The 226,214-nt window shown below is 57.7% G+C and carries 219 protein-coding genes, 1 pseudogene and 1 riboswitch (1 of these 221 running past the window's edge); of the genes and pseudogenes, 148 read left to right on the top strand and 72 right to left on the bottom strand.

What is annotated here, in order from left to right; all coding sequences use genetic code 11:
* The 5 genes in view from bcsA (CWM57_RS19250) to CWM57_RS19230 are tightly spaced (at most 11 nt apart) and all read left to right on the top strand, a layout consistent with a single transcriptional unit that may run on beyond the window.
* A protein-coding gene (gene bcsA / locus CWM57_RS19250) for a UDP-forming cellulose synthase catalytic subunit (RefSeq protein ID WP_061153014.1) crosses the window boundary here: on the top strand, positions 1–2,021 show its 3' portion. The gene continues 91 nt to the left of window position 1, outside the view; the window shows 2,021 of its 2,112 coding nt (coding positions 92–2,112); its start codon lies beyond the left edge, outside the window; the stop codon is at positions 2,019–2,021.
* Positions 2,018–4,450, top strand: a complete 2,433-nt coding sequence (gene bcsB / locus CWM57_RS19245; RefSeq protein WP_100676317.1) for a cellulose biosynthesis cyclic di-GMP-binding regulatory protein BcsB — start codon at positions 2,018–2,020, stop codon at positions 4,448–4,450. The genes bcsA (CWM57_RS19250) and bcsB (CWM57_RS19245) overlap by 4 nt, the downstream gene beginning before the upstream one ends.
* Positions 4,450–8,502, top strand: coding sequence for a cellulose biosynthesis protein BcsC (locus CWM57_RS19240; protein ID WP_074386993.1), 4,053 nt, complete (start codon positions 4,450–4,452; stop codon positions 8,500–8,502). Before bcsB (CWM57_RS19245) ends, CWM57_RS19240 begins: the two co-directional genes overlap by 1 nt.
* Positions 8,502–8,978, top strand: coding sequence for a cellulose biosynthesis protein BcsD (gene bcsD / locus CWM57_RS19235; protein WP_008806909.1), 477 nt, complete (start codon positions 8,502–8,504; stop codon positions 8,976–8,978). Before CWM57_RS19240 ends, bcsD begins: the two co-directional genes overlap by 1 nt.
* An 11-nt stretch (positions 8,979–8,989) precedes the next feature.
* Complete coding sequence (locus CWM57_RS19230) at positions 8,990–9,991, top strand: glycosyl hydrolase family 8 (RefSeq protein WP_074386995.1); 1,002 nt, start codon at positions 8,990–8,992, stop codon at positions 9,989–9,991.
* Between the two features lie 106 nt (positions 9,992–10,097).
* On the opposite strand, the gene bcsG is transcribed toward CWM57_RS19230, so the two are convergent.
* From bcsG to bcsE, 3 genes are read right to left on the bottom strand one after another with little or no spacing between them, the layout of a single operon-like run.
* Positions 10,098–11,777, bottom strand: a complete 1,680-nt coding sequence (gene bcsG, locus CWM57_RS19225; protein ID WP_100676316.1) for a cellulose biosynthesis protein BcsG — start codon at positions 11,775–11,777, stop codon at positions 10,098–10,100.
* Positions 11,774–11,971 carry a cellulose biosynthesis protein BcsF gene (bcsF, locus tag CWM57_RS19220; protein ID WP_004204976.1) on the bottom strand — a complete coding sequence of 66 codons (198 nt, stop codon included), beginning with the start codon at positions 11,969–11,971 and terminating at the stop codon, positions 11,774–11,776. Before bcsF ends, bcsG begins: the two co-directional genes overlap by 4 nt.
* Positions 11,971–13,524, bottom strand: coding sequence for a cellulose biosynthesis protein BcsE (gene bcsE, locus CWM57_RS19215; RefSeq protein WP_061153020.1), 1,554 nt, complete (start codon positions 13,522–13,524; stop codon positions 11,971–11,973). Before bcsE ends, bcsF begins: the two co-directional genes overlap by 1 nt.
* A gap of 168 nt (positions 13,525–13,692) precedes the next feature.
* Here bcsE and bcsR point away from each other — a divergent pair, with 168 nt between their 5' ends.
* The 9 genes from bcsR (at position 13,693) to CWM57_RS19165 (ending at position 29,584) form a co-directional block, all read left to right on the top strand.
* Positions 13,693–13,881, top strand: coding sequence for a cellulose biosynthesis protein BcsR (bcsR, locus tag CWM57_RS19210; protein ID WP_002921513.1), 189 nt, complete (start codon positions 13,693–13,695; stop codon positions 13,879–13,881).
* Positions 13,882–13,892: 11 nt separating this feature from the next.
* Complete coding sequence (gene bcsQ, locus CWM57_RS19205) at positions 13,893–14,624, top strand: cellulose biosynthesis protein BcsQ (RefSeq protein WP_100631003.1); 732 nt, start codon at positions 13,893–13,895, stop codon at positions 14,622–14,624.
* Positions 14,621–17,239 carry a UDP-forming cellulose synthase catalytic subunit gene (bcsA, locus tag CWM57_RS19200; RefSeq protein ID WP_043874980.1) on the top strand — a complete coding sequence of 873 codons (2,619 nt, stop codon included), beginning with the start codon at positions 14,621–14,623 and terminating at the stop codon, positions 17,237–17,239. The genes bcsQ and bcsA (CWM57_RS19200) overlap by 4 nt, the downstream gene beginning before the upstream one ends.
* Before the next feature lie 10 nt (positions 17,240–17,249).
* Entirely contained in the window at positions 17,250–19,595 is a 2,346-nt protein-coding gene (gene bcsB / locus CWM57_RS19195; RefSeq protein WP_100676321.1) for a cellulose biosynthesis cyclic di-GMP-binding regulatory protein BcsB, read from the top strand.
* A gap of 3 nt (positions 19,596–19,598) precedes the next feature.
* The gene (gene bcsZ, locus CWM57_RS19190; protein ID WP_100631004.1) at positions 19,599–20,708 is read left to right on the top strand and encodes a cellulose synthase complex periplasmic endoglucanase BcsZ; all 1,110 of its coding nucleotides are present in this window, start codon (positions 19,599–19,601) and stop codon (positions 20,706–20,708) included.
* Complete coding sequence (bcsC, locus tag CWM57_RS19185; protein ID WP_100676315.1) at positions 20,690–24,169, top strand: cellulose synthase complex outer membrane protein BcsC; 3,480 nt, start codon at positions 20,690–20,692, stop codon at positions 24,167–24,169. Before bcsZ ends, bcsC begins: the two co-directional genes overlap by 19 nt.
* Before the next feature lie 243 nt (positions 24,170–24,412).
* Positions 24,413–26,419 carry a biofilm formation regulator HmsP gene (gene hmsP / locus CWM57_RS19180; protein WP_206052724.1) on the top strand — a complete coding sequence of 669 codons (2,007 nt, stop codon included), beginning with the start codon at positions 24,413–24,415 and terminating at the stop codon, positions 26,417–26,419.
* Between the two features lie 156 nt (positions 26,420–26,575).
* On the top strand, positions 26,576–27,862 hold the full coding sequence (locus CWM57_RS19170) for a dicarboxylate/amino acid:cation symporter (protein WP_061153027.1): 1,287 nt from the start codon (positions 26,576–26,578) through the stop codon (positions 27,860–27,862).
* A 219-nt stretch (positions 27,863–28,081) separates the two neighbouring features.
* On the top strand, positions 28,082–29,584 hold the full coding sequence (locus CWM57_RS19165) for a M16 family metallopeptidase (RefSeq protein ID WP_061153028.1): 1,503 nt from the start codon (positions 28,082–28,084) through the stop codon (positions 29,582–29,584).
* 54 nt (positions 29,585–29,638) lie between these two features.
* Here the strand turns inward: CWM57_RS19165 and CWM57_RS19160 are convergent, their stop codons facing one another.
* Complete coding sequence (locus CWM57_RS19160) at positions 29,639–30,568, bottom strand: sugar kinase (RefSeq protein ID WP_012967094.1); 930 nt, start codon at positions 30,566–30,568, stop codon at positions 29,639–29,641.
* A gap of 194 nt (positions 30,569–30,762) precedes the next feature.
* Between CWM57_RS19160 and CWM57_RS19155 the strand changes: the two genes are divergently transcribed.
* Entirely contained in the window at positions 30,763–32,814 is a 2,052-nt protein-coding gene (locus CWM57_RS19155; RefSeq protein ID WP_100631006.1) for an AsmA family protein, read from the top strand.
* A gap of 37 nt (positions 32,815–32,851) precedes the next feature.
* Here the strand turns inward: CWM57_RS19155 and CWM57_RS19150 are convergent, their stop codons facing one another.
* The 3 genes from CWM57_RS19150 to CWM57_RS19140 all read right to left on the bottom strand — a co-directional run bounded on the left by CWM57_RS19150 (position 32,852) and on the right by CWM57_RS19140 (position 36,483).
* Entirely contained in the window at positions 32,852–34,174 is a 1,323-nt protein-coding gene (locus CWM57_RS19150; RefSeq protein WP_100676313.1) for an MFS transporter, read from the bottom strand.
* A 271-nt stretch (positions 34,175–34,445) separates the two neighbouring features.
* Positions 34,446–35,477: an inner membrane protein YhjD gene (yhjD, locus tag CWM57_RS19145; protein WP_074387003.1), complete on the bottom strand. Its 1,032-nt coding sequence runs from the start codon at positions 35,475–35,477 to the stop codon at positions 34,446–34,448.
* Positions 35,478–35,583: 106 nt separating this feature from the next.
* Entirely contained in the window at positions 35,584–36,483 is a 900-nt protein-coding gene (locus CWM57_RS19140; protein WP_100631008.1) for a LysR family transcriptional regulator, read from the bottom strand.
* Positions 36,484–36,602: 119 nt separating this feature from the next.
* On the opposite strand from CWM57_RS19140, the gene CWM57_RS19135 reads away from it, so the two are divergent.
* Entirely contained in the window at positions 36,603–37,361 is a 759-nt protein-coding gene (locus tag CWM57_RS19135) for an SDR family NAD(P)-dependent oxidoreductase (RefSeq protein WP_100676312.1), read from the top strand.
* 34 nt (positions 37,362–37,395) lie between these two features.
* Here the strand turns inward: CWM57_RS19135 and CWM57_RS19130 are convergent, their stop codons facing one another.
* The 3 genes from CWM57_RS19130 to CWM57_RS19120 all read right to left on the bottom strand — a co-directional run bounded on the left by CWM57_RS19130 (position 37,396) and on the right by CWM57_RS19120 (position 41,036).
* Positions 37,396–37,929, bottom strand: coding sequence for a GNAT family N-acetyltransferase (locus CWM57_RS19130; protein WP_074387006.1), 534 nt, complete (start codon positions 37,927–37,929; stop codon positions 37,396–37,398).
* 66 nt (positions 37,930–37,995) lie between these two features.
* Positions 37,996–39,648 (bottom strand): alpha,alpha-trehalase, encoded by a 1,653-nt coding sequence (locus CWM57_RS19125; RefSeq protein ID WP_032740305.1) that lies wholly within the window; start codon positions 39,646–39,648, stop codon positions 37,996–37,998.
* Positions 39,649–39,887: 239 nt separating this feature from the next.
* Positions 39,888–41,036, bottom strand: a complete 1,149-nt coding sequence (locus CWM57_RS19120) for an iron-containing alcohol dehydrogenase (protein ID WP_074387007.1) — start codon at positions 41,034–41,036, stop codon at positions 39,888–39,890.
* 135 nt (positions 41,037–41,171) lie between these two features.
* Between CWM57_RS19120 and CWM57_RS19115 the strand changes: the two genes are divergently transcribed.
* Positions 41,172–41,795 (top strand): glutathione S-transferase family protein, encoded by a 624-nt coding sequence (locus tag CWM57_RS19115; RefSeq protein WP_074387008.1) that lies wholly within the window; start codon positions 41,172–41,174, stop codon positions 41,793–41,795.
* Between the two features lie 52 nt (positions 41,796–41,847).
* Here CWM57_RS19115 and gorA read toward each other — a convergent pair whose 3' ends face one another.
* Together gorA and CWM57_RS19105 are read right to left on the bottom strand one after the other, a co-directional pair.
* A complete protein-coding gene (gorA, locus tag CWM57_RS19110; protein WP_074387009.1) occupies positions 41,848–43,200 on the bottom strand; it encodes a glutathione-disulfide reductase in 1,353 nt (450 codons plus the stop codon).
* A 72-nt stretch (positions 43,201–43,272) separates the two neighbouring features.
* The gene (locus CWM57_RS19105) at positions 43,273–44,115 is read right to left on the bottom strand and encodes a 23S rRNA (adenine(2030)-N(6))-methyltransferase RlmJ (protein ID WP_008806933.1); all 843 of its coding nucleotides are present in this window, start codon (positions 44,113–44,115) and stop codon (positions 43,273–43,275) included.
* Positions 44,116–44,308: 193 nt separating this feature from the next.
* Between CWM57_RS19105 and CWM57_RS19100 the strand changes: the two genes are divergently transcribed.
* From CWM57_RS19100 to rsmJ, 3 genes are all read left to right on the top strand, one after another.
* A complete protein-coding gene (locus CWM57_RS19100) occupies positions 44,309–45,580 on the top strand; it encodes an acid phosphatase (protein WP_061153041.1) in 1,272 nt (423 codons plus the stop codon).
* A 182-nt stretch (positions 45,581–45,762) separates the two neighbouring features.
* On the top strand, positions 45,763–47,805 hold the full coding sequence (gene prlC / locus CWM57_RS19095) for an oligopeptidase A (protein ID WP_032733902.1): 2,043 nt from the start codon (positions 45,763–45,765) through the stop codon (positions 47,803–47,805).
* A 7-nt stretch (positions 47,806–47,812) separates the two neighbouring features.
* Positions 47,813–48,565: a 16S rRNA (guanine(1516)-N(2))-methyltransferase RsmJ gene (gene rsmJ / locus CWM57_RS19090; protein WP_100676311.1), complete on the top strand. Its 753-nt coding sequence runs from the start codon at positions 47,813–47,815 to the stop codon at positions 48,563–48,565.
* A gap of 145 nt (positions 48,566–48,710) precedes the next feature.
* On the opposite strand, the gene dtpB is transcribed toward rsmJ, so the two are convergent.
* A complete protein-coding gene (dtpB, locus tag CWM57_RS19085; RefSeq protein WP_100676310.1) occupies positions 48,711–50,183 on the bottom strand; it encodes a dipeptide/tripeptide permease DtpB in 1,473 nt (490 codons plus the stop codon).
* Positions 50,184–50,438: 255 nt separating this feature from the next.
* A complete protein-coding gene (gene uspA / locus CWM57_RS19080) occupies positions 50,439–50,876 on the bottom strand; it encodes a universal stress protein UspA (protein WP_004145166.1) in 438 nt (145 codons plus the stop codon).
* 382 nt (positions 50,877–51,258) lie between these two features.
* On the opposite strand from uspA, the gene uspB reads away from it, so the two are divergent.
* Positions 51,259–51,594, top strand: a complete 336-nt coding sequence (gene uspB, locus CWM57_RS19075; protein WP_002921203.1) for a universal stress protein UspB — start codon at positions 51,259–51,261, stop codon at positions 51,592–51,594.
* 59 nt (positions 51,595–51,653) lie between these two features.
* Here the strand turns inward: uspB and pitA are convergent, their stop codons facing one another.
* Positions 51,654–53,150: an inorganic phosphate transporter PitA gene (gene pitA, locus CWM57_RS19070; protein ID WP_061153045.1), complete on the bottom strand. Its 1,497-nt coding sequence runs from the start codon at positions 53,148–53,150 to the stop codon at positions 51,654–51,656.
* A gap of 230 nt (positions 53,151–53,380) precedes the next feature.
* On the opposite strand from pitA, the gene CWM57_RS19065 reads away from it, so the two are divergent.
* On the top strand, positions 53,381–54,574 hold the full coding sequence (locus tag CWM57_RS19065; protein ID WP_074387012.1) for an NAD(P)/FAD-dependent oxidoreductase: 1,194 nt from the start codon (positions 53,381–53,383) through the stop codon (positions 54,572–54,574).
* 39 nt (positions 54,575–54,613) lie between these two features.
* On the opposite strand, the gene CWM57_RS19060 is transcribed toward CWM57_RS19065, so the two are convergent.
* Positions 54,614–55,627 carry a magnesium transporter gene (locus CWM57_RS19060; RefSeq protein ID WP_022066424.1) on the bottom strand — a complete coding sequence of 338 codons (1,014 nt, stop codon included), beginning with the start codon at positions 55,625–55,627 and terminating at the stop codon, positions 54,614–54,616.
* Positions 55,628–55,683: 56 nt separating this feature from the next.
* A riboswitch (M-box (ykoK) riboswitch) is annotated at positions 55,684–55,865 on the bottom strand.
* 158 nt (positions 55,866–56,023) lie between these two features.
* On the opposite strand from CWM57_RS19060, the gene CWM57_RS19055 reads away from it, so the two are divergent.
* Positions 56,024–56,299: a type II toxin-antitoxin system HicA family toxin gene (locus CWM57_RS19055; protein WP_074387014.1), complete on the top strand. Its 276-nt coding sequence runs from the start codon at positions 56,024–56,026 to the stop codon at positions 56,297–56,299.
* Positions 56,296–56,655, top strand: coding sequence for a type II toxin-antitoxin system HicB family antitoxin (locus tag CWM57_RS19050; protein ID WP_022066422.1), 360 nt, complete (start codon positions 56,296–56,298; stop codon positions 56,653–56,655). The genes CWM57_RS19055 and CWM57_RS19050 overlap by 4 nt, the downstream gene beginning before the upstream one ends.
* Before the next feature lie 27 nt (positions 56,656–56,682).
* On the opposite strand, the gene nikR is transcribed toward CWM57_RS19050, so the two are convergent.
* The 7 genes from nikR to CWM57_RS19015 form a co-directional block, all read right to left on the bottom strand.
* On the bottom strand, positions 56,683–57,084 hold the full coding sequence (gene nikR, locus CWM57_RS19045) for a nickel-responsive transcriptional regulator NikR (protein WP_048330886.1): 402 nt from the start codon (positions 57,082–57,084) through the stop codon (positions 56,683–56,685).
* Positions 57,072–57,863 (bottom strand): nickel import ATP-binding protein NikE, encoded by a 792-nt coding sequence (gene nikE, locus CWM57_RS19040; RefSeq protein WP_100631014.1) that lies wholly within the window; start codon positions 57,861–57,863, stop codon positions 57,072–57,074. The genes nikR and nikE overlap by 13 nt, the downstream gene beginning before the upstream one ends.
* Entirely contained in the window at positions 57,860–58,624 is a 765-nt protein-coding gene (locus CWM57_RS19035) for a nickel import ATP-binding protein NikD (protein WP_100631015.1), read from the bottom strand. The genes nikE and CWM57_RS19035 overlap by 4 nt, the downstream gene beginning before the upstream one ends.
* Positions 58,624–59,457 carry a nickel ABC transporter permease subunit NikC gene (nikC, locus tag CWM57_RS19030; protein ID WP_074387016.1) on the bottom strand — a complete coding sequence of 278 codons (834 nt, stop codon included), beginning with the start codon at positions 59,455–59,457 and terminating at the stop codon, positions 58,624–58,626. The genes CWM57_RS19035 and nikC overlap by 1 nt, the downstream gene beginning before the upstream one ends.
* Positions 59,454–60,398 carry a nickel ABC transporter permease subunit NikB gene (gene nikB / locus CWM57_RS19025; RefSeq protein ID WP_061153052.1) on the bottom strand — a complete coding sequence of 315 codons (945 nt, stop codon included), beginning with the start codon at positions 60,396–60,398 and terminating at the stop codon, positions 59,454–59,456. Before nikB ends, nikC begins: the two co-directional genes overlap by 4 nt.
* Complete coding sequence (gene nikA / locus CWM57_RS19020) at positions 60,398–61,966, bottom strand: nickel ABC transporter substrate-binding protein (RefSeq protein WP_100631016.1); 1,569 nt, start codon at positions 61,964–61,966, stop codon at positions 60,398–60,400. Before nikA ends, nikB begins: the two co-directional genes overlap by 1 nt.
* Before the next feature lie 139 nt (positions 61,967–62,105).
* A complete protein-coding gene (locus CWM57_RS19015; RefSeq protein WP_061153054.1) occupies positions 62,106–62,966 on the bottom strand; it encodes a LysR family transcriptional regulator in 861 nt (286 codons plus the stop codon).
* Between the two features lie 97 nt (positions 62,967–63,063).
* Here CWM57_RS19015 and CWM57_RS19010 point away from each other — a divergent pair, with 97 nt between their 5' ends.
* The 8 genes from CWM57_RS19010 to arnF all read left to right on the top strand — a co-directional run bounded on the left by CWM57_RS19010 (position 63,064) and on the right by arnF (position 71,341).
* On the top strand, positions 63,064–63,570 hold the full coding sequence (locus tag CWM57_RS19010; protein ID WP_012540376.1) for a phenolic acid decarboxylase: 507 nt from the start codon (positions 63,064–63,066) through the stop codon (positions 63,568–63,570).
* Between the two features lie 395 nt (positions 63,571–63,965).
* On the top strand, positions 63,966–65,105 hold the full coding sequence (gene arnB, locus CWM57_RS19005; RefSeq protein WP_061153055.1) for a UDP-4-amino-4-deoxy-L-arabinose aminotransferase: 1,140 nt from the start codon (positions 63,966–63,968) through the stop codon (positions 65,103–65,105).
* A 1-nt stretch (position 65,106) separates the two neighbouring features.
* Complete coding sequence (gene arnC, locus CWM57_RS19000) at positions 65,107–66,090, top strand: undecaprenyl-phosphate 4-deoxy-4-formamido-L-arabinose transferase (protein WP_074387019.1); 984 nt, start codon at positions 65,107–65,109, stop codon at positions 66,088–66,090.
* Positions 66,087–68,072, top strand: coding sequence for a bifunctional UDP-4-amino-4-deoxy-L-arabinose formyltransferase/UDP-glucuronic acid oxidase ArnA (gene arnA / locus CWM57_RS18995; RefSeq protein WP_074387020.1), 1,986 nt, complete (start codon positions 66,087–66,089; stop codon positions 68,070–68,072). Before arnC ends, arnA begins: the two co-directional genes overlap by 4 nt.
* Positions 68,069–68,971: a 4-deoxy-4-formamido-L-arabinose-phosphoundecaprenol deformylase gene (gene arnD / locus CWM57_RS18990; RefSeq protein WP_074387021.1), complete on the top strand. Its 903-nt coding sequence runs from the start codon at positions 68,069–68,071 to the stop codon at positions 68,969–68,971. The genes arnA and arnD overlap by 4 nt, the downstream gene beginning before the upstream one ends.
* Positions 68,971–70,626: a lipid IV(A) 4-amino-4-deoxy-L-arabinosyltransferase gene (gene arnT / locus CWM57_RS18985; RefSeq protein ID WP_100676309.1), complete on the top strand. Its 1,656-nt coding sequence runs from the start codon at positions 68,971–68,973 to the stop codon at positions 70,624–70,626. The genes arnD and arnT overlap by 1 nt, the downstream gene beginning before the upstream one ends.
* On the top strand, positions 70,623–70,961 hold the full coding sequence (arnE, locus tag CWM57_RS18980) for a 4-amino-4-deoxy-L-arabinose-phosphoundecaprenol flippase subunit ArnE (protein WP_004202083.1): 339 nt from the start codon (positions 70,623–70,625) through the stop codon (positions 70,959–70,961). Before arnT ends, arnE begins: the two co-directional genes overlap by 4 nt.
* Positions 70,961–71,341 carry a 4-amino-4-deoxy-L-arabinose-phosphoundecaprenol flippase subunit ArnF gene (arnF, locus tag CWM57_RS18975; protein WP_074387023.1) on the top strand — a complete coding sequence of 127 codons (381 nt, stop codon included), beginning with the start codon at positions 70,961–70,963 and terminating at the stop codon, positions 71,339–71,341. The genes arnE and arnF overlap by 1 nt, the downstream gene beginning before the upstream one ends.
* On the opposite strand, the gene CWM57_RS18970 is transcribed toward arnF, so the two are convergent.
* Positions 71,338–72,387 (bottom strand): AI-2E family transporter, encoded by a 1,050-nt coding sequence (locus tag CWM57_RS18970; RefSeq protein WP_061153060.1) that lies wholly within the window; start codon positions 72,385–72,387, stop codon positions 71,338–71,340. The genes arnF and CWM57_RS18970 overlap by 4 nt on opposite strands.
* A 133-nt stretch (positions 72,388–72,520) precedes the next feature.
* Between CWM57_RS18970 and CWM57_RS18965 the strand changes: the two genes are divergently transcribed.
* Positions 72,521–73,741: an MFS transporter gene (locus tag CWM57_RS18965; protein ID WP_100676308.1), complete on the top strand. Its 1,221-nt coding sequence runs from the start codon at positions 72,521–72,523 to the stop codon at positions 73,739–73,741.
* Here the strand turns inward: CWM57_RS18965 and CWM57_RS18960 are convergent, their stop codons facing one another.
* Both CWM57_RS18960 and CWM57_RS18955 read right to left on the bottom strand, forming a co-directional pair.
* Positions 73,742–74,299, bottom strand: a complete 558-nt coding sequence (locus CWM57_RS18960) for a DcrB family lipoprotein (RefSeq protein ID WP_025710746.1) — start codon at positions 74,297–74,299, stop codon at positions 73,742–73,744.
* Between the two features lie 73 nt (positions 74,300–74,372).
* Positions 74,373–75,038 (bottom strand): 7-cyano-7-deazaguanine/7-aminomethyl-7-deazaguanine transporter, encoded by a 666-nt coding sequence (locus tag CWM57_RS18955; protein WP_025710747.1) that lies wholly within the window; start codon positions 75,036–75,038, stop codon positions 74,373–74,375.
* A gap of 206 nt (positions 75,039–75,244) precedes the next feature.
* Here CWM57_RS18955 and tusA point away from each other — a divergent pair, with 206 nt between their 5' ends.
* Entirely contained in the window at positions 75,245–75,490 is a 246-nt protein-coding gene (gene tusA, locus CWM57_RS18950) for a sulfurtransferase TusA (RefSeq protein ID WP_074387026.1), read from the top strand.
* A 363-nt stretch (positions 75,491–75,853) separates the two neighbouring features.
* Here tusA and zntA read toward each other — a convergent pair whose 3' ends face one another.
* Both zntA and CWM57_RS18940 read right to left on the bottom strand, forming a co-directional pair.
* A complete protein-coding gene (gene zntA, locus CWM57_RS18945) occupies positions 75,854–78,064 on the bottom strand; it encodes a Zn(II)/Cd(II)/Pb(II) translocating P-type ATPase ZntA (RefSeq protein WP_100676307.1) in 2,211 nt (736 codons plus the stop codon).
* 78 nt (positions 78,065–78,142) lie between these two features.
* The gene (locus CWM57_RS18940; protein ID WP_100676306.1) at positions 78,143–78,769 is read right to left on the bottom strand and encodes a lysoplasmalogenase; all 627 of its coding nucleotides are present in this window, start codon (positions 78,767–78,769) and stop codon (positions 78,143–78,145) included.
* 150 nt (positions 78,770–78,919) lie between these two features.
* On the opposite strand from CWM57_RS18940, the gene CWM57_RS18935 reads away from it, so the two are divergent.
* On the top strand, positions 78,920–79,270 hold the full coding sequence (locus tag CWM57_RS18935; protein ID WP_165784227.1) for a DUF2500 domain-containing protein: 351 nt from the start codon (positions 78,920–78,922) through the stop codon (positions 79,268–79,270).
* Positions 79,271–79,283: 13 nt separating this feature from the next.
* Here CWM57_RS18935 and CWM57_RS18930 read toward each other — a convergent pair whose 3' ends face one another.
* Positions 79,284–79,559, bottom strand: a complete 276-nt coding sequence (locus tag CWM57_RS18930) for a DUF1145 family protein (protein ID WP_002920822.1) — start codon at positions 79,557–79,559, stop codon at positions 79,284–79,286.
* Positions 79,549–80,145: a 16S rRNA (guanine(966)-N(2))-methyltransferase gene (gene rsmD / locus CWM57_RS18925; RefSeq protein WP_100676305.1), complete on the bottom strand. Its 597-nt coding sequence runs from the start codon at positions 80,143–80,145 to the stop codon at positions 79,549–79,551. Before rsmD ends, CWM57_RS18930 begins: the two co-directional genes overlap by 11 nt.
* A 183-nt stretch (positions 80,146–80,328) precedes the next feature.
* Here rsmD and ftsY point away from each other — a divergent pair, with 183 nt between their 5' ends.
* The 4 genes from ftsY (at position 80,329) to rpoH (ending at position 84,695) form a co-directional block, all read left to right on the top strand.
* The gene (ftsY, locus tag CWM57_RS18920) at positions 80,329–81,852 is read left to right on the top strand and encodes a signal recognition particle-docking protein FtsY (protein WP_100676304.1); all 1,524 of its coding nucleotides are present in this window, start codon (positions 80,329–80,331) and stop codon (positions 81,850–81,852) included.
* A gap of 2 nt (positions 81,853–81,854) precedes the next feature.
* Positions 81,855–82,523 (top strand): cell division ATP-binding protein FtsE, encoded by a 669-nt coding sequence (gene ftsE, locus CWM57_RS18915; protein WP_008806964.1) that lies wholly within the window; start codon positions 81,855–81,857, stop codon positions 82,521–82,523.
* Entirely contained in the window at positions 82,516–83,571 is a 1,056-nt protein-coding gene (gene ftsX / locus CWM57_RS18910) for a permease-like cell division protein FtsX (RefSeq protein WP_008806965.1), read from the top strand. Before ftsE ends, ftsX begins: the two co-directional genes overlap by 8 nt.
* A gap of 269 nt (positions 83,572–83,840) precedes the next feature.
* Positions 83,841–84,695 carry an RNA polymerase sigma factor RpoH gene (gene rpoH, locus CWM57_RS18905; protein WP_002920815.1) on the top strand — a complete coding sequence of 285 codons (855 nt, stop codon included), beginning with the start codon at positions 83,841–83,843 and terminating at the stop codon, positions 84,693–84,695.
* A gap of 52 nt (positions 84,696–84,747) precedes the next feature.
* On the opposite strand, the gene CWM57_RS18900 is transcribed toward rpoH, so the two are convergent.
* The gene (locus tag CWM57_RS18900; protein WP_074387031.1) at positions 84,748–86,271 is read right to left on the bottom strand and encodes a PLP-dependent aminotransferase family protein; all 1,524 of its coding nucleotides are present in this window, start codon (positions 86,269–86,271) and stop codon (positions 84,748–84,750) included.
* A 118-nt stretch (positions 86,272–86,389) separates the two neighbouring features.
* On the opposite strand from CWM57_RS18900, the gene CWM57_RS18895 reads away from it, so the two are divergent.
* The 3 genes from CWM57_RS18895 to livJ all read left to right on the top strand — a co-directional run bounded on the left by CWM57_RS18895 (position 86,390) and on the right by livJ (position 90,408).
* Positions 86,390–87,655: a 4-aminobutyrate--2-oxoglutarate transaminase gene (locus CWM57_RS18895; RefSeq protein ID WP_074387032.1), complete on the top strand. Its 1,266-nt coding sequence runs from the start codon at positions 86,390–86,392 to the stop codon at positions 87,653–87,655.
* A gap of 147 nt (positions 87,656–87,802) precedes the next feature.
* Positions 87,803–89,047, top strand: a complete 1,245-nt coding sequence (locus CWM57_RS18890; protein WP_100631023.1) for an aromatic amino acid transport family protein — start codon at positions 87,803–87,805, stop codon at positions 89,045–89,047.
* A gap of 257 nt (positions 89,048–89,304) precedes the next feature.
* Entirely contained in the window at positions 89,305–90,408 is a 1,104-nt protein-coding gene (gene livJ, locus CWM57_RS18885) for a branched chain amino acid ABC transporter substrate-binding protein LivJ (protein ID WP_074387034.1), read from the top strand.
* Between the two features lie 186 nt (positions 90,409–90,594).
* Here the strand turns inward: livJ and CWM57_RS18880 are convergent, their stop codons facing one another.
* The 3 genes from CWM57_RS18880 to panM all read right to left on the bottom strand — a co-directional run bounded on the left by CWM57_RS18880 (position 90,595) and on the right by panM (position 93,879).
* A complete protein-coding gene (locus CWM57_RS18880) occupies positions 90,595–92,637 on the bottom strand; it encodes a DUF2207 domain-containing protein (protein WP_100676303.1) in 2,043 nt (680 codons plus the stop codon).
* Between the two features lie 3 nt (positions 92,638–92,640).
* Positions 92,641–93,183 (bottom strand): LemA family protein, encoded by a 543-nt coding sequence (locus CWM57_RS18875; protein ID WP_074387036.1) that lies wholly within the window; start codon positions 93,181–93,183, stop codon positions 92,641–92,643.
* Positions 93,184–93,495: 312 nt separating this feature from the next.
* Positions 93,496–93,879 (bottom strand): aspartate 1-decarboxylase autocleavage activator PanM, encoded by a 384-nt coding sequence (gene panM, locus CWM57_RS18870; RefSeq protein ID WP_064180469.1) that lies wholly within the window; start codon positions 93,877–93,879, stop codon positions 93,496–93,498.
* Positions 93,880–94,302: 423 nt separating this feature from the next.
* Between panM and livK the strand changes: the two genes are divergently transcribed.
* The 10 genes from livK to ugpQ all read left to right on the top strand — a co-directional run bounded on the left by livK (position 94,303) and on the right by ugpQ (position 104,399).
* Positions 94,303–95,412, top strand: a complete 1,110-nt coding sequence (livK, locus tag CWM57_RS18855) for a high-affinity branched-chain amino acid ABC transporter substrate-binding protein LivK (RefSeq protein WP_002920808.1) — start codon at positions 94,303–94,305, stop codon at positions 95,410–95,412.
* Positions 95,413–95,473: 61 nt separating this feature from the next.
* On the top strand, positions 95,474–96,400 hold the full coding sequence (gene livH, locus CWM57_RS18850) for a high-affinity branched-chain amino acid ABC transporter permease LivH (protein ID WP_002920807.1): 927 nt from the start codon (positions 95,474–95,476) through the stop codon (positions 96,398–96,400).
* Positions 96,397–97,674, top strand: coding sequence for a branched chain amino acid ABC transporter permease LivM (gene livM, locus CWM57_RS18845; RefSeq protein WP_100676302.1), 1,278 nt, complete (start codon positions 96,397–96,399; stop codon positions 97,672–97,674). Before livH ends, livM begins: the two co-directional genes overlap by 4 nt.
* Positions 97,671–98,438, top strand: a complete 768-nt coding sequence (livG, locus tag CWM57_RS18840) for a high-affinity branched-chain amino acid ABC transporter ATP-binding protein LivG (protein ID WP_008806972.1) — start codon at positions 97,671–97,673, stop codon at positions 98,436–98,438. Before livM ends, livG begins: the two co-directional genes overlap by 4 nt.
* A gap of 1 nt (position 98,439) precedes the next feature.
* A complete protein-coding gene (gene livF, locus CWM57_RS18835) occupies positions 98,440–99,153 on the top strand; it encodes a high-affinity branched-chain amino acid ABC transporter ATP-binding protein LivF (RefSeq protein WP_100631027.1) in 714 nt (237 codons plus the stop codon).
* A 284-nt stretch (positions 99,154–99,437) separates the two neighbouring features.
* Complete coding sequence (gene ugpB, locus CWM57_RS18830) at positions 99,438–100,754, top strand: sn-glycerol-3-phosphate ABC transporter substrate-binding protein UgpB (protein ID WP_061153075.1); 1,317 nt, start codon at positions 99,438–99,440, stop codon at positions 100,752–100,754.
* Between the two features lie 106 nt (positions 100,755–100,860).
* Positions 100,861–101,748 (top strand): sn-glycerol-3-phosphate ABC transporter permease UgpA, encoded by an 888-nt coding sequence (gene ugpA / locus CWM57_RS18825; RefSeq protein WP_074387038.1) that lies wholly within the window; start codon positions 100,861–100,863, stop codon positions 101,746–101,748.
* Positions 101,745–102,590 carry a sn-glycerol-3-phosphate ABC transporter permease UgpE gene (ugpE, locus tag CWM57_RS18820; protein ID WP_064323935.1) on the top strand — a complete coding sequence of 282 codons (846 nt, stop codon included), beginning with the start codon at positions 101,745–101,747 and terminating at the stop codon, positions 102,588–102,590. The genes ugpA and ugpE overlap by 4 nt, the downstream gene beginning before the upstream one ends.
* Position 102,591: 1 nt before the next feature.
* Complete coding sequence (locus CWM57_RS18815; protein ID WP_100676301.1) at positions 102,592–103,662, top strand: sn-glycerol-3-phosphate import ATP-binding protein UgpC; 1,071 nt, start codon at positions 102,592–102,594, stop codon at positions 103,660–103,662.
* Entirely contained in the window at positions 103,659–104,399 is a 741-nt protein-coding gene (gene ugpQ, locus CWM57_RS18810; protein ID WP_100676300.1) for a glycerophosphodiester phosphodiesterase, read from the top strand. Before CWM57_RS18815 ends, ugpQ begins: the two co-directional genes overlap by 4 nt.
* Positions 104,400–104,422: 23 nt before the next feature.
* On the opposite strand, the gene CWM57_RS18805 is transcribed toward ugpQ, so the two are convergent.
* Complete coding sequence (locus CWM57_RS18805; RefSeq protein ID WP_100676299.1) at positions 104,423–104,743, bottom strand: DUF2756 family protein; 321 nt, start codon at positions 104,741–104,743, stop codon at positions 104,423–104,425.
* Between the two features lie 123 nt (positions 104,744–104,866).
* On the opposite strand from CWM57_RS18805, the gene ggt reads away from it, so the two are divergent.
* On the top strand, positions 104,867–106,612 hold the full coding sequence (ggt, locus tag CWM57_RS18800; protein ID WP_100676298.1) for a gamma-glutamyltransferase: 1,746 nt from the start codon (positions 104,867–104,869) through the stop codon (positions 106,610–106,612).
* 466 nt (positions 106,613–107,078) lie between these two features.
* On the opposite strand, the gene yhhY is transcribed toward ggt, so the two are convergent.
* Both yhhY and CWM57_RS18785 read right to left on the bottom strand, forming a co-directional pair.
* Positions 107,079–107,567, bottom strand: a complete 489-nt coding sequence (yhhY, locus tag CWM57_RS18790; RefSeq protein ID WP_074387040.1) for an N-acetyltransferase — start codon at positions 107,565–107,567, stop codon at positions 107,079–107,081.
* A 227-nt stretch (positions 107,568–107,794) separates the two neighbouring features.
* Positions 107,795–108,448: a bactofilin family protein gene (locus CWM57_RS18785; protein WP_100676297.1), complete on the bottom strand. Its 654-nt coding sequence runs from the start codon at positions 108,446–108,448 to the stop codon at positions 107,795–107,797.
* Positions 108,449–108,712: 264 nt separating this feature from the next.
* On the opposite strand from CWM57_RS18785, the gene CWM57_RS18780 reads away from it, so the two are divergent.
* From CWM57_RS18780 to gntU, 5 genes are all read left to right on the top strand, one after another.
* Entirely contained in the window at positions 108,713–109,750 is a 1,038-nt protein-coding gene (locus tag CWM57_RS18780) for an oxidoreductase (protein ID WP_100676296.1), read from the top strand.
* A gap of 121 nt (positions 109,751–109,871) precedes the next feature.
* Complete coding sequence (locus tag CWM57_RS18775; protein ID WP_061153085.1) at positions 109,872–110,567, top strand: pirin family protein; 696 nt, start codon at positions 109,872–109,874, stop codon at positions 110,565–110,567.
* Positions 110,568–110,681: 114 nt separating this feature from the next.
* A complete protein-coding gene (gntR, locus tag CWM57_RS18770; RefSeq protein ID WP_074387042.1) occupies positions 110,682–111,677 on the top strand; it encodes a gluconate operon transcriptional repressor GntR in 996 nt (331 codons plus the stop codon).
* 180 nt (positions 111,678–111,857) lie between these two features.
* Positions 111,858–112,388: a gluconokinase gene (gene gntK, locus CWM57_RS18765; RefSeq protein WP_012540395.1), complete on the top strand. Its 531-nt coding sequence runs from the start codon at positions 111,858–111,860 to the stop codon at positions 112,386–112,388.
* Positions 112,388–113,728 (top strand): gluconate transporter, encoded by a 1,341-nt coding sequence (gene gntU, locus CWM57_RS18760; protein WP_061153086.1) that lies wholly within the window; start codon positions 112,388–112,390, stop codon positions 113,726–113,728. The genes gntK and gntU overlap by 1 nt, the downstream gene beginning before the upstream one ends.
* Here gntU and CWM57_RS18755 read toward each other — a convergent pair.
* Positions 113,725–114,087, bottom strand: a pseudogene (locus CWM57_RS18755) (hypothetical protein). The gene gntU and the pseudogene CWM57_RS18755 overlap by 4 nt on opposite strands.
* A gap of 103 nt (positions 114,088–114,190) precedes the next feature.
* On the opposite strand from CWM57_RS18755, the gene asd reads away from it, so the two are divergent.
* The 8 genes from asd to CWM57_RS18715 all read left to right on the top strand — a co-directional run bounded on the left by asd (position 114,191) and on the right by CWM57_RS18715 (position 125,829).
* A complete protein-coding gene (gene asd, locus CWM57_RS18750; RefSeq protein WP_061153088.1) occupies positions 114,191–115,297 on the top strand; it encodes an aspartate-semialdehyde dehydrogenase in 1,107 nt (368 codons plus the stop codon).
* Between the two features lie 237 nt (positions 115,298–115,534).
* Entirely contained in the window at positions 115,535–117,721 is a 2,187-nt protein-coding gene (gene glgB / locus CWM57_RS18745; RefSeq protein WP_061153089.1) for a 1,4-alpha-glucan branching enzyme, read from the top strand.
* Positions 117,718–119,694 carry a glycogen debranching protein GlgX gene (gene glgX, locus CWM57_RS18740; RefSeq protein ID WP_100631031.1) on the top strand — a complete coding sequence of 659 codons (1,977 nt, stop codon included), beginning with the start codon at positions 117,718–117,720 and terminating at the stop codon, positions 119,692–119,694. Before glgB ends, glgX begins: the two co-directional genes overlap by 4 nt.
* An 80-nt stretch (positions 119,695–119,774) precedes the next feature.
* The gene (gene glgC, locus CWM57_RS18735) at positions 119,775–121,070 is read left to right on the top strand and encodes a glucose-1-phosphate adenylyltransferase (protein ID WP_008806989.1); all 1,296 of its coding nucleotides are present in this window, start codon (positions 119,775–119,777) and stop codon (positions 121,068–121,070) included.
* A complete protein-coding gene (glgA, locus tag CWM57_RS18730) occupies positions 121,070–122,503 on the top strand; it encodes a glycogen synthase GlgA (RefSeq protein ID WP_061153091.1) in 1,434 nt (477 codons plus the stop codon). Before glgC ends, glgA begins: the two co-directional genes overlap by 1 nt.
* Before the next feature lie 17 nt (positions 122,504–122,520).
* Positions 122,521–124,968 carry a glycogen phosphorylase gene (gene glgP / locus CWM57_RS18725; RefSeq protein WP_061153092.1) on the top strand — a complete coding sequence of 816 codons (2,448 nt, stop codon included), beginning with the start codon at positions 122,521–122,523 and terminating at the stop codon, positions 124,966–124,968.
* Positions 124,969–125,182: 214 nt separating this feature from the next.
* Complete coding sequence (locus CWM57_RS18720; RefSeq protein ID WP_008806991.1) at positions 125,183–125,530, top strand: type II toxin-antitoxin system RelE/ParE family toxin; 348 nt, start codon at positions 125,183–125,185, stop codon at positions 125,528–125,530.
* A complete protein-coding gene (locus CWM57_RS18715; protein ID WP_100676295.1) occupies positions 125,530–125,829 on the top strand; it encodes a helix-turn-helix domain-containing protein in 300 nt (99 codons plus the stop codon). Before CWM57_RS18720 ends, CWM57_RS18715 begins: the two co-directional genes overlap by 1 nt.
* 62 nt (positions 125,830–125,891) lie before the next feature.
* On the opposite strand, the gene glpD is transcribed toward CWM57_RS18715, so the two are convergent.
* Positions 125,892–127,400, bottom strand: a complete 1,509-nt coding sequence (gene glpD, locus CWM57_RS18710) for a glycerol-3-phosphate dehydrogenase (protein WP_074387049.1) — start codon at positions 127,398–127,400, stop codon at positions 125,892–125,894.
* A gap of 203 nt (positions 127,401–127,603) precedes the next feature.
* Here glpD and glpE point away from each other — a divergent pair, with 203 nt between their 5' ends.
* The 3 genes from glpE to CWM57_RS18695 are packed head-to-tail and all read left to right on the top strand — an operon-like array spanning position 127,604 to position 129,622.
* On the top strand, positions 127,604–127,933 hold the full coding sequence (gene glpE / locus CWM57_RS18705) for a thiosulfate sulfurtransferase GlpE (protein WP_032733885.1): 330 nt from the start codon (positions 127,604–127,606) through the stop codon (positions 127,931–127,933).
* 50 nt (positions 127,934–127,983) lie between these two features.
* The gene (glpG, locus tag CWM57_RS18700) at positions 127,984–128,814 is read left to right on the top strand and encodes a rhomboid family intramembrane serine protease GlpG (RefSeq protein ID WP_008806994.1); all 831 of its coding nucleotides are present in this window, start codon (positions 127,984–127,986) and stop codon (positions 128,812–128,814) included.
* A 49-nt stretch (positions 128,815–128,863) separates the two neighbouring features.
* The gene (locus tag CWM57_RS18695; RefSeq protein WP_002920548.1) at positions 128,864–129,622 is read left to right on the top strand and encodes a DeoR/GlpR family transcriptional regulator; all 759 of its coding nucleotides are present in this window, start codon (positions 128,864–128,866) and stop codon (positions 129,620–129,622) included.
* Positions 129,623–129,637: 15 nt separating this feature from the next.
* On the opposite strand, the gene malT is transcribed toward CWM57_RS18695, so the two are convergent.
* Positions 129,638–132,343, bottom strand: a complete 2,706-nt coding sequence (gene malT / locus CWM57_RS18690; protein WP_061153094.1) for an HTH-type transcriptional regulator MalT — start codon at positions 132,341–132,343, stop codon at positions 129,638–129,640.
* 624 nt (positions 132,344–132,967) lie between these two features.
* Between malT and malP the strand changes: the two genes are divergently transcribed.
* Both malP and malQ read left to right on the top strand, forming a co-directional pair.
* Positions 132,968–135,358, top strand: a complete 2,391-nt coding sequence (gene malP, locus CWM57_RS18685) for a maltodextrin phosphorylase (protein ID WP_100676294.1) — start codon at positions 132,968–132,970, stop codon at positions 135,356–135,358.
* 10 nt (positions 135,359–135,368) lie between these two features.
* Positions 135,369–137,462, top strand: coding sequence for a 4-alpha-glucanotransferase (gene malQ, locus CWM57_RS18680; RefSeq protein WP_100631033.1), 2,094 nt, complete (start codon positions 135,369–135,371; stop codon positions 137,460–137,462).
* A gap of 102 nt (positions 137,463–137,564) precedes the next feature.
* On the opposite strand, the gene gntT is transcribed toward malQ, so the two are convergent.
* The 3 genes from gntT to gntX form a co-directional block, all read right to left on the bottom strand.
* A complete protein-coding gene (gene gntT, locus CWM57_RS18675) occupies positions 137,565–138,881 on the bottom strand; it encodes a gluconate transporter (protein ID WP_008806999.1) in 1,317 nt (438 codons plus the stop codon).
* A 336-nt stretch (positions 138,882–139,217) separates the two neighbouring features.
* Positions 139,218–139,793 carry a Fe-S biogenesis protein NfuA gene (nfuA, locus tag CWM57_RS18670; RefSeq protein ID WP_061153097.1) on the bottom strand — a complete coding sequence of 192 codons (576 nt, stop codon included), beginning with the start codon at positions 139,791–139,793 and terminating at the stop codon, positions 139,218–139,220.
* A 58-nt stretch (positions 139,794–139,851) separates the two neighbouring features.
* The gene (gntX, locus tag CWM57_RS18665; protein WP_074387053.1) at positions 139,852–140,526 is read right to left on the bottom strand and encodes a DNA utilization protein GntX; all 675 of its coding nucleotides are present in this window, start codon (positions 140,524–140,526) and stop codon (positions 139,852–139,854) included.
* Positions 140,527–140,565: 39 nt separating this feature from the next.
* On the opposite strand from gntX, the gene bioH reads away from it, so the two are divergent.
* The gene (gene bioH / locus CWM57_RS18660; protein ID WP_074387054.1) at positions 140,566–141,339 is read left to right on the top strand and encodes a pimeloyl-ACP methyl ester esterase BioH; all 774 of its coding nucleotides are present in this window, start codon (positions 140,566–140,568) and stop codon (positions 141,337–141,339) included.
* A 120-nt stretch (positions 141,340–141,459) separates the two neighbouring features.
* Entirely contained in the window at positions 141,460–141,729 is a 270-nt protein-coding gene (locus CWM57_RS18655; protein ID WP_002920510.1) for a YdgH/BhsA/McbA-like domain containing protein, read from the top strand.
* An 86-nt stretch (positions 141,730–141,815) separates the two neighbouring features.
* Here CWM57_RS18655 and feoC read toward each other — a convergent pair whose 3' ends face one another.
* The 5 genes from feoC to greB all read right to left on the bottom strand — a co-directional run bounded on the left by feoC (position 141,816) and on the right by greB (position 147,961).
* A complete protein-coding gene (gene feoC / locus CWM57_RS18650; RefSeq protein ID WP_004202151.1) occupies positions 141,816–142,055 on the bottom strand; it encodes a [Fe-S]-dependent transcriptional repressor FeoC in 240 nt (79 codons plus the stop codon).
* A gap of 9 nt (positions 142,056–142,064) precedes the next feature.
* Positions 142,065–144,383: a Fe(2+) transporter permease subunit FeoB gene (feoB, locus tag CWM57_RS18645; RefSeq protein WP_100676293.1), complete on the bottom strand. Its 2,319-nt coding sequence runs from the start codon at positions 144,381–144,383 to the stop codon at positions 142,065–142,067.
* Positions 144,384–144,410: 27 nt separating this feature from the next.
* Positions 144,411–144,638 carry a ferrous iron transporter A gene (gene feoA / locus CWM57_RS18640; RefSeq protein ID WP_002920506.1) on the bottom strand — a complete coding sequence of 76 codons (228 nt, stop codon included), beginning with the start codon at positions 144,636–144,638 and terminating at the stop codon, positions 144,411–144,413.
* Between the two features lie 418 nt (positions 144,639–145,056).
* Entirely contained in the window at positions 145,057–147,387 is a 2,331-nt protein-coding gene (locus CWM57_RS18635; RefSeq protein ID WP_100631035.1) for a Tex family protein, read from the bottom strand.
* Between the two features lie 100 nt (positions 147,388–147,487).
* On the bottom strand, positions 147,488–147,961 hold the full coding sequence (greB, locus tag CWM57_RS18630; RefSeq protein ID WP_008807004.1) for a transcription elongation factor GreB: 474 nt from the start codon (positions 147,959–147,961) through the stop codon (positions 147,488–147,490).
* Positions 147,962–148,188: 227 nt separating this feature from the next.
* Between greB and ompR the strand changes: the two genes are divergently transcribed.
* Entirely contained in the window at positions 148,189–148,908 is a 720-nt protein-coding gene (gene ompR / locus CWM57_RS18625; RefSeq protein ID WP_001157751.1) for a two-component system response regulator OmpR, read from the top strand.
* Positions 148,905–150,260, top strand: a complete 1,356-nt coding sequence (gene envZ / locus CWM57_RS18620; RefSeq protein ID WP_008807005.1) for a two-component system sensor histidine kinase EnvZ — start codon at positions 148,905–148,907, stop codon at positions 150,258–150,260. The genes ompR and envZ overlap by 4 nt, the downstream gene beginning before the upstream one ends.
* 77 nt (positions 150,261–150,337) lie before the next feature.
* On the opposite strand, the gene pckA is transcribed toward envZ, so the two are convergent.
* The 5 genes from pckA to CWM57_RS18595 all read right to left on the bottom strand — a co-directional run bounded on the left by pckA (position 150,338) and on the right by CWM57_RS18595 (position 156,494).
* Entirely contained in the window at positions 150,338–151,960 is a 1,623-nt protein-coding gene (gene pckA / locus CWM57_RS18615; protein ID WP_100676292.1) for a phosphoenolpyruvate carboxykinase (ATP), read from the bottom strand.
* Positions 151,961–152,319: 359 nt separating this feature from the next.
* Positions 152,320–153,204 carry an Hsp33 family molecular chaperone HslO gene (hslO, locus tag CWM57_RS18610; protein ID WP_162676854.1) on the bottom strand — a complete coding sequence of 295 codons (885 nt, stop codon included), beginning with the start codon at positions 153,202–153,204 and terminating at the stop codon, positions 152,320–152,322.
* 18 nt (positions 153,205–153,222) lie between these two features.
* A complete protein-coding gene (gene hslR / locus CWM57_RS18605) occupies positions 153,223–153,624 on the bottom strand; it encodes a ribosome-associated heat shock protein Hsp15 (RefSeq protein ID WP_008807008.1) in 402 nt (133 codons plus the stop codon).
* Positions 153,621–154,304, bottom strand: coding sequence for a GMP/IMP nucleotidase (gene yrfG, locus CWM57_RS18600; RefSeq protein WP_074387058.1), 684 nt, complete (start codon positions 154,302–154,304; stop codon positions 153,621–153,623). Before yrfG ends, hslR begins: the two co-directional genes overlap by 4 nt.
* Before the next feature lie 60 nt (positions 154,305–154,364).
* On the bottom strand, positions 154,365–156,494 hold the full coding sequence (locus CWM57_RS18595) for an intracellular growth attenuator family protein (protein ID WP_074387059.1): 2,130 nt from the start codon (positions 156,492–156,494) through the stop codon (positions 154,365–154,367).
* Positions 156,495–156,814: 320 nt separating this feature from the next.
* On the opposite strand from CWM57_RS18595, the gene nudE reads away from it, so the two are divergent.
* Entirely contained in the window at positions 156,815–157,375 is a 561-nt protein-coding gene (gene nudE, locus CWM57_RS18590; protein WP_012967138.1) for an ADP compounds hydrolase NudE, read from the top strand.
* Between the two features lie 53 nt (positions 157,376–157,428).
* On the opposite strand, the gene mrcA is transcribed toward nudE, so the two are convergent.
* On the bottom strand, positions 157,429–159,987 hold the full coding sequence (mrcA, locus tag CWM57_RS18585) for a peptidoglycan glycosyltransferase/peptidoglycan DD-transpeptidase MrcA (protein ID WP_100676291.1): 2,559 nt from the start codon (positions 159,985–159,987) through the stop codon (positions 157,429–157,431).
* Positions 159,988–160,105: 118 nt separating this feature from the next.
* Here mrcA and CWM57_RS18580 point away from each other — a divergent pair, with 118 nt between their 5' ends.
* The 12 genes from CWM57_RS18580 (at position 160,106) to trpS (ending at position 170,044) form a co-directional block, all read left to right on the top strand.
* Positions 160,106–160,906, top strand: coding sequence for a pilus assembly protein (locus CWM57_RS18580; protein WP_100676290.1), 801 nt, complete (start codon positions 160,106–160,108; stop codon positions 160,904–160,906).
* Positions 160,890–161,423 (top strand): PilN domain-containing protein, encoded by a 534-nt coding sequence (locus CWM57_RS18575; protein WP_061153109.1) that lies wholly within the window; start codon positions 160,890–160,892, stop codon positions 161,421–161,423. Before CWM57_RS18580 ends, CWM57_RS18575 begins: the two co-directional genes overlap by 17 nt.
* Complete coding sequence (locus CWM57_RS18570; RefSeq protein WP_074387062.1) at positions 161,413–161,841, top strand: pilus assembly protein PilO; 429 nt, start codon at positions 161,413–161,415, stop codon at positions 161,839–161,841. Before CWM57_RS18575 ends, CWM57_RS18570 begins: the two co-directional genes overlap by 11 nt.
* Positions 161,831–162,211, top strand: a complete 381-nt coding sequence (locus CWM57_RS18565) for a HofP DNA utilization family protein (RefSeq protein ID WP_074387063.1) — start codon at positions 161,831–161,833, stop codon at positions 162,209–162,211. Before CWM57_RS18570 ends, CWM57_RS18565 begins: the two co-directional genes overlap by 11 nt.
* Complete coding sequence (gene hofQ, locus CWM57_RS18560; protein ID WP_074387064.1) at positions 162,147–163,388, top strand: DNA uptake porin HofQ; 1,242 nt, start codon at positions 162,147–162,149, stop codon at positions 163,386–163,388. The genes CWM57_RS18565 and hofQ overlap by 65 nt, the downstream gene beginning before the upstream one ends.
* Positions 163,389–163,658: 270 nt before the next feature.
* Positions 163,659–164,180 carry a shikimate kinase AroK gene (aroK, locus tag CWM57_RS18550; protein ID WP_004106441.1) on the top strand — a complete coding sequence of 174 codons (522 nt, stop codon included), beginning with the start codon at positions 163,659–163,661 and terminating at the stop codon, positions 164,178–164,180.
* A gap of 55 nt (positions 164,181–164,235) precedes the next feature.
* Positions 164,236–165,330, top strand: a complete 1,095-nt coding sequence (gene aroB / locus CWM57_RS18545) for a 3-dehydroquinate synthase (protein WP_061153111.1) — start codon at positions 164,236–164,238, stop codon at positions 165,328–165,330.
* Positions 165,331–165,414: 84 nt separating this feature from the next.
* On the top strand, positions 165,415–166,692 hold the full coding sequence (damX, locus tag CWM57_RS18540) for a cell division protein DamX (protein WP_100676289.1): 1,278 nt from the start codon (positions 165,415–165,417) through the stop codon (positions 166,690–166,692).
* Positions 166,693–166,770: 78 nt separating this feature from the next.
* Complete coding sequence (gene dam / locus CWM57_RS18535; protein ID WP_074387066.1) at positions 166,771–167,598, top strand: adenine-specific DNA-methyltransferase; 828 nt, start codon at positions 166,771–166,773, stop codon at positions 167,596–167,598.
* Positions 167,599–167,615: 17 nt separating this feature from the next.
* Entirely contained in the window at positions 167,616–168,293 is a 678-nt protein-coding gene (rpe, locus tag CWM57_RS18530) for a ribulose-phosphate 3-epimerase (RefSeq protein WP_004202179.1), read from the top strand.
* Entirely contained in the window at positions 168,286–169,047 is a 762-nt protein-coding gene (gene gph, locus CWM57_RS18525) for a phosphoglycolate phosphatase (RefSeq protein ID WP_012540418.1), read from the top strand. Before rpe ends, gph begins: the two co-directional genes overlap by 8 nt.
* Positions 169,040–170,044, top strand: coding sequence for a tryptophan--tRNA ligase (gene trpS / locus CWM57_RS18520; protein ID WP_008807022.1), 1,005 nt, complete (start codon positions 169,040–169,042; stop codon positions 170,042–170,044). Before gph ends, trpS begins: the two co-directional genes overlap by 8 nt.
* A gap of 74 nt (positions 170,045–170,118) precedes the next feature.
* Here trpS and cysG read toward each other — a convergent pair whose 3' ends face one another.
* From cysG to nirB, 3 genes are all read right to left on the bottom strand, one after another.
* Positions 170,119–171,492, bottom strand: a complete 1,374-nt coding sequence (gene cysG / locus CWM57_RS18515; protein WP_012967144.1) for a siroheme synthase CysG — start codon at positions 171,490–171,492, stop codon at positions 170,119–170,121.
* Between the two features lie 152 nt (positions 171,493–171,644).
* On the bottom strand, positions 171,645–171,971 hold the full coding sequence (gene nirD, locus CWM57_RS18510; protein WP_100676288.1) for a nitrite reductase small subunit NirD: 327 nt from the start codon (positions 171,969–171,971) through the stop codon (positions 171,645–171,647).
* Complete coding sequence (gene nirB, locus CWM57_RS18505) at positions 171,968–174,511, bottom strand: nitrite reductase large subunit NirB (protein ID WP_074387069.1); 2,544 nt, start codon at positions 174,509–174,511, stop codon at positions 171,968–171,970. The genes nirD and nirB overlap by 4 nt, the downstream gene beginning before the upstream one ends.
* Positions 174,512–174,749: 238 nt before the next feature.
* Between nirB and CWM57_RS18500 the strand changes: the two genes are divergently transcribed.
* The gene (locus tag CWM57_RS18500; RefSeq protein WP_061153117.1) at positions 174,750–176,072 is read left to right on the top strand and encodes a cytosine deaminase; all 1,323 of its coding nucleotides are present in this window, start codon (positions 174,750–174,752) and stop codon (positions 176,070–176,072) included.
* Here CWM57_RS18500 and tsgA read toward each other — a convergent pair.
* On the bottom strand, positions 176,069–177,256 hold the full coding sequence (gene tsgA, locus CWM57_RS18495) for an MFS transporter TsgA (RefSeq protein WP_100676287.1): 1,188 nt from the start codon (positions 177,254–177,256) through the stop codon (positions 176,069–176,071). The genes CWM57_RS18500 and tsgA overlap by 4 nt on opposite strands.
* A gap of 277 nt (positions 177,257–177,533) precedes the next feature.
* On the opposite strand from tsgA, the gene ppiA reads away from it, so the two are divergent.
* From ppiA to argD, 5 genes are all read left to right on the top strand, one after another.
* Positions 177,534–178,103, top strand: coding sequence for a peptidylprolyl isomerase A (gene ppiA / locus CWM57_RS18490; protein WP_002920238.1), 570 nt, complete (start codon positions 177,534–177,536; stop codon positions 178,101–178,103).
* 106 nt (positions 178,104–178,209) lie between these two features.
* The gene (locus tag CWM57_RS18485) at positions 178,210–178,377 is read left to right on the top strand and encodes a YhfG family protein (RefSeq protein WP_012540423.1); all 168 of its coding nucleotides are present in this window, start codon (positions 178,210–178,212) and stop codon (positions 178,375–178,377) included.
* Complete coding sequence (locus CWM57_RS18480; RefSeq protein WP_074387070.1) at positions 178,367–178,969, top strand: putative adenosine monophosphate-protein transferase Fic; 603 nt, start codon at positions 178,367–178,369, stop codon at positions 178,967–178,969. The genes CWM57_RS18485 and CWM57_RS18480 overlap by 11 nt, the downstream gene beginning before the upstream one ends.
* A 32-nt stretch (positions 178,970–179,001) precedes the next feature.
* On the top strand, positions 179,002–179,565 hold the full coding sequence (gene pabA / locus CWM57_RS18475) for an aminodeoxychorismate synthase component 2 (RefSeq protein WP_074387071.1): 564 nt from the start codon (positions 179,002–179,004) through the stop codon (positions 179,563–179,565).
* 90 nt (positions 179,566–179,655) lie between these two features.
* Positions 179,656–180,876 carry a bifunctional acetylornithine/succinyldiaminopimelate transaminase gene (argD, locus tag CWM57_RS18470; RefSeq protein WP_074387072.1) on the top strand — a complete coding sequence of 407 codons (1,221 nt, stop codon included), beginning with the start codon at positions 179,656–179,658 and terminating at the stop codon, positions 180,874–180,876.
* On the opposite strand, the gene CWM57_RS18465 is transcribed toward argD, so the two are convergent.
* Together CWM57_RS18465 and crp are read right to left on the bottom strand one after the other, a co-directional pair.
* Positions 180,866–182,944, bottom strand: coding sequence for a YccS/YhfK family putative transporter (locus tag CWM57_RS18465; protein ID WP_012540426.1), 2,079 nt, complete (start codon positions 182,942–182,944; stop codon positions 180,866–180,868). The two genes, argD and CWM57_RS18465, sit on opposite strands and share 11 nt — an antisense overlap.
* A gap of 51 nt (positions 182,945–182,995) precedes the next feature.
* Positions 182,996–183,628 (bottom strand): cAMP-activated global transcriptional regulator CRP, encoded by a 633-nt coding sequence (crp, locus tag CWM57_RS18460; RefSeq protein ID WP_000242758.1) that lies wholly within the window; start codon positions 183,626–183,628, stop codon positions 182,996–182,998.
* A gap of 306 nt (positions 183,629–183,934) precedes the next feature.
* On the opposite strand from crp, the gene CWM57_RS18450 reads away from it, so the two are divergent.
* Positions 183,935–184,339 (top strand): OsmC family protein, encoded by a 405-nt coding sequence (locus CWM57_RS18450; RefSeq protein ID WP_004202200.1) that lies wholly within the window; start codon positions 183,935–183,937, stop codon positions 184,337–184,339.
* 55 nt (positions 184,340–184,394) lie between these two features.
* Here CWM57_RS18450 and CWM57_RS18445 read toward each other — a convergent pair whose 3' ends face one another.
* The 4 genes from CWM57_RS18445 to CWM57_RS18425 all read right to left on the bottom strand — a co-directional run bounded on the left by CWM57_RS18445 (position 184,395) and on the right by CWM57_RS18425 (position 188,644).
* Entirely contained in the window at positions 184,395–185,264 is an 870-nt protein-coding gene (locus CWM57_RS18445) for a phosphoribulokinase (protein WP_008807033.1), read from the bottom strand.
* A 36-nt stretch (positions 185,265–185,300) separates the two neighbouring features.
* A complete protein-coding gene (locus CWM57_RS18440; protein WP_061153124.1) occupies positions 185,301–185,519 on the bottom strand; it encodes a YheU family protein in 219 nt (72 codons plus the stop codon).
* Positions 185,516–186,514 carry a hydrolase gene (locus tag CWM57_RS18435; protein ID WP_165784225.1) on the bottom strand — a complete coding sequence of 333 codons (999 nt, stop codon included), beginning with the start codon at positions 186,512–186,514 and terminating at the stop codon, positions 185,516–185,518. The genes CWM57_RS18440 and CWM57_RS18435 overlap by 4 nt, the downstream gene beginning before the upstream one ends.
* 225 nt (positions 186,515–186,739) lie before the next feature.
* Positions 186,740–188,644, bottom strand: a complete 1,905-nt coding sequence (locus CWM57_RS18425) for an ABC transporter ATP-binding protein (RefSeq protein ID WP_074387075.1) — start codon at positions 188,642–188,644, stop codon at positions 186,740–186,742.
* A 173-nt stretch (positions 188,645–188,817) separates the two neighbouring features.
* Between CWM57_RS18425 and kefG the strand changes: the two genes are divergently transcribed.
* From kefG to slyD, 4 genes are all read left to right on the top strand, one after another.
* A complete protein-coding gene (kefG, locus tag CWM57_RS18415; RefSeq protein ID WP_100676286.1) occupies positions 188,818–189,381 on the top strand; it encodes a glutathione-regulated potassium-efflux system ancillary protein KefG in 564 nt (187 codons plus the stop codon).
* Positions 189,368–191,173 (top strand): glutathione-regulated potassium-efflux system protein KefB, encoded by a 1,806-nt coding sequence (gene kefB, locus CWM57_RS18410; RefSeq protein WP_100631045.1) that lies wholly within the window; start codon positions 189,368–189,370, stop codon positions 191,171–191,173. Before kefG ends, kefB begins: the two co-directional genes overlap by 14 nt.
* Before the next feature lie 11 nt (positions 191,174–191,184).
* The gene (locus CWM57_RS18405) at positions 191,185–191,385 is read left to right on the top strand and encodes a YheV family putative zinc ribbon protein (RefSeq protein WP_002920143.1); all 201 of its coding nucleotides are present in this window, start codon (positions 191,185–191,187) and stop codon (positions 191,383–191,385) included.
* Between the two features lie 93 nt (positions 191,386–191,478).
* Entirely contained in the window at positions 191,479–192,069 is a 591-nt protein-coding gene (slyD, locus tag CWM57_RS18400; RefSeq protein ID WP_008807039.1) for a peptidylprolyl isomerase, read from the top strand.
* Between the two features lie 58 nt (positions 192,070–192,127).
* On the opposite strand, the gene CWM57_RS18395 is transcribed toward slyD, so the two are convergent.
* Complete coding sequence (locus CWM57_RS18395) at positions 192,128–192,346, bottom strand: protein SlyX (protein WP_002920136.1); 219 nt, start codon at positions 192,344–192,346, stop codon at positions 192,128–192,130.
* A gap of 222 nt (positions 192,347–192,568) precedes the next feature.
* Between CWM57_RS18395 and fkpA the strand changes: the two genes are divergently transcribed.
* The 11 genes from fkpA (at position 192,569) to bfr (ending at position 200,785) form a co-directional block, all read left to right on the top strand.
* Positions 192,569–193,399: an FKBP-type peptidyl-prolyl cis-trans isomerase gene (fkpA, locus tag CWM57_RS18390; protein ID WP_008807040.1), complete on the top strand. Its 831-nt coding sequence runs from the start codon at positions 192,569–192,571 to the stop codon at positions 193,397–193,399.
* A 168-nt stretch (positions 193,400–193,567) separates the two neighbouring features.
* The gene (locus tag CWM57_RS18380) at positions 193,568–194,290 is read left to right on the top strand and encodes a transcriptional regulator (protein WP_002920130.1); all 723 of its coding nucleotides are present in this window, start codon (positions 193,568–193,570) and stop codon (positions 194,288–194,290) included.
* A complete protein-coding gene (gene tusD, locus CWM57_RS18375) occupies positions 194,290–194,676 on the top strand; it encodes a sulfurtransferase complex subunit TusD (protein ID WP_074387078.1) in 387 nt (128 codons plus the stop codon). The genes CWM57_RS18380 and tusD overlap by 1 nt, the downstream gene beginning before the upstream one ends.
* Positions 194,676–195,035 (top strand): sulfurtransferase complex subunit TusC, encoded by a 360-nt coding sequence (gene tusC / locus CWM57_RS18370; RefSeq protein WP_074387079.1) that lies wholly within the window; start codon positions 194,676–194,678, stop codon positions 195,033–195,035. Before tusD ends, tusC begins: the two co-directional genes overlap by 1 nt.
* 7 nt (positions 195,036–195,042) lie before the next feature.
* On the top strand, positions 195,043–195,330 hold the full coding sequence (gene tusB, locus CWM57_RS18365) for a sulfurtransferase complex subunit TusB (RefSeq protein WP_008807043.1): 288 nt from the start codon (positions 195,043–195,045) through the stop codon (positions 195,328–195,330).
* A 124-nt stretch (positions 195,331–195,454) separates the two neighbouring features.
* Positions 195,455–195,829 carry a 30S ribosomal protein S12 gene (gene rpsL, locus CWM57_RS18360; protein WP_002920115.1) on the top strand — a complete coding sequence of 125 codons (375 nt, stop codon included), beginning with the start codon at positions 195,455–195,457 and terminating at the stop codon, positions 195,827–195,829.
* Between the two features lie 96 nt (positions 195,830–195,925).
* Positions 195,926–196,396 carry a 30S ribosomal protein S7 gene (rpsG, locus tag CWM57_RS18355; RefSeq protein WP_008807044.1) on the top strand — a complete coding sequence of 157 codons (471 nt, stop codon included), beginning with the start codon at positions 195,926–195,928 and terminating at the stop codon, positions 196,394–196,396.
* Between the two features lie 96 nt (positions 196,397–196,492).
* Complete coding sequence (fusA, locus tag CWM57_RS18350) at positions 196,493–198,607, top strand: elongation factor G (protein WP_100631046.1); 2,115 nt, start codon at positions 196,493–196,495, stop codon at positions 198,605–198,607.
* Between the two features lie 69 nt (positions 198,608–198,676).
* A complete protein-coding gene (tuf, locus tag CWM57_RS18345) occupies positions 198,677–199,861 on the top strand; it encodes an elongation factor Tu (RefSeq protein ID WP_012540432.1) in 1,185 nt (394 codons plus the stop codon).
* Between the two features lie 179 nt (positions 199,862–200,040).
* Positions 200,041–200,235, top strand: a complete 195-nt coding sequence (gene bfd / locus CWM57_RS18340; RefSeq protein ID WP_004152415.1) for a bacterioferritin-associated ferredoxin — start codon at positions 200,041–200,043, stop codon at positions 200,233–200,235.
* Between the two features lie 73 nt (positions 200,236–200,308).
* A complete protein-coding gene (bfr, locus tag CWM57_RS18335; RefSeq protein WP_004206792.1) occupies positions 200,309–200,785 on the top strand; it encodes a bacterioferritin in 477 nt (158 codons plus the stop codon).
* Here bfr and CWM57_RS18330 read toward each other — a convergent pair.
* Complete coding sequence (locus CWM57_RS18330) at positions 200,769–201,254, bottom strand: prepilin peptidase (RefSeq protein WP_100676585.1); 486 nt, start codon at positions 201,252–201,254, stop codon at positions 200,769–200,771. The two genes, bfr and CWM57_RS18330, sit on opposite strands and share 17 nt — an antisense overlap.
* A 13-nt stretch (positions 201,255–201,267) precedes the next feature.
* On the opposite strand from CWM57_RS18330, the gene CWM57_RS27830 reads away from it, so the two are divergent.
* From CWM57_RS27830 to CWM57_RS18175, 32 genes are all read left to right on the top strand, one after another.
* Positions 201,268–201,426 (top strand): hypothetical protein, encoded by a 159-nt coding sequence (locus CWM57_RS27830; protein WP_153242722.1) that lies wholly within the window; start codon positions 201,268–201,270, stop codon positions 201,424–201,426.
* A gap of 209 nt (positions 201,427–201,635) precedes the next feature.
* Complete coding sequence (gene rpsJ / locus CWM57_RS18325) at positions 201,636–201,947, top strand: 30S ribosomal protein S10 (protein WP_001181005.1); 312 nt, start codon at positions 201,636–201,638, stop codon at positions 201,945–201,947.
* Between the two features lie 32 nt (positions 201,948–201,979).
* Positions 201,980–202,609: a 50S ribosomal protein L3 gene (rplC, locus tag CWM57_RS18320; protein ID WP_002919796.1), complete on the top strand. Its 630-nt coding sequence runs from the start codon at positions 201,980–201,982 to the stop codon at positions 202,607–202,609.
* Positions 202,610–202,619: 10 nt separating this feature from the next.
* Positions 202,620–203,225: a 50S ribosomal protein L4 gene (gene rplD / locus CWM57_RS18315; RefSeq protein ID WP_002919794.1), complete on the top strand. Its 606-nt coding sequence runs from the start codon at positions 202,620–202,622 to the stop codon at positions 203,223–203,225.
* Positions 203,222–203,524, top strand: coding sequence for a 50S ribosomal protein L23 (gene rplW, locus CWM57_RS18310; RefSeq protein WP_000617546.1), 303 nt, complete (start codon positions 203,222–203,224; stop codon positions 203,522–203,524). The genes rplD and rplW overlap by 4 nt, the downstream gene beginning before the upstream one ends.
* A gap of 17 nt (positions 203,525–203,541) precedes the next feature.
* Positions 203,542–204,363, top strand: a complete 822-nt coding sequence (gene rplB, locus CWM57_RS18305) for a 50S ribosomal protein L2 (RefSeq protein WP_002919786.1) — start codon at positions 203,542–203,544, stop codon at positions 204,361–204,363.
* Between the two features lie 16 nt (positions 204,364–204,379).
* On the top strand, positions 204,380–204,658 hold the full coding sequence (gene rpsS, locus CWM57_RS18300; RefSeq protein ID WP_001138115.1) for a 30S ribosomal protein S19: 279 nt from the start codon (positions 204,380–204,382) through the stop codon (positions 204,656–204,658).
* Between the two features lie 14 nt (positions 204,659–204,672).
* A complete protein-coding gene (rplV, locus tag CWM57_RS18295; RefSeq protein ID WP_002919773.1) occupies positions 204,673–205,005 on the top strand; it encodes a 50S ribosomal protein L22 in 333 nt (110 codons plus the stop codon).
* A gap of 17 nt (positions 205,006–205,022) precedes the next feature.
* Positions 205,023–205,721, top strand: a complete 699-nt coding sequence (rpsC, locus tag CWM57_RS18290; protein WP_002919766.1) for a 30S ribosomal protein S3 — start codon at positions 205,023–205,025, stop codon at positions 205,719–205,721.
* A 12-nt stretch (positions 205,722–205,733) separates the two neighbouring features.
* Positions 205,734–206,144, top strand: coding sequence for a 50S ribosomal protein L16 (gene rplP, locus CWM57_RS18285; RefSeq protein WP_002919759.1), 411 nt, complete (start codon positions 205,734–205,736; stop codon positions 206,142–206,144).
* Positions 206,144–206,335, top strand: coding sequence for a 50S ribosomal protein L29 (rpmC, locus tag CWM57_RS18280; RefSeq protein WP_002919754.1), 192 nt, complete (start codon positions 206,144–206,146; stop codon positions 206,333–206,335). The genes rplP and rpmC overlap by 1 nt, the downstream gene beginning before the upstream one ends.
* Complete coding sequence (rpsQ, locus tag CWM57_RS18275) at positions 206,335–206,589, top strand: 30S ribosomal protein S17 (protein ID WP_004106347.1); 255 nt, start codon at positions 206,335–206,337, stop codon at positions 206,587–206,589. Before rpmC ends, rpsQ begins: the two co-directional genes overlap by 1 nt.
* A gap of 165 nt (positions 206,590–206,754) precedes the next feature.
* Entirely contained in the window at positions 206,755–207,126 is a 372-nt protein-coding gene (gene rplN, locus CWM57_RS18270; protein WP_002919748.1) for a 50S ribosomal protein L14, read from the top strand.
* A 10-nt stretch (positions 207,127–207,136) separates the two neighbouring features.
* Entirely contained in the window at positions 207,137–207,451 is a 315-nt protein-coding gene (rplX, locus tag CWM57_RS18265; protein ID WP_003031122.1) for a 50S ribosomal protein L24, read from the top strand.
* 14 nt (positions 207,452–207,465) lie between these two features.
* On the top strand, positions 207,466–208,005 hold the full coding sequence (rplE, locus tag CWM57_RS18260) for a 50S ribosomal protein L5 (protein ID WP_003031123.1): 540 nt from the start codon (positions 207,466–207,468) through the stop codon (positions 208,003–208,005).
* Positions 208,006–208,019: 14 nt separating this feature from the next.
* Positions 208,020–208,325 carry a 30S ribosomal protein S14 gene (gene rpsN / locus CWM57_RS18255; RefSeq protein WP_002919667.1) on the top strand — a complete coding sequence of 102 codons (306 nt, stop codon included), beginning with the start codon at positions 208,020–208,022 and terminating at the stop codon, positions 208,323–208,325.
* A gap of 33 nt (positions 208,326–208,358) precedes the next feature.
* Complete coding sequence (rpsH, locus tag CWM57_RS18250; RefSeq protein WP_008807048.1) at positions 208,359–208,751, top strand: 30S ribosomal protein S8; 393 nt, start codon at positions 208,359–208,361, stop codon at positions 208,749–208,751.
* Between the two features lie 12 nt (positions 208,752–208,763).
* A complete protein-coding gene (rplF, locus tag CWM57_RS18245) occupies positions 208,764–209,297 on the top strand; it encodes a 50S ribosomal protein L6 (protein WP_008807049.1) in 534 nt (177 codons plus the stop codon).
* A gap of 9 nt (positions 209,298–209,306) precedes the next feature.
* Positions 209,307–209,660, top strand: coding sequence for a 50S ribosomal protein L18 (rplR, locus tag CWM57_RS18240; RefSeq protein WP_006817270.1), 354 nt, complete (start codon positions 209,307–209,309; stop codon positions 209,658–209,660).
* Positions 209,661–209,674: 14 nt separating this feature from the next.
* Positions 209,675–210,178 (top strand): 30S ribosomal protein S5, encoded by a 504-nt coding sequence (rpsE, locus tag CWM57_RS18235; protein WP_000940121.1) that lies wholly within the window; start codon positions 209,675–209,677, stop codon positions 210,176–210,178.
* Between the two features lie 3 nt (positions 210,179–210,181).
* Positions 210,182–210,361 carry a 50S ribosomal protein L30 gene (gene rpmD, locus CWM57_RS18230; protein WP_001140434.1) on the top strand — a complete coding sequence of 60 codons (180 nt, stop codon included), beginning with the start codon at positions 210,182–210,184 and terminating at the stop codon, positions 210,359–210,361.
* Positions 210,362–210,364: 3 nt separating this feature from the next.
* On the top strand, positions 210,365–210,799 hold the full coding sequence (rplO, locus tag CWM57_RS18225; RefSeq protein WP_061153137.1) for a 50S ribosomal protein L15: 435 nt from the start codon (positions 210,365–210,367) through the stop codon (positions 210,797–210,799).
* 7 nt (positions 210,800–210,806) lie between these two features.
* Positions 210,807–212,138, top strand: a complete 1,332-nt coding sequence (gene secY, locus CWM57_RS18220) for a preprotein translocase subunit SecY (RefSeq protein ID WP_008807050.1) — start codon at positions 210,807–210,809, stop codon at positions 212,136–212,138.
* 33 nt (positions 212,139–212,171) lie between these two features.
* A complete protein-coding gene (rpmJ, locus tag CWM57_RS18215) occupies positions 212,172–212,288 on the top strand; it encodes a 50S ribosomal protein L36 (protein WP_000868187.1) in 117 nt (38 codons plus the stop codon).
* Between the two features lie 146 nt (positions 212,289–212,434).
* Positions 212,435–212,791: a 30S ribosomal protein S13 gene (gene rpsM, locus CWM57_RS18210; protein ID WP_002919259.1), complete on the top strand. Its 357-nt coding sequence runs from the start codon at positions 212,435–212,437 to the stop codon at positions 212,789–212,791.
* A gap of 16 nt (positions 212,792–212,807) precedes the next feature.
* A complete protein-coding gene (rpsK, locus tag CWM57_RS18205; RefSeq protein ID WP_004388621.1) occupies positions 212,808–213,197 on the top strand; it encodes a 30S ribosomal protein S11 in 390 nt (129 codons plus the stop codon).
* Between the two features lie 33 nt (positions 213,198–213,230).
* The gene (gene rpsD, locus CWM57_RS18200) at positions 213,231–213,851 is read left to right on the top strand and encodes a 30S ribosomal protein S4 (protein ID WP_002919224.1); all 621 of its coding nucleotides are present in this window, start codon (positions 213,231–213,233) and stop codon (positions 213,849–213,851) included.
* 25 nt (positions 213,852–213,876) lie between these two features.
* On the top strand, positions 213,877–214,866 hold the full coding sequence (locus CWM57_RS18195) for a DNA-directed RNA polymerase subunit alpha (protein WP_002919219.1): 990 nt from the start codon (positions 213,877–213,879) through the stop codon (positions 214,864–214,866).
* Between the two features lie 40 nt (positions 214,867–214,906).
* Positions 214,907–215,293 carry a 50S ribosomal protein L17 gene (gene rplQ / locus CWM57_RS18190; RefSeq protein WP_002919206.1) on the top strand — a complete coding sequence of 129 codons (387 nt, stop codon included), beginning with the start codon at positions 214,907–214,909 and terminating at the stop codon, positions 215,291–215,293.
* 107 nt (positions 215,294–215,400) lie between these two features.
* Positions 215,401–215,769, top strand: coding sequence for a DUF1992 domain-containing protein (locus CWM57_RS18185; protein ID WP_074387082.1), 369 nt, complete (start codon positions 215,401–215,403; stop codon positions 215,767–215,769).
* 2 nt (positions 215,770–215,771) lie between these two features.
* Positions 215,772–216,200: a Zn(2+)-responsive transcriptional regulator gene (gene zntR, locus CWM57_RS18180; RefSeq protein ID WP_074387083.1), complete on the top strand. Its 429-nt coding sequence runs from the start codon at positions 215,772–215,774 to the stop codon at positions 216,198–216,200.
* 57 nt (positions 216,201–216,257) lie between these two features.
* Positions 216,258–216,536, top strand: coding sequence for an alternative ribosome-rescue factor A (locus tag CWM57_RS18175; RefSeq protein ID WP_071993293.1), 279 nt, complete (start codon positions 216,258–216,260; stop codon positions 216,534–216,536).
* Here CWM57_RS18175 and mscL read toward each other — a convergent pair.
* The 5 genes from mscL to def all read right to left on the bottom strand — a co-directional run bounded on the left by mscL (position 216,472) and on the right by def (position 221,235).
* On the bottom strand, positions 216,472–216,885 hold the full coding sequence (gene mscL, locus CWM57_RS18170) for a large-conductance mechanosensitive channel protein MscL (RefSeq protein WP_004145325.1): 414 nt from the start codon (positions 216,883–216,885) through the stop codon (positions 216,472–216,474). The two genes, CWM57_RS18175 and mscL, sit on opposite strands and share 65 nt — an antisense overlap.
* A 140-nt stretch (positions 216,886–217,025) precedes the next feature.
* Positions 217,026–218,402 (bottom strand): Trk system potassium transporter TrkA, encoded by a 1,377-nt coding sequence (gene trkA, locus CWM57_RS18165; protein ID WP_061153140.1) that lies wholly within the window; start codon positions 218,400–218,402, stop codon positions 217,026–217,028.
* A gap of 13 nt (positions 218,403–218,415) precedes the next feature.
* Positions 218,416–219,711, bottom strand: coding sequence for a 16S rRNA (cytosine(967)-C(5))-methyltransferase RsmB (rsmB, locus tag CWM57_RS18160; RefSeq protein WP_100676586.1), 1,296 nt, complete (start codon positions 219,709–219,711; stop codon positions 218,416–218,418).
* A gap of 52 nt (positions 219,712–219,763) precedes the next feature.
* Positions 219,764–220,711, bottom strand: a complete 948-nt coding sequence (fmt, locus tag CWM57_RS18155; protein WP_088717622.1) for a methionyl-tRNA formyltransferase — start codon at positions 220,709–220,711, stop codon at positions 219,764–219,766.
* A gap of 14 nt (positions 220,712–220,725) precedes the next feature.
* Complete coding sequence (def, locus tag CWM57_RS18150) at positions 220,726–221,235, bottom strand: peptide deformylase (protein ID WP_008807058.1); 510 nt, start codon at positions 221,233–221,235, stop codon at positions 220,726–220,728.
* A gap of 128 nt (positions 221,236–221,363) precedes the next feature.
* On the opposite strand from def, the gene dprA reads away from it, so the two are divergent.
* From dprA to CWM57_RS18120, 6 genes are read left to right on the top strand one after another with little or no spacing between them, the layout of a single operon-like run.
* Complete coding sequence (gene dprA, locus CWM57_RS18145; protein WP_088717623.1) at positions 221,364–222,488, top strand: DNA-protecting protein DprA; 1,125 nt, start codon at positions 221,364–221,366, stop codon at positions 222,486–222,488.
* On the top strand, positions 222,460–222,933 hold the full coding sequence (gene smg, locus CWM57_RS18140) for a DUF494 family protein Smg (RefSeq protein ID WP_008807060.1): 474 nt from the start codon (positions 222,460–222,462) through the stop codon (positions 222,931–222,933). Before dprA ends, smg begins: the two co-directional genes overlap by 29 nt.
* A gap of 26 nt (positions 222,934–222,959) precedes the next feature.
* Positions 222,960–223,502, top strand: a complete 543-nt coding sequence (locus CWM57_RS18135; RefSeq protein WP_088717625.1) for a type I DNA topoisomerase — start codon at positions 222,960–222,962, stop codon at positions 223,500–223,502.
* A gap of 4 nt (positions 223,503–223,506) precedes the next feature.
* Positions 223,507–224,079, top strand: a complete 573-nt coding sequence (gene tsaC, locus CWM57_RS18130) for an L-threonylcarbamoyladenylate synthase type 1 TsaC (RefSeq protein WP_008807062.1) — start codon at positions 223,507–223,509, stop codon at positions 224,077–224,079.
* A gap of 3 nt (positions 224,080–224,082) precedes the next feature.
* The gene (gene aroE / locus CWM57_RS18125) at positions 224,083–224,901 is read left to right on the top strand and encodes a shikimate dehydrogenase (protein ID WP_008807063.1); all 819 of its coding nucleotides are present in this window, start codon (positions 224,083–224,085) and stop codon (positions 224,899–224,901) included.
* Positions 224,898–225,155 (top strand): DUF1488 domain-containing protein, encoded by a 258-nt coding sequence (locus tag CWM57_RS18120; protein WP_008807064.1) that lies wholly within the window; start codon positions 224,898–224,900, stop codon positions 225,153–225,155. The genes aroE and CWM57_RS18120 overlap by 4 nt, the downstream gene beginning before the upstream one ends.
* Here the strand turns inward: CWM57_RS18120 and CWM57_RS18115 are convergent.
* Positions 225,131–225,685 carry a gamma carbonic anhydrase family protein gene (locus CWM57_RS18115; RefSeq protein WP_008807065.1) on the bottom strand — a complete coding sequence of 185 codons (555 nt, stop codon included), beginning with the start codon at positions 225,683–225,685 and terminating at the stop codon, positions 225,131–225,133. The two genes, CWM57_RS18120 and CWM57_RS18115, sit on opposite strands and share 25 nt — an antisense overlap.
* Positions 225,686–226,214: the final 529 nt, after the last annotated feature.

Here is a 226,214-nt window from a genome sequence, read left to right as displayed (position 1 = left end):
ATATTTTTGGTCTGCTAAGTATCGGTATTCTCTTTCTGATGGGCTTCAGTAAGCGCCGCAGCATATCGGTCATTATGGTCGTCACATCGCTGCTGATGTCCACGCGTTACATGTATTTTCGTCTCACGCAGACCCTGCACTTCAACTCGTCCATTGAAACCATTCTTGGAATGGGACTCTTTCTGGCGGAAGTCTATATCTGGGTGATGCTGTTACTTAACTATCTGCAGACGGTCTGGCCGCTGAAGCGCGGCATTGTTCCGCTGCCGGATGATATGAGTAAGTGGCCGACGGTCGATATCTATATTCCGAGCTATAACGAACCGCTGGAGGTGGTGCGCGATACCGTGCTGGCGGCACAATGCATTGATTATCCAAAAGATAAAATGAAGATTTATCTTCTGGATGACGGCAAACGCAGTGAGTTTGCCGTGTTCGCCGCCGACGTCGGCGTGGGCTATATCACCCGTAACGACAACAAGCACGCCAAAGCGGGGAACCTTAACCATGCGCTGACCCTGACCCACGGGGAGCTTATTTGCGTTTTCGACTGCGACCACGTCGCCACGCGCGTCTTCCTGCAGGCCACCGTCGGCGGCTTCCTGAAAGATCCGATGCTGGCTCTGGTGCAGACGCCGCACTACTTCTATTCCCCGGACCCGTTTGAACGTAACCTCTCCGTCGGGCGTAACATCCCGAACGAAGGGATGTTGTTCTATGGCCCGATTCAGCAGGGGAACGACAACTGGAACGCCACCTTTTTCTGCGGCTCCTGCGCAGTGATCCGCCGCGAGGCGCTGGCGCAGATTGGCGGTTTCGCCGTCGAAACGGTGACCGAAGATGCCCATACGGCGCTGAAGTTCCAGCGGCTGGGATGGAAATCGGCCTTTCTCGATATTCCGCTGGCGGCTGGTCTCGCCACTGAACGCCTGGTGGTGCACGTTATCCAGCGTACCCGCTGGGCACGCGGGATGACGCAGATCTTTCGCCTCGATAACCCGCTGTTTGGCCGCGGCCTGACCTTACAGCAGCGCTTCTGCTACCTCAGCGCCATGCTCTATTACCAGTTCGCGCTCCCGAGGGTGGTGTTTGTCACCGCCCCGCTGGCTTATCTGCTGTTTAACCTCAATATTATTTACTCTTCAGCGAGCCTGATTGTCTCCTATGCCCTGCCGCATCTGTTCCTCGCCATTTACGTCGGTTCGCGAATGAATGGCCGCTATCGCTACAGCTTCTGGGGGGAGATTTACGATATTGTGCTGGCCTTCCACCTGGTGCTGCCGACCCTGGTGACGATGATTTTCCCCAAACGCGGCAAATTCAACGTTACCGATAAGGGCGGGCTGCTTGACGTCGGTTACTTCGATTTCACCGTGGTGCGCCCGCATCTGGTGGTGGCCTGCCTGCTGGCCCTGGGGGTGGTCGTCGGTATCGTCCGGGCGATAGGCCATGACTACTTTGGCTCGGATCCCAACGTTATCGCCCTGAACGTCGGGTGGGGGATCTACAGTCTGATCTTCCTGCTGGCGGCTATCGCCGTGGCGCGCGAGACGCGGCAGGTGCGAAAAACGATTCGTATCGATGTCGATATTCCGGTGGTGATCCATTACGCCAGCGGTATCGTTTCCCGCAGCCATACCGCGGACCTGTCGATGGGTGGCTGCCGCGTGGCCGCGCCGGATATGCGTCATCTGGAGGATGACATCGAAGAGATTGAACTGATCCTGCAGTCCGGGGCTATCTCCATCCCGGCTCAGCTGGTCACCTCTGACGAGCGCTTCCTGCGCCTCAAGTTTGATGAGGATATTCCTCTCTCGCGCCGCCGTGAACTGGTGCGTGTGGTGCTGGCCCGCGCGGATGCCTGGATTAATCCGCCGCGTCCGCAGGATAACCCGTTCCGCTCCTTCTTCACCATTTTGCGCTGCGTGTTCGAACTGTTCTGGCTGACGTGGAAAACCCGTCGTAGCCAGCGCAACCGGACGCCAGTGGCGAAAACGGCGCAGGAGGATGGGACGTTATGAAGCGATTAACGACGCTGGCGCTGCTGGCAGGGATGTTCTCTGCGCCAGCGCTGCACAGTGAAGAGCCGGCTGCCGGCGCTTCAGCCCCGCTGAGTTTTCCGCAGCTCAACGGCGCGGCGGACAATGAGCCGGGTGACGAACCTCCGGCGGCCTCTCCGGAAGAGGGGACTCGCCCGGCAGCGCCCGCCACCGCAGGCGATGCGGCGGTGACGGCCCCTGCGCCAGAGATGCCCGCAGTAACCCCGCCGGTGAGTGAGGTGGCTACGCCCGATGTCATCCCGGTTGCCCCGGTCTGGGGAGGCGATCTGAATCTGGCGCAAATGGGGATGCCGGATGGCATTATCCTCAGCGGCGGCCAGCGGCAAGGGGGCGTTAGCTTTACGCTGCCTTCCGACCAGGTGGTGATCCATTCCCAGCTCAGCCTTGCCGTCCGCGTATCGCCGGAAATGGCGAGCCGCAACGCCACCCTGCAACTGATGCTCAACGGTCAGCCCCTCGGCACCCTGCCGCTGGGTGCCGATGGCGAGGATGTCTCCCATTACCAGCTGGATATTCCGCCCGCGCTGATGGTCTCCAGCAATAACCTGAGCGTGAAGATCAATGATGGCGATACCCTGCAGTGCCAGCGTGACATTCATGATTCGTCGCGGGTGACGGTGCTGCCCACGTCGCATTTCAGTTGGGAAAGCCAGCAACTGAACATCAGCGACGACCTGAGCCATTTCCCGCGTCCCTTCTTTGACAGCATGCAGATGACGCCGGCGGACATCGCGGTCGCCTATGGGGCGAAGCCGTCGGCTGACGTCTTCAGCGCCGCGGCGCTGGTCTCTTCATGGCTGGGTATCCAGGCGGACTATCGCGGCATCGCCTTCAGCGCCCTGCGCGATCGCCTGCCGGAACGCCATGGTATTGTGATTGGCCATCCGGGCGAGCAGGTGGGCGGCATGACGCTGCCGGAAACCGATAAACCGCTGCTACGCATCATCGCCAACCCCGCCAATCCGGCCTATAAGCTACTGTTGATTGTCGGCAAAAACGATACCGCGCTGCGCATGGCCGCCTGGCGGTTGACCCGCGGCAACTTCGCCCCGCAAACCGCGACGCAGGATGTCGAACCGCAGACCATCCCGGTTGGCAAAGCGTACGATGCTCCGCGCTGGATCCCCACCGATCGTCCGGTCAGGCTCAGCGAATTGCTGCGTAAGGATCAAAGCCCGACCGTCAGCGGCGTCTGGCATGAGCCTTTACGTATCGCCTTTCGCGCCGCGCCCGACCTCTATCTCTGGGATGGCGAGACGATCCCGCTGCAGGTTGGCTACCGCTTCCCGTCGGAAAGCTGGATTAATGAGGACAAGTCCCTGCTGAGCGTCACGCTCAACGGCACCTTCCTCAATAACCTGGCGATGAATAAGCAGGGGCCGCTGGAGAAAGTCTGGCGCCACCTCGGGGGCGATGCGCGCCAGGAGCGCTTTACCATCCCGCTGGCGCCTTACCTGATCTACGGCGATAACCAGCTGTCGATGTACTTCAATGTGGTGCCGAAGGATGATGTTCCGTGCTCGGTACTGCTGAATAACAATATCAAGAGCCGCATCACTGACGACTCCTGGATTGATTTGAGCAAAACGCGACACTTCTCGCTGCTGCCAAACCTCTCCTATTTCGTTGGCGCCTCATTCCCTTTCTCGCGGCTGGCGGACTATTCACAAACGACGCTCATGCTGCCGGCAGACCCGTCTGAGACCCAGGTGGCCACCCTGCTGAATCTGGCGGCGCGCTCCGGAAATGCGACCGGCACCGCGCTGGCGAATAACCGCGTCGTGCTCGGGATGCCGACCGGCGGCGCGGATCTGCAGTCGCTGCGCGAACGTGATGTGCTGGCGGTCACCGCTCTCGATCAGCAGGCCTTTAACCAGAGCCTGCTGGCTGATTCACCCTATCGTCCGGTGGATAACACGCTGAGCGTCCGCGAGCCTGACCTGTGGCAAAAAGTTCAACGTCGGCTGACCGGCGACTGGACCTCGGCCAGCCTCGATGCCGATCGCTACTTCTCATCCAGCAGCGCCTGGCGCGGGTTCATCAGCTATCGTTCGCCGTGGAACGCGACTCGCCTGGTGGTGGTGGCGATGGCCAGCAATGATGACCAGCTGGCGCGACTGAAGACCGATCTGGACTCGCCGCGCATCAACGCCGGGATCCGTGGCGATACCGCGGTGATCACCAGCGATAACGGGGTGCGCAGCTTCCAGGTCAGCACGCCGTTCCCCAGCGGTCAGATGCCGTGGTACATGATGGCCGTCTGGTATGCCAGCCAGCACTCTGGTTTCCTGGCCCTGCTGGGGCTGATTGCCACCTCGATAATGGGACTGGCGCTGACCGCGATGTTTAAACGTCACGCCCGTAAGCGTCTGGGTTCGGGGGATAACTAATGAAAAGAAAGATAACAATAACGATGAAAACCTCCCGCCGGCTTACGACGTTCTGCCTCACCGGCGCCTTAGCGCTTGGCGCTTCTGGCGGCGTGCTGGCGGCAGGTAACGACGCGGCGCTGCAGGCGCTGTTCGCCCAGGCCAACTACTGGCATGAGAAATCGCATGACGAACTGGCGATGGAGTCGCTGCAGAAGGTGCTTTCGGTCGATGCCAATAACACCCAGGCGCTGTATCTGATGGCGCTCTGGTCGCAGCAGGGTGGCGATATGCAGGCGGCGGCGCAGTGGCGCGCCCGGCTGGCGAAAGCGGCGCCGGACAGCCCTGGGCTGCAGGATTTAGACAACGCTAAAAAGATGTCGCAGGTGCCGCAGGGGCAGCTCAGCCTGGCCCGCCAGCAGGCGCGCGGCGGCAATATTCCCGGGGCGCTGGCGACCTGGCGCAGCATGTTTAATGGCAATACGCCGCCTGCCGGGCTGGCGGCGGAATATTACCTGACCATGGCCAGCGACAAATCGCTCTATCCGCAGGCTATCAGTGAACTGCGCCAGTATGTGGCCCAGCATCCGCAGGAGAACGCCCCGCGGGTGGCGCTGGGGAAAGCCTTAACCTGGCGGGAAGAGACCCGCCGGGAAGGGATCGCTATGCTGGAGCCGATGGCCAGCGGCAACAAAGAGGCGGACAGCGGCTTGCGTCAGGCGCTGCTCTGGCTGGGCCCGCAGGCCGGGGATGAGCAGTATTACGATACCTGGATGCAGCGGCATCCGCAGGATAGCGAAGTCCAGAATTACTTTCGCGAACGGCGCAGCGGTCAGGCGCGTGGCCAGGGCTACGCCAATCTGAACAGCGGCAATACCGCCGCCGCGAAGCAGCAATTTGAAGAGGTGCTGCAGACCAACCCGCAGGATGCCGATGCGCTGGCGGGCATGGGCTATATCGCGCAACGCAGCGGCGACTACCAGGCCGCGTCGCAGTATCTGAGCCGGGCGGCAGATCTCGGTGGTGACGCCTCGGCGACTCGTCGCCAGCAGGCGGCCGATGCGCTGTTCTACGGCCAGCTGGCGCAAGCTCAGCAGGCCTATAAGCAGGGCAATATTAGCCAGGCGCTGGCGCTCTCCGCGCCGCTGGCGCAGCAGAGCGGGGCGCGGGGCGCCTCGGCGAAGCTGTTCCGTGCCGATGTGCTACGGCATAACAAAGATTTACCCCAGGCAGAGCAAACGCTGCGCTCGCTGTTAAGCGACGATCCGCAGAACGCGGCGGCGCGGGAAAACCTCTATTACGTGCTGCGCGAGCAGAATAAATCCGCCGAGGCGCAGGCGATGCTGCAGACGCTCCCGCAGAGCCTGCAGCAAAAACTGCAGCCGCGGGTGGTGGCCGGTATGCCGGGCGATGCCGTGCGCCGTCAGGCCCAGGCGCAGGTCAGCAGCGGTAACCCAGGCGGCGCGATTGCCACTCTGCGCGAAGGCGTCGCCCGCTATCCGGACGATCCCTGGCTGCGCCTTGATCTGGCCCGGCTGTTGCAAAAATCGGGTAACGGCAGCGAGGCCTCTTCGCTGATGTCGGCGGCCTATCGCCCCGGCGCCAGCAACAATGCGCTGTATGCCGCCGCCCTGTTTGCCAGCGAAAACGGTGCCTGGCAGCAGGCGCAGACGCTGCTGGCGCGCATCCCCGGCGGCAGCCAGACCAGCGACATGCGCGATTTACGCCAGCGGGTGAACTACAACCTGCAGCTGGTGACCGCCGAAAACTATCTGGCGCAGGGCAACAGCACCGCCGCCAGCAATACCTTGCGGGCGATGGCCTCCACGCCGCCGAAAGCCCCGGCGGACGCCGGCAAGCTGGCGCGGCTACTGGCCGAGAGCGGCGACCTGACCACCGCGGTCTCGCTGGTGCGCAACAATATCAGCAGCGGCGTGTCCGGCAACGCCGGTGATTACGCCGATCAGATTGCGGTGCTGAACCAGGCCGGACTGACCGGCGAGGCGCAGAACCTGCTCAGCAATCCGCAGCTGCAGGCCAGCAGTACGCCGACGCAGCTGGCGAGTATTCGCAATGGCTATGTGATTAACGAAGCCGATCGCCTGCGTGAGCAGGGTAACTACGCCGCGGCGTATGACAAGCTGATCCGCGCCATGCAGAGCGATCCGCAGAATACCGATCTGATGTTCGCGATGGCGCGGCTGTACCAGAGCGGCAAAATGAACAAAGAGGCCGGGGTGGTCTATGACTACCTGATGACGCGCGATACGCCGAACCAGGATGCGCGCGCCGGGGCCATTGATGTGGCGCTGTCGGCGGGGAACAACGATCGCGCCGAGCAGCTGGCCGGTGGCTTACGTCAGGATAACTCCCCGGACCGCCTGCTGCTGCTGGCGAGAGTCGCAGAGGCGCAGGGCCATCATCAGCAGGCGATGACCTACCTGCGTAGCGCCCGCGGCAAACTGCTGGGTATGCAAAGCACCAACAGCAGCGAAACGCCAACCGTCGGCGGGGTGCTGGCGGCAGACAACCCCTTTATCGGCGTGTCGCAAACGTCGGCGCCGACGCGGACCGCTTCCACCTACGGGCAGTATATGCCGTGGCAGGTCGCCCAGTCGGCCGCCGCACCCGGTTCTTCGCTGCCGGGCATCCAGCGGCCCGATCTGCCGGTCGATACCGCCGAGACGCGCATGCTGCGCCAGGTGGACACCATGATGGAGTCGCTGCAGGAGAAAACCGGCAGCTGGCTGCAGGGCGGAATGGACGTGCGTGGACGCGACGGCGAATCGGGGACCAGCAAGCTGACGGAGATCCGGACGCCGCTGACCTGGTCCTCTTCGCCGTTTGGCGATTCGCGCTTTGACTTTACCGTCACTCCGGTGTCGTTGAACGCCGGGACCGCCAGCGGCGACGCCTGGCGTCGCTACGGCGCCAACCCGCTGGCTAACGCGGTCTCCAATATGGTGAGTACCGCCACCAGCGAGCAGGCGGCGATCGCCTCGATGACCGAGGCGGAGCGGACGGCCTATTATGCCAGCAATCCGGGGGCCGAGGCGTTAAGCGGCCTGGGTACCCTGAATGCGGCAGATTTCAATCCGACCACCAGCAGCGGGATGGAAAACCTGGCGAAGCTCGGGAGCTATGATTCGGGACAAGTCGCCAGCTATTTGGCCTCTTCCAGCCTTAAGCCGAACGTTGACCAGACCAGCGGCTCAACCGATTCGCAGAAGGCCAACGGCGTCGAGCTGGCGCTGGCGTTAAGCGGTGACGATTATCGCGTCGATATTGGCAGCACGCCGCTGGGCCAGGATCTCAATACCGTTGTCGGTGGGGTGAAATGGTCGCCTAAGCTGAGCAACTACCTGTCGCTGATCCTGACCGGCGAACGCCGCTCACTGACCGACAGCCTGCTTTCTTACGTTGGTCTGAAAGACGCCTATTCCGGTAAAACCTGGGGGCAGGTGACGAAAAACGGCGGCACCCTGCAGCTGAGCTATGACGACGGCGACGCGGGCTTCTATGTCGGCGGCGGCGGTTACAGCTACCTGGGGCAGAACGTCGCCAGCAACACCAGCATTAACGCCAATGCCGGGGTCTATCTGCGGCCCTATCATGACGAATACCGCCAGTTGCAGACCGGGTTGAGCATGAGCTATATGGATTATTCCAAGAACCTCAGCTACTTCACCTATGGCCAGGGGGGCTACTTTAGCCCGCAAAACTATGTCAGCGTGTCGCTGCCGGTCAGTCTGACGGAGAAATATGATAACTGGACCATGAAGCTTGGCGGCTCGGTGGGCTACCAGTCTTACAGTCAGGATAAGAGCGCCTATTTCCCGACCAATTCGGAGTGGCAGCAGACCCTGGAGACGGCGGTGAGCAATGGGTTTGCCAAGGAAGCCTACTATTCCGCGACCTCGAAGAGCGGCATCGGCTATACCCTGCGCGCCGGGGCGGACTACAAGGTTAACAAACAGATGACGCTGGGGGGCCAGATTGGCTATGACACCTTCGGGGATTATAACGAAAGCACCGCCGGGCTCTATATCCGCTATATGTTGGGAGATCATTGATGATGACGGAGAACAATAACCCGGTAGTCACGACCTGGTTCCAGCAGCAGCAGACGCCTGCCGGATGGTTCGATCTGTTGGTGATTATGGTCGAAGGTATGTTAAATAATGCCGGCGAGCTGGAAAGCCAGCCCTTCCTGCGTCAGATGGGCGCCTCGCTGGCGGAGACCCATCCGCTGCCGGCGTCGGAGACGGTGGGGGAGCTGGAGGCGAATATCAACCGGCTGCTGACCCATTTCCACTGGGGCGTGGTGACGATTGATGTCGGTGAGGATGGCCTGCGCCTGCGCCATCAGGCGTTGCCGGTCAGCCGGGACGACGCGGGACGCGTGCGCTGGTGCAACGCGTTCTGTGCCATACTCGAGGGGTTATATTCTCGCTGGCTGCAGAGTCAGGGAGGCAGCGCTCACGTCGTTTTACAACGCGAGCGGGTGTTCTCCGTCTCTGACGTTCAGTTTCTTTACTACCATCCATAATGAGTGAATTTATGCCCCTGCGTGCTTTAGTGGCGGTGATAGTGACAACGGCAGTGATGCTGGTGCCCCGGGCGTGGGCGGATACGGCCTGGGAGCGCTATAAGGCCCGTTTTATGATGCCGGACGGCCGTATCATTGATACCGCCAATGGCAATGTGTCGCATACGGAAGGTCAGGGTTTTGCCATGCTCCTGGCGGTGGCGAATAACGATCGCCCGGCGTTCGACAAGCTGTGGCAGTGGACGGACAGCACCCTGCGCGATAAGTCTAACGGGCTGTTTTACTGGCGCTATAACCCGGTGGCGCCGGACCCTATCGCCGATAAAAACAACGCCTCCGATGGCGATACCCTGATCGCTTGGGCGCTGTTGCGTGCGCAAAAGCAGTGGCAGGACAAGCGCTACGCGACGGCCTCCGATGCCATCACCGCCTCATTGCTGAAGTATACGGTGGTGACCTTCGCCGGTCGCCAGGTGATGCTCCCGGGCGTGAAAGGGTTCAATCTCAACGACCATCTGAACCTTAATCCCTCCTATTTCATCTTCCCGGCCTGGCGCGCCTTCGCGGAGCGGACGCATCTGACCGCCTGGCGGACATTGCAGACCGACGGGCAGGCGCTGCTGGGGCAGATGGGCTGGGGGAAATCACACCTGCCCAGCGACTGGGTGGCGCTGCGGGCGGATGGCAAGATGCTGCCAGCCAAAGAGTGGCCGCCGCGGATGAGTTTCGATGCGATTCGTATCCCGCTGTATCTCTCATGGGCCGATCCGCAAAGCGCTTTGCTCGCGCCGTGGAAGGCCTGGATGCAGAGTTACCCGCGTCTGCAAACCCCGGCGTGGATCAACGTCAGCACCAACGAGGTGGCCCCCTGGTATATGGCTGGTGGCCTGCTGGCGGTGCGCGATCTGACGCTGGGTGAACCGCAGGAGGCGCCGCAGATTGACGACAAGGATGATTATTACTCTGCCAGCCTCAAGCTGTTGGTCTGGCTGGCGAAACAGGATCAGCGTTAGAGACGGTGATTGATTTGCCGCCTTCCCCGCCCGTATGCATGCGGGTGGGGAAGGTTGAATGGGAACGTCTGACGATGTAAGGCCGCCAACATGGCGGCCTTTTCACTTATTGCGGATAAGGCACCCAGCTACCGCCATTCAGCTGGACATAAGGCTTGCCCTGATACTGGATGACGATGGCGTTGGCGTTTTCGGACACCGCCGCGCTCTGCGGCAGGTTCGCGACATACTGTTGCCAGTTGACGCTGTCCTCGCTGAACATTTTGCCGTCGAGGGCGCGCACCACCAGCTCCGACACCGCCAGGTAACTGCTGGGCTGATCGATGATAATCGGCGCCCCTTCATGCGGCGCCTTCATGCCGAAGAATTTCACCGCCGTCGGGACGTTCGTGATCGACGGGCTCGGGATATCCCGCAGGCCAGAGACCTGCATCTTATCGCCTTTCAGCGCGCCACCGTGTTCCGGCACCACCACCACCATCACTTTCCGCCCCGATTTCTCGAGCTCGGTGAAGAAGTTATCCAGGTCATCAAACAGCTTCTGCGCCCGCACTTTGTAGTCTGCGGTTTTGCTTTGCCCCGGGAAGTGGTTGCCGTCATGCAGCGGCAGGGTGTTATAGAAGGTGGCGCTCCGCGGATTGCTGCTGGCCTCTTCGGTCTTCAGCCAGCGGTTGAGGACCGCCAGATCCTCATACACCGGCGAGCCGTCAAACGCCTGCAGGCTGACCGGCAATCCGGTCTGGTCCATCAGGGGGCTCTGCATGCCGCCCAGCGAACGCAGCTCTTTCAGGAAGTCGCCGAACAGACCGTTATGGCCGAGCATCAGCTGCTGGTTAAAGCCGAGTTTCGCCAGATTTTCAAACAGGTAGCAATCGGCGCCGGACGGCTGATACAGGTTGGTATGCGACAACTGACCGCAGCTGGCGCGCAGCAGGCGCACCGCCGCCGGGCCGCTGTAGGAGGTTGCGGAGTTAAAGTTCTTGAAGACAATATCAAAATGCTTCCACAGCGGATGGTCCATCAGCCCGGCGGCTTCAATATCCGACCAGGAGAGAGAACAGATATTGATCACCAGCAGGTCAAACGGCTGCGCATCCGCCGGCAGCTGGTCCGGGAACGGTGTCTTGCGCTTCTGCTCGGCGGCATAGAAACCGTTCAGCCAGTTGGTGAGATTGGCCGATGTCGGCGGCTCGGTCTGCGGCGGAATATCGCTGCTGGCGGGGCTGGTCGCGGCGCCAGCGGCGGCGTTGGCCCCGGTATTGGCCGGCGCGGTCGTGGCGGCGGCCGTGTTCTGCTGACCGGCGGGCCACAGGGTAAAGGCCGGCAGCAGCGGGCTGACCGCCAGCCAGACGACCATCGCGGAGACAAACACAGTGACGCGCAGCCACTGGCTGATAAATAGCCACAGCACCAGTAAAACAAAGAAGGCGCCGACCATGCTCCAGTTGATAAAGCGGACGATCAGATCCCAGACATAGCTGGCGCTGAAGCCGGCGATTTGCGAGCCCTGACTAAAAAGCGTCTCCGGACCAGGCAGCCAGGTATCGTGCCAGAACAGCGCGAAGCCGAGCGGAATAGCGATCCAGTGGCGGATACGGTGCAGTTTTTCGCGCGGGATCGGCACCAGCAGAAAGGCGAGAAACACCAGATTCAACATCGGGTGGAAATTGAGATACCCGGCCCACAGCAGGGCAAACTTGACCAGAAAGTAGAAGTTCCAGCCGCCAAGTCCGCGCCAGTACTGCCAGAGCGGAAGCGGTGTCGCGGTCGGTTTAGTGTTTGTCATTTGTTCGCTTTGCCTTGCTTAACCGTTGTTCCCCGGCGTAATACGCCCGCCGGTTTCACGTAACGGGGTTTAAAGAACATCAATCTTAACGTCGTGCGAATACGGCGCTGGTAGTGGCGCGTCAGGTAGCCCAGCGGAAAAAACAGCAGGGCGCAGAGCACCACCAGTTGCAGAATATCGGCGATAGACATCATCAGGCTTGTTCCTCACGGGTGGTTAACCGGTGTGGTTCGGGGTAGCGTCGCCAGTGGCGTCCATCGTGGGTGGCGTTGATGGTTTCGTTTTTATCTATCGACAAGGGCAGCGGCGTGTTCCAGTGCGCGGGCTCGACGCCGCGCATGATCACGATTTCCGAGAGGATCTGCTTGTCTTCAAACCACACCATGCGGTTAGAAAAAATATCGCCGGTCGGCAGCGGGAAAATGTGGTTTAGCGCGGTATCGAGGTCATTGATCCGGCAAAACGACAAAAACAGCACCAGCCGGTTATTGCCGATAGTCATGATATCGCCCATCCGGTTGGGTTTGCATAACGTCAGCGCCTGCTCAACGCGCAGTCCCGGCGCCGGGCGCAGGGCCACCATCACGCCTTTGCTGTCGGCGGGCAGCAGGGTATTGGCCATCACGTTCTGTACCGCTTCGCAGAAGGCATCCCACTTCTGGTAGCCGCGCAGCTTTAACGGCTGGCTCCAGGTCAACAGCGTGGCGAAATCCTCTGGAATATGGCGGGAGAATTTTTGGTTCTGCACGCTTTCGATCAGCGTCAGGCAGCGGGAGAGCGACGCGCTGCTGGGGATCACCAGACTGGCGCCGCTGCTGAGCAGCAGGCGTTCATCGGTCGCGCGCAGGCTGGGCGTTTGTTCACGGACAATAATTTTCAGCGCCGTACCGCGCTGACGACGCAGGGTATGAATATAGCGTCCCAGCTGTTCAATTTGCGTATTCTGGGTAATGGAAAAGAGTAACGTGGCCGCTTGTGCGGTGCGCCCGGCGTTGAAGACGTCGTCGTTAGTATCAAACAGTCTCCAGTATTCCGACAGCGGCGGGGCGCCTTCCAGCACGCGCATATTGCTGAGGATCACCTTCTCATCGCTACGTGGCTGAACGCTGGTTTCAGCCTCCTGCGCCAGCCGCCAGCCGGCATCATCGCGTTGCACCATCAGTTGCTGCTGGGCGCTGATGCCTTTCTCGCTTCCCCACCAGGCAATATCAAAGAGATGTCGGTCACCCTGGTAACGAATACTTGCCAGGCCGGAAAGGGAACGGTACTCGCGTAATAATGGGGTGAGCTGCCGATCGATATCCTGGGCGGAATTGATCGCTAAGAAAGCGCAATGGTGATATTGCGCCCAGCGGCTGGTCTTTTCCACCCAGGCGCATAGCTTATCCTTATTTATATTTTGCCAGGTATTTTCAGCGCATAGCAGAATAAACAAGTAATTGCCAGGTTCGAGGGAGCAGACTAAATCACGATGTATTTCTTCAAGTGCTTCCGGACGATTCGGCAGGGTGAACAGCGCGATATTATCCGGGCCACCTTCATTATCTAATGAAATGATATTATTAGGTTTGTTTCCCATTACCAGCGCGGCGATCTTGCTGTTTTTCGCCTGCGCGGCCAGCGTCTGATTAAACAGACTGACGGCATCGGCATAACGGTCAACATTGAGCCACCATACCCCACCGACCGGCATATGGCACACTTCATCCCATAATGATGAAATACCCAAAGTAAATACACTATCCACGGCATCCCTCGTGCGCCCTGATTGACACTGGATAAGTTTACTAGCGAAACCGGCAGAGTAAACCTAACATTGAAATTAAAGGTCATCAGTTTTAGCATGTACACCTGCTTTTAAGGATGCGCTGTATTCGTCCTCTGGTTTAATAATAAATTTCGAACGGACAGAGATATGCCAGCAAAAGATCCTGCAGTACCCACGGACGCCACGCTGGGGTACACCTTTCAAAATGATTTTCTGGCGCTAAGCCGGGCATTTTCCCTGCCGGATATTGATTATCATGATATTTCCCGGCGCGAGCAGCTGAATGCGGCGCTGAAGCGCTGGCCGCTACTGGCAGAGTTTGCAGAGAAAAAATAAGGAAGCCGGAGATGGCTATTCTGGGATTACAGGGCGTGCGCGGGGGGACTGGCGTCACGTCCATTACGGCTGCACTCGCCTGGGCGCTGCAATTGCTCGGTGAAACGGTGCTGGCGATCGACGCCAGCCCGGATAATATGCTGCGCTTTTTTTTCAATACCGACGTCCATCATCAGGACGGCTGGGCGCGGGCGCTGCTCGACGGTCGGGACTGGCGCGACGCAGGACTGCGCTATACGCAACATATCGATCTGCTGCCGTTTGGCCAGCTCAGCGCCGGCGAAAGAGAAAATGCTGACCAGCTGCAGCCCGCGCTGGGGGTGATGGCGGAGGCTGTGCAGCAGCTGCAGAGCCAGTACTGCTGGCTACTGCTGGATCTGCCGAGCGGCTATTCGCCGTTGACCCGCGAGCTGCTGACGCTGTGCGATCGCACGCTGGTGGTGGTCCATCCCGACGCCAATAGCCATATCCGTCTACACCAGCAGCCCCTTCCGGCCAACAGCGACATTCTGATTAACGACCTGCGGGTCGGCAGCCAGCTGCAGGAAGATCTCTATCAGCTGTGGCTGGAGAGCCAGCCGCGCATCCTGCCGGTGACGATTCACCGCGACGAGGCGATGGCTGAGTGCCTGGCGGCGAAACAACCTCTCGGCGAGTATCGCCAGGACTCTCTGGCGGCGGAAGAGGTGCTGACCCTGGCGAACTGGTGCCTGATCCACTATACCGGCGGGAGGGCGGGATGATCCGCCTTAGCACGCTGCTGCTGGCTCCGCCGGTAGGGGAACGGCTGCGCGCGCGCTATGATGACTATCGGCAGCACGGGGCCTCCTGGCTCTCGGCGTCGCTTGGCTGTCTGTGGGCGTCGCTGGTCTGGGCGCTGATGCCGCTGGAGACTCCGCGCTGGCAGGCGATTCTGGCCCGCCATGAAACCTATTTTCCCCATATTAATCCGCATCGCCCGCGTCCGCTGGACCCGCTGCGCTATCTATTGCAATCCCTGTGGTTGCTGGCGACGCGCGTGCCGGAGCCGGAAAAAAAGGTCAACTGGCGCTCGCTGGCGGCTCTGGAAGGGGTGCACGGCCGCTATACGCAATGGCTGGAAAAATTGCCTGAACAGGTGAACGCCCGCACCGGCCATCTGGATAAACAGAAAGAGCTGGCGCACCTTAATCCGAAGCTGCGCCGGGCGATCCTTGGGGGGGTGACCTTCTGCTCGCTGGTGCTGGCGCTAATGTGTATTACGCAGCCCTTTAACCCGTTGTCGCAGTTTATCTTCCTGATGCTGCTGTGGGGCGTGGCGCTGCTGGTGCGCCGCATCCCGGGGCGTTTCTCGGCGCTGATGCTTATCGTGCTGTCGCTGACGGTGTCGTGCCGCTATATCTGGTGGCGCTATACCTCGACGCTCAACTGGAACGACCCGGTAAGCCTGGTGTGCGGGATCATTCTGCTGTTCGCAGAGACCTACGCCTGGGTGGTGCTGGTGCTGGGCTACTTCCAGGTGGTCTGGCCGCTGAACCGCCAGCCAGTGCCGCTGCCGGAGGACATGGATCTGTGGCCAACCGTGGACATCTTCGTCCCTACCTACAACGAAGATCTCAACGTGGTGAAAAACACCATTTACGCCTCACAGGGCATCGACTGGCCGAAGGATAAGCTGAACATCTGGATCCTCGACGATGGCGGACGGGAAGCGTTTCGCCAGTTTGCCAAAGATGTCGGGGTGCACTATATCGCCCGTACCAGCCACGAGCACGCCAAGGCCGGTAACATCAACAATGCGCTGAAATACGCTAAAGGGGAGTTCGTCTCGATCTTTGACTGCGACCATGTGCCGACGCGCTCGTTTCTGCAGATGACCATGGGCTGGTTCCTGAAAGAGAAAGAGCTGGCGATGATGCAGACCCCGCACCACTTCTTCTCGCCCGATCCCTTTGAGCGCAACCTTGGCCGCTTTCGCAAAACGCCGAACGAAGGGACGCTGTTCTACGGCCTGGTGCAGGACGGGAACGACATGTGGGACGCCACCTTCTTCTGCGGCTCCTGCGCCGTTATCCGTCGCGGCCCGCTGGATGAGATTGGCGGGATAGCCGTCGAAACGGTAACCGAAGATGCTCATACCTCCCTGCGACTGCACCGGCGGGGACACACCTCAGCCTATATGCGGATCCCGCAGGCGGCGGGGCTGGCGACGGAGAGTTTATCCGCGCATATCGGCCAGCGCATCCGCTGGGCGCGCGGGATGGTGCAGATTTTCCGTCTCGATAACCCGCTGTTTGGCAAAGGCCTGAAGCTGGCGCAGCGCGTCTGCTACGCCAACGCCATGCTCCACTTCCTCTCCGGTATTCCGCGCCTCATCTTCCTCACGGCGCCGCTGGCCTTTTTGCTGCTCCATGCCTATATCATTTATGCGCCTGCGCTGATGATCGCGCTGTTCGTGCTGCCGCACATGATCCACGCCAGCCTGACCAACTCGAAGATTCAGGGCAAATACCGCCATTCGTTCTGGAGTGAAATCTACGAGACGGTGCTGGCCTGGTATATCGCGCCGCCCACCTTTGTGGCGCTGATTAACCCGCATAAAGGTAAGTTCAACGTCACCGCGAAGGGCGGGCTGGTGGAAGAAGAGTATGTCGACTGGGTGATCTCCCGGCCCTATATCTACCTTGTACTGCTCAATCTGGTCGGCGTCGCGGTGGGGATCTGGCGATTTATGTATGGCCCGGAAAACGAAATTCTCACCGTCTGGGTGAGTATTGTCTGGGTGTTCTACAACCTGATTATTCTTGGCGGCGCGGTGGCGGTCTCGGTCGAAAGCAAGCAGGTTCGCCGTTCGCATCGTGTCGAAATGAGCATGCCGGCGGCGATTGCCCGCGAAGATGGCCATCTGTTCTCCTGCACGGTTCACGACTATTCCGACGGCGGGCTGGGGATCAAAATTCACGGCGACGCGCAGGTGCTGGAAGGCCAGAACGCCCGGCTGTTGCTCAAACGAGGACAGCAGGAATATGCCTTCCCGGTAAGGGTCGCGCGGGTCAACGGCAGCGAGGTGGGGCTCCAGCTGTTGCCGTTGACCAACCAACAGCATATCGATTTTGTGCAGTGTACGTTTGCCCGCGCTGATACGTGGGCGCTTTGGCAGGATAGCTTCCCGGAAGACAAGCCGATGGAAAGCCTGCTGGATATCCTCAAGCTGGGCTTCCGCGGCTATCGTCACCTGGCGGAGTTTTCACCGCCGTCGGTGAAGGTGGTTTTCCGCGCGCTCACTTCGCTGGTGGCCTGGATAGTGTCGTTTGTACCCCGACGCCCTGAACGCGCCGCGCCGACGCTCTCCGCAGACCCGGCAATGGCTCAACAATGATGATAATGCGATGAAAAGAAAACTTTCCTGGATGTGTGCAGTAGCGGTGGGCATGTGCAGCTGGTATCCGCTGGCCTCTTATGCGGCGCCGGCCGCCGTGGCGAACGCCGCCCCTGGCGTTCAGCCGCAGGTAGCGACCCCGGGCGCGCCGATCGTGGTGGGCGAGCCGACGGCGACCCTCGCCGAACCGACCGCTCCGGCGGTGGTGGCCGAGAACGTCCCGCAGCGGGAGGTGAAGCTAACCTTTGCCACCATCGCGCCGCCGCCCGGCAGCATCGTGCTGCGCGGCTCACGGCCTGACGCGTCGGTCGAATTCGGCATGCGCAGCGATGAGCTGGTCGCCAACGCGCTGCTCAATCTGGAATACACCCCATCGCCCTCGCTGCTGCCCGTGCAGTCGCAGCTGAAAGTCTATCTCAACGATGAGCTGATGGGCGTCCTGCCCGTGACCAAAGAGCAGCTGGGGAAAAAGATCCGCGCGCAGTTGCCGATTGACCCGCTGTACATCACCGACTTCAACCGCGTACGGCTGGAGTTTGTCGGCCACTACCGCGACGTCTGTGAAAACCCGGCCAGCAGCACGCTGTGGCTGGACGTTGGGCGCGAAAGCTATCTGGATCTCACCTATCAGTCGCTGAAGGTGCGTAACGATCTGTCTCACTTCCCGGTGCCGTTCTACGATCCGCGCGATAACCGCCCGCTGACGCTACCGATGATTTTCCCGGGCTCGCCAGCGGTGGCCCAGCAGCAGGCGGCGGCGATTGTCGCCTCCTGGTTCGGCAGCAAGGCCGGCTGGCGCGGCCAGCAGTTCCCGGTCTATTTCAACGAACTGCCGGATCGTAACGCCATCGTCTTCGCCACCAACGACAAGCGCCCGGACTTCCTGCGCGATCATCCGCCGGTCAAGGCGCCGACCATCGAAATGATCGACAACCCGAACGATCCTTACGTCAAGCTGCTGGTAATTTTCGGCCGCGATGATAACGACCTGCTGCTGGCGGCGAAGGGGATTGCCCAGGGCAATATTTTATTCCGCGGCAGCAGCGTCACCGTGGACGGCATCAAAACCCTGCAGCCGCGTCAGCCTTACGACGCGCCGAACTGGGTGCGCACCGACCGCTCGGTCACCTTTGCTGAGCTGAAAACCTATGAGCAACAGCTGCAGTCCAGCGGTCTGGTGCCGGATGCCATCACCGTGGCGCTTAACCTGCCGCCGGATCTCTATCTGCTGCGGGCCAACGGCATCGATATGGATCTGAAATATCGCTACACCATGCCGCCGGTGAAGGACAGCTCGCGGATGGATATCAGCCTCAACGACCAGTTCCTGCAGTCATTCAGCCTGAACAGTGCTCAGGACGTGAATAAACTGATCCTGCGTCTGCCGGTGCTGCAGGGGCTGCTGGACGGCAAATCAGAGGTCACCATCCCCGCGCTGCGTCTCGGGGCGGTCAACCAGCTGCGCTTTGACTTCCAGTACATGAACCCGATGCCGGGCGGCTCCATCGACAACTGTATTACCTTCCAGCCGGTGCAGAATCATGTGGTGATCGGTGACGATTCGACCATCGACTTCTCAAAGTATTATCACTTTATCGCCCTGCCGGACCTGCGCGTCTTCGCCAACGCGGGCTTCCCATATAGCCGTATGGCGGATCTCGCCGACACGCTGGTGGTGGTGCCGAAGGCGCCGACCCAGGGTCAAGTGGCGACGCTGCTGCAGGCGCTGGGCGGCATCGGTTCGCAGACCGGTCTGGCGGCGATTAATCTGCAGATGACCGACGATGGCACCCAGATCAAGGATAAAGACGCGGATCTGCTGCTGATCGGCGCGATCCCGTCGGCCCTCAAGGACGACACCAAAATCAACCTGCTGGTCGAGGCGACCAAAAGCTGGGTGAAAATGCCGATGCGCCACTATGACCTGGCGAGCATTTATCCCGACGATGAGGCCCGCACGCCCAACACGCGTACCGACATTACCTCCACCGGACCGATGGCGGCGGTGATTGGCTTCCAGTCGCCGTATAACGATCAGCGCAGCGTGGTGGCCCTGCTGGCCGACAGCCCGCGCGGTAATGAACTGCTGACCAACGCCCTTAACGACAGCGGTAAGCGGGCAGCAATGTTTGGGTCGGTGGCAGTGATCCGTGAGTCCGGCGTCAACAGCCTGCGAGTGGGCGACGTTTACTATGTCGGCCATCTGCCCTGGTTCGAGCGTATCTGGTTCGCGCTCTCTAACCACCCGATCCTGCTGGCGATCTTCGCCGCCATCAGTATCGTGCTGCTGGCGTGGGTGCTGTGGCGCATGCTGCGCATCATCAGCCGCCGCCGTCTTAGCCTGGATGATGAATAAATCATGATGAAAGTACTTTGTGGCGCGGTGCTCTCCGCGCTGCTGCTGGCGGCGGCCCCGGTGGGCGCCGCCTGCCAGTGGCCCGCCTGGGAGCAGTTTAAAAAAGCGTACGTCAGCCCGGAGGGTCGGGTGATTGACCCCAGCGATGCGCGCAAAATCTCCACCTCAGAAGGACAGAGCTATGGCCTGTTCTTCGCCCTGGCAGCCAACGATCGCGCAGGGTTCGACAAACTGCTGACCTGGACGCAGAACAACCTGGCGGAAGGTGACCTGCGACAACATCTGCCGGGCTGGCTGTGGGGGAAAAAGGACGACAAGCAGTGGACCCTGCTGGACAGCAACTCGGCATCCGACTCGGATCTGTGGATAGCCTGGGCGCTGCTGGAGGCGGGCCGCCTGTGGCAGCAGCCGCAGTATACCGAGACCGGAAAAGCGCTGCTGGCGCGGATTGTCGATGAAGAGACAGTGGCGGTGCCGGGCCTCGGCACGATGCTGCTGCCGGGAAAAGTCGGTTTTGCCGATGACAGCGGCTGGCGGTTTAACCCCAGCTATCTTCCACCGCAGCTGGCCACCTACTTTGTGCGTTTTGGCGCGCCGTGGCCTGCCCTGCGCGACAGCAATCTGCGCCTGCTGCTGGAGACCGCGCCGAAAGGCTTTACCCCGGACTGGGTGCGCTATGAGAAAGGGAAAGGCTGGCAGCTGAAAACCGAAAAGCCGCTGATCGGCAGCTATGACGCGATTCGCGTCTACCTGTGGGTGGGCATGCTCCATGATGGCGATAAGCAGAAAGCGCGCCTGTTGCAACGCTTTGCGCCGATGGCGGCGCAGACTACGGAGCAGGGGGTGCCCCCGGAGAAAGTGAATATTGCCACCGGCAAGACCAGCGGCCAGGGACCCGTGGGCTTCTCCGCGGTGATGCTACCGTTTTTACAGGACGACGAGGCCCGGTCGGTGCAACGCCAGCGCGTCGCCGATAACTATCCCGGCGCGGATGCCTACTATAGCGCGGTCCTGACGCTGTTCGGCCAGGGGTGGGATCAACACCGTTTTCGTTTCACCGCGGGTGGCGAATTACAACCTGACTGGAACCAGGAATGCGCAAGCTCTCACTAAGTTTACTCACGTTGTCCCTCGGCGTTGCGCTGCTGCCGTTAGCGCAGGCGGCGACGACGCCTGCCCAGGAGCATCTGCTGGAGCAGGTCCGCCTTGGCGAGGCCAGTAATCGTGAAGACCTGGTGCGCCAGTCGCTGTACCGCCTGGAGCTGATTGATCCCAACAACCCGGATCTGATTGCCGCGCGGATGCGCTACCTGCTGCGTCAGGGGGATGCCGCCGGGGCGCAAAAAGAGCTGGAACGGCTAACGAAGCTGGCGCCGGACTCCCCGGAACTGAAAGCATCGCGCAATGAGATGAAAAGCAACACCGGCGAGGGCCGGCAGGCGCTGCAGCAGGCGCGACTGCTGGGCGTGGCCGGGAAGGTCGATGAAGCCATCGCCGCCTATGAAAAACTGTACGGCGGCGTGCCGGATGACGTTGACGTCGCTATTGAATACTGGACGCTGGTGGCGCGCCTGCCGGCCCGCCATAGCGAAGGCGTCAGCCAGTTGAAAAAACTGAACGCCAGCACGCCGGGCAACGTCAGCCTGCTGACTTCGCTGGCGAAGCAGATGTTTGCCGATAACAAGCCGCAGGAAGGGTTCGCCTATCTGGCGGAGATGGCCCGCTCGGCCTCAGGACGCGGCATCGCCGCCGATATGTGGTTCAGTGAGGTGAAAAGCATGCCGGTGAGCAAGGCCAGCGTGCAGGCGTTGCAGCAATTTCTCCTGCAGTTTCCCACCGGCTCGGTGGCGGCCAACGCTCGCGTTCTGCTCGACCAGCAGCAGGCGCAGCTGCAGGATCCGACCTTCCGCGCCCGCTCGGAAGGGCTGGCGGCGGTCAAGTCCGGGAATGCCTCGCAGGCGGTCGCGGATCTGCAGAAAGCCGTTCAGGCCGACAGCCGCGACAGCGATGCGGTGGGTGCCCTCGGCCAGGCCTATTCCCAGCGCGGTGACCGCGCGCGAGCTGTGTCGCAGCTCAATAAAGCGATTGCCATGGACCCCGACAGCCCGAACCGCGGCAAATGGGACAGCCTGCTGCAAACCAACCGTTACTGGCTACTGATCAAGCAGGGGGATAACGCCCTGAAGGCCGGCCAGCTTTCGCAGGCGCAGAACTATTATGCCCAGGCGCAGCGGGTCGATCGCACCGACAGCTATGCCGTGCTGGGGCTGGGGGACGTCGCGGCGGCGCGCAAAGAGGCGGCGGCGGCGGAGCGCTATTACCAGCAGGCGTTGCGCCTGGATCGCGGCAATAACCTGGCGGTGCGCGGCCTGGCCAACCTCTATCGCGCCGAATCGCCGGAGAAAGCCAGCGCCTGGATCGCCGGCCTCCCTCCCGCTCAGCGGCGGAGCATCGATGATATTGAGCGCAGCCTGACCAACGACCGGCTGGAGAAACAGGCGCAGGCCCTGGAGAGCCAGGGCAACTGGGCGCAGGCGGCGGAAGTTCAGCGTCGGCGCCTGGCGCTGGATCCGGACAGCGTGTGGATAACCTACCGTCTGGCGCGCGATCTGGTGAGCGCCGGTGAACGCCAGGAGGCCGACGCGCTGATGCGGGCGATGGTCAACCGCCAGCCGCAGGACGCTGAACGGGTCTACGCCTCGGGGCTCTACCTGTCGGGGAACGACCAGGACGATCTGGCCCTGGCGCAAATCGCCGCTCTGCCGCGCAGCGCGTGGACGGATAACATTCGTGAACTTGAGGCGCGTCTGCAAAGCGACCGGGTGCTGCGCCAGGCCAACCAGCTGCGCGACAGCGGTGACGAAGCGCAGGCGATCGCCCTTATCCAACAGCAGCCCGCCTCGGTGCGTTATGACCTGACGCTGGCCGACTGGGCGCAGCAGCGCGGCGACAGCCAGACGGCGATTGCCGACTATCAGCGGGTGCTGCGCCAGGAGGCCGATAACGGCGATGCGCGCCTCGGCCTTGCGGAAGTCTACCTGGCCGAGGGCGATAAACAGGCCGCCCGGGCGCAGGTCATGCAGCTGAAAGGCGCAGAGACCGAATCCATGAATATGCAGCGTCGGGTCGCCCTGGCGCGAGCCGGCCTTGGCGATACCGTGGATGCCCAACAGATTTTTAACCAGATTGTGCCGCAGGCGAAGGCGCAGCCGCCCTCTATGGAGAGCGCGCTGGTGCTGCGCGATGCCGCGCGCTTTGCCACCCAGACCGGGGCACCGCAGCAGGCGCTGACGCACTACCGGGAGGCGATGGTGGCCTCCGGGATCACCCCCGCGCAGCCGCAGGACAACGATACCTTTACGCGGCTGACGCGCAACGACAGCCGGGATGACTGGCTGAAGCGCGGGATCCGCAGCGATGCCGCCGACCTTTATCGCCAGCAGGATCTGAACGTCACCCTGGAACACGATTTCTGGGGTTCCAGCGGCACCGGCGGCTATTCCGACCTGAAGGCGCATACCACCATGCTGCAGGTGGATGCTCCGCTGGCGGATGGCCGGATGTTCTTCCGCACCGATCTGGTCAATATGGATGCCGGCAGCTTTTCCACCCACAGCGACGGGAGCTATTCGCCCAGCTGGGGTACCTGCGGGGAGATCGCCTGTACCAGCGGCAGTAAAAACCAGACCGACAGCGGGGCCAGCGTGGCGGTCGGCTGGAAGAATGACACCTGGAGCGGCGATATCGGCACCACGCCGATGGGCTTCAATGTCGTCGATGTGGTGGGGGGGCTGAGCTACAGCAGCGATGTCGGGCCGGTGGGGTACACGGTCAACGTCCACCGGCGACCCATCTCCAGCTCGCTGCTCTCCTTTGGCGGGCAGAAAGACAGCAGCAGCCATACCGGCACCACCTGGGGCGGCGTCCGCGCCGACGGCGGCGGCCTGAGCCTCAGCTATGACCGGGGCGAAGCACACGGTATCTGGTCCTCGCTGGGGGCCGACTCGCTGACCGGTAAAAACGTGGCGGATAACTGGCGCGTGCGCTGGATGACCGGGTACTACTACAAAGTCATCAACGAGAATAATCGTCGCGTCACCGTCGGCCTCAACAATATGATCTGGCACTACGACAAAGATCTCAGCGGCTACACCCTCGGCCAGGGCGGCTACTACAGCCCGCAGGAATATCTCTCATTCGCCGTGCCGGTGACCTGGCGTCAGCGTACCGAGAACTGGTCCTGGGAGCTCGGCGGGTCGGTGTCATGGTCCCATTCGCGCACCCAGACGCAAGCCCGCTATCCGCTGCTGAACCTGATCCCGTCCGACTACCGCCAGCGCGCCAGCGAGCTGACGGAGCAGGGAAGCAGCAGCCAGGGATTTGGTTACACCGCCAGAGCGCTGGTGGAGCGGCGAGTGACCAGCAACTGGTTCGTCGGCGCCGCGGTCGATATTCAGCAGGCGAAGGATTATACCCCGAGCCATGCGCTGCTTTACGTCCGCTACTCGGCGGCCGGTTGGCAGGGGGATCTGGATATGCCGCCCCAGCCGCTGGTGCCCTACGCCGACTGGTAGCAGAATAGGCTGAATTACGTCACAGAGCGCCACTCCACGGCGCGCTTCGCGTATACTCGTGTGTCATTGCCCACCGCCGGCCGCCGGGGAGGCTTCTCCGGCGTCTGCGCTAGCGCGCGGAAATATCCCGCCACTTCATCCCTCGCGGGCGTGGGCGAAGGATTTAAGTATATAATCAGCCTGAAACGACCGGGATTGAAGGATTGATGCCGGGTATGCATTCAGTATCAGTGGAGAACACCGTTGCGCGTCAGCCGTTCACTTACAATCAAACAGATGGCGATGGTCGCGAGCGTGTCCATGGCATTTGTATTGGTTTTTTGCACTATTTTGCTGTTTCACTTTGTGCAACAGAGTCGCTTTACCACGGCCACGCAGTTAGAAAGTATCGCGCGATCCGTTCGCGAACCGTTATCTGCGGCTATTCTGAAAGCCGATATTCCGGAAGCGGAAGCCATTTTGAGCCGTATCCAGCCTGCTGGCATCGTCAGCCGGGCGGATGTGGTATTGCCGAACCAGTTCCAGGCGCTGCGGATGCGATTTATCCCCGAGCGGCCGGTGCCGGTGACCGTCACCCGGCTGTTTGAGCTGCCGGTGCAGATTTCGTTACCTATTTATTCACTGGAGCGGCCAGCCAACCCGCAGCCGCTGGCCTATCTGGTGCTGCAGGCCGACTCCTATCGCATGTATAAGTTTGTCATGAGCGCCCTTGCTACGTTAGTGACGGCTTACTTACTTTTGGTGCTAATGCTGACGGTGGCGCTGACCTGGTGTATCAACCGGCTGATGGTGCGCCCGTTGCGGCGTATCGCCCGTGAGCTGAACGATCTCTCTCAGCAGGAGCGTCTCGGCCATCAGCTAACGCTCCCGCGCCTGCACCATGACGACGAGATCGGTATGCTGGTGCGCAGCTATAACCGCAACCAGCAGAGCCTGGTGCGCCAGCATGATGAACTGTCCATCCAGTCGACCCGCTTCCCGGTCTCCGAGCTGCCGAATAAAGCCTTTTTGCTGGCGATGCTGGAGCAGACGGTGGCCCGCCCGCAGAGCGCCGCGCTGATCGTCGTCGCCTGCGAAACCCTGCAGGACGCCGCCGGCGTCCTCAAGGAGAGCCAGCGCGAAATGCTGCTCCTGACGCTGGTGGAGAAGCTGCGGGCCGCCATTCCGCCACAAATGGTGCTGGCTCAGGTGAGCGGGTATGACTTCGCGATTCTTGCCGATGGCCTTGCCGAACCGTGGCAGGCGGTGACGTTAAGTAAGCAAGTGCTCACTATTATTAATGAGCGTTTGCCGCTGCATGGTCTGCAGCTGCGCCCCTACGCCAGCGTCGGGATCGCCATGTTCCACGCCGGGCTCAGTGCCGAACAGTTTTACCGTCGCGCGGTGTCGGCCGCCGTCACCGCACGACGTAAAGGCAAAAACCAGATCGAGTTCTTCGATCCCGAGCAGATGGAAAAGGCTCAGCGTCGCCTGATGGAAGAGCACGACATTATGACTGCCCTCGACAACCAGCAGTTCGCTATCTGGCTGCAACCGCAGGTGGCCTGCACCAGCGGCGAGATCTGCGGCGCCGAGGTGCTGCTGCGCCAGCGGCAGGCGGATGGCAGCTGGTCGCTACCGCCGTCGCTGATTGAGCGTATTGAGTCCTGCGGGCTGATTATCCCGGTCGGCTACTGGGTGATGGAAGAGGCCTGTCGCCAGCTGGCGGCCTGGCAAAGCCAGGGGATTATGCTGCCGCTGTCGGTTAATGTTTCCCTGCTCCAGCTGCTGGAACACGATCGTGGTGAGGAGATGCTGAAGCTGATCGCCCGCTACCGCATCGCCCCTGGCACCCTCATCCTCGAGGTGACGGAGAGCTGCCGGATGGACGATCCGCAGGATGTGATGGCGCGGTTGCGACCGCTGCGCGAGGCCGGGGTGCAGATTGCGCTGGATGACTTTGGCATGGGTTATGCCGGGTTGCACCAGCTGCAGCAGATGAAGGCCCTGCCGGTGGATATTCTGAAAATCGATAAGGTATTCATCGATATGCTGCCGGAGGATGTCAGCATGGTGCCGGCGATGATCCAGCTTGCGCGCGGCCTGTCGCTGCGTATCGTGGCGGAAGGCGTGGAGAGCGACGCCCAGTACCGCTGGTTGCAAACCGCTGGCGTCGAGGTGCTCCAGGGCCATCTGTTCGGTTGCGCTTTGCCGCAGGAGGCATTCAGCGCGCGCTATTTATCTCCGGTCCAGGAGGATGCAAATTTGTAAATGTTTTGTTGACTTGTGCGAGTCAGCTCAAAGATTTTAACAATCGCGTTGCACTTTCGGCGTTAGTTATTTCTGAAATGTTTCCAGGGTGTTATTTTTAAGCCACAGACGTCAAATATCCCTTCTTGCTCTGTGGTTATTCCCAAAGGACACCCTATGAAAACCTCTATCTTTAAAAGCCTCTATGTCCAGGTTCTGACGGCCATAGCGATCGGTATTCTGCTGGGCCATTTTTACCCGGAACTGGGCGCGCAAATGAAACCCCTCGGCGACGCCTTCGTTAAGCTGATTAAAATGGTGATTGCTCCGGTTATCTTCTGTACCGTCGTGACGGGGATCGCCGGGATGGAGAGTATGAAAGCCGTCGGCCGTACCGGTGCGGTGGCGCTGCTCTATTTCGAAGTGGTCAGCACCATCGCGCTGATTATCGGTCTGATTATTGTCAACGTGGTGCAGCCGGGCGCTGGCATGAACGTTGACCCGTCGACGCTCGATGCGAAAGCGGTGGCGATGTACGCTGAGCAGGCGAAAGACCAGGGGGTGGTGGCCTTTTTACTGGATGTGATCCCGGGCAGCGTCATTGGCGCCTTCGCCAGCGGCAACATTCTGCAGGTGCTGCTGTTCGCCGTCCTGTTTGGTTTTGCTCTGCACCGTCTGGGCAGCAAAGGTCAGCTGATTTTCAACGTCATTGAAAGCTTCTCGCAGGTCATCTTCGGCATCATCAATATGATCATGCGCCTGGCGCCGATCGGTGCCTTCGGGGCCATGGCCTTTACCATTGGTAAATATGGCGTCGGCACCCTGGTGCAGCTGGGGCAGCTGATTATCTGCTTCTATATCACCTGTATCCTGTTTGTGGTAGTCGTGCTGGGCAGCATCGCCCGGGCCACCGGCTTTAGCATCTTCAAATTTATCCGCTATATCCGTGAGGAGCTGCTGATTGTGCTGGGGACCTCCTCGTCAGAATCGGCGCTGCCGAGAATGCTCGACAAAATGGAGAAGCTGGGCTGCCGCAAATCGGTGGTGGGCCTGGTGATCCCGACCGGCTATTCATTCAACCTCGATGGCACCTCTATCTATCTGACGATGGCCGCGGTCTTTATTGCCCAGGCGACCAACAGCCATATGGATATTTTCCACCAGATCACCCTGCTGGTGGTGCTGCTGCTCTCCTCGAAAGGGGCGGCGGGGGTGACCGGCAGCGGCTTCATCGTGCTGGCGGCGACCATCTCCGCCGTCGGGCATTTGCCGGTGGCTGGCCTGGCGCTGATCCTCGGTATCGACCGCTTTATGTCCGAAGCCCGTGCGCTGACCAACCTGGTGGGTAACGGCGTCGCTACGGTGGTGGTGGCCAAATGGGTCAAAGAACTCGATGCCAAACAGATGGATGATGTTCTGAATAACCGTGTTCCAGCGAACAAATCGCACGAATTATCCTCTTAAATCCTCCTCTTAGGCCCGTACTCCCTTGCTGGAGTACGGGCTCCTGCGCATAATTAGAGGTCATTTCCGCCCGGCGGAAATGACACGAAATGATTATTTTGCGTTGTCATGCGACATTTTCGTCTCCGTGTGGTCTAACCGACGTATTTCACTCTCACTTTTTTCGGCAGCCCGTCAGTGGGGTGCTGTTGTAACCAGGAATGTTCATCAGGGGTTCACATGCAGGGCACAACAATTAAACTCTTAACGGGCGGTTTGCTGATGGTAGCGGCGGCCGGTTATGTGCAGGCAGAAGCGCTCCAGCCTGATCCGGCCTGGCAACAAGGGACCTTAGCGAATGGTTTGACGTGGCAGGTGCTGGCCACGCCGCAGCGTCCCAGCGACCGTATTGAAGTCCGTCTGTCCGTGAATATTGGCTCGCTGAGCGAAAGCACTCAGCAGAGCGGTTTCAGCCGCTTTATTCCCCGCCTGGCGTTGACGCAAAGCGGTAGCCTGCCAACGATGCAGGCGCGCTCTTTATGGCAGCAGAGTATTGACCCGAAGCGTCCTCTGCCGCCGGCCATCGTCTCTTACGATTACACGATGTTTAATCTCAGTCTGCCCAATAACCGCAACGATCTGCTGAAAGAGGCGCTGAGCTGGCTGGCGGACGCCAGCGGTAAGCTGACCATTACGCCTGAATCGATCAATCATGCGCTGCAGGGCAGCGACATGGTGGCGACCTGGCCGCTGGATACCAAAGAGGGCTGGTGGCGCTACCGCCTGAAAGGGTCCACCATGCTGGGCCATGATCCCGCAGCGCCGCTGAAGCAGCCGATTGACGTGGCGCACCTGAAAGACTTTTATCATAAATGGTACACCCCCGACGCCATGACGCTGATTGTGGTCGGTAACGTCGACAGCCGCAGCGTCGCCGAGCAAATCAGTAAAACCTTCGGCGATCTGAAGGGCAAGCGGGAAACACCCGCGGCGGTGCCGACCTTATCACCACTGCCTACCGTGCCGGTCAGCATCATGACCAGCGCGGTGCGTCAGGACAAACTGTCCATCATGTGGGATGCGCCCTGGCAGCCAATCCGTGATTCCGCGGCGCTGCAGCGCTACTGGCGCGACGACCTCGCCCGCGAAGCGCTGTTCTGGCACGTGCAGCAGAGCCTGAGCAAAAATAACGTGAAGGATATTGGTCTTGGCTTTGACTGCCGGGTGCTCTATCAGCGCGCGCAGTGCGCCATCAACATCGAATCGCCGGGCGAGCGTCTGAACAACAACCTGAGCGTGGTTTCGCGCGAGCTGGCGAAAGTGCGGGACAACGGCCTGCCGCAGGAGGAGTTTGACGCGCTTATTGCCCAGAAAAGCCTTGAGCTGCAGAAGCTGTTTGCCACCTATGCGCGCACGGACACCGACATTCTGATGAGCCAGCGCATGCGCTCCCTGCAGAATCAGGTGGTGGATATCGCGCCGGAGCAATACCAGAAGCTGCGGCAGGAGTTCCTCAACTCCCTGACGGTCGACATGCTGAACCAGTACCTGCGTCAGCAGCTGTCTCAGGATATGGCGCTGGTGCTGCAGCAGCCGAAAGGCGAACCGGAATATAACATGAAGGAACTGCAGGCTACGTGGGAAAAACTGATGGCGCCGAATCCGGCGGCCGCGGCGGTCAGCGGTAGCGCTGATACGGTTGACGCTCACAGCGAGGCCAGCGACATCCCGCCAGGGCAGTAACCTAACGCCTCTCCGGCGCGCCAGCGGCGGCCGGAGAGCGCTTCCTGCGGAGAATTACTGTGGCATCGCTTCCCGTGGGATGATCGCCCCACGATACTGGATCACCGTGCTGGCGGTCAGGTGTCCGCGTTTGGCGGCGGATTCAGCATCACCACCGGTCAGGCGAACGGCCAGATAACCGGCGCTGAAGGAGTCTCCGGCGGCGGTGGTATCCACCACCTTTTCTTTGGCCAGCCTGACAGCCGGTACTTCCTGTAGCGGTTGCCCGCTAACCGAGACCAGGCAGGCATCCGCCCCGCGCTTCACCACCACCTCTTCCACGCCGGCGGCATGCGTGCGGGCGATCACCTCAGCAACCGGTTTTTCCCCCCACAGCGCGTCTTCATCATCGAGGGTCAGAAACGCGATATCGGTGCAGGCGAGCATCTCCTGATAGACCTGCTGCGTCTCCGCCTGGCTGGCCCACAGGCGTGGACGATAGTTGTTGTCGAAGATCACCTTGCCGCCGTTGGCGCGGCACTCACGCAGCAGTGTGAACAGCTTGTCGCGGCTGGCCGGGCTGAGAATGGCGAGACTGATGCCGCTCAGATAGAGATAGTCGAAAGTGGCCAGCTCTTCACAAATCGCCGCCGCGCGATCGCTCTCCAGCCAGAACTTTGCCGCCGCCTCGTTGCGCCAGTAGTAGAAGGTGCGCTCGCCGGTATCATCAGTTTCAATGTAATACAGCCCCGGCAGGCGGTCGGCCATCCGCTGGATCAGATCGGTGTTGACGTTTTCCTGCTGCCAGCTGTCGAGCATCTGCTGGCTGAAGGCATCGGTTCCCAGCGCGGTGACATAGTGGACGCTCAGCGCACTGGCATCGGTCTGCCTTGCGATATAGACCGAGGTGTTTAAGGTATCGCCGCCAAAGCCGCGGTTAACGGCCCCGTTCTTCTCTGACAGCTCAATCATGCATTCGCCAATGACGGCAATTTTTTTAGACATAGCCAGAACCTGCAATGGAATCGATATGAGCGCTAGTGTGCGCTGCGCTGTTTTACTGGTCAATCATATTAAAACATCGTTCCATTATTTTTTTGACCTGACGCGCGTAATGTGACGAAAAGCGCATTTCCAGGAGAAACGCCGCTTTTTGACTATATTCAGGACTGACGTGATGCAAAAGGAGCGGAGTAGGGATGAGCAGAACCCGTAAAACGTTGGTTATCATCACAGGAACGATACTGTTGCTGATCGTTCTTTTCTTTATCGTGCTGGCCACCTTTGACTGGAACCGGCTGAAGCCGACGATCAATCAGAAAGTGTCCGCTGAGCTTAACCGCCCGTTCGCCATCCGCGGCGATCTCGGTGTGGTCTGGGAGCGGCAGCCGGACGAGCGCGGCTGGCGCAGCTGGGTTCCGTGGCCGCATGTGCACGCGGAAGATATCGTGCTGGGCAACCCGCCGGCCATTCCCCAGGTGACCATGATCCACCTGCCGCGCGTGGAGGCGACCCTCGCCCCGCTGGCGCTGCTGAGCAAAACGGTGTACCTGCCGTGGATCAAGCTGGAACAGCCCGACGTGCGGCTGATCCGCCTGGCGGAAGACAACAATAACTGGACCTTTCAGCTGGCAGGCGATCAGCGTACGTCGGGCGATAGCGCCCCCTCCAGCTGGTCCTTCCGCCTTGATAACATTCTCTTTGATCGCGGGACTATCGCCATTGATGACAAGATCACCCGCAGCGATATCACCATCCTCGTCGATCCTCTCGGCAAACCGCTGCCGTTCAGCGAAGTGACCGGAGCCGACGATCGCCATACCGCGACGAAAGTGGGTGACTATGTCTTTGGCCTGTCGCTGAAGGGCCGCTACAAGGACCAGCCGGTCACCGGCAACGGTAAAATCGGCGGTATGCTGGCCCTGCGCAGCGCAAGCACCCCTTTCCCGCTGCAGGGCGACTTCCACTCCGGCAACACGCGGGTGGCGTTCAGCGGTACGGTCAGCGACCCGCTCAACGTCGGCGGCATCGACCTGCGGCTGAAATTCGCCGGCGACTCGCTGCGCGATCTCTACGACCTGACCGGCGTGCTGCTGCCGGAGACGCCATCGTTCTCTACCGACGGCCGCTTGCGCGCCGACTTTAAGCAGAAAAACAGCATGCGCTTTGACTATCAGGATTTTAATGGTCGGATCGGCGATAGCGACATTCATGGCTCCCTGACCTACACCACCGGCAAACCGCGGCCGAAACTCAGCGGCGATATGGAGTCGAAGCAGCTGCGGCTGGCGGACCTCGGGCCGTTAATCGGCGTCGACTCTGGCAAAGGGACGAAGAAAAGTGCTTCGCGCCAGGGGAGCGACCGGCCGCAGCCGGCGGGTAAAGTGCTGCCGGCAGACCGCTTTGAAACCGATAAATGGCAGGTGATGGATGCCGATGTACGTTTTAAGGGCCGGAGAATTGAGCACGGCGGCACCCTGCCGATCAGCGATCTGTCGACCCACGTGATCCTGGAAGATGGCGACCTGCGCCTGCAGCCGGTGCGCTTTGGCCTGGCCAATGGTTCGATTGCCGGCAGCGTACACCTGCAGGGTGATAAGAAGCCGCTGCAGGGTGAGGCCAATCTGCAGGCGCGACGCCTGAAGCTGAAGGCGCTGATGCCGAACGTCGAGATGATGCAGAAAACCCTCGGCGAGATGAATGGCGATGTCCAGCTGCGCGGCAGCGGTAACTCGGTGGCAGCCCTGCTCGGCAACAGTAATGGCAATCTGAAGCTACTGATGAACGACGGCCTGATCAGTCGCAACCTGATGGAAATTCTCGGCCTTAACGTCGGCAACTACTTGATAGGCCAGATTTTTGGCGATGAGGAGGTCCGGGTGAACTGTGCGGCGGCCAATATCGACGTGACCAACGGTGTCGCCCGGCCGCAGATTTTTGCCTTTGATACGGAAAACGCGCTGATCAATGTGACCGGGACCGCCAGCTTCGCCTCCGAGCAGCTGGACCTGACCATCGATCCGGAAAGTAAAGGCTTCCGGGTGATCACGCTGCGTTCACCGCTGTATGTTCGGGGCACCTTTAAATCGCCGCAGGCGGGGGTGAAGGCCGGGCCGCTGATTGTCCGCGGTGCGGTAGCGGCCGCGCTGGCAACCCTGGTGACGCCGGCCGCCGCGCTGCTGGCGCTGGTCTCCCCGGCGGAGGGCGATAGCAACCAGTGCCGGACCATTTTGTCGCAGATGAAAAAGTAGGGGAGAGCCCTGACGCCAGCGGCGTCAGGGCGAAGGATCACAACGACTGGTGGCGGGTCTCGTGGGTCAGCAGCAGGGCGATCAGCGTCAGCGCCGCCATCGCCGCCAGATAGGTGCCGACCGCCGCCAGGCCGTAGTTGCCCTGCAGCCAGGCGGCAATGTACGGTGCGACCGAGGCGCCGAGGATCGACGACACGTTATAGGAGAATGACGCGCCGGTGTAGCGCACTTCCGTCGGGAACAGCTCCGGGAGCAGCGCGCCCATTGGGCCAAAAGTCAGTCCCATCAGGCTTAAACCCAGCAGCAGGAAGGCGAACACCAGCAGCGGGTTACCGGAGCCCAGCAGCGGTTTAAAAGCGAACAGGGCGAACAAAATAATCATCGTAGTGATGACAATCATGCTCTTACGACGACCAAAGGCGTCCGCCAGCAGGCCGGCGACAGGTACCATCACGCCAAAGCCAATCACCGCCATCATCAACATCCACAGCACTTCGTTACGCGGCAGGCCCAGGCCATTCGGCGCGGCGCCGGTACTGAAGGTCATTGAGTAGACGGTCATGATGTAGAACAGGGTATACGTTGCCAGCATGATGAAGGTGCCCAGCACCGTCACGCGGACGTGTTTGGTCAACAGAGTACCCAGCGGGATTTTGACCTGTTTTTTCGCCGCCGCTACTTTGGCGAAGACCGGCGTTTCGTGCAGCGAGACGCGAACGTACAGACCGATGATCACCAGCACGGCGGAGAAGATAAACGGCACGCGCCAGCCCCACGCCATAAACTGCTGGTCGGTCAGCAGCCAGGAGAGCAGCAGGAAGGTGCCGTTGGCGAAGAAGAAGCCGATAGGCGCGCCCAACTGCGGGAAGGAGCCGTACAGGGCCCGCTTGCGCGGCGGGGCGTTTTCCGTAGCCAGCAGCGCTGCGCCGCCCCATTCCCCTCCGAGGCCAAGGCCTTGACCGAAACGCGCCAGCGCCAGCAGCATCGGCGCGACAATGCCAATGCTTTCATAGCCGGGCAGCAGGCCGATCACCACGGTGGAGATCCCCATGGTTAACAGTGAAGCCACGAGGGTGACCTTGCGGCCGACGCGATCGCCGAAGTGGCCAAACAGCGCGGAGCCGATCGGCCGGGCGACGAAGGCGATGGCGAAGGTGGCCAGCGACTGCAGGGTGGCCGCGGCGGGATCACCCTGCGGGAAAAAGATATGCGGGAAGACGATGACCGCGGCAGTGGCATAGATGTAGAAGTCGAAAAACTCAATGGCGGTGCCAATGAGCGAGGCGACAACGACTTTGTTGCGTGAGTTGACCGGGGCGGTTTCCTGCGAGTTTTCGAGTGTGGTGGCTGTGGCTTGCATAGATCTTTCTTATTTTTGCGCGAACGAAAAGCCATATAGCCACAGCCACAGGGACATTTCAATCTGTAACAAACGCCGAGAATGGGCAAAAAACAGGCAAAAAGCGGATAATTTTTACACCAGTGAAAATAGTTCTATGAAATGCTTCACACAATTAAAAAGATAGAGGATAAAACCAGTTTTTGGTTAAATAAAAGTTAATGGGTGGATTTATCTACTGAAATAAAGCGCGAGGATGAATTTTGCCTCTTCAATTCATCCTCGCAATGCGTTAACGGTGGGTTTTGCCCGGCATCCGCCGGTCGTCTTTATACTCCGCGGTGGCGATCCACGCGGCGCAGAATAGCGTCAGGCGGGCAAAGAAATAGAAAAAGGCCATCAGCCCCAGCACCGAACCGAATGCCGCCCCTGAGGGGGATTTCACCAGTGCCGGCAGCGTCCAGGTCATGACGATTTTGATGATTTCAAAGCCAATCGCTGCGATAAGCGTGCCGCGAAACAGGGCTTTGCGCCGTGGACGATGGCGCGGCAGACGCCAGAAGATCCAGAAAAAGAGCAGATAGTTGGCAAAAATCGAGATGGCGAGGCCGATCAGCCGCCAGGCGGGTTTCAGCCATTCAATGTTGTCGAGATACAGCGCGGAGATAATCAACTGCTGGGCGGAACCGGCGACAGAGGTGATCGACAGCGTAATGATCAGCGCCACCAGCAGACCGATTAGCGAGATAAGATCGCGGAAGTATTTTATCCAGATTTTCTCCTCGTCCTGCGGTCGGCGTTCCCAGACGTCGCGCGACTGGGCGCGGATCGCTTCACGCAGATTGCCCATCCAGTTAATACCGGAATAGAGCGCGACCAGCAGGCCGACCAGACCGACGGCGGTACGCTGTTGCACCGCGGTGTTGATGGTGTTTTTCAAGGTCGCCGCCAGCGTCGGGTCGCTGACGTTTTGCAGAATTTTATCGAAAATGTCCTGCAGCAGGGTCGGGTGCCAGGCCAGCACGAAGCCGGCGGCGGCAAAGGAGACCATCAGGATCGGGATCATCGACAGGAACGAGAAGTAGGTGATGGCCGCGCCGAACTGATTGCCCAGTCGGTCATTGAAACGTTCTGCGGCGCGTAACAGATGGGCAATCACCGGGTTGCGTTGTACCCTGGCCGCCGTTCCGGTGACGGTCTTCAGCGCCTGGCTGGCTTTTTGCCCGACGGCCGTGTCATTGAGGGCCTCGAGCGTACTTTTGTTTTTCTCCGGCTGTGTGTCCGGTTCCTGTGGTGGGCGTCGATCGTCGTTTTCCGGCGTCATACGTGATTTCTTCCTTTTTTACAGCGAGATTCAGCAAAAAGTATACCTTAAATGCCGTATCTTGCAGGAACCCATCTGCCCGCCACCCGTTCACCATCCGCGTGGATCAATCGACATAATCTTTCATCAACCCGCCCAGCCACTCCATAAACAGGTGCACGCGGCGGGAGAGATTGCGCCGATGAGGGTAGATAAGCGAGACCGGCAGCGGCTCGGCGCGGTACTGGGGCAGGATCTCAATCAGGTCGCCAGCGCGTAACGCCTCGCGCACGCCGGTACGCGGTACCTGAATGATCCCCAGCCCGGCGATACAGGCCGCCTGGTAGGTTTCCGTGCTGTTGACCGTCAAAATCCCGCCGGTTTTTACCCAGCGCACCGCGCCGTCGAGCATGACCTCAAAGCCGGGGGGACGGACCCCGAGGGTGCTGGCGTAGTGGATCAGGGCATGATCCGCCAGATCCTCAAGGGATTGCGGATAGCCAAATCGCGCAAGGTAGTCCGGGCTGGCGCAGTTAATTTGCGTCAGTTTGCCCAGTGGGCGGGCGATAAGCCCCGAGTCTTTGAGCGCGCCGACGCGCACCACGCAGTCAAACCCCTCGCGGATCACGTCCACCAGCCGATCGCTGCTGCTCAGCTCCAGCTCGATGCCCGGATACTGCTGTAAAAAAGTCGGCAGATGGGGGATCACCAGTTTTTTAGCAAAACCGACCGGCATATCCACCCGCAGCCGGCCGCTGATGCTCGCCGGATCGTGCTGGAACATGCCGTCCAGTTCATCGAGGTTGCTCAGCAGATCCTTTGCCCGCTCGTAGTAGACCATCCCATCCTGGGTGAGCTGAACCCGGCGGGTGGTACGGTGCAGGAGCCGCACGCCAAGATGGCTTTCCAGGGCCTGGATCTGCCGCGAGACGCTACCTTTAGGTAGCGCAAGGGTCTCGGCGGCGCGGGAAAAACTCTCCAGATCCGCTACGCGAATGAATAACTGCATTGCATGAATTTTATCCATGCCGATCGCCTATTGTTGTTATGGATGAAACAGTAAAACGTAATGTAGCGTATTTATTGTTGCACTGGCAGTTAATAAGCTAGAACACAATCACAACGCAACCTGAAAGGGGTCTTCTGATGACACAACGTATCGCTTTAGTGACCGGCGGCAGCCGCGGTCTGGGTAAAAACGCCGCGTTGAAGCTGGCGGCGAAGGGAACCGATATTCTTCTGACTTACCACAGCAACCGCCAGGCGGCCCTCGACGTGGTAGCAGAAATAGAGCAAAAAGGGGTCAAAGCGGCAGCATTAGCGCTGAACGTCGGGGATACCTCAAGTTTTGACACTTTCGCTAGCGAGGTGGTGCAGGTGCTGGCGCAGAAGTGGGGGCGCACCACCTTTGATTATTTACTGAACAACGCCGGGATTGGCCTCAACGTGCCCTTCGCCGAGACCAGCGAAGCGCAGTTTGACGAGCTGATGAACATCCAGTTCAAAGGACCGTTTTTCCTGACCCAGCGTCTGCTGCCTCTCCTGGAGGACGGGGGGCGGATCCTCAATGTTTCCAGCGGCCTGGCGCGCTTTGCCCTGCCGGGCTATGCGGCTTACGCCGCGATGAAGGGGGCGATGGAGGTCCTGACCCGCTATCAGGCGAAAGAGCTGGGTGGGCGCGGTATTTCGGTGAATATCATCGCGCCGGGGGCCATCGAGACCGACTTTGGCGGCGGCGTGGTGCGCGATAACGCCGAGGTGAATCAGCATATCGCCGCCCAGACCGCGCTGGGGCGGGTTGGGCTGCCGGATGATATCGGCGACGCCATCGCCGCCCTGCTCAGCGATGAGCTGGCGTGGATGAACGCGCAGCGTGTGGAAGTCTCGGGCGGGATGTTCCTCTGATCCTGACTGCCCCCAGCCTGTGACCGGCGGTGCGCTACGGCGCATCGCCCTCCCCACGTAGCCGACCGAACAGCCAGTCGTTGTGCCAGCGCCCGTTCAGCCAGTAGTTTTCCCGCAGCTCCCCTTCCAGCCGGAAGCCGGCTTTGAGCAGTAACTGCTTAGACGCCTCGTTGCCGGCGGTGACGCTGGCGGTCAGGCGGCGGACGCCGCCGGTGGTAAAGGCGTAGTCGCACAGCGCGCGCAGCGATTCGTAGCCGTAGCCCCGACCCTGCGCCGACGGAGCGAAGAGAAAGCCAACCTCGGCAATGTCGCGGTGATGATGTTGGTAACCGGTCAGGCCGAGCGGGGCATGGGTGAGCCTGTCGCGCACCACCAAACACAGCCAGTGTTCGTCCCCCGGCGCCCACGGCGGCAGGCGCGAATCAAACGCCTCGCGGATGGCCGCCTGCGGCCGGGGATCGGCGACGTAGAGCATGACCTGCGGATCCTGCTGCAGGGAAAGAAAAAACGACCAGTCATCCAGCTGCAGCGGTGAGCAGCGCAGGCGCGGCGTCAGGAGTTCAGGCATAAGCGTCCTTCCGGGCGGGGCGAATCCTCTGAACATAGCAGGAGAAAGCCGCCGGGAACAGCCCGACTAGGTTGGCTCACCGTACAGGCCAATCAGTCGGCGCACCACGCCGTTGGTCCAGCCAAAGCCATCCTGCAGGGGATACTCCCCGCCGCCACCCTCATGCGGGACGCCGGTGGCAATATGGTATTTCTCAATCAGCTTGTGATGCTGCTTGTAAAAGTGGTTGACCGTCTGCAGCCAGCTCCAGGCAATCTCATCCCCCAGCGGATCCTGGCCGTAACGTTTAAATCCCTGGATCGCCATCCACTGCAGCGGCGCCCAGCCGTTAGGTTTATCCCACTGCTCACCGCTTTCATATTCGGTGGCCATGATCCCCCCGGGGGTGAGCAGGCGGGCCCGCACCGCATCGGCAAGGCGTTCTGCCTGCTCGTGAGTCGCCAGGCCGACGTAAAGGGTGACGATGCTGGCGGCGGAAAACAGCGCCAGCTGTTCGCGGCGCCAGTCATAATCGCGGAAACAGCCATTCTCATCGTCCCACAGATAGCGGTTGACCGCCGCCCGCCGATCCTGGGCCTTCTGGCGGAAGGCCGCCTCTGTCTCGCGATCGCCCTTCAGGCCGGAGAGGTTGGCGATGGTCGTCTCCAGCTTGAACAGGAAGGCGTTCAGGTCGATGGGGATAAACTGCGTCGTGCGGATACTGGCCAGCCGCGTGATATCCCGCAGCCAGCGGCTGGAGTAGTCCCAGCCGGACGCGGCGCCCGCCCGCAGGTCGCGGTACACTTCATTGGCGGGCCGCCCGGAGTGTCGGGCGGTCTCCACGTCCTCGCGCCAGGACTCATCCCGCGGCGTGTCCCGGTCGTCCCAGTAGCGATTGAGCAGGGAGCCATCCGGCATGCGCACCACGTGGCGATACGCCTGGTGCGGGATCAACGACTCGGCGCCGTCCATCCAGAAGGCGTGCTCCATCTTCAGATGGTCCAGATAGCGCTTCGCGCCGCGCACGCCGTCCTCTTCAAAGAGTTCGACCATCAGGGCAAATACCGGCGGCTGCGAACGGCTGAGGTAGTAGGTACGGTTGCCGTTCGGAATGTGGCCGTAGGTTTCAATCAGCCAGGCAAAGTTATCGGCCATGCATTTCAGCAGATCTTCCCGGCCGCTCTCCGCCAGCCCCAGCATGGTGAAATAAGAGTCCCAGTAATAGGTTTCGCTAAACCGACCGCCGGGCACAATATAGGCCTGCGGCAGCGCCAGCAGTGAAGACCAGGGGATATGATCCTGAGGCTCGCGGGTCAGCACCGGCCACAGCTTATCGATGTGCTCTTTCAGCGTCAGGCTGGGGTCCGAGGTGTAGACGTCGGTCTGGTTCTCCGGCAGCCAGAAGTTGTCTTCAACGAACTGGCGCAGGTCGAAGTCGGGTTGACGTTTGACCTTCCGGTAGTGCCGCAGGATGTCCAGCGGATCGTGTTTCGGCGCGCAGTCGGGGAAGGTTTTGCTGTCGGCAAAGATGCGTGATTTCTGCACGTTGGTAAACAGCTCAAGATAGCGATCCGCCGGGGTAAGGGCATCGGACGCCGGAAGCCCCTCGATCACCTCAGGCTCCGGTTCAGCGTCAATCATTTCATCCAGCTTTAATTCGTACGGATCGGCTTCGTAGCAGGGATCGATGTCGATCCTTAACTCGTCGTCTTCAACGTGGCGTAATTTCTGGCTGAACATAGCGATACGGACCTCCGGATAGCGTGAGTTCGGGGCCGGGCATACCCGGCCTTGTCTATTAAGCGTAGACAGTCGCTTCGGTGAGTGTGAAGTAAACTGTGCGTTAGATCACGCTTTCCCGCCGAGAAGAAAAGCCGTTATCTTAAAGTAACGAATTGATAAATAACTAAAAGTTATCTATTCGGGCACAGATGAAATTCGGAGCATTCATTATGCAACAAAATTTTATCCCGGCGCGCTCACTCCCACGCCGCCTCCAGCATCTCCAGCAGCTGTTCGCTGCTCAGACTGACCGGGTTGGCCTTCATCGATGAGGAGGTGCTGGCGGCCAGCGCCGCCGGTTCCAGCGCATCGCGCGCCACGCCGAGGTCGCGCAGGGTGCCAAGACCGGCGCGATGGCTCCATTCCCGCAGACTGTCCCAGACCTGTTCCACAGGGACGTCCAGCCCGTCGGCCAGCCAGCGGCGAACGTCGTTGAAGCGCTGGCGCAGGGCAGGGTCGCTTATCTGCGACTCATTGAGCGCCAGCCCAAACGGCAGCAGGCTGCCGCATAAGGCGCCGTGCGAGGCGCGGCTCAGGCCGCCCAGCGGGCCGGCGAGGCCGTGGATCACCCCCAGCCCGGCGTTCGCCAGCGCCAGTCCGCCACACAGGCTGACCCATGCCATCTCGTCGCGGCTGGCCGGACACTCTTTTTCCATCAGGATCTTTAGCGCGCGGATGCCCCGCGGGATCGCCTGCTGGCAGAGGGCATCGGTGAAGGGAGTGGCCCGGCTGCAGAGCCAGGGCTCGATCACCTGGGTCAGGGCATCGAGGCCGGAGCTCAGGGTGATGCTCCGCGGCGCGTTGTCGGTCAGCGCCGGGTCGACAATCGCCAGGTCAGGCAGCATTCGGTCGTCGCGCAGGCTCACTTTTCGCTGTTGTTCCGGGACGTTGATCACCGCATTTTTGGTGACTTCCGCGCCCGTCCCGGCTGTGGTCGGGATCGCCACGAACGGCAGCGGACTGGCTTCCAGCTGACGACCCGTTCCCACCACCTCCAGATAGTCGACCAGCGGGCCGGCGGCGGGCACCAGCGCCGCAATCGCCTTACCGGCGTCAATCACCGCGCCGCCGCCGAGGCTGACCACTGCCCGGACGCCTTTCTCGCGCGCCAGCTGGACGCCCTGCTCGATATCGCTAAGCCAGGGTTCGCGGCTTATCGCCAGCGTCGTGACCGCCAGCTGCAGCGCCTCCAGCTGATGGAGCAGAAACGCCGCCCGCTGCGGGCTGGCGCCATGCACCAGCAGAATGGGGCCGCCCTGCTGCGCCAGCCAGGGGGCAGCGCTCAGGGCCTGACCACGGCCAAAACGAATATTTGCGGGCATCAAAACGGTAAAAGGGGTCAACATGTCGGGTTCCTTTTCGGCAAACAGGCTGGAATCAACTATACACATTATCCACTACTCTGCCTTGTTGCTGGCTGGCAAGGCTGACAATAGAGTAGAGTGAAAGATCTCTCTTTTATGGCTGAGGAATCGCTGACAATGCTAACAATTCTGGGCAAACGCTCTTCAATCAATGTACGGAAAGTGTTGTGGACCTGCGAGGAAGCCGGGCTGGCGTACCAGCAGGAGGATTACGGCAGCGGATTTAAGCCTCTGGATACGCCTGAGTTTCAGCGCCTGAATCCTAACAGCCTGGTGCCGGTGCTGCTGGACGGCGACTTTGTGCTCTGGGAGTCGAACAGTATCTGCCGCTATCTGGCGCGGAAAGCGGAGCGCTGGGATCTGCTGCCCACCGAGCCACAGCCCGCCGCCGAGGTGGAGCACTGGATGGACTGGCAGGCGACCGAGTTTAACACTGCCTGGCGCCATGCCTTTATGGGTCTGGTGCGCAAAGATCCGCGCTTTCAGGATCCGGCGGCAATTAAAGAGAGTATTGCCACCTGGACCCAGTGCGTGCGCATTGTCGAAGCACAACTGCAGCGTACCGGGGCGTGGATAGCCGGCGAGCGCTTCACCCTCGCCGATATCGTGCTGGGGCTGTCGGTGCATCGCTGGAAGATGACCCCTTTTGCCCATCCGGAGATGCCGGCCGTGGAGCGCTGGTATATGGCGCTCAATCAGCGCCCGGCGTTTATGCGCCATGGCAATAACGGCGTGGCCTGAGCATAAAAAAAGAAGCCCCTGGGGCTTCTTTTTATCATCCGGCGACCGCGTCTTAGCGCATGGTGACGAACTCTTCTGCCGCTGTCGGGTGAATGGCGACGGTGTTGTCGAAGTCTTTTTTGGTGGCGCCCATCTTCAGGGCCACCGCAAAGCCCTGCAGCATCTCATCCATCCCGAAGCCGATGCCGTGGATCCCGACAATCTTCTCTTCCGGGCCGACGCACACCAGCTTCATGCGGCACGGCTGGCGGTGAGAGGTGACGGCGGTGTACATCGCGGTGAAAGAAGATTTGTAGACCTTCACGGCGTCGTCGCCGTACTGCTCGCGCGCCTGCGGCTCGGTTAAACCGACGGTGCCGATAGGCGGGTGGCTGAAGACCACGGTCGGGATGTTGCTGTAGTCCAGGTGCTCTTCCGGCTTGTTGTTAAACAGGCGCTCGGAGAGGCGACGGCCTGCGGCAACCGCTACCGGAGTCAGCTCGACGGCGCCGGTATTATCGCCCACCGCGTAGATGCCCGGCACGTTGGTGTTCTGGAATTTATCAACGATGATGTAGCCTTTATCGTTGGTTTTCACGCCGGTAGCCGCCAGATTGAAGTTATCGGTCGCCGGTTCGCGGCCAATCGCCCAAATCAGGCAATCTATGGTCTGGCTGCCGCCATCTTCCAGCTCCAGCGTCAGGCTGCCGTCGGCATTCTTCACCACCGCTTTCGGGATGGCGTTGGTATGCAGCTGCGGGCCTTCGGCGTTCATCACTTCCACCAGCGTCTCCACGATCAGCGGATCGAAGCTGCGCAGCGGCGCGTGTTTACGCACGAACAGGTGGGTTTCGGCGCCGAGGCCGTTAATCACCCCCGCCAGCTCAACGGCGATATAGCCAGCGCCGACCACCGCCACGCGCTTCGGTAGCGCCGGCAGTTCAAAGAAACCGTCGGAATCAATACCGTATTCGACGCCCGGAATATTCGGGTGGCTTGGACGGCCGCCGGTGGCGATCAGGATATGGTCAGCGGTGATCGTCTCGCCGTTCACTTCCACGGTGTGGGCATCGATAAAGCGCGCGAAGCCTTTGATCACGTCGACGTTGTTCTTACCCAGCACGTTGTCGTAGGAGGTATGGATGCGGTCGATGTAGGCGCTACGGCTGGCGACCAGCTTCTCCCAGTCGAAATGGTTGATGGTGGTATCGAAACCGTAGTCCGGGCCGTAAAGATGAATCGCTTCGCGGATCTGCGCCGCATGCCACATTACTTTTTTCGGCACGCAGCCGACGTTGACGCAGGTGCCGCCCAGTTCTTTGGCTTCAATCAGCGCGCACTTCTGGCCGTACATGGCCGCGCGGTTAATCGAGGCGATACCGCCGCTACCGCCGCCGATGGCGAGGTAATCATAATGTTTGCTCATGCCCATATGTCCTTAATCGTTGATTGCCGCGATTGTAGCGCGAGGCTTAAAAGGTTCCACCGATGGTTGCGATTACTCCGGTACGATCCAACTGACGGTGGCGTGGCCGGTGCCGGCCGGAACCAGCTTGCTGTGCAGCCACGGCAGCACATTGTTCATCTGCTGCTCCAGCTTCCACGGCGGGTTGATGACGATCATCCCGGAGGCGGTCATGCCGCGCTGGTCGCTGTCCGGACGCACCGCCAGCTCGATTTGCAGAATTTTGCGAATGCCGGTGGCTTCTAACTCTTTGATCATGCGTTTGATCTGTGCGCGCAGCACTACCGGATACCACAGGGCGTAGGTGCCGGTGGCGAAGCGTTTGTAGCCTTCGTGGATCCCGGTCACCACCGCCTGATAGTCGGTTTTAATTTCATACGGCGGGTCGATCAGAATCAGACCACGGCGTGAAACCGGCGGCAGTTTGGCTTTCAGCTGCTGGTAGCCATCGGCTTTATCGACGCGCGCGCGGCTGTCTTTCTGGAACTCGGCGCGCAGCAGCGGGAAGTCGCTCGGGTGCAGCTCGGTCATCTGCAGGCTGTCCTGCTCGCGCAGCAGCTGGCGGGCGATCAGCGGAGAGCCCGGGTAGTAGCGCAGCTGGCCATTACGGTTGAAGTGTTCGACCACGGAAATATACGGCTCCAGCTCTGCCGGCAGGTCGTCCTGCTGCCAGATGCGGGCGATGCCTTCGAGATACTCGCCGGTACGCTCGGCGTGCTCGCCGCTCAGCTGATAGCGGCCCGCGCCAGCGTGGGTGTCCAGGTAGAGAAACGGTTTTTCTTTCTCTTTCAGCGCTTCGATGATCAGGCTCTGAACAGTGTGTTTGAGGACGTCGGCGTGGTTGCCTGCGTGAAAGCTGTGGCGATAACTGAGCATGGATACAGAGATTCCGGGAAGTAAACAAGTTAACCGATAGTTTACCGCAGATCGGCCGAGATTACCGCTGCGCCGCCGTGCTGTTTCATTTGTGCCAAAAGCGTTGCAAAACATAACGCTGTCATAAAAACGTCAAACGGCCGCGCTAGCGTCGGGTACAGGCAAGGTAATTATTTGAATAAAAGGAAAAATAATGAAAAGGCAACTCTCACTGCTGGCCGTCGCGCTGCTGCTGGCGCAACCGGTTCTGGCCAAAGACATCCCGCTGGACAGGGCGGCGGCCCTCGCCAATAGCGTGACGCCGGCTGCCTCCAGCCAGGCGTATGACGATCTTGAGCAACAGGCGCTGACGCAGCTACGTCACGCTCTGCAGGGGGATGCCGCCACGCTGACCCGCGATCGGCTGGCGCACACGAAACAAAATAAAACCCAGGCCGATACCGCCTGGCTGAAGGCCAGCGGCTATGACTTCCAGACCCGGGCCAACCAGCAGGCGGGTATTGCGCTGTTGTCGGCGTTCAGCACCCTGCCGGAGACCGTCGTGAAGCAGAATCTGGCGACGGTGACCGCCATCAATCGCGATGCCGTGCAGACGACACGCCGTCAGGCGCTGGCCGATGCGGAAGGGATTAGCTACCTCTACTTCCTCAGCGATGCGCTGGGGCCGCGGCTTGGCAAAGCGTTTCTGGCCGCCTATGACCAGGGCGCGCTGGGGAAGGCGGCAGCATTGATCAAAGCCTCGGAAGTCAGCACCGGTGAGGCGAAAAAGCACTTCAACAATCCGCGGCCGTTTCTGGTTCAGGGCAACACCATTCACCTGGTGCCTGACGATGTGGTGGTGAAGGATAATCAGCCCTACACCGCCGACGGCGGCTCGTTCCCCAGCGGCCACACCAACACCGGCTATACCGATGCGCTGCTGCTGGCGGCGATGATCCCGGAGCGCTACGACGCGCTGGTAACCCGCGGCGCCCGCTATGGCTACTCGCGCATCGTGCTGGGCGTCCACTATCCGCTGGACGTGATCGGCTCGCGGATGGTGGCCGAGCGCAACGTGGCCCATTATCTTAACGATCCGCACTACCGGGTATTATTTAACGAAGCCCGCGATCAGCTGCGCGCCGCGCTGGCGAAAGCCTGCGGCACATCGCTTGCTGAGTGCGCGAAGAGCAGCGTGAAAGACGATCCCTGGCGCGATCCGGCGATGCGTGATTTCTCTCGTTTCACCATGACCTACGATCTGCCGCAGCAGAAGGGGCCGCAGCCGCGTCTGCAGGTGCCTGAGGGGGCGGAAGTGTTACTGGAGGCTGCCCTGCCGCAGCTGTCAGCGGCCCAGCGTCGGGCGTTGATGGTCAACACCGCGCTGCCGGCGGGTTACCCCCTTTCCGGCGCCACCCCCGAACAACAATTCTGGCAGCGGTTGAATCTGTCGGCGGCCTGGGAGATGGCGCAAAAAAGGCATTAATGCGGTTTCCGGCACGCTGCACCGCGTGTCGGCCTTTTCCCGCAACGGGCGGACTTATCGCAGCAATACCCAGGATGACGCACCGCCCGTCATTGAAATTCCCCCAACTATCCCCCATTCTAGATCTCATGCATAAGCGCCGGACGCGCGCTTCATTCACCCTTTTCAACAGGACAGCGCATATGACCAATCCATTACTGACGCCTTTTTCCCTGCCGCCTTTTTCTGCGATCAAACCGGAACACGTGGTCCCTGCGGTCACCAAAGCGCTGGATGATTGCCGGGCCGCGGTGGAAAGCGCGGTGGCGCACGGCGCGCCGTATAGCTGGGAAAATCTTTGCCAGCCGCTGGCGGAAGTGGACGATGTGCTGGGACGCATCTTCTCGCCAGTCAGCCATCTGAATTCGGTAAAAAACAGCCCGGAACTGCGTGAAGCTTACGAACAGACCCTGCCGCTGCTCTCCGAGTACAGCACCTGGGTCGGCCAGCACGAAGGCCTGTATAAAGCCTACCGCGACCTGCGCGATGGCGATAACTACGCCACGCTGAATACCGCGCAGAAAAAAGCGGTCGACAACGCGCTGCGCGATTTTGAATTATCCGGTATTGGCCTGCCGCCGGAGGCGCAAAAACGCTACGGTGAAATCGCCGCGCGCCTCTCTGAGCTGGGCAACCAGTACAGCAACAACGTCCTCGACGCCACCATGGGCTGGAACAAGCTGGTGACCGACGTCGCCGATCTGGCCGGTATGCCGGAAAGCGCGCTGGCCGCCGCTCAGGCTCAGGCCCAGGCGAAAGAGCAGGAAGGGTATCTGCTGACCCTGGATATCCCGAGCTACCTGCCGGTGATGACCTACTGCGACAACCAGGCGCTGCGCGAAGAGATGTACCGTGCTTACTCCACGCGTGCCTCCGATCAGGGCCCGAACGCCGGTAAATGGGATAACAGCCCGGTGATGGCGGAGATCCTCGCCCTGCGCCACGAGCTGGCGCAACTGCTGGGCTTTGACAGCTATGCGTTTAAATCCCTCGCCACCAAAATGGCGGAGGATCCCCAGCAGGTGCTCGACTTCCTCACCGACCTGGCCAAACGCGCCCGTCCGCAGGGCGAAAAAGAGCTGGCCCAGCTGCGCGCCTTCGCCAAAGCCGAGTTCGGCGTCGATGAGCTGCAGCCGTGGGACATTGCCTACTACAGCGAAAAACAGAAACAACATCTCTACAGCATCAGCGATGAGCAGCTGCGCCCCTATTTCCCGGAAAACAAAGCCGTTAACGGCCTGTTCGAAGTGGTGAAGCGCATTTACGGCATTACTGCCAAAGAGCGTACCGATGTCGATGTGTGGCATCCGGAAGTGCGTTTCTTCGAGCTGTATGACGAAAATAACGAGCTGCGCGGCAGCTTCTATCTTGACCTGTATGCTCGTGAACATAAACGCGGCGGGGCGTGGATGGACGATTGCGTCGGCCAGATGCGTAAACTGGATGGTTCCCTGCAGAAGCCGGTCGCCTACCTGACCTGTAACTTCAACCGCCCGGTCAACGGCAAACCGGCGCTGTTCACCCACGATGAAGTGATCACCCTGTTCCACGAGTTTGGCCATGGTCTGCACCACATGCTGACCCGCATTGATACCGCCGGCGTTTCCGGTATCAGCGGGGTGCCATGGGATGCCGTCGAGCTGCCGAGCCAGTTTATGGAAAACTGGTGCTGGGAGCCGGAAGCGCTGGCGTTCATCTCAGGCCATTATGAAACCGGTGAACCGCTGCCGCAGGAACTGCTGGAGAAAATGCTGGCGGCGAAAAACTACCAGGCGGCGATGTTTATTCTGCGCCAGCTGGAGTTCGGCCTGTTCGATTTCCGCCTGCACGCGGAGTACAAGCCGGAGCAGGGGGCGAAAATTCTTGAGACCCTGGCCGAGATTAAAAAGCAGGTCGCTGTGGTGCCGGGCCCAACCTGGGGCCGCTTCCCGCACGCCTTCAGCCACATCTTCGCGGGCGGCTACGCGGCGGGCTACTACAGCTACCTGTGGGCCGACGTGCTGGCGGCGGACGCCTTCTCACGCTTCGAAGAAGAGGGGATTTTCAACCGCGAAACCGGTCAGTCGTTCCTCGACAATATCCTGAGCCGTGGCGGTTCCGAAGAGCCGATGGTGCTGTTCAAACGCTTCCGCGGGCGTGAGCCGCAGCTGGACGCGATGTTGGAGCACTACGGGATCAAGGGTTAAGTCTGCGGTGAAGATCTGCTTAATTGATGAAACAGGCGCCGGAGACGGCGCCTTATCTGTTTTAGCCGCCCGCTGGGGGCTGGAGCAGGATGACGATAACCTGATGGCGCTGGTGCTGACGACGGAGCATCTGGAGCTGCGTAAACGCGATGAGCCCAAACTTGGCGGCATCTTCGTCGACTTTGTCGGCGGGGCGATGGCCCACCGGCGCAAGTTTGGCGGCGGCCGCGGTGAAGCGGTCGCCAAAGCGGTGGGTATTAAAGGTGATTACCTGCCGGATGTCGTCGACGCCACCGCCGGGCTGGGACGCGATGCCTTCGTGCTGGCGTCGGTCGGCTGCCGCGTGCGAATGCTGGAGCGTAATCCGGTGGTCGCCGCGCTGCTCGACGATGGCCTGGCGCGCGGCTATGCCGATGCGGAAATTGGCGGCTGGCTGCAGGAGCGGCTACATCTGATCCACGCCTCCAGCCTGACGGCGCTGACCGATATTACCCCGCGTCCGCAGGTGGTGTATCTCGATCCAATGTTCCCGCATAAGCAGAAAAGCGCGCTGGTAAAAAAAGAGATGCGCGTCTTTCAGTCGCTGGTGGGGCCTGATTTAGACGCCGATGGCCTGCTGGCCCCGGCGCGCCAGCTGGCGACCAAACGGGTGGTGGTAAAGCGCCCGGATTATGCGCCGCCGCTGGCGGAGGTCGCCACGCCGAACGCGGTAGTGACCAAAGGGCATCGGTTTGATATTTACACCGGTACGCCGGAGTAATATTACGCCGTGGTGGTATCTCCCGGATAGCGGCGCAATGCGCCTTATCCAGGCTACCGAATCGTAGCCCGGCTCAGCGTAGCGCAAGCCGGGAACCGCAATATCTGAACAAACGGCGCCAGTGCGGATCGGCCATCCTAAGCGGTTACTCGGCGCCAGCCGGGGTATTAATCATCCGGTTCAACCACGGCACCATCAGCGCCATCACCACCGTGACCGCCAGCGTCACGAGGCCAATTTTACTGAACACATCGGTATAGACCGGCAGCGTCTGCAGCGGGTCGGTGATGTTTTCCGGCACCGCGGTAAAGGTCGCCACATAGCCGCCCAGCAGGAACGCGGCGGCCTGGGTCAGAAACCACATCCCCAGAATAAAGCCCATCAGATGCTGCGGCACCAGTGCGGCAACCATCGCCAGCCCCAGGGCGCTGATCAGCAGTTCGCCCAGGCTCTGGAACAGATAGACCAGCACAATAAACCACGGCGAGGTTAATCCCTCAGCGTCGGCGAACCACATCCCGGCGGCCGCGGCGGTCAGGAAGCCCAGCGCGCAGAGCAACATCCCGAGGGTAAATTTCACCGGCATGGTCAGGTCTTTGCCTTTGTGACCGAGATGGGTGTAGATCGCTGCCAGCACCGGACTGGCAACCACCACCCAGAAGGGATTGAGCGCCTGGAAGCTGACCGGGTTGATGGTAAAGCCCAGGATCTCATGATGGACGTTGTTGATGGCGAAGAAGTTCAGCGAGGTCGGCATCTGGGCATACAGAATGTAGAACAACACCGCCTCGATCATCAGGATAAAGGCGACGAACATTTTGTTGCGCCCGGTTTTATCGAGGCGAAACGCTTCGCGGAAAAAGAACGCAATGACCACGACCGACAGGACAATCAGCACCAGGTTGGCGACCATCACGTTATGCATCAGCCAGGCGCAGAGAAAAATCATCACTACGGTACCGGCCAGCACCAGCGCCAGATTGCGCAGGCTGAGGGGACGGTGATCCGGCTCGGAGCCGATATCTTTCACCATCCCGCGGCAGGCGACGTAGACCAGCAGCGCGATAATCAGTCCCGCGCCGCACAGGTTGTAGGTCACGGCATAGCCAAACTTTTCCGCGATCACCGGCGCCAGCGAGAGCGACAGCAGTGAACCGATGTTTATCGACATATAAAACAGGGTGAATGCCCCGTCGAGACGGGCGTCCTTCGGTGGATAGCATTTTGACAACAGGCTCGCCGGGTTGGCTTTAAACAAGCCGTTGCCGACGGCGATGGTGCCGAGGGCGATAAAGATCAGCTGCGGTTTCAGCAGCGACATCCCGGTCATAAAGTAGCCGATCGCCAGCACAATCGCGCCGAGCACCATCGTGCGTTTGGTCCCCAGCAGATGGTCGCCCACGTAGCCGCCGATGGAGATCAGCCCGTAAACCAGCGCCGCGAAGGCGCCGAAGGTGATAAAGGCCTGTTCCTGAGAGAAGCCCAGCTGTTTGACAAAGAAGACCGCCAGGATCCCCTGAACGCCGTAATAGCCAAAACGTTCCCAGAGCTCCACAAAGAAGATCATGAAGAACGGACGAGGTTGCTGCAGCAAGCCCGTAGGTGCAGTTGTATTCATATTCCTTCGCCTTGTTTTACTTTCCCAAAAAGTATGAACGCGTATGCCAGAACGCGCTGAAAATGTCTGATAACTCGCCATGCTGCGGTTATTGGCTTAATGAATAGATTATTATATAGATGTTTTGGCGAATAACTGGTTGATCACACTAATTGAATGGCTTGTTTATGGATTGAAGCTCTGTTGTGGGCGGCGGAGGGCTGAAATAAAAAACGCCCGCATCGGCGGGCGTCTTGGGTGTGGAAAAAGCGAAGGTTATTCGTCTTCTTCGTCGCGCAGCGGAACGATCAGCATGTCGACATGGACGGTGTTGATCAACTGGCGGGCAGAGGACATCAGCTTGCTCCAGAAGTCCTGATGGTGGCCGCAGACCACCAGATCCATATCATATTTTTTGATCGCATCGACCAGCACCTGACCCAGGTCGCCGCTGCCGCTCAGGGTCTCGGTGATCGGGTAGCCCGCGTTGGTCGAGAGCTCGGTCAGCGCGTGATGGGTCTCTTCGGAGATGCGTTTTTGCATGTCGCCGAGGTTAACGTCAATCAGCCCGGTGTAGAGGTCGGAGTAATTCACATCCACGTGGATCAGGGACACTTTCGCGTTATACGGGCGGGCCATAGAAACGGCTTTTTCAACCAGTACTTTACTCTCCGGGGACAGGTCTACTGCAATAAGAATATGTTTGTAAGCCATAGTGTTACTCCTTCCATAAGTTTGTCGATGACCATTGGACCTGGCAGCTGGCGCTGCCGTTTCGCCCGCGTCCTGCGTGCTACATTCGCGGGAGGGTAGCCTTTAAGGACTTCATTGTAGAAGATATTTCCTACCTTATAGCGCCCCCCGCACTCCGTCAATGCACTGGGTTCACCTAAAAGTTAAACAAATTTATCCGTCTTACGTATTGATAACGAATAACCTTGTGGTAAAAAAATTAATGGATCTCCTACACTATTTAATGAGCCGGTCGGAAAAATAAATGTGATCGGAATCGCACTCTTTACGGTATCGTCGTGGGTTATTTGGGGAGCGGTAGCCGCGGAGGATTTCTCCGTGGGCGGGTCGCCGGGGAGGAGGTATGATCAGCACTATTGCGCTGTTTTGGGCCCTGTGTGTCGTTTGTGTGGTGAATATGGCACGCTACTTCTCATCGTTGCGTGCATTATTAGTGGTGCTACGTGGTTGCGATCCCTTGCTCTATCAGTATGTTGATGGCGGTGGTTTTTTTACCTCGCATGGGCAGCCCAGCAAACAGATGCGGCTGGTCTGGTATATCTATGCCCAGCGTTACCGTGACCATCACGATGATGAATTTATTCGTCGCTGCGAACGTGTCCGTCGTCAGTTTATCCTGACCAGCGCGCTGTGCGGTCTGGTGGTGGTGAGCCTGATTGCGCTGATGATCTGGCACTAACGACATCTTCGGGATAAAAAAACGGGCCAGCAAGCTGACCCGTTTTGATCGAATGACGTTTAAATCAGTTTCAGGGAGAGCCAGTAAAGGACGCCTGAAAGGATAATCGCTGCCGGAAGGGTCAACACCCAGGCCATCAGGATGCTGGTTACGGTCTTTTTCTGCAGACCACCGCCATCCACCAGCATTGTCCCCGCCACTGAGGAGGACAGCACGTGGGTGGTGGAAACCGGCATCCCGGTGTAGCTCGCCAGGCCGATAGAAACCGCCGCGGTCATCTGAGCCGACATACCTTGTGCGTAGGTCATGCCCTTCTTACCAATTTTCTCACCGATAGTGGTCGCCACGCGGCGCCAGCCGATCATGGTGCCGATACCTAACGCCAGCGCGACCGCCATAATAATCCAGATTGGCGCGTACTCAATGGTGCTCAGCATATCGGTTTTCAGTTTCTTCAGCAGACGCTGGTCGTCATTGCTGACGTCCGGCAGCTTCGCCACTTTATCGGTGGTATCGGAGATGCAGAGCATAATGCGACGCAGCTGACCGCGCTGATCCGGTGACAGTGAATCGTAGGTTTCAACGCCGGTCAGCATAGTCTTCACGCGGTCAAGCGCGTTGATGGTATTTGCTGGATGGCAATGAAACTCACCGTTGGCCGCGGTATTGGTATCCGGAGACGGAACCAACTGGTCAACGCCGGTGGCTTTCTTCAGCAGGTCAGGGCGCTGCTGGAAGAAGGTTTCGACGTTGTTGACCGCATCGCGGGTACGGGTGATTTCGTAACCGGAGGCGTTCATATTCACCACGAAGCCCGCCGGGGCGACGCCAATCAGCACCAGCATCACCAGACCAATGCCTTTCTGCCCATCGTTGGCGCCGTGGGAGAACGACACGCCGATAGCGGACAGGATCAGGGCGATACGGGTCCAGAACGGCGGTTTTTTCTTACCGTCTTTCTTTTCACGCTCTGCGGGGGTCAGGTGAATACGCGCGCGTTTCTTGGTACCGCTCCAGTAGCGACGGAGAATGAAAATCAGGCCGCCCGCAATCACCAGACCGACGATCGGCGAGATGATAAGCGAAGCAAAAATACCAATCACTTTCGGGATATTCAGCGCATCAACCACTGAAGTACCGGTCATCAGCGCATTGGTTAAACCAATACCGATGATGGCGCCAATCAGAGTGTGAGAACTGGAGGCCGGGAGGCCGAAATACCAGGTGCCGAGGTTCCAGATGATCGCCGCCAGCAGCATTGAGAACACCATGGCGAGGCCATGCGCGGAACCCATGTTAAGCAGCAGATCGGTCGGCAGCATATGCACAATGGCATAGGCTACGCTGAGACCGCCCAGCAGAACGCCGAAAAAGTTGAAGAGCGCCGCCATCGCCACAGCGAGCTGCGACCGCATTGCGCGAGTGTAGATAACCGTAGCCACCGCGTTTGCGGTATCATGGAAACCGTTAATCGCTTCGTAAAACAGTACAAAAGCTAAAGCAAGCAATAATAATAGTCCGGTATGTAAATCCAGACCGGCAAATAAATGTAGCATAGGACGTTACGCCATTTTGAGGACATGAACGCGGCGCATTATCAGTGACTTTAGCGGCGCGGGCAAAGTGAAATATAGACTTTTTTTGATTTTCTTCCTGTCTGGTTTCTACCCGGTTGAGAGTAATCCTATATCTTTCAAAGACGTAACTGAATGCTGTTTTTATCGTGCTGGTGCGACCAGAGTGAAATATTTACAATTCCCGACAATTGGGGAATGAGGAAAGTTGAGTGGAAAGGTTTGATGCCATTGTGATCGGCGCCGGTGCGGCGGGAATGTTTTGTGCAGCGCAGGCAGGGCAGTTGGGCTGCCGCGTCCTGCTGCTCGATAATGGCAAAAAGCCGGGACGAAAAATTCTGATGTCCGGCGGCGGCCGCTGCAACTTTACCAACATGTATGTTGAGCCGGCGGCCTATTTGAGCCAAAACCCGCATTTTTGCAAATCTGCGCTGGCGCGCTATACCCAGTGGGATTTTATCGAGCTGGTCGGCAAATATGGCATCGCCTGGCATGAGAAGACCCTCGGCCAGCTGTTTTGCGATGATTCGGCGGAGCAGATCGTCAATCTGCTGCTCGCGGAATGCGAAAAGGGCGACGTGCAGATCCGCCTGCGCAGCGAAATCCTCAGCGTCGAGCGAGATGAACAAGGCTACCGGCTACAGGTGAACGGCGAAACGCTGATGACCAAAAAGCTGGTGATTGCCTCCGGCGGTCTGTCGATGCCGGGGCTCGGCGCCTCGCCGTTTGGCTACAAGGTGGCCGAGCAGTTCGGCCTGAAGGTGCTGCCGACCCGCGCCGGGCTGGTGCCGTTTACCCTGCATAAGCCGCTGCTCGAGCAGCTGCAGGTGCTCTCCGGCGTCTCAGTGCCTTCTACCATTACCGCCGAGGATGGCACCCTGTTCCGCGAAAATCTGCTGTTTACCCATCGCGGCCTTTCCGGGCCGGCGGTGCTGCAGATTTCCAGCTACTGGCAGCCCGGCGAGTTCGTCACCGTCAATCTGCTGCCGGACTGTCATCTTGACGAATTCCTGAACGAGCAGCGCAGCGCGCATCCCAACCAAAGTCTGAAGAACACCCTGGCGATGCAGCTGCCGAAGCGGCTGGTCGAATGTTTACAGCAGCTTGGGCAGATACCTGATGTGACACTGAAGCAACTGAACGTTCGCGATCAGCAGTCGCTGGTGGAGACGTTAACCGCCTGGCGCGTGCAGCCGAACGGCACCGAAGGCTATCGGACGGCGGAAGTGACGCTCGGCGGCGTCGACACTAACGAACTCTCATCACGTACCATGGAGGCGCGTAAGGCGCCGGGTCTCTACTTTATCGGCGAAGTGATGGACGTCACCGGCTGGCTCGGGGGGTATAACTTCCAGTGGGCGTGGTCAAGCGCCTGGGCCTGCGCGCAGGCGCTGGTGGAAGCCTAATTAACGTGCCCGGGCACTCTGGCGCCCGGGCCTACTTGATCAGTTCAACCCAAGAAAATACTGGGCGATTTTGAAATAGATAATCAGCCCGGTGCCATCAATCAGCGTGGCGATAAACGGCGCGGAAACCACCGCCGGGTCGATGCCGATCCGCTTAAGCACCATCGGAATGATCGACGAGACAATCGCGCTCCACAGGGTAATGCAAACCAGCGTCAGGCTGACGATCAGCGTGATTTCCATGCCTATCCCCATCATCCAGGCGCGCAGGCAGCCCGCCAGCCCCAGGGTCAGGGCAATCAGAAACGAGGTCGACACCTCTTTGCGGATCACACGCCCCATATCGCGCAGCCGCACTTCCCCCAGCGCCATCGAGCGCACCAGCGTCGAGGTGATTTGCGTTCCGCTGTTGCCGCCGGTGCCGATCAAGAGTGGTATAAAGAAGGCCAGCGCGATGGCCGATTCCAGCGCCTCTTCGAAATGCTGTAGCACGCTGCTGGTGTAGGCTTCGGCCACGAACAGCAGCAGCAGCCACACCGAGCGCTTCTTCCACAGCGTCCAGGGGCTGATCTCGAGGTACGGTTTTTCCAGCGGCAGCGTCGCCCCCTGCAACTGGGCGTCTTCGGTGACGTCATCCTCCAGCAGATGGGCGATCTCCTTTTCCATCAGGCAGCCGACCAGCTCGCCTTTATCGACGACCGGTACCAGGTCGAGGCCGCGCTCGCTGAGCTCGGCAATCACCTGCGGGCGCTCGTCGTCAGGTTTGACGCGAAACAGGCAGCTGTCCATCAGGTAGCGGATAGACTGCCCGACATCCCCTTCCTGCAGGAGCTTTTTGACCGACAGGCTGCCGCGCAGTTTCCTGCCGGCAACGACAAACACCTGGCCGGGAATATCATCGCTGTCCAGCTGGGAGATAAAGTGTTCGCGCGCCTCATGGACGCTGAGATGTTCCTGCAGCGTAATAAAATCGGTACGCATGTACTGGGCGATCGCATCGCCGTCGAAGCCAGAGGTTGCCTGATGGGCGGCGCAGAGTTGAATGGAAGACATGATTAAAATCCCTATAAAAAATCACTCATAGGGGCGAACAAGACAGGGTTAGCGCAGGCAGATCCCTACGTCCTGGTTTTAGCACTGCATAACGTATCTGAACGGTCATGACCGCCAGAAGTTACCTTGGCAACACCTTGATTCGATGGAAGCCTGTATTTCCCTGAGTGGTCTCTCTCGATACCAACAGGGCGGTAACTTGTATTTATGCAGGAGCCTCGCCATAACGAGATCGTTAAATGAGGCGCCATTATTGGCGAAGAGGGATAATTAACAAAGCGTATAGTTTATGTGGTTTATCAACTGTTGATAAACAAAGTTCATCAGGATACGGCTTGACTTCATCTTGTGCTATCATTAGCTTGACTTCAATGGATGAAATCATGGGGCAGGGCGATGGACCAGCAGGTTTTATCTTTACGTAATAAACAGCGCCACACGCTGGAGCAACTGTTTAAAATCCCTGTCCCACAGGGCATTAAATGGGCCGACATTGAATCGCTAATTAAAGCGTTGGGCGGGGAGATTAAAGAAGGACGCGGCTCGCGCTGTAAATTTTTGTTGAACCACAGCATTGCCAGCTTTCACAGGCCTCACCCTTCGCCGGATACCGACAAAGGCGCCGTGGAGAGCGTGCGCGATTGGTTAATCACTATAGGGGTAAAACCATGATCAAACCTAAAACGCCAAACTCAATGGAGATTGCCGGCCAGCCTGCCGTTATCAATTACGTGCCTGAGCTCAATGCATTCCGTGGTAAGTTCCTGGGATTATCAGGATATTGCGATTTTGTTTCCGATAGCATTCAAGGGTTACAACAGGAGGGCGAGATATCATTACAGGAATATCTCGCAGATTGTCATGAAGCGGGGATTGAGCCTTATGCTCACCCGGAAAAGCTGAAAACCTTCACGCTGCGCTATCCTGAGTCATTTGGTGAGCGTCTTAGCTCCGCCGCTGCGGAGGAACAGGTTTCCGTAAATACCTGGATCCTCGAGACGCTCAATGAACGTCTCAAACAGGCTTAAAACAGTCTGCAGCAGCTCGCCATCGTTTTAATTTTCATCCGCTAAACACTGCAAATGCCCATGGCGCACGCCGCGCTGGGCAATCACGTCGTCGGCAAAATGCTGTACTTCGGCCATGTCTCCTTTCAGCACCGCAATCTCCAGGCAGTCGTCATGACTGATATGTACATGCAGCGTGGCGACGGAGAGATCGTGATGATGATGCTGGGTGGCCACCAGCCGGCTCGCCAGTTCGCGTTTCTCATGTTCATACACATACGACAGGACGGCATATCCGCGCCGTGATTCCGGCGACGCAGGATCCTGGTTGAGGGCGTCGCGCAGAATATCGCGTACCGCCTCCGAGCGATTGTGGTAGCCACGGCGGGCGCTGAGCGCATCGAGGGCGGCCAGCAGGTCATCATCAAGGGTCAGGGTTACGCGCTGCATGGCATGGCCTCGTTTAGCAGAGTGGCAGGAAAAGGGGGGAGCACCGCTTGCTGGAGCGCCTGTCCGGCAGGGGAGTGCAGGCGCAGCGGTAAGCTGACCGTCGCGGTTTCGACGATGCGCCCGTGCTCCATCACCAGCACTCGCTGGCAAAAGCGCTCGACCAGCCGCAGGTCGTGGGTGATAAACAGGCAGGCGGTGTCAAACTGCGCCTGCAGGCGCTTCAGCAGGGCGATAATTTCCGCCTGCAGCAGCAGATCAAGATTCGAAACCGCTTCATCCAGGATCAACAGCTGCGGCCGCACCGCCAGGGCGCGTGCCAGGCAGACGCGCTGCAGTTGTCCGCCGCTGAGCTGCGCCGGGCGCTTATCGAGCAGCGACGGCGCGAGGTCGACGGCCAGCAGCATCTCTTCCACCCGCCGCGCACGCGCCTCACGCGACAAGCGTAACAGATGGCGTAGCGGCTCGCTGACGATCTCGCGCACCGTTTTGCGCGGATTCACCGCGCTAAAGGCATCCTGAAACACCAGCTGAATGTCACGACGGAAGGCACCGATGGCCTCGCCCTTCAGGGCGGGCAGCGGCGTGCCGCGCCAGGCAATATCGCCGTGCTGCGGTGTTTCCAGACCCACCAGCATCCGCGCCAGGGTGCTTTTCCCACAGCCGCTGCGTCCGAGCAGGGCCACCGTTTCGCCGGGGGCGATGGCGAGTTGGATCTCGTGCAGGACCCTGCCGTGGTGGGGGTAATCGTGACTCACCCCGGTAGCGCTGAGTAAATTCATGGTGTTTTCTCCAGCCCGTACAGCGCCAGATGCGCGGCCAGCAGGCGCTGGCTGAGCGGGTGCCGCGGGGCGCTGAATAGCGTATTCACATCGCAGTGTTCAACGAGGCGACCGTTCTCCATGACCGTCACGTGATGCGCCAGCCGCGCTACGACGCCCATGTCATGCGTCACCAGCAGCAGCCCCAGACCGCGTCTGGCGACGATATCCGCCAGCAGATCGAGGATGCGCGCCTGGGCGATGGCATCGAGATCGGTCGTCGGCTCGTCGGCGATGATAAAGGGCGCGCGGCTGAGCAGGGCGAGAGCGACCATCATCCGCTGCAGCATGCCGCCGCTCATCTCAAAGGGGTAGCGCTTCAGCAACGCCCGCGGGTTGTCCAGACCCACTTCTTCCATCGCTGCCAGCAGCACGGCGTCATTCGCTTCGCGACCCGCTGCCCGGCAGGTTTCCCGGGCGTGCGCGGCCATGGTCTGCAGTGGATTAAAGGCGCTGCGTGGGTTTTGCATGATGGTGGCAATAGTTGTGCCGCGCAGCTGTTCGCCGTGCACCGGAATGCCGTCGAGCAGCACGCGTCCGGCGGTTTGCCTGACGCCGGGCGGCAACATGCCCAGCGCGGCGGCGCAGGTCAGCGATTTTCCGCAGCCACTGCTGCCGAGCAGCGCCAGCACCTGCCCGCGGCGTAGGGTGAAGGAAACGTCGCTGACCAGCGGTCGGTCGGCGGCAAGCGAGATCTGTTCCAGTTGGATCTTCTGCGGCATCAGTGGCTATGCTCCGCGATCAGGTGGGGATCGAGACGATCGCGCAGCGCGTCGCCCAGCAGGTTAAAAGCCATCACGCTGATGAACAGCGCCAGCCCCGGCCAGACCATTTGCAGCGGCTGGGTCCAGATATACTGTCGGGCGTCGTTGATCATTACCCCCCATTCCGCCGTCGGCGCGCTGACGCCGAGACCGAGGAACGACATGCCGGCCACGTGAAGCATCATATGGCCGATATCCAGCGAGGCGAGCACCAGCAGCGAGGGGATCACCGCCCCGGCCAGATGGTCGCTGAACAGCCGCCACTGGCTGGCGCCGCTCAGTCGGGCGGCGAGGATAAATTCGCGCTGGCGCAGGGAAACCACCAGGTTACGCACCATTCTGGCATACCAGGCCCAGTGCGACAGCGCAATGGCGAGGATCACGTTGGTCAACCCGGTACCCAGCACCCCCACCATAAAGAAAGACAGGATCGAGGTCGGAAAGGTCATAAACAGTTCGGCGAGGCGCATCAGGCCGCGGTCGGCACGGCCGCCCAGCAGCCCGGCGCTGCCGCCGACCGCCAGACCGATCAGCAGCACCAGCAGCAGACAAGCCATCACCGCCCCCAGCGAAACGCGGGTGGCGGCCAGCAGGCGTGAGAAAATATCCCGGCCGAGATGATCGGTGCCAAGCCAGTGCGCTTCACCCGGCGGCAGCAGCCGCTGCTGAAGGTCAATCGCCGCTGGATCCCAGGGCAGCCACCAGCCGCTGCCGATAGCGATGACTGCCAACAGCGCGATAACCAGCATGGCCAGTTTTACCGGCCAGCGAAAACTTCGTAGCCATCTCATGCGCTCACCTCCTCGTGGCGGCGCAGGCGCGGGTCGAGCGCCGCGTTAAGCACATCCACCGCCAGATTGGCCAGCACGAACACCGTCACCATCATCAGGGTAAAGCACTGGATCACCGGGTAATCGCGATTGAAAATGGCGGAAACCGCGTAGCGGCCAACACCGGGCCAGGCAAAGATATTTTCGATAATCATGGTGCCGCCGATCAGCTCGCCAATGTGCATGCCCATGGCGGTCACCACCGGCAAGGTGGCGTTGCGCAGGATATGCCGCCGTTCCACCTGGCGATCGCTTAATCCGCGCAGGCGCGCCCACATCACGTGACGCTGGCTGGAAGCGTCCAGCATGCTGGCGCGCAGCAGGCGGGCGTTGATCGCCAACGACATAAAGGCGATGGAGACGGCGGGCAATATCAGGTGCTGCCAGTCGCCATACCCCATCGCCGGGAGCCACTGCAGATGCACGGAAAAGAGCATCACCAGCAGAAAGGCCAGCCAGAAGTTCGGCATTGAGACGCCGAGAAAAGCAATCAACCGTACGACATAGTCCGGCAGGCGATCGCGATGGCGCGCCGCCCAGATGCCCAGCGGCAGGGAAGTGACGAGGATCAGCGCCAGCGCCGCGCCGGTGAGCAGCAGGGTGGCAGGCAGGAAGTGCAGCAGGTCATCCAGGACCGGACGCTGGGTGGCATAGGAGAGACCGAAATCCAGGTGCAGCGCCCGCCACAGCCAGTGCAGATATTGCATAGCGAGCGGCTGGTTGAGCCCCAGCAGCTCGCGGGTCGAGGCAACCATCTCTTCAGTGGGCGGCAGGTTCGACAGGCGTAAATAATCCAGCGCTGGGTCGCCGGTGCCGAGCCGAAGCAGCAGAAAGATGATGGCGGAGGCGGCGAGCAGCAGCGGGATCAGCAGCAGCAGGCGGCGTAAAATATAGCGTAGCATTATGGCGTTACCGGGTTAATCTGATCGAAAGGGATCTCGGTGGTCACCGGGGCGAACGGGATCTCCCCGACCTCCTGGTGCGCAACCGACATCAGCGAGACATAGCTGATGGGCAGATACACCGCGTCCTGATGCAGGCGGGTCAGCACATCGTGGTACAGTTTTCTCCGCTGTGCTTCGTCCCCTGTGGTCAGCACCTCGCTAATCTCTTTATCAATCAGCGCCTTATCCGGCAGCCCTCGCTGGGCCTGGTAATCCGCATGCGACGGCACGCGCATCGAGCTTAAAAAGGCATGCGGATCGTAGGGCGCGCCCCAGGTGCGATTGAAGATCATGCCGAAGCGGCCTTCGCGCTGGCGCGCGTAGATGCTGCTCTCCTCCTCACCCACCAGGGTGACCTGGACGCCAACCTGCCGCAGATTGGCCTGAATAATTTCGGCCATCGATTTGGCCAGCGCGTCGGTGCCGATAAACGCCAGCTCAATCGCCAGCGGTTGCCCGGCTTTTTGTCGCCAGGGCTGGCCATCCGGCTGCTGCCAGCCAGCCTGCTCCAGCAGGGCGCGGGCTTTTGCCGGGTCGTAACGGCGCGGCGTCAGATCCTGCGGCGCGTAGGGGACCGAGGGGGCAAACAGAGTGTCGGCAACCTGCTGGGTGCCATACAACACGCTATCGACGAGGGTCTGTTTATCGACGGCGTAGTTGAGCGCCTCGCGAACCGCCTGCTCGCGGGTCGGGCCCTGGCTGGCGTTCAGCGCCAGCATCACCGTTTCCACCGGGGCGGACAGACGAGCCACGTAGCCGGGGTGATGACGAAAGCGTTCGAAGGTATCCAGCGGCAGCAGCCCTTCGTCACCGTACAGCATGTCGATTTCCCCGGTTTCGAACGCCACCGCCCGGCTGGTGGCATCGGGGATCACCTTGATGGTGATTTGCTGCAGTGCCGGTTTGCTACCCCAGTAGCGCTCATTGCGTACCAGCACATCGCGCTGATTGAGCTGCGAGCTTGCCAGCCGCCACGGTCCGGTGCCGATCGGGGCTTTTATGCCCCTGGCAGTGCCGCCATCGATAAACTGCGAGGGGGCGATAAAGCGGAACGGACGGGGCAGGGCCAGCTCTTGGAGTAAAGGCGCGTAGGCGCTTTTCAGGGTGATCTGCAACTCAGTGGCGCTGAGCGCCCGCACGTCGGTGATCTGGTTGGCGAGCTCAAGCCAGGCATGGCGTTGGCGGTTGGCCAGCACCGCCTGGAAATTGGCCGCCGCGGCCTGGGCGTTAAACGGTTCGCCATTGGAGAACGTCACATCGTCGCGCAGGGTGAACCACCAGGTTTTGCCATCGGCGGCGTGACGCCAACGGGTCGCCAGCCAGGGCTGTACGCTGCCGTCAGCCTGATACTTCACCAGCGGTTCATAGACCATGCTTTGGGCAAACATCTGGTTGGGCGTATAGAGATGCGGATTCAGCGGACCGACGTTAACCGGCCAGGCGGTGGTGAACTGGTGCGGCGTGGCCTGAGCCAGCAGAGGGACGCAGGCGACCAGCGCCAGCAGGGTGAGGCGGATAATAGACAAGACAGCGATCTCAGCGACAGGAAAGTATGACGATTTTAGTGATTCATCATACTTTGGGAGTAACCTGGATCAATATTGCGCCGGAAAGTATAAGAAAATCGTATCATTACGCGCAGGCGGTAAACGCCGCCTGCGCCTCTCAGGGCGCCCGGAATAAGCCCAGCAGCGTGGCCACCTGTTCGTCGATCGGCGCCAGGTCCCGCTTGACGATCAGATGCAGCGGCGTCGCGCGGCGCGCGCCGTGGCTGAGGGGCAGCCGCTTCAGCACGCCCTGGTCGAGATGGGAACGAATGCGCTCCTCCGGCAGCCAGCCGAACCCGACCTGATACATCACCGCATCAATGGCGGCGTCAATGGTGGAGAAGGTCCAGGCGTCACGCGTCGCCTGGCCATCGCCGGTCTGATCGGCAATGCGCACCAGCGGCCACGGCGCCAGCGCGCTATCCTCCAGCGGCCCATCGAGCGCGGCAAGAGGGTGGTCGCGGTGGGCGACGGCAATGAAATCAATATTCATCAGCCACTCTCCGCGGCCGGTAATATCCTGGCGGCGGGTCAGCACCATCACATCGGCTTCCGTCCGCGCCGCGCGCTCGTCATCAAGGTTTTCCAGCACTTCGGTGAGTCTGACCTGGGTCTGCGGATAGCGCTGCTGAAACTGGCGCAGAATGGCGAACAGTCGCTGGCGAGGGAAAATGCTGTCGACCACCAGATCCAGACGAGTGCGCGCCCCGTTGCGCAGAGTGGCGGCGTGCGTCTCGACGTAGGCAAAGGCCTGCAGGAGCGGTTTGACCTGATTCAGCAGTAGTTCACCCGCGGGGGTGAGTACCGCCCGCCGGCCGGACGGCGCCAGTAGCGCCACACCTAAGCGCTCCTGCAGCAGCGCGAGATTATAGCTCACCGAAGACTGACTGCGGTTGGTCTCCTCCGCCGCTCTGGCAAAGCTCCCCAATTCCACTACCTTTTCGAGTAACGCCCACTGCTCCAGGGTTGTCTTGTGCATAATCAATCTAAAATTTGGATATATTTAATCCAAACATAGCGTTATTCATTCATTTTTTAAAGACGTATGCTGTCCTCAACGAAACAGAGGAGAATAAATGATGAGCACTTTCGACAAACATGACCTCAGCGGCTTTATCGGTAAACATCTGGTCTACACCTACGACAACGGCTGGAACTACGAGATTTACGTCAAAAATGGCCACACCCTCGACTACCGTATTCACAGCGGCATCGTCGGCAATCGTTGGGTGAAAGATCAGGAAGCGTACATTGTGCGGGTGGGGGAAAGTATCTACAAAATCTCCTGGACCGAACCGACCGGCACCGACGTCAGCCTGATCGTCAACCTGGGCGACAAACTGTTCCACGGCACCATTTTCTTCCCGCGCTGGATCATGAATAACCCGGAAAAAACCGTCTGCTTCCAGAACGACCATATTCCGCTGATGAATTCGTACCGTGATGCCGGCCCGGCCTACCCGACGGAAGTGATTGACGAGTTCGCCACCATCACCTTCATTCGCGACTGTGGTGCCGATAATGACGAGGTCATTAATTGCCCGGCAAGTGAATTGCCAGCTGATTTCCCTGCAAATTTGTAATTCAGCAGAAATAAATTTGTGATCTGCGCTAACTTTTTGTCATTAAGCGTGACGATCGCTAATTAAAGTATTGTGTATTGGTTTAATCTCCGTTTACTTTCTGCTATTGCGTTCCTGTTTGTCCCCGCTAACAGGAACGCTTTTCTGTCATACCCCTGCCATAAAAAAATCCTATCATACTGTTTAATAATGAGTTATTACTTGTGTTGGGAAAATATTAATTTCTTAATATTATCCTAAGCAAGGTCGACTACATTAATAGTGGTCGAAATACCCTGAAATGGAATGCCGCGCTGAACTCACTTCATTTTAATTTCGTTTAAGTCCGCAGGCGCAGGATATTTTATTCTAACGACCCTGATTTGTGCGTGGGTCATCTACAGAACAGGATGATGATGAGCGATTTTTTGCCGTTTTCGCGCCCGTCGATGGGCGACGCAGAGCTGGCTGCGCTGCGTGAAGTTTTAGCGTCGGGCTGGATCACCACCGGACCGAAGAATCAGGCACTCGAAGCGGCATTCTGCCAGCTGACCGGCAACCGCCACGCGATTGCCGTCAGTTCAGCGACCGGCGGGATGCATGTGACCCTGATGGCGCTGGGTATTGGCCCCGGCGATGAAGTCATTACCCCTTCCCAGACCTGGGTCTCTACTCTCAATATGATCTGCCTGCTGGGCGCCACGCCGGTGATGATCGATGTCGATAACGACAATCTGATGATTACCCCGCAGGCTGTGGAAGCGGCGATCACCTCGCGTACCAAAGCGATAATTCCTGTGCACTATGCGGGCGCGCCAGCCGACATCGACGCCATTCGCGCGGTGGGCGAGCGCCATGGCGTTCCGGTGATCGAAGATGCCGCCCATGCGGCGGGCACCCATTATAAAGGCCGCCACATTGGCTGGCAGGGGACCGCCATTTTCTCGTTCCACGCGATCAAAAACATGACCTGCGCCGAAGGCGGGCTGATTGTCACCGACGACGACGAGCTGGCTTCCCGCATCCGCAGTCTGAAATTCCATGGTCTGGGCGTGGACGCTTATGATCGTCAGACCCACGGCCGCGCGCCGCAGGCGGAGGTGATCACCCCGGGCTTTAAGTACAACCTTGCCGATATCAACGCCGCTCTGGCGCTGGTCCAGCTGGAAAAACTGAGCCACGCCAATCAGCGCCGGACGGAGATTGCCCAGCGCTACCTGCGCGAGCTGGCGGACACGCCGTTTAAACCGCTGACCGTCCCGGCATGGGATCACCAGCACGCCTGGCACTTGTTTATCATCCGTGTCGATGAGGCCGCATGCGGCATCAGCCGCGACGCGCTGATGGAAAAACTGAAGGCGATGGGTATCGGTACGGGTCTGCATTTCCGTGCGGCTCATACGCAAAAATATTACCGCGAGCGCTTCCCTGAGGTTTCCCTGCCGAATACCGAATGGAACAGCGCCCGCATCTGTTCTCTCCCGTTGTTCCCGGACATGACCGATGACGATGTCACTCGCGTTATTTCCGCACTGCGCCAGCTGTCAGGACGTTGATATGCTTACATACCCTCCCGTGAAGAAGGTTTCGGTGGTTATCCCGGTTTATAACGAACAGGATAGCCTGCCGGAACTGCTTCGTCGTACGGATACTGCTTGCGCCACGCTGGGGCGGCAATATGAAATTCTGCTGATCGACGATGGCAGCAGCGACGATTCCGCGCGCATGCTGACCGAAGCCGCTGAGGCGGAAGGCAGTCACGTCGTCGCTGTACTGTTAAACCGTAACTACGGCCAGCACTCGGCGATCATGGCCGGCTTCAGCCATGTGACGGGCGATCTGATTATTACCCTTGATGCCGATCTGCAAAACCCGCCGGAGGAAATTCCGCGGTTGGTAGAGAAGGCTGATGAAGGCTACGACGTGGTGGGCACCGTCCGCCAGAACCGTCAGGACAGCATCTTCCGCAAAAGCGCCTCGAAGATGATTAACCGCCTGATCCAGCGCACCACCGGCAAAGCGATGGGCGACTACGGCTGCATGCTGCGCGCTTACCGCCGCCACATTATCGACGCGATGCTCAACTGCCACGAGCGCAGCACCTTTATCCCGATCCTGGCGAATACCTTCGCCCGGCGCGCGGTCGAGATCCCGGTGATGCATGCCGAGCGCGAATTCGGCGACTCCAAATACAGCTTTATGCGCCTGATTAACCTGATGTACGACCTGGTGACCTGTCTGACCACCACACCGCTGCGTCTGCTCAGTATTTTCGGCAGCGTGATTGCCCTGCTGGGCTTCGCCTTCGGCCTGATGCTGGTAGTACTGCGTCTGGCCTTTGGCCCGCAGTGGGCGGCGGAAGGGGTGTTTATGCTCTTCGCCGTGCTGTTTATGTTCATCGGCGCCCAGTTTATCGGTATGGGCCTGCTCGGCGAGTATATCGGACGCATCTATAACGACGTTCGCGCTCGTCCCCGCTACTTTATTCAACGTGTTGTTCGCCAGCCGGAAACGGCATCTAAAGAGGAAGATCGTTCATGAAAGCCGTAGTCTTCGCTTATCACGATATGGGTTGCACAGGTATCCAGTCCCTGCTGGACGCTGGGTATGATATCGCTGCTATTTTCACCCACCCGGATAACCCTGGCGAAAACCATTTCTTTGGCTCCGTGGCGCGCCTTGCCGCCGAGCAGGGCATTCCGGTGTGGGCGCCGGAAGACGTGAACCATCCGCTGTGGATTGAGCGTATCCGCGAGATGAAGCCGGACGTGCTGTTCTCGTTCTACTACCGCAACCTGTTGGGCGATGAGATCCTCAATCTGGCGCCGAAAGGGGCATTTAACCTGCACGGTTCGCTGCTGCCGAAATATCGTGGCCGTGCGCCGCTGAACTGGGTGCTGGTCAATGGCGAAAGCGAAACCGGCGTGACCCTGCACCGCATGGTGAACCGCGCGGATGCCGGCGATATCGTCGCCCAGCAAACCGTGGCGATTGGCCCGGATGACGCCGCCCTGGCGCTGCATCGTAAGCTGTGCACCGCTGCCACTGAACTGCTGGGCCAGGCGCTGCCGGCTATCCTTGAAGGAAAAACTACAGAGCGCCCGCAGGATCACAGCCAGGCGACCTACGTGGGGCGTCGTACCCCGGAAGATGGCCGCCTCGACTGGGAGCAGCCGGCGCAGACGCTGCACAATCTGGTGCGTGCCGTCTCTGACCCGTGGCCGGGCGCGTTCGGCTACGCCGGCGCAAACAAATTTATTGTCTGGAAATCCCGTGTACGCCGCGATCTGCCGGCAGCCAAACCGGGCACCGTTATCTCCGTTGCGCCGCTGATCGTGGCGTGTCAGGACGGGGCGCTGGAAATTGTCACCGGCCAGACCGAACGCGGTGTGTACATGCAGGGCACTCAGCTGGCGCAGGCGCTTGGCCTGGTGTCCGGGGCAGTGATCAGCAGCAAACCGGTGGTGGCGATTAAGCGTCGCACCCGCGTGCTGATCCTCGGCGTCAATGGCTTTATCGGTAACCATTTGACCGAGCGCCTGCTGCAGGACGACAACTATGAAATTTACGGCCTGGATATCGGCTCCGACGCCATCAGCCGTTTCCTTGAGAGCCCACGTTTCCACTTCGTGGAAGGCGATATCAGCATTCACTCCGAGTGGATCGAATATCACATTAAGAAATGCGACGTGGTGCTGCCGCTGGTGGCCATCGCGACCCCGATCGAATACACCCGTAACCCGCTGCGCGTGTTCGAGCTGGATTTCGAAGAGAACCTGAAGATCATCCGCGACTGCGTGAAATACAATAAGCGCATCATCTTCCCGTCGACCTCTGAAGTGTACGGCATGTGCACCGACAAAAACTTCGACGAAGATACCTCCAACCTGGTGGTCGGGCCGATCAACAAACAGCGCTGGATCTACTCGGTTTCCAAGCAGCTGCTGGATCGCGTGATCTGGGCCTACGGCGATAAGTACGATCTCAAGTTCACCCTGTTCCGTCCGTTCAACTGGATGGGTCCGCGCCTGGATAACCTCAACGCCGCGCGTATCGGTAGTTCCCGCGCCATCACCCAGCTGATCCTCAACCTGGTGGAAGGGTCGCCGATCAAGCTCATCGAAGGCGGCAAGCAGAAGCGCTGCTTTACCGATATCAGCGATGGTATCGAAGCGTTGTTCCGCATCATCGAGAACAAAGACGGCCGCTGCGACGGGCAGATCATCAACATCGGTAACCCGGAAAACGAAGCGAGTATCAAAGAGCTGGCCGAAATGCTGCTCGCCTGCTTCGAACGCCATCCGCTGCGCGATCGCTTCCCGCCGTTTGCCGGCTTCCGTGAAGTGGAAAGCAGCGATTACTACGGGAAGGGCTACCAGGATGTTGAGCATCGTAAGCCGAGCATTCGCAACGCCAAACGCTGCCTGAACTGGGAACCGACCGTCGAGATGGAAGAGACCGTTGAGCATACGCTGGACTTCTTCCTGCGCACGGTTGAACTGGTGGACGATAAAAATCCATGAAACAGGTCGGCTTACGCATAGATGTCGATACCTTTCGCGGAACGCGGGACGGCGTTCCGCGGCTGCTGGACCTGCTGGGCCAGCACGGGATTCAGGCAAGCTTCTTCTTCAGCGTCGGGCCGGACAATATGGGGCGCCATCTGTGGCGCCTGATAAAACCGAAGTTTCTGTGGAAGATGCTGCGTTCCAGAGCGGCTTCGCTGTACGGCTGGGATATTCTGCTGGCCGGCACCGCCTGGCCGGGACGCCGCATCGGCGCGGGTAACGAAGCGGTGATCCGCGCGACCGCCGAGTCTCATGAAGTCGGGCTGCATGCCTGGGATCATTACAGCTGGCAGGCGTGGAGCGGCGTCTGGCCGCCCGAGCGGTTAACGCTGGAGGTTGAGCGCGGTCTGCTGGAGCTCGAGCGCATTATCGGCCGTCCGGTCACCTGCTCGGCTGTCGCCGGCTGGCGCGCCGATCAGCGGGTAGTCAAAGCCAAAGAATCCTTCGATTTTCTCTACAACAGCGACTGTCGCGGCACGCGGCCGTTTCTGCCCCAGCTCGGTAGCGGCACGTCCGGTACGGTGCAGATCCCAGTCACGCTGCCGACCTGGGACGAGGCGGTGGGCACGGCGGTCGATATCGCTGGCTTTAACCGCTACCTGCTGGATTGCATCCATCGCGACACGGGCGTGCCGGTCTATACCATTCACGCCGAAGTGGAAGGTATTGCCTACGCCGATCAGTTCGATGAACTGCTGACCATGGCGGCGGAAGAAGAAATTCAGTTTTGCCCACTGAGCCAGCTGCTGCCCGCTGACTTTAGCGAGCTGCCGTCTGGCAAAGTGGTTCGGGGTGAACTGGCTGGCCGGGAAGGCTGGCTCGGACGTGAACAATTACTGACTTCGGGTGTTTGATGAAAAGCATTCGCTATGGCGTCTCTCTGATTGCGCTGTTTGCGCTGTATTACCTGCTGCCGCTCAATTTCCGTTTGCTCTGGCAACCCGATGAAACCCGCTACGCGGAGATCAGTCGTGAAATGCTGGCCACCGGTGACTGGGTGGTGCCGCATTTTCTCGGATTGCGCTACTTCGAAAAGCCGATTGCCGGTTACTGGATCAACAGTATCGGTCAGTGGCTGTTTGGCCATAATAACTTCGGCGTACGCTTTGGGTCGGTCTTCGCCATCACCATGACCGCTGTGCTGGTGGCCTGGCTGGCGTGGCGGATCTTTCGCGATAAGCGGGTAGCCGTCCTGTCGCCGGTTATCTTCCTTACCGCCCTGCTGGTCTACGGCATCGGCACCTATGCGGTGCTGGACCCGATGATCACCCTGTGGCTGGCGCTGGCGATGTGCAGCTTCTGGGGCGCGACGCAGGCGCAGACCCGCAACGGCAAAATACTGGGCTACGTGCTGCTGGGCGTCGCCTGCGGTATGGGGGTGATGACCAAGGGCTTCCTTGCGCTGGCGGTGCCGGTGGTGGGCGTTCTGCCGTGGGTGATCGCCCGTAAACGCTGGCGTGAAGTGCTGACCTACGGTTGGCTGGCGGTGGTCGTTTGTACGCTGGTGGTGCTGCCCTGGGGGCTGGCTATCGCCCAGCGTGAGCCGGACTTCTGGCGCTACTTCTTCTGGGTCGAGCATATTCAGCGTTTTGCCGAAAAAGATGCCCAGCACAAAGCGCCGTTCTGGTACTACATCCCGTTCCTGATTGCCGGCAGCCTGCCGTGGCTGGCCTTGCTGCCGGGGGCGCTGAAGCGCGGCTGGCGCGAGCGCGATGAGGCGCGAGGGGCGCTATACCTGCTGGGCTGGGTGGCAATGCCGTTCCTGTTCTTCAGTATCGCCAAAGGCAAACTGCCGACCTATATCTTGCCGTGCTTTGTGCCGCTGTCGATTCTGATGGCCCGCTACGCGCTGGAGGCGGCGAAAACCGGCGCGAAAGCGCTGCGCATCAACGGTATGATCAACCTGGGATTTGGCCTGCTGGGGCTGGTCGCCGTGCTGGTAGTCTCTCCCTGGGGCGTGATGCACAAGCCGGTGTGGAGCAAGATTGAGCTGTATAAATGTCTGCTGGCGGCGATCGCCTTCGCCGTCTGGGCGCTGATGGGCTGGCTGGCGATGAAAAACCCTGGCCGCCGCTGGAGCCTCGCCGCGCTCTGTCCGCTCGGCCTGGCGCTGCTGGTGGGCTTCGCTATCCCGGACCGGGTTATCGACAGCAAACAGCCGCAGTTCCTCGTGGATATTGTGAGCGAGTCCCTGCAGCCCAGCCGTTACGTCCTGACCAACAACGTTGGGATCGCCGGTGGCCTGGCCTGGGAGCTGAAGCGCAGCGATATTATTATGTTCGACAAACAGGGTGAGCTGAAGTACGGTCTCGACTGGCCGGACGCTCAGGGAAGCTTTGTCAGCCAGGCCGGGTTCACTGACTGGTTGGCCACGCATCGTCAGCAGGGGCCGGTCTCGCTGGTGCTGTTGATGGATAAAGGAGAGAGTATGGTCGACTTACCGTTACCGAAACCGGATAACGCCTACGAGCTGGGTCGGGTGGTCTTCCTTCAGTACCTGCCGCAATGAGTGTCTGGATCTGTCTGGTGTTCGCCAGCCTGCTGAGCTGCGCCGGACAACTCTGCCAGAAACAGGCGACCCGCCCGTCCCGTCGCGGACGGCGGAGTCGCCATATACTCTTCTGGCTGGGGATGGCGCTGTTATGCCTCGGCTGCGGCATGCTGCTGTGGCTGAGCGTCCTGCAGTCTATTCCGGTCAGCATCGCCTACCCAATGCTGAGCCTGAACTTCGTTTGGGTTACCCTGGCGGGCTGGGGTATCTGGCATGAGCCGGTCGCCCGTCGTCACTGGTTTGGCGTCGGGTTGATCGTCGTGGGCATCGTCATTCTGGGGACCAGCGTCTGATGGGCTTTCTCTGGGCATTATTCAGTGTCGGCCTCGTCAGCGCCGCGCAGCTCCTGCTGCGCAGCGCCATGGTGGCCCTGCCGCCGCTGACCGATATTCTGGTATTTATCCAACATCTGCTGCATTTTCAGCCAGGTACCTTCGGCCTGTTTTTCGGCCTGCTGGGCTACCTGCTGTCGATGGTCTGCTGGTACTTTGCCCTGCATCGCCTGCCGCTGTCGAAAGCGTATGCGCTGCTGAGCCTGAGCTATATCCTCGTGTGGGCCGCCGCCATCTGGCTGCCCGGCTGGCATGAGCCGTTCTACTGGCAATCGCTGCTGGGCGTGGCGATCATCGTCGCCGGCGTATTAACGATCTTCTGGCCGGTCAAACGCCGCTAGCCGGGGAGCCGGCTTTTGGGACGCCCCGGGCCGAGCAGGAGCGCCAGCTTGCTGCCCCCGACGGTGGTCTCCATCCAGATTTTACAGACGCTGGTTAACGGCACCGAGAGCAGCATCCCCACCGGCCCCAGCAGCCAGCCCCAGACCAGCAACGACAGGAACACCACCAGGGTCGACATCCCCAGCCGGTGGCCCATCATGCGCGGCTCCACCATGTTGCCCAGCACCATATGCACCACCAGAAACAGCGCCCCGACCAACAGGCACTCATAAATGCCGCTAAACAGCAGCGCCTGCAGCATAGGGGGGATAGCGGAGATGGCGGAGCCAATGTTCGGCACATAGTTCAGCAGAAACGCCAGCACCCCCCACATCAGGGCGAACTGTACCCCCATCGCCAGCAGCCCCAGCCAGACAATCAGCCCGGTCCACAGGCTAATCAGCGTCTTCAGCGCCAGATAATGGGTGACGCCTTTCAGCGCCCGGTGCAGTCCGGCGATATGCAGGCGAGGATTATTGAGGGCAAAGCGCAGTTTGTAGGGCAGGTGGCGAACCTCAAACAGCATAAAGATCACCGTCATCACCAGCAGCACGATGCTGGCCATCGCCCCGGAAAGCTGGGTCATTAGCGTCGTGGCCCAGGTCATCAGCCGTTCTGAATCCATGCGCCGCAGCATGCGCTCCGGATTGATATGCAGGTTAAGGAAGGGGAGATACTCCTGGAGCTGGAGGATCTTGCGCGTCAGGGCGCGGTTGAAATCGGGCAGCATGGCGACAAAGTCATTGAGCGACGCCGCCAGTACGCCAAGCAGCGCGGTGAGCATCACCAGCATCGCCGTTACCACCAGGGTAATGGCGAACGGACGGCGCACCCCGCGGCGAATGAACCAGGTGACCAGCGGGTTGAGGACAATAGCGAAAAACAGCGCCAGCAGCAGCTGCACCAGAATATCGGCGGCGGCGTGGATCCCGGCGAGGATAATCACCAGCGCTGCCAGCTTAAGTAGAATATGGAGCCCGGCTTTATCAGCCTGCGGAGAGGACATAGGGATTCCTTTTATGAGTCGCGCCAGATAAGTGTAGCGGTTCGCCGACTGCCAATATTCCGAAAGGAGGGCTGCTTTTCCGCCGACAGCGTGGTAATAGTGAAAGCTGGTTGTCGAAATCTGGTGGAACCTGATGACCGAACCCGTCGCCGAACCGGCGCTCAATGGACTGCGCCTCAATCTGCGGATTGTCTCTGTCGTCATCTTTAACTTTGCCAGCTATCTCACCATCGGCCTGCCGCTGGCGGTGCTGCCCGGCTATGTTCATGATGTCATGGGCTTTAGCGCTTTCTGGGCCGGGCTGGTGATTAGTCTGCAATATTTCGCCACGCTGCTCAGCCGCCCGCACGCCGGGCGCTACGCCGACCTGCTGGGGCCCAAAAAGATTGTTGTCTTCGGTCTCTGTGGCTGTTTTTTGAGCGGTCTGAGCTATCTGCTGGCGGCATGCAGCAGCGGCTGGCCACTGATTAGCCTGCTGCTGTTATGCCTCGGGCGGGTGATCCTTGGAATCGGTCAGAGCTTTGCCGGCACCGGGTCGACGCTGTGGGGCGTCGGCGTGGTCGGTTCGCTGCATATCGGCCGGGTGATTTCGTGGAACGGGATTGTGACCTACGGGGCGATGGCGATGGGCGCGCCGCTCGGCGTGCTGTGCTATTCGCATATTGGCCTCAGCGGCCTGGCGGTGGTCATTATGGCGGTGGCGCTGGTGGCGATCCTCTGTGCGCTGCCCCGCGCGGCGGTGAAGGCAGCCAAAGGTAAAGCGATGTCGTTTCGCGCGGTGCTTGGTCGGGTCTGGCCCTACGGTGTGGCGCTGGCGCTGGCCTCCGCCGGCTTCGGGGTGATCGCCACCTTTATCACGCTGTTTTATGACGCCAAAGGCTGGGACGGCGCGGCTTTTGCTCTGACGTTATTCAGCTGCGCGTTCGTTGGCACGCGGCTGCTGTTTCCTAACGGTATTCATCGCCTCGGTGGACTGAACGTGGCGATGCTCTGCTTTAGCGTGGAGATTATCGGACTGTTGCTGGTTGGCATTGCCGATACGCCGCTGTTGGCGAAGATCGGTACCTTCCTTACCGGGGCGGGGTTCTCGCTGGTCTTCCCGGCGCTGGGGGTGGTGGCAGTCAAAGCGGTGCCGCAGCACAATCAGGGGTCGGCGCTGGCGACCTATACCGTGTTTATGGATTTGTCGTTGGGCGTTACCGGGCCGCTGGCCGGATTGCTGATGGCGTGGACCGGGATCTCGATGATTTATCTCGCCGCGGCGGGGCTGGTGATGGCGGCGCTGCTGTTGGGCTGGCGGCTAAAAAAACGGCCCCCGGTTAGCGAACCGGAGGCCATCGCACCAGGCCAGTAATTACTGAATGGTGAGGGTGTTGATGATGCTTTCTGCTTCGGTCTGTGCCTGCTGCTGGTTGTCCGCCGGCAGGGTCACCTGCAGGGTCAGCAGTTTGTCATCCACTTTGCCAAGCAGTACGGAAGACCACGCGGTCTGCCCCTTGGCGGAGATGATGCTGTCCAGCTGCTGCAGGGTATGGCCTTTAATCTCCAGCGATTTATTGCTCACCACCTGTAGCTGCGGGTCGCGGCTACGCTGCTGATCTTCCAGACGTTTCGCCAGCACCGCCAGATCTTCATTGGTGCTGTCGCCGACGATGACGATGACCGCTTTCTGGCCGGTAGCGTCAGAGTAGACGTGCATGTTGTTCGCCTGGGTACCCAGTTTGCCGCTCTGGTCGGCCATGCCCGCAGGCAGGGTGAAGCTCAGCTTGCCATCCAGCAGGCTGATTGCCTGGCCGCTGGCATTGCTCTCCGCTGCTGCGCCAACGGTTGGCGCTTTTGAATCGCTGTTATCGCAGGCGGCAAGCCCCATCACCAGCAGGCCAATACCGACATATTTAACCAAATTGCGCATTGACATCTTCCTTTCGATAAACGGCCACTAATGGCTCATCCGGCTATCTTAACACATCAGCCCGCGAGTACCTTTAACTCGGCTGCAATGCCGACAAATCAGATTTATCCGCCAGTCTTTTCAACAGCATATTTAACAACACGCCGTACATCGGCAGGAAGAAAATGATGCTGATAAGCACTTTAAAGCTGTAGTCGACGAGGGCGATTTCCCCCCAGTGGGCGGCCATAAATGGGTCCGGGCTGCGCCAGAAAGCGATAAAGAAGAATGCGACGGTATCGCTAATGTTGCCGAACAGCGTTGAGGCGGTGGGGGCCAGCCACCAGTGGCGGCTCTGCCGCAGGCGGTTAAAGACGTGGACGTCGAGGATCTGCCCCAGCGCATAGGCCATAAAGCTGGCGATGGCGATACGCGCGACGAAGAGATTAAAAGTGCCCAGCGCGGCAAAGCCCTGCCACTCGCCCATGTAAAACAGGGCGGAGACACCGTAGGAAATGACCAGCGCCGGGACCATCACCGCGAAAATGATGCGTCGCGCCAGCGGTGCGCCAAAAATGCGTACCGTCAGATCGGTGGCGAGGAAGATAAACGGAAAACTAAACGCGCCCCAGGTGGTATGGAAACCAAAAATGGAGATCGGCAGCTGAACCAGATAGTTGCTGGAGGTGATCACCAGCAGATGAAATAGCGAAAGCCAGACGAGCGCTTTTTTGCGCTGTACGGTAGTAAACGGATTCATATTGTGACCTTTTTATGCCCGTCATGCTTCAGGTTAAGGAGCAATCGGCAGCGGAACGTTGGGGTGAGGGAACCCAATAAAAAACGGCTGCATGATACTGCGTTACCGGCGTAATGCAATGGTTGTTTTTCGCGCAAACGTTAACCTGGCTTGCGTACTGGCGAACTGGGGGTAAACTAGGGCCGTTTTGTTGACGTGAGACTAAAATGAGCGAACTTTTCTCCACTCCTGACCATACCCTGGATGCTCTGGGGCTCCGCTGCCCGGAGCCGGTCATGATGGTGCGTAAAACCGTGCGGACGATGCCGGTCGGCGAGACGCTGCTGATTATTGCTGACGATCCGGCCACCACCCGCGATATCCCGGGATTCTGCCGCTTTATGGAGCATGAGCTGGTGGCCCAGGAAACCGAAGCCCTGCCGTACCGCTATCTGATCCGCAAAAGCCGCTGAGCTTTTCCCGGATAGCGGCGCGTTGCGCCTTATCCGGGCTACCCGACGGTCCGGAATCGTAGCCCTGCTAAGCGCAGCGCGAGCAGGGAATACCCCGGATGGCGGCGCGTAGCGCCTTATCCGGGCTACCCGACGGTCCGGAATCGTAGCCCTGCTAAGCGCAGCGCGAGCAGGGAATACCCCGGATGGCGGCGCGTTGCGTCTTATCCGGGCTACCCGACGGTCCGGAACCGTAGCCCTGCTAAGCGTAGCGCGAGCAGGGAATATCCCGGATGGCGGCGCGTTGCGCCTTATCCGGGCTACCCACGGTCCGGAACCGTAGCCCTGCTAAGCGTAGCGCGAGCAGGGAAGTCGGTATCTATGCTACAACTTCTTACGCAATAACCGCACCGCGTTAGCCGTTACCAGCACGGTGGCGCCGGTATCCGCCAGCACCGCCAGCCACAGGCCGGTCAGGCCGAGCAGGGTGGTGACGAGGAAAATCCCCTTCAGCCCTAAGGCAATCGCGATGTTCTGGCGAATATTGGCATGGGTGGCGCGCGCCAGGGAAATCATCTGCGCCAGGCCGATCAGACGATTATGGGTCAGCGCGGCGTCGGCGGTTTCCAGTGCCACGTCGGTGCCGCTGCCCATGGCGATGCCGATGGTGGCTGCTTTCATCGCCGGAGCGTCGTTGATGCCGTCCCCGACCATCGCCAGCGGCGCATCGGCATTCAGCGTCATGACGGCTTTCACTTTGTCCTCCGGCAGCAGACCCGCGCGGAATTCCAGCCCCAGTTCGCTGGCGATGGCCGCCGCGGCGCGCGGGTTATCTCCGGTGAGGATCACCCCCTGCACCCCTAACTGGTGTAAGGCATCCACCGCCTGACGCGCGTCATCGCGCAGAGTGTCGCGCAGCGCCAGGATGCCGAGCAGCGTCTCGCCGCGCATCACCAGCACCACCGTTTGCCCGGCGCTCTCCAGCTGCTGGATCTGCGCCTCATGCTCTGCCGGGGAGGCTTTGCTGGCGGCGCAGATCAAGATGCGGCTGCCGTTCACCTCGGCTTCGATACCAGAGCCCGCCAGCGCCCGCTGGCCGCTGGCAAGCGGAATACTCAGCTGACGCCGCTGTGCTTCACGGACGATGGCCTGCGCCAGTGGGTGGCTGGAGCCTTGCTCCACCGCCGCCGCCAGCGCCAGCAGCGCGTTGTCGTCAACCTCAGCTGTGGCGACAACCGAAGTCACCTGCGGCTGGCCGACGGTCAGGGTGCCGGTTTTATCGAACGCCACCTGCCGCACCTGGCCCAGCTGTTCCAGCGCCGCACCGCCTTTGATTAGCGCCCCGCGGCGGGCGGCGACCGCCAGGCCGGAGGTGATGGCCGCCGGCGTGGAGATGACCAGCGCACACGGACAGCCGATCAGCAGCAGCGTCAGTCCTTTATAAATCCACGGCAGCCAGGCGCTGGCGAAGAACAGCGGCGGGACAATGGCGACCAACAAGGCTACGACCATAATGGCCGGGGTGTAGATCCGGCTGAAGCGGTCGATGAAGCGCTCGATCGGCGCCCGACGCTCCTCTGCCTCTTCAATCAGCTTCAGGATGCGGTCGATGGCGCTGTCGCCCGGTTCGGATATCACGGTAAGCTGCACCAGGCGATCGACGCTGGTGGCGCCCGCCGCTACCCGTTCCCCGGTCTGACGCTCCACTGGTACCGACTCGCCGGTCAGGGCGCTTTCATCAAAGCTGGCAAACGGCGACAGCAGCTGGCCATCCGCCGGCAGACGCCCGCCGGCGGCCACTTCAATCACATCTCCGGGACGCAGGTCGCGCTGGGCGACGGTTTCCCGCACGCCGTTGCGCAGACGGATGGCGGTGTCGGGCTTCAGCGCCATCAGCGCGCTCACCCCCTGCCGTGCGCGGCTGGCGGCCCAGCCTTCGAGACGCTCGCCGATCAGGAACAGCAACAGCACCATCGCCGCTTCCGCAGTGGCGCCGATAAACAGCGCCCCGATGGCGGCGACGCTCATCAGCGTTTCAATGGCGAACCAGCTCCCGCTCTTGATCAGGCGCAGCGCCTGGCGAGCAACCGGCCACAGGCCGACCAGGGTGGTAGCAACAAAGGCCAACTGACCGGCGGGGTGGTTGGCCTGCTCCAGCCCCCAGCTCAGGGCCATCATGATAACCAGCGTCAGTAACGGCAGATTGTCGCGCAGCAGCGACCCTCGGGTTTTCTCTGTTGCGGGAGCATCGGCATCGCGCAGCGTATAGCCCGCCTGGCGGACCGCGTTCTCAACCTGAGCGCGGATATCGCCCTCGGCGTTAACCAGCAGCTTTTCTGTGGCGAACAGCACCTGAACCTGACTGACGCCGGGCACCTGGCGAACCGCGGTTTCCACCTTGCGGGCGCAGGCGGCGCAGTCCATGCCATCAACCTGCCAGCTATAGCGGGCGTCGCTGAGTGCTTCGGCGGCAGGGGCGGATTCTGTGGCGCAGGCGTGGTCTGTGCAGCAGCTCTCCGCCGGCGCAGTCGCTGGCCGCATGGTGAATGACGAGAATTGTGGAACTTTTTTATCCTGCGCGTCTGGAGTCGACATGGCACCCTCCGGGAAATGATAATTTTCTCATTAGCCGTAGGATACACTCTGGAGTCGACTCCAGAGTCAAGGACTAAATTACAGGTACAATGCGCGCACGATCAGGAAGTGGCCGGCAAAGTAGAACGCGGCGGCAATGGCGTTATCGGCGCGGAAGCGGCGACGGTAGTGGCTCACCAGCCACACGGCATTGCTCAGTAGCAGCAGGGCCGCGCCGGCGAAACCAGACAGCGCGGTGTTGGTGGGGCGGGCAAACCACAGCTCACCGGCCAGCCAGACCATCACCAGCGTCATTCCGATAAAGGTCAGCACCGGCATTTTCATCTCTTCCAGCCGACTCCAGATCACCGCCATCAGCAGGGCGCCGAATACCAGCAGCACCAGCGGCAGCGGCCAGAAGAACGACAGCGTCAGCTGGCTGGCGAACCAAATGGTATACAGCAGATGTGACAGGAAGAAAGCGCCCACCGCGTACATCACCCGCTGGCGCGGCAGCAGGGTCAGGGCGTCGCCGAGCAGCGAGGCGCACAGGCCAGCCAGCACCAGATAGCTGATGGCATTGAACATCGGCGCCTGCCAGGCCAGAAACAGCAACAGAATCAGGGTGACTGGTTTAAATACCCAGCGTCGCCAGGCCGGCCCACGATAGGATGCATCGACATAAAGCCATGCGGAGAAACAGACAGCAATAAATGACCAAAGCATAGTAAGTCCCTGTATCTGTTATCATAAAGAAAGTTACGGATGCGTGATGCTACAACTCAGTGTAGTGGTTTGGCGTAGCAGATGACAATGTTATTCCCGACGCAGTATGCTGATTCTTGATATTTTTTATGGGTAACCTTAATGAGTAAAATGCCCCTCTTTTTTGTTCTGGTTGTCGCGGTGATTGTGGTGGCGGCTTCGTTTCGCTATGTACAGCAGCGCCGTGAGAAACAGGCGAATGACGCCGCGCCGTTGCTGCAAAAGCGGGTTATCGTCAGCAATAAACGGGAAAAAGTGATTAACGATCGGCGCTCGCGGCAGCAGACGGTGACGCCTGCAGGCAGTGAGATGCGCTATGAAGCGAGCTTTCGCCCCGAAAATGGTGGGCTGGAGGTGGTGTTTCGCCTTGAAGCGCCGCAATATCATGCGCTGAGCGTGGGCGATCGCGGGATGTTGAGTTATAAGGGCACAGCGTTCGTGGCGTTTACGCCCGATCACTGAGCCCTTTTCAGGACTACTTTTTCAGCGTCGCCTTCAGTTTTTTCTGCCAGGCGACGAGCTCAAACACGCCGAAGATAAAAATGCGGATTTGCTCAAAGCGGCTTAGCGGCGGCGCCTCTTTCGGCTGCGTCGCCTTCAGCAGCGTCAACTGCAGCCCGTGCATCAGGATCATGAAAATCAGCGCGACGTTGACGAAGATATTCAGCGGCTTCGGGAAGGGCTGAAACAGATTCAATAACAGAAAGGCCCAGACGCACAGCATCAGCAGGCGGCCTAAATTAATCAGCATGGTGCTCTCCTTGGGCCTCACGTTGGTAAAGACGGTAGGCGACCTGTCCGGCCACTTTTTCACGATACAGCTGCCAGTTAGCTGGCACCGGCGGTAAGCCATTTTCGACTTCGCTTTCGACATACACCAGGGCCTCATCGGCCAGCCAGCCTTGTGTCTCCAGCAGACGTAGCGTCTCCTCCAGCAGCCCCTGACGGAACGGCGGGTCGACGAACACGATCTGGTGCGGTGTCCCCGGCAGGCTCAGGAAGCTGAGGGTGTTGGTGGTGATCACCTTGCCGCGATCCGCTTTCAGGGTGGCGAGATTTTTTTGCAACTGCTGGGCTACGCCGCGCTCCATCTCCAGTAGTGTGGTGCTGGCCGCATAGCGGGACAGCGCCTCCAGCCCCAGCGCGCCGCTGCCGGCAAAGCAGTCGAGGCAGTGCGCGTCAACGATGGACGGCGCCAGCCAGTTAAAAAGGGTTTCGCGAACCCGGTCGGTGGTCGGCCGCAGGCCCGGGCTCTCCGGCACCGGTAATTTACGGCCGCGCCATTGCCCACCGATAATGCGGATCTGGCCGCTGCCCGCGTGGTTTGGTTTTTTCATCTCTCTGCTCAAGTCTCAACTTCCGGCCTGCTATTCTAGCGATCGACGGCGGTTGACGAAACCTTAATCCGGGGGCGGTGCTGCGAGTTAAGTTAAGTGATAGACTATCCGACTAATTTCATCATTTTTTCAGCTTCTGATGAAGCTGCGCCATGAATAAAACAGCGAGGAGTGTGGTCGCAAATGGCAAAAGAGAAAAAACGTGGCTTCTTTTCCTGGCTGGGCTTTGGACAGAAAGAACAGGCACAGGAAACCGAGACTGAACAAAAAGTAGAAGAACAACAAGCGGTTGCCGATGAGACGCCGGTAGCGGAAACCCCTGCTGAGCCGAGCGCGCCGAAAGCAGACCCGGAAGCGTTTGCCGAAGACGTCGTTGAAGTGACCGAGACGGTAGTCGAAAGCGAAAAAGCGCACCTCGCGGAGCCTGCCAGCGTGCAGGAAGAAGAGGGGGTGGAAACGCCTGCTCTGGCCGAAGACGCGCCTGTTGTTGAACCGGAGCCCGCGATCAGCGAACCGCCTGAACAGCCTGCGGTGGTTGAGCCGCTGGCGGAAGAGGTTATCGCCGAACCGGTGGTGGCGGAAGCCGTAGCAGAGCAGCCTGTGGCAGACGTTATCGCCGAGCCGCAGGAGACGGATGTCCCTGAAGAGGACGCCCCGTTAAGCGATGAAGAGCTGGAAGCACTGGCGCTGGCGGCCGAGGCGGCAGAAGAGGCGGCGGTCGTGGTGCCGGAGCCCGAGGACGAGGCGCCGGTGGAAGCGCTGGCTCAGGAGCAGGAAAAGCCGACGAAAGAAGGCTTTTTCGCCCGCCTCAAGCGTAGCCTGCTGAAAACCAAAGAGAACCTCGGTTCCGGATTTATCAGTCTGTTCCGCGGCAAGAAGATCGACGATGATCTGTTTGAAGAGCTGGAAGAGCAACTGCTGATCGCCGACGTCGGGGTGGAAACCACCCGCAAGATCATTACCAACCTGACGGAAGGCGCCAGCCGTAAGCAACTGCGCGATGCGGAAGCGCTGTACGGCCTGCTGAAAGAAGAGATGGGCGAGATTCTCGCCAAAGTGGATGAGCCGCTGAACGTTGAAGGCAAAACGCCGTTTGTTATTCTGATGGTCGGCGTAAACGGGGTGGGGAAAACCACCACCATCGGCAAGCTGGCGCGTCAGTTTGAGCAGCAGGGTAAATCGGTGATGCTGGCGGCGGGGGATACCTTCCGTGCGGCGGCGGTGGAACAGTTGCAGGTCTGGGGTCAGCGTAACAATATCCCGGTGATCGCCCAGCATACCGGCGCGGACTCCGCCTCGGTGATTTTCGACGCCATTCAGGCGGCGAAGGCGCGCCATGTTGACGTACTGATTGCCGACACCGCCGGGCGTCTGCAGAATAAATCGCACCTGATGGAAGAGCTGAAGAAGATTGTCCGGGTGATGAAAAAACTGGACGTCGACGCGCCGCATGAGGTGATGTTAACTATTGACGCCAGCACCGGGCAGAATGCCATTAGCCAGGCCAAACTGTTCCATGAAGCGGTAGGATTGACCGGGATCACCCTGACCAAGCTGGACGGCACCGCCAAAGGCGGCGTGATCTTCTCGGTGGCCGATCAGTTCGGTATTCCGATTCGCTATATTGGCGTCGGCGAGCGTATTGAGGATCTGCGTCCGTTTAATGCGGGCGACTTTATTGAGGCACTTTTTGCCCGAGAGGATTAAGAATGATTCGCTTTGAACAAGTCAGCAAAGCCTATCTCGGTGGGAGACAAGCGCTGCAGGGGGTGACCTTCCACCTGCAGCCGGGCGAGATGGCGTTTCTGACCGGCCATTCCGGCGCAGGGAAGAGTACTCTGCTGAAGCTTATCTGTGGTATCGAACGGCCCAGCGCCGGGAAAATCTTCTTCAGCGGTCATGAAATCAGCCGTCTGAAGAGCCGTGAGGTGCCGTTCCTGCGCCGCCAGATCGGCATGATTTTCCAGGACCACCATTTGCTGATGGATCGTACCGTGTATGACAACGTGGCGATCCCGCTGATTATCGCCGGTGCCAGCGGCGATGACATTCGTCGCCGCGTCTCGGCGGCGCTGGACAAGGTCGGCCTGCTGGACAAAGCGAAGAACTTTCCGATTCAGCTCTCCGGCGGTGAGCAGCAGCGCGTGGGTATTGCCCGCGCGGTGGTCAACAAGCCGGCGGTGCTGCTGGCGGATGAACCGACCGGTAACCTCGACGAGGCGCTCTCGGAGGGGATTTTACGTCTGTTTGAAGAGTTTAACCGCGTTGGGGTGACGGTACTGATGGCGACGCACGATCTGGGACTTATCTCCAGTCGTCCGTACCGCGTGCTGTCGCTCAGCGACGGCCATCTGCATGGAGGCATTCGGGGTGAATAAGCGCGACGCAATGAACCAGATTCGCCAGTTCGGCAGTAAGTTCGATCGCCTGCGCAACGCGGCGGGCGGCAGCGGCGGCGGGCGCAATGCGCCAAAACGGCCGAAAGCGGCGCCTAACCCGGCCTCGCGTAAGAGTAACGTGTTCAACGAACAGGTGCGCTATGCCTGGCACGGCGCGTTGCAGGATCTAAAAAGCACGCCGCTGGCGACCTTCCTGACGGTGATGGTCATCGCCATTTCGTTGACCCTGCCAAGCGTCTGCTACATGGTCTACAAAAACGTTAGCAGCGCGGCGTCACAGTACTATCCATCGCCGCAGATCACCGTTTATCTGGAAAAAACGCTGGATGACGACGCCGCGGCGCGGGTGGTGGGCCAACTGCAGGCGGAGCAGGGCGTCGACAAGGTAAACTATTTGTCCCGTGACGAGGCGCTGGGCGAATTCCGTAACTGGTCAGGCTTTGGCGGCGCACTGGATATGCTGGAAGAGAACCCGCTGCCGGCGGTCGCCATCGTGGTACCGAAGCTGGATTTCCAGAGCACGGAAGCGCTGAATACCCTGCGCGAACGGGTATCGCGGATCCAGGGGGTGGATGAGGTGCGGATGGACGACAGCTGGTTTGCCCGTCTCTCCTCGCTTACCGGGCTGGTAGGCCGCGTGTCGGCGATGATCGGCGTGCTGATGGTGGCGGCGGTGTTCCTGGTGATCGGCAACAGCGTGCGTCTGAGCATCTTCGCCCGCCGCGATACCATTAACGTGCAGAAGCTAATCGGCGCCACCGACGGCTTTATCCTGCGTCCGTTCCTCTATGGTGGGGCGATGCTGGGCTTCTCCGGCGCGTTTTTATCGCTGATCCTGTCGGAGATTCTGGTGATGCGCCTCTCGTCGGCGGTGACCGAAGTGGCGAAAGTGTTCGGTACCCAGTTTGAGCTGAGCGGCCTGGGCTTCGACGAGTGCCTGTTGATGCTGATTGTCTGCTCGATGATCGGTTGGGTCGCCGCCTGGCTGGCGACAGTGCAACATTTACGTCACTTTACTCCCGATTAAAAAAAGCGTGATATAATCTTTCCCTGCTGCAATGAGTTCCTGTTCGCAGGGAAAGATACCGCAAGCTTGTTCTCCTTTTCCTGCCCTCACTTGTTCATCGTGGTGTCACATTTTGTGCGTAATTTATTCACACCGTTGCATGGAACTTGTGGATAAAATCACTGTCTGATACTAATGTGAGTGATATTCTCGTTGCTCATGAATGCTGGCATGCTTGTTGCCTGATGGGGACAAGAACGCGTCAGAAGATATCAATTGAGAGGATTTGAATGACCAAAGAAATGCAAACTTTAGCTTTAGCCCCCGTTGGTAACCTGGAATCGTACATCCGGGCCGCTAACACTTGGCCGATGCTGTCGGCTGATGAAGAGCGGGAGCTTGCTGAAAAGCTGCATTACCAGGGCGATCTGGAAGCAGCGAAAAAGCTGATTCTGTCTCACCTGCGCTTTGTTGTTCACATTGCTCGTAACTACTCGGGCTATGGCCTGCCGCAGGCGGATCTGATCCAGGAAGGCAATATCGGCCTGATGAAAGCCGTGCGTCGCTTCAACCCGGAAGTGGGTGTGCGCCTGGTCTCCTTCGCCGTGCACTGGATTAAAGCCGAAATTCACGAATACGTGCTGCGTAACTGGCGTATTGTGAAGGTCGCTACCACCAAAGCACAGCGTAAACTGTTCTTTAACCTGCGTAAAACCAAACAGCGTCTGGGTTGGTTCAACCAGGATGAAGTGGAAATGGTGGCCCGTGAGCTGGGCGTGTCGAGCAAAGACGTCCGCGAGATGGAATCCCGTATGGCGGCCCAGGACATGACCTTCGACATGTCGTCCGACGATGAGTCCGACAGCCAGCCGATGGCACCGGTCCTGTATCTGCAGGACAAAACGTCTAACTTTGCCGACGGCATCGAAGACGACAACTGGGAAGAGCAGGCGGCGAATAAGCTGACTGACGCGATGCAGGGCCTGGACGAGCGTAGCCAGGACATCATCCGCGCCCGCTGGCTGGACGAAGACAACAAGTCCACGCTGCAGGAACTGGCCGACCGCTACGGCGTCTCCGCAGAGCGCGTGCGTCAGCTGGAAAAGAACGCCATGAAAAAACTGCGTGCCGCTATCGAAGCCTGATACGCCACGCCTGCCTGATACCTGATATCAGGCTCCCCGATAACGCCCCGCCTCAGGTCGGGGCGTTTTGTTTTTCGGCGTCCTCCCGGGGCAGGAGCATCTGCGGGCAGTGCGTCTGCAGGCAGCCGAGTAAGACGCTGAACGCCGGCGCCATCTGCTCTTCGGGCTGGCTGGCGAATCCCATCAGTAATCCTTTCTTCCGCGCCGTCGTCAGGTAGTAACGCGACAGCGGCCGCACCAGAATATGGCGCGCATTGGCCTCTCTGGCGATCGCCACATCGTCAGCCTCTGCGGGCAAATTGAGGATCAAATGCAGCCCGGCATTATCGCTGAAGTCAGACAGGGCGTACGGCATACAGTGCCGCTGGATAAGCTCAGTTAAAAAGGCGCGGCGACGGCTGTAGAGCAACCGCATACGGCGGATATGGGCCGAATAGTGGCCGGCGGTAATAAACTCCGCCAGCGCCATCTGGATCAGCGAATGGCCGCCGCGGTAAAGCTCGGCATGGGCGTGCTTCAGGTCGCTGACCAGCGGACGCGGGATCACCACGTAGCCCAGGCGCAGGCCGGGATAGAGCGTCTTGCTGAAGGTGCCGATATAGACCACCGGGGCATCGGGGACCAGCCCCTGCAGGGCGGGGATCGGCTGACCGGAAAAGCGAAATTCGCTGTCATAATCATCTTCGACGATCCAGCTGCCCTGCTGGCGAGCGAGCGCCAGCAGCCGCTGGCGGCGCTCAAGGCTCATCACCGCGCCCAGCGGATACTGGTGGGAAGGCGTGACGAAGATGAGTCTCGGCGCGTCGTCAACCGTTTCCGGTGGGCACAGGCCGTTGGCATCGACGGTCAGGGGTTCCACCCGAACGTCGTTCATTGCCAGCACGTGGCGGATCCCCCAATAGGAAGGCTCCTCCACCCACGCCAGATCGCCGTTGTCACACAGCATGCGGGTGACCAGATCGATCGCCTGGTGGATCCCCTCGGTAATAAGAATTTGATCTGCCTGACAGTGGACGCCGCGCGACACGCGCAGATAATCCACCAGCGCCTGCTGCAGTTCCGGGGTGCCACCGTTGCAGCTATAGCTGAGCCGCTCCGGTTTGGGCCGACGGCTGATACGGGCCTGGATCTTACTGAACAGCGGGTGGGGAAAGGCGTTAACGTCCGGCACGCCGGGTATAAACGCCCCCCACTGGCGCGGGCTGGCGCTGACCTGGCCGAGCAGGTGCTGGCCACGGCGTGAAAGATGTGCCGTCGGTGACGCGATACTGCTGTTTTCTTGCTGATCTTTAGCCGTCAATGAGCTCTCAGGTGCGGTTTGGGCAACGAATGTTCCACTTCCCCTGCGGGAAACCACATATCCTTCCGCCAGCAATTGTTCATAAGTTGTTAGTATGGTGTTTCTAGATACGCCGAGTTCACCCGCCAGATCGCGCGACGGCGGCAGGCGGCTTTGCGGCGCCAGCGAACCGTCGAGGATCGCGCGGCGCAGCGCGTTATATAAGCGTTTGTGCAGAAGAGGATCCCGCTCTTCCTGCAGACGGACCAGCACCAGGTCACCCACCAGCGAACGCAATTGGATCCCTCAGATATTCTAAATTGGTACTCGATTATAGGGCCAACTCCTGTGTAAATAAACGACATCGTTTCTAATTTGTTGCGATAACGTGACATACATGACAGGAGATTCGCAGGTGAAAAGTTCAGAACTGAATCAACGTCGCCAGCAGGCGACGCCGCGCGGCGTAGGCGTAATGTGTAACTACTTTGTCGAGAAGGCGGAAAACGCCACGCTGTGGGATATCGAAGGCAATGAGGTGATCGATTTCGCCGCCGGGATCGCCGTGTTAAATACCGGTCACCGCCATCCGAAAGTGGTCGCCGCAGTCGCCGATCAGCTGCAGGCGTTCACCCACACCGCCTATCAGATTGTGCCGTACGAAAGCTATGTTTCGCTGGCGGAGCGTATCAACGATCTGGCGCCAATTGACGGGCCGGCAAAAACGGCCTTCTTCACTACCGGCGCGGAAGCGGTCGAGAACGCGGTGAAAATTGCCCGCGCTTACACCGGCCGCCCGGGGCTGATTACTTTCGGCGGCGGCTTCCACGGCCGTACTTTTATGACCATGGCCCTCACCGGTAAGGTTGCTCCTTACAAAATCGGCTTCGGGCCGTTCCCGGGATCGGTCTATCACGGCGTTTATCCCAATGAGGCGCACGGCGTGACCACCGCGGATGCGCTGAAAAGCCTGGAGCGCATTTTCAAAGCGGATATTGCGCCGGACCAGGTAGCGGCCATCATCCTCGAGCCGATCCAGGGGGAAGGCGGCTTTAACGTCGCGCCGGCCGATTTTATGCAGGCGCTGCGCGACCTGTGCGATACCCACGGCATTCTGCTGATCGCTGATGAAGTGCAGACCGGTTTCGCCCGCACCGGCAAGCTGTTCGCTATGCAGCACTATGAGGTGAAACCGGATCTGATGACGATGGCGAAAAGCCTCGCCGGCGGCTTCCCGCTGTCGGGCGTTGTCGGTCGCGCTGAGGTGATGGATGCGCCAGCGCCTGGCGGGCTGGGCGGAACCTATGCCGGTAACCCGCTGGCGGTGGCCGCGGCACACGCGGTGCTGGATGTCATTGCCGAAGAGCAGCTGTGTCAGCGCGCTGATCAGTTGGGTAGCCATCTGCAGGAAGTGCTCAACCAGGCGCGCGCCACCTGCCCGGCGATCGTTGATGTCCGTGGCCGGGGGTCGATGGTGGCGGTGGAATTTAACGATCCGCAAACTGGCGAGCCGTCGCCGGAGTTCACCCGCCAGGTGCAACAGAAAGCGCAGGAAAACGGCCTGCTGCTGTTGAGCTGTGGCGTCTACGGCAACGTGATCCGCTTCCTGTATCCGTTGACTATCCCCGACGCCCAGTTCTCGAAAGCGCTGGATATTCTGGCGCGCATCCTGAAGAGCTAACGTCTCCCCGGCGGGCTGCGGCGGCACGGAAGCCGAACAGAAACAGGACGCCGCAGCCGGCTGTTCATGCTCAGCGTGAGTGGTTTATCACCCTGATATCACCTTTTTTCCGGCGGTAAAAACCGTCGGAGTAAAACGGAAAGTATTATGTCTGAAAACTCCACCTTTTCTCCCGTCCTCACCGGCCGGGAACGTACGGCTGTCCCTACAAAATCTCTGAGCTTCGTCGAAGGCGTATCGATGATTGTCGGTACCAATATCGGTGCGGGTGTCCTCTCTATCGCCTATGCGTCGAGCAAAGCGGGCTTCTTACCGCTGCTGTTCTGGCTGGTGCTGGTGGGCAGCCTGACGACGGTGACTATGCTCTATGTCGCGGAATCCACGCTCCGCACCCGGAAACATCTGCAGCTCAGCGGTTTATCGAAGCGCTACGTCGGCGGCTTTGGCGCGTTGATGATGTTCCTCTCCGTTTGCGTCAACAGCGTCGGCGCATTGACGGCTTATATGACCGGCAGCGGCAAGCTGCTGCACTCGTTGTTTGGCATCTCGCCGGCGCTGGGCAGCGTGTTGTTTTTCGTCCCGGCGGCAGGGGTGCTCTACCTGGGCCTGAAGGCGATCGGCCGCGGCGAGAAATTTATCAGCATCGGCATGGTGGTGATGATCTCGGTGCTGGTGATTGCCACGCTGTTGAAAGAGACCACCCGCGTCGGCTATCTGCTCGATGGCAACTGGCTGTATATGGTTCCGGTCTTCAACGTTGTGGCATTCTGCTTCTCGGCACAGTATATCGTGCCGGAGATGGCGCGGGGCTTCGCCGACAAACCGGAAAAATTGCCCAGGGCCATTATGGTCGGTATGGCTTTGACCTTTGCCCTGCTGGCGCTGGTGCCGCTGTCGGTGATCTCGCTTAATGGCCTGGACAATATCTCGGATGTGGCCACCATCTCCTGGGGCCGCGCGCTTGGCGAATGGGCGTTCTTCTCAGCCAACCTGTTTGCGCTGTGCGCCATGCTGACCTCTTACTGGGGGCTGGGCGGTAGCTTCCTGACCAACATTTTCGATCAGTTCCGCCTGGGGAATGATGAGCAACCCGTCCGGCGCTTGATGGTGCTGCTGGTGGTGGCGATCCCGCCGTTCGTGCTGGCCTATAGCGGCATGGTTTCTTTCGTCAACGCGCTCTATTTTGCCGGGGTGTTCAGCGGCGTCATTTTATCGATTATGCCGATCCTGATGCTGAAGGGCGCCCGCCAGCGTGGCGACCTGACCCCTGGCTGGACCTGTCCGACCTGGATGACCCATCCGCTTATCCAATGCTTCATTGTGTTGTTGTATCTTTGCAGCGCCGTCTATGCGATAGCGTCCGCGGTAGGCTACCTGCCCGCTGGCTGGTAATCAGGCCCTGTTTTGCACCGCGTCCGGTTCATGCTGGCGCGGTTTTTTTATTTGTCACTTATCTGTTACATAGCCCGCAATTTAGTCGTTTCAAATTCCTCAGAATGACGGTATGTTTAGCATAGTGTGCTGCAAAAGCGCGAGCAGCCCCCGGTGGATTAGCTATCATATGCTTTTCCTATCGATATAAACAAAATAATGCGCTAACAAACAACATCACAACAAATGCAAAAACCATAATAATGGGGAGCCTCAGGATGAATATGAAGGGTAAAGCGTTATTGGCAGGATGTATTGCCTTAGTTATGAGCAGCGCGGCGCTGGCGGAAGATATCAAAATCGCGGTCGTCGGGGCGATGTCCGGCCCGGTGGCTCAGTACGGCGACCAGGAATTTACCGGCGCCGAGCAGGCGGTAGCAGATATCAACGCCAAGGGCGGCATCAAGGGCAATAAGCTGCAGATCGTCAAATATGATGACGCTTGCGACCCGAAACAGGCGGTAGCGGTCGCCAACAAAGTGGTCAACGACGGCATCAAATACGTCATCGGCCACCTGTGCTCCTCTTCCACTCAACCGGCGTCTGACATCTATGAAGACGAAGGCATTCTGATGATCACGCCGGCAGCGACCGCCCCGGAGCTGACCGCGCGCGGCTATAAGCTGATCCTGCGCACCACCGGTCTGGACTCCGACCAGGGACCCACCGCAGCGAAATACATTCTCGACAAAGTGAAGCCGCAGCGTATCGCTGTGGTACATGACAAACAGCAGTACGGTGAAGGTTTGGCCCGTGCGGTGCAGGATGGCCTGAAAAAAGGCGGGGCGAACGTGGTCTTCTTCGACGGCATCACCGCCGGTGAGAAAGATTTCTCCACCCTGGTGGCGCGCCTGAAGAAAGAGAATATCGATTTCGTTTACTACGGCGGTTATCACCCGGAAATGGGCCAGATCCTGCGTCAGGCCCGTGCCGCCGGTTTGAAAACCCAGTTTATGGGCCCGGAAGGGGTAGCGAACGTCTCCCTGTCTAACATCGCCGGCGAGTCGGCGGAAGGTCTGCTGGTGACCAAGCCGAAGAACTACGACCAGGTGCCGGCGAACAAACCGATCGTGGATGCGATCAAGGCGAAGAAACAGGATCCGAGCGGCGCCTTCGTCTGGACCACCTACGCGGCGCTGCAGTCGCTGCAGGCGGGCCTGAACCAGTCTGACGATCCGGCGGAAATCGCTAAATACCTGAAAGGCGCGACCGTGGACACTGTGATGGGCCCGCTGTCGTGGGATCAGAAAGGCGACCTGAAAGGGTTTGAATTCGGTATCTTTACCTGGCATGCGAATGGTACGGCGACCGACGCCAAATAATTTAACCGGCGCCTTTCACGCTGCAAATGCGTTGTCTGCGGCTCTCAACCCCGGTCACTTACTGATGTAAGCTCTCGGGGATGTCGGGTCTTGACGCCTTTTTGCAACGCGAAATGCTGGGTTAAATGAGTGGGGGCCTTTCACGCCGCAGCTTTATTGGCCGGATAAATGCTATCCGGCCTTCTCTTACCAGCCACCGCCGCCGCCACCACCGGAACCGCCGCCTGACGATCCGCCGCCGGAAGAGCCGGAACCGCTATAGCCCGACCCTGAAGAGCCACCTTCTGAACGCTGCACCGGCTTCTCGCTAGCGGCGGAATGACAGCTCTGGTAGAAATGATGCATGTCCTGCCAGTCCGTCTGCTGTAACACTTCCGACATCGCGCCGGTGCTGCTTAAGTATCGGGCAAAAGTGTTCGCCAGGGTCTTTCCTACGCCGAGCGCCAGAGCGACCGGCAGCAGGCTTTCAAAGTGCGCGACCATCTGGTCAGGTGGATAAAGTGTCTGATAACGCTTCTCTTCGGCCGTTTTAATATACCGTTTCAACCCTTTGGCGACGGCCAGATCGTTTAACCCCTTCTGCGTATAGCGTGGCGTTTTCCAGGCGACGAGCGCACACAGCGCGATGGCGGTTAACAAGGCGCCCAGGTACCCGGCAGGAAGTTGGGTGATGGGTAACATGCCGAGCAGGAAAACGCCTCCCGCCACGGTGGCGAAAGGGCTAAATACCAGCGCCATCAGGATCATAACTGGTCCCAAACTACGCAATGTTTTCATCGGGTTGCGTAAAAACTTCAGGCACAAGTACGTCATCACACCGCCGACCGATACAAACAGCAGACTGGGAACGGTGAGCGCCGCTGCCGCCGGGCTAAATCCGATGCCGCAAACGATCGGAACCAGCAGAGCAATATAAATACAATGACGCAGCGGTTTACCCCATGTCCGGCACAGCTGCGGTTTCTGCTCTTCACAACATTTTTCCAGCCACCGGCGCGCGTTTTGCATCAACGTTTGATGGGGCGTACTGAGATTGATGTTCTTACGTTTAGCGCTGAAAAGCAGGCTCATCAGCTGCTTCTCTATGGGATTCAGCGGATTATGCTTTTCGTCTGGCTGGCGGGAAAGCCACTGCTCATCAACAGGGGATGAGGACCATGCGCCTTTGGTTTGGCTTTTTTTCCTCGTCAATGTGATGGCTCGTTTGGCTACCAGCCCCAGCAAATCGCTACTGAATGCCACATCGTCATACTTACGTTGCGTAATAAAGCGCAGATAGCCTGGCGACATCGCGGCGGGCAGCGAAAATTGCGGCGTCACCGGCGGCATTTTTAAACCCGTCGCCGTGACGTTTTTGCGCCACCACAGCCAGTAGTAGCCAACAAGCAGTAGCAGGGGAAGCCAGATAACGCTGGTGGCCAGCGTCGGCACCAGTAAATGAACCAACGGCCAAACCGCTTCGGGGGCGGCGGCATTTGTCAGAATGGCGCGGGGCCAGGTATAGACCACGGTCAGCCCTTCGCCGGCGGCAAGGGGGCGCGACGTTTGTATGCTGCCATCAGGCAGGATGGTCGCATGGTGATCTTTCGCCCCCTGACGACCGGTGTAAACATCAATGGTGCGCAACCTTGCATCTCTGCCATCCGCATTCAACTGCCCGGCGGCGTCAGGCAGTGCAAGCTGGAAACGGGCTTTCCCGATTGGCCAGCTCCAGTCGTTGCCTGTCACGTTCCAGTAAAGCTCATCCCAGTCGGTGAAGCGGCTGAAATGGTGGCTAACCTGATAGCGAATTTCATAGTTATAAATACCTGGCTTCAGGGTGCGATCGGCGCTGCCAATGCGCACGGTCAGCGTTTTTGTCGTGCGATCGAGGCTGTAGGGTTCCGGGAGTCCATTGCGCGAGACCGATTTGATGGCGTAATTAACGCTAAAAATTTTGCCGTCCTGACGGTGCCAGTTGAGAGGCAACGTGCGGAAAATCCCCCGACGGATCTCCTTTCCCAGGGCCAGCACGGTGATATTTTCCCGCATCTCCATGCTGCCATTTGGCTGAAAACGCGCCAGGGAATCGAAAAAGAGAATATGTTCATACGCGGGGACCCGGCGGGCATTAGCCGGGGGTGGCGACGCCTCGGTGATAGCTTTATCGTCGCTGACGGCTAAGCCAGAGATGCTCAACAGCAGCAACAGGCCAATACTGCGCAGTATCCGCATGGACCAGGTGGACATGGGTCACTCCATCCGTGGCAATTTGGCTTCTTCAGGGGACTCCAGTTCAAAGAAAAGTTCCGCCCTGAAGCTAAACAGGCGGGCCAGCAGCAGGCTGGGAAAAGACTCCACCAGAATATTAAACTCGCGGACCGTGGCGTTGAAGTAACGGCGGGCCATCTGCAGCTGTTCTTCTATTTCGCTAAGGGATTGCTGCAGCGAGAGGAAGTTTTCGCTGGCTTTGAGTTCCGGATAGGCTTCCGCCAGGGCGAATATACGGCTCAACGTTCCGGCATATTGCTGCTCGCTGTCGGCCACCTGTCGGGGATTGCCGATCAGGACGCTGCGCTGGCGGCCGATCTCTTCCAGCAGCTCTTTTTCGTGCTGCGCATAGCGTTTGACCAGACTGAACAGGTTGGGCGCCAGATCGTGACGGCGCTTGAGCTGGACGGCAATACCGCTCCAGGCTTCATCTTTGAAACGGCGTAAAGAGATAAAACGGTTATAAGTGAAGATCGCCCAGATAAGGATCACGGCGACAATAGCCAGCCCGATAGACATTTCCATATGTTTGTTCCATGTTGACTGCTGATGATCGCGTTGCGCTGAATACTTTCTGCGCAATTTTACGCGTCAGCGAATCTTACCTCACGTGAAGCGCAGGGGAAACGTGCACTCGCGCGTTAAATTCTGAAATATCATGCGGGCCTTTGCCCTGGTGAATATCTGACAGGCCAATCCGCAGCTTCGCGTTCGGGGCACCATGGCATTATCGTCGCAGTATGAAATAAACAAGCCCAGCCGTTTACCCGCGGCTGGGCTTTATTCCGTTGCCGGGAGGCAACAAACAAGCGCTGTGTTACCCGACGAACGCTTTTCTTAATGCTTTTCCCAACCGGTCTGCTGGGCGCTAAAGCCGAGTGCCTGCATAAATGCGGCCATCACACCGCGGTCTTCCACCCCGTGGTCGGCGACGCGCCAGCTATTGATGGCCGGGTTATCTCGCAACGTCTCTTCCACTAAGTATTGCCCGACGCCGCGGCGGCGGGTCACTTCACGCACGCACAGATCGCTGAGCTCGGCTTCGACGCCGCGCAGGGTGACGCGCACAGCGCCCAGCAGGCGCTCGTTAAAGCGGGCGGCGTAGAGACGATGATTCTCGTCCAGGGTTAACGTCGACAGATCCTGCGACGGCCAGATTTTCCCCAGGTCGATGCGATCCTGATCGGTGAAGTGCTGTAAACGGATAATGGTCAGTTTCATGGGCGGCAAATCCAGTGCAAAACAGAGGCGCCAGTGTACCCAAAATTGCTGTCTGGCGGAGCGCTGTTTTTTGCGCGTACATCAGGGGATTCGTTTTCCGGATGTAGTCAGGGTAGCGCAATCCGTCATGGATCGAAAAATAAGCAGAATTTTAACCTAATGTGCAGCGTTTTATTCCGCCTTATGTATCGTTATTTTATGCTGCAGGATGGACTTTTTTTTGTTTATCTTCACCAAAATACAGAATATTATCTTTGCTTAATCGACTGAAAAATAGAGATTTTAATCTGTTTTTTAGTGAAAAGCTGCGCTAAACCATTAAACTCAATGGTAAAAATGGCGTTGTTTAATAAAAGCACAGAATGCTTTTTAACCATAAAAATACAAAACATTTACACCACATCACGAACGGGGTTCTGCAGCATGAAAAGGAACGCGAAAACCATCGTCGCGGGCATTGTCGCATTAGCGATGTCGCACGCGGCGATGGCCAAGGATATTAAGGTCGCCGTCGTCGGCGCGATGTCGGGTCCGGTGGCCCAGTGGGGCGACATGGAGTTCAATGGCGCGCGTCAGGCGATTAAAGACATCAACGCCAGCGGCGGCATTAAGGGTGACAAGCTGGTGGCCGTCGAATATGACGACGCCTGCGATCCGAAGCAAGCGGTCGCGGTGGCCAACAAAATCGTCAACGACGGCATTCAGTACGTTATCGGCCACCTGTGCTCCTCTTCCACTCAGCCGGCTTCCGACATCTATGAGGATGAAGGCATCCTGATGATCTCCCCGGGAGCGACCAACCCGGAGCTGACCCAGCGCGGCTATCAGTACATCATGCGTACCGCCGGCCTCGACTCCTCGCAAGGGCCGACCGCGGCGAAATATATCGTCGAGAAAGTGAAACCGCAGCGTATCGCCATCATTCATGACAAGCAGCAGTACGGCGAAGGGCTGGCGCGTTCGGTGCAGGACAACCTGAAAAAAGCCGGGGCCAACATCGTCTTCTTCGACGGCATCACCGCGGGGGAAAAAGATTTCTCCGCCCTGCTGGCGCGCCTGAAGAAAGAGAACATCGACTTCGTCTACTACGGCGGCTACTACCCGGAAATGGGCCAGATGCTGCGCCAGGCGCGCTCCGTTGGGCTGAAAACCGTGTTTATGGGGCCGGAAGGGGTCGGCAACGCCTCGCTGTCCAATATCGCGGGCGCCGCGGCGGAAGGGATGCTGGTGACGATGCCAAAACGCTACGATCAGGATCCTGCCAACAGCGCCATCGTCAACGCGCTGAAAGCGGAGAAGAAAGATCCGAGCGGGCCGTACGTCTGGATCACCTATGCCGCCGTTCAGTCGCTGGCGCAGGCGATGGACAGAACTGGCAGCCAGCAGCCGCTGGATTTAATCAAAGATTTGAAAGCGCACGGGGCGAAAACCGTGATTGGGCCGCTGACCTGGGATGAAAAAGGCGATCTGAAGGGATTTGAGTTTGGTGTCTTCCAGTGGCACGCCGACGGCTCTTCGAGCGCGGCGAAATAAGCGCTAAAGACGAGTTATCCCTCCGCCCGCGAGCCGCGGGCGGTTTGAAAAAGGTTACCTTATGTCCGAGCAGTTTCTCTATTTTCTGCAGCAGATGTTTAACGGCGTCACGCTGGGCAGTACCTACGCGCTGATCGCCATCGGCTATACGATGGTGTACGGCATTATCGGCATGATCAACTTCGCCCACGGCGAGGTCTACATGATTGGCAGCTATGTCTCTTTCATGATCATCGCCGCGCTGATGATGATGGGCATCGACACCAGCTGGCTGCTGGTCGCCGCCGGATTCGTGGGCGCCATTGTGATTGCCAGCGCCTACGGCTGGAGTATCGAGCGCGTGGCCTATCGGCCGGTGCGTAACTCTAAGCGTCTGATTGCGCTGATCTCCGCTATCGGGATGTCTATCTTCCTGCAGAACTATGTCAGCCTGACTCAGGGGTCGCGCGACGTGGCGCTGCCGAGCCTGTTTAACGGCCAGTGGGTCGTCGGCCACAGCGACAGTTTCTCCGCGACGATCACCACCATGCAACTGGTGATCTGGGTGGTGACCTTTATCGCCATGCTGGCCCTGACGCTGTTTATTCGCTACTCGCGGATGGGGCGCGCCTGCCGCGCCTGCGCCGAAGACCTGAAAATGGCGAGCCTGCTCGGCATTAACACCGACCGCGTCATTGCCCTGACTTTTGTCATTGGCGCAGCGATGGCGGCGGTGGCGGGCGTGCTGCTCGGTCAGTTCTACGGCGTGATTAACCCCTACATCGGCTTTATGGCCGGGATGAAGGCCTTCACCGCCGCCGTGCTTGGCGGTATCGGCAGTATCCCTGGCGCGATGATCGGCGGCCTGATCCTGGGTATTGCCGAGGCGCTCTCTTCTGCCTATCTCAGCACCGAATATAAGGACGTCGTTTCCTTCGCGCTGCTGATTCTGGTGCTGTTAGTGATGCCGACCGGCATTCTGGGCCGCCCGGAGGTAGAAAAAGTATGAAACCGATGCAAATTGCAATGGCGCTGCTGTCTGCCGTGATGTTCTTCATTCTGGCGGGCGTCTTTATGGGCGTGCAGCTGGAGCTGGACGGCACCAAACTGGTGGTCGATACCGCCGCCGATATTCGCTGGCAGTGGATCTTTGTTGGCACCGCGGTGGTCTTTTTCTTCCAGTTGCTGCGGCCGCTGTTCCAGAAAGCGGTTAAGAACGTCTCCGGGCCGAAGTTTATTATGCCGGCGATTGACGGCTCGACGGTGAAGCAGAAGCTGTTCCTGATAGCCCTGCTGGTGATTGCCGTGGCATGGCCGTTTATGGTGTCGCGCGGCACGGTGGATATCGCCACGCTGACGATGATCTATATCATCCTCGGCCTCGGGCTGAACGTGGTGGTCGGCCTTTCCGGCTTGCTGGTGCTGGGCTACGGTGGGTTCTACGCCATCGGCGCGTATACCTTCGCGCTGCTGAACCACTATTACGGTCTCGGCTTCTGGACCTGTCTGCCGCTGGCTGGCCTGGTCTCCGCGGCGGCCGGCTTCCTGCTGGGCTTCCCGGTGCTGCGTCTGCGCGGCGACTACCTGGCGATTGTGACCTTAGGCTTCGGTGAAATTGTGCGTATTCTGCTGCTCAACAATACCGAGATCACTGGCGGGCCGAACGGCATCAGCCAGATCCCGAAACCGACTTTCTTCGGCCTTGAATTTAGCCGTACCGCCCGCGAAGGCGGCTGGGATACCTTCAGCAATTTCTTCGGCGTCAAATACGATCCCTCCGACCGGGTGATTTTCCTCTACCTGGTGGCGCTGCTGCTGGTCGTGCTCAGCCTGTTCGTCATCAACCGCCTGCTGCGAATGCCGCTGGGGCGGGCGTGGGAAGCGCTGCGTGAAGATGAGATCGCCTGTCGTTCGCTGGGCCTGAGCCCGACGCGCATCAAGCTGACCGCCTTTACCATCAGCGCCGCGTTTGCTGGCTTCGCCGGGACGCTGTTCGCTGCGCGCCAGGGCTTCGTCAGCCCGGAATCCTTCACCTTCGCCGAGTCGGCCTTCGTGCTGGCGATCGTGGTGCTGGGCGGGATGGGCTCGCAGTTCGCGGTGATCCTCGCGGCTATTCTGCTGGTGGTGTCGCGCGAGCTGATGCGTGACTTCAACGAATACAGCATGTTAATGCTCGGCGGCCTGATGGTGCTGATGATGATCTGGCGCCCGCAGGGGCTGCTGCCAATGACGCGCGTGCAGTTGAAGCTGAAGAACGGTCAGGCGAAAGGAGAGCAGGCATGAGTCAGCCATTATTATCCGTCAGCGGCCTGATGATGCGTTTCGGCGGTCTGCTGGCCGTCAACAATGTGTCGCTGGAGCTCAGAGAGCGCGAGATTGTCTCGCTGATCGGCCCCAACGGCGCCGGGAAGACCACCGTCTTTAACTGCCTGACCGGTTTTTACAAGCCCACTGGCGGCACCATTATGCTGCGCGACCAGCACCTGGAAGGGCTGCCGGGTCAGCAGATTGCGCGGATGGGCGTGGTGCGGACCTTCCAGCACGTGCGTCTGTTCCGCGAAATGACGGTGATTGAAAACCTGCTGGTGGCGCAGCATCAGCAGCTGAAAACCGGGCTCTTCTCCGGCCTGCTGAAAACGCCGGCCTTCCGTCGGGCGCAGAGCGAAGCGCTGGACAGGGCCGCCACCTGGCTGGAGCGTATCGGCCTGCTGGAGCACGCCAACCGTCAGGCCAGCAACCTGGCCTACGGCGACCAGCGCCGGCTGGAAATTGCCCGCTGCATGGTGACCCAGCCGGAAATTCTGATGCTCGATGAACCGGCGGCGGGGCTGAACCCGAAAGAGACCAAAGAGCTGGACGAGCTTATCGCCGAGCTGCGTAACCATCACAACACCACCATCCTGCTTATCGAACACGATATGAAGCTGGTGATGGGCATTTCCGATCGCATCTACGTCGTGAACCAGGGGACACCGCTGGCCAACGGGACGCCGGAAGAGATTCGTAATAACCCGGACGTGATCCGCGCATACCTTGGTGAGGCATAAGATGGAAAACGCGATGTTAACTTTTGACAACGTCAGCGCCCACTACGGCAAGATTCAGGCGCTGCACAACGTCAGCCTGCAAATCAAGCAGGGCGAGATCGTGACGCTTATCGGCGCCAACGGCGCGGGGAAAACCACGTTGCTCGGTACGCTGTGCGGCGACCCGCGTGCGTCAAGCGGACGCATTGTCTTTGACGGTAAGGATATTACCGACTGGCAGACGGCGAAAATCATGCGTGAAGCGGTGGCGATCGTCCCGGAAGGGCGGCGCGTCTTTTCACGCATGACGGTGGAAGAGAACCTGGCGATGGGCGGTTTCTTTGCCGACCGCGATCAGTTCCAGACCCGTATCAAATGGGTGTATGAATTGTTCCCACGTCTGCTCGAACGCCGCATCCAGCGCGCCGGGACCATGTCCGGCGGCGAGCAGCAGATGCTGGCGATCGGTCGCGCCCTGATGAGCCAGCCGCGCCTGCTGCTGCTGGATGAACCGTCGCTGGGGCTGGCGCCGATCATCATTCAGCAGATTTTCGACACCATCGAGCAGCTGCGCGAGCAGGGAATGACTATCTTCCTGGTTGAGCAGAACGCCAACCAGGCGCTGAAGCTGGCCGACCGCGGCTACGTGCTGGAGAACGGCCACGTGGTGCTGGAGGATACCGGCGACGCGCTGCTGGCCAACGAGGCGGTGCGCAGCGCCTATCTCGGCGGTTAGTTCATCGCAACCCGGCGGCGCTTCGCTTGGCCGGGCTACCCAAGCCGTTGTAGCCCGGGCGAGGCGCTTGCGCCGACCCCGGGAGCCAATCGCACGAATATTATCCGTGTCTCAGTTCCCACTTTACCTCCCCCGTCCTTTCATCGGCTTGTCATCTCTCTGACCCGTTACTATCTTTTTTTTGTAATAAAAGAGTTATTTTTCTGTAATTCGAACATGTCATGTTACCCCGCGAGCATAAAACGCGTGAAATCGCGCATCCGGCACAACAAGAGAGATAACCGATGATATCGTTACGACATACAGCTTTAGGACTGGCGCTGAGCCTGGCTTTTGCCGGTCAGGCCCTGGCGGTTACCACCATCCCATTCTGGCACTCAATGGAAGGCGAGCTGGGTAAAGAAGTGGATTCTCTGGCGCAACGCTTTAACGCGGCCAATCCTGATTACAAAATCGTTCCGGTATACAAAGGCAACTATGAACAGAGCCTGAGTGCCGGTATCGCCGCTTTCCGTACCGGCAACGCCCCGGCGATCCTGCAGGTGTATGAAGTCGGCACCGCGACCATGATGGCGTCAAAAGCCATTAAGCCGGTGTACCAGGTGTTTAGCGAGGCAGGCATCAAGTTTGATGAATCGCAGTTCGTGCCGACGGTGGCCGGGTATTACACCGATTCAAAAACCGGCCATTTACTCTCCCAGCCGTTTAACAGTTCTACCCCGGTGCTGTACTACAACAAAGACGCCTTCAAAAAAGCCGGTTTAGATCCGGAGCAGCCGCCGAAGACCTGGCAGGATCTGGCGGCCTACACAGCGAAGCTGAAAGCCGCCGGGATGAAGTGCGGGTACGCCAGCGGCTGGCAGGGCTGGATCCAGATTGAAAACTTCAGCGCCTGGCACGGTCTGCCGGTGGCCACGAAGAATAACGGCTTCGACGGTACCGACGCGGTTCTGGAGTTCAACAAGCCGGAGCAGGTGAAGCATATCGCTCTGCTCGAAGAGATGAACAAGAAGGGCGATTTCAGCTACTTCGGGCGCAAAGACGAGTCCACCGAGAAGTTCTATAACGGTGACTGCGGGATTACTACCGCGTCATCCGGCTCGCTGGCCGATATTCGTCAGTACGCCAAATTCAACTACGGCGTCGGCATGATGCCATACGATGCCGACGTGAAAGGCGCGCCGCAGAATGCCATCATCGGCGGGGCCAGCCTGTGGGTGATGCAGGGTAAAGACAAAGAGACTTACACCGGCGTGGCGAAGTTCCTCGACTTCCTGACCAAACCGGAAATCGCCGCCGAATGGCACCAGAAAACCGGCTATCTGCCGATCACCACTGCGGCCTACGATCTGACGCGCCAGCAGGGCTTCTATGATAAGAACCCGGGCGCCGATATCGCCACCCGCCAGATGCTGAACAAGCCGCCGTTGCCGTTCACCAAAGGCCTGCGTCTGGGCAACATGCCGCAAATCCGCACTATCGTCGATGAAGAGCTGGAGAGCGTGTGGACCGGCAAGAAAACCCCGCAACAGGCGCTGGATTCCGCCGTTCAGCGTGGGAATCAACTGCTGCGCCGCTTCGAGCAAGCGACCAAATCGTAATCTGTAACTTGCCCGGTGACGCTGCGCTTACCGGGCCTACGATGTGCCCTATGTAGGCCGGGTAAGGCGTAGCCGCCACCCGGCATTGTTCAGGAACCCAATCTCAATGTCATCAACCCGTCCGGTATTCCGCTCGCGTTGGCTGCCCTATGTGCTGGTCGCGCCGCAGCTGATTATCACGCTGATTTTCTTTATCTGGCCCGCGGGCGAAGCGCTGTGGTACTCGCTGCAGAGTGTCGATCCGTTTGGCCTTTCCAGCCAGTTTGTCGGCCTGGATAACTTCGTCACCCTGTTCCACGACCCGTACTATTTGGACTCGTTCTGGACGACCATAAAATTCAGCACCCTGGTAACCGTCAGCGGCCTGCTTATTTCGCTGTTTTTTGCCGCGCTGGTCGACTACGTGGTGCGCGGCAGCCGCTTCTATCAGACGTTGATGCTGCTGCCGTATGCTGTGGCCCCCGCCGTCGCGGCAGTGCTGTGGATCTTCCTCTTCAACCCCGGGCGCGGGCTGATCACCCATTTCCTCGGCGAGCTGGGCTACGACTGGAACCACGCGCAGAACAGCGGCCAGGCGATGTTCCTGGTGGTCTTCGCCTCGGTATGGAAGCAGATAAGCTACAACTTCCTGTTCTTCTTCGCCGCGCTGCAGTCGATCCCGCGTTCGCTGGTTGAGGCCGCCGCCATCGACGGCGCCGGGCCGATTCGTCGCTTCTTTAAGCTGGCGCTGCCATTGATTGCGCCGGTGAGCTTCTTCCTGCTGGTGGTCAACCTGGTTTACGCCTTCTTCGACACCTTCCCGGTGATCGATGCCGCCACCGCCGGCGGCCCGGTGCAGGCCACCACCACCTTGATCTACAAAATCTATCGCGAAGGTTTTGCCGGGCTCGATCTTTCCGCTTCCGCCGCGCAGTCGGTGGTGCTGATGTTCCTCGTCATTATCCTGACGGTGGTGCAGTTCCGTTACGTTGAAAGTAAGGTGCGTTACCAATGATTGAGAACCGTCGCGGGCTGACGATTTTCAGCCACACCATGCTCATTCTGGGTATTGCCGTCATTTTATTTCCGCTGTACGTCGCCTTCGTGGCGGCGACGCTGGATAACCAATCGGTGTTCGAAACGCCGATGACCCTGATCCCCGGCGGCCATCTGCTGGAGAACATGAAGACCATCTGGGTGAACGGCGTCGGCGTCAACAGCGCGCCGTTCTGGCTGATGATGCTCAACAGTTTCATCATGGCGTTTGGCATTACGCTGGGCAAAATCGTGGTGTCGATGCTTTCGGCTTTCGCCATCGTCTGGTTCCGCTTTCCGCTGCGTAACCTGTTCTTCTGGATGATCTTTATCACCCTGATGCTGCCGGTCGAGGTGCGTATTTTCCCGACGGTGGAGGTCATCGCCAACCTCAAAATGCTCGACAGCTACGCCGGGTTAACGCTGCCGTTGATGGCTTCGGCCACCGCCACCTTCCTGTTCCGCCAGTTCTTTATGACCCTGCCGGACGAACTGATTGAAGCGGCGCGCATCGATGGCGCTTCGCCGATGCGTTTTTTCCGCGACATCGTGCTGCCGCTGTCGAAAACCAATCTCGCGGCGCTGTTCGTCATCACCTTTATCTACGGCTGGAACCAGTATCTGTGGCCGTTGCTGATTATTCAGGATGTGAATCTTGGCACCGCCGTCGCCGGTATCAAAGGCATGATCGCCACCGGCGAAGGCACCACCCAGTGGAATCAGGTGATGGCGGCGATGCTGCTCACTCTGATCCCGCCGGTTGTCATCGTTTTAGCCATGCAGCGCGCGTTTGTGCGTGGCCTGGTCGATAGTGAGAAATAAAATGGCTGGTTTAAAACTACAGGCAGTAAGCAAAAGCTGGGATGGCAAAACCCAGGTGATTCAACCGCTGACGCTGGACGTGGCGGACGGGGAATTTATCGTCATGGTCGGCCCGTCGGGCTGCGGGAAATCAACGCTGCTGCGGATGGTCGCCGGGCTTGAACGAGTGACCAGCGGCGATATCTGGATCGATCGCAAACGGGTGACTGAGATGGAACCGAAGGATCGCGGCATCGCGATGGTGTTCCAGAACTATGCGCTATATCCGCATATGAGCGTGGAAGAGAACATGGCGTGGGGGCTGAAGATCCGCGGCATGGGGAAGGGACTGATCGCCGAGCGCGTGCAGGAAGCGGCGCGTATTCTGGAGCTGGACGGCCTGCTTAAGCGCCGCCCGCGTGAGCTCTCCGGCGGCCAGCGCCAGCGCGTGGCGATGGGCCGCGCCATCGTGCGTGACCCGGCGGTATTCCTGTTCGACGAACCGCTGTCAAACCTCGATGCCAAACTGCGCGTGCAGATGCGTCTTGAGCTGCAGCAGCTACATCGGCGCCTGAAAACCACTTCGCTGTATGTCACCCACGATCAGGTGGAGGCGATGACCCTCGCCCAGCGGGTGATGGTGATGAATAAAGGTATTGCCGAGCAGATCGGCACCCCGGTGGAAGTGTATGAAAAGCCCGCCAGCCGCTTTGTGGCGAGCTTTATCGGCAGCCCTGCCATGAACCTGCTGGAAGGGCGGGTCAGCGATGACGGCGGCCGCTTCGAGCTGGCCGGTGGCATGGCGTTGCCGATGAATCACGAGCATCGGCGCTACGCCGGGCGTAAAATGACGCTCGGTATCCGCCCGGAGCACTTTATTTTAAGTTCGCAGGCGCAAGGTGGCATTCCGCTGCTGATGGATACCCTGGAAATCTTAGGTGCCGATAACCTCGCCCACGGGCGCTGGGGCGAGCAGAGGCTGGTGGTCAGACTGCCGCATCAGCAGCGCCCGGCGGGCGGCAGCACGCTATGGCTGCATCTGCCCCTGGAACATCTGCACCTCTTTGATGGTGAAACAGGACAACGCGCATGAGTAACTGGCCTTATCCCCGCATCGTCGCCCATCGCGGCGGCGGTAAACTGGCGCCGGAGAACACCCTGGCGGCTATCGATGTCGGCGCCCGCTACGGGCACACGATGATTGAATTTGACGCCAAGCTGTCGAAGGACGGGCAGATCTTTCTGCTGCATGACGATAATCTCGAACGCACCAGCAATGGCTGGGGCGTGGCGGGCGAGCTGGCGTGGGACGATCTGCTGAAGGTCGATGCCGGCAGCTGGTACAGCCGTGAATTTAAGGGCGAGCCGCTGCCGTTGCTCTCTCAGGTGGCGGAGCGCTGCCGCCGTCACGGCATGATGGCGAATATCGAAATTAAGCCGACCACCGGGCTGGGGTCGGAGACCGGCAACGTGGTGGCCCTGGCCGCGCGCGATCTGTGGCAAGGCATGACCGCGCCGCTGCTCTCCTCTTTTGAAATTGATGCCCTGGAAGCGGCGCAGAAAGCCGCGCCCGAGCTGCCGCGCGGGCTGCTGCTGGATGAGTGGCGCGATGACTGGCGCGAATTGACCACCCGGCTGGGCTGCGTGTCGATTCATCTCAACCACAAACTGCTGGATGCGGCGCGGGTGGCAAGCTTGAAACAGGCCGGCCTGCACATTCTGGTGTATACGGTCAATAAACCCCAGCGCGCCGCCGAGCTGCTGCGCTGGGGCGTAGACTGCATCTGCACCGATGCCATTGACGTCATCGGGCCGAATTTCCAGCCTTAAGACGGATTTGCTGCGGCTGACCTTTACGGGTTGGTCTGCCGCAGCATTCCACCGTTGTTGTTTGGTAGCACCTGCTGCTGCGGATTGAGATTGCCGCCCTGGGCCGCACGCTGCTGATTAGTCTGCAACTGGTTTTGCAAATGCTGCTGCTGCGAGCGGGTCTGATTGTTCAGATCCTGCTTCAGCATGCTCTGCTGCTGCTGTTGTTGCACCTTCATCTCATTTTGCATGCGCTGCTGGCTGGGGACCACGTAACCCGGCTGGTTAGGGTTGTTATTAACATTGATCGGCTGGGCTAATACGCCAAGCGGCATCAGCGCCGCCAGAAACAGAATCGCTTTCATGGTTTTCTCCTCCCGTGCGTGGGATCACTTAAGTGTACCTCGAATCCGCCATAACAATGATTTTTTAGGCGTTATCAACCAGGCTTAAGCGGGGAATGAAACCTACCTTTCAGGAGTAAGACAATGATAAAAACAACAATATGGCGCCAGGTGGTCATCGCTGCATTGCTGGTGGGCGGTAGTTTCACCGTCGCCGCCAATCCGCCACCGCCGCCACCGGTCTCTTATGGCGTAGAGGAAGATGTGTTCCACCCGGTACGCGCCCGGCAGGGGATGGTGGCGTCGGTAGACGCGCTGGCGACCCGCGTCGGCGTGGATATTCTGCGCCAGGGCGGCAACGCTGTCGATGCGGCAGTCGCGGTTGGCTACGCGCTGGCGGTCACCCATCCGCAGGCCGGTAATATCGGCGGCGGCGGTTTTATGTTGCTGCGGACTAAAGACGGCCAGACCACGGCGATCGATTTCCGCGAAATGGCGCCGGAACAGGCCACCCGCGACATGTTCCTTGACGACCAGGGCAACCCGGACAGTAAAAAATCGCTGACTTCGCATCTGGCCTCCGGCACGCCAGGCAGCGTCGCGGGCTTCTCCCTCGCCCTGGAAAAGTACGGCACCATGCCGCTGAACAAAGTGATCCGCCCGGCGATTAAGCTGGCGGAAGAGGGCTTTATTGTTAACGATGCGCTGGCGGACGATCTGAAAACCTACGGCAGCGAAGTGATCCCGCAGCATGAAAACAGTAAAGCGATCTTCTGGAAGAACGGCGAGCCGCTGAAAAAGGGCGATCGACTGGTGCAAAAGAATCTCGGTAAGAGCCTGGAGCTGATTGCTGAGCACGGCCCGGACGCCTTCTATAAAGGGGCCATCGCCGACCAGATCGCTGACGAGATGAAAAAGAACGGCGGACTTATCACCAAAGCCGATCTCGCCAGCTATAAGGCCGTCGAACGTACGCCGATTAGCGGCGACTATCGCGGGTATGAAGTTTACTCCATGCCGCCGCCGTCTTCCGGCGGGATCCACATCGTGCAGATCCTCAATATCCTCGAAAATTTTGATATGCAGAAATATGGCTTTGGCAGCGCCGACGCCATGCAGGTAATGGCAGAGGCGGAGAAACACGCCTATGCCGACCGTTCTGAATATCTCGGCGACCCTGACTTCGTCAAAGTGCCGTGGCAGGCGCTGACCAGCAAAGCTTACGCCAAAGCAATTGCCGCCGAGATTGATGTCAACAAGGCCAAACCTTCCAGTCAGATCCGCCCGGGCAAGCTGGCGCCCTATGAAAGTAACCAGACCACCCACTTCTCGGTGGTCGATAAAGAGGGTAATGCGGTGGCGGTGACCTATACGCTGAATACCACCTTTGGCACCGGCATCGTGGCGGGGGACTCCGGCATTCTGCTGAATAACCAGATGGATGACTTCTCGGCGAAGCCCGGCGTGCCTAACGTTTATGGTCTGGTGGGCGGCGACGCCAATGCGGTGGAGCCGAAAAAACGCCCGCTGTCGTCGATGTCGCCGACCATTGTGGTGAAAGACGGCAAAACCTGGCTGGTGACCGGCAGCCCGGGCGGCAGCCGGATCATCACGACCGTACTGCAGATGGTGGTCAATACCATCGATTTCGGGATGAACGTCGCGGAAGCCACCAACGCGCCGCGCTTCCACCATCAATGGCTGCCGGATGAGCTGCGGGTGGAGAAAGGCTTTAGCCCGGATACCTTGAAGCTACTGGAGGCGAAGGGGCAGAAAGTGGCGCTGAAAGAGGCGATGGGCAGTACCCAGAGCATCATGGTAGGGCCGGACGGCATGCTGTATGGCGCCTCCGATCCACGTTCGCCGGATGATTTAACGGCGGGGTATTGATGTGTTGCCCGGTGGCGCTGCGCTTACCGGGCCTACAACTGTGCGAACGTAGATACTGTTATCGGTTTGCAACTTTTTTGGCCCGGGAAAAACATATGCTTTGTGTTAATTCAGAGCACATTGCGCTCCCGATATTTCTTCTGCGTTATGACTCTCATGGCGCAGGGAGCGCACAGAGGGCGGCCAGTCGCCGCCGCCCTCTGTACTCCCGGGCTCTGGCCGCCAAAATCGCCACTTCGTGGTACCTTCGACTTATCCCGGCAGGCTTCGGGTCGGGCCGAGGCAGCATCCGTGCAAAACACGGCCCTCAGCCCGCATCCATGCGGGCTGCCCCGGCCTTCCGGGAACGTCTCAGCGATTTTGAGGCCCATCAACACCGGCAGTTTCAGCCAGCATGGTGAATAAATTAAAGGCAGGCCGCACGAACGGTAGGCCGGGTAAGGCGAAGCCGCCACCCGGCAACACGCTACTTCATTCTCGCCATATAATACGCATCCACATACTCACCGTTACGCAGCGCGTAACGCCTGCCGGTGCCTTCGATCTCAAAGCCGTACTTCTCATACACCGCAATTGCCGGGGCGTTATCGGCGAACACCGTCAGCTCAATCCGCTCGACGCGCAGCCAGTTGTCGCACATATCAATCATGGTACGCATCAGCGCGCTGGCGACGCCGCGGTTGTGCCAGCGCGAATCCACGCTGACACCAAAATCGGCGACGTGGCTACGGCGGGGACGTTGGACGACGGCAATGCTTAAATGGCCGACGACTTGCTCATCGATACAGGCCACCAGCTGCTTCACGCCGGGCGTATCGGTTAGCCGCTCCCGCCACATATGTTCGGATGGATGAGGGACCTGTAGCGTGTTGTGATACACCTCCGGCTGGGCGTGAATTTGACGAATCGCGTCAATATCTTTCGGTTCAGCATGGCGTATCACGATGTCACTCATTCCTTGTTCCTCATTCAGGTGAAAAGTCCCTTTAAACATCACTGACTACGGCGTTCGAGTCAACACGCATTATTTGCAAAAAAAAGTAGACAAGTGCGAATGAGAATGATTATTATTGCTCTGCATTCAGGAAGACCCCTGCGGAAAGCCTGAAAGCACGACATTGCTCACATTGCTTCCAGTATTACTTTAGCCAGCCGGGTGCTGGCTTTTTTTTTGCGACAACCTCAGGCGCTCTGTGGCCTGGCGGGTTCCGCGTCGGCTTTGGATGGCGTGTCTGCTACCAAACCGACAATATGACTCTTGTTCTCCGCTGCGGCCAGCATTTCAGCGCGACCGGTAAAAACCCCGCCTTTCTTGATCGCCAGCGCGCGATAGGCGAGGGTACCATCCAGATGGCCATGCTCCTCGATGGTGATGCTGTCGCCATGACACTGGCCCTGCACCTTGCCGTCGATTATCAGCTCCCGGCAGCTGACGTTGCCCTCCACCTTTCCTTCACGCATCACCTTAATCAGATGTTCTTTGGCCTCAATGTTACCGGTCAACTGGCCGTGAATATAGACATGGCCGCTGGCGACAATATTGCCGACAAAATGCACCCCGTTGGCGATAACCGTGGTCTCTTGTTTTTTGCTGGTGGCCGCTTCGGGTTCTGGGGTCATTGCGGCAGGAGTGGCCACTTCGGCCATCTGAGGTTCAGTTTTATTTTTCTTAATAAACATCGCGTTAATCTTGTTCCGTTGGCTATGGAGGAGGAAGGCGACAAGCGCGCAGGCGGCCGTCAGGCGCACCAGCTCGATCGCATCGACAGACCAGGCGATCAGCGCGAGAAGCCAGAAAAAAAGGGCGCCGTTTATGGCGAGATATTGTTTGTCCATCAGCAGCGGCTGGCTACTCCGTTAGTCATCAGCAACGTCCTGGTTTGCCCTCCACTTATCCGTAGTTTCGCCGTTGCGATCAAGTTTTTTAGCCGCAAAATGATGAACTAATCACTGGTTAATCAATTGGTTATTAATATTTTCGTATAGGTGGTACTCGAACTATTTTGCTGGCGAATCTTCGCGGAAAGCGGACAGAGAGGATGAAGTCATGCCCCGGCTTGCGCTATGGTTGAAGGTAGCTCATCAACTAAGGACAGCGTTATGACTCTGCACTGCGCATTTATTGGCTTCGGCAAAAGTACCACCCGCTACCATCTTCCTTACGTTTTGCACCGCAAAGACCGTTGGCATGTGGCGCATATCTACCGCCGCCGGGCGAAGCCCGAGGAGCAGGCGCCGCAGTATTCCCATATCCATTTCACCAGCGATCTTGATGACGTGTTAAACGACTCACAGGTCAATCTGGTGGTGGTCTGCACTCACGCCGACAGCCATTTTGAATATGCGAAAAAGGCGCTGGAGGCGGGGAAAAATGTGCTGGTGGAAAAGCCGTTCACCCCGACGCTGAAGGAGGCCAAAACCCTGTTTGCCCTGGCAAACAGCAAGGGCCTCACGGTGACGCCCTACCAGAATCGTCGCTTCGACTCCTGCTTCCTGACCACCAAAAAGGTGATTGAGAGCGGGAAACTCGGCGAACTGGTGGAGATCGAAAGCCATTTCGATAACTACCGCCCGGTGGCGGAGACCAACCCCGGCGGCCCGCAAAACGGCGAGTTCTATGGTCTCGGCGTGCATACCCTGGATCAGGTAATTTCGCTGTTCGGCCGCCCGGACCATGTCTCTTACGATCTGCGTTCGCTGCGCAATAAAGCCAACCCGGATGACACCTTTGAGGCCCAGTTGTTCTTCGGCGATCTGAAGGCCATCGTTAAGACCAGCCATCTGGTGCAGATCGACTACCCGAAATTTATCGTTCACGGCCATAAAGGTTCGTTTGTGAAATACGGCATTGACCAGCAGGAGACCAGCCTGAAGGCCAATATCATGCCGGGCGAGCCGGGTTTTGGGGCGGACGACAGCGTCGGCGAGCTGGTGTACGTCAACGAGGCGGGGGAGACGGTGCGTGAAGCAGTGCCGCTGGAGACCGGCGACTACGGTCGGGTGTACGACGCGCTGTATGACACCCTCGTCAACGGCCAGCCGAATTACGTCAAGGAATCTGACGTTCTCACCAATATGGAGATCCTGCAGCGCGGCTTTGAGCAGCCTTCTCCGGCCACCATCACCCTGGCAAAATAAGCAAAACGGGCTCCTCTGCGCTTGTTCATATTTTTTGAACAGAGGAGTCAATTTTCACCCTCTATGATCGCCGGCGGAATGGGTCCACACTTACTCCATCGAAAACATACGGGGGTGCAACATGATCTACTTACGCAAAGCGAACGAACGTGGCCACGCTAACCATGGTTGGCTGGATTCCTGGCATACTTTCTCTTTCGCCAACTATTATGACCCGAATTTTATGGGCTTCTCTGCCCTGCGGGTGATTAACGACGACGTCATCGACGCTGGTCAGGGCTTCGGTACCCATCCGCACAAAGATATGGAAATCCTGACTTATGTGCTGGAAGGGGCGGTGGAGCACCAGGACAGCATGGGCAACAAAGAGCAGGTGCCGGCGGGTGAGTTCCAGATCATGAGTGCGGGTACCGGGGTGCGCCACTCTGAGTACAACCCGAGTAAAACCGATCGTCTGCGTCTGTATCAGATCTGGATTATTCCGGAAGAAACCGGCATTACCCCGCGCTACGAGCAACGCCGCTTCGACGCCACGCAGGGTAAACAGCTGGTGTTGTCGCCAGATGCGCGAGATGGCTCGCTGAAAGTGTACCAGGATATGGAGCTGTATCGCTGGGCGCTGCTGAAAGATGAGCAGTCGGTTCATCAGATTGCCGCGGAACGCCGCGTGTGGATCCAGGTCGTCAAAGGTGAAGTGACCATCAACGGTACCAAAGCCACCACCAGCGACGGTTTGGCGATTTGGGACGAGCAGGCGATTTCGGTTCACGCCGACAGCGATAGCGAGATCCTGCTGTTCGATCTGCCGCCGGTTTGATAGTTATCTGAGCCAGGTTAAATAAATTGCGCAGCCTTTTCCGATGTTGGGGAAGGTTGCGCTTTGTCCGTGATAAACTGAGAAAATGTTTCCCCGTTGATCACAGTCAGGACGATGAAAAAGAAAAGACCCGTACTTCAGGATGTAGCCGATCTTGTCGGCGTGACCAAAATGACGGTCAGTCGCTATTTACGCAACCCGGAGCAGGTCTCCGAAGCGCTGCGTGGCAAGATTGCCGTTGCCCTCGATGAACTGGGTTATATTCCCAATCGCGCCCCTGACATTCTCTCCAACGCGACCAGTCGCGCCATCGGCGTGCTGCTGCCATCGTTAACCAACCAGGTCTTCTCGGAAGTGCTGCGCGGTATCGAAAGCGTCACCGACGCCTTCGGCTATCAAACCATGCTGGCGCACTACGGCTATAAGCCGGAAATGGAAGAGAAACGCCTCGAATCGATGCTCTCCTGGAACATTGACGGTCTGATCCTTACCGAACGCACCCATACGCCTCGCACCCTGAAGATGATTGAAGTCGCCGGCATTCCGGTGGTGGAGCTGATGGACAGCCGGTCGCCGTGCCTCGATATCGCCGTCGGGTTTGATAACTTTGAAGCCGCCCGGCAGATGACCGCGGCGATTATCGCCCGCGGCCATCGCCACGTCGCCTATCTGGGGGCGCGTCTCGATGAACGTACTATCATCAAACAGAAGGGGTACGAGCAGGCGATGCTCGACGCCGGGATGACGCCCTATAGCGTGATGGTGGAGCAATCTTCGTCCTACTCGTCGGGGATCGAGCTGATGCGTCAGGCGCGCCGCGAATATCCGCAGCTTGACGGTATCTTCTGTACCAACGATGACCTTGCGGTCGGCGCGGCGTTTGAATGCCAGCGCCTGGGGCTGAAGATCCCCGATGATATGGCGATTGCCGGGTTCCACGGCCACGATATCGGCCAGGTGATGGAGCCGCGGCTGGCCAGCGTCCTGACCCCGCGCGAGCGGATGGGGCGCATCGGCGCCGAACGGCTGCTGGCGCGCATTCGTGGTGAAACGATTACCCCTAAGATGTTAGATTTAGGTTTCACATTGTCACCGGGCGGATCAATTTAAACTGACAAGTTTGAAGTAGATCACACATATTCACATCTGGCACGAATGGATATTGCTTCTCCACAGATCCGGCATGACAATGTTACCGATAACAGTTACCCGTAACAATCAACCGATACGCCGCCTTCGCGCTGGATGAGTCAGCCACGGTGCGGCGTACCTGTCCGGTGGGAGGATGCTTTGAGCACGACTAATCATGATCACCACGTCTATGTTCTGATGGGCGTTTCCGGCAGCGGGAAATCCGCTGTCGCCAGCGAAGTGGCGCATCAACTGCATGCCGCGTTTCTTGACGGCGACTTTCTGCATCCGCGCAGCAACATCACCAAGATGGCCTCCGGTGAGCCGCTGAACGATGATGACCGCACGCCGTGGCTGCAGGCGCTGAATGACGCCGCGTTTGCCATGCAGCGTACCAACAAGGTGTCGCTGATTGTTTGCTCGGCGCTGAAGAAGAGCTACCGCGACATTCTGCGCAAGGGCAACCCGAACCTCTCCTTCATCTATCTGAAAGGCGATTTCGACGTGATCGAAAACCGTCTGAAGGCACGCAAAGGACACTTCTTCAAAACCCAAATGTTGGTGACGCAGTTTGAAACGCTGCAGGAACCAGGCGCCGACGAGAGCGATGTGCTTATCGTCGATATCGACCAGCCGCTGGAAGGCGTGGTGGCCAGCACCATCGAGGTGATCAACAAAGGCAGTCACTAGTGAGTACTTTAACGCTTGTTTTAACAGCAGTCGGCTCGGTATTGCTGCTGCTGTTTTTAGTCATGAAAGCGCGGATGCACGCCTTCGTGGCTTTGATGGTGGTTTCTATTGGTGCAGGTCTCTTCTCCGGTATGCCGCTGGATAAAATCGCGGCGACGATGGAGAAAGGGATGGGCGGTACGCTGGGCTTCCTGGCGATCGTCGTCGCGCTCGGCGCGATGTTCGGTAAGATCCTGCATGAAACGGGGGCGGTCGATCAGATTGCCGTCAAGATGCTCAAATCCTTCGGCCATAGCCGCGCGCACTATGCGATTGGTCTTGCCGGTCTTATCTGCGCGCTGCCGCTGTTCTTCGAAGTGGCGATCGTGCTGCTGATTAGCGTCGCCTTCTCGATGGCGCGCCATACCGGCACTAACCTTGTGAAGCTGGTGATCCCGTTGTTTGCAGGCGTTGCCGCCGCCGCGGCGTTCCTGCTGCCGGGGCCGGCGCCGATGCTGCTGGCGTCGCAGATGCACGCCGACTTTGGCTGGATGATCCTGATTGGCCTGTGTGCGGCGATCCCGGGGATGATTATCGCCGGTCCGTTATGGGGGAATTTCATTAGCCGCTACGTTGAGCTGCACATTCCTGACGATATCAGCGAACCGCATCTCGGCGAAGGCAAAATGCCGTCCTTCGGCTTTAGCCTGTCGCTGATCCTGCTGCCGCTGGTGCTGGTAGGCCTCAAAACCATCGCCGCGCGCTTTGTGCCGGTGGGATCTACCGCCTACGAATGGTTCGAGTTTATCGGCCATCCGTTCACCGCGATCCTGGTTGCCTGTCTGGTCGCGATCTACGGTCTGGCGATGCGCCAGGGGATGGCGAAAGACCGCGTGATGGAGATCTGTGGCCACGCGCTGCAGCCGGCGGGGATTATCCTGCTGGTGATCGGCGCCGGCGGCGTCTTCAAGCAGGTGCTGGTTGACTCCGGCGTCGGCCCGGCGCTCGGCGAAGCGCTGACAGGCCTGGGTCTGCCGATTGCGATTACCTGCTTCGTGTTGGCGGCTGCCGTCCGTATCATTCAGGGGTCCGCGACCGTTGCTTGTCTGACGGCGGTCGGTCTGGTGATGCCGGTCATTGAGCAACTGAACTACAGCGGCGCGCAGATGGCAGCGTTGTCTATCTGTATCGCCGGCGGCTCGATTGTGGTGAGCCACGTGAACGATGCCGGCTTCTGGCTGTTCGGTAAATTTACCGGTGCGACGGAAGCCCAGACGCTGAAAACCTGGACCATGATGGAAACCATCCTGGGTACCACCGGGGCGATTGTCGGTATGATCGCCTTCCAGCTGCTGAGCTAAGCCCGCTCACCTCCCGCTCGCGGGGAATAAAAAGCCAGGGTAACGCTGCTTACCCTGGCTTCTTTGTCATAAGCCGCCCTTTATCCCTCTTTTCCCCTTCCGCCACCCACGACGATGAGCACTACGACAAGACTCGTATCCCTCATCAGGCCTTGCTGTGTCTGGGTTTGTCGCTTTTTTTTGGCAAGCGGCAAATCACTCGATTTCGCGCTTAATCCATAATCAGGATCAATAAAATAGCGACGGAAAATATTCCATTCCCCGGGGGATTTCCCCGATAATCGTTGCGTTTTTGACGACGACCAGCGACGGTGGACAATGTGCAGGATAAGTTGCATTTCTGATTGTTCAGCAATCATTGATTAATTTCACTTGCGACTTTAGCTGCATTTTGTAAGGTGAGGGATAATCCAGTTGGAAACTGGCCAGGCACAAACAGCACACACCTCGCAGGAATACGTTATGAAAAATGTTGGTTTTATCGGCTGGCGCGGAATGGTCGGCTCTGTTCTCATGCAACGCATGGTTGAAGAGCGCGATTTCGACGCCATTCGCCCGGTGTTCTTCTCTACCTCCCAGCTGGGACAGCCAGCGCCGTCATTCGGCGGTAGCACCGGTGGCACGCTTCAGGATGCGTTCGATCTGGACGCGCTGAAGGCTCTGGACATTATTGTCACGTGCCAGGGCGGCGATTACACCAACGATATTTATCCGAAGCTGCGCGAAAGCGGCTGGCAGGGTTACTGGATTGACGCCGCGTCGTCGCTGCGCATGAAGGACGATGCGATCATTATCCTCGACCCGGTTAACCAGGACGTGATTACCGCCGGCCTGAACAACGGTGTCAAAACCTTTGTCGGCGGCAACTGTACCGTCAGCCTGATGCTGATGTCCCTCGGCGGCCTGTTTGCCCAGGATCTGGTGGAGTGGGTCAGCGTGGCGACGTACCAGGCGGCTTCCGGCGGCGGTGCGCGTCATATGCGCGAGCTGCTGAGCCAGATGGGTCAGCTGCACAACCATGTTGCGGCAGAGCTGGCGAACCCGGCTTCCGCCATTCTGGATATCGAGCGCAAAGTGACGTCGCTGACCCGCAGCGGCGAACTGCCGGTCGATAACTTTGGCGTGCCGCTGGCGGGCAGCCTGATCCCGTGGATCGACAAACAGCTGGATAACGGCCAGAGCCGCGAAGAGTGGAAAGGCCAGGCGGAGACCAACAAGATCCTCGCCACCTCGTCCGTTATCCCGGTAGACGGCCTGTGCGTACGCGTTGGCGCACTGCGCTGCCACAGCCAGGCGTTCACCATCAAGCTGAAAAAAGATGTGTCTATCCCGACCGTTGAGGAACTGCTGGCCGCGCACAACCCGTGGGCCAAAGTGGTCCCGAACGATCGTGAGATTACCATGCGCGAGCTGACCCCAGCCGCGGTGACTGGCACCCTGACCACCCCGGTAGGGCGCCTGCGTAAACTGAATATGGGGCCGGAGTATCTGTCGGCCTTTACCGTTGGCGACCAGCTGTTGTGGGGCGCCGCGGAGCCGCTGCGCCGGATGCTTCGGCAGCTGGCGTAAGCGCAGGATGAACATAAAGGGGGTCTTCAAGCCCCCTTTTTTTTTGCGTAATACAAGGAGTAAACGCGGATGTTAGATTTTTCCCCACGGAGGTAACCCAGCCTTGGCTATGCTTTAAGTAAGGAACTCCTTACCTGAAGGTGGGACGGAGCAGGAGGATGCTGAGAGCACTGCGCCGTTCAGGTCAAAAAAGTCGCCAGTTACAGGAATGAGCGACACTTACAACAGGATGAAAGCATGTCTAATCATATCGATAGAGACGTGATTAATGCGCTAATCGCCGGTCATTTCGCGGACCCTTTTTCCGTGCTCGGCATGCACCGTACTGACGCCGGGCTGGAAGTGCGCGCATTATTACCCGATGCCACCGAAGTGTGGGTTATTGAACCGAAAACCGGACGCAAAGTCGGCAAGCTCGAATGCCTCGACTCGCGTGGTTTCTTCAGCGGCGTTCTGCCACGTCGCAAAAACGCCTTTCGCTATCAGCTGGCCGTCACCTGGCACGGGCAGCAGAACCTGATTGATGACCCTTATCGCTTTGGTCCGCTATTGCAGGATCTTGACGTCTGGCTGCTGTCGGAAGGGACCCACCTGCGCCCTTACGAAACGCTGGGCGCACACGCTGCCACCATGGACGGCGTCACCGGTACCCGTTTCTCGGTGTGGGCGCCGAACGCCCGCCGCGTCTCGGTGGTGGGGCAGTTTAACTACTGGGATGGCCGACGCCACCCGATGCGATTCCGCAAAGAGTCCGGGATCTGGGAGCTGTTCGTCCCCGGTGCGCATAACGGCCAACTGTACAAATTCGAACTGATTGATGCCCACGGCCATCTGCGGGTCAAAGCTGACCCTTACGCCTTTGAATCGCAAATGCGTCCTGACACCGCCTCGCTTATCTGCGACCTGCCGCCAAAAGTAGAACAGCCCGCGGATCGCAAGGTGGCGAACCAGTTCGATGCGCCGATCTCTATCTATGAAGTGCATCTCGGCTCCTGGCGCCGTCATACTGACAATAATTTCTGGCTGAGCTACCGCGAGCTGGCCGACCAACTGGTGCCCTACGCGAAATGGATGGGCTTCACCCATCTCGAACTGTTGCCGGTTAACGAGCACCCGTTCGACGGCAGCTGGGGCTATCAACCCACCGGGCTCTATGCGCCGACCCGCCGTTTCGGCACCCGCGACGATTTCCGTTATTTTATTAACGCCGCGCATGCCGCCGGGCTGAACGTCATTCTTGACTGGGTGCCGGGCCACTTCCCGGCGGATGATTTTGCGCTGGCCTCGTTTGATGGCACTTCGCTGTATGAGCACAGCGATCCGCGCGAGGGGTATCACCAGGACTGGAATACCCTGATCTACAACTACGGTCGCCGCGAAGTCAGCAACTTCCTCGTCGGTAACGCGCTGTACTGGATCGAGCGCTTCGGGATTGATGCCCTGCGGGTCGACGCGGTGGCCTCGATGATCTATCGCGATTACAGCCGCAAGGCAGGTGAGTGGATCCCCAACGAATACGGCGGTCGGGAAAATCTGGAAGCCATTGAGTTTCTGCGCAGCACCAACCGCATCCTCGGCGAACAGACGCCGGGCGCGGTGACGATGGCGGAAGAGTCCACCGATTTTGCCGGCGTCACCCGTCCGCCAGCCGGCGGTGGGCTGGGCTTCTGGTTCAAATGGAACCTCGGCTGGATGCACGACACCCTGGATTACATGAAGCTCGATCCGGTGCATCGCCGCTACCATCACGACAAAATGACCTTCGGCATGCTCTACAACTACACCGAGAACTTCGTGCTGCCGCTCTCCCATGATGAGGTCGTACACGGTAAAAAATCGATTCTCGACCGCATGCCGGGAGATGCCTGGCAGAAGTTCGCCAACCTGCGCGCCTACTACGGCTGGTTGTTCGCCTTCCCGGGTAAAAAACTGCTGTTTATGGGCAATGAGTTCGCTCAGGGCCGCGAGTGGAACCACGATGGCAGCCTCGACTGGCATCTGCTGGAAGGCGGCGATAACTGGCACCACGGCGTCCAGCGACTGGTGCGCGACCTGAACCACACATATCGTCACCATAAAGCGCTGCACGAGCTGGATTTTGACCCCTACGGTTTCGAATGGCTGGTGGTCGACGACCATGAGCGTTCGGTGTTTGTCTTTGTGCGCCGTGACCGGGCCGGGAATGAGATTATCGTCGCCAGCAACTTTACGCCGGTGCCGCGCCACGACTACCGCTTCGGCATTAACCAGCCGGGACGCTGGCGCGAGGCGTTGAATACTGACTCAATGCACTATCACGGCAGCAACCAGGGTAACGGCGGTGTGGTGGAGAGCGACGCGATCGCCAGCCATGGCCGCGAGCACTCGCTATCGCTGACCCTGCCACCGCTGGCGACGATCTGGCTGGTTCGGGAGGCGCAATGACTACCCTCGCGGCAGGCAAACCTGCGCCGTTGGGCGCCAGCTATGACGGTAAGGGAGTGAACTTCGCGCTCTTCTCCGCCCATGCGGAGCGGGTGGAGCTGTGCGTGTTCGACGAGCAAGGCAATGAGCAACGCCTCGACCTCCCGGCGCGCAGCGGTGACATCTGGCACGGCTGGCTGGCCGCTGCCGGGCCGGGCCTGCGCTACGGCTACCGGGTGCATGGCCCCTGGGATCCGTCGCAGGGGCACCGCTTTAATCCGGCAAAGCTGCTGCTCGATCCCTGCGCGCATCGGGTCGAGGGCGATCTGCCGGATGACGAACGCCTGCATGGTGGAATGTGGGAGCCGGATCATCGCGACAGCGCCGCAATCGCGCCAAAATCGCAAGTGGTGGATCTGCATTACGACTGGCTTGGCGATAAACCGCCGCGTACCCCGTGGGGGGAAACGGTGATTTATGAAGCGCACGTGAAAGGACTCACCCTGCTGCACCCGCAGCTGCCGGAAGCCATTCGCGGAACTTATAAGGCGCTGGGCCACCCGGTGATGATCGCTTACTTCAAATCGCTGGGCATCAGCGCGCTTGAGCTGATGCCGGTGGCGCAGTTTGCCAGCGAGCCGCGTCTGCAGCGGATGGGGTTAAGTAACTACTGGGGCTATAACCCGCTGGCATGGTTTGCGCTGGATCCGCGCTATGCCAGCGACCCCGCGCGTGCCCTCGATGAGTTTCGTGATGCGGTTAAGGCGCTTCATGCCGCCGGCATCGAGGTGATTCTGGATGTTGTGCTCAACCATAGCGCGGAAATCGATCTTGAAGGACCCACCGTCTCCCTGCGCGGAATCGACAACCGTAGCTATTATTGGGTAAGGGAGGATGGCGATTATCACAACTGGACCGGCTGCGGTAATACGCTCAATCTCAGCCACCCCGGGGTGGTGGAATGGGCGCGCCAGTGTTTGCGCTTCTGGGTGGACGAGTGCCATGTCGACGGCTTTCGCTTCGACCTTGCCTCGGTGATGGGGCGGACGCCGGAATTCCGCCAGGATGCGCCGCTGTTCGAGGCTATCCGCCGCGACAGCGTGCTGTCGCAGGTGAAACTGATTGCAGAACCCTGGGATATCGGCCCGGGGGGGTATCAGGTGGGCAATTTTCCGCCGCTGTTTACCGAGTGGAACGACCATTTTCGTGATATTGCCCGTCGTTTCTGGCTGCAGCAAAACGTCTCCCTGGGTGACTTTGCCCAACGCTTCGCTGCTTCCAGCGATATTTTTGCTCGCGATGGCAAGCTGCCATCGGCGACGGTCAACCTGGTGACGGCCCATGATGGCTTCACCCTGCGCGACTGCGTCTGTTTCAATCAGAAACACAATGAGGCAAACGGGGAGGAGAATCGCGATGGGACTAACAATAACTACAGCAACAATCATGGTATAGAGGGATTAGACGCCAATCTTGCGGTGATTGAACGGCGGCGTGCCAGCGTGCATGCGCTGCTGACGACGCTGCTGTTGGCTCAGGGGACGCCGATGCTGCTGGCGGGCGATGAGCAGGGCCACAGCCAGCACGGCAACAATAATGCCTACTGCCAGGATAACGCGTTGACCTGGCTGGACTGGCGCCAGGCGAACCCGGGATTAACCGCGTTTACCGCGGCGCTGATCCACCTGCGCCGCCGCATTCCGGCGCTGACCGGCAACCGCTGGTGGCAGGAGGGGGATGGCAACGTCCGCTGGCTTAATCAAAACGCCCAGCCGCTGACTGCCGGGGAGTGGCAGCAGGGCGCAGCGTGTATGCAGGTCCAGTTGTCTGATCGCTGGCTGCTCACGCTGAACGCCACCGCAGAGGTGGTCGATATGGTTTTACCTGAGGGGGAATGGCGCGCCGTTCCTCCCTTCGCCGGAGAGGATAATCCGGTCATCATGGCTGTCTGGCATGGGCCCGCGCACGGAGTGTGCGTATTTCAAAGGTCGTAATCCCTGAAGCTTCCGGTTGAACTCGTGGCGGCGGCGCGGCGGGATGAGAAGGAAAGCTGGGGTGTAAAAAGGAGTTAATCATGGTTAGGCTTGAAAAAAACGATCCGCTGATGCTGGCGCGTCAATTACCCATCAAATCCGTGGCGTTGATCCTCGCGGGCGGGCGTGGCACCCGGCTCAAGGATCTCACCATTAAGCGTGCGAAACCTGCCGTTCACTTCGGCGGCAAGTTCCGTATTATCGATTTCGCATTATCTAACTGCATTAACTCAGGGATCCGCCGTATCGGCGTCATTACCCAGTATCAGTCGCACACGCTGGTGCAGCACATCCAGCGCGGCTGGTCGTTCTTCAGCGAAGAGATGAATGAGTTTGTCGATCTGCTGCCAGCCCAGCAGCGCGTGCACGGCGAAAACTGGTATCGCGGTACGGCGGACGCCGTGACGCAGAACCTGGACATCATCCGCCGCTACAAAGCGGAGTACGTGGTGATCCTCGCGGGCGATCATATTTATAAGCAGGATTACTCGCGCATGCTGATCGACCATGTCGAAAAAGGGGCGCGTTGCACCGTGGCCTGCATGCCGGTGCCCATTGAAGAGGCATCCGCCTTCGGCGTTATGGCGGTCGATGAAAACGAAAAAATCATTGAGTTCGTCGAGAAACCCGCTAACCCGCCGGCGATGCCAACCGATCCGACCAAATCACTGGCCAGTATGGGCATTTATATCTTTGACGCCGCCTATCTTTATGAGCTGCTGGAAGAAGACGATCGCAACGAAAACTCCAGCCACGATTTCGGCAAAGATATCATTCCGAAGATCACCGAAGCTGGCATGGCTTATGCACATCCTTTCCCGCTCTCCTGCGTGCAGTCTGACCCGAACGCTGAGCCGTACTGGCGCGATGTGGGGACGCTGGAGGCTTACTGGAAGGCCAACCTCGATCTGGCGTCAGTCACGCCGGAGCTGGATATGTACGACCAGAACTGGCCGATCCGCACCCATATGGAATCGCTGCCGCCGGCGAAGTTCGTGCAGGACCGCTCCGGTAGCCACGGCATGACCCTGAACTCGCTGGTTTCCGGCGGCTGCATTATCTCCGGGTCGGTGGTGGTGCAGTCGGTGCTGTTCCCGCGCGTGCGGGTGAACTCATTCTGTAACATTGATTCGGCAGTCTTGTTGCCAGATGTCTGGGTGGGGCGCTCATGCCGCCTGCGTCGCTGCGTGATTGACCGCGCCTGCGTCATCCCGGAAGGTATGGTGATTGGTGAGAACGCGGAAGAGGATGCACGCCGCTTCTATCGCTCAGAGGAAGGTATCGTGCTGGTGACCCGCGACATGCTGCGGAAATTGGGGCACAAACAGGAGCGCTAATGCAGGTCTTACATGTATGTTCTGAGATGTTCCCGCTGTTAAAGACGGGCGGTCTGGCGGACGTCATCGGCGCACTGCCGGCGGCGCAAATTGCGGAGGGTATCGACACCCGCGTGCTGTTGCCGGCGTTTCCCGATATCCGCCGCGGCGTGGTGGATGCCCAGGTGGTGACCCGCCGCGATACCTTCGCCGGGCGGATCACGCTGCTGTACGGCCACTTTAACGGCGTGGGGATCTACCTGATAGATGCCCCACATCTCTATGACCGGCCGGGGAGCCCATACCACGATACCAACCAGCACGCTTATACCGACAACGTCCTGCGCTTTGCGCTGCTGGGCTGGGTGGGAAGCGAAATGGCCAGCGGACTGGATCCATTCTGGCGCCCGGATGTCGTGCATGCCCATGACTGGCACGCTGGCCTGACGCCAGCCTATCTGGCAGCGCGTGGGCATCCGGCTAAATCGGTCTTTACCGTGCACAATCTGGCGTACCAGGGGATGTTTTACTCCTGGCATATGAATGATATCGAGCTGCCATGGTCGTTTTACAACATGCATGGCCTCGAATTTAACGGTCAGATCTCGTTTCTGAAGGCCGGAATTTACTACGCCGACCATATTACGGCAGTGAGCCCGACCTACGCGCGCGAGATCACCGAACCGCAATACGCCTACGGCATGGAGGGGCTGCTGCGTCAGCGCCATCATGAGGGGCGGCTGTCGGGGATCCTCAACGGCGTTGACGACGGTATCTGGAGTCCGCAAAACGATCTGCTGCTGCCGATGCGCTACGATCGCGACACGCTGGAGGAGAAGGCGGAGAATAAGCGTCAGCTGCAGATCGCCATGGGCCTGAAGGTCGATGATAAAGCGCCGCTGTTTGCCGTGGTTAGCCGCCTGACCAGTCAGAAAGGGCTGGATTTGGTGCTCGAAGCGCTGCCGGGTCTGCTTGAGCAGGGCGGCCAGCTGGCCCTGCTGGGCGCCGGCGATCCGGTGCTGCAGGAAGGTTTCCTCGCCGCTGCCGCCGAACATCCGGGCAAAGTGGGGGTGCAGATTGGCTACCATGAGGCCTTCTCCCACCGCATTATGGGCGGCGCCGACGTCATTCTGGTGCCGAGCCGCTTTGAACCGTGCGGCTTAACTCAGCTGTATGGTCTGAAGTACGGCACGCTGCCGCTGGTGCGCCGCACCGGGGGGCTGGCGGATACGGTGTCTGACAGTTCGCTGGAGAACCTTGCCGATGGTCTGGCGACAGGGTTTGTCTTTGAGGACAGCAATGCGTTGTCATTGCTGCGCGCTATTCGTCGCGCCTTTGTTCTCTGGTCGCGCCCGTCGCTCTGGCGCTATGTGCAGCGTCAGGCGATGAATATGGATTTTAGCTGGCAGGTTGCCGCGAACTCCTATCGCGAACTTTATCAACGCTTGATGTAACCACTGGAGTCATTGTTATGAATGTACCCTTTAGCTATGCATCACCGACGCTGAGCGTTGAGGCGTTAAAGCACTCTATTGCCTATAAGCTGATGTTTATCATCGGTAAAGATCCGGCCATCGCCAACAAGCATGAATGGCTTAACGCCACGCTGTTTGCCGTTCGCGATCGCATGGTAGAGCGCTGGCTGCGCTCCAACCGCGCGCAGCTTTCGCAGGAAGTGCGCCAGGTTTACTATCTGTCGATGGAGTTCCTGATTGGCCGTACCCTCTCTAACGCGCTGTTGTCGCTGGGCATTTATGACGATGTGAGCAGCGCGCTGGCGGAGATGGGGCTCGATCTGGAAGAGTTGATCGATGAAGAAAATGACCCCGGACTGGGCAACGGCGGCCTTGGTCGCCTGGCGGCCTGCTTCCTTGATTCCCTGGCGGCGCTGGGCCTGCCGGGACGCGGTTACGGGATCCGCTACGACTACGGGATGTTTAAACAGAATATCGTCGATGGCCGGCAAAAAGAGTCCCCTGACTACTGGCTGGAATATGGTAACCCGTGGGAGTTTGAGCGCCACAACACCCGCTATAAAGTACGCTTCGGCGGCCGCATTCAGCAGGAAGGGAAGAAAACCCGCTGGATTGAGACGGAAGAGATTATTGCGGAAGCCTACGATCAGATCATCCCCGGCTTTGACACCGACGCCACCAACACGCTGCGTCTGTGGAGCGCGCAGGCCAGTAGCGAGATTAACCTTGGTAAATTCAACCAGGGCGACTACTTCGCTGCGGTAGAGGATAAAAACCACTCCGAGAACGTCTCTCGCGTGCTGTATCCGGACGACTCGACCTACTCCGGACGCGAGCTGCGTCTGCGCCAGGAGTATTTCCTCGTGTCGGCCACGGTACAGGATATCTTGAGCCGTCATTACATGTTGCATAAGACCTTTGACAACCTGGCGGACAAGATTGCCATTCACCTGAATGACACCCACCCGGTGCTGTCGATACCGGAGCTGATGCACCTGCTGATCGATGAACATAAATTCAGTTGGGACGAGGCGTTCGAGGTGACCTGTCAGGTCTTCTCCTATACCAACCATACGCTGATGAGCGAGGCGCTCGAGACCTGGCCGGTGGATATGCTGGGCAAAATTCTGCCGCGTCATCTGCAGATTATCTTTGAGATTAACGACTACTTCCTCAAGACGCTGCAGGAGCAGTATCCCAACGATACCGCGCTGCTTAGCCGTACCTCGATTATCGACGAGTCCAACGGGCGTCGCGTGCGGATGGCCTGGCTGGCGGTGGTAGTCAGCCATAAGGTCAACGGGGTGTCTGAGCTGCATTCGCGGCTGATGGTGGAGTCGCTGTTTGCCGAATTCGCCAAAATCTTCCCGATGCGCTTTACCAACGTCACCAACGGCGTCACGCCGCGCCGCTGGCTGGCGCTGGCCAACCCGCCGTTGTCGAAAGTGCTGGATGAGCATATCGGCCGCACCTGGCGGACCGATCTGAGCCAGCTTGAAGAACTGAAGCAGCATATCGACTACCCGACGGTCAATCAGGCGGTGCGTCAGGCTAAGCTGGAGAACAAACAGCGGCTCGCCAGCTATATTGCTCAGCAGCTCAATGTGGTGGTGAATCCGAAGGCGCTGTTTGATGTGCAGATCAAACGTATCCACGAGTACAAACGCCAGCTGATGAATGTGCTGCACGTCATTACCCGCTATAACCGGATCAAAGCCGATCCGCAGGCGGAGTGGGTGCCTCGGGTGAATATTTTCGCCGGTAAAGCGGCCTCGGCCTACTATATGGCCAAGCATATTATCCACCTGATCAATGATGTGGCGGCGGTGATCAATAACGATCCGCAGATTGGCGACAAGCTGAAGGTCGTCTTTATCCCCAACTACAGTGTAAGCCTGGCGCAGCTGATCATTCCGGCGGCAGACCTGTCGGAACAGATTTCTCTGGCCGGCACCGAAGCCTCCGGCACCAGCAATATGAAATTTGGCCTTAACGGGGCGTTGACTATCGGCACCCTCGATGGGGCAAACGTCGAGATGCAGGAGCACGTGGGCGAAGAGAATATCTTTATCTTCGGTAACACCGCGGAAGAGGTGGAGGAGCTGCGTCGCAGCGGCTATAAACCGCGCGAATACTACGAGCAGGATGAAGAGCTACACCAGGTGCTGACGCAGATCGGTACCGGTGTATTCAGCCCGACGGAACCGGGACGCTACCGCGACCTGCTGGATTCCCTGATTAACTTTGGCGACCATTATCAGGTGCTGGCGGACTATCGGAGCTATGTGGACTGCCAGGATCGCGTCGACGAGCTGTATCAACATCCGGAAGAGTGGGCCTATAAGGCGATGCTGAATATTGCCAACATGGGCTACTTCTCCTCTGACCGGACGATCCAGGAGTACGCGAAATATATCTGGCATATCGACCCGGTAAGGCTGTAAGCCATTCAATGCAACACAACGGGGCCATTTGGCCCCGTTTCTGTCTGTGCGGAGAACGTTTTATTCGGAAAAGTGCCGGGGAGGATTCAGGCTATTGCGGGAATATACTATTGACGTGAATTCGCCAGCAGTACGATAAATGCTCAATAAGTTTACGTTCATAGCCTAATGGCTATAATATGGATGATAGCCTTTAGGCTATGAGGGATCGCCTATGTGGGATGTAGAAACGACGGATACGTTTGATGCCTGGTTCGAATTACAAAGTAGAGCTTTAAAAGAGGATATGTTGGCCACGATGCTCATCCTGTCTGAATTTGGTCCGCAGCTTGGGCGCCCGTATGTTGATACGGTGAAAGATTCAACGTTTCAGAATATGAAAGAACTTCGGGTTCAGCATCATGGGCTCCCCATCCGCGCCTTTTTTGCTTTTGATCCTCTGCGGAAAGCTATCGTTTTATGTGCGGGCAATAAGGATGGCATGAATGAGAAACGTTTTTACAAAGAGATGATTACTCTGGCTGATAGAGAATTCAGCCAACACCTGACTAAGGAGCGATAATGGCCACGCTAAAAGAACTCATGGCGAAACAGAGTCCTGAAAGCCAGCAGCGTATTGCAGCGAAAGCGGCAGAGATACGCCAGTCTGTCGCATTAAACTTGCTTCGTGAAGAGTTACAAATTTCACAAACGGAGATGGCTGCGGCTATGGGTGTAAAGCAGCCAACGATCGCTAAAATGGAACAGACTGATAACGACCCTCGGCTTTCGACCCTAAAACGCTACATTGCGGCATTGGGTGGAGAACTCAGTATAAATGTCACATTGCCGACTGGAAAAAAAGTCTCGTTTAATTTGTGAACAGGTATCCGGGCCAGGCGCAAGCCATAGCCCGGGTATTTCTCTTCTGGCGCCACGCGATGTCAGGACGCTAACGACAGCTCAGACTTTCCCGTATGTTGCGCCAGCCATTCGCTGATGCGCGCTTGCTGCTCGGCATTCAGCCACATTCCCTGTTTGGTACGACGCCAGATGGCGTCATCCAGACTGCGCACCCATTCGTGCTCAACCAGATATTTCAGTTCGGCTTCATAAAACTCATGGCCGAAATCTTCCCCCAGGTCGCCCAGGGCACTGGTTTCCTTCAGGATCCACTCGCTGTTGCTCCCGTAGGTGCGGGCATAATGGCGGGCCAGTGATTCGCTGATGAACGGGAAGCGACGGCGCAGTTTTGCCGCGTAGTCATCCCGGTCGCCGCCGATATCGCCCCCCGGCAGCACCGCGGTTTTGGTCCATGCCGGACCGATCCCTTTGTAATAGGGGGTCAGTTTTTCCAGCGCATGCTCGGCCAGTTTGCGATAGGTGGTCAGCTTCCCGCCGAAGACGGAGAGCAGCGGCGCCTGGCCGTTCTCATCGTGAATATCCAGGGTATAGTCGCGGGTAATGGCCTGCGGCGAATCCGACTCGTCATCGCACAGCGGACGGACGCCGGAATAGGTCCAGACGATATCGTCCCGGCTGAGGGTCTTTTTAAAGTGCGCGTTATAGACGTTCAGCAGGTAATTAATCTCTTTATCATCAATGGCCACCGCTTTCGGATCGCCCTTATACTCGACGTCCGTCGTGCCAATGATGGAGAACTCATCCATCCACGGGATAACAAACACAATACGTTTATCTTCGTTTTGCAGAATGTAGGCCTGCTTCTGAGTATGCACTCGCGGCACCACGATATGGCTGCCCTTGATCAGGCGGATACCGTAAGGCGAGCGCAGATGCATCCCTTCGTCGAAGAACTCTTTGACCCACGGGCCGGTGGCATTGACCAGACCGCGCGCCTTCCAGGTAAACCTCTCGCCGCTATCGATATCTTCCGCTTCCACCACCCACAGGCCGTTTTCACGTTTTGCCGAGATGGCGCGGGTGCGGGTGCGCACTTCGCCGCCTTTGCGGACGACCATCTGCGCGTTGGCCAGCACCAGGCGGGCATCGTCGACCCAGCAGTCGGAATATTCGAAACCGCGCACAATTTCCGGCTTCAGCACCGACTCTGCGCCAAAACGCAACCCGGTGGAGCCCGGCAGGCTGGTGCGTTTGCCCAGATGATCGTACATAAACAAGCCGATACGGATCATCCATGCCGGACGCAGATGTGGACGATGCGGGAGACGAAAGCGCATCGGGAAGGCGATATGCGGAGCCATTTTTAACAGCACTTCACGCTCGGCCAGCGCTTCGCTGACCAGGCGGAACTCATAGTGTTCGAGGTAGCGTAGCCCGCCGTGGATCAGTTTGGAACTGGCGCTGGAGGTAGCGCAGGCGAGATCGCGCGCTTCCAGCATCAGTACGGATAAACCCCGCCCGGCGGCATCTGCCGCGATACCGGCACCGTTGATGCCTCCGCCTATCACAATCAGATCTTTGGTTTCCACGTTCTTACCCTCTCACACTTTCGTTTAAGCTCACAAATGCTCGATATCGCTCACTATAGCAAACAAACGCGCTTTTGGTAACATCAAAAAAACATTTTGGAGTGATGGGTGTAACATATTGGCGTTTCTTTACCGCCTGACGGTACACTACAGGGTAAAATTGGGCCGCCATCGCCCGTCATGACGAGAAAGAGAAGAGAACCATGGAACAGTTTGAATGTATCAATGTTGAAGAAGCGCACCAGAAACTGCATCAGCAGAAGGCAGTGCTGGTCGATATCCGCGATCCGCAAAGCTATGCGATGGGCCATACGCCGGGCGCGTTTCACCTGACCAACGATACGCTGGGCGCGTTTATGCGTGATAACGACTTTGACACGGCGGTGATGGTGATGTGCTATCACGGCAACAGCAGTAAGGGCGCCGCGCAATATCTGCTGCAGCAGGGGTTTGATAAGGTCTACAGCGTTGATGGCGGGTTCGACGCCTGGCATCGCCATTTCCCGGCGGAAGTGGCGCACGGGACGTTTTAACAGCTGGCAGGTATACTATCCCCCTTTGTGTGGAATAAGCGATTCGCTGCATGTTAATGATTACCTCTTTTGCCAATCCGCGGGTGGCCCAGGCGTTTGTCGATTATATGGCGACGCAGGGGATTATCCTGACCATTCAGCAGCACGCCCAGAGCGACGTCTGGCTGGCTGATGAGAGTCAGGCCGGTCGCGTCAGGGCTGAGCTGGCCCGCTTCCTTGAGAATCCTGCGGACCCGCGTTATCTGGCGGCGAGCTGGCAGTCCGGACAGACCAATAGCGGGTTGCGTTATCAGCGCTTTCCTTTCTTTGCCACGCTGCGGCATAACGCCGGCCCGTTCACCTGGGCGATTCTGCTCATCTGCATCGCGGTGTTTATCCTGCAAAATCTGCTGGGCGATCAGCCGGTGATGATTTGGCTGGCCTGGCCCTACGATCCTTCGCTGCAGTTCGAAGCCTGGCGCTATTTCAGCCATGCTTTCATGCATTTCTCGCTGATGCATATTCTCTTCAACCTGCTATGGTGGTGGTATCTCGGCGGCGCGGTGGAAAAGCGCATCGGCAGTGGCAAACTGGTGGTGATCACCGTTATCAGCGCCCTGTTAAGCGGCTTCGTGCAGCATCAGTTTAGCGGCCCGTGGTTTGGCGGCTTATCGGGCGTGGTATACGCGCTGATGGGCTACGTCTGGCTGCGGGGCGAGCGCGATCCGCAGAGCGGTATTTATCTGCAGCGCGGGTTGATACTCTTCTCTTTAGTATGGTTAATTGCTGGCTGGTTTGACGTTTTCGGCATGGCGATCGCTAACGGCGCGCATGTGGCTGGTCTGGCGACCGGCCTGGCGATGGCGTTTGTTGATACCTTGCATGGGCGAAAACGCGCATAAAGACTTACCGACAGGGGTCGGGTAGGCGACATTTTTCCAGGGATATTTCATGAAACAAACACAACGTCATGACGCGATTATCGAGCTGGTAAAAAAACAGGGTTACGTCAGCACGGAAGAGCTGGTTGAGCAGTTCGCGGTCAGCCCGCAGACCATCCGCCGTGACCTGAACGATTTAGCCGAACAGAAAATGATCCTCCGCCATCACGGCGGCGCGGCGCTGCCCTCCAGCTCGGTGAACACCTCCTGGCACGATCGCAAAGCGACCCAGACGGCGGAAAAAGAGCGTATCGCCCGGCGGGTGGCCAGCGAGATCCCGGACGGCGCGACGCTGTTTATTGATATCGGCACCACACCGGAAGCGGTGGCGCATGCCCTGCTCGATCACAACGATCTGCGCATTGTGACCAACAACCTGAACGTGGCTAACACGCTGATGGTCAAAGAGGACTTCCGCATTATTCTCGCCGGCGGTGAACTGCGTAGTCGCGACGGCGGGATCATCGGGGAAGCGACCCTGGACTTTATCTCGCAGTTCCGTCTCGACTTCGGCATTCTTGGCATCAGCGGCGTCGACAGCGATGGCTCGCTGCTGGAGTTTGATTATCATGAAGTGCGCACCAAGCGCGCGATCATTGAGAATTCACGCCACGTGATGCTGGTGGTGGATCATACCAAGTTTGGCCGCAATGCGATGGTCAATATGGGCAGCATCAGTATGGTCGATGCGGTCTATACCGACGTGCTACCGCCGGCGGGCGTGCTGAAGGTCATCACCGATAACAACCTCCAGCTGGAGCTGTGCTAAACGGCAACGGCGTCGTCAGACGCCGTATCCCATCATCTTGAGTAACTGCTGAGCATGCTGCACCGCGTCCTGCCGGTGGGCGACGCCCAGTTTCTGATACAGGTTGCGAATGTGCGTCTTGATGGTGGTAGCCGCCACGTCAAGCTCGCCGGCAATCTGCTCGTTGCTGTAACCGGAATAGATTAAGCCAAGCACCTGCCATTCGCGCTGGGTCAGCGGGCTGGTGCGGATAAGCTCCGGCACCTCCGGATGATTCAGCAGCCGCTCGACGAACCCTTCGTCAAAGTGGGCGAATTTGTGGCGATGATGCTGGTTGATGTCGCGCAGAATACGCTGGGCTCGGTGTTGCTCCAGCTCCGGCAGGGTGTTCAGCTGGATCAGCTGGCGTAGCTGCTGAGCCATCGCCTCGCCTTCAATCACAAAGTGGTTGATAAAACCGGTGCGGTTGGCGAGCGTCAGGGCTTCGAGCAGGGCTTTCTGCGCTTCGCTCTTGCGTCCCGCCTGCCAGTACAGCTGGTTGAGCAGCAGCAGGTTGCGGTTAAGATCGCTCATCAAGCGCAGCGAACGCGCATTTTCGTTCAGCTCTTCCAGCACCATTTCCGCCGGTTCGAAATCGCCCAGCAGGATCTGCGCTCGGGCAATGTTGCGCCACTGGCTCTGCAGGAAGTGGTTGTTGGCGAACTCCGGCTTCGGCGTCTGGCGCAGCCAGTTGGCCGCCGCGGTTTTATCGCCGGTCATCTGCCAGTAGATCACCCGCACCTTATCGGCGTTGGAGACCCAGTCGCTGTGATAGTGACCGTTACCGAGCAGGTTTTCCAGCCGGTTCAGGTGGCTGCGGGCATTATCCAGATCGCCGCGCGCCAGCGAGCACTGGACCATCAGCGCCAGACACTGCAGCTGCTGCTGCGGCTGATACGTTGAGAGAACGTCCATCCCCTGGCGGGCGCAGGCTTCAGCTTCGTCGAGGCGCGCCCATGCCCACAGCAGCTGAGAGCGGATGCGCAGCAGGAACTCGTGCATCGGCAACTGCTCAAGGTGCTGTTCGCGTACCAGCTGGAAGGCTTTCTCCTGGCTCTCCCAGGCGGCCTGCAGGAAGCCTTGGGCAAAGAGGATTTCGCTTTGCTGAATGATGCTCCACAGCGCGTAATGCCACACGTCGTGGCGGCGGGCCATCTGTTCGGTCTGCTGCATCACCGCGAGGGATTTGGTCAGTTTCCCCTTACAATGGAGGACTTCACCATGCACCGAGGTGGCGACGATGCGGCTGTAATAGTTGGCTAGCGGCAGCTCTTCCAGGGCCACCATCGACAGACGTTCCGCTTCGTCCTGGTCGCCGTCGTTAATCGCTACCTGTGCGCGCAGAGCGTTGAAATCGCCATGCATCGCGGTGTCCATTTCCACACTCATCTCCTGCTCGGCGCGCGCCAGCAGGGTGTTGACTTCGCTGTAACGATGCTGGCTCTGCATCAGCCAGGCCTGCAGCAGGATCAGGCGCGGATTTTCCAGCAGATTTGACCAGGGCAGTGCCGACAGCGACTGCTCCAGCAGCCCCAGTTCGCTATGGTTAAACATGCCCCAGGCGTGGTTGAGTAAGATATCGCGCAGCATTTTGGCATCGCCAGCCGCCAGCGCATGATGAATGGCCTCGCTGGGGAACCCTTGCGCCATCCAGCTTTCCGCCGCAGCGCGGTGGATCTCCGGCAGTTCAACCGCCAGCTCCCACTGACAGCGCTGGCGCAGGAAGCTGCCAAACAGCGGGTGATAGCGGAACCATTCGCCGGAATCATCCATCCGCTGCAGGAACAGCCCCTGACGTTCGATCTCCTCCAGCTGCATCTGGCCATTCTCTTCGCCGGTGACGCGCACGATTAACGCGTCGTTCATTGAGCGCAGCAGAGAACTCTTCAGCAAAAAGCTACGCGTGCGGGCGTCGACGTTATCCAATACTTCATCCACCAGATAATCTGACAGATGGCTGGCGTTAATCCCGGCGAGGCGGCGGGCGGAGTGTTGGGCGGAAGAGTTATTCTGGCGGGCGGAGAGGGCGATGAGCTGCAGCGCGGTGGCCCACCCGGCAACATCGTCGCACAGCCGGCTGCTGTCGTCGGCTTCGATTGGCGACGTCAGACGGCAGTCGAAAAATTGTTTCGCTTCCTGGTGGGTAAAGGCCAGCTGCTGGCTGCCAATCTCCAGCAGCTGATCGCGGACGCGCAGGTTGGCAATGCCCAGCTGCGGCAGGTTACGCGACAGCACCACCAGGGTCATATTCTCCGGCTGATGGCGCAGGAAAAAGCGCATCGCGTCATGGATCACCGGATTATTGATCAGATGATAATCATCAATGACGAGGTACAGCGGGCGCTGCCAGTCGGCGAGCTCAATAAACAGCTGCGCAAAAAGGGAGGAGAGACTGGCGTACTGGCGCTTTTGCACCATCGCTTCACTGGCCGCGCAGTGGTTGCCGGTGGCCTGCTGAATCGCCGCGATCAGATAGCTGGCAAAACGCTCCTGCTGGTTGTCACCTTCGTCCAGCGAGAACCACCCGAGATCGTTTTTACCCGCGGCCCACTGAGAAATGAGCGTTGTTTTACCGTACCCGGCAGGGCTGGTGATCAGCACGAGACGATAATTGTTCGCGCCGGAAAGTTTCGCCAGTAAACGCTCACGAACCACAGTGTGTTCAAGGCGGACCGGACGACTTAATTTGGACGGAATCAACATAGTTCTACATTTCGCTGTGCAAGAGAGAGGTTGCGATTTTTTTTGCGCTTCGTAATTAATATCTAATAAGGTCGGTGATTATGAAATTTATTGCAAGTTATGTCCGAACTTTATGCTCTTGAATTTGCTCTATGTCACAAATTTTGACATTGGTTGAGAATGGGGAAAAATCGCAGACAGGACTCGCCGTCAGCGGTTTTTAGACGGCGGCTGGCGGAGCGGGGAGAGATTTATTTTATGTGAAGAGTAGTCGTTTGTTTTTATTAAATTATTGTCAGTGATTTCTTAGAAGTAATCTTTTTTGCGGGGCAATGTGATGAAATGTGCTTATTTCTCCAGAGCGCTCTATTTATTTTTTTAATAACCTGGCGAGAGGCGGGAAGATTTTTAGCGCGTATTGGCCTGTAACAAATTTTTACCCTGCGGACGTCGCTTCTTGATTGTCATACGGCGGTGATTTTTACAGCATATTTTTGCCTTCTCACCCACACTATAGTGTCCAGGATCACACTTTTCGCTCATCCCCGCCACTCCTCCCTGTCTAATCCCCGTCGGGATGAGGACGATGAATCGGGAGGTCGGCACACTAGCGCCATCGTTTTAGTAAAGGACCCGGATCTCATTATGTCACAGACTTCATTTAACAAAGCTCAGTTTCAAGCTGCACTGACGCGTCAGTGGCAGCATTTTGGTTTACAGTCCGCTTCCGAGATGACGCAGCGTCAATGGTGGCGCGCGGTCAGCGGAGCGCTGGCGGAACTTCTGTCGGCGCAGCCGGTGGCAAAACCAGCGCAAGGACAGCGTCACGTTAACTACATCTCGATGGAGTTTCTGATTGGTCGTCTGACCGGCAACAACCTGCTCAACCTGGGCTGGTACGAGGGCGTGAGCGATGCGCTGAAAGGTTATGACGTCAACCTCACCGATCTGCTGGAAGAAGAAACCGACCCGGCACTGGGTAACGGTGGCCTGGGACGTCTGGCTGCCTGCTTCCTCGACTCCATGGCGACCGTAGGCCAGTCGGCCACCGGTTACGGCCTCAACTACCAGTATGGTCTGTTCCGCCAGTCTTTTGACGATGGCCAGCAGATGGAAGCCCCGGATGACTGGGGTCGTAACAACTACCCCTGGTTCCGCCATAACGACGCGCTGGATGTCCAGGTTGGCATCGGCGGTAAAGTCAGCAAAAACGGCGAATGGCAGCCGGCGTTCGTCATTACCGGCGAAGCCTGGGATCTGCCGGTGCTCGGCTATCGCAACAATGTCGCCCAGCCGCTGCGTCTGTGGCAGGCCAAACACGCCCATCCGTTCAACCTGACCAAATTCAACGACGGCGATTTCCTGCGCGCCGAGCAGCAGGGTATCGACGCGGAAAAACTGACTAAGGTGCTGTACCCGAACGACAACCATCAGGCCGGTAAAAAACTGCGCCTGATGCAGCAGTACTTCCAGTGCGCCTGCTCGGTGGCCGATATCCTGCGCCGCCATCATCTGGCAGGTCGCAAGCTTTCCGAACTGGCGGACTACGAAGTGATCCAATTGAACGATACGCACCCGACCATTGCTATCCCGGAACTGCTGCGCGTGCTGATTGATGAGCACCAGCTGAGCTGGGACGAGGCCTGGGCGATCACCAGCAAAACCTTTGCTTACACCAACCACACCCTGATGCCGGAAGCGCTGGAGTGCTGGGATGAGAAGCTGGTGAAAGCGCTGCTGCCGCGCCATATGCAGATCATTAAAGAGATTAACGACCGCTTTAAACTGCTGGTGGATAAAACCTGGCCTGGCGATAAGCAGGTCTGGGCGAAGCTGGCGGTGGTGCATGACAAGCAGGTTCGGATGGCTAACATGTGCGTGGTGAGCGGTTTTGCCGTCAACGGCGTGGCGGCGCTGCACTCTGACCTGGTGGTGAAAGATCTGTTCCCGGAATATAACCAGCTGTGGCCGAACAAATTCCATAACGTGACCAACGGCATCACGCCGCGCCGCTGGATCAAGCAGTGCAACCCGGCGCTGGCCTCGCTGCTGGATGAGACGCTGAAAAAAGAGTGGGCCAATGACCTTGACCAGCTGATCAACCTGGAAAAATACGCTGACGATGCGGCATTCCGTCAGACCTATCGTGATATTAAACAGGCCAACAAAGTCCATCTGGCCGAGTTTGTGAAGCAGCGCACCGGGATTGAGATTAACCCGCAGGCGATTTTCGATATCCAGATCAAACGCCTGCACGAGTACAAGCGTCAGCATCTCAACCTGCTGCATATTCTCGCGCTGTACAAAGAGATCCGCGAAAATCCACAGGTCGATCGCGTACCGCGCGTCTTCCTGTTCGGCGCGAAAGCAGCGCCGGGCTACTATCTGGCGAAAAACATTATTTTTGCCATCAATAAGGTAGCGGAAGCGATCAACAACGACCCGAAAGTCGGCGATAAGCTGAAAGTGGTCTTCCTGCCGGACTATTGTGTATCGGCAGCGGAAAAACTGATCCCGGCGGCGGATATCTCCGAGCAGATCTCCACCGCGGGTAAAGAAGCCTCTGGTACCGGCAACATGAAGCTGGCGCTGAACGGTGCGCTGACCGTCGGGACGCTGGATGGCGCTAACGTGGAAATCGCCGAACAGGTGGGTGAAGAGAACATCTTTATCTTCGGTCACACGGTAGAAGAAGTAAAAGCGCTGAAGGCGAAAGGCTACGATCCGCTGAAATGGCGTAAAAAAGACAAACTGCTTGATGCAGTGCTTAAGGAACTGGAGAACGGTACCTACAGCAACGGCGACAAGCATGCCTTCGACCAGATGCTGCACAGCCTGCTGCAGGGCGGCGACCCGTACCTGGTGCTGGCCGATTTCGCAGCCTACGTGGCGGCGCAAAAACGGGTAGATGAGCTGTATCGCGACCAGGAGGCCTGGACTCGCGCGACTATCCTCAACACCGCGCGCTGCGGCATGTTCAGCTCTGACCGCTCGATCCGCGATTATCAGCAACGTATCTGGCAGGCGAAACGCTAAAGGAAGGCCTATGGAGAGTAAACGCCTCGATAATGCCGCGCTGGCGGCGGGCATCAGCCCCAGCTATATCAACGCGCACGGCAAGCCGCAGTCTATCGCGGCTGTCACCAAACAGCGCCTGCTGGATGCGATGCATCGCTCTACCGCCGCCACGAAAGTGGCGGTTAACCCGCTGCCGAACGTGAAAATTTTCACCCACGGCAAAAAAATGTCGCTGCCGGTGGCAGGACGCGGTGAGTATCAGTGGATCCTGACCACTGAGGACGGTAAGCAGTATCAAGGGAAAACCCGCGGCGGCGAAGCACTGCCGCTGCCGGCCAAATTGCCGGAGGGGTACCACTCCCTGACCCTCACTCAGGAGGGGGAGCGCTGGCATTGCCGGACCATCGTCGCGCCAGCCCGCTGCTACGAGCCGCAGCCGCTAAAAGAGGGGAAAAAGCTGTGGGGCACCTGCGTGCAGCTTTATACCCTGCGTTCGGAGAAAAACTGGGGCATCGGCGATTTTGGCGATCTGCGGGCCATGCTGCCGGAAATCGCCCGCCGCGGCGGGTCGTTTATTGGCCTTAACCCGATTCATGCCCTCTATCCGGCGAACCCGGAGAGCGCCAGTCCGTATAGCCCGTCTTCACGTCGCTGGCTGAACGTCATCTACATCGACGTTAATGCGGTTGAAGATTTCCAGCGTAGCGAAGAGGCGCAGGCATGGTGGCAGTCCGCAGCGACCCAGCAGGCCTTGCAGGCGGCGCGGCAAACGGATGATGTCGACTATACCGCGGTCACCACGCTGAAAATGACCGCGCTGCGTATGGCGTGGAAACGATTCTCTCGTCGTGAAGATGAGCAGATGACGGCGTTCCGCGAGTTTGTCCTGCGCGAGGGGGAAAGCCTCTACTGGCAGGCCGCTTTCGATGCGCTTCACGCCTGGCAGGTACAGCAGGATCCGCTGCGCTGGGGCTGGCCGGCCTGGCCGAAGGCCTTTCAGGATATCGACAGCCCGGAGGTGAAAGCCTTCTGCATTGAGCATGAGGATGACGTCAGCTTCTATCTCTGGTTGCAGTGGCTGGCCTGGAGCCAGTTTGCCGCCTGCTGGGAAACCAGCCAGCGCGATAGCATGCCGATAGGTCTTTACCGCGATCTGGCGGTGGGCGTCGCCGAAGGCGGGTCGGAGACCTGGTGCGACCGTGAACTGTACTGCCTGAAAGCGTCCGTGGGCGCGCCGCCGGATATTTTGGGGCCGCTGGGCCAGAACTGGGGCCTGCCGCCGATGGATCCGCATATTATTGCCGCTCGTGCCTATGAGCCGTTTATCGATCTGCTGCGCGCCAATATGCAGAACTGCGGTGCGCTGCGCATCGATCACGTGATGTCGGTGCTGCGTCTGTGGTGGATCCCTTATGGTGAGACCGCCGACCATGGCGCTTACGTTCAGTATCCCGTCGACGATCTGCTGTCGCTCCTGGCCCTGGAAAGCCAGCGTCATCGCTGCATGGTGATCGGTGAAGATCTGGGCACGGTACCGGTGGAGATTGTCAGCAAGTTACGCAATAGCGGCGTCTATTCTTATAAGGTGCTCTATTTTGAGAGTGATGCAGAGAAAACGTTCCGCGCGCCGGCGCTGTACCCGGAGCAATCAATGGCTGTGGCGACAACGCACGACCTGCCCACCCTCCGCGGCTACTGGGAAAGCGGCGATCTGACGTTAGGTAAAGCGCTGGGGCTCTATCCCGACGAGGTGGTGCTGCGCGGACTGTACCAGGACCGTGAGCTGGCGAAGCAAGGGCTACTGGATGCGCTGCATAAGTACGGTTGTCTGCCCAAGCGTGCCGGACATAAGGCCTCGCTGATGAGCATGACGGGGATCCTCAATCGGGGGATGCAGCGTTACATTGCCGACAGCAATAGTGCCCTGTTGGGCCTGCAGCCGGAAGACTGGCTGGAGATGGCGTCGCCGGTTAACATTCCGGGTACCAGCACCGAATACCCGAACTGGCGCCGGAAGCTGTCCGTCACCCTGGAGCAGATGTTTGCCGATGAACAGGTCAATAAGCTGATTAAGGATCTGGATAAACGGCGTAAGGCGGCGAGCAAGAAAGCCGCCTCCTGATGACTTCCCGCCGCGTCGTTCGCTGCGCGGCGAAGAGCATGTCTGAAAAAAAAGGCCGGCCCGCATAATGCGGACCGGCCTTTTTCTATGGCGGGAGTTACCTTACACCACCATCCCCAGCAGCAGACAGCCTACCAGGCCGCACACGGAGATAATGGTTTCCAGCACCGACCAGGACCTGATGGTCTCGCCGATGGTCAGGTTAAAGTACTCTTTGAACAGCCAGAAGCCCGGATCGTTGACGTGAGAGAAGATAACGCTGCCGGAGCCAACGGCGATAACCATCAGTTCCGGGCTGACGCCGGTGGTGGCGATCAGCGGCGCGGCAATCCCGCCCGCGGTGATGGCGGCAACGGTCGCTGAACCCAGCGCGATACGCAGTACTGCGGCGATAGACCACGCCATAAACAGCGGAGACATGTTCGATTCGTGCATGATAGAGGCGATGTATTTATCCATGCCGCTATCCACCAGCACCTGTTTGAAGGCGCCGCCGCCGCCGATGATCAACAGCATCATCGCGATGATTTTAATAGAAGAAGTCAGGGTATCGTTGATCTGCTCCATGGAGCGGCCGCGGTTCAAACCGAAGGTGAACAGGGCGATCAGTACCGCAATCAGGGTGGCCATCACCGGGTCGCCGAAGAACTCAGCAATCGGCAGGAAGGCGTGGCCCTTCGGCAGGATCATCTCGGCCACGGCGCGCATCGCCATCAGGATCACCGGTACCAGCGAGGTCCAGACGCTGACGCCAAAGCCAGGCATCTCTTCTTCAGTGAATACTTTCGGGTTATGCAGGCCTTCCGGGATCGGCTTATCAATGCCTTTCAGGAAGCGCGCAAACACCGGCCCTGCCAGGATAACCGTCGGGATAGCCAGAATGGTACCGTAGAGCAGCGTTTTGCCCATATCGGCATGGAAGATGGTGGCAATCGCGGTCGGACCCGGGTGCGGCGGCAGGAAGCCGTGGGTGACGGAGAGCGCGGCAGCCATCGGGACACCGACGTACAGCAGCGGGATGCGGGCCGAGGCGGCGATGGTAAACACCAGCGGCAGCATCAGCACGAAGCCCACTTCATAGAACAGCGCGAAGCCGACGGTGAAGCCGGTCAGCACAACAGCCCACTGAATATGCTTCTTACCGAACTTATTGATAAGGGTGGTGGCGATACGCTGGGCGCCGCCGCAGTCTGCCAGCAGTTTACCGAGCATAGCGCCGAAGCCCATGATCAGCGCGAGGCTGCCGAGGGTGCCGCCAACGCCGTTCTTGATGGAGACGATCACTTTATCCAGCGGCATACCCTGCATTAATCCGACGGCGAGCGCCACCAGAACCAGCGCAATGAAGCCGTTCATTTTGAAACGGATCATTAACAGCAATAACAGGGCAACCCCGATAGCAACGATGATTAATGGCATGATTTACCTGGCCTTAATTTGTTATGGGTAACGTCAAAGTTTCAACCTGTAAGACATCTGCTCCATCAGGGAGCAAAATAGTCTGGCACCGTAAACACTTGCATTATCCTTACCCAGAGAAAGGATAGCTGGCTATTTTTTTGCCGGTGGTGCCTGAAGGGGATGATACGGGTAACATGTGAGGGTTGAGAATCACCTGACGGGGGAAAATGTTAAATATGAGACTTAAGTCATACTCTTTCCCCGGTTTTTGCCGGGCATTTAGCGGGAGATGTTGCGCGGTAACACAGAAAGGACCAGGGAGAGCCGGCGGCAGGTTGCCGCCGGAGAGAAAACTTAGTAGTAGGAGTGCTCGCCGCGCTGATGCTCGGTCAAATCGCGAACCCCTTTCAGCTCCGGAAACTCATTCAGCAGCTGTTTCTCAATGCCTTCTTTCAGGGTCACGTCGACCATCGAGCAGCCGTTGCATCCGCCGCCGAACTGCAGAATAGCCAGACCGTCGTCGGTGATTTCCATCAGCGACACGCGGCCGCCGTGGCCCGCCAGCTGCGGGTTAATCTGCGACTGCAGCAGGTATTCGACGCGCTCCATCAGCGGGGCATCGTCAGAGACTTTACGCATTTTAGCGTTCGGCGCTTTCAGCGTCAGCTGAGAGCCAAGCTGGTCAGTGACGAAATCGATTTCAGCGTCATCCAGATACGGCGCGCTGAGTTCATCGACATAGGCGGTCAGCTGTTCAAATTTCAGCGCCGTGTCGGTGTCTTCCACCGCATCCGGTGGGCAGTAAGATACGCCGCACTCAGCGTTTGGGGTGCCGGGATTAATCACAAATACGCGAATTTGCGTCCCTTCTTCCTGATTTGCCAGCAGTTTGGCAAAGTGCGCTTGTGCAGCATCGGAAATACGGATCATAGCGTTGGCCTAATAGTTGACTATTTTACTGGGTTATAATACGCCCATCAGCGGGGGTCTACAAGGTACGGCACAAACACCATACCTGAACCGTCGCGGCGCCGTTTCGCAAAAGCAGGCGGGATATCTCGGCGACGGTGCTGCCGGTCGTGACGACATCATCCACGATAGCGATATGGAGTCCCTGCACGGCAAATTCAAGCTGAAAGGCATTTTTCAGGTTCTGCCTGCGCAAACGGGCATTAAGCGAATGCTGAACGGCGCCGGCTCGCTGGCGCGTCAGACCATCGCGATGCCAAAAACATCCTCGCCAGCGGGCTAGCGGCCGGCACAGCTCGTCGCACTGATTATAACCTCGATGCCAGCGACGACGGCGCCACAGCGGTACGCCGACCATACCGTCCACCGGCGGCAAATCGTGCCGCTGCTTAAGGCGCAGCTGCAGCAGACGCGCCAGGGCGGGCCCCAGCTCCGGACGATGGTGAAACTTCAACTGCTGGACCAGACCGCTCAGCGGTGGGCGATAGTCGTTGACCGCCACCAGCCGATGCCAGGGAGGCGGCTTTTGCAGGCAGCGGCCGCAGGGGTGATGGGATGTCGCCGCCGGCAGGCCACACTGCGGGCAGAGCGGGGGGCAGGCGAGCAGGGCGCGGCTGCAACGAGAGCAGAACCCCCAGTGGGCGAGCGCCAGCGGCATTTGGCATAGCCAGCATAAGCTGTGTGCTGTTAGCATATTTGGCCTTCTGTCCAGTAAAAAAGAGAACGGTAACGGATGAACGACATCTGGTGGCAAACAATCGGCGAAGGTGATTGTCATCTTGTGCTGCTGCACGGCTGGGGGCTGAACGCTCAGGTATGGGATTGCATCACGCCGCAGCTGGCTTCGCATTTTACCCTCCACCTGGTGGACCTGCCGGGCTATGGCCGCAGCGGCGGATATGGGGCGATGTCGCTCGAGGCGATGGCGCAGCGGGTGCTGGAGCAGGCTCCTCCTCAGGCGGTGTGGCTGGGCTGGAGCCTGGGCGGGCTGGTGGCAAGCCAGGTGGCGATGATGCACCCGGAACGCGTGCAGGCGCTGGTGACGGTCGCGTCTTCCCCCTGTTTCGCGGCCCGTGACGACTGGCCCGGCATCAAGCCCGAGGTGCTGGCCGGGTTTCAGCAGCAGCTGAGCGAAGATTTCCAGCGCACCGTCGAGCGATTCCTCGCTCTGCAAACCATGGGCACAGAGAGCGCGCGTCAGGATGCGCGGGCGTTAAAGCAGGCGGTGCTCTCGCTGCCGATGCCTTCCGCCGAGGCGTTGAACGGCGGACTGGAGATCCTCAGAACGGTCGATCTGCGCCAGGCGCTGGTCGGGCTGCCGATGCCGTTGCTGCGGCTGTATGGTCGGCTGGACGGACTGGTGCCGCGCAAGATTGTTCCGCTGCTGGATAAGCTGTGGCCGGAAAGCGAGTCGATCCTCTTTGATAAGGCAGCGCATGCGCCGTTTGTTTCTCATCCCGCGGCCTTCTGCGAGCCGCTGCTGGCGTTGAAAAAGCGGCTGGGGTAATTTTTTTTGCCGTGCCATGGTAAAAGGGCCATTCCTAGCAATACTTAGGTTGTTACGGTGGTTGATTATTTCATTCCGCCACCGTGACCTACAATAACAACCTTATGGAGAGTAGAGGCTATGAAACTTGTTACAGGAATGGTTGCATCTCTGGTGATTGGCACCCTGTCGTTTGGCGCATTCGCTGCGAAAGAGATCCAAAAAGAAGACGTGGCGAAGATGAATTTGACCAAGGTCGGCAGCATCACGACCTCCAGGACGACGTCACCGATGGACGCTCGACGCGATCTGTCTAAAAAAGCGGATGAGCTGGGTGGGAAATACTTTGTGGTGATTGCCGGGCAGAAAAACGAAAAAACCGTTCACGCTAACGCTGACGTTTATAAATAATCCAGTCATAAAAAACGGGCCTGCTGGCCCGTTTTTCACTGATGTCTCACTCATTTACCTTGTTGCACGACCTGGCATGACTCCTTTCATCGCAGCGCCCACCACTCCTGCTGGCACGCCGCTTTCCCTTCAGGACAGCTTTTACAGCTGCCTGAGAGACAGCCCTCGCTCGTTTCGCTGATCCGTACCACCTTACCCATGGCTTCCATCCGTTCCAGCATCGCGTCAATCAGCGGCTGAGGCGTCCGCAGGCGGGCGCTGAGCTGTTTCGCCTCCATGCGGCCCTGCAGGGCCAGCATATCGCGGACTTCCATTAACGACGCCACAGACCCTCCTTAGTGGCAATCGCCAGCCGGGCTGGAACAGCAGGAGGCCGGCGTTTTTCGGGTGGCCAGCAGCGAGACATCCACCCGGCTGCGCGCCCGGCGCAGCAGGCCGAAGAGCACCACGTTGAACAACACCACCGCCAGGATACACACCAGGCTGTAGCGCGGGTGGTCGCTAAAGCTGACGGTCTGGTAGTAGAGCGTCGAGAGCGAATAGGCGATATTCAGCCCCCACAGGATGGAGAAGGTCATCCAGCCACGGCTCGATTCGCGGGCGATGGCGCCCATCACCGAGATGCAGGGGATATAGAGCAGGACGAAGATCAGGTAGCTGTATGCCGCCGCCGCGCTGCCAAATTTACTGCCCATCACGCCCATGGCGCCGGTGGCCATTTCGCCATCGCCTTTGCTGGCTTCGATGGGGTTGGCCAGGACGCTGAGGCTGAAGGTGTCTTTCAGTCCCTGCCATGTCTCGTCGACGGCGGCGAGCAGTTCTTCGCCGAGGCTGAAGGTCTGCGGATTGAATTCCTCATTCTGGATATCTTCGGCGGTATAGAGCGTGTTCAGCGTACCGACCACCACCTCCTTCGCCATCGCGCCGGTAAACAGGCCGACGGTGGCCTGCCAGTTATCTTCATGCACGCCGATCGGTTTAAATACCGGCGTAATGACCCGGCTCACCGAGGCCAGCGCGGAGTCGTTGATGTTGTCGACGACCTTACCGCTCAGCGAGAAGCTGTTCAGCGCGCTGAGGAAAATGCTGACAATGACGATCACCTTCCCGGCGCGCAGCACAAAGCCTTTCAGGCGCTGCCAGGTCTGGATAATCAGGCTCTTGATGTGCGGGACGTGGTACACCGGCAGCTCCATCACGAACGGCGAGGCTTCACCGCGCATAATGGTGTGCTTTAGCATCAGGCCGGTGAGAATGGCCATCACAATGCCCAGCACGTAGAGTGAGAAGACCGCCAGCGCACCGTTCTGACCAAAGAACGCGGCCGCGAAGACAGCGAAGATCGCCAGCCGCGCGCCGCAGGACATAAACGGCGCCATCATAATGGTCATCAGACGCTCGCGCGGCGCGTCAAGGGTGCGGGCGCCCATCACCGACGGCACGTTGCAGCCGAAACCGACAATCAACGGGACAAAGGATTTCCCCGGCAGGCCGAGGGCTTGCATCAGGCGGTCCATCACAAAGGCGGCGCGCGCCATGTAGCCGGAGTCCTCAAGGAAGGAGAGGAACAGATACATCATGCCGATCTGCGGCACCAGCGGCAGCACGGTGTTGATACCGCCGCCGATCCCCTGGGCGAGGAAGACGGTCAGCCAGTCCGGGAAGTGCAGGGTGTAGCCCAGCCATTGAATACCGTGAATAAAGACCGCGACTGAGCCGGCATCGAAAATCGGCTGCAGCGCGCCGCCGATGTTGATCGCCAGCAGGAACATCAGGTACATGACAAAGAGAAAAATCGGCAACCCGAGGAAGCGGTTAAGGATCACTTTGTCCATTGCCGCGGTGAAGCGGCTTGGCTCGGCGGTCAGGGTGTTGCTGACGGCGTCGCAAACGGCGGCGATGGTCTGATAGCGCGCGTCTGCGATATGCAACGCCGGGTCGTCGATCTCGTCGCTGAGATTCGCCAGAGCAATATCCAGTTTATCGGCGGCGTCGCCGGCATAGGCCCGGCTGTAGATATCGCCCTCCAGCATCTGCAGACCCAGCCAGCGCCGCTGCCGGGTCGGGATCTGCGCTGACATTTGCTGCGCCAGCAGGTCAGCTTCGCGCAGCAACGGCTGCGGATAGTGAACCAGCTCAATATCGCTGTTCGCCTGATGACGGTCGAGGGCAATCTTCAGCGCTTCGATCCCACGTCCGCGGGTCGAGACCAGCGGAATGACCGGACAGCCGAGACGGGCGGCGAGGGCGTCGATATCAATTCGCACCTGTTGCTTTTCGGCGATATCCAGCATGTTCAGCGCGACGACGCAGGGGATCCCCAGCTCAAGCAGCTGCAGCGTCAGATAGAGGTTTCGCTCGAGGTTGGAGGCATCGACCACGTTAATCAGCACGTCGGCGTCGCCGCTCAGGATGTAGTGGCAGGCAATCTGCTCGTCCAGCGAGGTCTGTGAGGAGATAGTGGTCAGGGAGTAGGTCCCCGGGAGGTCGACCAGCGTGACCTGGTGGTCAGTGGTGGCGAAAACCCCCTCTTTACGCTCAACGGTGACCCCGGCCCAGTTGCCTACGCGCTGGCGGGCGCCGGTCAGCTGATTAAATAAGGTGGTCTTGCCGGAATTAGGATTACCAATTAAACCAACGGTTAATTTTTTCATATTTCACACTCTTGTGCCGGCCAGCCGTTATTGTGCAACCGCTTCCAGTTCGATTAAGGCGAGATCTTTTTTGCGTAATACCAGACTGACGCGTCGGGTTTCAATATGAACAGGATCGCCGAGCGGCGCTACGCGAACCACATGAAAAGAGGAACCGGGCAGCATGCCGAGGGAAAGCAATTTCTGACGGTATGCTGGGCTAATATCGCGGGAGAATCCGGTAATTTTCCACGCACTATCAGGTGTGAATTGCATAGGGCCTACTTGTGTATCGCTAACCGAAGAAGAATTGACCGGGCGTCTGGGACAACCGCGCCGGGGACCGTAGCCAACGAAAAAGGAAAAAGCGTACTGAAAATGATGATAATGAGAATGGTTTTTATCATCAATACATATGATGCGCTAAACGCTATTTTTATTGCGAAAATCACCTTTTTTTTGATATGACGCAAAGTCCGGCTGTAATCAAAAATGCGCGAAATATTATTTCGTCGGTTTAATGTTTAATTAAGGTTTCTTAAGTTAACGAAATGAAAATAATAATTTCGCTGTCTTTCCTGGACGGAATTAATGCAGGCTATCAGAAATGACTGAACCCGTTTTGCGCGTAATGGCGGTCGTATCGCCAGGGTATGAAAAATAAAAACTGCCCCTGAACAGGGGCAGGGAGAGATTAGCGTTTTTTACCCATTGCCGCGGCCAGGGCATCCATCATCGCGCTGTTACCGGCAGGCTGTGCCTCGCGACCGCGGGGTTTGGCGGCTTTCGCGGCCGGGCGGTTACCCTGCGGGCGATCCTGACCGCCGCCGCGGCGGACGTTGCTGTCGCCTGGCTGCTCGTCGAGACGCATGGTCAGGGCGATACGTTTACGTGGCAGATCGACTTCCATGACCTTCACCTTCACGATGTCGCCCGCTTTGACCACGGTGTGTGGATCTTCAACAAACCGGTCAGAAAGCGACGAAATGTGAACCAGTCCGTCCTGATGGACACCGATATCGACAAACGCGCCGAAGTTGGTGACGTTGGTGACGGCGCCTTCCAGGATCATCCCCGGCAGCAGATCGTTCATGGTCTCTACACCATCAGCGAATTTCGCCGTCTTAAACTCCGGACGCGGATCGCGGCCCGGTTTTTCCAGCTCTTTGATAATGTCGGTGACGGTCGGAACACCGAACTTCTCATCGGTGAAATCCGCGGCCTTCAGATGACGCAGTTCGCTGCTGTTGCCCATCAGATCTTTCAGCGCCTGCTGGGTGGCGGCCAGAATGCGTTCGACCACCGGATAGGCTTCCGGGTGCACGGTGGAGGCGTCCAGCGGGTTATCGCCATGGTTGATACGCAGGAAGCCCGCACACTGTTCAAAGGCTTTCGGCCCCAGACGGCTGACTTTCAGCAACTGCTGGCGATTCTGGAACTGGCCGTTCTCGTCGCGCCAGGTGACGATATTCTGCGCCATCATGCGGGTCAGGCCGGCGACGCGAGTCAGCAGCGGAACGGAGGCGGTATTCAGGTCAACGCCGACGGCGTTCACGCAGTCTTCTACCACCGCGTCCAGCTTACGCGCCAGCTGGGTCTGGCTAACATCGTGCTGATACTGGCCGACGCCAATCGATTTCGGGTCGATTTTCACCAGCTCGGCCAGAGGATCCTGCAGACGACGGGCGATGGAGACCGCGCCACGCAGCGACACGTCGAGGTCCGGGAACTCCAGCGCCGCCAGTTCGGAGGCGGAGTAAACGGAAGCGCCCGCTTCGCTGACAATCACCTTCTGGGCGGTGACTTTCGGGAACTGTTTCTGCACGTCGAGGAAGAAACGCTCGGTTTCACGCGACGCGGTACCGTTGCCGATAGCCACCAGCTCAACGTTGTACTTTTCACACAGCGCGGCAACCGCCACCGCCGCTTTAGCGGCCTGCCCGGTATGCGGGTAGATGGTATCGGTAGCCACCAGCTTGCCGGTACCGTCAACGACGGCGACTTTAACGCCGGTGCGCAGGCCTGGATCGAGCCCCATGGTGGCGCGTAGCCCGGCGGGCGCCGCCATCAGCAGGTCGTGCAGGTTACGGGCGAAGACATTGATGGCTTCGTCCTCCGCGCGTTCGCGCACGGTGCCCATCAGCTCGGTTTCGAGATGCATCAGGACTTTGATGCGCCAGGTCCAGCTGACGACTCCTTTACGCCAGCTGTCCGCCGGGGCGTTGTTCAGGCGCAGGCCAAGGTGGTCGATAATAATTTGCTCGCCGTGGCTCTCTTTCGGCGGCTCGTCAAACTGCGGATCGGCGTTTAAAGAGAGCTGCAGCACGCCTTCGTTGCGACCGCGGAACATCGCCAGCGCGCGGTGCGATGGCACGGTGGCGATCGGTTCATGGTGATCGAAGTAGTCGCGGAATTTGGCGCCTTCCTCTTCTTTGCCGCTAACGACGGTGGAAACCAGGTGCGCGTTTTTCCACAGATAGTCACGGACCTTAGCCAGCAGCGCGGCGTCTTCGGCAAACCGCTCCATCAGAATATAGCGCGCGCCGTCCAGCGCCGCTTTGCTGTCGGCGATGCCGTTGTCAGCGTTGATGTATTTTGCCGCCTCCGCTTCCGGCTCGTGGGCCGGTTCGTTCCACAGCAGCTCAGCCAGCGGCTCCAGCCCGGCTTCGATGGCGATCTGTCCGCGGGTACGACGCTTCGGCTTGTATGGCAGGTAGAGGTCTTCCAGTTCAGTTTTGCTGAGCGTGGTGGTGATGGCTTTTTCCAGCGCGTCGGTCAGTTTGCCCTGTTCACCGATGGATTTGAGGATCGCCTGACGACGGTCTTCGAGTTCGCGCAGATAGCCGAGGCGGGTTTCCAGATTACGCAGCTGCGTGTCATCCAGACCGCCGGTGACTTCTTTACGATAACGTGCAATAAACGGCACGGTGTTCCCTTCATCAAGCAGGCGAACGGCAGCTTCTACCTGTTCGGCTCTGGCCTGAAGTTCACCCGCAATAATGCGGCAGAGCGAATCATTCATCATGGCTTTTAATTCATCTTTAGGGTCAAAAATCAGGGACTAGTTATACGGACTGACGGCTGAAAATGCCAGCCGCGCCCGGTGTCTCTCGGAAAGTTCTTGTCTATTTTACGTATTCGATCTCGTTGACATACCAGCTGGCTTCGCCCGCCGGCGTGTTCACGATAGCCAGATCGCCGACCTCTTTTTTCAATAAGGCGCGCGCCATTGGCGAGTCGATGGAGATGTAGTCTTTGCGGCCAAAAATCTCATCGTAGCCGACGATGCGAAAGCGTTTGGTGTCACCCTCGTCGTTTTCGATCTCTACCCAGGCGCCGAAGAAGACTTTGCCTTCCTGCTGCGGGGAATAATCGACTATCTTTAACTGCTCCAGACATTTGGTCAGATAGCGGACCCGGCGGTCGATCTCCCGCAGGCGCTTTTTGTTGTACTGGTAGTCCGCGTTCTCGCTGCGGTCGCCAAGGCTGGCGGCCCAGGTCACCTTTTTGGTCACTTCCGGGCGCTCCTGGCGCCACAGGTAGTCCATTTCCTGCTTCAGTTTTTCATATCCCTCGCGGGTGATCAGCGGCGTTTTCATCGTGAGTTCAACCTTCTGACAGTCTGTCGTTGCGCACAATTTGTAGCGCGTAATAATACCGACAGGATAAATACTGTGTCTTATGATTAAATGTATACTTAACCTGCTGTTAAATATGCTTTGTAACAATTTAGCCTGGAATGTATACCAGATTTAGCTGGTGAGCGCGCCGGGCTTTTTTGAGAATACGCACTGACTATTGCAGTGAACCTTTGGGAGTACAAACAATGCAAGAGAATTATAAGATTCTGGTTGTGGATGACGACATGCGCCTGCGTGCGCTGCTCGAACGTTATCTGACCGAGCAGGGCTTCCAGGTTCGTAGCGTGGCGAACGCCGAACAGATGGATCGTCTGTTAACCCGTGAATCCTTCCACCTGATGGTGCTGGATCTGATGCTGCCTGGGGAAGATGGTCTCTCGATTTGCCGCCGTCTGCGCAGTCAGAGCAACCCGATGCCGATCATTATGGTGACGGCGAAAGGTGAAGAGGTCGATCGGATCGTTGGCCTGGAGATCGGTGCCGACGACTACATTCCAAAGCCGTTCAACCCGCGTGAACTGCTGGCCCGCATCCGGGCGGTACTGCGCCGTCAGGCGAACGAACTGCCGGGCGCGCCATCGCAGGAAGAGGCGGTTATCGCCTTTGGTAAATTCAAGCTGAACCTGGGCACCCGCGAGATGTTCCGTGAAGACGAGCCGATGCCATTGACCAGTGGTGAATTCGCGGTCCTGAAAGCATTGGTCAGCCATCCTCGCGAACCGCTGTCGCGCGATAAGCTGATGAACCTCGCCCGTGGGCGTGAATATTCAGCGATGGAGCGCTCCATCGACGTACAGATCTCCCGCCTGCGCCGCATGGTGGAAGAGGACCCGGCGCATCCGCGCTATATCCAGACCGTCTGGGGTCTGGGCTACGTCTTCGTCCCGGACGGCTCTAAGGCATGAAACGCGTGCGCTTTTCGCCGCGCAGCTCCTTTGCTCGCACGCTGCTCCTGATCGTCACCTTGCTGTTCGTCAGCCTGGTGACGACCTATCTGGTGGTACTGAATTTCGCGATCCTGCCGAGTCTCCAGCAGTTTAATAAAGTGTTGGCCTACGAAGTGCGTATGCTGATGACCGACAAACTGCAACTGGAGGATGGCACCCAGCTGGTGGTGCCCCCGGCGTTCCGTCGTGAAATTTATCGTGAGCTGGGGATTTCGCTCTATTCCAATGAAGCGGCGGAAGACGCAGGCCTGCGCTGGGCGCAGCATTATGAATTCTTAAGCCAGCAGATGGCGCATCAGCTCGGCGGCCCCACTGAGGTGCGGGTGGAGGTCAATAAAAGCTCCCCCGTGGTGTGGCTGAAGACCTGGCTGTCGCCCAATATCTGGGTGCGGGTACCGCTGACCGAGATCCATCAGGGCGACTTCTCGCCGCTGTTCCGCTATACCCTGGCGATCATGCTGTTGGCGATAGGCGGCGCCTGGCTGTTTATCCGTATTCAGAACCGTCCGCTGGTAGATCTCGAACACGCGGCGCTGCAGGTCGGGCGCGGTATTATCCCGCCGCCGCTGCGTGAGTACGGCGCCTCTGAGGTGCGCTCTGTGACCCGCGCCTTTAACCATATGGCCGCGGGTGTGAAGCAGCTGGCTGACGACCGTACGCTGCTGATGGCCGGGGTCAGCCACGATTTACGTACTCCGCTGACGCGCATTCGTCTGGCCACCGAGATGATGGGCGAGCAGGACGGCTATCTCGCGGAGTCGATCAACAAAGATATCGAAGAGTGCAACGCCATCATCGAGCAGTTTATCGACTATCTGCGCACCGGGCAGGAGATGCCGATGGAGCTGGCGGACCTCAATGCCGTGCTGGGCGAAGTGATCGCTGCAGAGAGCGGCTATGAACGTGAGATCGCCACCGCCCTGCAGGCTGGTGAAATCCCGGTACGCATGCACCCGCTTTCTATCAAGCGCGCGCTGGCGAATATGGTGGTGAATGCGGCTCGCTATGGCAATGGCTGGATCAAGGTCAGCAGCGGCAGCGAAGCGAGCCGGGCCTGGTTCCAGGTGGAAGATGACGGGCCGGGGATCAAACCTGAGCAGCGCGAACATCTGTTCCAGCCGTTTGTGCGCGGCGATAGCGCCCGCAGTACCAGCGGCACCGGGCTGGGGCTGGCGATTGTTCAGCGTATTATCGACAATCATAATGGCCGGCTGGAGATTGGCTCCAGCGAACGCGGCGGATTACTGATCCGCGCCTGGCTGCCGGTGCACCGGATGCTGGCGCCGATGAAACCCACCAAAGAGAGCTGAGTGCGGCCGAGGTTGGCCAATCAGGACGTTGCACAACAAAAAGCCGGGCAAGCCCGGCTTTTTCACCTCTGCGCCCGTTAGCGCTGCGGTCCTGCCGCGACCAGCGCGGCACCCGCTGGCGTATCGGTATATTTCTCAAAGTTCTCAATGAACAGCTTCGCCAGCTGGTCGGCTTTTTCCTGCCATTGCTCCGGGGAACCATAGGTGCTGCGCGGATCGAGGATCTGGGTATCCACGCCCGGGAGCGCCGTTGGGATCTGCAGGTTAAACATCGGCAGGGTAAAGGTCTCCGCGTTGTCCAGCGAGCCATTGAGGATGGCGTCGATGATGGCGCGGGTATCTTTAATCGAGATGCGCTTGCCGGTGCCGTTCCAGCCGGTATTGACCAGATAAGCCTGCGCGCCAGCCGCCTGCATGCGTTTGACCAGCACTTCGGCGTATTGCGTCGGGTGCAGCGACAGGAAGGCTGCGCCAAAGCAGGCGGAGAAGGTTGGCGTGGGCTCGGTCACACCGCGCTCGGTACCGGCTAGCTTGGCGGTAAATCCGGACAGGAAATGGTACTGCGTCTGATCGGCGGTCAGGCGGGAGACCGGCGGCAGTACGCCGAACGCATCGGCTGTCAGGAAGATCACTTTGGTGGCATGGCCGGCTTTGGAAACCGGTTTAACAATGTTGTCGATATGGTCGATGGGGTAGGAGACGCGGGTATTTTCGGTCTTCGAACCGTCATCGAAATCGATCGTGCCATCGGCGCGCACCACCACGTTTTCCAGCAGGGCATTGCGGCGGATGGCGTGATAGATATCTGGCTCGGCCGCTTCAGAGAGCTTGATGGTCTTGGCGTAGCAGCCCCCTTCGAAGTTAAACACGCCGTCGTCATCCCAGCCATGTTCGTCATCGCCAATCAGGCGGCGTTTCGGATCGGTGGAGAGGGTGGTTTTGCCGGTGCCTGAGAGGCCGAAGAAAATGGCGACATCGCCTTTCTCGCCGACGTTGGCTGAGCAGTGCATGGAGGCGATGCCCTTCAGCGGCAGCAGGTAGTTCATGATCGAGAACATCCCTTTCTTCATTTCGCCGCCGTACCATGTGCCGCCGATCAGCTGGATGCGCTCGGTGAGGTTGAAGGCAATGAAGTTTTCCGAGTTCAGACCTTGCTCTTTCCACTGCGGGTTGGTGCACTTCGCGCCGTTCATCACGATGAAGTCGGGCTTGAAGTCTGCCAGCTCTTCGTCGCTCGGGCGGATGAACATGTTTTTAACGAAGTGCGCCTGCCAGGCCACTTCGGTAATAAAGCGCACGCTGAGACGGGTATCGGCGTTGGCGCCACAGAAGGCGTCGACGATAAACAGGCGTTTACCAGACAACTGCTGGGTGACCAGTCCTTTCAGATGTTGCCATGTTTCCTGTGAAAGCGGCTTGTTGTCGTTTTTCCCTTTGCCTTTATCAGACCACCAAACGGTATCGCGGGTGGTGTCGTCGCGAACGAGGTACTTATCTTTCGGAGAACGACCGGTAAAAATGCCCGTGTCGACGGCGATAGCACCCAGACTGGTTAATACGCCACGTTCGTAACCTTCCAGGCTGGGGTCGAGCTCTTCCTGAAACAACATATCGTAGCTGGGATTGTGGACGATATCCTGAACGTCATTGATACCATAAGCCTTGAGATCCTGCGGGGTTAAACCATGATTAACGCGCATGTCACTGCTCCTTAGCCAAGATGTACTGCTGTAAATTGTAGGGTTTATTACCGGGTATTGACCGCGACCAGGCTCATAGATTTACGTATCTCGACATTCCTCAGAATGACGAAAAAAACGGTGACTCCTGTCACGAAGTGAAGTGGATTATCTCAGGAAATGGGCGGATATTGGGGGTAGATGTTTATTAATGGTTAAAAAGTAATTAAAAAAACTGCTGAAATGTGAATGTAATCGCTTTCCTGGAATAAAATTACGTAACTCTTTCAGCGAAAATCGATTCAACTCGTGAATAAATGGAAGTCAGGCACAGCGCGATGAACAACATCGCCGCCCTGTGCCTGTGGAAGACGCGGGGATTAATGGACCTGCGGGTCGGCCGGAGAGGCGTTATTACGGATCTCGGCAATATCCATGGCATTGAAGATATAGTGGCTACCGCAGTAGTCGCAGTGCATATCAATCTCGCCCTCATCAGCGAGGATGCTATCTATCTCTTCATCCGGCAGAGTCTTCAGCGCGCCAGCGCAGCGTTCACGAGAGCAGGTGCACTTGAATTCGACGCTCTGAGGCTCGTAGACCGTGACCTCTTCCTCATGGTACAGACGCCACAGCACATCGTTCGCCGGCAGGGTGAACAGCTCTTCCGCCTTGATGGTCTCGGTGAGCGTCGCCAGGTGTTCGAAGTCGGCAGTCTGGGCATCCTGCGCCGGCATCACCTGCAGCAGCATCCCGCCGGCCATCGGCTGGCCTTCATGTTCCCCGGTGCGAATGATTAGGCGTGTCGGCAGCTGCTCTGAACGCTGGAAGTAATCTTCCAGGCAGGCGGCCAGCGTATCGCCTTCCAGACCGACCACACCCTGATAACGCTCACCCTCTTTCGGGGAGATGGTAATGACCAGATAGCCGTTGCCAACCATCGTTTTCAGATCTGCATCGTCCGCAATATCACCCTGCACGCGCGCGACGCCGCGCAGCTGCTGCTGGTTATTGCCGTTGATCACCGCCAGCTGTAAAGGACCATCGCCCTGCAGCTGAACGGTAATGTCGCCAGCAAACTTCAGCGTTGCGGTCAGCAGGCTGGTGGCGACCAGCAGTTCCGCCAGCACCGTTTTCACCGGCTGCGGATAGGTGTGATTCGCCAGAATCTGTTCCAGGGTTTCCGACACCGTCACCAGCTCGCCGCGTACGGCATAGTTTTCAAACAGATAACGATGTAATTGATCGTGTTGAGTCATAATCATCTCTCTTTCTGGCGCGAGTTACTCACTCTCGCCGTGTTTAAATCTCATCAGGTCGCGGCGTTCTTTCTTGTCCGGACGTCTGTCAGGGTGCGGCATGGTCAGGGCGTTCATTTTGCGCGCCAGGGCCACTTTTTCACGCTTTTCGATACTTTCCGCCGTCTCTTCATACAGGGCGACAGCTTCACTTGCCGGGCGGCGCTGCTCGGTGATACCGACGATTCGTACCGTACGCTCGTCGTTGCCCTGTCGCAGCGTCAGCATGGCGTCCAGTTCGACAATTTTCCCGGGCTTGCTGCGTTGTCCGTTGTAATGCACCTTGCCGCCTTCAATCATCTCCCGCGCCAGCGCGCGGGTTTTGTAAAAGCGAGCGGCCCAAAGCCATTTGTCCAGTCTGACGGTTTCACTGGGCTTCTCTTTCATCGCCTCTCCTTCGGGGTAAGCGAAGGGATCAGTCGCCGGTAATCATTCAGCCCCGGATGGCGCAGATACTGCTTTTCCGCCAGCCCGGAGTCGGGATTGGTAATGCCCAGGCAGTAACGAATGCCAAATTCCCTCGCGGCATCCAGAATCGCCTCGCTGTCGTCGACAAACAGCGTTTTACGCGCCTCAAGACCGGTCTCCTCCGCTACGGCGCGCCACAGGCGCTGATCCTCTTTCGGATAACCAAATGTGTGGGTGGAAAGTAATAAATCAAGGTGCGCATCCAAGCCGGTATGTTTGAGCTTCACCGCCAGATTGTGGGGATGGGCATTGGTCAACAGAATGCGTCGCTTACCGCAGGCCTTGAGCGCATCAAGGAACGGCACCGTATCCTCGCGCAGCGTGGCGCGCGGACCCTGTTCACTGGTCATCGCACAAATATCCAAACCCAGGCGCTCGCTCCAGTAATCCAGACAATACCAGTTTAGCGTATGCTGCACGGCGTGATACTCCTGGCGCATGGCATCTTTCGCCTCCTGCAGATTGAGGCCGCGGGCGGCTCCCCAGGTTTCAGGCACCAGCGTTTGCCAGAAATAGTTGTCGAAAGCGAGGTCCAGGAGCGTGCCGTCCATATCCAGCAGAACGGTATCAACCTCCTGCCAGGCGATATCAAAATGCATGATGACTCTCCAGCGAGCAGAAAATGGGCGACAGGGTATCATACCCCGTCGCCGGGGAAATTAATCTTGCGGGTCAGACGCGGGGAGCAGCACCGGGTTCAGGCAGCTTTCGTAATATTTCTGAATCTCTTCCATACGCTGGCGATGGCGTTGATAACGACGCAGCGCCTGTACGCCGTGGTAAGCCATGCATCCCAGCATCGACAACAGCAGCAGCGTAATGCCCAGATAGCGCCACAGCCCGCTGCGATCAGGGATGCGATGCAGGTTGATATGCTGGGTGCTGTTGGCGTCGGTGAACAGGTTGGTGACGATCCCTTCGGCGTGGAAAGGGGTATGCATGAGCATACCGGCCAGCCGCCGCAGCTCGCTCCACTGCTCGTGTGCCGGATAATCATACAGGCTCACCGCCGGCCACGGCTGATTGACCAGCACGTTGCCCTCATCGCTGGCGATTAAGAAACCGCCGGGCGCCGGGCTGTTTAGCGCCTGCGCGGCTCGCGAGGTTTCACGCATCACAAAGGGGGCGGTGGAGGTGGTCACCAGATTCTCCAGCGACTCCGCGCTGACCGGGCGCAGCAGCACGTTCACGCCATCCAGTTTCCCGGCGGTGGCGCGCTTGGTCAGCGCCTCCCAGTTACGGGTATTTCCGAGGTTGACCAGCGCATTCTTCAGGCGCAGGCAGTCATCCTTTGCCGAGCAGAGATCGTTGGTTTTCAGGACGATATCGCCGAAATCATCCAGCAGCACCATGCCTGATTTCTGTATAGCGGAACGCAACGCCGGGCTGACGCGGGAGTCATCGTCGGTTTCCGGATGCAGCTGCCGCTGGACGGATTGCATCAGGGCGGTCGCTTTGCTGACAATATCAGACTCCGGCAGCGGCAGAGGAGGGGCATCGTTCCATACAATCTGTGAACAATCGAAAGGCAGGAACGGCGAATCCTCTTTGGCCGACCAGCTACCCGGCGTGCGGATATTACACATCCCGGTGCCTGTCAGACGCAGCGTATCACCAATGCGCACATGGGCTTTCGCCAGCTGGTCGACGGTAGTCGCTTCAATCGTCTGGGCGCCCTTCAACCACGACAGGGTGAACTTAAACGGCATATTCAGCGGTACGCTGGCCCACAGCATGACCACCACCACCAGGGCGCCGGCGGCGATAATCGCGCTGCGCAGCCAGTACTGTAGCGGGAAGTTTTTCACTTCATCATGGAGCGACAGGTAGCGTCCCTGGCGGGCCACGTGGCGGTTGAGATAGATATCAATATCGGTCTGCTGCCCCAGGTCCTGCGCGATCCACGGCTGCCAGTGGCGCGGATAGATGAGATCGATAATGCCCAGTGAGATGTTATTGATATGCTCTTGATCGTTTTCGCCAAACAGTCCCCAGCGCTTGGGGACGCCCCGCAGGCAGTGAATTTCGCGCAGCGCGGCGCGGCGCGGTGGGGCATAGATCCCCCAGATGCCGGCGGCGAGAAGCAATACACCCGCGGCCACCAGCCAGGGGGTAAAGACGGCTGGCCCAATCAGGCTGAAATAAAAGAACAGGAAGGAGGCGACGATCAGGATCGCTTCGCGTAGTCCATCCGGCCGGTTCAGCGCGTGTTCTTCCGGGCTTTCCCGACGGATTTGCCGCAGCTCAACCTGCTCACTTTCTTCGCCGCGAATGGAGGCCTGGGTGGCCGATGCGCGTTCCAGGGCGTAGCTTTGCGCTTCCTGGCGATAGTCGCTCAGGGTATGACCGTTGAGCGTGATGACCAGCGGCAGGCTGTCGGTGGGGATCAGCTCGACGCTGTTTTCGTCGTTAATATGCTGTTCCCAGAATGGCGGCAGATGGACTTCCACCGAATCGAGGAAGTAGCGCCATTTGTTCGGCGCGTCGGTGGTGATCCCGTAGCGAGTAATGGCTCGCGTCACGGCGTAGACAGTATCACTCTGTTCGTTCAGCGCCAGAACAATGGGCGCCGTTGTTGCGCCGGACGCCGGGACCTGCAGGGCGCGGCTGAGCTCCGCAAGATACTTTTCGATAGCCTGACGCTCATCGGCAGGAAGCGGCCGCGTGGTCGCGTCGCTAAAGGCGTGCAGTAGAGGAAGGCGTCGACGTCTGGCGTGAGAGCGATACCACCATCCGATGAGCAATACGCAGATTAGCAGAGCTGTAAGGAAAATCAGAAAGGTGCCCATGCCCATCCCATCATAGTTATTTTTTTCTTACGATATCGTCGGTGAACGTCAATACTAACGTCAAGCTGCAGTGTTAGCGGCGCACCTGGTTACAGGGTAGTGAATATGTCATGCAGCAACGTATAAGCTTACCAAAAACGTTAATGCGCAGAAATCGGTAAATTCTCAAACAGAATTCAAGCTATTGACTTTTTTATCTTTATTACTTTCCCCTTTGCCGGTAAAAGGTTACAACTCTGTAAATAAGTAGCGATTTGGATTGCCGAAAGCGTGTTGCGTATCGCACAATGACTGCTTAATCACAGCATAGACCGATGACAATGAGCAAATCATTACAAAAACCCACCATTCTCAATGTTGAAACCGTCGCCCGTTCGCGCCTCTTTAATGTCGAAAGCGTCGATCTGGAATTCAGCAACGGTGTGCGTCGCGTTTATGAACGTATGCGGCCGTCTACCCGTGAAGCGGTGATGATTGTACCGATTGTTGATGATCACATTATTTTGATTCGCGAGTATGCCGTCGGCACGGAATCCTACGAGCTGGGTTTCTCCAAAGGGCTGATTGACCCGGGTGAAACGGTGGATGAAGCAGCCAACCGCGAGTTGAAAGAAGAGGTTGGCTTTGGCGCCAATAAGCTGACGTTTCTGAAGAAGCTCAGTATGGCCCCCTCCTACTTCTCCAGCAAAATGAATATTCTGGTGGCGGAAGACCTTTATCCTGAGTCGCTGCCGGGCGATGAGCCCGAACCGCTGCCGCAGGTGCGCTGGCCGCTGGCGCAGTTGATGTCGCTGCTGGATGAAGAAGATTTTAACGAGGCTCGTAACGTCAGCGCGCTGTTTTTAGTGCGCGAATGGCTGCTGGCTCAGGGCCGACTCTGAGAGAAAGCGCGCCGTTAGTAGCAATAAAAAAGCGCCCGCAGGCGCTTTTTTTGTCAGAACAGTTCGTGGGTTTCACCACCGCCGTCAGTCAGGGTGGTGCCCACCTCATGGACCGCCTGCTGCGTGGGTTGGGTTCCTTCAATGAAGTATTCCGCACGACTGTTGCCTCCGTTCGCCAGCTGACCGGTGCTGCGGTCAATATTCACCGTGACGATACCTGGCGGCGGGGTTAATGGTTCTTCCGGCACCCCCTCCAGCACGCTTTTCATAAAGCTGTCCCAGGCCGGCTGGGCACTTTTAGCACCGCCCTCATAGCCGGAGATCTGATCTTTAATCGCCCCGGAGGCGGTGGTGCGGCCAAGATCGCGACGATGATCGTCAAAGCCGATCCATACCGAGGTCACCACACCCGGCCCGTAGCCTGAGAACCAGGCATCCTTCGAGCTGTTGGTGGTCCCGGTCTTCCCGCCGATGTCATGCCGCTGCAGATCGCGTCCGGCGCGCCAGCCGGTTCCCATCCAGCCCGGCTCGCCAAAGATGTTGCTGTTCAGCGCGCTTTTGATCAGGAACGACAGGGGCGTATTAATCACATGCGGCGCGTATTCCTGGGCGCCGCTCTGCGCGATCAGCGACTGGTTGGCCTGCTCCAGCTGCGGCTGCGGCGGCACGTTGCCATTCTGCGGTTCCGTCGAGGTGGCAACATCTTCCACATCTTTGTTTTCCAGCACGTTGGATTTTGGCGTATCGCCGTAAATCACCGGTAAGTCGCACTGCGGGCAGGCGATCTTCGGACGCTCTTCGAAGAGAACGCCGCCCTGATCATTCTCAATCTTACTGATAAAGAACGGATTGACCAGGAAGCCGCCATTGGCCATCACCGAATATCCGCGGGCAACCTGCATAGGGGTAAAGGAGGCAGAACCCAGGGCCAGCGACTCGGTATGGACAATGTTTTGCGCCGGGAAGCCAAAGCGCTGCAGATACTCGGCGGCATAGTCGACGCCCATGGCACGCATAGCGCGCACCATCACCACGTTTTTCGACTGTCCAAGCCCCTGGCGTAAACGAATCGGACCGGCATACTGCGGCGGCGAGTTCTTCGGTCGCCAGTCGGAGCCTGCGCCCGCATCCCAGCGCGAGATCGGCACATCGTTAAGCATGCTTGCCAGCGTTAAGCCTTTATCCATCGCGGCGGTATAGAGGAACGGCTTAATGTTGGAGCCGACCTGACGCAGTGCCTGAGTGGCACGGTTGAACTTGCTCTGGTTAAAGTCAAACCCGCCGACGAGAGCAATAATCGCGCCGTTTTGCGGATTAATGGAGACCAGCGCTGAGTTGACGTCCGGGACCTGCGACAGCCACCAGCTGTCACCCACTTTACGAACCCAGATCTGCTGCCCGGCCTGCAGGACGTCGTTGACCTTACGCGGCGTCGCTCCCTGCTGCGTGTCAGAGATAAAGCGACGGGCCCAGCGTACGCCATCCATCGTCAGAGAAACCGAGTCGCCGTTAGCCAATAGCGCGACGGCCTCCTGGGCATTCGCGGCAGTGACCACTGCGGGCGAAAGCGGGCCGAAGCCAGGCTGGCGCTTCAGCGAGTCGACGATCTTCTTCGTCTCCCACGGCGTTTCACCGACTTTCCACAGCACGCTGGCCGGGCCGCGGTAGCCGTGACGCATATCGTAATCCAGCACGTTATTGCGTACCGCCTGCTGGGCTGCCTGCTGGTTCTTGCGGGTAATGGTGGTGTAAACCCGGTAGCCATCTTCATAGGCTTGTTCGCCGTAGCGATTCACCATCTCCTGGCGCACCATTTCGCTCAGATAAGGGGCGGAAAAGGCGATTTTCGGGGCGTGATAGCTGGCGTCGATCGCTTCGCTGCGCGCCTGATCGTATTGTGCCTGGGTGATATACCCCTCGCTTAACATACGTGACAGCACCACGTTGCGGCGGGCTGTCGCGCGATCCATCGAGTAGAGCGGGTTAAAGGTGGAAGGGGCTTTCGGCAGGCCGGCAATCACCGCCATCTCACTCAGGGTCAGCTGGTCGATAGGCTTGCCAAAATAGACCTGCGCCGCGGCGCCGACGCCATAGGCGCGGTAGCCGAGGTAGATCTTGTTCAGATACAGCTCAAGGATTTCATCTTTGTTCAGCAACTGCTCGATGCGGATGGCCAGAAAGGCCTCTTTAATCTTACGCATCAACGTCTTCTCGGGGCTGAGGAAGAAGTTACGTGCTAACTGCTGGGTGATGGTACTGGCGCCCTGGGAGGCGTGGCCTGAAAACATCGCCACGCTGGCAGCGCGGAAAATACCCACCGGATCGACGCCGTGATGCTCATAGAAACGGCTGTCTTCGGTAGCGATAAACGCTTTTACCAGCTCGGGGGGAATTTGCTGCAACGTCACAGGGATACGGCGTTTTTCGCCATATTGCGCGATAAGCTCACCGTCGGCGCTATAGACCTGCATCGGGATCTGCAAACGCACATCCTTCAGGGTTGCGACATCAGGGAGTTGCGGCTCTATGTATTTGTAGAGGCCAAAAATCGAGCCTGCTCCCAGCAGTACGCAACAGACTGCAAGGATCAATAGATACTTTACGAACTTCACCGGTGTTTTCCCATTTAGTTTTATTTGGGCAGTTTATAAACAAACGCGCGGTAGTATAAAGGCAAGCCAGGTGCATTGATATAGCCGGACAGTTTTGCCGGATAAGGAGATCGTAAGCATGGCTTTCAGAAACTGGCGGATCGGGATGCATATCCAACAGGATAGCATTGCTATTGTCGCACTACTGTATGAACGCTCACACTGGGCGCTGCGCCGCTGGTGGCGTATTCCGCTGCCGTCAGGCCTGGTACGGCAGGGGATGGTGGTGGACGTCAGCGCCCTTGGCGCACGGCTTGCCGCCTGGCGGCGGGAGCTACCGGTGCAGCATCAGGTCAGTATCGCTTTCCCCGCCGTTCGCACGCTGCAAAAGCGCCTGCCGTATCCCCAGTTCGCCCTGCGGGATCGTGAACAGGCGACGTGGATAGCCAGCGCGATGACCCAGCAGCTGGCGATGCCCGCCGCCTCCTTAAGCATTGATTATACCCCCACCTTGCGGGATGACGGCTGGCAGGTCACGGCGGCGCAGCGGCTGGACATCAATGTCCTGCGGGAGCTGGCAGGACGGCTGCGACTGCGGGTAGCGGCCATCGTGCCGGATGCCAGCGCGCTCGGCGCGTTTGTCCCCTGGCTGAACGCGCAGTCGCAGGGCCTCGCGTGGCGGGATGAAAATCACTGGCTATGGGCAACGCAGGAGGCCTGGGGTTGTGTCACCTGCGATGAGGTGAGGTCGTTAAGCCAGCTGGCGGAGCAACTTCAGATTCCTTTGCGTCTGTGCGCTGACGCTGGCGACGAAGCCAACAGCTTAGATGTCTGGCAGGTCATTCACCGCCGGCAGCCTCCTCTGCCGGCCGATGGCGATCGCTACGCTATCGCCCTTGGGCTGGCGCTGGGGAGTGAACACCATGACGCATGCCGTTAATCTTCTCCCCTGGCGTGACCTGCGGCGGCGCCAGCGCCTGCGCTTCCTCCTGCTGATTGCTACCGGCATTATGCTGCTGGGGTTGATGATCCTGCAGGTATGGCGCACGGTCCGTCTGCAGCATCTCACCCTGACGACACTCCACGCGACGGCCGACGCGCAGCTGCTCGCCTCGCTTAAACAGCGCGAGCTTCCAATGCGCGAGGCGTGGCAGCAGCACCAGCGTCATCGTCAGCAGCAACGGCGTAGAGCGGCGATCGCCGCCTGGCAACCCAGGCTGCTGGCGCTGGCGGCAGATCTGCCCGCGCAGGCGTGGCTGACGCGGCTGGATTACCAGGGCGCAGTTCTGACCGTGAACGGCCTGGCCCTGAATCTGCGGGCGCTGGCCGGACTGGAGCGCGTTCTGACTAACGTGGCGGGATTCGCGCCGGCAAAAGCGGGCGGAACGCAGCGCGACGCCGAGGGGCGCTGGCAGTTCAGCTTTACCCTCACAGGAGAGCGCGCCGATGCGGATTAGCACCCGGCGCAGCCAGACGGTGCTGCTGATCCTGCTCATGATGGGGCTGCTGGGCTTCGGCGTTACGCTCTGGCGCGCTGCCGGACCGCCGCTGGCGGCAGTGTCCCGCGACACCGTCCTGCAGATGCAATGGCGTCGGGTGATGGCATTACGCATACCCGCCGGTGAAATCCCAGTGGAGGGCATCGACAAACAGCCGTTTTCGCCGATAGCCATTCCGCTTGCCGGGGTGAAGCTTATCGCCTGGCGACCCCAGGGGAGCGGGGGCGAGATGGAGCTGACCCTACCCTGGCAGACGCTGCCCGCGCTTTTTTCCTGGTTGGCGCGCTGTGGAATGACCCCGCGATCGTTCTCACTGGAGCATGAGGCGCAGGCACTCCGCCTGCGTTTGCAACTGGAGGCGGAAGATGGGGTGTAAATGCTGGGCATTACTGTGGTTGCCGCTGTCGCTGCTGGCAGCAGAGCGTGACCCTTTCCAGCCGGTTGAGGATCCCTGCCGCACAGCGCAGCTATCGCAATGGCGCTATGGCGGCGCGGCCGGGGATGACGCTGGCTGGATGGGGTTTCTGCAGGACGGGAGCGGCAAGTGGCGACGGGTGCGCATGGATGATCAATTGCCCACGGGCTGGCGGGTGAGCCGGCTGACGGCCGGTGAGCTGGTGATCGCTACGCCTCCTGGGTGTGAACCGTCAGCGTGGCGCTGGCAACGTGAAGGGAAACAATATGATGCGATGGATAAGCCTGCTGCTTCTGCTGCTGCCGCTGGCGGCGGGCGCCGCCCGAAATGAAAAGACAATTTCGCTGGTGGTCGATGACGCGCCGGTGGCCCATGTGCTGCAAGCGCTGGCCGAAATGAACCACAAGAACCTTGTTGTGGCGCCGGACGTTAGCGGTACGCTCTCCCTGCGTCTGCAAAAGGTTCCCTGGACCCAGGCGTTGCGGGCGGTGGCGGATAGCGCAGGCCTCTCTTTGCAACAGCAGGGGACGGTCATCTACGCGCATACCCAGGCCTGGCAAAAGGCAAATCAGGCGCAGCGTGAAGCCGAACAGGAGAAACGCCTGCAGAACCTGCCCCTGCAGGCCGAGAACGTGACCCTGCACTATGCCGATGCCGAGGAGCTGGCTAAAACGGGCGGTAAGTTGCTCAGCGCCAGGGGGCACCTGATGGCGGACAAGCGGACCAACCGGTTGCTGATCCGCGATGATGCCCGGCACCTGCCGGCGTTGAAAGCCTGGGCGCAGGAGATGGATTTGCCCGTCGGGCAGGTTGAGCTGGCTGCCCATATCGTGTCGATGAGCGAAACCAGCCTTCGCGAGCTGGGGGTGAAGTGGCGGCTGGCGGAGGTCGGCGGCACGCCGGGCTCCGGTAAAATGACCACCCTGAGCAGCGATTTGTCGGTGAACGATGCCAGCACCCGCGCGGGTTTTAACATCGGCAAGATCAACGGTCGCTTGCTTGAACTCGAGCTTTCCGCGCTGGAGCGCAAGCAGCAGGTCGATATTATCGCCAGCCCTCGTTTGCTGGCCTCGCATATGCAGCCCGCCAGCATCAAGCAGGGGAGCGAGATCCCCTATCAGGTTTCCAGCGGTGAAAGCGGCGCCACGTCGGTGGAGTTTAAAGAAGCCGTGCTGGGGATGGAGGTGACGCCGACGGTGCTGCAGCAGGGGAGAGTGCGGCTGAAGCTGCGGATCAGCGAAAATACTCCGGGCCAGGTGCTGAAGCAGGATAATGGCGAGGCGCTGGCCATCGATAAACAGGAGATAGAGACTCTGGTGGAAGTTCGCAGCGGCGAGACCTTAGCGTTGGGCGGCATCTTTTCGCAGAAAAACAAAACCGCCCGCGACAGCGTCCCGCTGCTTGGCGATATCCCGGTGCTGGGGCGTCTGTTTCGGCGCGACGGGAAAGATAATGAACGCCGTGAACTGGTTGTCTTTATTACGCCACGGATTCTGGCAGTACGTTAAGCAGGTTTTTCATGCTAAACACGTTTCAGGTGTTTGACGTGAGGACGGATTTAGCATACAAGGGGTACCGATTTGAGAGTCGGGTACGACATCAATCCTCCCTTTATTGTCCGGCGATTTTATTCAGTTGCCAAACCAGCCGGAGTATTGAGATAATTTTTAGTCTGACTCTCGCTCTATTGCATATGAGGTTTCAGTTCATGCCCTGCGGCGCTGGGTGTCTGCGAAGCGGGTTTATCATTAACGAATAGTCTTAGTAGTACCGAAAAAATGGCAGAGAAACGCAATATCTTTCTGGTTGGGCCTATGGGTGCCGGCAAAAGCACTATTGGGCGCCAGTTAGCCCAACAGCTCAACATGGAATTTTACGATTCCGATCAAGAAATTGAGAAACGCACTGGCGCTGATGTGGGCTGGGTCTTCGATGTTGAAGGCGAAGACGGCTTCCGCGACCGTGAAGAAAAAATTATCAATGAGTTGACGGAAAAACAGGGGATTGTGCTGGCGACTGGCGGCGGCTCTGTAAAATCCCGTGAAACGCGTAACCGTCTCTCCGCCCGCGGCGTGGTGGTCTACCTGGAAACGACAATCGAGAAGCAGTTGGCCCGTACGCAGCGCGATAAAAAGCGTCCTTTGCTACAAGTCGATGCGCCGCCTCGTGAAGTGCTGGAAGCGCTGGCTGACGAGCGTAACCCGCTGTATGAAGAGATCGCCGATGTGACTATCCGCACAGACGATCAGAGTGCGAAAGTCGTCGCGAACCAGATTATTCATATGCTGGAAAGCAATTGATTCTGGCTTAATAAAAGTGCGTCAGAGTAAAAGTCACTGAGGTGGACGTCGCGTTATGGAGAGGCTTACTGTTACCCTCGGGGAACGTAGTTACCCGATTACCATCGCGGCTGGTTTGTTTAACGATCCAGCTTCCTTCCTGCCACTCAAGTCGGGCGACCAGGCTATGCTGGTCACCAACGAAACGCTGGCGCCGCTTTATCTGGATACCGTCCGCTCTGTGCTGGAGCAGGCAGGGGTCAACGTTGACAGCGTGATCCTGCCCGATGGCGAGCAGTATAAAAGCCTGGCGGTGATGGATACCGTTTTTACCGCTCTGTTGCAAAAACCGCATGGTCGCGACACCACACTGGTGGCGCTTGGCGGCGGCGTAATTGGTGATTTAACCGGTTTCGCCGCGGCAAGCTATCAGCGCGGCGTGCGTTTTATCCAGGTCCCCACCACTCTGTTATCGCAGGTCGATTCGTCGGTCGGCGGCAAAACCGCAGTGAACCATCCTCTCGGCAAAAACATGATTGGCGCCTTCTGGCAGCCGGTTTCCGTGGTGGTTGATCTTAACTGTCTGAAGACCCTGCCGACGCGCGAGCTCGCTTCCGGACTGGCTGAAGTTATCAAGTACGGGGTGATCCTCGACGGCGAATTCTTCAGCTGGCTGGAAAACAACATTGATGCGCTGCTGGCGCTGGATGAAAAAGCGATGGCGTACTGTATTCGCCGTTGCTGTGAGCTGAAAGCGGAAGTTGTCGCTGCCGACGAGCGTGAAACTGGGTTACGTGCTTTACTCAATCTTGGACATACCTTCGGCCATGCTATCGAGGCGGAAATGGGCTACGGTAACTGGCTGCACGGCGAAGCGGTGGCGGCAGGTATGGTGATGGCGGCGCATACGTCCGAACGGCTGGGGCAGTTCCGCACGCAGGATACTCAGCGCATTATCGCTCTGCTCAAGCGTGCAGGCTTACCGGTACGCGGCCCGCAGGAGATGAGTGCGCAGGCGTATTTGCCCCATATGATGCGCGATAAAAAAGTACTGGCGGGCGACATGCGGCTGGTGCTCCCGCTCGCAATAGGAAGCAGCGAGCTGCGCGGCGGAGTGCCGCACGATGTGGTTCTTGGCGCGATTGCTGATACTCAGCAGGCGCAACAATAAGAAGGTCTGGCCGCGTTCGCGCGGCGTTATCATTTCGGGTGATGTGCAATAATCGTGAGCATAAGCCTTTTAGTGGGGTGTTAAATGGATGATTTCAAACCAGAAGACGATATGAAAGCCGATCGCAACGATCGTCGTGCTGGTCGTTCCCGTCAGTCTTCCGAGCGTGATGCCGATCCGCAGATCAATTTTGACGACGTCGATCTTGATGCCGATGAAGGCCGTCCGACGCGCGCCGGTAAGGCCCGTCGCGAGCGTGAAGAGGAAGAGTTCGAAGAAGAACTGGATGCGGAAGACGAGGAACTGCTCGAAGAGCAGCCTGTAGAGCGTCGTCCGCGCAAGCGTAAAAAAGCGCCGGCCAAACCTGCTTCCCGTCAGTACATCATGATGGGCGTGGGGATTCTGGTGCTGCTGTTGTTAATCGTGGGTATCGGTTCTGCGCTGAAATCGCCATCCTCGTCCAGCCAGCAGACCGCTTCCGGCGAGAAGAGCATTAATCTGTCTGACGACCAGTCCACCAGCACGCCTACGCCTGCTGCCGGTCAGGATCAGACCGCCGCCGCCAATACCGCCCCACAGCAGGACGTAACGGTTCCGCCTATTGCCGCGAACCCGACGCAGGGCCAGGCCGCGGCAGAACCGCAGGGCCAGCAGCGTGTTGAAGTTCAGGGCGATCTGAACAATGCGCTGACCCAGCAGCAGGGCCAGCTGGACGGCGCTGTGGCTAACTCGACGCTGCCAACTGAACCGGCAACCGTCGCGCCGATCCGTAATGGTGCCAATGGCACTGCGGCTCCGCGCCAGGCGACCGAGCGTCAGACGGCTGCAACGCCGCGTCCGGCTGAGCGTAAGCACACCGTTATCGAAGCGAAGCCACAGACGAAGCCTCAGGCCGTGGCAAAAGCGCCGGTAGAAACGAAGCCGGTTCAGCCGAAGCATGTTGAAAGCGCGGCGACTACCGCCCCGGCGAAAACCACCGTAACCGAAAGCAAACCGGTGGCAACAGCGCAGAGCAAACCGGCAGCAACAGCAACCACCACCACTGCCGCGCCAGCCGCGAAGAGCGGTAAAACAGCAGGTGACGTGAGTTCAATGAAATCTGCGCCGTCGGGTAACTATACCCTGCAGCTCAGCAGCTCCTCTAACTACGACAACCTGAACAACTGGGCGAAGAAAGAGAAGCTGGATCGATATGTTGTCTATGAAACGTCGCGTAACGGCCAACCGTGGTACGTGCTGGTGAGCGGTATCTATGCTTCGAAAGAAGAAGCGAAACGCGCTGTCACCTCACTGCCGGCGGACGTGCAGGCGAAAAATCCATGGGCAAAACCACTGCATCAGGTTCAGGCTGACCTGAAATAATGCCGTGGGGTAGTCTTAAGCGCAGGATGCTGTCGGAGCTTTCTCCACAGCCGGAGAATGTGTAATTAGTTAGGCAGCATGAAAAAGAATCGCGCTTTTCTGAAGTGGGCAGGGGGGAAGTACCCCCTGCTTGACGATATTAAAAAGCATTTGCCGGAAGGCGAGTGCTTAATCGAGCCCTTTGTGGGCGCCGGGTCGGTATTTCTCAATACCGACTTTTCTCGTTATATCCTCGCGGATATCAACAGTGACTTAATTGGCCTGTACAACATCGTTAAATTGCGTACCGACGAATACGTCGCCGCTGCGCGTGAGATGTTTGTCCCGGAAAACAACATCGCTGAGCGCTACTACCAGTATCGTGATGAATTCAACCAAAGCCAGGATCCGCTGCGTCGCGCGGTGCTGTTCCTGTATCTGAATCGCCACGGCTACAACGGCCTGTGTCGCTACAATCTGCGCGGCGAGTTTAATGTGCCGTTTGGCCGCTATAAAAAGCCCTATTTCCCCGAGGCAGAGCTCTATCATTTCGCCGAGAAAGCGCAAAACGCCGAGTTTTACTGCGAATCTTATGAAGAGTGCATGCAACGTGCCGATAGCCGCGCGGTGGTTTATTGCGATCCACCCTATGCGCCGCTGACGGCGACGGCGAACTTTACCGCCTACCACACCAACAGCTTCAATCTGGAACAACAGGTACTGCTGGCGCAAAAGGCGGAATCGCTGATGAAAAAGCGGATCCCGGTGTTGATTTCCAACCACCGCACACCGTTGACGCAGGAATGGTATAAAAACGCGGCAGAAACACATATTGTGAAGGTTCGGCGCAGCATCAGCAGCAACGGTGGTACGCGTAAAAAGGTGGATGAGCTATTAGCGCTCTACCGTCCGCCTAAGACCAAATAAATTTCAAGGAGATGCGGATGAAGCAGTATTTGATTGCCCCTTCGATTCTGTCAGCTGATTTTGCCCGTCTGGGTGAGGATACCGCGAAGGCGCTGGCGGCAGGTGCGGATGTCGTGCACTTCGACGTCATGGACAACCACTACGTGCCGAATCTGACGATTGGCCCGATGGTGCTGAAGTCGCTGCGTAACTACGGTATTACCGCGCCGATCGACGTCCACCTGATGGTGAAGCCGGTCGACCGCATCATTCCTGATTTTGCCGAAGCTGGCGCCAGCATCATCACCTTCCATCCTGAAGCCTCCGAACACGTCGATCGTAGCCTGCAGCTGATTAAAGAGCACGGCTGTAAAGCGGGCCTGGTGTTTAACCCGGCGACGCCGCTGAGTTATCTTGATTATGTGATGGATAAGCTGGACGTGATCCTGCTGATGTCGGTTAACCCGGGTTTTGGCGGCCAGTCTTTTATTCCCCAGACGCTGGATAAACTGCGTGAAGTACGCCAGCGCATCGATGCTTCTGGCTACGATATTCGCCTGGAAGTGGATGGCGGTGTGAAAGCCAGCAATATTGGCGAAATCGCCGCGGCGGGTGCGGATATGTTTGTTGCCGGTTCGGCGATCTTCGGTCAGCCGGACTACAAGAAAGTGATTGATCAAATGCGTAGTGAATTAGCGAAGGTGAGTCATGGATAAATTACAGGCGATCCGCGGCATCGCGTTTGATCTCGACGGCACGCTGGTGGACAGCGCGCCGGGTCTAACCTCGGCGGTTGATAACGCCCTCTACGCCCTGGAGCTGCCGGTGGCGGGAGAAGAACGCGTTGTCACCTGGATCGGCAACGGCGCCGATGTCCTGATGGAGCGGGCGCTGACCTGGGCTCGTCAGGAGCGTGCGACATTACGGGCGGCGATGGGTAAGCCTTCCGTCGACGATCATGATATTCCGCAAGACGAACAGCTGCGCATTTTGCGTAAGCTGTTTGACCGCTATTACGCCGAAACGGCGGAAGAGGGTAGCTTCCTGTTCCCGGCGGTGGCCGATACGCTCGGCGCGCTGCATGCCAAAGGCCTGCCGCTGGCGCTGGTCACCAATAAGCCGACGCCGTTTGTCGCCCCGCTGCTGGACGCGCTCGATATCGCGAAATATTTTACCGTGGTGATTGGCGGCGATGACGTGCAGAACAAAAAGCCGCATCCGGAACCGCTGCTGCTGGTGGCGGAAAAGCTCTCTCTGGCTCCTGCCGAGCTGCTGTTCGTCGGCGATTCGCGCAATGATATTCAGGCGGCCAAAGCGGCAGGCTGCTGCTCTGTCGGCCTGACCTACGGTTATAACTATGGCGAACCGCTTGCGCTGAGCGAGCCGGACTATCTCTTCGACCAGTTTAATGAACTCTTACCCGCTCTCGGGTTACCGCACAGTGAAACTCAGGAATTGAAACATGACTAAGCCCATCGTTTTTAGTGGCGCACAGCCCTCAGGTGAACTGACCATTGGCAACTACATGGGTGCGCTGCGTCAGTGGGTAAACATGCAGGACGATTACCACTGCATCTATTGCATCGTGGACCAGCACGCCATTACCGTGCGTCAGGATCCGCAGCAGCTGCGCAAGGCGACGCTGGATACACTGGCGCTGTATCTGGCCTGCGGTATCGATCCGCAGAAAAGCACCATCTTCGTTCAGTCGCACGTGCCGGAACACGCTCAGTTAGGCTGGGCGCTGAACTGCTACACCTATTTCGGCGAACTGAGCCGCATGACCCAGTTTAAAGATAAGTCCGCGCGCTACGCGGAGAACATCAATGCCGGTCTGTTTGATTACCCGGTACTGATGGCCGCTGACATTCTGCTGTATCAGACCAACCAGGTTCCGGTAGGGGAAGATCAGAAACAGCACCTGGAACTGAGCCGCGATATCGCACAGCGTTTTAACGCCATCTATGGCGATGTCTTTAAAGTGCCTGAGCCGTTTATTCCGAAGTCCGGTGCACGCGTGATGTCGCTACTGGAGCCGACCAGGAAGATGTCCAAGTCCGACGACAACCGCAACAACGTCATCGGCCTGCTGGAAGATCCGAAATCGGTGGTCAAGAAGATCAAACGCGCGGTGACCGACTCCGACGAGCCGCCGGTGGTACGCTACGACCTGAAAGAAAAAGCGGGTGTCTCCAACCTGCTGGATATCCTCTCCGCGGTCACCGGGAAAACCATTCCTGAGCTGGAGCAGCATTTTGAAGGCAAAATGTATGGCCACCTGAAAGGCGAAGTCGCTGAAGCGGTGTCGGGCATGCTGACTGAGCTGCAGGAGCGCTATCACCGTTTCCGTAACGACGAAGCGTTTCTCAACCAGGTAATGAAAGACGGCGCAGAGAAAGCCAGCGCGCGCGCTTCTCAGACCCTGAAAGCGGTATACGAAGCGATTGGTTTTGTCGCCAGGCCGTAAGCGACGCAACAGCTAAAAAGGCGGGATATTATCCCGCCTTTTTTATGTCTGTCGTCCACGTGGGGAGGCGAAGGTTAGTGGTTCGAGAACCAGTTCAGTTTATCCCGCAGGCCAACCACGCGACCGACGATGATCAGCGCCGGGCTGGCCATCTGCTGCGCCAGGATATCCAGTTGCCCTAAGGTGCCGCTGACCACTTTTTGCGACACGGCGGTGCCGTTCTCGACGATGGCGGCGGGCATATCTTCCGCCATGCCGTGAGCGATAAGCTTCTCGCGGATCGCCGGCGCCTGGTTCAGACCCATGTAGAACACCAGGGTTTGCTTCTCCACCGCCAGGTTCGCCCAGTCCAGCTCGCCGCCGGTTTTCAGGTGGCCGGTGACCAGGCGGACGCCCTGGGCGAAATCGCGGTGTGTTAATGGGATCCCCGAGTAGGCGGAGCAGCCGGAGGCGGCGGTGATGCCTGGAACAACGGAGAAGGGGATGCCCGCCTCACAAAGGGTTTCCAGCTCTTCCCCTCCGCGGCCAAAGATAAAGGGATCGCCGCCTTTCAGCCGGACCACGCGTTTTCCTTTTTGCGCTTCACGCAGCAGGATCTGGTTGATCTCCTCCTGCGGGACGCAGTGATAGCCAGAGCGTTTGCCGACGAACACCCGGTCAGCGTCGCGACGCACCAGATTCATGATGTCGTCGGAAACCAGCCGGTCATAAACCACCACGTCGGCCTGCTGGATCTGCTGCAGGCCTTTGAGCGTGAGCAGCCCGGCGTCACCGGGACCGGCGCCAACCAGGACGACCTCGCCGCGATGCTCCAATGGCTCCGTCAGCAGCTGCTCGGTGGTATCCGCCACCGCCTGCCGATCGTCATTGGCCAGCGACTGCGCCAGCCGGTCGTTCACAAACAGCTTCTCCCAGAAGCGGCGACGTTCGCCCACGCTGGCAAACTGCTGCTTAACGCGCGCGCGCAGATGGCCGGCATAGCGGGCCAGCTGGCCGAGATGCAGGGGTAAGACTGACTCCAGCTTCTCGCGCAGCAGGCGCGCCAGTACCGGCGATGTCCCGCCCGAAGAGACGGCGACCATCAGCGGCGAGCGGTCAATGATGGATGGCATAATAAAGCTGGCCTGACGTGGGGCATCCACCACGTTACAGAAGATACGCCGCGCTTCGGCCGCATCGCTGACCTGCTGGTTCACCGTCTCATTATCGGTAGCGGCAATGGCCAGCCAGCAGGTGTCCAGCAGCGAGGGGATAAACTCCCCCTGCACCAGGGTTAGCATCTGTGAATCGGCCCACACCTGAAACTGCGGGGTGAAGTCGAGCGCATTGACCGTGACGTTCGCGCCGGCATCCAGTAGCAGGCGGGCCTTGCGTTCGGCGACATCCCCGCCGCCAACCAGTAAACAATCGCGCTGGCGCAACTGGCAGAATATGGGTAAGTGATCCACAGAATAACCTCATGAAAATAAGGGGTAGAAAATGCGTGGTCGTAGAATAGCAGCAAAGGTAATACAAAACATGCGACTTATCCCGCACTCATGCGTTGTCGGTCAGAAGTGTTGCTTATGTCTCCCCCCGTAGCCGGGGGGAGGAAGAGGACTTACGCTTTAAGCTGCACCTGGCCGTCTTTCACCCGGGCGTCGAAGCGGGCGATGGAGTGGCTGGCATCTTCCATGCACAGGCCGTCGCTCAGGCGGAAGCGCTGCTTTTTCAGCGGGCTGGCAACCCATAGCGCGCCGTCATGTTCGCCGATAATCCCGCGAGACAGCACGCTGGCGTTGAAGAACGGGTCAATGTTGCTGATGGCGAATACCCTGTCGTCCTGGTAGGGACGGAAGATCGCCACCTGCTGCTGGCCGAGCAGCGCGCAGACGCCGGTGGCCGGCAGGATGTCGTTGATGCTGCAGATGTTTACCCACTGGCTCATGCTTTTTCCTCCACCAGAGTAACCGGGATACGCTCATACGGCGTGGCCGGGCGGTGCTGGTCACGTTCCGGCACCACCTGAACGTTCGGGTCGCGCTGGTCGCTGTTGATAAAGTGTTTGAAGCGGGTCTGCGCCGCCGGGTTGTTGACGGTTTCGGTCCACTCGCAGGCGAAGGCGGCGCGCAGGCGAGCCAGCTCCTCTTCCAGATGGTCGTTCAGGCCCAGCTTGTCATCGATGATGACGCTGCGCAGATAGTCGATGCCGCCTTCCATGTTGTCCAGCCACGGTGCGGTGCGGGTCAGCTTATCGGCGGTGCGGATGTAGAACATCATAAAGCGGTCGAGATACTTAATCAGCGTCTCGCGGTCGAGGTCCGCGGCCAGCAGATCGGCGTGGCGCGGCTTCATCCCGCCATTACCGCACACGTACAGGTTCCAGCCTTTCTCGGTGGCGATGATCCCGACGTCTTTGCCCTGGGCCTCCGCACATTCGCGGGTGCAGCCGGAGACGCCGAACTTCATTTTGTGCGGGGTGCGGATGCCTTTGTAGCGGTTTTCCAGTTCCACGCCGAAGCCGACGCTGTCGCCGACCCCGTAGCGGCACCAGGTGCTACCGACGCAGGTTTTCGCCATCCGCAGCGCTTTGGCGTAGGCGTGGCCGGTTTCGAAGCCCGCTTCAATCAGCTGACGCCAGATCTCCGGCAGGTCGTCTTTCTGCGCGCCAAACAGGCCGATGCGCTGGGAGCCGGTGATTTTGGTGTACAGATTGAATTCACGCGCGATGCGGCCCACGGCGACCAGCCCTTCCGGCGTGATTTCGCCGCCAGCGGAGCGCGGGATCACCGAGTAGGTGCCATCTTTCTGAATGTTGGCAAGGAAGTTGTCGTTGGTGTCCTGCAGCGGCGTGTGCTGCGGTTTGAGGATGTACTCATTCCAGCAGGAGGCCAGCAGAGAGCCGACGGTCGGCTTACAGATCTCGCAGCCATAACCCTGACCGTGTTTTTCCAGCAGTTCGTCGAAGGTTTTAATGCCTTCCACGCGGATCAGATGGAACAGCTCCTGGCGGGAGTAAGCGAAGTGTTCGCACAGGTTATTGTTCACTTCGATGCCCTGTTTCGCCAGCTCGGCGTTGAGCACCTGCGTCACCAACGGAATACAGCCCCCGCAGCCGGTACCGGCTTTGGTTTCCGCTTTCAGCGCCGCTACGGTGTGGCAGCCTTTGTTGATGGCGGCGATCAGGTCGCCTTTGCTGACGTCAAAGCAGGAACAAATCTGCGCGCTGTCCGGCAGTTTATCGACGCCGATCGACGGCTTGCCGCTGCCGGCGTGGGCCGGGAGGATCAGCGAATCCGGATTTTCCGGCAACTCAATAGCGTTGAGCACCAGCTGCAGCAGGTTGCCGTAATCGCTGGTGTCGCCGACCAGTACCGCGCCGAGCAGGGTCTTGTTGTCTTCGCTGACGATAAGACGTTTGTAGACTTCTTTGCTTTCGTCGAGATAAACGTAGCTGCGGGCGCCCGGCGTACGGCCGTGGGCATCGCCGATCCCGCCCACGTCCACACCCAGCAGCTTCAGCTTGGCGCTCAGGTCGGCGCCGGTGAAGCTGTTTTCACTGCCGAGGAGATGGTCGACGGTCACCTGGGCCATTTTGTAGCCCGGAGCGACCAGACCATACACGCGGTTGTTCCAGCTAGCGCATTCCCCGATCGCGTAGATGTCCGGGTCGGAAGTCTGGCAACTATCGTTGACCATGATGCCGCCGCGCTGGGCGACTGCCAGCCCGCACTGGGTGGCCAGCTTATCGCGCGGGCGGATCCCGGTTGAGAAGACGATGAAATCGACCTGCAGCTCGCTACCGTCGGCGAAGTGCATGGTTTTACGCGCCTCAGTGCCCTGCTGGACGATCTCTTTGGTATTTTTACTGGTGTGAACTTTCACGCCCATGCTTTCAATTTTGCGCCGCAGCTGCTCGCCGCCCATCTGGTCGAGCTGCTCGGCCATCAGCATCGGCGCGAACTCGATCACGTGGGTTTCCACGCCGAGGTTTTTCAGCGCGCCTGCGGCTTCCAGGCCAAGGAGGCCGCCGCCGACCACCGCGCCGCGTTTGCTGCGACGGGCGCAGGATTCAATCGCGTTAAGATCTTCAATGGTGCGATAAACGAAGCAATCCTGAGTTTCCGCGCCTTTAATCGGCGGGATCCAGGGGTATGAGCCGGTCGCCATAATCAGCTTGTCGTAGAACACGGTGCGCCCGGCGCTGGAGTGGATCACCTTCTCCTGGCGGTTAATGGTGATCGCCCGTTCGCCGACCAGCACCTTGACGCCGTGTTTCTCATAGAAACCTTCGCGCACCAGCGACAGCTCTTCTGCGGTATGGTGGGAGAAATAAGACGACAGGTGGACACGGTCGTAGGCGATACGCGGTTCTTCACAGAACACGGTAATGTCGAACTGTCCGGCAGGCGCCTTATCGAGAAGCTCTTCGATAAAGCGATGGCCAACCATGCCGTTACCGATGATAGCGATTCTGACTTTGCTCATTTTTGCCTCGATTTCTTTTCTATTACCGCCTACCTTAACGATTCAGCCATCAGGCTTATTGATGCAAATCAATGACAACTTCACCTACCACTTAATGGGTATATGATTGATTTGTCAGTATTTTTATAAGTTATGGAAAACGCTGGCTTTTCCTTTTTGCTGATTTTGTGTACAAGAATTGGATGAGCCGCGATTGGGGTTGGGCAGAAAACTAGCCATATTGAATGGAGAAGGTGATATGACAGCAGCGCCGCTTTGGTTAATTCAGAACGTACGCCTGGCAGACCGCGACGGCCTGTGGCAGATAGCGATTGATAAGGGCCGCTTTGGCGAGATCACGCCGATGGGCGAGGCGAGCGACGAAAGCTACGAAGTGTTGAACGCTCGTGGTGGGCTGGCGATCCCGCCTTTTATTGAGCCGCATATCCACCTGGATACCACCCAGACGGCCGGCGAGCCGCACTGGAACCAGTCCGGCACCCTGTTCGAGGGGATTGAGCGCTGGGCGGAGCGAAAAGCGCTGCTCAGCCATGAGGACGTCAAAGCCCGGGCGTGGAAAACCCTGAAGTGGCAGATCGCCAATGGCGTGCAGTTTGTCCGCACTCATGTCGACGTCTCCGATCCCACGTTAACAGCGCTGAAGGCGATGCTGGAGGTCAAACGGGAGGTAGCGCCATGGGTCGAGTTGCAGATTGTCGCTTTTCCGCAGGAAGGGATCCTCTCTTACCCCAACGGCGAGGCGCTGCTGGAGGAGGCCCTCAAGCTGGGAGCGGACGTCGTTGGGGCCATCCCGCATTTTGAGTTCACCCGTGAATATGGTGTGGAGTCGCTGCATATCGCCTTCCGGCTGGCGCAGAAATATGACCGCCCGCTGGATATTCACTGCGATGAAATTGACGATGAACAGTCGCGCTTTGTCGAAACCGTTGCCGCGCTGGCGTTAAAGGCGGGGATAGGGGCGCGGGTGACGGCCAGCCATACCACCGCCATGCACTCCTATAATGGCGCTTATACCTCGCGCCTGTTTCGCCTGCTTAAGCTCTCTGGTATCAACTTTGTCGCCAATCCGCTGGTGAATATTCATCTGCAGGGCCGGTTTGATGACTACCCGAAGCGACGGGGGATTACCCGAGTGAAGGAACTCATGGCGGCGGGGATCAACGTGTGCTTTGGTCATGATGACGTCTTTGACCCATGGTACCCGCTGGGGACCGGCAATATGCTGCAGGTCCTGCATATGGGGCTGCACGTCTGCCAACTGATGGGCTACCAGCAGATCAACGACGGCCTGAAGCTTATCACCGACAACAGCGCCCGCACGTTTGGCCTGGAGGATTACGGCATTGTCAGCGGCAACCCGGCTAACCTGATCATTCTCCCGGCGGAGAATGGCTTTGAGGCCGTCCGCTGCCAGGTGCCTGTGCGCTGGTCAATTCGCCAGGGAAGGGTGATCGCGACCACCCAGCTGGCGCAAACCTGGATCCAGACCGACCGCGGTGGCGAGGAGCTCTCTTTTATGAGGAACAGCCCCCTTGCGGACGCAAAGGGGCCGAAGGCTTAGTGAGACGCCGCCTGAGCGTTGTTCTGGCGGTGACGGGAGACGAAGCCGAGGATAAAGCACATCACGAACACCACGGCGTAGAGGCCGTTAGCGGTGTGCAGCGCTGCCAGTGGACCGCTGGCAGCCACAATCGGGCCGGTGACGACGAAAGTGAGCATGGTGCCGATGGTGCCGCAGGTGAGGATAAAGTTCACCAGCTTCGGCGAAGCGACCCGCGTCTGTTGCGAGCCGAGCGTAATGATCGAGGTGTAGATGGCGCTGGAGAAGAAGCCCAGAGTCAGAATAAACCACGGCATGTGCTCTGGCGAACCATTGATAAACAGGTACATCAGCACCGTCGCGAGCCCGGCGAGGACGGTTAAGATACGCTGCAGGTCGAAGAAGCGCAGGATGAAGCTGAATGACCACATGCCGATCATGTAGGACATCCAGAAATCGCTCACCAGTTTACCGGCGTCCCCGAGGCTCATGCCCAGGCTTTTCGCATATTCCGGTACCCAGGAGATAAAGCCCAACTGACCGAGAATGTAGCACAGCGCCGCAACGGAGAGGAACAGCACGCCGATGCCCCACTTCTCTTTCACTACCGGCTGGCTGTTTTCGCTCTGCGCTTTTTTGCCCAGCACCGGGAAATCACAGCCAAAAGTCAGGACGAAAATGGCGACATACACCAGACCGATACTGGCGTAAACCCAGTACCACTCGATGCTGCGCGCCAGCAGGACGGCGGCGACCATCGGGAAAATCATTCCCGCCATACTAAAGAAGGAGTCGGTAAACAGCAGACGCGCCCCGCGCTGACGGCCTTCATACATATGGGTGATCAGGAAGGTCCCGATCGACATGGTGATCCCGCTCACCAGGCCGAGAACAAACATCGATGCGGAGAATAGCGCCAGGCTGTGGCTGAGCATCAGGCCGGCCACCGCCAGCACCATCAAAATAAAGCCAAAGCGCAGCTGAGTTTTCAGCGGCACGATTTCCATCAGCCAGGCATTGAGGAAGATGGAGATCAGAATACCGGTGTTCAGAAAGGTAAAGGTGTTGCTCATACTGGAAACGGGCAGATGGAAATAATCCGCAATGTTACCCATCACCATCCCGGTGACGATCACCAACGCGCCGGTCAGGGCGTAGGAGAAGAAGCTGATCCATGTGAGCTTAATACGGTTGCTGTTAGTCATGACTGGCCTGTGAATAGAAAGGTAAAGCGCGTTGACGCTGCGCCGGGCGGACAGATTTTATTCGTTCAGGTGATGTAATCAAATGTTTATTGTGAAAGTGGTTATCTTTTGCATAGTTTAATGTGACTTTCATCACACTTTATCCGTCGCACAGGATAACGTTTGCGCGGTTACAATTATTACAGCTAAGTAAAATTTGGTAAAAGGCTGGCCCAGGATGCAAAGGCTCTTTAGAATCAAGGCACTCGCTTTTATTCTGCTCCGTTAAGGAATTTCCATGCTCAAATCAACACTGGCGGCGATGGCTGCCGTTTTCGCCATTTCAGCTTTCTCCCCGGCCATGGCGGCAAAGGGCGATCCGCATGTGCTGCTGACCACCTCGGCAGGTAATATTGAGCTTGAGTTAAACAGCCAGAAAGCCCCGATTTCCGTGGATAACTTCCTGAAGTACGTCAACAGTGGCTTCTACAACAACACCACCTTCCACCGCGTGATCCCGGGATTCATGGTGCAGGGCGGCGGCTTTAACGAGCAGATGCAGCAGAAACAGCCTAACCCGCCGATCAAGAATGAAGCAGACAACGGCCTGCGCAACACCCGCGGGACCATCGCGATGGCGCGTACCGCCGATCAGGATAGCGCCACCAGCCAGTTCTTCATCAATGTGGCGGATAACGCCTTCCTTGACCATGGTCAGCGCGACTTTGGCTATGCGGTGTTTGGCAAGGTAGTGAAAGGTATGGACGTTGCGGATAAGATCTCCCAGGTCCAGACCCATAACGTCGGCCCGTACCAGAATGTGCCGACCAAACCAGTCGTTATCCTCTCTGCGAAAGTGCTGCCCTAATCCTTCCACGGCGCGGTGTGCTATCGCCGCGTCCGGTCGCCTCCCGGCATAACCTGAAATTGCTGCTTATACTTGTGGCACATAGGGGACGATAAGGGGGGCGACGATGCGTCCACTCACCGAAAAGCAAAAATCCCGACTCTGGGAACAGACACGCAATACCAATTTTCAGGCCAGTCGTCGCCTTGAAGGTGTGACGGTGCCGCTGGTTACGCTGACTGCCGAGGAGGCGCTGGCGCGTCTGGCGACGCTGCGGAGGGAGTATGAGCGATAAATTTGGTGATGAACGCGATCCTTACCTCTACCCGACGCTGAACGTCCTGCGCAACCGCCTCGGCATCCGTCAGTCTAAAAATCTGCAACAGGCCGCCTTTGAGATGACGGCGCTGCGGGCGGCAACCTTGCCGCTGGGCCCGCGCGTGCGCGGCTTACCCTATCTGTGCGCGATTCATCATCAGCTGTACCAGGACCTGTTTGACTGGGCGGGGCGGTTGCGCGAAGTGAACCTCTACCTGGGCGATACGCCGTTCTGCCATTTTGCCCGGATCGAGGAGGAGGGGAACGCCCTGATGCAGGCCCTTGAGCAGGAGGATTACCTTAGCGGCCTGCCGCGCGATACCTTTATCGAACGCCTGAGCTGGTTCTATGGTGAAATTAATGTGCTGCACCCTTTTCGTCTTGGCAATGGCCTGACCCAGCGCATTTTCTTTGAACAGCTGGCGATACATGCCGGCTACCTTCTTGACTGGCGTGACGTCGACCCTGCCGGCTGGAACGCGGCCTGCCAGCAGAGCGCGATGGGCGATCCGGCTCCGCTGGTGGCGATCTTTCGCAAAGTGGTAAGCGAAGCGCGGGAATCTGAGTAGAATAGCCCGGTTTTGATTGTTCCGGAGCCACTATGATCCTGCTTATCGATAACTATGACTCTTTCACCTGGAATCTGTATCAGTACTTCTGTGAATTGGGTGCGGAAGTACTGGTCAGGCGCAACGATGCGTTGACGCTGGAGGAGATAGCGGCGCTGGCGCCGGAGAAGATCGTGATCTCGCCTGGCCCCTGTACGCCGAATGAGGCGGGGATTTCCCTCGCGATTATCCGCCACTATGCGGGGAAAACGCCGCTACTGGGCGTCTGTCTCGGGCACCAGGCGATAGCCCAGGCGTTTGGCGCGACCATCGTACGGGCGGCACAGGTGATGCATGGTAAAACCTCGCTTATCGAGCATAACGGCGAAGGGGTGTTTCAGGGGCTGAATAATCCTCTGACGGTGACCCGTTATCACTCGCTGGTTATTGACCCGCCGACGCTCCCGCCCGAGTTTATCGTCACCGCCCGCAGCGCCAGCGCTGAGATTATGGGGATCCGCCACCGCGACTGGGATCTTGAGGGCGTGCAGTTTCATCCGGAAAGCATCCTCAGCGAGCAGGGCCATCAATTGCTGGAAAACTTTCTGAAGCGGTGATTTTCAGTTGCCATTGACTGATTTTTTATGCATATTTTGTGATTATATTTTCATGATTACATCTGCATAACGAAGAGGGATGGGCAAGACATGGCAACTGAACAACCGGCAATCACCCGCGCCACATTCGATGAAGTTATTTTGCCGATTTATGCACCAGCAGAATTCATCCCCGTGAAAGGGAAAGGCAGCCGCGTCTGGGATCAGCAGGGCAAAGAGTATGTCGATTTCGCTGGCGGCATTGCGGTGACGGCGCTCGGTCATTGCCACCCGGCGCTGGTGGCGGCGCTCCACGAGCAGGGCGAAACGCTGTGGCACACCAGCAACGTCTTTACCAATGAGCCAGCGCTGCGTCTGGGACGTAAACTTGTCGATGCCACCTTCGCCGAGCGCGTGGTGTTTATGAACTCCGGGACTGAAGCCAATGAAACGGCCTTCAAGCTGGCGCGTCACTATGCGGTGACCCGCCATAGTCCGTATAAAACCAAAATCATTGCCTTCCATAATGCCTTCCATGGCCGCTCCCTGTTTACCGTTTCCGTCGGCGGGCAACCGAAGTACTCCGATGGTTTCGGCCCGAAACCGGCGGATATTGTCCATGTTCCCTTCAACGACCTGCAGGCGGTAAAAGCGGTGATGGATGACCACACCTGCGCGGTGGTGGTGGAGCCGATTCAGGGCGAAGGCGGCGTGACGGCAGCGACGCCGGCCTTCCTGCAGGGGCTGCGTGAGCTGTGCGATCAGCACCAGGCGCTGTTAGTCTTTGATGAAGTGCAGTGCGGCATGGGGCGTACCGGATCGCTGTTCGCCTATATGCACTACGGTGTGACTCCGGATATTCTGACCAGCGCCAAGGCGCTAGGCGGCGGCTTCCCGGTCAGCGCCATGCTGACCACCCATGAGATCGCCAGCGCCTTCCATGCGGGATCCCACGGTTCAACCTACGGCGGCAACCCACTGGCCTGCGCGGTCGCCAACGCCGCCTTCGACCTGATCAATACCCCGGCGGTGCTGGATGGCGTGAGCGCGAAGCGCGAACTGTTCGTCAAACACTTGCAGCAGCTGGATGCTGAATTTGATCTGTTCAGTGATATTCGCGGGATGGGCCTGCTGATTGGCGCCGAACTCAAGCCGCAGCACAAGGGCCGCGCGCGCGATTTCCTCTATGCCGCTGCGGAAGCCGGCGTCATGGTGCTCAACGCCGGGCCGGACGTGATGCGTTTTGTTCCCTCGCTGATCATCGACGAGCAGGATATTGCCGAGGGGATGGCGCGCTTTGCCCAGGCAGTGGCAAAGGTGATTAACGGCTGATTTTCCGCAGCCAGATGCCATGATGCGGCCGCTGACGCCATGCCACTGACGAAATGGTATGCATGGTGTTCAGATGGCCCAGAATGCGTTGCAGGTGTTGCTCCAGGGTGCTTAACGGACCGTTCGGCACCTCTGTTTCCGGCGACTCCAGAATATTGGCATCCCCTGCGCTGCCGGGACCATCGCTGTCCAGCCGCTGCTGGCAGCGCTGCAGGGCAATCTCACAGGATTCGAGATAGCGCTGGGCAAGATCCGGGGTCAGCATCGTGTGCTCCCGGGCGAGGGTGGTCATAGCGTTGATGTGTTCGACGATAAACTGGCTGTGCGTCACCCACAGCTTCATATCTTCCAGATAGTGGGTATTAAACCCGGGCTCCTGCATCGCCTGATTCAGGGAGTTGTAGAGCGCGTTATGCGCCTGGTTGACGCGCATGCGTTGATAGGCCAGCGCGGGGGCTTTCGGGTCGGCGCTGAGGATTAGGCGAATCGCCTGCTGGTCGGCCTCCAGCGCATCGTGGGCATTTTTTTTCAGCAGGCCGCTCTGCCACTGCGGCCAGAGCCAGACCATCCCGCCGAAGGCGATCAGGCAGCCGATAAGCGTGTCGATAAGCCGGGCGACAATAAACTGTTCGCCGTTGAGCGTCAGCAACTGCAGGGTATACACCGCCGTCACCGTAAAACCCACCATCGCCCAGCCATAGTGTTTGCGAATGATCAGATAGCTGAGCAGGGTAATCAGCAGCATTCCACTCAGGGTATAGCTCTCCGGAACGTGAAAGTGCAAGGTTAGCCCGGCGATGACCAGGCCGGCGAGCGTTCCCGCCGCCCGGTGAACAATTCGCACCCGCGTGGCGCCGTAGCCGTTTTGCGTGACGAAGAGCACCGTCATCAGGATCCAGTAGGGCTTCGGCAAATGCAGGGCGTTGCCCATCAGGCTGGCGACGCTCAGCATCACGCTGATGCGGGCGGCATTGCGCAGTGCGGGTGATTTCAGCGACAGATAATTCTTTAGCGCGGGAAACAGCGGTAAACGACGCTCTTTGTCGGCCATCAGATCCCGGGCATACAGGGGGCGCTGGGTATGCAGCACCCGGGCGATACGGCTAAAGTGCCAGGCGCAGAACTGACCGACCGGGTTGTCCGGATGCTGGCGGGCGATCTTTTCCAGAGCCTCAATCTGTTTATCCATCTGAAAGCGCTGCGGAAAGCGATGATAGAGAATATCATCCGCCAGCACGCGCAGGCGGGCAGCGACGGTTTGCGCATTCCAGCGGATCACCGCTTCGGCATGGCTGCGTTCCACCAGCTTTTGCACCTCTTCTGGCTGATGCAGGCTAACCGAAATATGTTCCTGTAGATCCAGCCCAACCTGGAACGCCCGCAGCAGACGCTTGTGATCGTTGCGTTGGTTGGCGGCCAGCATATGCATCTGCTGATAGCACTGGGTAATCAGGTCGACTACCTTCTGCTGGCGGGTGAGCAGCGGCGGCAGGGCGGTCGACGGATCGGTATGCTGGGTCAACAGACTGTATTTGGCTTCACAATAGTCAGCCAGTTCCCGGTAAAGCAGGCTGAGCGACTCCCGCAGCGGCTGTTCGCGCCACAGCCAGAACCAGAGCCAGTTAAACACGCCGTACCACAGCGTACCGAAAGCGTAGATCAGCAGTGGTTCCCAGATGGGCATATTGCCCGCCAGGCTCAGGGTAAAGATAGCGGCGATCAGCGACGCGGGCAGCAGGCGAGCGTGCAGCGAACTGATCTCCGCGGTGACGCCGAGCAATAGCGCCAGACCGCTGAGAATAAGCGGCAAAGGAATGGCCTGGGCGAGCAGTAACTGCACGACCAGACTGCATCCGGCAAACAAACAGCCGCCGATAATCAGGCGTTTGAAAAAGCGCTTATGCGGGGTATCAAGACCGGCAATGTTGCAGCAGGCGGGCACTAAGGAAAACAACAGCCCCTGCTGGAGATGGCCGAGCAGAAGACCGATGGCCACAGGCAGACACAGCACCAGCGTTTGCCGCAGTGCATAGTTGACTTCCGGGTGGTAAATCAGCCTGCGCCACATGAGGGAAAAACAAGAACGGCGTACTGCAGGAGCAATACGCCGCTTAGCAACTTAACGGGTGCCGTAGACGACGATAGTTTTACCGTGTGCGGAAATCAGGTTCTGATCTTCCAGCATTTTCAAAATACGGCCAACTGTTTCACGAGAGCAGCCGACGATCTGACCAATTTCCTGACGGGTAATTTTAATTTGCATACCGTCCGGGTGGGTCATGGCATCGGGTTGCTTCGCCAGGTTCAGCAGCGTCTGGGCGATACGGCCCGTCACGTCGAGGAAGGCGAGGTTGCCCACTTTCTCAGACGTGACCTGCAGACGGCGAGCCATTTGCGAAGAGAGACGCATCAGAATGTCCGGGTTAACCTGGATCAGCTGACGGAATTTCTTATAAGAGATTTCGGCCACTTCACATGCGGTTTTCGCCCGTACCCAGGCGCTACGCTCCTGACCCTCTTCAAACAGGCCTAATTCACCGATGAAATCGCCCTGGTTGAGGTAGGAGAGGATCATCTCTTTACCTTCTTCATCCTTGATGAGTACAGCCACGGAGCCTTTAACGATGTAGTACAGCGTTTCTGCTTTTTCACCCTGGTGGATCAGCGTGCTCTTTGATGGGTACTTATGAATGTGGCAATGAGACAAGAACCATTCAAGGGTAGGGTCTGTTTGCGGTTTGCCAAGCACCATGCGCGGTTATCCTCTGTTATAAGCTATCTCCGGGCGCCGACACTACACGGCGTCCGGGCATGCAATCGTATTGTTTCCCTATACCTGGGAAGCTGGCTGATGATTTTTCGACAGCCCGTAATGTGAACTCCTCTGCATACATGCAGTACATCAATGTAATACTGTAGCATCCAGACTGTTTTAGCATAGCTTTCGCCGCATGTCTCCTGGTGTCTCGCTTCAGCATGACGCAGGTCGCCTTCCGTTGCGAGAATTGTTATGTGCGCGTAATCTGACAGGAAAATTGCGATACTGGAGTTAAATTTTATGCAAGCGCGTGTGAAATGGGTTGAAGGGTTAACCTTTATCGGGGAGTCCGCGTCAGGACACCAGATTCTGATGGATGGCAACTCCGGGGATAAGGCACCCAGCCCGATGGAGATGGTGCTGATGGCGGCGGGCGGTTGCAGTGCGATCGATGTCGTCTCCATTCTGCAAAAAGGTCGCCATGAGGTGACCAACTGTGAAGTGAAGCTGACGTCTGAGCGCCGCGAAGAGGCACCGCGTCTGTTTACGCATATTAATCTGCACTTTATCGTCACCGGTAAGGCGCTGAAAGATGCCGCGGTCTCCCGTGCGGTGGATCTGTCGGCAGAGAAATACTGCTCGGTGGCACTGATGCTGGAAAAAGCGGTGAAGATCACCCACTCCTATGAAGTGATCGAGGCGTAGTCTTCACCTGCCATAGTGAAGCATCTCAACCCCGGCCTGGCCGGGGTTTTTTCTGTTAGCCGATCTTGCGGCCTTCCATCAGGCGCTCGACCAGCGGCGTCATGATAAGCTCCATCGCCAGCCCCATTTTACCGCCCGGCACCACCAGCGTGTTCATGTGCGAGATAAACGACCCCTGCAGCATCGCCAGCAGCCAGGGGAAGTCGATATTCTGCAGGTTACGGAAATGGATCACCACAAAGCTCTCGTCCAGCGAGGGAATAGTTTTCGCGGCAAACGGGTTGGAAGTGTCTACCGTCGGCACGCGCTGAAAGTTGATATGGGTGCGGGAAAATTGCGGGGTAATGAAGTTGATGTAGTCTTCCATCGAGCGGACGACTGAGTCCATCACCGCCTCCCGGGAGTGGCCGCGCTCGCTGGTGTCGCGAATAAGCTTTTGGATCCACTCGAGGTTAACGATAGGCACTACGCCGACCAGCAGGTCGACATGGCTGGCGACATCATGATGCGGCGTGACAACCCCGCCGTGCAGCCCTTCATAGAACAGTACATCTGTCGGCTCCGGCAGCGGCTGCCAGGGGGTGAAGGTCCCCGGTACCTGATTCCACGGCACGGCTTCGTCATAGGTGTGAAGATATTTCCGCGACTGGCCTTTTCCGTGGCGACCATAGTCGACAAAGGTCTGCTCCAGCAGGCCGAAGTCATTCGCCTCCGGGCCAAAGTAGCTGATATGTTTGCCCTGATCCCGCGCCTTGCGGATCGCCATGTCCATTTCCGGGCGGGTATAGCGATGAAAGCTGTCGCCTTCTACCTCCGCGGCGTGCAGGTTTAGCTGCGCGAAGATTTTGCGAAAGGCAAGGCTGGTGGTGGTAGTGCCCGCGCCGCTGGAGCCCGTGACGGCGATCACCGGATGTTTGGCAGACATAACAACTCCCTGGTTAAACGATGTAGTGGCGTCGCCTTAGCCGTTAAACAGGCCGCGCGGCATAATATTGACCGTCTCATGCAGTTCAGACCACACGAGGACCGCCTCTCCGCGTTTCAGCTGCTGTTTAACATCGGCGACTTTATCGGCAAGTGAACGTTCATGTTCACCATAATCGGTGCCTTCACGTAACACAAAGCTTTCAATCAGGTTATCCAGCGTTTCGGGATCCAGATCCTGCCAGGGAATAATCATACGGGGTCCTCCAGCCAACGGTTTAGCCAGTCCGGGATGCGTCGTTCCAGCCACATCTCCGGCTTACGCAGGGTGCCGCCGACGAAACCAACGTGACCGCCTTGCTCGGTTAATTGATACTCAACGTTCGCGGGCAGTTGCTCCTGCGGTGGTATGGAGTGGTGATCCATAAATGGGTCGTCTTTCGCGTGAATGATGAGCGTCGGCTTAGTGATATCGCTGAGCCGCGGCATGGCGCTGCATTGCCGGTAATAATCCAGCGCATCGGCGAAGCCATGGATTTTGGCGGTGATCATATCGTCAAATTCCCGGATGCGGCGCATCCCTTTGAGCTGGCGTAAATCGACAGGCAGTGAGCCCGGATACGCTTTCAGCTTGCGTGAGGCATTGGCTTTTAACAGATTGAGCAGATAGCGCTGATAAACCCGCGAGAAGCCCTTATCCATATGATAGCTGCAGGCTTCGAGCATGAAAGGCGCGGAGACGATCACCGCCGCATCCAGCGGGCAGCGGTCGCCTTCTTCTGCCAGCAGGCAGCCCAGCATATTGCCGCCCAGTGAATAGCCGACGGCCGCAGTCGGCGCGGGACCAAACTCGCGCTGTAGCCAGTGCAGAAACCAGGTGCCATCTTCCGTTTCGCCGGAGTGATAGATGCGGTGATTGCGGTTAGGTTCGCCGCTGCAGCCGCGGAAATGCATAACCACGCCCAGCCAGCCGCGCTGCATCGCCGCGTGGATCAGACCATGGGCATATGGGCTGTGCAGGCTTCCTTCCAGACCATGAAAGACGACAAGGCGCGGCTTATGGCGCGCCTGATGCGGATCTTCGCTCCAGGCCAGATCGACAAAATCGCCGTCCGGCAGCTCTAGGCGCTGCCAGTGCGGGGTAAAGCGCAATTTACGGCGGATCAGCCGCGGCAGCATGGTTTGCAGATGACGATTGCCCACGCCGCGCATCGGATGGAACTCACGCGAATCGTTTTCGGGGGGCGTCATGTCTGTGGGGATGATTTCAACCATAGCACCAGAACAATTAATAAACGTGATGATGACTATACCGCGCAGGGCGCACAGGGGTTAGCCAATATGTGGTCTTGTGGCCAGTGACTCGAGGTTACACCAAAAACAAATCATTGATGTCACCGATGGCAGGCCATGGAGAGGGCATAAACCCACCCTGCCAGCGGCATCGTACGCGCAGGCAGGATGAGGAAGTCAATATTAGCCTTCCTGAAGCATCTGCTCTAGCTGCTCCTGGGCCTCCAGCCAGGCCATTTCGCACTCCTCCAGCCCGGACTTCGCACTGGCCTGCTGCTGCAGGCATTCGGTCAGCTCGGCTTTGCGTGAGGCGTCATAAAGCTCACTGTCGCCAAGTTTTTCTTCCGCACTGGCCAACTGCGCGTTGAGCTTGTCCATCTCTTTTTCCAGACGGGCGATCTCTTTGCGCAGCGGTTGGGTCTGGCTGCGCAGTTCCGCTTCTCGACGCTTCTGGTCCTTGCGTGCCTGCGCGCTGTTGCCGCTCTCTTTTGGCGCCTCGCCGCTCTGGGATTCCTGTTTTTGCGAGTCGCTGAGCCACTGCTGATAATCTTCCAGATCGCCGTCGAACGGCTCAACTTTACCGTCATGGACGAGGTACAGATCGTCGGTGGTGGAGCGGATCAGGTGACGATCGTGCGACACGACAACCAGCGCCCCCTCAAAGTCGATCAGCGCTTCGGTTAAGGCCTGACGCATATCGAGGTCAAGGTGGTTGGTCGGTTCATCGAGCAGCAGCAGGTTAGGGCGCTGCCAGACGATCAGGGCCAGTACCAGACGCGCTTTTTCTCCACCGGAGAAGCGGCGGGTCTCTTCGCTGACTTTATCGCCCTGGAAACCAAAGCCGCCCAGATAATCACGCAGCTTTTGTTCCAGCTCCTGCGGCGCCAGGCGAGCCAGATGCTGTATCGGTGATTCATCGGCACGCAGGAACTCAAGCTGATGCTGGGCGAAGTAGCCGAGCTTGATACCTTTTGCGAGGCCGATCTCGCCGCTCACCGGCTGGAGTTCGCCCGCCAGCAGCTTAATCAGCGTCGACTTCCCGGCGCCGTTGCGGCCCAGCAGGCCGATGCGCGAGCCCGGCACCAGATTGAGCTTGATGGAGTCGAGGATAATACGCTCGCCGTAACCGGCGCTGACTTTCTCCATTTTCAGTAACGGGTTAGGCAGACTCTCCGGCTGGCGGAAGCTGAAGTGGAACGGGTTATCCACGTGCGCCGGGGCGATAAGCTCCATCCGCTCCAGCATTTTGATACGGCTTTGCGCCTGCTTGGCCTTGGTGGCTTTGGCGCGGAAGCGATCGATATAGCTTTGCAGATGCGCAACGCGTTGCTGTTGGCTTTCGTACATCGCCTGCTGCTGAGAAAGTCGGGTAGCGCGCTGCACTTCGAACGAGCTGTAGTTACCGGTGTACTCAAACATCGTCTGCTGTTCGATATGGATAATTTTGTCGACGATAGGATCGAGAAAATCGCGATCGTGTGAGATCAGGATCAGCGTACCCGTGTAACCCTTAAGCCATTTTTCGAGCCAGATGACGGCATCGAGGTCGAGGTGGTTAGTCGGTTCATCGAGCAGCAGCAGATCAGAACGGCAAATCAGCGCCTGGGCGAGGTTAAGGCGCATACGCCAGCCGCCGGAAAAATCGCTGACCGGCCGCTCCAGCTGTTCGTTGCTGAATCCCAGACCGTGCAGCAGGCTGGCAGCGCGCGAACGGATAGTCCAGGCGTCGATGGCGTCCAGCTTGCCGTGGACCGTGGCGATGGCATGGCCGTCGTTGCGCTCATTAGCCTGCTGGAGCGCGGCTTCCAGCTGGCGGTATTCTCGATCGCCATCAATAACATAATCGATAGCCGGCTGAGGCAGCGCCGGGGTTTCCTGATTCACCCATGCCAGCTGCCAGCTGCCTGGAAAGGTCATACTGCCGCCGTCAGCGCTTATCTCGTTTTTCAAAAGCGATAGCAGCGTCGATTTCCCGCAGCCGTTTTTCCCCACCAGTCCGACCTTCTGACCTGGGTTGATGGTAGCGGTGGCGTTGTCCAGCAGGACGCGTACGCCGCGACGAATTTGTAACGAGGAGAAAACAATCATAAGGCGCCGTATGTTCAGACTATGTTAATTTGTCATTATGATAATGTAGTGTGGAAGCGAATCGCTTCACCGGGCCGCCATGGTAGCCCAAAACGAAGACGATACACAAAGTCATTCTGGCGGTGTCAGAACGCCGGGGCTGCGCAGGCCGCCAGAAGACCTACGGGAGGGGAATGATGTCTCAGACAGCGAAAGTGTTGCTGCTGTATGCCCACCCAGAATCTCATGATTCCGTGGCCAACCGGGTTTTATTAGAGCCGGCCTTACAGTTGCCGAACGTCACCGTGCACGATCTTTACGCGCACTATCCGGATTTTTTTATCGATATCGCTCATGAACAGGACCTGCTGCGCCAGCATGAGGTGATTGTTTTCCAGCATCCTTTATATACCTGGAGCTGTCCGGCGCTGCTCAAGGAGTGGCTGGATCGTGTGTTGAGCCGCGGCTTCGCCAGCGGTGCCGGAGGGAACGAGCTGGCGGGAAAGTACTGGCGTAGTGTGATCACCACCGGCGAACCTGAGAGCGCCTACCGTCGCGATGCCAATCGCTATCCGATGAACGAAATTTTACGTCCTTTTGAACTGACCGCCGGCATGTGCCGTATGCACTGGATGAGTCCCATTATTGTCTACTGGGCCCGGCGGCAACAGCCAGAGGAGCTGCTTAGCCGCGCCCGGGCCTACCGGGACTGGCTGGCCAACCCCATCGCCGCCGGAGGTATACATGGCGGGATCTGATTTGCTGCTGGCGGGCGTTCTGTTTTTGTTCGCCGCCGTTATTGCCGTCCCTCTGGCCTCAAGACTGGGTATTGGCGCGGTGCTGGGCTATCTGCTGGCCGGGATTGCGATTGGTCCGTGGGGACTTGGGTTTATCAGCGATGTGGATGAGATTCTCCATTTCTCTGAGCTCGGCGTAGTGTTTCTGATGTTTATCATCGGCCTGGAGCTTAATCCGGCCAAGTTATGGCGGCTGCGGAGCTCCATCTTCGGCGTTGGCGCGGCGCAGGTGATGCTCAGCGCGGCGATCCTCGGCGGTCTGCTGATGACGACCGGGTTTTCATGGCAGGCGGCGGTGGTCGGCGGGATCGGCCTGGCGATGTCTTCCACCGCCATGGCGCTGCAGCTGATGCGTGAGAAGGGAATGAGCCGTAGTGAGTCGGGGCAATTAGGCTTTTCGGTGCTGCTGTTTCAGGATCTGGCAGTGATCCCGGCGCTGGCGCTGGTGCCCCTGCTGGCCGGTTCAGCGGAGGAGCATGTTAACTGGCTGACGGTCGGCATGAAGGTCCTGGCCTTTGCCGGGATGCTGATTGGCGGACGTTATCTGCTGCGGCCGGTGTTCCGCTTTATCGCCAGCTCGGGGGTCAGGGAAGTGTTTACTGCCGCCACGCTGCTGCTGGTTCTTGGGTCTGCGCTGTTTATGGAGGCGCTGGGGCTGTCGATGGCGCTGGGTACCTTTATTGCCGGCGTGCTGCTGGCGGAAAGCGAGTATCGCCACGAACTGGAAATCGCTATCGATCCGTTCAAGGGGCTGCTGCTCGGGCTGTTCTTTATCTCCGTCGGCATGGCGTTGAACCTTGGCGTGCTGTACACCCATCTGCTGTGGGTGGCGGTGAGCGTGGCGGTGCTGGTGGCGGTAAAAATGCTGGTGCTCTATCTCCTGGCCCGCCTCTATGGCCTGCGAAGTTCAGAGCGGATGCAGTTCGCGGGCGTATTAAGCCAGGGCGGCGAGTTCGCCTTTGTCCTCTTTTCGTTGCCCGCCTCTCAGCGGTTGTTCCAGCATGACCAGATGGCGCTGCTGTTGGTGGCGGTGACGTTGTCGATGATGACGACGCCGCTGCTGATGAAGGGGATAGATAGGCTATTGTCGCGACGGCTGAATCCAGCGGACGATACCGATGAGGCGCCGTGGGTGGAGGATGACAAGCCGCAGGTGATTATTGTCGGGTTTGGTCGCTTTGGTCAGGTCATCGGCCGCCTGCTGATGGCCAATAAGATGCGTATTACGGTGCTGGAGCGGGACATCAGCGCGGTGAATCTGATGCGCAATTATGGCTATAAAGTCTATTTTGGCGATGCCACCCAGCTGGAGCTGCTGCGCTCGGCAGGTGCGGAAGAGGCGCAGTCGATCGTCATCACCTGTAATGAGCCGGAAGACACCATGCGGCTGGTGGAAATGTGTCAACAACACTTTCCACATCTGCATATTCTGGCCCGCGCACGCGGCCGCGTTGAGGCGCATGAGCTGCTGCAGGCCGGCGTGACGCAGTTTTCTCGTGAAACTTTCTCCAGTGCGCTGGAGCTGGGGCGGAAAGCGCTTATCACCCTGGGCATGCATCCTCACCAGGCGCAGCGCGCGCAGCTGCACTTCCGACGGCTCGATATGCGAATGCTGCGTGAGTTAATGCCGGTGCATACTGATACGGTACAGATATCTCGCGTGCGGGAAGCCCGACGCGAACTGGAAGAGATTTTTCAGCGTGAAATGCAGAAAGAAAGCCGGCAGCTGGACGGCTGGGACGAGTTTGAATAAAGGTAAATCATATGGCAGTACGTAAACGTTTTATTGCCGGGGCGAAATGTCCGGCGTGCCAGGCGCAGGATTCGCTGGCGATGTGGCGTGAGAATAATGTCGATGTCGTTGAATGCGTTAAGTGCGGTCACCAAATGCGTGAGGCGGATAAAGAGGCCCGCGAGCATGTACGCAAAGAGGAGCAGGTGATTGGCATTTTTCATCCCGACTAGCGTTATCCGTCGGCTTTTTTTAAGCTAGAGGGTACACGGCTGCAGAATTCCGCTACAATCTGCGCCACTATTCTTCCCATCTCAGGAGATATCATGAAAGTAGCAAAAGACCTGGTGGTCAGCCTGGCCTATCAGGTACGTACAGAAGACGGTGTGTTGGTTGATGAGTCTCCGGTAAGCGCGCCGCTGGATTACCTGCATGGTCACGGCTCCCTGATTTCCGGCCTGGAAAACGCGCTGGATGGCCACGAAGTGGGCGACAAATTTGACGTAGCTGTCGGCGCTAACGACGCTTACGGCCAGTATGACGAAAACCTGGTGCAGCGTGTACCGAAAGACGTCTTTATGGGCGTTGATGAACTGCAGGTTGGCATGCGCTTCCTGGCGGAGACCGATCAGGGTCCAGTACCGGTAGAAATCACTGAAGTTGAAGACGACCACGTTGTGGTTGATGGCAACCACATGCTGGCTGGCCAGAACCTGAAGTTCAATGTGGAAGTTGTCGCTATCCGTGAAGCAACGGCTGAAGAGCTGGAGCATGGTCACGTGCATGGCGCTCATGGCCACGATCACGATCATGACCACGGTCATGACGGTTGCTGCGGCGGCCACGGCCACGATCATGGTCACGACCATGAACACGGCAAAGGTGGTTGCGGTAACGGTGGTTGCGGTTGCCACTAATGGCGTCGCGTTCGCGCGGATAGCCAAAAAAAGCGGGGAAACCCGCTTTTTTTACGTCTCAATAATGCGGCGGCGGCGTCTCTTCTGCCTGAGAGGCGATATGGGACGGTTGCGTCGCCTTCAGTTTCTCGATCATCAGACGCATATGCTCCCGCATCTTCGCCATCTCTATCTCGTGGGCGGTCACGGTTTTATTGAGGTCTTCGATGGTGATTTCCTGAAACGCCAGCCGGCTTTCCAGCTCTGCAAGGCGCGTTTCTAATGTGCTATCGTGCATGGGTAACCTCTTTAGTCTGATCCTGCGAGCGGATTCTACTTAAGTTTCTCTTTTCGCGCAGCATCGCTGCGTCTGACAGGAAACTTATTCATACAAAAATAGTCCTAAAAGAGGCGATATTCAGGAACGTCCGTATGTAGATTTTAACGGCAACGTTCTATAGTACGTTTTTTGCTTTTTACGATAACCCTGGGGTGAGAGGCCCCGGCCCTGGAGAAATGGATGAAATCACTGTTTAAAGTAACGCTGCTGGCGACCACAATGGCCGTCGCCCTGAACGCACCGCTGACCTTTGCTGCAGATACGGCGGCGAAGGCAGCCCCAGCGGCTGAGAGTAAATCGGCATTTAAAAATGACGATCAGAAATCCGCCTATGCGCTGGGCGCGTCCCTGGGGCGTTACATGGAAAACTCCCTGAAAGAACAAGAAAAGCTGGGCATCAAGCTGGACAAAGCCCAGCTGATCGCCGGCGTACAGGACGCGTTTGCCGACAAGAGCAAGCTGTCCGACCAGGAGATCGAACAGACTCTGCAGGCCTTTGAAACGCGCGTGAAGACCGCGGCTCAGCAGAAAATGGAAAAAGACGCAACTGAGAACGAAGCCAAAGGCAAAACCTTCCGCGATAGCTTTGCTAAAGAGAAGGGCGTGAAAACCTCGAAAACTGGCCTGCTGTATAAAGTCGAGAAAGAAGGCACTGGTGATGCGCCGAAAGACAGCGACACTGTGGTCGTTAACTACAAAGGCACCCTGATCGATGGTAAAGAGTTTGATAACTCTTATACCCGTGGTGAGCCGCTCTCTTTCCGCCTGGACGGCGTGATCCCGGGCTGGACGGAAGGCCTGAAGAACATCAAGAAAGGCGGTAAAATCAAGCTGGTCATTCCACCGGATCTGGCGTACGGCAAAACCGGCGTTCCGGGGATCCCGGCCAACTCTACGCTGGTCTTTGACGTAGAACTGCTGGATATCAAACCGGCGCCGAAGGCAGATGCACAGCCGGAAGCCGCTGGCGAAGCGAAAGCCGCAGACGCGAACGCTGACGCTAAGAAGTAATCGAGTTCAGGCCGCCGTCTCGTCAGAGGCGGCGGCTTTTTTATTGAGCGCAGATATAATTAAAACTGGAAAGATCCTCAGGCGCTGTATTACTTTAGATAGCTTAATAATGATGATGAGCCTGCCCTGACAATAACGACAGGCTCCTGAAAAGGAGTGCTTTTTTTCATGTCCAGGTCGCTTTTAACCAACGAAACCAGCGAGCTTGACCTGCTGGATCAACGTCCCTTTGACCAGACCGATTTCGATATTCTTAAATCTTATGAAGCGGTGGTGGACGGGTTGGCGATGCTCATCGGTTCGCACTGTGAAATCGTGCTGCATTCTTTGCAGGATCTTAAATGCTCTGCCATTCGTATCGCCAATGGTGAACATACCGGCCGCCAAATCGGTTCACCGATTACCGATCTTGCGCTGCGCATGCTGCACGATATGACTGGCGCCGATAGCAGCGTTTCCAAATGCTACTTCACCCGCGCCAAAAGCGGCGTACTGATGAAGTCGGTGACGATTGCCATTCGCAACCGCGATCATCGGGTGATTGGTCTGCTGTGCATCAACATGAATCTGGATGTTCCGTTTTCCCAGATCATGAGCACCTTTATTCCGCCAGAAACGCCGGAGGTCAACTCACCGGTGAACTTTGCTTCCTCGGTTGACGATCTGGTCGCGCAGACGCTGGAATTCACCATTGAAGAGGTGAATGCCGATCGCAGCGTGTCTAATAATGCGAAAAACCGCCAAATCGTGCTGAATCTCTATGAAAAAGGGATCTTCGATATCAAAGACGCCATTAACCAGGTGGCCGATCGTCTGAACATCTCCAAGCACACCGTCTACCTCTATATCCGCCAGTTCAAGAGCGGCGATTTCCAGGGGCTGGATAAGTAATGCGTTTTGCCATTACGGTGACTGGCCCTGCCTATGGGACGCAGCAGGCAAGCAGCGCCTGGCAGTTTGCCCAGGCCGTTTTGCAGGAAGGTCATGAACTGGCATGTGTTTTTTTCTATCGCGAAGGCGTACTCAACGCTAATCAGCTGACGGCGCCCGCCAGCGATGAGTTCGATCTGGTGCGCGCATGGCAGTCACTGCACGATGAACAAGGTGTGGCATTGCACATCTGCGTGGCGGCTGCCTTACGTCGAGGCGTAACGGACGAACGTGAAGCGCAACAGCTCGCGCTGGCCAGCCACAATTTGCAGCCGGGTTTCACGCTTAGCGGGCTCGGTGCGCTGGCGGAAGCCGCGCTCACTTGCGATCGGATGGTACAGTTCTGATGAAACGTGTAGCTTTTGTTTTTTCCTCCGCGCCGCACGGTAGCGCCGCCGGCAGGGAAGGCCTCGATGCGTTACTCGCCACCTCCGCGCTTACCGACGAGATTGGCGTATTTTTTGTCGGCGACGGCGTTTTTCAACTGCTGCCCGATCAACGGCCGGGTGCAGTGCTGGCTCGCGACTACATAGCCACCTTTAAACTGCTGTCACTGTATGACATCGATCAGTGCTGGCTGTGTGCCGACTCCGCGCGGGAGCGCGGTCTGGACCCCGCTACTCCGTGGGCGGTGGATGTCGAATGCCTGGCGCCGGATACCCTGCGCGCCCGTCTGCATGAATTTGATGTGATTTTGCGTTTCTGAGGTCCCCATGCTCCATACGCTCAGTGTTTCTCCCTGGCATGCCGATATCGCAGCAATGCTTCGCGTGATGGATCACGGCGACGATCTGTTATTGCTGTCTGATGGCGTCACGGCGGCCATCGCCGGCGGTCGCTTCCTTGAGATCCTGCAATCCGCCCCCATAACCCTCTATGTGCTGCAAGACGACGTTGACGCCCGCGGGTTGGCTGGTCAAATTGCGGACAGTGTCGGTAGGGTTAGCTATACTGATTTCGTCAGACTCACGGTAAAACATGCCGGTCAGTTGGCCTGGTGATGGCGGGATCGTTGTATATTTCTTGACACCTTTTCGGCACCGCCCTAAAATTCTGCGTCCTCATATTATATGAGGCGATTTATTACGTGTTTACGAAGCAAAAGCTAAAACCAGGAGCTATTTAATGGCAACAATTAACCAGCTGGTACGCAAACCACGCGCACGCAAAGTTGCAAAGAGCAACGTGCCTGCGCTGGAAGCCTGCCCGCAGAAACGTGGCGTATGTACTCGCGTATATACCACCACTCCTAAGAAACCGAACTCCGCACTGCGTAAAGTTTGCCGTGTGCGTCTGACTAACGGTTTCGAAGTCACCTCCTACATCGGTGGTGAAGGTCACAACCTGCAGGAGCACTCCGTGATCCTGATCCGTGGCGGTCGTGTTAAAGACCTTCCGGGTGTTCGTTACCACACCGTTCGTGGTGCGCTTGACTGCTCCGGCGTTAAAGACCGTAAGCAGGCTCGCTCCAAGTACGGCGTGAAGCGTCCTAAGGCTTAATGGTTCTCCGTTAAGTAAGGCCAAACTGATTTACCTTAATGTCATACTAAACTCTTAGAGTTTTGGACAATCCTGAATTAACAACGGAGTATTTCCATGCCACGTCGTCGCGTCATTGGTCAGCGTAAAATTCTGCCGGATCCGAAGTTCGGATCAGAACTGCTGGCTAAATTTGTCAATATCCTGATGGTAGATGGTAAAAAATCTACTGCAGAAGCAATCGTATACAGCGCGCTGGAGACCCTGGCTCAGCGCTCTGGTAAAAATGAACTGGAAGCTTTCGAAGTCGCTCTCGACAACGTGCGCCCGACTGTAGAAGTTAAGTCTCGCCGCGTTGGTGGTTCTACTTATCAGGTTCCAGTTGAAGTTCGTCCGGTTCGTCGTAATGCTCTGGCAATGCGTTGGATCGTTGAAGCTGCTCGTAAACGCGGTGATAAATCCATGGCTCTGCGCCTGGCGAACGAACTCACTGATGCTGCAGACAACAAAGGTACTGCAGTTAAGAAACGTGAAGACGTTCACCGTATGGCCGAAGCCAACAAGGCGTTCGCACACTACCGTTGGTAATCCCTTCGGAGTCATAGTCACCAGGCGGGCGCTTCAGATGAGTCGCCCGCTCTGGATAACTTAACTGAACGCCTAAAGAAATAAACGAGGAATCAAATGGCTCGTACAACACCCATCGCACGCTACCGTAACATCGGTATCAGTGCGCACATCGACGCCGGTAAAACCACTACTACCGAACGTATTCTGTTCTACACCGGTGTAAACCACAAAATCGGTGAAGTTCATGACGGCGCCGCTACCATGGACTGGATGGAGCAGGAGCAGGAACGTGGTATCACCATCACTTCCGCTGCGACTACTGCATTCTGGTCTGGTATGGCTAAGCAGTATGAACCGCACCGTGTAAACATCATCGACACCCCGGGGCACGTTGACTTCACTATCGAAGTAGAACGTTCCATGCGTGTTCTTGATGGTGCGGTAATGGTTTACTGCGCAGTTGGTGGTGTTCAGCCGCAGTCTGAAACCGTATGGCGTCAGGCAAACAAATATAAAGTTCCGCGCATTGCGTTCGTTAACAAAATGGACCGCATGGGTGCGAACTTCCTGAAAGTTGTTGGTCAGATCAAATCCCGTCTGGGCGCGAACCCGGTTCCGCTGCAGCTGGCGATTGGTGCTGAAGAAGGTTTCACCGGTGTTGTTGACCTGGTGAAAATGAAAGCCATCAACTGGAACGATGCCGACCAGGGCGTTACCTTCGAATACGAAGATATCCCGGCTGAAATGCAGGACCTGGCTGACGAATGGCACCAGAACCTGATCGAGTCCGCTGCGGAAGCTTCCGAAGAGCTGATGGAAAAATACCTGGGTGGTGAAGAACTGACTGAAGAAGAGATCAAAAAAGCTCTGCGTCAGCGCGTTCTGAACAACGAAATCATCCTGGTAACCTGCGGTTCTGCGTTCAAGAACAAAGGTGTTCAGGCGATGCTGGATGCGGTAATTGATTACCTGCCATCCCCGGTCGATGTTCCGGCAATCAACGGTATTCTGGACGACGGTAAAGATACTCCGGCTGAGCGTCACGCAAGCGACGAAGAGCCGTTCTCTGCACTGGCGTTCAAAATCGCTACCGACCCGTTCGTGGGTAACCTGACCTTCTTCCGTGTGTACTCCGGTGTGGTTAACTCTGGTGATACCGTACTGAACTCCGTGAAAACTGCACGTGAGCGTTTCGGTCGTATCGTTCAGATGCACGCTAACAAACGTGAAGAGATCAAAGAAGTTCGCGCGGGCGACATCGCTGCTGCTATCGGTCTGAAAGACGTAACCACTGGTGACACCCTGTGTGACCCGGATGCGCCGATCATTCTGGAGCGTATGGAATTCCCTGAGCCGGTAATCTCCATCGCCGTTGAGCCGAAAACCAAAGCTGACCAGGAAAAAATGGGTCTGGCTCTGGGTCGTCTGGCTAAAGAAGACCCGTCATTCCGTGTATGGACTGACGAAGAGTCTAACCAGACCATCATCGCTGGTATGGGTGAGCTGCACCTCGACATCATCGTTGACCGTATGAAGCGTGAATTCAACGTTGAAGCGAACGTTGGTAAACCTCAGGTTGCTTACCGTGAAGCGATTCGCGCGAAAGTTACCGATATCGAAGGTAAACACGCCAAGCAGTCTGGTGGTCGTGGTCAGTACGGTCACGTTGTGATCGACATGTACCCGCTGGAGCCGGGCTCTAACCCGAAAGGTTACGAGTTCATCAACGACATCAAAGGTGGTGTAATTCCTGGCGAATACATCCCGGCCGTTGATAAAGGCATCCAGGAACAGCTGAAAGCTGGTCCGCTGGCAGGTTACCCGGTAGTTGATATGGGTATCCGTCTGCACTTCGGTTCTTACCACGACGTTGACTCCTCTGAGCTGGCGTTTAAACTGGCTGCGTCTATTGCCTTTAAAGAAGGCTTTAAGAAAGCAAAACCAGTTCTGCTTGAGCCGATCATGAAGGTTGAAGTAGAAACTCCGGAAGAGAACACTGGTGATGTTATCGGTGACTTGAGCCGTCGTCGCGGTATGCTGCGCGGTCAGGAATCCGAAGTAACCGGCGTTAAGATCCACGCTGAAGTACCGCTGTCCGAAATGTTCGGTTATGCAACTCAGCTGCGTTCTCTGACCAAAGGTCGTGCATCATACACCATGGAATTCCTGAAGTATGATGATGCGCCGAACAACGTTGCTCAGGCCGTTATTGAAGCCCGTGGTAAATAATCCACAGGATTAAAACCTAAGTCCCGTGCTCTCTCCGGTGGGGAGAGCACTATAGTAAGGAATATAGCCGTGTCTAAAGAAAAATTTGAACGTACAAAACCGCACGTCAACGTTGGTACTATCGGCCACGTTGACCATGGTAAAACTACCCTGACTGCTGCCATCACTACCGTTCTGGCTAAAACCTACGGTGGTTCTGCTCGTGCATTCGACCAGATCGATAACGCGCCGGAAGAAAAAGCTCGTGGTATCACCATCAACACTTCTCACGTTGAATATGACACCCCGACTCGCCACTACGCGCACGTAGACTGCCCGGGCCACGCCGACTATGTTAAAAACATGATCACCGGTGCTGCGCAGATGGACGGCGCGATCCTGGTTGTTGCTGCGACTGACGGCCCGATGCCGCAGACTCGTGAGCACATCCTGCTGGGTCGTCAGGTAGGCGTTCCGTACATCATCGTGTTCCTGAACAAATGCGACATGGTTGATGACGAAGAGCTGCTGGAACTGGTTGAGATGGAAGTTCGTGAACTGCTGTCTCAGTACGATTTCCCGGGCGACGACACCCCGATCGTTCGTGGTTCTGCTCTGAAAGCGCTGGAAGGCGACGCAGAGTGGGAAGCGAAAATCATCGAACTGGCTGGCCACCTGGATACCTATATCCCGGAACCAGAGCGTGCGATTGACAAGCCGTTCCTGCTGCCGATCGAAGACGTATTCTCCATCTCCGGTCGTGGTACCGTTGTTACCGGTCGTGTAGAGCGCGGTATCATCAAAGTCGGTGAAGAAGTTGAAATCGTTGGTATCAAAGACACCGCGAAAACCACCTGTACTGGCGTTGAAATGTTCCGCAAACTGCTGGACGAAGGCCGTGCTGGTGAGAACGTTGGTGTTCTGCTGCGTGGTATCAAACGTGAAGAAATCGAACGTGGTCAGGTACTGGCTAAGCCGGGCAGCATCAAGCCGCACACCAAGTTCGAATCTGAAGTGTACATCCTGTCCAAAGACGAAGGCGGCCGTCATACTCCGTTCTTCAAAGGCTACCGTCCGCAGTTCTACTTCCGTACTACTGACGTGACTGGCACCATCGAACTGCCGGAAGGCGTAGAGATGGTTATGCCGGGCGACAACATCAAAATGGTTGTTACCCTGATCCACCCGATCGCGATGGACGACGGTCTGCGTTTCGCAATCCGTGAAGGCGGCCGTACCGTTGGCGCGGGCGTTGTAGCTAAAGTTCTGGGCTAATTCGTTAGCTTCGAATAAAAAGGGCGCTTCGGCGCCCTTTTTGCTGCGCGCAGTTCCGCGAAATAACGTGTACAACACACTATTCATAACGTGCGCTGCGGCGGATAATGCGCAAATGGTCTATTGTAATCATAACTATTCTCATTTAATATTTGTGCATAAATTGAACGGGAGTTTATATGTACGTTTGTTTGTGCAATGGCGTTAGCGATAAAAAAATTCGCCAGGTTGTTCGCCAGTTTCAACCGCAATCTTTTCAGCAATTACGTAAGTTTGTTCCCGTTGGAAATCAATGCGGTAAGTGTGTTCGAGCTGCACGTGAAGTGATGGAAGATGAATTAACCACCATGCCGGAATTCAAAGAAATCGCCTGAAGTCCGCGCTTCTCTTTTGACATCCCTATAGGCCGGACTACGCTTCAATAAGTGGAAGCGGAGGGACTATATAATGAAAGGTGATGTCAAAATCATAAGTTATCTCAATAAATTATTGGGAAATGAGCTGGTCGCAATCAATCAGTACTTTCTCCATGCGAGAATGTTCAAAAACTGGGGTCTGATGCGCCTCAACGATATTGAGTACCACGAATCAATTGATGAAATGAAGCACGCCGATAAGTACATCGAGCGTATTCTTTTCCTCGAAGGCATTCCTAATCTGCAGGATCTCGGCAAACTTGGCATCGGTGAAGATGTGGAAGAGATGCTGCAGTCAGATTTACGCCTGGAGCTGGAAGGCGCGCAAAACCTGCGTGAAGCGATCGCCTATGCCGACAGCGTACATGACTATGTCAGCCGCGATATGATGATTGAGATCCTGGCGGATGAAGAAGGCCATATCGACTGGCTGGAAACCGAACTCGATCTGATTGGCAAAATTGGCCTGCAGAATTACCTGCAGTCGCAGATCAAAGTGTCAGATTAGCCAGCGTTTGCCACCCGCACCAGAAACCTGCTGCCGCCAGAAATGGCCCAAATGGCAGCGGGTTATTCTTTTCCCATTTCCTGTTGCCGCCGCACCTGGCGGACAGTCCCAATATCACCCACGCCATGCCAGCGAGCAATGACGCTACCAGCACCAACTGCGGCAGCATTCGCCAGCCATGCCAGGCCCCAAGGGCGGCGAGATATTTTATATCGCCATAGCCTAATCCTTCATGCCCACGGACCCTGCGGTATAGCCAATAAAGGGCGGCAAACGAGAGATAGCCGGCTAGTGCTCCCCAGACAGCCTCGTTGAGCTGATGCGGCGCCAGACAGAGATAAAAAAGCAAGCCGCTCCATAGCAGGGGACAGGTGAAACGGTCTGGCAGCAAGCCGTAACACAGGTCCTGTTGACACAATGCTAGCGTCAATCCGCTATAGCACAGTAAGAAGGGGAGGGCGGCGAGCATAGGTTACCCCGCGATGAGCAATGAACATGGCCTCACTATGCTTATCGGCTCGGCGCAGGGCAAAATGCAATTTTCGAGAGTGGATGGCGCTTTGCGGATTTATTGGCAGCGTTACGGCGCTTGCACAGCGCACTATCGCGAAGACGCGCAAATCCCGGTGATGATTTTCTAAACAGCGCTTGCGTCGTGCCAGAATTTGCGTATAATGCGCGGGCCTGTCAAAGTTGACAGCCGGTTCGATATGAACCCTGATAGTGCTTTTTGCTATCAAACAATGTCCCCAATCGGGGGACTATGTAAGAACGGTTACACTCTCCCATCAATCGTAATGGGTATGAGGAGTAATCATTTCGTCTATAAAATAATTGGAGCTCTGGTCTCATGCAGAACCAAAGAATCCGTATCCGCCTTAAAGCGTTTGATCATCGTCTGATCGATCAATCAACCGCGGAAATCGTCGAGACTGCTAAGCGCACTGGTGCGCAAGTCCGTGGTCCGATCCCGCTGCCGACCCGCAAAGAGCGCTTTACCGTTCTGATCTCCCCGCACGTCAACAAAGACGCGCGTGATCAGTACGAGATTCGCACTCACAAGCGTCTGGTTGACATCGTTGAGCCAACTGAAAAAACCGTTGATGCTCTGATGCGTCTGGATCTGGCTGCCGGTGTAGACGTGCAGATCAGCCTGGGTTAATCAGGTCATCGAGCGATTGAGAGGTTGAAACAATGATTGGTTTAGTCGGTAAAAAAGTGGGCATGACCCGCATCTTCACTGAAGATGGCGTATCTATCCCAGTAACCGTAATCGAAGTTGAAGCAAACCGCGTTACTCAGGTTAAAGACCTGGCTAACGATGGCTACCGCGCAATCCAGGTTACCACCGGTGCTAAAAAAGCTAACCGTGTAACCAAGCCGGAAGCGGGTCACTTCGCTAAAGCTGGCGTTGAAGCTGGCCGTGGTCTGTGGGAATTCCGTCTTGCTGACGGCGAAGAATTCACCGTAGGTCAGAACATTAGCGTTGAACTGTTTGCTGACGTTAAAAAAGTTGACGTAACCGGTACCTCTAAAGGTAAAGGTTTTGCTGGTACCGTTAAGCGCTGGAACTTCCGTACCCAGGACGCTACTCACGGTAACTCCTTGTCTCACCGCGTTCCGGGTTCTATCGGTCAGAACCAGACTCCGGGCAAAGTGTTCAAAGGCAAGAAAATGGCAGGTCAGCTGGGTAATGAGCGTGTAACCGTTCAGAGCCTGGACGTAGTACGTGTTGACGCTGAGCGCAACCTGCTGCTGGTTAAAGGTGCTGTCCCGGGTGCTACCGGTAGCGACCTGATCGTTAAACCAGCTGTGAAGGCGTGAGGAGATAGCAATGGAATTAGTATTGAAAGACGCGCAGAGCGCGCTGACTGTTTCCGAAACTACCTTCGGTCGTGATTTCAACGAAGCGCTGGTTCACCAGGTTGTTGTTGCTTATGCAGCTGGTGCGCGTCAGGGCACTCGTGCTCAGAAGACTCGTGCTGAAATCACTGGCTCCGGTAAAAAACCGTGGCGCCAGAAAGGTACCGGCCGTGCGCGTTCTGGTTCTATCAAGAGCCCGATCTGGCGTTCCGGTGGCGTGACCTTCGCTGCTCGTCCGCAGGACCACAGTCAAAAAGTTAACAAGAAGATGTACCGCGGCGCGCTGAAAAGCATTCTGTCCGAACTGGTACGTCAGGATCGTCTGATCGTTGTCGAGAAGTTCTCTGTTGAAGCGCCGAAAACTAAGCTGCTGGCACAGAAACTGAAAGACATGGCTCTGGAAGATGTGCTGATCATCACCGGTGAGCTGGACGAGAACCTGTTCCTGGCCGCACGTAACCTGCACAAGGTTGACGTACGTGATGCGAACGGTATCGACCCGGTTAGCCTGATCGCCTTCGACAAAGTCGTAATGACTGCTGATGCTGTTAAGCAAGTTGAGGAGATGCTGGCATGATTCGTGAAGAACGTCTGCTGAAGGTGCTGCGCGCACCGCACGTTTCTGAAAAAGCGTCTACTGCGATGGAAAAAACAAACACCATCGTTCTCAAAGTTGCTAAAGACGCGACCAAAGCAGAAATCAAAGCTGCTGTGCAGAAACTGTTTGAAGTCGAAGTCGAAGTCGTTAACACCCTGGTTGTTAAAGGGAAAGTTAAACGTCACGGACAGCGTATCGGTCGTCGTAGCGACTGGAAAAAAGCTTACGTCACCCTGAAAGAAGGCCAGAATCTGGACTTCGTTGGCGGCGCTGAGTAAGTCGGAGGAGTAATACAATGGCAGTTGTTAAATGTAAACCGACATCTCCGGGTCGTCGCCACGTCGTTAAAGTGGTTAACCCAGAGCTGCACAAGGGCAAACCTTTTGCTCCGTTGCTGGAAAAAAACAGCAAATCCGGTGGTCGTAACAACAATGGCCGTATCACCACCCGTCATATCGGTGGTGGCCACAAGCAGGCTTACCGTATTGTTGACTTCAAACGCAACAAAGATGGTATCCCGGCAGTTGTTGAACGTCTTGAGTACGATCCGAACCGCTCCGCGAACATCGCGCTGGTTCTGTACAAAGACGGCGAGCGCCGTTACATCCTGGCCCCGAAAGGCCTGAAAGCTGGTGACCAGATTCAGTCTGGCGTTGATGCTGCAATCAAAGCAGGCAACACCCTGCCGATGCGCAATATCCCGGTTGGTTCTACCGTTCATAACGTAGAAATGAAACCAGGTAAAGGCGGTCAGCTGGCACGTTCCGCTGGTACTTACGTTCAGATCGTTGCTCGTGATGGTGCTTATGTCACCCTGCGTCTGCGTTCTGGTGAAATGCGTAAAGTCGAAGCAGACTGCCGCGCTACTCTGGGCGAAGTTGGCAATGCTGAGCATATGCTGCGCGTTCTGGGTAAAGCAGGTGCTGCACGCTGGCGTGGTGTTCGTCCTACCGTTCGCGGTACTGCGATGAACCCAGTAGACCACCCACATGGTGGTGGTGAAGGTCGTAACTTTGGTAAGCACCCGGTATCCCCGTGGGGCCTGCAGACCAAAGGTAAGAAGACCCGCAGCAACAAGCGTACTGATAAATTCATCGTACGTCGCCGTAGCAAATAATTTTAGAGGATAAGCCATGCCACGTTCTCTCAAGAAAGGTCCTTTTATTGACCTGCACTTGCTGAAGAAGGTAGAGAAAGCGGTGGAAAGCGGAGACAAGAAGCCCCTGCGCACTTGGTCCCGTCGTTCAACGATCTTTCCTAACATGATCGGTTTGACCATCGCTGTCCATAATGGTCGTCAGCACGTTCCAGTCTTTGTTTCCGACGAAATGGTTGGTCACAAACTGGGTGAATTCGCACCGACTCGTACTTATCGCGGCCACGCTGCTGATAAAAAAGCGAAGAAGAAATAAGGTAGGAGGAAGAGATGGAAACTTTAGCTCAACATCGCCATGCTCGTTCTTCTGCTCAGAAGGTTCGCCTCGTAGCTGACCTGATTCGCGGTAAGAAAGTGTCGCAGGCCCTGGATATTCTGACCTACACCAACAAAAAAGCTGCTGTACTGGTCAAGAAGGTACTGGAATCTGCCATTGCTAACGCTGAACACAACGATGGCGCTGACATTGATGATCTGAAAGTTGCGAAAATTTTCGTAGACGAAGGCCCGAGCATGAAGCGCATTATGCCGCGTGCTAAAGGTCGTGCAGATCGCATCCTGAAGCGCACCAGCCACATCACTGTGGTTGTGTCCGATCGCTGAGACTCTGGAGACTAGCAATGGGTCAGAAAGTACATCCTAATGGTATTCGCCTGGGTATTGTCAAACCATGGAACTCTACCTGGTTCGCGAACACCAAAGAATTCGCTGACAACCTGGACAGCGATTTTAAAGTACGTCAGTTCCTGACAAAAGAACTGGCTAAAGCGTCTGTATCTCGCATCGTTATCGAGCGTCCGGCTAAGAGCATCCGTGTGACCATTCACACTGCTCGCCCGGGTATCGTTATCGGTAAGAAAGGCGAAGACGTAGAAAAACTGCGCAAGGTCGTAGCGGATATCGCTGGCGTACCTGCACAGATCAATATTGCCGAAGTTCGTAAGCCTGAACTGGACGCTAAATTGGTTGCTGACAGCATCACTTCTCAGCTGGAACGTCGCGTTATGTTCCGTCGTGCGATGAAGCGTGCTGTACAGAACGCAATGCGTCTGGGCGCTAAAGGTATCAAAGTTGAAGTTAGCGGCCGTCTGGGCGGCGCGGAAATCGCACGTACCGAATGGTACCGTGAAGGTCGCGTACCGCTGCACACTCTGCGTGCTGACATCGACTACAACACCTCTGAAGCGCACACCACTTACGGTGTAATCGGCGTTAAGGTATGGATCTTCAAAGGTGAGATCCTGGGTGGTATGGCTGCTGTTGAACAACCGGAACCGGCTGCTCAACCTAAAAAGCAGCAGCGTAAAGGCCGTAAATAAGGAGCGTCGCTGATGTTACAACCAAAGCGTACAAAATTCCGTAAAGTGCACAAAGGCCGCAACCGTGGTCTGGCGCAGGGTACGGATGTTAGCTTCGGCACTTTCGGTCTGAAAGCTGTTGGCCGTGGTCGTCTGACTGCCCGTCAGATCGAAGCAGCACGTCGTGCTATGACCCGTGCAGTTAAGCGTCAAGGTAAGATCTGGATCCGTGTATTCCCGGACAAACCGATCACCGAGAAGCCGCTGGAAGTTCGTATGGGTAAAGGTAAAGGTAACGTGGAGTACTGGGTTGCCTTGATTCAGCCGGGTAAAGTCCTGTATGAAATGGACGGCGTACCGGAAGAGCTGGCCCGTGAAGCATTCGGCCTGGCAGCAGCGAAACTGCCGATCAAAACCACCTTTGTAACTAAGACGGTGATGTAATGAAAGCAAAAGAGCTGCGTGAAAAAAGCGTTGAAGAGCTGAACGCTGAGCTGCTGAACCTGCTGCGTGAGCAGTTCAACCTGCGTATGCAGGCTGCAAGTGGCCAGCTGCAACAGACTCATCTGCTGAAGCAAGTGCGTCGTGATGTTGCACGCGTTAAGACTTTACTGACTCAGAAGGCGGGTGCGTAATGACCGATAAAATCCGTACTCTGCAAGGTCGCGTAGTTAGCGACAAAATGGAGAAATCCATTGTTGTTGCTATCGAACGTATGGTGAAACACCCGGTATACGGCAAATTCATCAAACGTACGACCAAACTGCACGTACATGACGAGAACAACGAATGCGGTATCGGTGACGTGGTTGAAATCCGCGAATGCCGTCCGCTGTCCAAGACTAAGTCCTGGACGCTGGTTCGCGTTGTAGAGAAAGCGGTTCTGTAATAGAGTACGCATTCTCGATACGGATAAACGGCTCAGCGATGAGCCGTTTATTTTTTCTACCCATATCTGGTTTGTGGTGTTATAATGCCGCGCCCTCGATATGGGGCTTTTTAACGACCCTAATTTTCGGGTCTCAGTAGTAGTTGACATTAGCGGAGCACTAAAATGATCCAAGAACAGACTATGCTGAACGTCGCCGACAACTCCGGTGCACGTCGCGTAATGTGTATCAAGGTTCTGGGTGGCTCGCACCGTCGCTACGCAGGCGTAGGCGACATCATCAAGATCACCATCAAGGAAGCAATTCCGCGTGGTAAGGTCAAAAAAGGTGATGTGCTGAAGGCGGTAGTGGTGCGCACCAAGAAGGGTGTTCGTCGCCCGGACGGTTCTGTCATTCGCTTCGATGGTAATGCATGCGTTATTCTTAACAATAACAGCGAGCAGCCTATCGGTACGCGTATTTTTGGGCCGGTAACTCGTGAACTTCGTACCGAGAAGTTCATGAAAATTATCTCTCTGGCACCAGAAGTACTCTAAGGAGCGAATCATGGCAGCTAAAATCCGTCGTGATGACGAAGTTATCGTGTTAACCGGTAAAGATAAAGGTAAACGCGGTAAAGTAAAAAATGTCCTGTCTTCCGGCAAGGTCATTGTTGAAGGTATCAACCTGGTTAAGAAACATCAGAAGCCGGTTCCGGCCCTGAACCAACCAGGCGGCATCGTAGAGAAAGAAGCAGCTATTCAGATCTCTAACCTTGCTATCTTCAACGCGGCAACCGGCAAGGCTGACCGTGTAGGCTTTAGATTCGAAGACGGCAAAAAAGTCCGTTTCTTCAAGTCTAACAGCGAAACTATCAAGTAATTTGGAGTAGTACGATGGCGAAACTGCATGATTACTACAAAGACGAAGTAGTCGCTAAACTCATGACTGAGTTTAACTACAATTCTGTCATGCAAGTCCCTCGGGTCGAGAAGATCACCCTGAACATGGGTGTTGGTGAAGCGATCGCTGACAAGAAACTGCTGGATAACGCAGCAGCTGACCTGACAGCAATCTCCGGTCAAAAACCGCTGATCACCAAAGCACGCAAATCAGTTGCAGGCTTCAAAATCCGTCAGGGCTATCCGATCGGCTGTAAAGTAACTCTGCGCGGCGAGCGCATGTGGGAGTTCTTTGAGCGCCTGATCACTATTGCTGTACCGCGTATCCGTGACTTCCGTGGCTTGTCCGCTAAGTCTTTCGACGGTCGTGGTAACTACAGCATGGGTGTCCGTGAGCAGATCATCTTCCCAGAAATCGACTACGATAAAGTCGACCGCGTTCGTGGTTTGGATATTACCATTACCACTACTGCGAAATCTGATGAAGAAGGCCGCGCTCTGCTGGCTGCCTTTGACTTCCCGTTCCGCAAGTAAGGTAGGGTTACTTAATGGCTAAGCAATCAATGAAAGCACGCGAAGTAAAGCGCGTGGCTTTAGCTGATAAATTCTTCGCTAAACGCGCTGAACTGAAAGCTATCATCTCTGATGTGAACGCAACCGACGAAGATCGTTGGAACGCTGTTCTCAAGCTGCAGACTCTGCCGCGTGATTCCAGCCCGTCTCGTCAGCGTAATCGCTGCCGTCAAACAGGTCGTCCGCATGGTTTCCTGCGGAAGTTCGGGTTGAGCCGTATTAAGGTCCGTGAAGCCGCTATGCGCGGTGAAATCCCGGGTCTGAAAAAGGCTAGCTGGTAATTGTCACCAATTGAATCACGGGAGTAAAGACAGATGAGCATGCAAGATCCGATCGCGGATATGCTGACCCGTATCCGTAACGGTCAGGCCGCGAATAAAGCTGCGGTCACCATGCCTTCCTCCAAGCTGAAAGTGGCAATTGCCAACGTGCTGAAGGAAGAAGGCTTTATTGAAGATTTTAAAGTTGAAGGCGACATCAAGCCGGAACTGGAACTGACTCTTAAGTATTTCCAGGGTAAAGCTGTTGTAGAAAGCATTCAGCGTGTCAGCCGCCCAGGTCTGCGCATCTACAAACGTAAAGATGAGCTGCCGAAAGTTATGGCGGGTCTGGGTATCGCAGTTGTTTCTACCTCTAAAGGTGTTATGACTGATCGTGCAGCGCGCCAGGCTGGTCTTGGTGGCGAAATTATCTGCTACGTAGCCTAATCGGAGGAAAAAATGTCTCGTGTTGCTAAAGCACCGGTCGTTGTTCCTGCCGGCGTTGATGTTAAAGTCAACGGTCAGGTTATTACGATCAAAGGTAAAAATGGCGAGCTGACTCGTACTCTCAACGATGCTGTTGAAGTTAAACATGCAGATAATGCTCTGACCTTCGGTCCGCGTGATGGTTACGTAGACGGATGGGCTCAGGCTGGTACCGCGCGTGCCCTGCTGAACTCAATGGTTATCGGTGTTACCGAAGGCTTCACTAAAAAGCTTCAGCTGGTTGGTGTAGGCTATCGTGCAGCGGTTAAAGGGGATGTAGTAAACCTGGCTTTAGGTTTCTCTCATCCTGTTGAACACAAGCTGCCGGCCGGTATCACTGCAGAATGTCCGACTCAAACTGAAATCGTGCTGAAAGGCGCTGATAAGCAGGTGATCGGCCAGGTTGCAGCAGATCTGCGCGCCTACCGTCGTCCTGAGCCTTATAAAGGCAAGGGTGTTCGTTACGCCGACGAAGTCGTGCGTACCAAAGAGGCTAAGAAGAAGTAAGGTAACACTATGGATAAGAAATCTGCTCGTATCCGTCGTGCGACCCGCGCACGCCGCAAGCTCCAGGAGCTGGGTGCAACTCGCCTGGTGGTACATCGTACCCCGCGTCATATTTACGCACAGGTAATTGCTCCGAATGGTTCTGAAGTTCTGGTAGCTGCTTCTACTGTAGAAAAAGCTATCTCTGAACAACTGAAGTACACCGGTAACAAAGACGCGGCCGCAGCTGTGGGTAAAGCTGTTGCTGAACGCGCTCTGGAAAAAGGCATCAAAGATGTTTCCTTTGACCGTTCCGGGTTCCAATATCATGGTCGTGTCCAGGCACTGGCAGATGCTGCCCGTGAAGCTGGCCTTCAGTTCTAAGGTAGAGGTGTAAGATGGCTCACATCGAAAAACAAGCTGGCGAACTGCAGGAAAAGCTGATCGCGGTAAACCGCGTATCTAAAACCGTTAAAGGTGGTCGTATTTTCTCCTTCACAGCTCTGACTGTTGTTGGCGATGGTAACGGTCGCGTTGGTTTTGGTTACGGTAAAGCGCGTGAAGTTCCAGCAGCGATCCAGAAAGCGATGGAAAAAGCCCGTCGCAATATGATTAACGTCGCGCTGAACAACGGCACCCTGCAACACCCGGTTAAAGGTGTTCACACGGGTTCTCGTGTATTCATGCAGCCAGCTTCCGAAGGTACCGGTATCATCGCCGGTGGTGCAATGCGCGCCGTTCTGGAAGTTGCTGGGGTTCATAACGTTCTGGCTAAAGCATACGGTTCCACCAACCCGATCAACGTGGTTCGTGCAACTATTGATGGCCTGGAAAATATGAATTCTCCAGAAATGGTCGCTGCCAAGCGTGGTAAATCCGTTGAAGAAATTCTGGGGAAATAAACCATGGCAAAGACTATTAAAATTACTCAAACCCGCAGTGCAATCGGTCGTCTGCCGAAACACAAGGCAACACTGCTTGGCCTGGGTCTGCGTCGTATTGGTCACACCGTAGAGCGCGAGGATACTCCTGCTGTTCGTGGTATGGTCAACGCGGTTTCCTTCATGGTTAAAGTTGAGGAGTAAGAGATGCGTTTAAATACTCTGTCTCCGGCCGAAGGCTCCAAAAAGGCGGGTAAACGCCTGGGTCGTGGTATCGGTTCTGGCCTCGGTAAAACCGGTGGTCGTGGTCACAAAGGTCAGAAGTCTCGTTCTGGCGGTGGCGTACGTCGCGGTTTCGAGGGTGGTCAGATGCCTCTGTACCGTCGTCTGCCGAAATTCGGCTTCACTTCTCGTAAAGCGATGATCACCGCAGAGATCCGTCTCTCCGATCTGGCTCACGTAGAAGGCGATGTAGTAGACCTGAACGCGCTGAAAGCGGCTAACATTATCGGCGTCCAGATCGAGTTCGCGAAAGTGATCCTGTCTGGTGAAGTAGCTCGTCCGGTAACTGTTCGTGGCCTGCGTGTGACTAAAGGTGCTCGTGCTGCTATCGAAGCTGCTGGCGGTAAAATTGAGGAATAAGTAGCAGATGGCTAAACAACCGGGATTAGATTTTCAAAGTGCCAAAGGTGGCCTTGGCGAGCTGAAACGCAGACTTCTGTTTGTGGTCGGTGCGCTGATAGTGTTCCGTATTGGCTCTTTTATTCCGATCCCTGGTATTGATGCCGCTGTACTTGCCAAACTGCTTGAGCAACAGCGAGGCACCATCATTGAAATGTTCAACATGTTCTCTGGTGGTGCTCTCAGCCGTGCTTCTATCTTTGCACTGGGGATTATGCCGTACATCTCGGCATCTATCATCGTGCAACTGCTGACGGTGGTTTACCAACCGCTGGCAGAGCTGAAGAAAGAAGGGGAGTCTGGTCGTCGTAAGATCAGCCAGTACACCCGCTACGGTACTCTGGTGCTGGCGATATTCCAGTCGATCGGTATTGCTACCGGTCTGCCGAATATGCCTGGTATGCAGGGCCTGGTGATTAATCCAGGCTTTGCATTCTATTTCACCGCTGTTGTAAGTCTGGTCACAGGGACTATGTTCCTGATGTGGCTCGGCGAACAGATCACTGAGCGCGGTATCGGTAACGGTATCTCGATCCTGATCTTCGCCGGGATCGTTGCGGGACTCCCGCCGGCCATCGCCCATACTATCGAGCAAGCGCGTCAAGGCGACCTGCACTTCCTCCTGTTGCTGTTGGTTGCAGTATTAGTATTTGCAGTGACCTTCTTTGTTGTATTCGTTGAACGTGGTCAACGCCGCATTGTGGTAAACTACGCGAAACGGCAGCAGGGTCGTCGTGTCTATGCTGCACAGAGCACACATTTACCGCTGAAAGTGAATATGGCGGGGGTAATCCCGGCAATCTTCGCTTCCAGTATTATACTGTTCCCGGCAACCATCACGTCATGGTTCGGGGGTGGTACTGGTTGGAACTGGCTGACAACAATTTCGCTGTATTTGCAGCCTGGGCAACCGCTTTATGTGTTACTCTATGCGTCTGCAATCATCTTCTTCTGTTTCTTCTACACGGCGTTGGTTTTCAACCCGCGTGAAACAGCAGATAACCTGAAGAAGTCCGGTGCATTTGTACCAGGAATTCGTCCGGGAGAGCAAACGGCGAAGTATATCGATAAAGTGATGACTCGCCTGACTCTGGTTGGTGCGTTGTATATTACTTTTATCTGCCTGATCCCGGAGTTCATGCGTGACGCGATGAAAGTGCCGTTCTACTTCGGTGGGACATCGCTGCTTATCGTTGTTGTCGTGATTATGGACTTTATGGCTCAAGTGCAAACTCTGATGATGTCCAGTCAGTATGAGTCTGCATTGAAGAAGGCGAACCTGAAAGGCTACGGCCGTTAAAACTGGTCGCCCGAGAAGTTACGGAGAGTAAAAATGAAAGTTCGTGCTTCCGTCAAGAAATTATGCCGTAACTGCAAAATCGTTAAGCGTGATGGCGTCATCCGTGTGATTTGCAGTGCCGAGCCGAAGCATAAACAGCGCCAAGGCTGATTTATTCGCATATTTTTCTTGCAAAGTTGGATTGAGCTGGCTAGATTAGCCAGCCAATCTTTTGTATGTCTGTACGTTTCCATTTGAGTATCCTGAAAACGGGCTTTTCAGCATGGTACGTACATATTAAATAGTAGGAGTGCATAGTGGCCCGTATAGCAGGCATTAACATTCCTGATCACAAACATACCGTAATCGCTTTAACCGCTATTTTCGGTATCGGCAAAACCCGTTCTAAAGCTATCTGCGCTGAAACGGGCATCGCTGAAAATGTTAAGATCAGTGAGCTGTCTGAAGAACAAATTGATATTCTGCGTGAAGCAGTAGGTAAATTTGTCGTTGAAGGTGATCTGCGCCGTGAAATCACCCTGAGCATCAAGCGTCTGATGGACCTTGGTTGCTACCGTGGTTTACGCCATCGTCGTGGTCTTCCGGTTCGCGGTCAGCGTACCAAGACCAACGCACGTACCCGTAAGGGTCCGCGTAAACCGATCAAGAAATAATCGGGGTGATTGAATAATGGCAAAGGCACCAGTTCGTGCACGTAAGCGTGTAAGAAAACAAGTCTCTGATGGCGTGGCTCATATCCATGCTTCTTTTAACAACACCATCGTTACTATTACTGATCGTCAGGGTAACGCACTGGGTTGGGCAACAGCCGGTGGTTCCGGTTTCCGTGGTTCTCGCAAATCCACTCCGTTTGCAGCTCAGGTTGCAGCAGAGCGTTGCGCAGAAGCCGTAAAAGAATACGGCATCAAGAATCTGGAAGTTATGGTCAAAGGTCCGGGTCCGGGTCGCGAATCTACCATTCGTGCACTGAACGCCGCTGGTTTCCGCATCACTAATATTACTGATGTGACTCCGATCCCTCATAACGGTTGTCGTCCGCCGAAGAAACGTCGCGTATAACGCTACGTTTTCCAGGTTAGTTGGAGAAAGAAAATGGCAAGATATTTGGGTCCTAAGCTCAAGCTGAGCCGTCGTGAGGGCACCGACTTATTCCTTAAGTCTGGCGTTCGCGCGATCGATACCAAGTGTAAAATTGAACAAGCTCCTGGCCAGCACGGTGCGCGTAAACCGCGTCTGTCTGACTATGGTGTGCAGTTGCGTGAAAAGCAAAAAGTTCGCCGTATGTACGGTGTGCTGGAGCGTCAGTTCCGTAACTACTATAAAGAAGCAGCACGTCTGAAAGGCAACACCGGTGAAAACCTGTTGGCTCTGCTGGAAGGTCGTCTGGACAACGTTGTATACCGTATGGGCTTCGGCGCCACTCGTGCTGAAGCACGCCAGCTGGTTAGCCACAAAGCGATTATGGTAAACGGTCGTGTTGTTAACATCGCTTCTTATCAGGTTAAAGCGAATGACGTTGTCAGCATTCGTGAGAAAGCGAAAAAGCAATCTCGCGTGAAAGCCGCTCTGGAGCTGGCTGAGCAGCGTGAAAAGCCAACCTGGCTGGAAGTTGATGCTGGCAAGATGGAAGGTACGTTCAAGCGTCAGCCGGAGCGTTCTGATCTGTCTGCGGACATTAACGAACACCTGATCGTCGAGCTTTACTCCAAGTAAAGCTTAGTACCAAAGAGAGGACACAATGCAGGGTTCTGTGACAGAGTTTCTAAAACCGCGCCTGGTCGATATCGAGCAAGTGAGTTCGACGCACGCCAAGGTGACCCTTGAGCCTTTAGAGCGTGGCTTCGGCCATACTCTGGGTAACGCACTGCGCCGTATTCTGCTCTCATCGATGCCGGGTTGCGCGGTGACCGAGGTTGAGATTGATGGTGTACTGCACGAGTACAGCACCAAAGAAGGCGTTCAGGAAGACATCCTTGAAATCCTGCTCAACCTGAAAGGGCTGGCGGTGAGAGTTCAGGGTAAAGATGAAGTCATCCTTACTTTGAATAAATCTGGCATTGGCCCTGTGACTGCAGCCGACATTACCCACGACGGTGATGTCGAAATCGTCAAGCCGCAGCACGTGATTTGCCACCTGACTGATGAGAACGCTGCTATTAGCATGCGTATCAAAGTTCAGCGCGGTCGCGGTTATGTGCCGGCTTCTGCCCGAATTCATTCGGAAGAAGATGAGCGCCCAATCGGCCGTCTGCTGGTCGACGCCTGCTACAGCCCTGTAGAGCGTATTGCCTACAATGTTGAAGCTGCGCGTGTAGAACAGCGTACCGACCTGGACAAGCTGGTCATCGAAATGGAAACCAACGGCACAATCGATCCTGAAGAGGCGATTCGTCGTGCGGCAACCATTCTGGCTGAACAACTGGAAGCTTTTGTTGACTTACGTGATGTACGTCAGCCAGAAGTGAAAGAAGAGAAACCAGAGTTCGATCCGATCCTGCTGCGCCCTGTTGACGATCTGGAATTGACTGTCCGCTCTGCTAACTGCCTCAAGGCAGAAGCTATCCACTATATCGGTGATCTGGTACAGCGTACCGAGGTTGAGTTGCTGAAAACGCCGAACCTGGGTAAAAAATCTCTTACTGAGATTAAAGACGTGCTGGCTTCCCGTGGACTGTCTCTGGGCATGCGCCTGGAAAACTGGCCACCAGCAAGCATTGCTGACGAGTAACCGGATCACAGGTTAAGGTTTTACTGAGAAGGATAAGGTCATGCGCCATCGTAAGAGTGGTCGTCAACTGAACCGCAACAGCAGCCATCGCCAGGCTATGTTCCGTAACATGGCAGGTTCGCTGGTTCGTCATGAAATCATCAAGACGACCCTGCCGAAAGCGAAAGAACTGCGTCGCGTAGTTGAGCCGCTGATTACTCTTGCCAAGACTGATAGCGTTGCTAATCGTCGTCTGGCATTCGCCCGCACTCGTGATAACGAGATCGTGGCAAAACTGTTTAACGAGCTGGGCCCGCGTTTCGCGAGCCGCGCCGGTGGTTACACTCGCATTCTGAAGTGTGGCTTCCGTGCAGGCGACAACGCGCCGATGGCATACATCGAGCTGGTTGATCGTGCTGAGCCGAAAGCAGAAGCTGCTGCAGAGTAATCTGTAGTAACGTAAAAAAACCCGCCTCGGCGGGTTTTTTTATATCTACCTTATCCCCACTTCACTACACTATCTGTACTCTTTTTGTTCATCCCCGGAGCCGTAGAATGTGGTTACTGGATCAGTGGGCGGAACGCCATATCCTCGATGCCCAAGCTAAAGGTGAGTTCGATTGTTTACCCGGCAGCGGCGAACCGCTGACTCTCGATGACGATTCACATGTGCCGACGGAGCTGCGGGCAGGTTATCGCCTTCTGAAGAATGCTGGGTGCCTCCCCCCGGAGCTGGAGCAGCGTAGGGAAGCGGTGGCACTGGCTGATTTACTGAAGGGCGTCCGTCAGGACGATCCGCGTCATGCTGAACTCAGTAAACGGCTTGCCTTGCTCGAACTGAAGCTTCGTCAGGCTGGCCTGAGCACCGACTTTTTACGCGGTGAGTATGCCGATGCTTTGCTACAAAGAATGAATCAGGAGTAAATATGTATCGTATTGGTGAGCTGGCTAAGCTGGCTGACGTCACGCCAGATACCATCCGTTATTATGAGAAACAGCAAATGATGGATCATGACGTGCGCACCGAGGGGGGATTTCGTCTTTACTCGGATAACGATCTTCAGCGGCTACGCTTTATTCGCTATGCCCGTCAGCTGGGCTTCACTCTGGAAGCGATCCGCGAATTATTGTCGATCCGTATCGATCCGGAGCACCATACCTGCCAGGAATCGAAAGGGATCGTTCAGGCGCGATTAAGCGAAGTCGAGGCGCGGATCAAAGAGTTGCAGACGATGCGTCGCTCTCTGCAGCGGCTTAATGATGCCTGCTGTGGGACTGCGCACAGTAGTGTTTATTGTTCGATCCTTGAGGCCCTTGAACAAGGCGCCAGCAATGGCGGTACTACGGGCCGTTGATTTTTTCATCGCGTGGATCTACACTCGCGCGGAATTCACACATGCACTGGAGTTACTATGAGTCGCTATCAGCATACCAAAGGGCAAATCAAAGATAACGCCATTGAGGCACTTCTCCACGATCCGTTATTCAGGCAGCGTGTAGAGAAAAACAAGAAAGGGAAAGGAAGCTATCAACGTAAAGATAAACATGCAGGAAGGATTGACCGGGAGGCCAGTGGCAAGCAAGCGAATCGCTTTTTTACCACTGGCCTTCTGCTTTCTGTGCTGATTAAGAACGGTTGTTTTGTTCTTTCAGCAGATCGCGAATTTCGCTCAGCAGGACTTCTTCTTTAGAAGGAGCTGGCGGCGCCGCCGGAGCCTCTTCTTTCTTACGATTTAACTTATTCATCAGTTTAATCGCCATGAAGATGGCAAACGCGACGATGATGAAATCGAAAACGTTCTGAATGAATACCCCATAATGCATCACGACAGCAGGGACATCGCCCTGGGCATCACGTAGCGTGACGGCAAACTGTTTAAAATCGATCCCGCCAATCAACAGGCCGAGTGGTGGCATAATAATATCTGCGACCAGCGATGAAACAATTTTACCGAATGCTGCACCGATGATCACACCCACTGCCAAATCGACAACGTTCCCGCGCATCGCGAATTCGCGAAACTCTTTTAAAAAACTCATTTTATTCTCCTTGTGCCAGCTGACGATGTAAGTTTAACAAATGTATTTTCATTTGCCATTACCAGTAGATAGTTACCGCAAATTATTAACCTTTGAATAATAAGGGATAATAAAAAGGCGCCTGTCCGGCGCCCTGGGAATTACAGGAAGAAAGGACTTGGCTGGAACAGCCTTTCTACATCGGAAATAAACTTTTTGTCGGTCAAAAACATGATCACATGATCGCCCTGCTCGATCCGCAGATTATTATTCGCGATCATAACGTCGTTGCCACGCACGACGGCGCCGATGATCGTACCTGGCGGAAGCTTGATCTCATCGATCGAACGTCCTACTACCCGCGAGGTGCTTTCATCACCGTGTGCGACTGCCTCGATCGCTTCGGCAACGCCGCGGCGCAGGGAGGAGACGCCGACAATATCGGCTTTACGGACATGGCTGAGGAGTGCGGAAATTGTAGCCTGCTGAGGCGATATCGCAATATCGATGACGCTGCCCTGGACCAGATCAACATAGGCTTTGCGCTGGATCAGCACCATCACTTTTTTCGCCCCCATCCGTTTGGCCAGCATCGCAGACATAATATTTGCTTCGTCATCGTTTGTGACGGCAATAAACAGGTCCACCTGATCAATATGCTCTTCAGCCAGCAGCTCCTGGTCCGATGCATCACCGTAGAAGACGATAGTATGCTGCAGCTTTTCCGCAAGCTCAGCAGCTCGCTGCTGATTACGTTCGATAAGCTTGACGCTGTAATCTTTTTCCAGCTTATGGGCCAGACCCGCACCAATATTGCCGCCGCCGACCAGCATAATACGCTTATACGGCTTTTCCAGTCGCTGCAGCTCACTCATGACTGCGCGAATATGCTGCGAGGCGGCAATAAAGAATACTTCATCGCCGGCTTCCACAATCGTCGAACCCTGTGGGCGAATAGGACGATCGTGGCGGAAAATAGCGGCCACACGCGTATCGATATGCGGCATATGCTCCCGCATGGTGGACAACGCATTCCCTACCAGCGGACCTCCGTAATACGCTTTTACTACGGCGAGGCTGACTTTCCCTTCGGCGAAGTTCACGACCTGAAGCGCGCCGGGATATTCGATCAGGCGGTGAATATTGTCGATGACCAGCTGTTCCGGGGCGATTAAGTGATCGATGGGCACCGCTTCAGAATTGAAGAGTTTATCCGCATCACGAACGTAATCAGGCGCACGAATACGGGCTATACGGTTTGGGGTATTGAATAATGAGTAGGCGACCTGGCAGGCCACCATATTGGTTTCATCCGAACTGGTGACCGCTACCAGCATATCGGCATCATCGGCCCCCGCCTCCCGCAGTACGCGAGGGTGAGAGCCATGTCCCTGGACGACACGCAGGTCGAACTTATCCTGCAGGCTGCGCAGACGGTCGCCATTGGTATCAACCAGCGTAATATCATTGTTCTCGCCGACGAGGTTTTCCGCCAGCGTGCCGCCGACCTGGCCGGCGCCCAGAATAATAATCTTCATCTGCAATGACCCATTAGTTCTGACGTTTGATTAGCTTAGCGTAAAAGAAGCCATCACCTTCTTCCGGGCCCGGCAGATTTTGCTGCCCGGGACTCTCCGGCGTGCCGGTTGCGTGAAGGTCTGCATCCGGGGTTCGCGCGAGGAAGGCGGCAATTTGCTGGCTATTCTCTTCCGGCAGAATAGAACAGGTAGCATACACCAGCGTGCCGCCTGGCTTCAGATGTGGCCAGGTGGCATTCAGGATCTCGGCCTGCAGCTGGGCTAATTCGGCGATATCCCGATCCCGGCGCAACCACTTGATATCAGGATGACGGCGAATGACGCCGGTGGCCGAGCAGGGGGCATCCAGCAGAATACGATCGAACTGCTCGTTGCCACACCACTGCTCAGGGAAGCGACCATCGCCCTGTTTCACTTCAGCTTTTACACCCAGACGCTTCAGGTTGTCATAGACGCGAGACAGACGTTGTTCATCAATATCCACCGCCATGACCTGAGCCTGCGGGGCAACCTCCAGAATATGCGTCGTCTTGCCGCCCGGTGCGGCACAGAGATCGAGAATGCGTTCGCCATTTTCTGGCAGCAGGTATCGCATACAGCCCTGGGCCGAGGCATCCTGGACGGTGACCCAGCCTTCGGCAAAACCTGGCAACGCAAGGACCGGGGCAGGGGTGGCCATACGCACGGCGTCCGGATAGTCAGGATGGGTGAAGCCCTCTAAGCCGGCCTCTTTAAGCAGAGCAAGCCATTCATCCCGGGAATGATGGTTGCGGTTAACGCGCAGCCACATCGGCGGGCGCTGGTTGTTCGCATCGACGATCTCCTGCCACTTCTGCGGCCAGGCCTGCTGCAGGCGTTTCAGCAGCCATTTGGGATGAAGATAGCGGTTTTCATGCTCAGCAAATTCGGCTAATAACGCTTCCTGCTGGCGCTGGAACTGGCGTAGCACGCCGTTGATCAGCCCTTTAAGCTGCGGGCGTTTAATGGCCACCGCGCCTTCTACCGTTTCCGCCAGTGCGGCATGCGGAGGAATACGGGTATAGAGCAACTGATAAAGTCCAACCATGATCAGAAAATGCACGGTGCGCTGTTTGCCGGTCATCGGACGCGCCATCAGCTTGTTGATAAGCCACTCAAGCTGACTGAGCGTACGCAGTACGCCAAAGCACAGCTCCTGCAACAGCGCTTTGTCTTTATCGCTGACTTTCTGCTGCAGAGGGGGCAGAACGTTGCTCAAAGACTGACCTTGTTCAACCACTTGCTCGATAGCCTGGGCGGCCAGACTGCGTAAATTTATTTTGTTTTTCATAAGCGCAAAAATAAAAATGCCCGGCTAACCCGGGCCTTAGAAGAGACGACCGTCAGTCGAGACGGGTACCTGGGATGAACCACTCCCGGCGGGAATTGAGTAAGTCCTGCGAGCTCATCGCTTTTTTACCCGCGGGCTGTAGTGATTCCAGACTGAGGATCCCATCACCCGTGGCGACCTGGATACCCTGTTTGGTTGCTGCCACTATCGTTCCCGGCTCGGTGTGCGTGGCTTTGGCAATAACCGATGCCCGCCAGACTTTTACCGGCTGCCCGTCAATCTCCAGCCAGCTCATTGGCCACGGATTAAACGCCCGGATGCAACGTTCCAGCTGTGCAGCGGAAAGCGACCAGTCGATGCGGGCCTCTTCTTTACTCAGCTTCTCGGCATAACTGACGAGTGACTCGTCCTGGACTTCAGGCTGCGCCGTCCCGTTTGCCAGTTGCGCTAAGGTTGTCAGCAGTCCCTGTGGGCCGAGATCGGCCAGCTTATCGTACAGGCTGCCGCTGGTATCCTCAGCGGTAATGGGGCAGGAAAGCTTATACAGCATGTCACCCGTATCAAGGCCGACGTCCATCTGCATGATGGTCACGCCGGTTTCACTATCGCCCGCCCACAGCGAACGCTGGATCGGCGCGGCGCCACGCCAGCGCGGCAGCAGCGAGCCATGAACGTTGATACAGCCCAGTCGCGGCATTTCAAGCACCGCTTTTGGCAGAATCAGACCATACGCCACCACCACCATGATATCGGCGCCCAAATCGGCGACGAGCTGTTGGTTTTCCTGCGGGCGAAGAGACGATGGCTGGAATACGGGGACGTCATGGGCTTCAGCCAGCACTTTTACCGGGCTCGGCATCAATTTTTTGCCGCGTCCCGCGGGACGGTCTGGCTGAGTAAACACGCCAACGACCTGATGTTCAGACGACAACAACGCGTCAAGATGACGCGCTGCAAAATCGGGGGTGCCGGCGAAAATGATACGTAGTGAATGTGACACGGTATTCCTTGTTATCAGGCACGGGAACGTAAACGATCCAGTTTCTCAACCTTCTGACGAATGCGCTGTTGTTTGAGCGGTGACAGATAGTCAATAAACAGTTTGCCAACCAGGTGATCCATTTCATGCTGGATACAGATAGCCAGCAGGCCATCGGCCTCCAGCTCAAACGGCTTACCGTCGCGATCCAGCGCACGGATCTTCACTTTTTCCGCACGGGGTACCAGAGCACGCTGTTCCGGAATGGACAAGCAGCCTTCTTCAATACCGGTTTCGCCGTCTTTTTCCAGCAACTCCGGGTTGATTAACACCAGCCGCTCTTCACGGTTTTCCGACACATCGATAACGATGATGCGCTGATGGATATCGACCTGGGTTGCGGCCAGACCGATGCCTTCCTCGGCGTACATGGTGTCGAACATATCATCGACGATACGCTGAATTTCCGCATTCACTTCTTTGACCGGCTCGGCGACTTTGCGAAGGCGCTCGTCCGGAATATGTAACACTTGCAAAACTGCCATAAAGTTCCAGAGTCGTATTCAGGAGTTGATAAGATTATTAGCTCTATTCTAGACAAAACCCCCTGCAATTGACAGTCTCACTGTCCAATCGCAAAGATTGTCAATGCCGCTTATGGCAGGGGGTAAGGATGACGCCCGACGAGATTTGGCTGCGGCTGATGAAGGTCAGTAATTTGTATGGCGACAGGATGCTGGATATCGCGCAGCGGTTATGCGCAGCCGCTTCCGTTGATAGTGAAGCGCTGCATGCCGTTGGGATGACTGCGGCGCAGGCGAAGCCATTTTTACGGTTTGACGAGCGTGAGCTTGACGAGACGCGGCGCTGGTTGGAACACCCGGATCATCATCTGTTACGGGCCGACGATCCGCGCTATCCGTTGCGGCTAAGGGCTATCGCTGATTACCCCGGCGCGTTGCTGGTCAATGGCGACCCCGCCCTGCTTCACAGCGCACAGCTTGCCGTTATTGGCAGCCGTTTGCACTCCTGGTATGGCGCTCGCTGGGGAAAACTGTTCAGCGAAACGCTGGCGCGTAGAGGGATCACTATCACCAGTGGGCTGGCGTTAGGCATTGATGGGGTCGCGCACCGCGGCGCGCTGGCTGTAGAGGGGAAAACCATCGCGGTGCTGGGCAACGGGCTGGAACAGGTTTATCCGCGGCGCCATGCAAACCTCGCCCAACAGATCATCGACCATGGCGGTACACTGGTATCTGAATTTCCACTCATTACGCCGCCGCTTCCCGCTCATTTTCCCCGACGTAACCGTATTATCAGCGGCTTAAGTCTGGGCGTGCTGGTGATTGAGGCGGCGTTGAGAAGCGGATCGCTGGTCACCGTCCGCTGCGCCCTGGAGCAGGGAAGAGATGTGTTCGCCCTGCCAGGCCCGATTGGTAACCCGGGATCTGAAGGCCCGCACTGGTTAATCAAGCAAGGCGCGGTACCGGTGACCTCGCCAGAGGATATCGTGGAGTACTGGCAAACCGAGCTGGCCTGGCTTACTGATACGTCTGATTCGATAAATAATTGCGCCGATCAGCCGTCTGTAGCATTGCCATTTCCGGAGCTCCTGGCTAACGTAGGAGATGAGGTAACACCTGTTGACGTTGTCGCTGAACGTGCCGGCCAATCTGTGCCAGTAACCGTAGCTCAGCTACTTGAACTGGAGTTAGCAGGCTGGATCGCAGCTGTACCCGGCGGCTATGTCCGATTAAGGAGGGCAAGCCATGTTCGACGTACTCATGTATTTGTTTGAAACTTACATCCATAACGAAGCAGAAATGCGCGTGGATCAGGACAAACTGACGCGGGATCTTACCGATGCGGGTTTTGAGCGGGAAGATATCTATAACGCGTTAATGTGGCTCGAGAAACTGGCTGATTATCAGGAAGGTCTCGTTGAACCCATGCAGCTCGCTTCCGACCCGCTGTCGCTTCGGGTGTATACCGAAGAGGAGTGCCAGCGTCTGGATGCCAGTTGCCGGGGATTTTTACTCTTCCTCGAGCAGATTCAGGTGTTGAACCTCGAAACGCGAGAAATGGTGATAGAGCGCGTCCTGGCGCTGGATACAGCAGAATTTGAACTGGAAGACCTGAAATGGGTCATCCTGATGGTACTGTTCAACATTCCGGGTTGTGAAAACGCCTATCAGCAAATGGAAGAATTACTCTTCGAAGTAAATGAAGGTATGCTGCATTAATCTTTTTGCAGCAACATCGAGTTGTTATGACCAAATCAGCACTGTTTTCGGTGCGTAAAAATGAGCCCTGCCCGCAGTGCGGGGCTGAACTGGTGATCCGTTCCGGGAAACATGGCCCGTTTCTCGGCTGTTCGTATTATCCGGACTGTGACTATATCCGTCCCCTGAAAAGTCAGGCGGACGGTCATATCGTTAAGGTGCTGGAGGGACAGGAGTGCCCATCTTGCGGCGCTGTCATGGTGTTACGCCAGGGGCGCTTTGGTATGTTTATCGGCTGCAGTCGCTATCCTGAATGCGAGCATACCGAGCTGATTGATAAACCCGATGAGACCGCTATCGCCTGTCCGCAATGCGGACAAGGGCATCTGGTCCAGCGTCGCTCTCGTTTCGGTAAAACCTTTCATTCCTGCGATCGCTACCCTGATTGCCAGTTCGTTATCAATTTTAAACCGGTAGCGGGCGAATGCCCTGAATGCCATTACCCGCTGTTAATTGAAAAGAAGACGGCGCAGGGCGTGAAACGCTTTTGCGCCAGTAAACAATGTGGAAAGCCGATCCCGGCGGAATAAATCAGTGAATAATAACCTGCCCTCAGAAACCGTCGCCCATGCCGTGGCGGTACTGAAAAATGAACATGTCATCGCCTACCCCACAGAAGCCGTTTTTGGCGTTGGCTGCGATCCAGACAGCGAAACGGCCGTCATGCGTCTGCTGGAGCTGAAGCAGCGTCCTGTTGACAAGGGATTGATCCTTATCGCCGCCAGCTTTGAGCAGTTGAAGCCTTATGTTGATGATTCACGGTTAAGTGACTCGCAGCGGGACGCTATCTTTTCCTGCTGGCCGGGACCGGTGACGTTTGTATTCCCGGCGCGTCCTGAAACGCCGCGCTGGCTGACGGGGCGTTTTGATTCGCTGGCCGTACGCGTGACCAACCATCCGCTGGTGATTGAATTGTGCGAAGCTTACGGAAAACCGCTGGTCTCGACGAGCGCCAATCTCACCGGGCAACCACCGTGTCGTACCACCGCAGAGGTTCATGCTCAGTTTGGTGACAGCTTCCCGGTTGTGGATGGCGCCACAGGTGGACGGCAAAATCCATCTGAAATCCGTGATGCCCTGACGGGTAAACTGTTCCGCCAGGGGTGAACCATGGAAACCTATGCCGTTTTTGGTAATCCGATCGCGCACAGCAAATCGCCTTCTATTCATCAGCTGTTTGCCCGCCAGTTAGGGATTACTCATCCTTATGGACGTGTGCTGGCGCCGCTGGACGATTTTGTCTCTTCTCTGAATCAGTTCTTTGCAGAAGGAGGAAAGGGGGCCAACGTCACCGTTCCTTTTAAAGAGGAAGCTTTTGCGCGCGCGGACGAGCTGACAGAACGCGCTGCGCTGGCGGGAGCAGTAAATACCCTGAAACGCCTGGAAGATGGCCGTTTACTGGGGGACAACACCGACGGTATTGGCCTCCTGAGCGATCTGGAACGCCTGGGGTTCATTAAGCCGCGCCAGCGGATCCTGCTTGTAGGCGCTGGTGGCGCATCACGCGGGGTTCTTTTGCCGCTTCTGTCGCTGGGATGTGCCGTCACGATCGTGAATCGAACCTATTCTCGTGCCCATGAGTTAGCCACTCTCTTCGCCCATACCGGTAGCGTCAGCGCAAGAGAGATGGATACCTTATCCGGGGAAACATTCGATCTGATCATCAATGCGACGTCCAGTGGAATAGACGGTGATGTACCGGCTATCCCGGCATCTGTTGTCCACGCTGACGTGTATTGCTATGACATGTTTTACCAGAAAGGGCCAACACCGTTTCTTCACTGGTGCCAGCAGTATGGCGCAGTCCACTGTGCTGATGGGCTGGGAATGCTGGTGGCGCAAGCCGCCCATGCTGTTCTGCTATGGCACGGCGTCCTGCCGGCTATCGCTCCGGTCATCGAAACGCTGCAGCAGGAACTGAATGCATGAATCAGGCGATTCAGTTTCCTGACCGGGAATCATGGGATGCCGAACGGCAGGGTGTGGTTTTTCCTGTGCTGGTCAATGGGATGCAATTAACCTGCGCAATTTCAGGACAGAGCCTGCAGCAGCGTTTTGGTGCAGAGGGGCCAGCGCAGTGGCTGGCCGCCTTCCAGGAACATCGTTGGGATCTAGAGGAAGAGGTGGAAGCATTGATCCGCGATGGTCAGGAAGATGCTCAGGGCTGGATCTGGTTATCCTGATCCAGGTATTCATTTTTCCATTTCACATAGTTATTTGCTGAATACTTCAGTCCTTCCCGTTCCGTCTCCGTCAGGGGGCGGATCTGTTTGACCGGATTGCCAAAGTAAAGGTAGCCGCTTTCCAGTTGTTTGTTCTGCGGTACCAAACTGCCTGCACCAATCATGACGTCATCGCCAACGACGACACCATCTAATAAGATCGAACCCATACCAACCAGCACGCGGTTGCCGATAGTGCAGCCGTGCAGCATCACTTTATGACCAACAGTTACATCCTCACCAATGATCAGCGGATTTCCCTCCGGCTTATAAGAGGACTTATGGGTCACATGGAGAACGCTACCGTCCTGAATATTGCTGCGTTGACCTATCGATACATAGTTGACGTCGCCGCGAATGGCCACCAGAGGCCAGACGCTGACATCATCGGCAATTCTGACATCACCGATGACAACGCTGGATGCGTCAATCATGACGCGAAGACCGATTTGTGGGAAAAATGCTTTATAGGGGCGCAGCTGAGCAGACATATAGACCTCAAAATACCGGAATGTAAGAAGACTTTGGTGGCTTTTATCTCCCTGTGCAACCCCTGAAAACGGTGAAAATTGAGCAAATCGTGCAATTACGCGACGAAAAGGGTGAAAAATCACCATTCAGAAAAAAAAGATCGAAAAAAGGCTTGTGCAAAAAAATGGGATCCCTATAATGCGCTCCCACTGACACGGCAGATGTGAATCACTTCACACAAACAGCCAGTTCGGTTGAAGAGAAAAATCCTGAAATTCAGGGTTGACTCTGAAAGAGGAAAGCGTAATATACGCCACCTCGCGACAGAGCGCTAAAGCGCGTCGCAACTGCTCTTTAACAATTTATCAGACAATCTGTGTGGGCACTCAAAGTGACATGGATTCTTAACGTCCTCGGACGAAAAATGAATACCAAGTCTCTGAGTGAACATACGTAATTCATTACGAAGTTTAATTCACGAGCATCAAACTTAAATTGAAGAGTTTGATCATGGCTCAGATTGAACGCTGGCGGCAGGCCTAACACATG

The sequence above is a fragment of the Klebsiella sp. G-Nf4 genome, from assembly GCF_002810615.1.
GTDB classification, from domain to species: Bacteria; Pseudomonadota; Gammaproteobacteria; order Enterobacterales; family Enterobacteriaceae; genus Klebsiella; species Klebsiella variicola.
This window is presented reverse-complemented; position numbering and strand designations above follow the sequence as displayed.

Excerpts from the sequence above, each read along its gene's own strand:
- ppiA (WP_002920238.1), top strand. The coding sequence starts at position 177,534 with ATGCTCAAATCAACACTGGCGGCGATGGCTGCCGTTTTCGCCATTTCA.
- CWM57_RS18595 (WP_074387059.1), bottom strand. The coding sequence starts at position 156,494 with ATGGGCACCTTTCTGATTTTCCTTACAGCTCTGCTAATCTGCGTATTG.
- rplF (WP_008807049.1), top strand. The coding sequence starts at position 208,764 with ATGTCTCGTGTTGCTAAAGCACCGGTCGTTGTTCCTGCCGGCGTTGAT.
- CWM57_RS19140 (WP_100631008.1), bottom strand. The coding sequence starts at position 36,483 with ATGGATAAAATTCATGCAATGCAGTTATTCATTCGCGTAGCGGATCTG.
- secY (WP_008807050.1), top strand. The coding sequence starts at position 210,807 with ATGGCTAAACAACCGGGATTAGATTTTCAAAGTGCCAAAGGTGGCCTT.
- CWM57_RS19230 (WP_074386995.1), top strand. The coding sequence starts at position 8,990 with ATGCCCCTGCGTGCTTTAGTGGCGGTGATAGTGACAACGGCAGTGATG.
- hslR (WP_008807008.1), bottom strand. The coding sequence starts at position 153,624 with ATGAAAGAGAAGCCCAGTGAAACCGTCAGACTGGACAAATGGCTTTGG.
- CWM57_RS19100 (WP_061153041.1), top strand. The coding sequence starts at position 44,309 with ATGAAAAGGCAACTCTCACTGCTGGCCGTCGCGCTGCTGCTGGCGCAA.
- dtpB (WP_100676310.1), bottom strand. The coding sequence starts at position 50,183 with ATGAATACAACTGCACCTACGGGCTTGCTGCAGCAACCTCGTCCGTTC.
- arnT (WP_100676309.1), top strand. The coding sequence starts at position 68,971 with ATGAAAAGCATTCGCTATGGCGTCTCTCTGATTGCGCTGTTTGCGCTG.
- pitA (WP_061153045.1), bottom strand. The coding sequence starts at position 53,150 with ATGCTACATTTATTTGCCGGTCTGGATTTACATACCGGACTATTATTA.
- nfuA (WP_061153097.1), bottom strand. The coding sequence starts at position 139,793 with ATGATCCGTATTTCCGATGCTGCACAAGCGCACTTTGCCAAACTGCTG.
- rpoH (WP_002920815.1), top strand. The coding sequence starts at position 83,841 with ATGACCAAAGAAATGCAAACTTTAGCTTTAGCCCCCGTTGGTAACCTG.
- nikR (WP_048330886.1), bottom strand. The coding sequence starts at position 57,084 with ATGCAGCGCGTAACCCTGACCCTTGATGATGACCTGCTGGCCGCCCTC.
- aroK (WP_004106441.1), top strand. The coding sequence starts at position 163,659 with ATGGCAGAGAAACGCAATATCTTTCTGGTTGGGCCTATGGGTGCCGGC.
- CWM57_RS19135 (WP_100676312.1), top strand. The coding sequence starts at position 36,603 with ATGACACAACGTATCGCTTTAGTGACCGGCGGCAGCCGCGGTCTGGGT.
- rpsL (WP_002920115.1), top strand. The coding sequence starts at position 195,455 with ATGGCAACAATTAACCAGCTGGTACGCAAACCACGCGCACGCAAAGTT.
- bioH (WP_074387054.1), top strand. The coding sequence starts at position 140,566 with ATGAACGACATCTGGTGGCAAACAATCGGCGAAGGTGATTGTCATCTT.
- CWM57_RS18445 (WP_008807033.1), bottom strand. The coding sequence starts at position 185,264 with ATGTCTGCCAAACATCCGGTGATCGCCGTCACGGGCTCCAGCGGCGCG.
- bfr (WP_004206792.1), top strand. The coding sequence starts at position 200,309 with ATGAAAGGTGATGTCAAAATCATAAGTTATCTCAATAAATTATTGGGA.
- CWM57_RS18935 (WP_165784227.1), top strand. The coding sequence starts at position 78,920 with ATGCCCCTCTTTTTTGTTCTGGTTGTCGCGGTGATTGTGGTGGCGGCT.
- feoB (WP_100676293.1), bottom strand. The coding sequence starts at position 144,383 with ATGAAAAAATTAACCGTTGGTTTAATTGGTAATCCTAATTCCGGCAAG.
- CWM57_RS18380 (WP_002920130.1), top strand. The coding sequence starts at position 193,568 with ATGTCCAGGTCGCTTTTAACCAACGAAACCAGCGAGCTTGACCTGCTG.
- hofQ (WP_074387064.1), top strand. The coding sequence starts at position 162,147 with ATGATGCGATGGATAAGCCTGCTGCTTCTGCTGCTGCCGCTGGCGGCG.
- bcsG (WP_100676316.1), bottom strand. The coding sequence starts at position 11,777 with ATGACAAACACTAAACCGACCGCGACACCGCTTCCGCTCTGGCAGTAC.
- bcsF (WP_004204976.1), bottom strand. The coding sequence starts at position 11,971 with ATGATGTCTATCGCCGATATTCTGCAACTGGTGGTGCTCTGCGCCCTG.
- envZ (WP_008807005.1), top strand. The coding sequence starts at position 148,905 with ATGAAACGCGTGCGCTTTTCGCCGCGCAGCTCCTTTGCTCGCACGCTG.
- arnD (WP_074387021.1), top strand. The coding sequence starts at position 68,069 with ATGAAACAGGTCGGCTTACGCATAGATGTCGATACCTTTCGCGGAACG.
- CWM57_RS19150 (WP_100676313.1), bottom strand. The coding sequence starts at position 34,174 with ATGCAAGCCACAGCCACCACACTCGAAAACTCGCAGGAAACCGCCCCG.
- fkpA (WP_008807040.1), top strand. The coding sequence starts at position 192,569 with ATGAAATCACTGTTTAAAGTAACGCTGCTGGCGACCACAATGGCCGTC.
- glpE (WP_032733885.1), top strand. The coding sequence starts at position 127,604 with ATGGAACAGTTTGAATGTATCAATGTTGAAGAAGCGCACCAGAAACTG.
- kefB (WP_100631045.1), top strand. The coding sequence starts at position 189,368 with ATGGCGGGATCTGATTTGCTGCTGGCGGGCGTTCTGTTTTTGTTCGCC.
- CWM57_RS19035 (WP_100631015.1), bottom strand. The coding sequence starts at position 58,624 with ATGCCGCAGAAGATCCAACTGGAACAGATCTCGCTTGCCGCCGACCGA.
- ugpA (WP_074387038.1), top strand. The coding sequence starts at position 100,861 with ATGTCATCAACCCGTCCGGTATTCCGCTCGCGTTGGCTGCCCTATGTG.
- nirB (WP_074387069.1), bottom strand. The coding sequence starts at position 174,511 with ATGAGCAAAGTCAGAATCGCTATCATCGGTAACGGCATGGTTGGCCAT.
- rplR (WP_006817270.1), top strand. The coding sequence starts at position 209,307 with ATGGATAAGAAATCTGCTCGTATCCGTCGTGCGACCCGCGCACGCCGC.
- rpsK (WP_004388621.1), top strand. The coding sequence starts at position 212,808 with ATGGCAAAGGCACCAGTTCGTGCACGTAAGCGTGTAAGAAAACAAGTC.
- rplB (WP_002919786.1), top strand. The coding sequence starts at position 203,542 with ATGGCAGTTGTTAAATGTAAACCGACATCTCCGGGTCGTCGCCACGTC.
- rpsH (WP_008807048.1), top strand. The coding sequence starts at position 208,359 with ATGAGCATGCAAGATCCGATCGCGGATATGCTGACCCGTATCCGTAAC.
- CWM57_RS18425 (WP_074387075.1), bottom strand. The coding sequence starts at position 188,644 with ATGATTGTTTTCTCCTCGTTACAAATTCGTCGCGGCGTACGCGTCCTG.
- arnA (WP_074387020.1), top strand. The coding sequence starts at position 66,087 with ATGAAAGCCGTAGTCTTCGCTTATCACGATATGGGTTGCACAGGTATC.
- CWM57_RS19160 (WP_012967094.1), bottom strand. The coding sequence starts at position 30,568 with ATGTCTAAAAAAATTGCCGTCATTGGCGAATGCATGATTGAGCTGTCA.
- CWM57_RS18785 (WP_100676297.1), bottom strand. The coding sequence starts at position 108,448 with ATGGACAAACAATATCTCGCCATAAACGGCGCCCTTTTTTTCTGGCTT.
- CWM57_RS18880 (WP_100676303.1), bottom strand. The coding sequence starts at position 92,637 with ATGTCCACCTGGTCCATGCGGATACTGCGCAGTATTGGCCTGTTGCTG.
- CWM57_RS19165 (WP_061153028.1), top strand. The coding sequence starts at position 28,082 with ATGCAGGGCACAACAATTAAACTCTTAACGGGCGGTTTGCTGATGGTA.
- CWM57_RS19115 (WP_074387008.1), top strand. The coding sequence starts at position 41,172 with ATGCTAACAATTCTGGGCAAACGCTCTTCAATCAATGTACGGAAAGTG.
- CWM57_RS18120 (WP_008807064.1), top strand. The coding sequence starts at position 224,898 with ATGAATCAGGCGATTCAGTTTCCTGACCGGGAATCATGGGATGCCGAA.
- rpsD (WP_002919224.1), top strand. The coding sequence starts at position 213,231 with ATGGCAAGATATTTGGGTCCTAAGCTCAAGCTGAGCCGTCGTGAGGGC.
- yhjD (WP_074387003.1), bottom strand. The coding sequence starts at position 35,477 with ATGACGCCGGAAAACGACGATCGACGCCCACCACAGGAACCGGACACA.
- tusD (WP_074387078.1), top strand. The coding sequence starts at position 194,290 with ATGCGTTTTGCCATTACGGTGACTGGCCCTGCCTATGGGACGCAGCAG.
- rpmJ (WP_000868187.1), top strand. The coding sequence starts at position 212,172 with ATGAAAGTTCGTGCTTCCGTCAAGAAATTATGCCGTAACTGCAAAATC.
- bcsA (WP_043874980.1), top strand. The coding sequence starts at position 14,621 with ATGATCCGCCTTAGCACGCTGCTGCTGGCTCCGCCGGTAGGGGAACGG.
- CWM57_RS18970 (WP_061153060.1), bottom strand. The coding sequence starts at position 72,387 with ATGTCCTCTCCGCAGGCTGATAAAGCCGGGCTCCATATTCTACTTAAG.
- CWM57_RS18695 (WP_002920548.1), top strand. The coding sequence starts at position 128,864 with ATGAAACAAACACAACGTCATGACGCGATTATCGAGCTGGTAAAAAAA.
- rpmC (WP_002919754.1), top strand. The coding sequence starts at position 206,144 with ATGAAAGCAAAAGAGCTGCGTGAAAAAAGCGTTGAAGAGCTGAACGCT.
- zntA (WP_100676307.1), bottom strand. The coding sequence starts at position 78,064 with ATGTCGACTCCAGACGCGCAGGATAAAAAAGTTCCACAATTCTCGTCA.
- CWM57_RS18805 (WP_100676299.1), bottom strand. The coding sequence starts at position 104,743 with ATGAAAGCGATTCTGTTTCTGGCGGCGCTGATGCCGCTTGGCGTATTA.
- dprA (WP_088717623.1), top strand. The coding sequence starts at position 221,364 with ATGACGCCCGACGAGATTTGGCTGCGGCTGATGAAGGTCAGTAATTTG.
- ugpE (WP_064323935.1), top strand. The coding sequence starts at position 101,745 with ATGATTGAGAACCGTCGCGGGCTGACGATTTTCAGCCACACCATGCTC.
- bcsR (WP_002921513.1), top strand. The coding sequence starts at position 13,693 with ATGCCAGCAAAAGATCCTGCAGTACCCACGGACGCCACGCTGGGGTAC.
- CWM57_RS19050 (WP_022066422.1), top strand. The coding sequence starts at position 56,296 with ATGATCAAACCTAAAACGCCAAACTCAATGGAGATTGCCGGCCAGCCT.
- nikC (WP_074387016.1), bottom strand. The coding sequence starts at position 59,457 with ATGAGATGGCTACGAAGTTTTCGCTGGCCGGTAAAACTGGCCATGCTG.
- rplN (WP_002919748.1), top strand. The coding sequence starts at position 206,755 with ATGATCCAAGAACAGACTATGCTGAACGTCGCCGACAACTCCGGTGCA.
- ugpB (WP_061153075.1), top strand. The coding sequence starts at position 99,438 with ATGATATCGTTACGACATACAGCTTTAGGACTGGCGCTGAGCCTGGCT.
- dam (WP_074387066.1), top strand. The coding sequence starts at position 166,771 with ATGAAAAAGAATCGCGCTTTTCTGAAGTGGGCAGGGGGGAAGTACCCC.
- livF (WP_100631027.1), top strand. The coding sequence starts at position 98,440 with ATGGAAAACGCGATGTTAACTTTTGACAACGTCAGCGCCCACTACGGC.
- gntR (WP_074387042.1), top strand. The coding sequence starts at position 110,682 with ATGAAAAAGAAAAGACCCGTACTTCAGGATGTAGCCGATCTTGTCGGC.
- glgB (WP_061153089.1), top strand. The coding sequence starts at position 115,535 with ATGTCTAATCATATCGATAGAGACGTGATTAATGCGCTAATCGCCGGT.
- CWM57_RS19125 (WP_032740305.1), bottom strand. The coding sequence starts at position 39,648 with ATGTTCAGCCAGAAATTACGCCACGTTGAAGACGACGAGTTAAGGATC.
- glgX (WP_100631031.1), top strand. The coding sequence starts at position 117,718 with ATGACTACCCTCGCGGCAGGCAAACCTGCGCCGTTGGGCGCCAGCTAT.
- CWM57_RS19155 (WP_100631006.1), top strand. The coding sequence starts at position 30,763 with ATGAGCAGAACCCGTAAAACGTTGGTTATCATCACAGGAACGATACTG.
- CWM57_RS18580 (WP_100676290.1), top strand. The coding sequence starts at position 160,106 with ATGGCTTTCAGAAACTGGCGGATCGGGATGCATATCCAACAGGATAGC.
- trkA (WP_061153140.1), bottom strand. The coding sequence starts at position 218,402 with ATGAAGATTATTATTCTGGGCGCCGGCCAGGTCGGCGGCACGCTGGCG.
- CWM57_RS18480 (WP_074387070.1), top strand. The coding sequence starts at position 178,367 with ATGAGCGATAAATTTGGTGATGAACGCGATCCTTACCTCTACCCGACG.
- rsmD (WP_100676305.1), bottom strand. The coding sequence starts at position 80,145 with ATGAAAAAACCAAACCACGCGGGCAGCGGCCAGATCCGCATTATCGGT.
- bcsD (WP_008806909.1), top strand. The coding sequence starts at position 8,502 with ATGATGACGGAGAACAATAACCCGGTAGTCACGACCTGGTTCCAGCAG.
- rplV (WP_002919773.1), top strand. The coding sequence starts at position 204,673 with ATGGAAACTTTAGCTCAACATCGCCATGCTCGTTCTTCTGCTCAGAAG.
- gph (WP_012540418.1), top strand. The coding sequence starts at position 168,286 with ATGGATAAATTACAGGCGATCCGCGGCATCGCGTTTGATCTCGACGGC.
- ugpQ (WP_100676300.1), top strand. The coding sequence starts at position 103,659 with ATGAGTAACTGGCCTTATCCCCGCATCGTCGCCCATCGCGGCGGCGGT.
- CWM57_RS19055 (WP_074387014.1), top strand. The coding sequence starts at position 56,024 with ATGGACCAGCAGGTTTTATCTTTACGTAATAAACAGCGCCACACGCTG.
- CWM57_RS18930 (WP_002920822.1), bottom strand. The coding sequence starts at position 79,559 with ATGCTGATTAATTTAGGCCGCCTGCTGATGCTGTGCGTCTGGGCCTTT.
- CWM57_RS18465 (WP_012540426.1), bottom strand. The coding sequence starts at position 182,944 with ATGTGGCGCAGGCTGATTTACCACCCGGAAGTCAACTATGCACTGCGG.
- crp (WP_000242758.1), bottom strand. The coding sequence starts at position 183,628 with ATGGTGCTTGGCAAACCGCAAACAGACCCTACCCTTGAATGGTTCTTG.
- glgC (WP_008806989.1), top strand. The coding sequence starts at position 119,775 with ATGGTTAGGCTTGAAAAAAACGATCCGCTGATGCTGGCGCGTCAATTA.
- CWM57_RS18715 (WP_100676295.1), top strand. The coding sequence starts at position 125,530 with ATGGCCACGCTAAAAGAACTCATGGCGAAACAGAGTCCTGAAAGCCAG.
- arnF (WP_074387023.1), top strand. The coding sequence starts at position 70,961 with ATGGGCTTTCTCTGGGCATTATTCAGTGTCGGCCTCGTCAGCGCCGCG.
- CWM57_RS18575 (WP_061153109.1), top strand. The coding sequence starts at position 160,890 with ATGACGCATGCCGTTAATCTTCTCCCCTGGCGTGACCTGCGGCGGCGC.
- CWM57_RS19060 (WP_022066424.1), bottom strand. The coding sequence starts at position 55,627 with ATGTCTTCCATTCAACTCTGCGCCGCCCATCAGGCAACCTCTGGCTTC.
- yrfG (WP_074387058.1), bottom strand. The coding sequence starts at position 154,304 with ATGCATTTTGATATCGCCTGGCAGGAGGTTGATACCGTTCTGCTGGAT.
- gntT (WP_008806999.1), bottom strand. The coding sequence starts at position 138,881 with ATGCCATTAATCATCGTTGCTATCGGGGTTGCCCTGTTATTGCTGTTA.
- CWM57_RS18195 (WP_002919219.1), top strand. The coding sequence starts at position 213,877 with ATGCAGGGTTCTGTGACAGAGTTTCTAAAACCGCGCCTGGTCGATATC.
- zntR (WP_074387083.1), top strand. The coding sequence starts at position 215,772 with ATGTATCGTATTGGTGAGCTGGCTAAGCTGGCTGACGTCACGCCAGAT.
- CWM57_RS18940 (WP_100676306.1), bottom strand. The coding sequence starts at position 78,769 with ATGCTTTGGTCATTTATTGCTGTCTGTTTCTCCGCATGGCTTTATGTC.
- smg (WP_008807060.1), top strand. The coding sequence starts at position 222,460 with ATGTTCGACGTACTCATGTATTTGTTTGAAACTTACATCCATAACGAA.
- ompR (WP_001157751.1), top strand. The coding sequence starts at position 148,189 with ATGCAAGAGAATTATAAGATTCTGGTTGTGGATGACGACATGCGCCTG.
- tsgA (WP_100676287.1), bottom strand. The coding sequence starts at position 177,256 with ATGACTAACAGCAACCGTATTAAGCTCACATGGATCAGCTTCTTCTCC.
- tusA (WP_074387026.1), top strand. The coding sequence starts at position 75,245 with ATGAGCGAACTTTTCTCCACTCCTGACCATACCCTGGATGCTCTGGGG.
- panM (WP_064180469.1), bottom strand. The coding sequence starts at position 93,879 with ATGAAACTGACCATTATCCGTTTACAGCACTTCACCGATCAGGATCGC.
- CWM57_RS18775 (WP_061153085.1), top strand. The coding sequence starts at position 109,872 with ATGATCTACTTACGCAAAGCGAACGAACGTGGCCACGCTAACCATGGT.
- CWM57_RS19120 (WP_074387007.1), bottom strand. The coding sequence starts at position 41,036 with ATGTTGACCCCTTTTACCGTTTTGATGCCCGCAAATATTCGTTTTGGC.
- malT (WP_061153094.1), bottom strand. The coding sequence starts at position 132,343 with ATGTTGATTCCGTCCAAATTAAGTCGTCCGGTCCGCCTTGAACACACT.
- rpsG (WP_008807044.1), top strand. The coding sequence starts at position 195,926 with ATGCCACGTCGTCGCGTCATTGGTCAGCGTAAAATTCTGCCGGATCCG.
- CWM57_RS18500 (WP_061153117.1), top strand. The coding sequence starts at position 174,750 with ATGACAGCAGCGCCGCTTTGGTTAATTCAGAACGTACGCCTGGCAGAC.
- rpsJ (WP_001181005.1), top strand. The coding sequence starts at position 201,636 with ATGCAGAACCAAAGAATCCGTATCCGCCTTAAAGCGTTTGATCATCGT.
- yhhY (WP_074387040.1), bottom strand. The coding sequence starts at position 107,567 with ATGAGTGACATCGTGATACGCCATGCTGAACCGAAAGATATTGACGCG.
- rsmB (WP_100676586.1), bottom strand. The coding sequence starts at position 219,711 with ATGAAAAACAAAATAAATTTACGCAGTCTGGCCGCCCAGGCTATCGAG.
- CWM57_RS19010 (WP_012540376.1), top strand. The coding sequence starts at position 63,064 with ATGATGAGCACTTTCGACAAACATGACCTCAGCGGCTTTATCGGTAAA.
- CWM57_RS18720 (WP_008806991.1), top strand. The coding sequence starts at position 125,183 with ATGTGGGATGTAGAAACGACGGATACGTTTGATGCCTGGTTCGAATTA.
- CWM57_RS18875 (WP_074387036.1), bottom strand. The coding sequence starts at position 93,183 with ATGGAAATGTCTATCGGGCTGGCTATTGTCGCCGTGATCCTTATCTGG.
- rpe (WP_004202179.1), top strand. The coding sequence starts at position 167,616 with ATGAAGCAGTATTTGATTGCCCCTTCGATTCTGTCAGCTGATTTTGCC.
- rplX (WP_003031122.1), top strand. The coding sequence starts at position 207,137 with ATGGCAGCTAAAATCCGTCGTGATGACGAAGTTATCGTGTTAACCGGT.
- rpsN (WP_002919667.1), top strand. The coding sequence starts at position 208,020 with ATGGCTAAGCAATCAATGAAAGCACGCGAAGTAAAGCGCGTGGCTTTA.
- CWM57_RS18115 (WP_008807065.1), bottom strand. The coding sequence starts at position 225,685 with ATGTCTGCTCAGCTGCGCCCCTATAAAGCATTTTTCCCACAAATCGGT.
- bcsB (WP_100676317.1), top strand. The coding sequence starts at position 2,018 with ATGAAGCGATTAACGACGCTGGCGCTGCTGGCAGGGATGTTCTCTGCG.
- tusC (WP_074387079.1), top strand. The coding sequence starts at position 194,676 with ATGAAACGTGTAGCTTTTGTTTTTTCCTCCGCGCCGCACGGTAGCGCC.
- bcsQ (WP_100631003.1), top strand. The coding sequence starts at position 13,893 with ATGGCTATTCTGGGATTACAGGGCGTGCGCGGGGGGACTGGCGTCACG.
- feoA (WP_002920506.1), bottom strand. The coding sequence starts at position 144,638 with ATGCAATTCACACCTGATAGTGCGTGGAAAATTACCGGATTCTCCCGC.
- CWM57_RS19015 (WP_061153054.1), bottom strand. The coding sequence starts at position 62,966 with ATGCACAAGACAACCCTGGAGCAGTGGGCGTTACTCGAAAAGGTAGTG.
- CWM57_RS18450 (WP_004202200.1), top strand. The coding sequence starts at position 183,935 with ATGCAAGCGCGTGTGAAATGGGTTGAAGGGTTAACCTTTATCGGGGAG.
- pabA (WP_074387071.1), top strand. The coding sequence starts at position 179,002 with ATGATCCTGCTTATCGATAACTATGACTCTTTCACCTGGAATCTGTAT.
- bcsB (WP_100676321.1), top strand. The coding sequence starts at position 17,250 with ATGAAAAGAAAACTTTCCTGGATGTGTGCAGTAGCGGTGGGCATGTGC.
- CWM57_RS18485 (WP_012540423.1), top strand. The coding sequence starts at position 178,210 with ATGCGTCCACTCACCGAAAAGCAAAAATCCCGACTCTGGGAACAGACA.
- fusA (WP_100631046.1), top strand. The coding sequence starts at position 196,493 with ATGGCTCGTACAACACCCATCGCACGCTACCGTAACATCGGTATCAGT.
- bcsZ (WP_100631004.1), top strand. The coding sequence starts at position 19,599 with ATGATGAAAGTACTTTGTGGCGCGGTGCTCTCCGCGCTGCTGCTGGCG.
- def (WP_008807058.1), bottom strand. The coding sequence starts at position 221,235 with ATGGCAGTTTTGCAAGTGTTACATATTCCGGACGAGCGCCTTCGCAAA.
- pckA (WP_100676292.1), bottom strand. The coding sequence starts at position 151,960 with ATGCGCGTTAATCATGGTTTAACCCCGCAGGATCTCAAGGCTTATGGT.
- uspA (WP_004145166.1), bottom strand. The coding sequence starts at position 50,876 with ATGGCTTACAAACATATTCTTATTGCAGTAGACCTGTCCCCGGAGAGT.
- CWM57_RS18635 (WP_100631035.1), bottom strand. The coding sequence starts at position 147,387 with ATGATGAATGATTCGCTCTGCCGCATTATTGCGGGTGAACTTCAGGCC.
- CWM57_RS18955 (WP_025710747.1), bottom strand. The coding sequence starts at position 75,038 with ATGAATCCGTTTACTACCGTACAGCGCAAAAAAGCGCTCGTCTGGCTT.
- rpmD (WP_001140434.1), top strand. The coding sequence starts at position 210,182 with ATGGCAAAGACTATTAAAATTACTCAAACCCGCAGTGCAATCGGTCGT.
- CWM57_RS18405 (WP_002920143.1), top strand. The coding sequence starts at position 191,185 with ATGGCAGTACGTAAACGTTTTATTGCCGGGGCGAAATGTCCGGCGTGC.
- CWM57_RS19105 (WP_008806933.1), bottom strand. The coding sequence starts at position 44,115 with ATGCTCAGTTATCGCCACAGCTTTCACGCAGGCAACCACGCCGACGTC.
- CWM57_RS18960 (WP_025710746.1), bottom strand. The coding sequence starts at position 74,299 with ATGCGCAATTTGGTTAAATATGTCGGTATTGGCCTGCTGGTGATGGGG.
- rplO (WP_061153137.1), top strand. The coding sequence starts at position 210,365 with ATGCGTTTAAATACTCTGTCTCCGGCCGAAGGCTCCAAAAAGGCGGGT.
- ggt (WP_100676298.1), top strand. The coding sequence starts at position 104,867 with ATGATAAAAACAACAATATGGCGCCAGGTGGTCATCGCTGCATTGCTG.
- asd (WP_061153088.1), top strand. The coding sequence starts at position 114,191 with ATGAAAAATGTTGGTTTTATCGGCTGGCGCGGAATGGTCGGCTCTGTT.
- CWM57_RS18565 (WP_074387063.1), top strand. The coding sequence starts at position 161,831 with ATGGGGTGTAAATGCTGGGCATTACTGTGGTTGCCGCTGTCGCTGCTG.
- livG (WP_008806972.1), top strand. The coding sequence starts at position 97,671 with ATGAGTCAGCCATTATTATCCGTCAGCGGCCTGATGATGCGTTTCGGC.
- rpsS (WP_001138115.1), top strand. The coding sequence starts at position 204,380 with ATGCCACGTTCTCTCAAGAAAGGTCCTTTTATTGACCTGCACTTGCTG.
- CWM57_RS18780 (WP_100676296.1), top strand. The coding sequence starts at position 108,713 with ATGACTCTGCACTGCGCATTTATTGGCTTCGGCAAAAGTACCACCCGC.
- nirD (WP_100676288.1), bottom strand. The coding sequence starts at position 171,971 with ATGAGCCAGTGGGTAAACATCTGCAGCATCAACGACATCCTGCCGGCC.
- kefG (WP_100676286.1), top strand. The coding sequence starts at position 188,818 with ATGATGTCTCAGACAGCGAAAGTGTTGCTGCTGTATGCCCACCCAGAA.
- CWM57_RS18185 (WP_074387082.1), top strand. The coding sequence starts at position 215,401 with ATGTGGTTACTGGATCAGTGGGCGGAACGCCATATCCTCGATGCCCAA.
- livM (WP_100676302.1), top strand. The coding sequence starts at position 96,397 with ATGAAACCGATGCAAATTGCAATGGCGCTGCTGTCTGCCGTGATGTTC.
- rplD (WP_002919794.1), top strand. The coding sequence starts at position 202,620 with ATGGAATTAGTATTGAAAGACGCGCAGAGCGCGCTGACTGTTTCCGAA.
- CWM57_RS27830 (WP_153242722.1), top strand. The coding sequence starts at position 201,268 with ATGAGCAATGAACATGGCCTCACTATGCTTATCGGCTCGGCGCAGGGC.
- trpS (WP_008807022.1), top strand. The coding sequence starts at position 169,040 with ATGACTAAGCCCATCGTTTTTAGTGGCGCACAGCCCTCAGGTGAACTG.
- CWM57_RS18395 (WP_002920136.1), bottom strand. The coding sequence starts at position 192,346 with ATGCACGATAGCACATTAGAAACGCGCCTTGCAGAGCTGGAAAGCCGG.
- bcsC (WP_100676315.1), top strand. The coding sequence starts at position 20,690 with ATGCGCAAGCTCTCACTAAGTTTACTCACGTTGTCCCTCGGCGTTGCG.
- rpsC (WP_002919766.1), top strand. The coding sequence starts at position 205,023 with ATGGGTCAGAAAGTACATCCTAATGGTATTCGCCTGGGTATTGTCAAA.
- gntX (WP_074387053.1), bottom strand. The coding sequence starts at position 140,526 with ATGCTAACAGCACACAGCTTATGCTGGCTATGCCAAATGCCGCTGGCG.
- rplQ (WP_002919206.1), top strand. The coding sequence starts at position 214,907 with ATGCGCCATCGTAAGAGTGGTCGTCAACTGAACCGCAACAGCAGCCAT.
- slyD (WP_008807039.1), top strand. The coding sequence starts at position 191,479 with ATGAAAGTAGCAAAAGACCTGGTGGTCAGCCTGGCCTATCAGGTACGT.
- CWM57_RS19240 (WP_074386993.1), top strand. The coding sequence starts at position 4,450 with ATGAAAAGAAAGATAACAATAACGATGAAAACCTCCCGCCGGCTTACG.
- CWM57_RS18570 (WP_074387062.1), top strand. The coding sequence starts at position 161,413 with ATGCGGATTAGCACCCGGCGCAGCCAGACGGTGCTGCTGATCCTGCTC.
- rpsE (WP_000940121.1), top strand. The coding sequence starts at position 209,675 with ATGGCTCACATCGAAAAACAAGCTGGCGAACTGCAGGAAAAGCTGATC.
- ftsY (WP_100676304.1), top strand. The coding sequence starts at position 80,329 with ATGGCAAAAGAGAAAAAACGTGGCTTCTTTTCCTGGCTGGGCTTTGGA.
- rplW (WP_000617546.1), top strand. The coding sequence starts at position 203,222 with ATGATTCGTGAAGAACGTCTGCTGAAGGTGCTGCGCGCACCGCACGTT.
- ftsE (WP_008806964.1), top strand. The coding sequence starts at position 81,855 with ATGATTCGCTTTGAACAAGTCAGCAAAGCCTATCTCGGTGGGAGACAA.
- CWM57_RS18435 (WP_165784225.1), bottom strand. The coding sequence starts at position 186,514 with ATGACGCCCCCCGAAAACGATTCGCGTGAGTTCCATCCGATGCGCGGC.
- greB (WP_008807004.1), bottom strand. The coding sequence starts at position 147,961 with ATGAAAACGCCGCTGATCACCCGCGAGGGATATGAAAAACTGAAGCAG.
- CWM57_RS19130 (WP_074387006.1), bottom strand. The coding sequence starts at position 37,929 with ATGCCTGAACTCCTGACGCCGCGCCTGCGCTGCTCACCGCTGCAGCTG.
- rplE (WP_003031123.1), top strand. The coding sequence starts at position 207,466 with ATGGCGAAACTGCATGATTACTACAAAGACGAAGTAGTCGCTAAACTC.
- CWM57_RS18135 (WP_088717625.1), top strand. The coding sequence starts at position 222,960 with ATGACCAAATCAGCACTGTTTTCGGTGCGTAAAAATGAGCCCTGCCCG.
- livK (WP_002920808.1), top strand. The coding sequence starts at position 94,303 with ATGAAAAGGAACGCGAAAACCATCGTCGCGGGCATTGTCGCATTAGCG.
- rplP (WP_002919759.1), top strand. The coding sequence starts at position 205,734 with ATGTTACAACCAAAGCGTACAAAATTCCGTAAAGTGCACAAAGGCCGC.
- nudE (WP_012967138.1), top strand. The coding sequence starts at position 156,815 with ATGAGCAAATCATTACAAAAACCCACCATTCTCAATGTTGAAACCGTC.
- CWM57_RS18440 (WP_061153124.1), bottom strand. The coding sequence starts at position 185,519 with ATGATTATTCCCTGGCAGGATCTGGATCCCGAAACGCTGGATAACCTG.
- mscL (WP_004145325.1), bottom strand. The coding sequence starts at position 216,885 with ATGAGTTTTTTAAAAGAGTTTCGCGAATTCGCGATGCGCGGGAACGTT.
- glgP (WP_061153092.1), top strand. The coding sequence starts at position 122,521 with ATGAATGTACCCTTTAGCTATGCATCACCGACGCTGAGCGTTGAGGCG.
- rpsQ (WP_004106347.1), top strand. The coding sequence starts at position 206,335 with ATGACCGATAAAATCCGTACTCTGCAAGGTCGCGTAGTTAGCGACAAA.
- aroE (WP_008807063.1), top strand. The coding sequence starts at position 224,083 with ATGGAAACCTATGCCGTTTTTGGTAATCCGATCGCGCACAGCAAATCG.
- CWM57_RS18330 (WP_100676585.1), bottom strand. The coding sequence starts at position 201,254 with ATGCTCGCCGCCCTCCCCTTCTTACTGTGCTATAGCGGATTGACGCTA.
- glpG (WP_008806994.1), top strand. The coding sequence starts at position 127,984 with ATGTTAATGATTACCTCTTTTGCCAATCCGCGGGTGGCCCAGGCGTTT.
- gorA (WP_074387009.1), bottom strand. The coding sequence starts at position 43,200 with ATGAGCAAACATTATGATTACCTCGCCATCGGCGGCGGTAGCGGCGGT.
- CWM57_RS18175 (WP_071993293.1), top strand. The coding sequence starts at position 216,258 with ATGAGTCGCTATCAGCATACCAAAGGGCAAATCAAAGATAACGCCATT.
- prlC (WP_032733902.1), top strand. The coding sequence starts at position 45,763 with ATGACCAATCCATTACTGACGCCTTTTTCCCTGCCGCCTTTTTCTGCG.
- malQ (WP_100631033.1), top strand. The coding sequence starts at position 135,369 with ATGGAGAGTAAACGCCTCGATAATGCCGCGCTGGCGGCGGGCATCAGC.
- argD (WP_074387072.1), top strand. The coding sequence starts at position 179,656 with ATGGCAACTGAACAACCGGCAATCACCCGCGCCACATTCGATGAAGTT.
- bfd (WP_004152415.1), top strand. The coding sequence starts at position 200,041 with ATGTACGTTTGTTTGTGCAATGGCGTTAGCGATAAAAAAATTCGCCAG.
- arnC (WP_074387019.1), top strand. The coding sequence starts at position 65,107 with ATGCTTACATACCCTCCCGTGAAGAAGGTTTCGGTGGTTATCCCGGTT.
- nikB (WP_061153052.1), bottom strand. The coding sequence starts at position 60,398 with ATGCTACGCTATATTTTACGCCGCCTGCTGCTGCTGATCCCGCTGCTG.
- livH (WP_002920807.1), top strand. The coding sequence starts at position 95,474 with ATGTCCGAGCAGTTTCTCTATTTTCTGCAGCAGATGTTTAACGGCGTC.
- damX (WP_100676289.1), top strand. The coding sequence starts at position 165,415 with ATGGATGATTTCAAACCAGAAGACGATATGAAAGCCGATCGCAACGAT.
- glgA (WP_061153091.1), top strand. The coding sequence starts at position 121,070 with ATGCAGGTCTTACATGTATGTTCTGAGATGTTCCCGCTGTTAAAGACG.
- CWM57_RS18655 (WP_002920510.1), top strand. The coding sequence starts at position 141,460 with ATGAAACTTGTTACAGGAATGGTTGCATCTCTGGTGATTGGCACCCTG.
- livJ (WP_074387034.1), top strand. The coding sequence starts at position 89,305 with ATGAATATGAAGGGTAAAGCGTTATTGGCAGGATGTATTGCCTTAGTT.
- tusB (WP_008807043.1), top strand. The coding sequence starts at position 195,043 with ATGCTCCATACGCTCAGTGTTTCTCCCTGGCATGCCGATATCGCAGCA.
- rplC (WP_002919796.1), top strand. The coding sequence starts at position 201,980 with ATGATTGGTTTAGTCGGTAAAAAAGTGGGCATGACCCGCATCTTCACT.
- hslO (WP_162676854.1), bottom strand. The coding sequence starts at position 153,204 with ATGATTATGACTCAACACGATCAATTACATCGTTATCTGTTTGAAAAC.
- aroB (WP_061153111.1), top strand. The coding sequence starts at position 164,236 with ATGGAGAGGCTTACTGTTACCCTCGGGGAACGTAGTTACCCGATTACC.
- CWM57_RS19170 (WP_061153027.1), top strand. The coding sequence starts at position 26,576 with ATGAAAACCTCTATCTTTAAAAGCCTCTATGTCCAGGTTCTGACGGCC.
- nikE (WP_100631014.1), bottom strand. The coding sequence starts at position 57,863 with ATGAATTTACTCAGCGCTACCGGGGTGAGTCACGATTACCCCCACCAC.
- arnE (WP_004202083.1), top strand. The coding sequence starts at position 70,623 with ATGAGTGTCTGGATCTGTCTGGTGTTCGCCAGCCTGCTGAGCTGCGCC.
- CWM57_RS18890 (WP_100631023.1), top strand. The coding sequence starts at position 87,803 with ATGTCTGAAAACTCCACCTTTTCTCCCGTCCTCACCGGCCGGGAACGT.
- arnB (WP_061153055.1), top strand. The coding sequence starts at position 63,966 with ATGAGCGATTTTTTGCCGTTTTCGCGCCCGTCGATGGGCGACGCAGAG.
- uspB (WP_002921203.1), top strand. The coding sequence starts at position 51,259 with ATGATCAGCACTATTGCGCTGTTTTGGGCCCTGTGTGTCGTTTGTGTG.
- CWM57_RS18815 (WP_100676301.1), top strand. The coding sequence starts at position 102,592 with ATGGCTGGTTTAAAACTACAGGCAGTAAGCAAAAGCTGGGATGGCAAA.
- CWM57_RS18965 (WP_100676308.1), top strand. The coding sequence starts at position 72,521 with ATGACCGAACCCGTCGCCGAACCGGCGCTCAATGGACTGCGCCTCAAT.
- malP (WP_100676294.1), top strand. The coding sequence starts at position 132,968 with ATGTCACAGACTTCATTTAACAAAGCTCAGTTTCAAGCTGCACTGACG.